The sequence below is a fragment of the Nakamurella leprariae genome (genome assembly GCF_016918035.1).
GTDB classification, from domain to species: domain Bacteria; phylum Actinomycetota; class Actinomycetes; order Mycobacteriales; family Nakamurellaceae; genus Nakamurella; species Nakamurella leprariae.
This window is the reverse complement of sequence record NZ_JAERWK010000023.1, coordinates 1-206,260: the sequence shown is the minus strand read 5'-3', so window position 1 is coordinate 206,260 and position 206,260 is coordinate 1. Positions and strand designations below refer to the sequence as shown.

171 protein-coding genes and 1 pseudogene are annotated in these 206,260 nt (G+C 72.3%); 95 read left to right on the top strand and 77 right to left on the bottom strand.

From position 1 onward, the window contains the following. The first annotated feature begins 257 nt into the window (after positions 1-257). Positions 258-1,475 carry a cobalamin-independent methionine synthase II family protein gene (locus tag JL106_RS17900; RefSeq protein WP_205262124.1) on the top strand — a complete coding sequence of 406 codons (1,218 nt, stop codon included), beginning with the start codon at positions 258-260 and terminating at the stop codon, positions 1,473-1,475. Between the two features lie 62 nt (positions 1,476-1,537). Here the strand turns inward: JL106_RS17900 and JL106_RS17895 are convergent, their stop codons facing one another. The 6 genes from JL106_RS17895 to JL106_RS17870 all read right to left on the bottom strand — a co-directional run bounded on the left by JL106_RS17895 (position 1,538) and on the right by JL106_RS17870 (position 9,127). Beyond that, positions 1,538-2,932: an HNH endonuclease gene (locus JL106_RS17895; protein WP_205262123.1), complete on the bottom strand. Its 1,395-nt coding sequence runs from the start codon at positions 2,930-2,932 to the stop codon at positions 1,538-1,540. Positions 2,933-3,329: 397 nt separating this feature from the next. Next, a complete protein-coding gene (locus JL106_RS17890; protein WP_205262122.1) occupies positions 3,330-4,055 on the bottom strand; it encodes a haloacid dehalogenase type II in 726 nt (241 codons plus the stop codon). A 903-nt stretch (positions 4,056-4,958) separates the two neighbouring features. Beyond that, the gene (locus tag JL106_RS17885) at positions 4,959-6,650 is read right to left on the bottom strand and encodes an ABC-F family ATP-binding cassette domain-containing protein (RefSeq protein ID WP_205262121.1); all 1,692 of its coding nucleotides are present in this window, start codon (positions 6,648-6,650) and stop codon (positions 4,959-4,961) included. A gap of 8 nt (positions 6,651-6,658) precedes the next feature. Next, positions 6,659-7,636: a DUF5926 family protein gene (locus tag JL106_RS17880; RefSeq protein ID WP_205262120.1), complete on the bottom strand. Its 978-nt coding sequence runs from the start codon at positions 7,634-7,636 to the stop codon at positions 6,659-6,661. A gap of 91 nt (positions 7,637-7,727) precedes the next feature. Further along, complete coding sequence (locus JL106_RS17875; RefSeq protein ID WP_205262119.1) at positions 7,728-8,555, bottom strand: DUF4328 domain-containing protein; 828 nt, start codon at positions 8,553-8,555, stop codon at positions 7,728-7,730. A gap of 239 nt (positions 8,556-8,794) precedes the next feature. Then, positions 8,795-9,127, bottom strand: coding sequence for a rhodanese-like domain-containing protein (locus JL106_RS17870; RefSeq protein ID WP_205262118.1), 333 nt, complete (start codon positions 9,125-9,127; stop codon positions 8,795-8,797). 156 nt (positions 9,128-9,283) lie between these two features. Between JL106_RS17870 and JL106_RS17865 the strand changes: the two genes are divergently transcribed. The 21 genes from JL106_RS17865 to JL106_RS17765 all read left to right on the top strand — a co-directional run bounded on the left by JL106_RS17865 (position 9,284) and on the right by JL106_RS17765 (position 36,579). Further along, positions 9,284-10,510: an aminotransferase family protein gene (locus JL106_RS17865; RefSeq protein WP_236007921.1), complete on the top strand. Its 1,227-nt coding sequence runs from the start codon at positions 9,284-9,286 to the stop codon at positions 10,508-10,510. Between the two features lie 132 nt (positions 10,511-10,642). Beyond that, a complete protein-coding gene (locus JL106_RS17860; RefSeq protein WP_205262116.1) occupies positions 10,643-11,686 on the top strand; it encodes a zinc-dependent alcohol dehydrogenase in 1,044 nt (347 codons plus the stop codon). Positions 11,687-11,911: 225 nt separating this feature from the next. Further along, on the top strand, positions 11,912-12,958 hold the full coding sequence (locus tag JL106_RS17855) for a zinc-dependent alcohol dehydrogenase (protein ID WP_205262115.1): 1,047 nt from the start codon (positions 11,912-11,914) through the stop codon (positions 12,956-12,958). 330 nt (positions 12,959-13,288) lie between these two features. Then, on the top strand, positions 13,289-14,551 hold the full coding sequence (locus JL106_RS17850; RefSeq protein WP_205262114.1) for an arginine deiminase: 1,263 nt from the start codon (positions 13,289-13,291) through the stop codon (positions 14,549-14,551). Between the two features lie 655 nt (positions 14,552-15,206). Continuing rightward, positions 15,207-16,241, top strand: a complete 1,035-nt coding sequence (locus JL106_RS17845; RefSeq protein WP_205262113.1) for a GDP-mannose 4,6-dehydratase — start codon at positions 15,207-15,209, stop codon at positions 16,239-16,241. Beyond that, positions 16,238-17,224 carry a GDP-mannose 4,6-dehydratase gene (locus JL106_RS17840; protein WP_205262112.1) on the top strand — a complete coding sequence of 329 codons (987 nt, stop codon included), beginning with the start codon at positions 16,238-16,240 and terminating at the stop codon, positions 17,222-17,224. Before JL106_RS17845 ends, JL106_RS17840 begins: the two co-directional genes overlap by 4 nt. Next, complete coding sequence (locus tag JL106_RS17835; protein ID WP_205262111.1) at positions 17,221-18,300, top strand: sugar transferase; 1,080 nt, start codon at positions 17,221-17,223, stop codon at positions 18,298-18,300. The genes JL106_RS17840 and JL106_RS17835 overlap by 4 nt, the downstream gene beginning before the upstream one ends. A 59-nt stretch (positions 18,301-18,359) precedes the next feature. After that, on the top strand, positions 18,360-19,241 hold the full coding sequence (locus JL106_RS17830; RefSeq protein WP_205262110.1) for a glycosyltransferase family 2 protein: 882 nt from the start codon (positions 18,360-18,362) through the stop codon (positions 19,239-19,241). After that, on the top strand, positions 19,238-20,737 hold the full coding sequence (locus tag JL106_RS17825; RefSeq protein WP_205262109.1) for a GumC family protein: 1,500 nt from the start codon (positions 19,238-19,240) through the stop codon (positions 20,735-20,737). Before JL106_RS17830 ends, JL106_RS17825 begins: the two co-directional genes overlap by 4 nt. Positions 20,738-20,817: 80 nt before the next feature. Further along, positions 20,818-22,266 (top strand): oligosaccharide flippase family protein, encoded by a 1,449-nt coding sequence (locus tag JL106_RS17820; protein WP_205262108.1) that lies wholly within the window; start codon positions 20,818-20,820, stop codon positions 22,264-22,266. After that, on the top strand, positions 22,263-23,357 hold the full coding sequence (locus tag JL106_RS17815; protein WP_205262107.1) for a glycosyltransferase: 1,095 nt from the start codon (positions 22,263-22,265) through the stop codon (positions 23,355-23,357). Before JL106_RS17820 ends, JL106_RS17815 begins: the two co-directional genes overlap by 4 nt. Further along, positions 23,354-27,322: an O-antigen ligase family protein gene (locus JL106_RS17810; RefSeq protein WP_205262106.1), complete on the top strand. Its 3,969-nt coding sequence runs from the start codon at positions 23,354-23,356 to the stop codon at positions 27,320-27,322. The genes JL106_RS17815 and JL106_RS17810 overlap by 4 nt, the downstream gene beginning before the upstream one ends. 5 nt (positions 27,323-27,327) lie before the next feature. Then, entirely contained in the window at positions 27,328-28,377 is a 1,050-nt protein-coding gene (locus JL106_RS17805) for a glycosyltransferase family 2 protein (protein WP_205262105.1), read from the top strand. Continuing rightward, positions 28,358-29,284, top strand: coding sequence for a class I SAM-dependent methyltransferase (locus JL106_RS17800; RefSeq protein WP_205262104.1), 927 nt, complete (start codon positions 28,358-28,360; stop codon positions 29,282-29,284). The genes JL106_RS17805 and JL106_RS17800 overlap by 20 nt, the downstream gene beginning before the upstream one ends. Beyond that, the gene (locus tag JL106_RS17795) at positions 29,281-30,219 is read left to right on the top strand and encodes an SDR family oxidoreductase (protein WP_205262103.1); all 939 of its coding nucleotides are present in this window, start codon (positions 29,281-29,283) and stop codon (positions 30,217-30,219) included. Before JL106_RS17800 ends, JL106_RS17795 begins: the two co-directional genes overlap by 4 nt. A gap of 39 nt (positions 30,220-30,258) precedes the next feature. Beyond that, entirely contained in the window at positions 30,259-31,452 is a 1,194-nt protein-coding gene (locus JL106_RS17790; protein ID WP_205262102.1) for a hypothetical protein, read from the top strand. Beyond that, entirely contained in the window at positions 31,449-32,063 is a 615-nt protein-coding gene (locus JL106_RS17785) for a serine O-acetyltransferase (RefSeq protein ID WP_205262101.1), read from the top strand. The genes JL106_RS17790 and JL106_RS17785 overlap by 4 nt, the downstream gene beginning before the upstream one ends. 5 nt (positions 32,064-32,068) lie before the next feature. Beyond that, complete coding sequence (locus JL106_RS17780; protein WP_205262100.1) at positions 32,069-33,259, top strand: glycosyltransferase family 4 protein; 1,191 nt, start codon at positions 32,069-32,071, stop codon at positions 33,257-33,259. Between the two features lie 2 nt (positions 33,260-33,261). Next, on the top strand, positions 33,262-34,377 hold the full coding sequence (locus tag JL106_RS17775) for a TolB family protein (protein WP_205262099.1): 1,116 nt from the start codon (positions 33,262-33,264) through the stop codon (positions 34,375-34,377). Between the two features lie 320 nt (positions 34,378-34,697). Then, positions 34,698-35,465: a sigma-70 family RNA polymerase sigma factor gene (locus JL106_RS17770; RefSeq protein WP_205262098.1), complete on the top strand. Its 768-nt coding sequence runs from the start codon at positions 34,698-34,700 to the stop codon at positions 35,463-35,465. Positions 35,466-35,682: 217 nt separating this feature from the next. Continuing rightward, the gene (locus JL106_RS17765) at positions 35,683-36,579 is read left to right on the top strand and encodes a hypothetical protein (protein WP_205262097.1); all 897 of its coding nucleotides are present in this window, start codon (positions 35,683-35,685) and stop codon (positions 36,577-36,579) included. Positions 36,580-36,598: 19 nt separating this feature from the next. On the opposite strand, the gene JL106_RS17760 is transcribed toward JL106_RS17765, so the two are convergent. The 3 genes from JL106_RS17760 to JL106_RS17750 all read right to left on the bottom strand — a co-directional run bounded on the left by JL106_RS17760 (position 36,599) and on the right by JL106_RS17750 (position 39,904). Next, the gene (locus JL106_RS17760; protein WP_205262096.1) at positions 36,599-37,708 is read right to left on the bottom strand and encodes a CAP domain-containing protein; all 1,110 of its coding nucleotides are present in this window, start codon (positions 37,706-37,708) and stop codon (positions 36,599-36,601) included. Between the two features lie 412 nt (positions 37,709-38,120). After that, positions 38,121-39,545 (bottom strand): nucleotidyltransferase family protein, encoded by a 1,425-nt coding sequence (locus JL106_RS17755; RefSeq protein ID WP_205262095.1) that lies wholly within the window; start codon positions 39,543-39,545, stop codon positions 38,121-38,123. Then, positions 39,542-39,904 carry a PqqD family protein gene (locus JL106_RS17750; protein ID WP_205262094.1) on the bottom strand — a complete coding sequence of 121 codons (363 nt, stop codon included), beginning with the start codon at positions 39,902-39,904 and terminating at the stop codon, positions 39,542-39,544. The genes JL106_RS17755 and JL106_RS17750 overlap by 4 nt, the downstream gene beginning before the upstream one ends. A 691-nt stretch (positions 39,905-40,595) precedes the next feature. On the opposite strand from JL106_RS17750, the gene JL106_RS17745 reads away from it, so the two are divergent. From JL106_RS17745 to JL106_RS17735, 3 genes are read left to right on the top strand one after another with little or no spacing between them, the layout of a single operon-like run. After that, positions 40,596-41,393 (top strand): SGNH/GDSL hydrolase family protein, encoded by a 798-nt coding sequence (locus JL106_RS17745; RefSeq protein WP_205262093.1) that lies wholly within the window; start codon positions 40,596-40,598, stop codon positions 41,391-41,393. 56 nt (positions 41,394-41,449) lie between these two features. Continuing rightward, the gene (locus tag JL106_RS17740) at positions 41,450-41,848 is read left to right on the top strand and encodes a hypothetical protein (RefSeq protein ID WP_205262092.1); all 399 of its coding nucleotides are present in this window, start codon (positions 41,450-41,452) and stop codon (positions 41,846-41,848) included. Beyond that, on the top strand, positions 41,845-42,081 hold the full coding sequence (locus tag JL106_RS17735) for a hypothetical protein (protein ID WP_205262091.1): 237 nt from the start codon (positions 41,845-41,847) through the stop codon (positions 42,079-42,081). The genes JL106_RS17740 and JL106_RS17735 overlap by 4 nt, the downstream gene beginning before the upstream one ends. 207 nt (positions 42,082-42,288) lie before the next feature. On the opposite strand, the gene JL106_RS17730 is transcribed toward JL106_RS17735, so the two are convergent. From JL106_RS17730 to gmd, 3 genes are all read right to left on the bottom strand, one after another. Then, on the bottom strand, positions 42,289-43,857 hold the full coding sequence (locus tag JL106_RS17730; protein WP_205262090.1) for a sugar transferase: 1,569 nt from the start codon (positions 43,855-43,857) through the stop codon (positions 42,289-42,291). A gap of 37 nt (positions 43,858-43,894) precedes the next feature. Beyond that, positions 43,895-45,397 (bottom strand): glycosyltransferase family 4 protein, encoded by a 1,503-nt coding sequence (locus tag JL106_RS17725; protein WP_205262089.1) that lies wholly within the window; start codon positions 45,395-45,397, stop codon positions 43,895-43,897. Positions 45,398-45,573: 176 nt separating this feature from the next. Next, complete coding sequence (gene gmd / locus JL106_RS17720; protein WP_205262088.1) at positions 45,574-46,599, bottom strand: GDP-mannose 4,6-dehydratase; 1,026 nt, start codon at positions 46,597-46,599, stop codon at positions 45,574-45,576. 102 nt (positions 46,600-46,701) lie between these two features. On the opposite strand from gmd, the gene JL106_RS17715 reads away from it, so the two are divergent. The 6 genes from JL106_RS17715 (at position 46,702) to JL106_RS17690 (ending at position 52,132) form a co-directional block, all read left to right on the top strand. Continuing rightward, positions 46,702-47,679 carry a GDP-L-fucose synthase family protein gene (locus tag JL106_RS17715; protein WP_328842568.1) on the top strand — a complete coding sequence of 326 codons (978 nt, stop codon included), beginning with the start codon at positions 46,702-46,704 and terminating at the stop codon, positions 47,677-47,679. Beyond that, positions 47,676-48,227, top strand: a complete 552-nt coding sequence (locus tag JL106_RS17710; protein WP_205262087.1) for a DapH/DapD/GlmU-related protein — start codon at positions 47,676-47,678, stop codon at positions 48,225-48,227. Before JL106_RS17715 ends, JL106_RS17710 begins: the two co-directional genes overlap by 4 nt. Further along, positions 48,224-49,378 carry a glycosyltransferase gene (locus JL106_RS17705; protein WP_328842567.1) on the top strand — a complete coding sequence of 385 codons (1,155 nt, stop codon included), beginning with the start codon at positions 48,224-48,226 and terminating at the stop codon, positions 49,376-49,378. The genes JL106_RS17710 and JL106_RS17705 overlap by 4 nt, the downstream gene beginning before the upstream one ends. Beyond that, the gene (locus JL106_RS17700) at positions 49,375-50,478 is read left to right on the top strand and encodes a glycosyltransferase (protein WP_205262085.1); all 1,104 of its coding nucleotides are present in this window, start codon (positions 49,375-49,377) and stop codon (positions 50,476-50,478) included. Before JL106_RS17705 ends, JL106_RS17700 begins: the two co-directional genes overlap by 4 nt. Positions 50,479-50,543: 65 nt before the next feature. Then, positions 50,544-51,272 (top strand): hypothetical protein, encoded by a 729-nt coding sequence (locus JL106_RS17695; RefSeq protein WP_205262084.1) that lies wholly within the window; start codon positions 50,544-50,546, stop codon positions 51,270-51,272. Next, positions 51,272-52,132 carry a phosphotransferase gene (locus JL106_RS17690; RefSeq protein ID WP_205262083.1) on the top strand — a complete coding sequence of 287 codons (861 nt, stop codon included), beginning with the start codon at positions 51,272-51,274 and terminating at the stop codon, positions 52,130-52,132. Before JL106_RS17695 ends, JL106_RS17690 begins: the two co-directional genes overlap by 1 nt. Before the next feature lie 48 nt (positions 52,133-52,180). Here the strand turns inward: JL106_RS17690 and JL106_RS17685 are convergent, their stop codons facing one another. From JL106_RS17685 to JL106_RS17665, 5 genes are all read right to left on the bottom strand, one after another. Continuing rightward, on the bottom strand, positions 52,181-53,611 hold the full coding sequence (locus JL106_RS17685) for an O-antigen polymerase (protein WP_205262082.1): 1,431 nt from the start codon (positions 53,609-53,611) through the stop codon (positions 52,181-52,183). After that, positions 53,601-54,737, bottom strand: a complete 1,137-nt coding sequence (locus tag JL106_RS17680) for a polysaccharide pyruvyl transferase family protein (RefSeq protein ID WP_205262081.1) — start codon at positions 54,735-54,737, stop codon at positions 53,601-53,603. Before JL106_RS17680 ends, JL106_RS17685 begins: the two co-directional genes overlap by 11 nt. Positions 54,738-54,740: 3 nt before the next feature. Then, positions 54,741-55,997 carry a lipopolysaccharide biosynthesis protein gene (locus tag JL106_RS17675; protein WP_205262080.1) on the bottom strand — a complete coding sequence of 419 codons (1,257 nt, stop codon included), beginning with the start codon at positions 55,995-55,997 and terminating at the stop codon, positions 54,741-54,743. A gap of 32 nt (positions 55,998-56,029) precedes the next feature. Further along, positions 56,030-57,505, bottom strand: coding sequence for a polysaccharide biosynthesis tyrosine autokinase (locus tag JL106_RS17670; RefSeq protein WP_205262079.1), 1,476 nt, complete (start codon positions 57,503-57,505; stop codon positions 56,030-56,032). Between the two features lie 205 nt (positions 57,506-57,710). Further along, a complete protein-coding gene (locus JL106_RS17665; RefSeq protein WP_205262078.1) occupies positions 57,711-58,604 on the bottom strand; it encodes a hypothetical protein in 894 nt (297 codons plus the stop codon). Between the two features lie 31 nt (positions 58,605-58,635). Here JL106_RS17665 and JL106_RS17660 point away from each other — a divergent pair, with 31 nt between their 5' ends. Further along, entirely contained in the window at positions 58,636-58,950 is a 315-nt protein-coding gene (locus JL106_RS17660) for a hypothetical protein (protein WP_205262077.1), read from the top strand. 8 nt (positions 58,951-58,958) lie between these two features. On the opposite strand, the gene JL106_RS17655 is transcribed toward JL106_RS17660, so the two are convergent. Beyond that, complete coding sequence (locus tag JL106_RS17655; protein ID WP_205262076.1) at positions 58,959-61,043, bottom strand: DUF4012 domain-containing protein; 2,085 nt, start codon at positions 61,041-61,043, stop codon at positions 58,959-58,961. 206 nt (positions 61,044-61,249) lie between these two features. Here JL106_RS17655 and JL106_RS17650 point away from each other — a divergent pair, with 206 nt between their 5' ends. Further along, positions 61,250-61,996: a GAF and ANTAR domain-containing protein gene (locus tag JL106_RS17650; RefSeq protein ID WP_205262075.1), complete on the top strand. Its 747-nt coding sequence runs from the start codon at positions 61,250-61,252 to the stop codon at positions 61,994-61,996. Positions 61,997-62,009: 13 nt separating this feature from the next. Here JL106_RS17650 and JL106_RS22230 read toward each other — a convergent pair whose 3' ends face one another. After that, positions 62,010-63,065 carry a GGDEF domain-containing protein gene (locus JL106_RS22230; protein WP_205262074.1) on the bottom strand — a complete coding sequence of 352 codons (1,056 nt, stop codon included), beginning with the start codon at positions 63,063-63,065 and terminating at the stop codon, positions 62,010-62,012. A 156-nt stretch (positions 63,066-63,221) separates the two neighbouring features. Between JL106_RS22230 and JL106_RS17640 the strand changes: the two genes are divergently transcribed. Beyond that, positions 63,222-64,424, top strand: coding sequence for an NAD(P)/FAD-dependent oxidoreductase (locus JL106_RS17640; RefSeq protein ID WP_205262073.1), 1,203 nt, complete (start codon positions 63,222-63,224; stop codon positions 64,422-64,424). Positions 64,425-64,712: 288 nt separating this feature from the next. Here the strand turns inward: JL106_RS17640 and JL106_RS17635 are convergent, their stop codons facing one another. From JL106_RS17635 to opgC, 3 genes are all read right to left on the bottom strand, one after another. Next, on the bottom strand, positions 64,713-66,077 hold the full coding sequence (locus JL106_RS17635) for a ScyD/ScyE family protein (RefSeq protein ID WP_205262072.1): 1,365 nt from the start codon (positions 66,075-66,077) through the stop codon (positions 64,713-64,715). Positions 66,078-66,342: 265 nt separating this feature from the next. Then, positions 66,343-67,236, bottom strand: coding sequence for an Fpg/Nei family DNA glycosylase (locus tag JL106_RS17630; protein ID WP_205262071.1), 894 nt, complete (start codon positions 67,234-67,236; stop codon positions 66,343-66,345). Between the two features lie 367 nt (positions 67,237-67,603). After that, positions 67,604-68,767: an OpgC domain-containing protein gene (opgC, locus tag JL106_RS17625; protein ID WP_205262070.1), complete on the bottom strand. Its 1,164-nt coding sequence runs from the start codon at positions 68,765-68,767 to the stop codon at positions 67,604-67,606. 323 nt (positions 68,768-69,090) lie between these two features. On the opposite strand from opgC, the pseudogene JL106_RS22615 reads away from it, so the two are divergent. Continuing rightward, positions 69,091-69,321: pseudogene (locus tag JL106_RS22615) on the top strand (ArsR/SmtB family transcription factor); the annotation flags it as partial. Next, the gene (locus JL106_RS17615; RefSeq protein WP_236007908.1) at positions 69,270-69,770 is read left to right on the top strand and encodes a cation diffusion facilitator family transporter; all 501 of its coding nucleotides are present in this window, start codon (positions 69,270-69,272) and stop codon (positions 69,768-69,770) included. The pseudogene JL106_RS22615 and the gene JL106_RS17615, both read left to right, overlap by 52 nt. Before the next feature lie 103 nt (positions 69,771-69,873). Here the strand turns inward: JL106_RS17615 and JL106_RS17610 are convergent, their stop codons facing one another. After that, the gene (locus JL106_RS17610) at positions 69,874-71,205 is read right to left on the bottom strand and encodes an SAM-dependent methyltransferase (RefSeq protein WP_205262067.1); all 1,332 of its coding nucleotides are present in this window, start codon (positions 71,203-71,205) and stop codon (positions 69,874-69,876) included. Between the two features lie 234 nt (positions 71,206-71,439). Further along, the gene (locus JL106_RS17605; RefSeq protein ID WP_205262066.1) at positions 71,440-72,423 is read right to left on the bottom strand and encodes a CPBP family intramembrane glutamic endopeptidase; all 984 of its coding nucleotides are present in this window, start codon (positions 72,421-72,423) and stop codon (positions 71,440-71,442) included. Between the two features lie 814 nt (positions 72,424-73,237). Here JL106_RS17605 and JL106_RS17600 point away from each other — a divergent pair. Next, positions 73,238-74,146 (top strand): hypothetical protein, encoded by a 909-nt coding sequence (locus tag JL106_RS17600; protein ID WP_205262065.1) that lies wholly within the window; start codon positions 73,238-73,240, stop codon positions 74,144-74,146. 160 nt (positions 74,147-74,306) lie between these two features. On the opposite strand, the gene JL106_RS17595 is transcribed toward JL106_RS17600, so the two are convergent. Beyond that, on the bottom strand, positions 74,307-77,564 hold the full coding sequence (locus JL106_RS17595) for a bifunctional metallophosphatase/5'-nucleotidase (protein WP_205262064.1): 3,258 nt from the start codon (positions 77,562-77,564) through the stop codon (positions 74,307-74,309). Positions 77,565-77,857: 293 nt separating this feature from the next. On the opposite strand from JL106_RS17595, the gene JL106_RS17590 reads away from it, so the two are divergent. Continuing rightward, the gene (locus JL106_RS17590; protein WP_205262063.1) at positions 77,858-78,826 is read left to right on the top strand and encodes an aldo/keto reductase; all 969 of its coding nucleotides are present in this window, start codon (positions 77,858-77,860) and stop codon (positions 78,824-78,826) included. Positions 78,827-79,545: 719 nt separating this feature from the next. Here JL106_RS17590 and JL106_RS17585 read toward each other — a convergent pair. Next, positions 79,546-80,490: a proline dehydrogenase family protein gene (locus JL106_RS17585; protein WP_205262062.1), complete on the bottom strand. Its 945-nt coding sequence runs from the start codon at positions 80,488-80,490 to the stop codon at positions 79,546-79,548. Positions 80,491-80,493: 3 nt separating this feature from the next. Beyond that, positions 80,494-82,119: an L-glutamate gamma-semialdehyde dehydrogenase gene (pruA, locus tag JL106_RS17580; protein ID WP_205262061.1), complete on the bottom strand. Its 1,626-nt coding sequence runs from the start codon at positions 82,117-82,119 to the stop codon at positions 80,494-80,496. Between the two features lie 211 nt (positions 82,120-82,330). Here pruA and JL106_RS17575 point away from each other — a divergent pair, with 211 nt between their 5' ends. The 5 genes from JL106_RS17575 (at position 82,331) to JL106_RS17555 (ending at position 85,667) form a co-directional block, all read left to right on the top strand. Next, positions 82,331-82,909, top strand: coding sequence for a DUF6474 family protein (locus JL106_RS17575; protein WP_205262060.1), 579 nt, complete (start codon positions 82,331-82,333; stop codon positions 82,907-82,909). Between the two features lie 71 nt (positions 82,910-82,980). After that, on the top strand, positions 82,981-83,502 hold the full coding sequence (locus JL106_RS17570) for a hypothetical protein (protein WP_205262059.1): 522 nt from the start codon (positions 82,981-82,983) through the stop codon (positions 83,500-83,502). Positions 83,503-83,752: 250 nt separating this feature from the next. Next, complete coding sequence (locus JL106_RS17565) at positions 83,753-84,487, top strand: YcnI family copper-binding membrane protein (RefSeq protein ID WP_205262058.1); 735 nt, start codon at positions 83,753-83,755, stop codon at positions 84,485-84,487. A 14-nt stretch (positions 84,488-84,501) separates the two neighbouring features. After that, positions 84,502-85,206: a copper resistance CopC family protein gene (locus JL106_RS17560; protein ID WP_205262057.1), complete on the top strand. Its 705-nt coding sequence runs from the start codon at positions 84,502-84,504 to the stop codon at positions 85,204-85,206. Between the two features lie 95 nt (positions 85,207-85,301). Further along, entirely contained in the window at positions 85,302-85,667 is a 366-nt protein-coding gene (locus JL106_RS17555; RefSeq protein ID WP_205262056.1) for a hypothetical protein, read from the top strand. Between the two features lie 4 nt (positions 85,668-85,671). Here JL106_RS17555 and JL106_RS17550 read toward each other — a convergent pair whose 3' ends face one another. From JL106_RS17550 to JL106_RS17530, 5 genes are all read right to left on the bottom strand, one after another. Then, positions 85,672-87,117 carry an AI-2E family transporter gene (locus tag JL106_RS17550; RefSeq protein ID WP_205262055.1) on the bottom strand — a complete coding sequence of 482 codons (1,446 nt, stop codon included), beginning with the start codon at positions 87,115-87,117 and terminating at the stop codon, positions 85,672-85,674. 44 nt (positions 87,118-87,161) lie between these two features. Continuing rightward, complete coding sequence (locus JL106_RS17545) at positions 87,162-87,521, bottom strand: GNAT family N-acetyltransferase (protein ID WP_205262054.1); 360 nt, start codon at positions 87,519-87,521, stop codon at positions 87,162-87,164. Positions 87,522-87,725: 204 nt separating this feature from the next. Beyond that, positions 87,726-89,204, bottom strand: coding sequence for a cysteine--tRNA ligase (cysS, locus tag JL106_RS17540; protein WP_205262053.1), 1,479 nt, complete (start codon positions 89,202-89,204; stop codon positions 87,726-87,728). Positions 89,205-89,367: 163 nt separating this feature from the next. Continuing rightward, complete coding sequence (locus tag JL106_RS22225; RefSeq protein ID WP_328842565.1) at positions 89,368-90,927, bottom strand: GGDEF domain-containing protein; 1,560 nt, start codon at positions 90,925-90,927, stop codon at positions 89,368-89,370. 65 nt (positions 90,928-90,992) lie between these two features. Next, the gene (locus JL106_RS17530; protein ID WP_205262052.1) at positions 90,993-92,408 is read right to left on the bottom strand and encodes a GGDEF domain-containing protein; all 1,416 of its coding nucleotides are present in this window, start codon (positions 92,406-92,408) and stop codon (positions 90,993-90,995) included. 415 nt (positions 92,409-92,823) lie between these two features. On the opposite strand from JL106_RS17530, the gene JL106_RS17525 reads away from it, so the two are divergent. The 6 genes from JL106_RS17525 to JL106_RS17500 all read left to right on the top strand — a co-directional run bounded on the left by JL106_RS17525 (position 92,824) and on the right by JL106_RS17500 (position 99,105). Next, positions 92,824-94,551: an FAD-binding dehydrogenase gene (locus JL106_RS17525; protein WP_236007876.1), complete on the top strand. Its 1,728-nt coding sequence runs from the start codon at positions 92,824-92,826 to the stop codon at positions 94,549-94,551. 63 nt (positions 94,552-94,614) lie between these two features. Continuing rightward, positions 94,615-95,412 carry an LLM class F420-dependent oxidoreductase gene (locus JL106_RS17520; protein ID WP_205262051.1) on the top strand — a complete coding sequence of 266 codons (798 nt, stop codon included), beginning with the start codon at positions 94,615-94,617 and terminating at the stop codon, positions 95,410-95,412. A 334-nt stretch (positions 95,413-95,746) separates the two neighbouring features. Continuing rightward, a complete protein-coding gene (locus tag JL106_RS17515; protein ID WP_205262050.1) occupies positions 95,747-96,781 on the top strand; it encodes an alpha/beta fold hydrolase in 1,035 nt (344 codons plus the stop codon). 79 nt (positions 96,782-96,860) lie between these two features. Continuing rightward, positions 96,861-98,201, top strand: a complete 1,341-nt coding sequence (locus JL106_RS17510) for an MATE family efflux transporter (RefSeq protein WP_205262049.1) — start codon at positions 96,861-96,863, stop codon at positions 98,199-98,201. Positions 98,202-98,222: 21 nt separating this feature from the next. Then, on the top strand, positions 98,223-98,531 hold the full coding sequence (locus tag JL106_RS17505; RefSeq protein ID WP_205262048.1) for a hypothetical protein: 309 nt from the start codon (positions 98,223-98,225) through the stop codon (positions 98,529-98,531). A gap of 289 nt (positions 98,532-98,820) precedes the next feature. Next, a complete protein-coding gene (locus JL106_RS17500; protein WP_205262047.1) occupies positions 98,821-99,105 on the top strand; it encodes a DUF1905 domain-containing protein in 285 nt (94 codons plus the stop codon). 217 nt (positions 99,106-99,322) lie between these two features. On the opposite strand, the gene JL106_RS17495 is transcribed toward JL106_RS17500, so the two are convergent. Then, positions 99,323-104,887, bottom strand: coding sequence for an ATP-binding protein (locus JL106_RS17495; protein WP_205262046.1), 5,565 nt, complete (start codon positions 104,885-104,887; stop codon positions 99,323-99,325). A gap of 306 nt (positions 104,888-105,193) precedes the next feature. Here JL106_RS17495 and JL106_RS17490 point away from each other — a divergent pair, with 306 nt between their 5' ends. The 3 genes from JL106_RS17490 (at position 105,194) to JL106_RS17480 (ending at position 106,967) form a co-directional block, all read left to right on the top strand. Next, entirely contained in the window at positions 105,194-105,664 is a 471-nt protein-coding gene (locus tag JL106_RS17490) for a fluoride efflux transporter FluC (RefSeq protein WP_205262045.1), read from the top strand. After that, on the top strand, positions 105,661-106,026 hold the full coding sequence (gene crcB / locus JL106_RS17485; protein ID WP_205262044.1) for a fluoride efflux transporter CrcB: 366 nt from the start codon (positions 105,661-105,663) through the stop codon (positions 106,024-106,026). Before JL106_RS17490 ends, crcB begins: the two co-directional genes overlap by 4 nt. A 146-nt stretch (positions 106,027-106,172) precedes the next feature. Further along, entirely contained in the window at positions 106,173-106,967 is a 795-nt protein-coding gene (locus JL106_RS17480; RefSeq protein WP_205262043.1) for a deoxyribonuclease IV, read from the top strand. On the opposite strand, the gene JL106_RS17475 is transcribed toward JL106_RS17480, so the two are convergent. Next, positions 106,960-107,397 carry a hypothetical protein gene (locus JL106_RS17475; RefSeq protein ID WP_205262042.1) on the bottom strand — a complete coding sequence of 146 codons (438 nt, stop codon included), beginning with the start codon at positions 107,395-107,397 and terminating at the stop codon, positions 106,960-106,962. The two genes, JL106_RS17480 and JL106_RS17475, sit on opposite strands and share 8 nt — an antisense overlap. Before the next feature lie 243 nt (positions 107,398-107,640). On the opposite strand from JL106_RS17475, the gene JL106_RS17470 reads away from it, so the two are divergent. From JL106_RS17470 to JL106_RS21235, 3 genes are all read left to right on the top strand, one after another. Further along, complete coding sequence (locus tag JL106_RS17470) at positions 107,641-108,474, top strand: aldo/keto reductase (protein WP_407940196.1); 834 nt, start codon at positions 107,641-107,643, stop codon at positions 108,472-108,474. A 40-nt stretch (positions 108,475-108,514) separates the two neighbouring features. Next, positions 108,515-109,180 (top strand): SDR family oxidoreductase, encoded by a 666-nt coding sequence (locus tag JL106_RS17465; RefSeq protein ID WP_205262040.1) that lies wholly within the window; start codon positions 108,515-108,517, stop codon positions 109,178-109,180. 88 nt (positions 109,181-109,268) lie between these two features. Next, positions 109,269-109,643, top strand: a complete 375-nt coding sequence (locus JL106_RS21235) for a TfoX/Sxy family protein (RefSeq protein ID WP_205262039.1) — start codon at positions 109,269-109,271, stop codon at positions 109,641-109,643. Positions 109,644-109,655: 12 nt separating this feature from the next. On the opposite strand, the gene JL106_RS17455 is transcribed toward JL106_RS21235, so the two are convergent. Then, positions 109,656-110,564 (bottom strand): EamA family transporter, encoded by a 909-nt coding sequence (locus JL106_RS17455; RefSeq protein WP_205262038.1) that lies wholly within the window; start codon positions 110,562-110,564, stop codon positions 109,656-109,658. 88 nt (positions 110,565-110,652) lie between these two features. On the opposite strand from JL106_RS17455, the gene JL106_RS17450 reads away from it, so the two are divergent. Beyond that, positions 110,653-111,552, top strand: coding sequence for a LysR family transcriptional regulator (locus JL106_RS17450; protein WP_205262037.1), 900 nt, complete (start codon positions 110,653-110,655; stop codon positions 111,550-111,552). A 335-nt stretch (positions 111,553-111,887) separates the two neighbouring features. Here JL106_RS17450 and meaB read toward each other — a convergent pair whose 3' ends face one another. From meaB to JL106_RS17420, 6 genes are all read right to left on the bottom strand, one after another. Beyond that, the gene (meaB, locus tag JL106_RS17445) at positions 111,888-112,889 is read right to left on the bottom strand and encodes a methylmalonyl Co-A mutase-associated GTPase MeaB (protein WP_205262036.1); all 1,002 of its coding nucleotides are present in this window, start codon (positions 112,887-112,889) and stop codon (positions 111,888-111,890) included. 4 nt (positions 112,890-112,893) lie between these two features. Then, positions 112,894-115,077: a methylmalonyl-CoA mutase gene (scpA, locus tag JL106_RS17440; protein WP_205262035.1), complete on the bottom strand. Its 2,184-nt coding sequence runs from the start codon at positions 115,075-115,077 to the stop codon at positions 112,894-112,896. Beyond that, a complete protein-coding gene (locus JL106_RS17435) occupies positions 115,077-116,942 on the bottom strand; it encodes a methylmalonyl-CoA mutase family protein (RefSeq protein ID WP_205262034.1) in 1,866 nt (621 codons plus the stop codon). The genes scpA and JL106_RS17435 overlap by 1 nt, the downstream gene beginning before the upstream one ends. Before the next feature lie 88 nt (positions 116,943-117,030). After that, entirely contained in the window at positions 117,031-118,788 is a 1,758-nt protein-coding gene (locus JL106_RS17430) for an acetyl/propionyl/methylcrotonyl-CoA carboxylase subunit alpha (RefSeq protein ID WP_205262033.1), read from the bottom strand. Positions 118,789-118,866: 78 nt separating this feature from the next. Beyond that, the gene (locus tag JL106_RS17425) at positions 118,867-119,082 is read right to left on the bottom strand and encodes an acyl-CoA carboxylase epsilon subunit (protein ID WP_205262032.1); all 216 of its coding nucleotides are present in this window, start codon (positions 119,080-119,082) and stop codon (positions 118,867-118,869) included. Between the two features lie 56 nt (positions 119,083-119,138). After that, positions 119,139-120,743 carry an acyl-CoA carboxylase subunit beta gene (locus tag JL106_RS17420; protein WP_205262130.1) on the bottom strand — a complete coding sequence of 535 codons (1,605 nt, stop codon included), beginning with the start codon at positions 120,741-120,743 and terminating at the stop codon, positions 119,139-119,141. 177 nt (positions 120,744-120,920) lie between these two features. Here JL106_RS17420 and JL106_RS17415 point away from each other — a divergent pair, with 177 nt between their 5' ends. From JL106_RS17415 to msrA, 3 genes are all read left to right on the top strand, one after another. Further along, positions 120,921-121,634 (top strand): TetR/AcrR family transcriptional regulator, encoded by a 714-nt coding sequence (locus JL106_RS17415; RefSeq protein ID WP_205262031.1) that lies wholly within the window; start codon positions 120,921-120,923, stop codon positions 121,632-121,634. Between the two features lie 72 nt (positions 121,635-121,706). Further along, complete coding sequence (locus JL106_RS17410) at positions 121,707-123,665, top strand: hypothetical protein (protein WP_205262030.1); 1,959 nt, start codon at positions 121,707-121,709, stop codon at positions 123,663-123,665. A gap of 108 nt (positions 123,666-123,773) precedes the next feature. Continuing rightward, the gene (msrA, locus tag JL106_RS17405; protein WP_205262029.1) at positions 123,774-124,289 is read left to right on the top strand and encodes a peptide-methionine (S)-S-oxide reductase MsrA; all 516 of its coding nucleotides are present in this window, start codon (positions 123,774-123,776) and stop codon (positions 124,287-124,289) included. Here the strand turns inward: msrA and JL106_RS17400 are convergent. Together JL106_RS17400 and JL106_RS17395 are read right to left on the bottom strand one after the other, a co-directional pair. Continuing rightward, on the bottom strand, positions 124,223-125,707 hold the full coding sequence (locus JL106_RS17400; RefSeq protein WP_205262028.1) for an HNH endonuclease: 1,485 nt from the start codon (positions 125,705-125,707) through the stop codon (positions 124,223-124,225). The genes msrA and JL106_RS17400 overlap by 67 nt on opposite strands. A gap of 529 nt (positions 125,708-126,236) precedes the next feature. Continuing rightward, on the bottom strand, positions 126,237-126,932 hold the full coding sequence (locus JL106_RS17395; RefSeq protein ID WP_205262027.1) for an SDR family NAD(P)-dependent oxidoreductase: 696 nt from the start codon (positions 126,930-126,932) through the stop codon (positions 126,237-126,239). 103 nt (positions 126,933-127,035) lie between these two features. Here JL106_RS17395 and JL106_RS17390 point away from each other — a divergent pair, with 103 nt between their 5' ends. Next, positions 127,036-127,893, top strand: a complete 858-nt coding sequence (locus JL106_RS17390; RefSeq protein ID WP_205262026.1) for a helix-turn-helix transcriptional regulator — start codon at positions 127,036-127,038, stop codon at positions 127,891-127,893. Positions 127,894-128,023: 130 nt separating this feature from the next. Next, complete coding sequence (helR, locus tag JL106_RS17385) at positions 128,024-130,171, top strand: RNA polymerase recycling motor ATPase HelR (protein WP_205262025.1); 2,148 nt, start codon at positions 128,024-128,026, stop codon at positions 130,169-130,171. Here helR and JL106_RS17380 read toward each other — a convergent pair whose 3' ends face one another. Together JL106_RS17380 and JL106_RS17375 are read right to left on the bottom strand one after the other, a co-directional pair. Continuing rightward, positions 130,172-130,738, bottom strand: coding sequence for a dihydrofolate reductase family protein (locus JL106_RS17380; protein WP_205262024.1), 567 nt, complete (start codon positions 130,736-130,738; stop codon positions 130,172-130,174). 120 nt (positions 130,739-130,858) lie between these two features. After that, complete coding sequence (locus JL106_RS17375) at positions 130,859-131,308, bottom strand: MarR family winged helix-turn-helix transcriptional regulator (RefSeq protein ID WP_205262023.1); 450 nt, start codon at positions 131,306-131,308, stop codon at positions 130,859-130,861. A 140-nt stretch (positions 131,309-131,448) separates the two neighbouring features. Between JL106_RS17375 and JL106_RS17370 the strand changes: the two genes are divergently transcribed. Together JL106_RS17370 and JL106_RS17365 are read left to right on the top strand one after the other, a co-directional pair. Further along, positions 131,449-133,728: an MMPL family transporter gene (locus tag JL106_RS17370; protein ID WP_205262022.1), complete on the top strand. Its 2,280-nt coding sequence runs from the start codon at positions 131,449-131,451 to the stop codon at positions 133,726-133,728. An 84-nt stretch (positions 133,729-133,812) separates the two neighbouring features. After that, a complete protein-coding gene (locus tag JL106_RS17365) occupies positions 133,813-135,843 on the top strand; it encodes an insulinase family protein (RefSeq protein ID WP_205262021.1) in 2,031 nt (676 codons plus the stop codon). Positions 135,844-135,916: 73 nt separating this feature from the next. Here JL106_RS17365 and JL106_RS22220 read toward each other — a convergent pair whose 3' ends face one another. The 3 genes from JL106_RS22220 to JL106_RS21750 form a co-directional block, all read right to left on the bottom strand. Beyond that, positions 135,917-136,933: a zinc-dependent alcohol dehydrogenase family protein gene (locus JL106_RS22220; protein WP_205262020.1), complete on the bottom strand. Its 1,017-nt coding sequence runs from the start codon at positions 136,931-136,933 to the stop codon at positions 135,917-135,919. Between the two features lie 447 nt (positions 136,934-137,380). After that, entirely contained in the window at positions 137,381-138,157 is a 777-nt protein-coding gene (locus JL106_RS17355; protein WP_205262019.1) for an SDR family NAD(P)-dependent oxidoreductase, read from the bottom strand. Continuing rightward, a complete protein-coding gene (locus tag JL106_RS21750) occupies positions 138,154-138,288 on the bottom strand; it encodes a hypothetical protein (RefSeq protein WP_268928269.1) in 135 nt (44 codons plus the stop codon). The genes JL106_RS17355 and JL106_RS21750 overlap by 4 nt, the downstream gene beginning before the upstream one ends. 501 nt (positions 138,289-138,789) lie before the next feature. On the opposite strand from JL106_RS21750, the gene JL106_RS17350 reads away from it, so the two are divergent. After that, a complete protein-coding gene (locus tag JL106_RS17350) occupies positions 138,790-139,386 on the top strand; it encodes a TetR/AcrR family transcriptional regulator (protein WP_205262018.1) in 597 nt (198 codons plus the stop codon). Between the two features lie 87 nt (positions 139,387-139,473). Here the strand turns inward: JL106_RS17350 and JL106_RS17345 are convergent, their stop codons facing one another. The 4 genes from JL106_RS17345 to JL106_RS17330 all read right to left on the bottom strand — a co-directional run bounded on the left by JL106_RS17345 (position 139,474) and on the right by JL106_RS17330 (position 143,678). Continuing rightward, positions 139,474-140,265, bottom strand: a complete 792-nt coding sequence (locus JL106_RS17345) for an SDR family NAD(P)-dependent oxidoreductase (protein ID WP_205262017.1) — start codon at positions 140,263-140,265, stop codon at positions 139,474-139,476. Positions 140,266-140,408: 143 nt separating this feature from the next. Further along, complete coding sequence (locus JL106_RS17340; RefSeq protein ID WP_205262016.1) at positions 140,409-141,713, bottom strand: dihydrolipoamide acetyltransferase family protein; 1,305 nt, start codon at positions 141,711-141,713, stop codon at positions 140,409-140,411. A gap of 1 nt (position 141,714) precedes the next feature. Beyond that, a complete protein-coding gene (locus JL106_RS17335; protein ID WP_205262015.1) occupies positions 141,715-142,710 on the bottom strand; it encodes an alpha-ketoacid dehydrogenase subunit beta in 996 nt (331 codons plus the stop codon). A gap of 11 nt (positions 142,711-142,721) precedes the next feature. Then, positions 142,722-143,678: a thiamine pyrophosphate-dependent dehydrogenase E1 component subunit alpha gene (locus tag JL106_RS17330; RefSeq protein ID WP_205262014.1), complete on the bottom strand. Its 957-nt coding sequence runs from the start codon at positions 143,676-143,678 to the stop codon at positions 142,722-142,724. Positions 143,679-144,250: 572 nt separating this feature from the next. Here JL106_RS17330 and JL106_RS17325 point away from each other — a divergent pair. The 3 genes from JL106_RS17325 to JL106_RS17315 are packed head-to-tail and all read left to right on the top strand — an operon-like array spanning position 144,251 to position 147,816. After that, positions 144,251-145,447 carry an acyl-CoA dehydrogenase family protein gene (locus tag JL106_RS17325; protein WP_205262013.1) on the top strand — a complete coding sequence of 399 codons (1,197 nt, stop codon included), beginning with the start codon at positions 144,251-144,253 and terminating at the stop codon, positions 145,445-145,447. Beyond that, positions 145,444-146,568 carry a phosphotransferase family protein gene (locus tag JL106_RS17320; protein ID WP_205262012.1) on the top strand — a complete coding sequence of 375 codons (1,125 nt, stop codon included), beginning with the start codon at positions 145,444-145,446 and terminating at the stop codon, positions 146,566-146,568. Before JL106_RS17325 ends, JL106_RS17320 begins: the two co-directional genes overlap by 4 nt. A gap of 51 nt (positions 146,569-146,619) precedes the next feature. Then, complete coding sequence (locus tag JL106_RS17315) at positions 146,620-147,816, top strand: thiolase family protein (RefSeq protein WP_205262011.1); 1,197 nt, start codon at positions 146,620-146,622, stop codon at positions 147,814-147,816. Between the two features lie 104 nt (positions 147,817-147,920). Here JL106_RS17315 and JL106_RS17310 read toward each other — a convergent pair whose 3' ends face one another. Both JL106_RS17310 and JL106_RS17305 read right to left on the bottom strand, forming a co-directional pair. After that, on the bottom strand, positions 147,921-148,388 hold the full coding sequence (locus tag JL106_RS17310; protein WP_205262010.1) for a nitroreductase/quinone reductase family protein: 468 nt from the start codon (positions 148,386-148,388) through the stop codon (positions 147,921-147,923). Continuing rightward, positions 148,381-149,172 carry an SDR family oxidoreductase gene (locus tag JL106_RS17305; protein WP_205262009.1) on the bottom strand — a complete coding sequence of 264 codons (792 nt, stop codon included), beginning with the start codon at positions 149,170-149,172 and terminating at the stop codon, positions 148,381-148,383. The genes JL106_RS17310 and JL106_RS17305 overlap by 8 nt, the downstream gene beginning before the upstream one ends. 105 nt (positions 149,173-149,277) lie before the next feature. Here JL106_RS17305 and JL106_RS17300 point away from each other — a divergent pair, with 105 nt between their 5' ends. Further along, complete coding sequence (locus JL106_RS17300; RefSeq protein WP_205262008.1) at positions 149,278-149,916, top strand: TetR/AcrR family transcriptional regulator; 639 nt, start codon at positions 149,278-149,280, stop codon at positions 149,914-149,916. Between the two features lie 372 nt (positions 149,917-150,288). Here JL106_RS17300 and JL106_RS17295 read toward each other — a convergent pair whose 3' ends face one another. After that, a complete protein-coding gene (locus JL106_RS17295; protein ID WP_205262129.1) occupies positions 150,289-152,781 on the bottom strand; it encodes an ATP-dependent DNA ligase in 2,493 nt (830 codons plus the stop codon). A gap of 131 nt (positions 152,782-152,912) precedes the next feature. On the opposite strand from JL106_RS17295, the gene ku reads away from it, so the two are divergent. From ku to JL106_RS17275, 4 genes are all read left to right on the top strand, one after another. After that, on the top strand, positions 152,913-153,911 hold the full coding sequence (gene ku, locus JL106_RS17290) for a non-homologous end joining protein Ku (protein WP_205262007.1): 999 nt from the start codon (positions 152,913-152,915) through the stop codon (positions 153,909-153,911). A gap of 267 nt (positions 153,912-154,178) precedes the next feature. Continuing rightward, entirely contained in the window at positions 154,179-154,976 is a 798-nt protein-coding gene (locus JL106_RS17285) for an SDR family NAD(P)-dependent oxidoreductase (RefSeq protein WP_205262006.1), read from the top strand. Positions 154,977-155,002: 26 nt separating this feature from the next. Next, the gene (locus tag JL106_RS17280) at positions 155,003-156,769 is read left to right on the top strand and encodes a flavin-containing monooxygenase (protein ID WP_205262005.1); all 1,767 of its coding nucleotides are present in this window, start codon (positions 155,003-155,005) and stop codon (positions 156,767-156,769) included. A 232-nt stretch (positions 156,770-157,001) separates the two neighbouring features. After that, the gene (locus JL106_RS17275) at positions 157,002-158,255 is read left to right on the top strand and encodes a cytochrome P450 (RefSeq protein ID WP_205262004.1); all 1,254 of its coding nucleotides are present in this window, start codon (positions 157,002-157,004) and stop codon (positions 158,253-158,255) included. A gap of 20 nt (positions 158,256-158,275) precedes the next feature. Here the strand turns inward: JL106_RS17275 and JL106_RS17270 are convergent, their stop codons facing one another. After that, the gene (locus JL106_RS17270; RefSeq protein WP_205262003.1) at positions 158,276-159,403 is read right to left on the bottom strand and encodes a carboxylate-amine ligase; all 1,128 of its coding nucleotides are present in this window, start codon (positions 159,401-159,403) and stop codon (positions 158,276-158,278) included. Between the two features lie 97 nt (positions 159,404-159,500). Between JL106_RS17270 and JL106_RS17265 the strand changes: the two genes are divergently transcribed. Beyond that, positions 159,501-159,992 carry a MarR family winged helix-turn-helix transcriptional regulator gene (locus JL106_RS17265; RefSeq protein ID WP_205262002.1) on the top strand — a complete coding sequence of 164 codons (492 nt, stop codon included), beginning with the start codon at positions 159,501-159,503 and terminating at the stop codon, positions 159,990-159,992. Further along, positions 159,989-160,255 carry a hypothetical protein gene (locus JL106_RS17260; protein WP_205262001.1) on the top strand — a complete coding sequence of 89 codons (267 nt, stop codon included), beginning with the start codon at positions 159,989-159,991 and terminating at the stop codon, positions 160,253-160,255. Before JL106_RS17265 ends, JL106_RS17260 begins: the two co-directional genes overlap by 4 nt. Here JL106_RS17260 and JL106_RS17255 read toward each other — a convergent pair whose 3' ends face one another. The 7 genes from JL106_RS17255 to JL106_RS17225 form a co-directional block, all read right to left on the bottom strand. Then, the gene (locus JL106_RS17255; protein WP_236007875.1) at positions 160,256-161,251 is read right to left on the bottom strand and encodes a squalene cyclase; all 996 of its coding nucleotides are present in this window, start codon (positions 161,249-161,251) and stop codon (positions 160,256-160,258) included. A 51-nt stretch (positions 161,252-161,302) separates the two neighbouring features. Then, positions 161,303-162,361, bottom strand: a complete 1,059-nt coding sequence (locus tag JL106_RS17250; protein ID WP_205262000.1) for an ABC transporter ATP-binding protein — start codon at positions 162,359-162,361, stop codon at positions 161,303-161,305. Continuing rightward, the gene (locus JL106_RS17245; protein WP_205261999.1) at positions 162,361-163,290 is read right to left on the bottom strand and encodes a carbohydrate ABC transporter permease; all 930 of its coding nucleotides are present in this window, start codon (positions 163,288-163,290) and stop codon (positions 162,361-162,363) included. Before JL106_RS17245 ends, JL106_RS17250 begins: the two co-directional genes overlap by 1 nt. Next, the gene (locus JL106_RS17240) at positions 163,287-164,366 is read right to left on the bottom strand and encodes a carbohydrate ABC transporter permease (protein WP_205261998.1); all 1,080 of its coding nucleotides are present in this window, start codon (positions 164,364-164,366) and stop codon (positions 163,287-163,289) included. The genes JL106_RS17245 and JL106_RS17240 overlap by 4 nt, the downstream gene beginning before the upstream one ends. Positions 164,367-164,453: 87 nt before the next feature. Continuing rightward, a complete protein-coding gene (locus JL106_RS17235; RefSeq protein ID WP_205261997.1) occupies positions 164,454-165,803 on the bottom strand; it encodes an extracellular solute-binding protein in 1,350 nt (449 codons plus the stop codon). A 75-nt stretch (positions 165,804-165,878) separates the two neighbouring features. Beyond that, entirely contained in the window at positions 165,879-166,913 is a 1,035-nt protein-coding gene (locus JL106_RS17230; protein ID WP_205261996.1) for a Gfo/Idh/MocA family protein, read from the bottom strand. A 269-nt stretch (positions 166,914-167,182) separates the two neighbouring features. Further along, positions 167,183-167,968, bottom strand: a complete 786-nt coding sequence (locus tag JL106_RS17225; protein ID WP_205261995.1) for a DeoR/GlpR family DNA-binding transcription regulator — start codon at positions 167,966-167,968, stop codon at positions 167,183-167,185. A 237-nt stretch (positions 167,969-168,205) separates the two neighbouring features. Here JL106_RS17225 and JL106_RS17220 point away from each other — a divergent pair, with 237 nt between their 5' ends. From JL106_RS17220 to JL106_RS17200, 5 genes are all read left to right on the top strand, one after another. After that, on the top strand, positions 168,206-169,096 hold the full coding sequence (locus JL106_RS17220; protein WP_205261994.1) for an SIS domain-containing protein: 891 nt from the start codon (positions 168,206-168,208) through the stop codon (positions 169,094-169,096). 145 nt (positions 169,097-169,241) lie between these two features. Then, complete coding sequence (locus tag JL106_RS17215; RefSeq protein WP_205261993.1) at positions 169,242-170,177, top strand: ROK family protein; 936 nt, start codon at positions 169,242-169,244, stop codon at positions 170,175-170,177. Beyond that, positions 170,174-171,304 (top strand): N-acetylglucosamine-6-phosphate deacetylase, encoded by a 1,131-nt coding sequence (gene nagA, locus JL106_RS17210; RefSeq protein WP_205261992.1) that lies wholly within the window; start codon positions 170,174-170,176, stop codon positions 171,302-171,304. The genes JL106_RS17215 and nagA overlap by 4 nt, the downstream gene beginning before the upstream one ends. Beyond that, a complete protein-coding gene (locus tag JL106_RS17205) occupies positions 171,301-172,254 on the top strand; it encodes a 1-phosphofructokinase family hexose kinase (RefSeq protein ID WP_205261991.1) in 954 nt (317 codons plus the stop codon). The genes nagA and JL106_RS17205 overlap by 4 nt, the downstream gene beginning before the upstream one ends. A gap of 50 nt (positions 172,255-172,304) precedes the next feature. Beyond that, positions 172,305-173,162, top strand: a complete 858-nt coding sequence (locus tag JL106_RS17200; protein ID WP_205261990.1) for a class II fructose-bisphosphate aldolase — start codon at positions 172,305-172,307, stop codon at positions 173,160-173,162. A 75-nt stretch (positions 173,163-173,237) separates the two neighbouring features. Here the strand turns inward: JL106_RS17200 and JL106_RS17195 are convergent, their stop codons facing one another. Then, positions 173,238-174,536, bottom strand: a complete 1,299-nt coding sequence (locus tag JL106_RS17195) for a threonine/serine exporter family protein (protein WP_205261989.1) — start codon at positions 174,534-174,536, stop codon at positions 173,238-173,240. A 105-nt stretch (positions 174,537-174,641) separates the two neighbouring features. Further along, on the bottom strand, positions 174,642-175,289 hold the full coding sequence (locus JL106_RS17190) for a hypothetical protein (protein WP_236007874.1): 648 nt from the start codon (positions 175,287-175,289) through the stop codon (positions 174,642-174,644). Positions 175,290-175,403: 114 nt separating this feature from the next. Between JL106_RS17190 and JL106_RS17185 the strand changes: the two genes are divergently transcribed. The 3 genes from JL106_RS17185 to idi all read left to right on the top strand — a co-directional run bounded on the left by JL106_RS17185 (position 175,404) and on the right by idi (position 177,772). Beyond that, positions 175,404-176,507: a type III polyketide synthase gene (locus JL106_RS17185; protein ID WP_205261988.1), complete on the top strand. Its 1,104-nt coding sequence runs from the start codon at positions 175,404-175,406 to the stop codon at positions 176,505-176,507. Next, positions 176,501-177,085 carry an isoprenylcysteine carboxyl methyltransferase family protein gene (locus tag JL106_RS17180; RefSeq protein WP_236007887.1) on the top strand — a complete coding sequence of 195 codons (585 nt, stop codon included), beginning with the start codon at positions 176,501-176,503 and terminating at the stop codon, positions 177,083-177,085. Before JL106_RS17185 ends, JL106_RS17180 begins: the two co-directional genes overlap by 7 nt. A gap of 75 nt (positions 177,086-177,160) precedes the next feature. Next, complete coding sequence (gene idi, locus JL106_RS17175; RefSeq protein WP_328842561.1) at positions 177,161-177,772, top strand: isopentenyl-diphosphate Delta-isomerase; 612 nt, start codon at positions 177,161-177,163, stop codon at positions 177,770-177,772. Positions 177,773-177,942: 170 nt separating this feature from the next. Here the strand turns inward: idi and JL106_RS17170 are convergent, their stop codons facing one another. Next, complete coding sequence (locus tag JL106_RS17170; protein WP_205261986.1) at positions 177,943-178,473, bottom strand: GNAT family N-acetyltransferase; 531 nt, start codon at positions 178,471-178,473, stop codon at positions 177,943-177,945. Positions 178,474-178,640: 167 nt separating this feature from the next. Here JL106_RS17170 and JL106_RS17165 point away from each other — a divergent pair, with 167 nt between their 5' ends. Next, the gene (locus JL106_RS17165) at positions 178,641-179,291 is read left to right on the top strand and encodes a hypothetical protein (protein WP_205261985.1); all 651 of its coding nucleotides are present in this window, start codon (positions 178,641-178,643) and stop codon (positions 179,289-179,291) included. Positions 179,292-179,307: 16 nt separating this feature from the next. Here JL106_RS17165 and JL106_RS17160 read toward each other — a convergent pair whose 3' ends face one another. After that, the gene (locus tag JL106_RS17160) at positions 179,308-180,939 is read right to left on the bottom strand and encodes an alpha/beta hydrolase (protein ID WP_328842560.1); all 1,632 of its coding nucleotides are present in this window, start codon (positions 180,937-180,939) and stop codon (positions 179,308-179,310) included. 105 nt (positions 180,940-181,044) lie between these two features. Between JL106_RS17160 and JL106_RS17155 the strand changes: the two genes are divergently transcribed. Both JL106_RS17155 and JL106_RS17150 read left to right on the top strand, forming a co-directional pair. Beyond that, the gene (locus JL106_RS17155; RefSeq protein ID WP_205261983.1) at positions 181,045-182,211 is read left to right on the top strand and encodes an MBL fold metallo-hydrolase; all 1,167 of its coding nucleotides are present in this window, start codon (positions 181,045-181,047) and stop codon (positions 182,209-182,211) included. Between the two features lie 109 nt (positions 182,212-182,320). After that, positions 182,321-182,854, top strand: a complete 534-nt coding sequence (locus tag JL106_RS17150) for a dihydrofolate reductase family protein (protein ID WP_205261982.1) — start codon at positions 182,321-182,323, stop codon at positions 182,852-182,854. Between the two features lie 12 nt (positions 182,855-182,866). Here JL106_RS17150 and JL106_RS17145 read toward each other — a convergent pair whose 3' ends face one another. Beyond that, positions 182,867-184,906 carry a M13 family metallopeptidase gene (locus JL106_RS17145; RefSeq protein WP_205261981.1) on the bottom strand — a complete coding sequence of 680 codons (2,040 nt, stop codon included), beginning with the start codon at positions 184,904-184,906 and terminating at the stop codon, positions 182,867-182,869. Between the two features lie 364 nt (positions 184,907-185,270). Between JL106_RS17145 and JL106_RS17140 the strand changes: the two genes are divergently transcribed. From JL106_RS17140 to JL106_RS17130, 3 genes are all read left to right on the top strand, one after another. Next, positions 185,271-187,715 (top strand): HelD family protein, encoded by a 2,445-nt coding sequence (locus JL106_RS17140; RefSeq protein WP_328842559.1) that lies wholly within the window; start codon positions 185,271-185,273, stop codon positions 187,713-187,715. Positions 187,716-187,800: 85 nt separating this feature from the next. Further along, on the top strand, positions 187,801-188,004 hold the full coding sequence (locus JL106_RS17135) for a CopG family transcriptional regulator (RefSeq protein WP_407940195.1): 204 nt from the start codon (positions 187,801-187,803) through the stop codon (positions 188,002-188,004). After that, complete coding sequence (locus JL106_RS17130) at positions 188,001-188,369, top strand: type II toxin-antitoxin system death-on-curing family toxin (RefSeq protein ID WP_205261979.1); 369 nt, start codon at positions 188,001-188,003, stop codon at positions 188,367-188,369. Before JL106_RS17135 ends, JL106_RS17130 begins: the two co-directional genes overlap by 4 nt. A 25-nt stretch (positions 188,370-188,394) precedes the next feature. Here the strand turns inward: JL106_RS17130 and JL106_RS17125 are convergent, their stop codons facing one another. The 5 genes from JL106_RS17125 to JL106_RS17105 all read right to left on the bottom strand — a co-directional run bounded on the left by JL106_RS17125 (position 188,395) and on the right by JL106_RS17105 (position 194,112). Next, positions 188,395-190,119 (bottom strand): CocE/NonD family hydrolase, encoded by a 1,725-nt coding sequence (locus tag JL106_RS17125; protein ID WP_205261978.1) that lies wholly within the window; start codon positions 190,117-190,119, stop codon positions 188,395-188,397. Positions 190,120-190,208: 89 nt separating this feature from the next. Then, positions 190,209-191,264: an FUSC family protein gene (locus JL106_RS17120; protein ID WP_205261977.1), complete on the bottom strand. Its 1,056-nt coding sequence runs from the start codon at positions 191,262-191,264 to the stop codon at positions 190,209-190,211. 61 nt (positions 191,265-191,325) lie between these two features. Then, on the bottom strand, positions 191,326-192,855 hold the full coding sequence (locus JL106_RS17115; protein ID WP_236007881.1) for a flotillin family protein: 1,530 nt from the start codon (positions 192,853-192,855) through the stop codon (positions 191,326-191,328). 111 nt (positions 192,856-192,966) lie between these two features. Further along, the gene (locus tag JL106_RS17110; protein ID WP_205261975.1) at positions 192,967-193,539 is read right to left on the bottom strand and encodes a hypothetical protein; all 573 of its coding nucleotides are present in this window, start codon (positions 193,537-193,539) and stop codon (positions 192,967-192,969) included. Positions 193,540-193,623: 84 nt separating this feature from the next. Continuing rightward, complete coding sequence (locus JL106_RS17105; RefSeq protein ID WP_205261974.1) at positions 193,624-194,112, bottom strand: ATP-binding cassette domain-containing protein; 489 nt, start codon at positions 194,110-194,112, stop codon at positions 193,624-193,626. A gap of 210 nt (positions 194,113-194,322) precedes the next feature. Between JL106_RS17105 and JL106_RS17100 the strand changes: the two genes are divergently transcribed. Beyond that, entirely contained in the window at positions 194,323-194,700 is a 378-nt protein-coding gene (locus JL106_RS17100; protein WP_205261973.1) for a VOC family protein, read from the top strand. 25 nt (positions 194,701-194,725) lie between these two features. Here JL106_RS17100 and JL106_RS17095 read toward each other — a convergent pair whose 3' ends face one another. After that, positions 194,726-195,571: a fumarylacetoacetate hydrolase family protein gene (locus tag JL106_RS17095; protein ID WP_205261972.1), complete on the bottom strand. Its 846-nt coding sequence runs from the start codon at positions 195,569-195,571 to the stop codon at positions 194,726-194,728. Positions 195,572-195,786: 215 nt separating this feature from the next. On the opposite strand from JL106_RS17095, the gene JL106_RS17090 reads away from it, so the two are divergent. From JL106_RS17090 to JL106_RS17070, 5 genes are all read left to right on the top strand, one after another. Continuing rightward, positions 195,787-196,650, top strand: coding sequence for a DMT family protein (locus tag JL106_RS17090; RefSeq protein WP_205261971.1), 864 nt, complete (start codon positions 195,787-195,789; stop codon positions 196,648-196,650). Positions 196,651-196,683: 33 nt separating this feature from the next. Further along, positions 196,684-197,250 (top strand): hypothetical protein, encoded by a 567-nt coding sequence (locus JL106_RS17085; protein WP_205261970.1) that lies wholly within the window; start codon positions 196,684-196,686, stop codon positions 197,248-197,250. Between the two features lie 87 nt (positions 197,251-197,337). Next, on the top strand, positions 197,338-197,841 hold the full coding sequence (locus tag JL106_RS21740) for a DUF421 domain-containing protein (RefSeq protein ID WP_205261969.1): 504 nt from the start codon (positions 197,338-197,340) through the stop codon (positions 197,839-197,841). 40 nt (positions 197,842-197,881) lie between these two features. Beyond that, on the top strand, positions 197,882-198,928 hold the full coding sequence (locus JL106_RS17075) for a glutathione S-transferase family protein (protein WP_205261968.1): 1,047 nt from the start codon (positions 197,882-197,884) through the stop codon (positions 198,926-198,928). Between the two features lie 92 nt (positions 198,929-199,020). After that, complete coding sequence (locus JL106_RS17070) at positions 199,021-199,509, top strand: SRPBCC family protein (protein WP_205261967.1); 489 nt, start codon at positions 199,021-199,023, stop codon at positions 199,507-199,509. 55 nt (positions 199,510-199,564) lie between these two features. Here JL106_RS17070 and aceB read toward each other — a convergent pair whose 3' ends face one another. Then, the gene (gene aceB / locus JL106_RS17065) at positions 199,565-201,322 is read right to left on the bottom strand and encodes a malate synthase A (RefSeq protein ID WP_205261966.1); all 1,758 of its coding nucleotides are present in this window, start codon (positions 201,320-201,322) and stop codon (positions 199,565-199,567) included. 35 nt (positions 201,323-201,357) lie between these two features. After that, positions 201,358-202,674, bottom strand: a complete 1,317-nt coding sequence (gene aceA / locus JL106_RS17060) for an isocitrate lyase (protein WP_205261965.1) — start codon at positions 202,672-202,674, stop codon at positions 201,358-201,360. Positions 202,675-202,815: 141 nt separating this feature from the next. On the opposite strand from aceA, the gene JL106_RS17055 reads away from it, so the two are divergent. Beyond that, positions 202,816-204,327, top strand: a complete 1,512-nt coding sequence (locus JL106_RS17055) for an XRE family transcriptional regulator (RefSeq protein WP_205261964.1) — start codon at positions 202,816-202,818, stop codon at positions 204,325-204,327. A gap of 10 nt (positions 204,328-204,337) precedes the next feature. Here JL106_RS17055 and JL106_RS17050 read toward each other — a convergent pair whose 3' ends face one another. Beyond that, a complete protein-coding gene (locus JL106_RS17050; RefSeq protein ID WP_205261963.1) occupies positions 204,338-206,014 on the bottom strand; it encodes a carboxylesterase/lipase family protein in 1,677 nt (558 codons plus the stop codon). Positions 206,015-206,260: the final 246 nt, after the last annotated feature.

The following is a 206,260-nucleotide window of genomic DNA, read 5'->3' as shown; positions in this document are numbered from 1 at the left end:
CGCCGGGGGGGTCGCGCGGGCTGATCTCGCACGGGCGGCGGCGAACGGGTCGTCGGCGGTCCATCCGGACCGTCGGCGGCCCGTTCGCCGTTCCGGGATGTGTTAGCGTCGCCGGCGCAGCGCGCGAACAGCGAGGCCTCGCGCTCCCGGCCCTCAGCCGGTTGAGCATCCGCCTGCGATGTGACCAGTCCCGTTCCCAGGGCGTCGCGTCGCGCTGGATCGATCGATCCGGGCACGCGGTTCCCGGAGAGGCCAGCATGATCACCAGCTCTGAGCGGTTCCAGACCACCCACGCCGGAAGTCTGCCCCGCACACCCGAACTCATCGCGGCGAATGCGGCCCGCAAGCTGTCCGACGACGGCTTCACCGTGGTGCCAGACCCCGCGTTCGACGCCATGCTGTCCGACGCCGTCACCGATCTGGTGCGCCGCCAGGTCGACGCGGGTATCACGGTCGTCGGCGACGGCGAGTACGGGAAGTCCATGTCCAGCGCGGTCGACTACGGCGCCTGGTGGTCGTACTCGTTCCAGCGCCTCTCGGGGCTCGAACTCGTCGACGACGGCCTGTTCGCGCAGCCGCCGGTGCGGTCGACGCCGGGAAACGTGCAGCTCACCAGCTTCCCGGACCGGCGTGACTGGCAGATCTTCCGCGACGCCTACACCGACCCGGACAGCGGGGTGACGGTGGGCAAGCCGGCGGCGTTCCCGACCTGCACCGGCGAGCTGCGCTACACCGGGCACTCGGCGCTGACCCAGGACATCGCCAACCTGAAGACGGCACTGGCCGAGACCGGTGCTGCCGAGGGCTTCCTCACGTCGTTGTCGCCGGGCAGCTGCTCGCGCATCTCGAACCAGCACTACGCGTCCGAGGAGGAGTTCATCTGGGCCTGCGCCGACGCGATGCGCGAGGAGTATGTCGCCATCATCGAAGCCGGCCTGGTGCTGCAGATCGACGATCCCTCGATCGCCGAGAACTGGGACCAGATCAACCCGGAGCCGTCCGTCGAGGACTACCGGGCGTTCACCCGGATCCGGGTCGAGGCGCTGAACCACGCCCTGCGCGGACTGCCCGAGGACCGCATCCGGTTCCACCTGTGCTGGGGGTCCTGGCACGGTCCGCACACGACCGACGTCGAATTCCGCCACATCGTCGACCTGATGCTCGAGATCAACGCAGGCGCCTACTCGTTCGAGGCGGGCAACGTGCGTCACGAGCACGAGTGGCGGGTCTGGGAGGACGTGCAACTGCCGGACGGCAAGCTCATCCTTCCCGGGGTGGTCAGCCACGCCACCAACGTGGTGGAGCATCCGCAGCTGGTCGCCGACCGCATCCAGCGGTTCGCCTCGCTGGTCGGCCGGGAGCGGGTGATCGCTTCCACCGATTGCGGTCTCGGCGGCCGCATCCACCCGCAGATCGCCTGGGCCAAGCTGCAGACGCTGGCCGCGGGCGCCGCACTGGCGGACGAGCGCCGCTGATCGCGTGACGCCCGGCCTGGGACGCAGGACGCGACCCGGGCCGGGCCCGCTCGTCCGCATCGTCATCGAGCCACCTGCGGTTCTGCGCTCTGATCGGATGCGCTGCCCCACGGTGCTGAGGTGGGCGGCCCTGGTGGGGTGCTGCGGTACTCGTGGCCGGTCGGGGTGGTGACGACGGTAGCTGCCGCGGAACCAGTCGTGTGCCAGCCGTCTTCGTCTTTGGTGAGGTTGCAGCGGGCGCACAATCCTTGGCCGTTGTCGAGCACGGTGGGGCCGTCGGTGGCGTGGGGCTGGATGTGGTCGGCGTGGCGGATGGGGGCGTCGCACCAGGGTGTTCGGCAGGTCTGGTCCCGGGCGATGAGGAACTGTCGGTCCTGGTGACCGAAACGGCGTCTGCGTGGATCAGCGTGGCTCACCTGGCCGATCGGATCGGTGAACAAGCGGCGGACGAACACCCGGCTCGATTCCGGAGCCTCGCGGATCAGGTGCCGGGCCAGGCTGGCCGGGATGGGGCCGTGGCCGACGACGACCGCGGGTTCGGTGTCGCCGTCGAGCAGGGTGCGGTCGGTCATGACCAGGTTGATGGTCAGGTCGACGCCCGCGGGCACGGTGGGCAGCTCGCTCATGTCAGCAGCGTCATCGCTGGCCTCGACCGTGTCGGCGGCGGCGGGGGCGGCGACGGCGGTGACGCGAGCAACCAACTCATCGGCCATGACCTGGCCGCGGCCCCGCTCGTCGCCGGTGGCGAAGATGGTGTCGGCGTGCCGCCGCAGCGCCGCAATCACAGAGACGCCCTGCACGACCGGCAGCAGCGCGGTCAGGTAGGTCATGCAGTCCGGCGCCGGGCGGAGGCTGACCCGCCGGTCATTGGCAGCCTTGGCGTTCCGCGCGACCGCCTGTTTCGGGTCGAGTCGGTAGGCGATCCGCGTCGCCTCGGCGGCCAGCGCCCGGTCGCCCAGCCCGACGTAGGAGTCGGCCAGTTGTTCGTCGGCAGCGCGCTGATCAGCGCGGGACAGGCAGGCGGTCTCCCGAGCCACCAGCGTGGCCTTCCATTCACTGACCTCGCCGCGGCGCAGCGCGGACGCGAGATGGGGCAGTTCGTCGCGCAGGGACAGGGCCAACCCGAGGTGCCGACCGCCCTGGGTGGGTGAGACCCGCCGGGCGAGCGCGACCTGCGCTCCCACCGACCGTCGCACCGACACCCGGCGGCGTGTGGCCGCGTCCCCCGGCTCGCCGGCCGAAGCAGACCGGTCGGAGCCGGTGAGTTGCTGGTCCAGCAGCGCAGTCGTGGCGCGGGCCTGCAGTGACGCGGCCGCGGCCTTGAGCCGCTCGAGACCGCCGATCAGCTCGACCAGGTCGTGCTCATCCAGTCCGTCCGGTCTCGTCACCGCGAGGGCGTCGACCCACGACACGACCGCGGCCGCCAGTGCCGGTTCGGCGATCGTCGTACTGGACATGAGTACGATTCTACCGTGTCGATGACTGATGATCGAGGTGAGCATTGAGCGCGGACGGGTGGCGGATTCCCGTCGCTCCGACGGCCCGCCTCTCAATCACGGCAAACTCGAGGCGCGATCCCGTTCAGCCGCAGCAACTCTCACACTTCAGCCAAGCAGTCTTCGTTCTGTCAACCAACTGCACAGGTGCGCGACTGCCGCCCGGGACCCGCGGAGCGCCAGTCGCCGCAGCCTCCGCCGCGAGACGACGCCATCCGCACCGCCTTCACCGATCAGCACGGAAACACGCCGTTCCACAACGCAGTCGACCGCTCGGCGGAGCCAGCAAACGGGCGAGCACCCCGAAGAGCCGGCGGCCACCGCCCCACGCAGTCGTCCGCCCCACCGACAGAACCCGTCAGCACCCGAGCAGATCGGCGACCTCGGTGATCGACCCGGTGACGAGATCCCAGTCGTCCTCGGCCGTGAGATCGGCCGTCTGCCCGGGCCCGAACTCGAGCGGCCGCGCCACGAACACAGTCCGCAACCCGACCGCCCGCGCCGCCCGCAGGTCCGCGTTGTGCGCCGCGACCATGGCCACCTGGTCAGGCCGCAGGCCCACCGCCTCCACCGAGCGCAGGTACGTCTGCGGCATCGGCTTGTAGTTGTGGGCGATCTCCGCGCCGAGGATGACGTTCCAGGGCAGACCACCGAACCGGGCCAGGGCGAGCATCCCGGCGATGGATCCGTTGGACAGCGGCCCGATCGGGAACCGCCGCTGCAACCGGGTGAGGCCGACGACCGAGTCCGGCCACGGATCCAGCCGTGTCCACGCCCGGTTCAGCTCGGCCAGCTCGTCGCCCGTCACCGCGCCGAAGTCGACACCGTGCCGGGCCAGCACCGTCTCCAGGCTCTCCCGGTTCAACCGCTCGAGCGGGACCCACGGGCGCACCCCGGTGCGGACGGCTTCCATCGAAGGCTGGTACCGCGACCGCCACTCGTCGGCGAACACCAACGGGTCGACCTCGATGCCGTGCCCGGTCAGGAACGGCTCGGCCGCCCGCGCGATGCTGGACCGCCAGTCGACCACCGTGCCGAAGACGTCGAAGGCCAGGAACCGGACCTCGTCGAGGACTGCGCGCATCGAGTTTCCGATCAGTCGGGACGGAACGGCGGACCGCCATGGTCGCATCGCCGACGCGGCCGGATCCCGCCGGGATGGCACCAAGCACCTCTTCGCCGGATTCGATGGTCGGAGCCCGCTCTCGCTCGTACCTCGCTCGACCGACTCCTCCGGATTCGATGGTCGGAGCCCGCTCTCGCTCGTACCTCGCTCGACCGACTCCTCCGGATTCGATGGTCAGAGCCCGCTCTCGCTCGTACCTCGCTCGACCGACTCCTCCGGATTCGGTCGGGACTTCGTCCACGTCCACCTCGGCCTCTCCGGCACGGTCACCTCCGGCCGCGCCGCCCGAGCCGCGCGGAGCGCTGCGCATGCGGTGGGCGGGCCCGGGTCCCGGCGGGGACGGCGGGTGGACCGACCTGAGCGGCGCCACGCCCTGCGAGGTCATCACCGACGACGAGATGCAGCTCATCCTGGCCCGACTGGGCCCGGACCCACGACGCCGGTCGGACCCCGACAAGGCCTGGGAACGGATCACCCGGAGCCGGGTCGCCATCGGCGCGCTGCTCATGGACCAAGCCGTGCTGGCCGGGGTCGGCACGTCTCTCAGGCCGAAGTGCTGTTCCGGCAGTCCATCTCGCCGTTCCGACCGGGCCGGGGCCTCGACCACGACAGCTGGAGGGCGATGTGGGCGGATCTGGTCCGGTTGATGACCGCCGGAGTGCGCGCCGGGCGCATCATCACCACCCGCCCCGAGGACTGCACCCACCCGCGCTTCGCGGTGCCCCGGGAGGACGCGCACTCCGTGTACCGCCGGACCGGACTGCCCTGCCGGCGCTGCTGCACCCCGGTGAGCACCCAGGTCATGGTCGGGCGGAAGCTGTACTCGTGTCCGGTCTGTCAGGCGGGCGTGAACCCAGCGCGTCAGCGCTCGTGCACCCGCCCGGCCTGCACGTCCCAGCGACGGTCAACCCGCACCGTCTCGAGCATGCGGCGGTCGTGGGTGACCAGCAGCAGCGTGCCCGGGTAGTCGTTCAGCGCCTGTTCGAGCTGCTCGATGGCCGGCAGGTCGAGGTGGTTGGTCGGCTCGTCGAGCACCAGCAGGTTCACCCCACGCGCCTGCAGCAGGGCCAGCGCCGCCCGCGTCCGCTCCCCCGGCGACAACGAGGCGTCGTCGCGGCTGACGTGGTCGGCGCCGAGCCCGAACTTGGCCAGCAGCGTGCGGATCTCCTCCGGACGCTGGTCGGGCAGCAAGGTCTCGAACGCACCGAGCAGGGTCGGCCGTCCACCGGTCCGGGCGGCCGTGCCGAGCAGCGCGCGGGCCTGGTCGATCTCGCCGACAGCCACCGACGACCCCCGCGTCACCGACCCGGAGTCCGGCGCCAGCCGGCCGAGCAGGACCGAGAGCAGGGTGGTCTTGCCGCTGCCGTTCGGGCCGGTCACGGCGATCCGGTCGCCCGCGTCGATCTGCAGGTCGACCGGACCCAGGGTGAACTCGCCCCGCCGCAGCACGGCGCCCCGGGCGGCCAGCACCACGCTGCCCGACCGGCCCGCCGCCTTGATCGAGTACTGCAGCGTCCACTCCTTGCGCGGCTCGATCACCTCGGGGAGCCGTTCCAGCATGCGGTCGGTCTGGCTGGCCTTGGCCGCCTGCTTCTCGGTCTGCTCGATGCGGTGGCCCCGGCCGACCTTGTCGTTGTCCTTCCCGCGGCCCTTGGCCCCCTGAGCGGCGGCCCGCATGCCCTTGTCCATCCACGCCCGCTGCGTCCGGGCCCGCTCCTGCAGCTCGGCCTTGCGGTCCGCGTACTCCTCGTACGCCTCCCGGGCGTGCCGACGGGCGACCTCCCGCTCGGACAGGTAGGCCTGGTAGCCGCCGCGGTAGACGGCGATCTGCTGCTGGGCCAGGTCCAGCTCGACCACCACCCGCACGCAGCGGGCCAGGAACTCCCGGTCGTGCGAGACCAGCACCACCGTCGCGCCACTCGCCGAGCGCTCGGCGACGAAGCGCTCCAGCCGGTCCAGACCCTCCAGGTCCAGGTCGTTGGTCGGCTCGTCGAGCAGGAACACCTCGAAGCGGGCCAGCAGCAGCAGGGCGAGCCCGACACGGGCGGCCTGCCCCCCGGACAGCCCGGTCATCAGCAGGTCGCGGGCGCGCCCCCCACCCACCGGCACCAGCCCGACGTCGACCAGCGCGGCATCGATCCGCTCGTCCAGGTCGGCCGCACCCAACGCCAGCCACCGGTCCAGCGCGACCGCGTACCGGTCGTCCGCGCCGTCCACCCCGAGCCCGAGATCGACTGCTGCGTCGTCCATCTCGGCCTGCGCGGCGGTCACCCCGGTGGACCGGGCCAGGAAGGCGGCGACGTCCTCACCGGGTCGCCGTTGCACCTCCTGCGGCAGGTAGCCGATGGTCGCGTCGGCCGGCGCGAGCTCGAGCGTGCCCTCGTCCGGGGCGACGAGGCCGGCCAGCAACCGCAGCAGCGTCGACTTGCCGGCGCCGTTCGCGCCGACCAGGCCGACCACCTCGCCGGGTCCGACGGTGAGGTCCAGGCCGGAGAACACGGTGCGATCGCCGTGCGCGACCCCGACCCCGCGGGCGATGACGGTGGCAGCCACGACGGGCGTCAGCGCAGGGTGAACTGCCGGCCGCGGATGCCGTCGCGGGCGCGCCGCTCGGCGTCGGTCAGCTCCTGACCGGCGGCCACCGAGGCCAGGGCGGCGTCCAGACGCTCGGCGAACGCCGCGGCCGGACCGGCCCACTCGCTGGCGTGCGCCTCGCGGTCAAGGTCCCACACCGGCACCAGGCAGCCGTGGGCGCGGAACGACCCGACGTAGCGGGAGCCCTCGCACAGGCCGAGCTCGTCGGCCGCGGCCAGCCGGGCCAGGCCGGCCATGAGCGCCGACTCGTCCTCCGAGCGCACCCAGCGCAGGTGCGCCTTGTCACCGGCGTCGACCCAGTAGGCGCCGGGCAGATCGGCGACGCGGGCGCTCGGCATGATCGCGGCGTTGGCCCGCTCCAGCGAGACCGCCACCTCCGAACCCGGATCCGGCGTCGAGTCCAGCCACCAGGCGAAGTCGTCCTGCACGGTCACCTGGAGCGGCTCGTCGACGACGAGGTCGCCGAACCGCGGCCCCTCGGTCGCGCGGCCGACGACGGGCAGCATCTTGGACGGGCCGGCGGCCAGCCCCCACTCGATGGCGGCACCGAGATCGCGGGCCAGATCACCGGAGTGGGTCTGCACCTGCAGGCCGATGAACAGCGAGCCGTCCACCCTGGTCAGCGCCGCGGCCGCGCCGGGCAGCACGGTGCCCAGCGTCACCGACGGGACGGACGACTCCCCGCGCAGCGTCAGCGGCGCCGTCGCCGACGGCACGAACTCGCGCAGCGCGATCAGCTCGGTCTCCGCAGCCAACCCCTCGAACGGCCGGGTGACGATCAGGTCGGGCACGTCGCCGGACCCGTGGCACGCCTTGTACCGGCGGCCCGATCCGCACGGGCACGGGCGGCGCGGGTTGTCGACCGAAGCGGAGGCCGCGGTGCTGGCGGCATTGGCGGCGGCTGCATCAGCGCCGGCGGACCGGCGGGCACTCTTCTTGGACACGCGACCACGGTAAACGAGTCGGGGCACGGTTCCGGACGTCGGAGCGTCGTCGCCGCCCAGCCCGACCACGCGCCGGACGAGCGACGCGGCGTCAGCCCCGGGTCGGCGCGGGCGGGACCACCACCCACCCCGCGTACGGAGGCCGCCGGGGTCGGACCAGCCGGGCCAACCGGACCGCCAGCGCGGCGGTGAGCCCGGCGACCACGGCCGCGGTCACGTCGACCGCGATGTGCAGCTCCACCGAGTCGGCGGCGGCCTGCGCCGATCCGCCCAGACCGCGGAGTACCGCAGCGGCCCACAGCACGCCGTTCAGCACCCAGGCCACCCACCAGGCCGCGACGAGCCGGCTGACCCGCGGCCGCCCACCGGCGGTGAGCAGCACGTCGGGCCCGGTTCCGGTCTCGGCGTCGGCGTACGGGTGCCGGCGGTGCACCGTCCCGGCCACCATCGACTCGGTCTCGGCCAGCACCTGACCGGCGCCGACCAGGTTCCATCCGGGGAGCAGCAGGCGCAGCAGCACGGCGCGGCGCGAGTGCGGTGCACCACGGCGGAGCACGGCCGCCGCACCGGCGTGCAGCCGGACGACGGCCGGGACTCCGGTGAGCACCGTCAGCACCGCGGCGAGCAGCACCCCGACGGACGTGCCGACCACAGCCGCGTCACTGAACCGGACGACCGATGCGTCCAACACCTCGGTGCGCCCGCGCAGCAGCAGCACGAACCGCTGGATCTCGGCTGCCGCAGCCAGCAACGCGAACACGGCGGTCAGACCGCCCAGCCACACCACGGTGCGCAGCGGCCGGACGGTGGCGTCCAGCTCGGCCGACGCGTCCCGCCGCGCGGGCGGCTCGACCGGCACCCAGGCGATGGGCCGGTACCCCCAGCGCGGCCGGTCCGGCCCGTAGGACGGCGGTCCCATGTACGGACGACGCGGCGAAGACGGCGCACGGGGCCGCAACGGGGCCGGGCGGTCGGCGGGCGGGTGCGCCACCCAGGTCACTCCGGTCAGCGGGGCACTGCACCGTACGCACCACGAGCCACCGACCTGCATCCAGCCGCAGGCCGGACAGCGACCGGTCGGCGGGGAGCCCGGCCACGGCTGCATCCCGGGCCGGGCGGCAGTGCCGTTCCCGGACCCGGTGCCAAGGCCCGGGGTGCTCAGATGATCTCCGGGACGTTCGAGTGATCGGCCTCCAGCGGCCGGCCGGCCGCCACCCAGACACCCATGCCGCCGGCGACGTTCACGGCGTCCCAGCCCTGCTGGTTGAGGTACGCGGTGACCCGCGCGGATCGTCCGCCCGATCGGCAGACCACGTAGATCGGGTCGCCCTCGGGCACCTCGTCGAGCCGGTCGGCCAGCTCGGACATCGGGATGTGCGTCGCCCCGGGCGCGTGGCCGGCCTGCCACTCATCGGGTTCGCGCACGTCCAACAGCGTCGCGTCCTGCGGCACCTCGGTGACCGCCACCTCTGGGATCTGTGGAGAGTTCACCCGGCCATCGTCCCACCTGCCCGCCGGGGCCGGCCCGACCACCGCAGGTCGTGCGCCGGGGAGCGCGCTGGGTACGGTGCGGCAGGCACCCGGACCGGACAGCGGGCTGCCATCCGATCCTCCAGGAGGTTCCGCGTGGGTGCGTTGTGGCACGGCATGGCCAACATGTCCGCCGTCGAGGCGAACGGTGAGTTCGTCCTCACCCGCGGCCAGGGCGCCACGGTGTGGGACGCCCAGGGGCGCGAGTACGTGGACGCCACCGCCGGACTGTGGTTCGCCACCGTCGGGCACGGCCGTACCGAGATCGGTGACGCGGTCGCCGCGCAACTCAGCCGGATCGCGCACTACTCCAACTTCGGCGACCACGCGGTCGACACCGCCGTGGCGCTGGCCGAACGGCTGGCGGCGATCGCCCCGGTCCCGAACAGCAAGATCTTCTTCACCTCGGGCGGCTCGGACTCCATCGACTCGGCGGCCAAGCTGGCCCGCCGGTACTGGCACGAACTGGGCCGGCCGGACAAGACGCTGATCGTGGGGCGGGAGCGGGCGTACCACGGCATGCACGTGGGTGGCACCGCCCTGTCCGGCATCCCCGGCAACTTCGAGGGTTACGGCACCCTCATGCAGGACGCCCGCACCATCGCGTGGGACTCCGGCAAGGCCCTGCTCGAGCTCATCGAGACCGAGGGGGCAGAGCGCATCGCGGCGTTCTTCTGCGAGCCGATCATCGGCGCCGGCGGCATCCACCTCCCCCCGGACGGGTACCTGGACGAGGTTCGCCGGATCTGTCGCGAGCACGACATCCTGTTCGTGGTCGACGAAGTCATCACCGGGTTCGGCCGGATCGGCAGCGACACGGGGCAGGGGCACTGGTTCGCCTCGTCCCGGTTCGACCTCGATCCGGACATGATGACCACGGCCAAGGGCCTGACGTCCGGGTACGTGCCGATGGGTGCGCTGTTCGTCGCGCCGCGGGTGGCCGAGCCGTTCTTCGCGCCGGGCGGCAGCACGTGGTGGCGGCACGGCTTCACCTACGCGGGGCACGCCGGCGCAGCAGCCGCGGCGATGGCGACGCTGGACATCGTGGAGCGCGAGGACCTGCTGTCCGCGGCCACCGCGCTGCAGGACGAGCTGCACCGGCGCATCGCCCCGCTGGCCGAGCTGGACCGGGTGGTCGAGGTGCGCAGCGGCCTGGGCGCGCTGGCCGCGATCCAGCTGGAGGACGTCCCGACCGCGCTGGCCATGGCCGGGACGCTGCGCGGCCACGGGGTGGCCACCCGCGCGGTGGGCGCCGGCGGCATCCAGGTCTCGCCGCCCCTGGTCATCACGGCGGACGAGCTGGACCGGCTGGAGGAGGGTCTCCGCGCGGCGCTCACCGCCTGAGCGGGACCCCGCTCTTGCCGCGGACGGCACCGTCCGACAGCATGAGCACCGTCCCGACCGGCTGGTCGGGAAGCCCGAGCGGTCGTCACCGATGACGGCGGGGCCGGGCCGGCTGCAGAGGAATCAGCAAACATGCGTCTGGCGACTTGGGAAGCCATCGAGACGGTCAAGCTCAACGACGTGCCGGAGCCCCAGCCGGGCCCGAAGGACGTGGTGATCGACGTCGGCGCCTGCGGCATCTGCGGGTCGGACGTGCACGCCTACGTCGAGGGCGCCTGGATCGCCCCCGGCGTGCCGCTGGGTCACGAGTTCGCCGGCACCGTCTCCTGGGTCGGCGAGGAGGTCGCGGGCCTCAAGGTGGGCGATCGGGTGGCAGCCAACCCGGCGGTGCCGTGCGGCACGTGCGCGCGGTGTCAGGACGGCCGGTTCAACCTGTGCAACAACATGTCTGGCTCCGGTGGCGGCTTCGCCGACAAGGTCCTGTACAAGGACGGGACCGTCGGTCAGCAGCTGTTCATCATGCCGGACAACGTGAGCTTCGAGGAGGCGGCGTTCCTGGAGCCGCTGTCGGTCGCGGCCCGCGCGGTCGACCACGCCGAGATCAAGCTCGACGAGCCCGTCCTCGTCTTCGGTCTGGGCTCCATCGGCGCCTGCGTGCTGCAGGTGCTGCTGGCCAAGGGGGCCAAGGACATCATCGTGGTCGACACCTCCGAGGCCCGTCGCGAGGCGGCGCGCAAGGCCGGCGCCCATGAGGTGCTCGACCCGATCGCGACCGACGTCGTCGCCCACCTGCTCGAGACCCGCGGCACCACCACCTCGCCGTACCAGCAGTCGGGGGCCATCGGCTCGATCATCGACTCCTCCGGCGCCGTCCAGGTGCTGCCCGGCGCGCTGACCCTGCTGCGCGCCGCGGGCGTGCTGTCGCTGGTCGGCCTGGCGTCCAAGGACGCCAGCATCAACATCAACGACATCGTGCAGAAGGAGATCCGGGTCCAGGGCAGCTTCGCCTACACCCCGGCCGACTGTGCCTACGCGGCCGACCTGATCGCGACCAAGACGGTCGACCTCACGCCGCTGGTGTCGCACAAGTTCAACCTCGACGACATCAGCGAGGCGTTCGAGACGCAGCGGCAGACCGCCACCTCCATCAAGGTCATGGTCTCCCCCAGCTTCTGAAGTGGTGCGCTGCTGAGCGCGACTCACGGACTCGAGCCCGGCCGGCGGATTCCTCACCGGCCGGGCTCGGCTCGTTCCGCGCCGAGTCGCACCGGATCGGCTTGGGCGCTTGCCGGTCGTGGCGCGGTCGGCCAGCATGGGTCGCGCCTCGACCCGACCGTCGGGAAGCCCGAGCAGCCGTCACCGACGACGGGGGGCCGGGCCGGCTGCGAAGGAATCTGCGACATGCGCCTGGCGACCTGGGAAGCCATCGAGATGGTCAAGCTCAACGACCTGCCGGAGTTCGACCCGGGTCCCAAGGACGTGATCATCGACGTCGGCGCCTGCGGGATCTGCGGGTCCGACGTGCACGCCTACGTCGAGGGCGCCTGGACCGCCCCGGGCAAGCCGCTGGGTCACGAGTTCGCCGGCACGGTGAGCTGGGTCGGCGCGGAGGTGGCCGGGCTGAGCGTGGGCGACCGGATCGCCGTCAACCCGGCGGTGCCGTGCGGTCAGTGCGCGCGGTGCCAGGACGGGCGGTTCAACCTGTGCAACAACCGGCAGGGCGGCGGCAGCGGCGGCTTCGCCGACCGGGTTCTGTTCACGAACGGCACCGTCGGGCGGCAGCTGTTCGTGATGCCGGACGACGTGAGCTTCGAGGAGGCGGCGTTCCTGGAGCCGCTGTCGGTCGCGGCCCGCGCGGTCGACCACGCCGAGATCAAGCTCGACGAGCCCGTCCTCGTCTTCGGCCTCGGTTCCATCGGCGCGTGCGTGCTGCAGGTGCTGCTGGCCCAGGGGGCCAAGGACATCATCGTGGTCGACACCTCCGAGGCCCGTCGCGAGGCGGCGCGCAAGGCCGGCGCGCACGAGGTACTGGATCCGATCGCCACCGATGTGGTCGCGCACCTGCTGGAGACCCGCGGCACGACGACGTCCCCGTACCAGGAGTCGGGGGCCATCGGCTCGATCATCGACTCCTCCGGCGCCGTCCAGGTGCTGCCCGGCGCGCTGACCCTGCTGCGCGCGGCCGGCACCCTGTCGCTGGTCGGCCTGGCCTCGCGCGATGCGGCGATCAACATCAACGACATCGTGCAGAAGGAGATCCGGGTCCAGGGCAGCTTCGCCTACACCCCGGCCGACTGTGCCTACGCGGCCGACCTGATCGCGACCAAGAAGGTCGACCTCACGCCGCTGGTCTCCCACACCTTCAACCTCGACGACATCACCGAGGCGTTCGAGACGCAGCGGCAGACCGCCACCTCGATCAAGGTGATGGTCTCCCCCACCGCCTGATCGTCCCCCGTTCGCTCCCAGCACGGACCCGGACCCGGTCGGCGGGTGGGCCGCCGGCCGGGCTGGCTGGTGTCCGCGTGTCGGCCATGGCAATTCGGCCGCGGCGGTCATGACTGCGGCGATTGGCTGCGCCGCGGACCGACATCCGCGCCCCGGATCCGCGGTGTCATGTGACAGGACATCGCTGATTGACGGCGCAGCTGCGCATTTCGGGCGCGGATCGGGCTCGTCACGTCGCGGCACGGCACCGCGCCCGGAAATCAGCGCCTCGCCAATACACTCCGTGATCAAGCCTCGGCCGAGCGTCGTCGGCGGGCGGGAGGAGTGCCAGTGATTGCACCCGCAGCACGGCCGTCGGCCTCGTACGGCGTGCACTCCGAGGTCGGCCGGCTGCGCAAGGTGCTGGTCTGCGCGCCGGGGCTGGCCCACCGCCGGCTCACCCCGACCAACGCCGCCGTGCTGCTCTTCGACGACGTGATGTGGGTGGAGACGGCGCAGCGCGACCACGCCGACTTCGTCGCCCAGCTCACCGCCCGCGGGGTCGAGGTGGTCGAGCTGCACGCGCTGCTGGCCGAGACGGTGGCCGACACCACCGCCCGGGATTGGCTGCTCGACCGGAAGATCACGCCGAACGAGGTCGGGCTCGGCCTGATGGACGGCACCCGCACCTACCTGGAATCACTGCCGCCACACCGGCTGGCCGAGTACCTCATCGGCGGCCTGGCCGCGTACGACCTGCCCGACGAACTGCGCGGCCCGGCCAGCGGTCTGGTGCCGGAGTCGACCGGTCCGTGGGAGTTCCTGCTGCCGCCGCTGCCGAACACGCTCTACACCCGGGACACCACCTGCTGGCTCTACGGCGGGCTGACCCTGAACCCGCTCTCATGGCCGGCCCGGGTGCACGAGACACTGCTCATGCAGGCCATCTACCGGTTCCACCCGGACTACGTCGGCTCGACCGTGTGGTGGGGGGACGCCGAGCGGGACTGGGGCCAGGCCACCATCGAGGGCGGCGACGTCATGCCGGTCGGCAACGGCGTGGTGCTGATGGGGATGAGCGAGCGCACCTCCCGACAGGCGATCACCCAGGTGGCCCTGACACTGTTCCAGGCCGGCGCCGCGCAGCAGGTGATCGTGGCCGGCATGCCGAAGCTGCGGGCGGCCATGCACCTGGACACCGTCTTCACCTTCGCCGACCGTGACGTGGTGACGCTGTACCCGCGGATCATGGACGGCGTCCACACCTTCACCCTGCTCCCGGCCGATCACGCCGTCGGCTTCGACGTGGTCGACGAGGGCGAGGGGCGGTTCGTCGAGGTGGTGGCCCGGTCCCTCGGTCTGGCGGAGATCCGCACCCTGGAGACCGGCGGTGACATCTACGCGTCCGAGCGTCAGCAGTGGGACAGCGGCAACAACGCGGTCGCGGTGGAGCCGGGCGTGGTCTTCACCTACGACCGGAACACCACCACCAACGCCCTGCTGCGGGCAGCGGGGGTGGAGGTCATCGAGATCGTCGGGGCGGAACTCGGCCGGGGCCGGGGTGGCGGGCACTGCATGACCTGCCCGATCGTCCGGGATCCCGTCGACCTCTGACCCGTCCCGGACCTGTCCCTCCGACGGAACTTCATGGCAGGCGAAGCACCCTGCGGCGCCAGCCAATTGGCGAAGATCAGCCGTCCCAAACAGTGACGCCGCACATTGCTGAAGCACTCGAAGCGGACAGACGGCGCGCGATTCACCTCCGCCGTTACCCAACTGTAACCCAGTCACAGCGAGGTCACTGGCACACTTCACCGCACTGACGCGAACGGGTGGTGTTCCCGGATTCCGGGTGACGCAGTATCACCGAGAGCGTCCGAACATCTGCACTGACATCCCCTTCCGGCTCCGACCGTCACAGTTGTTCCACCGATCGCACACCTCTGATCACCGGTCGTAGCCAACCTCTCGGTGGTCGCGTGGAACCGCCTGCGCCGGCCGCCGCCCTGCCCCATGTCCAGGTCCCGCCGGCCCAGGAGTCGCCCACCCAGACCGTCCTGTGCACAACCGTTCTCGTCGACGACCAGCCCGGCGGAACGCGGCTCGACCGTGCCTCCGGGGCCGCCCGGAGATGCTGGCGATGAGTCGCGCCCATCGGACGCGTCGCCGTCGTGTCGATGACGCACGTCCGGGCCGGTCCGCCCTCCCGCGGCGATGACGCACGCCCCTTTCCACCACACCTTCGCCCAGTACAGGAACGGACGGGTCGATGCCGCGCGCACTCATCACCGGAATCACCGGTCAGGACGGCCGATACCTGGCCGAATTCCTGCTGTCCCAGGACTACGAGGTGTTCGGACTGGTCCGCGGGCAGCACAATCCGAAACGGGCCGTACTCGAACAGGAACTTCCCGACGTGCAGTTGCTGACCGGGGACCTGGCCGATCTCTCGAGCCTCATCACCGCGCTGCACACCGCCCTGCCGCACGAGGTCTACAACCTGGGCGCCATCTCCTACGTCGCCTATTCCTTCGTCAATGCCCGGCACACCAGCGAGATCACCGGCCTCGGCGTGCTGAACGTACTGGAGGCGATCCGGCTGGCCGCAGGCCCCGGACGACCGGAGATCCGGTTCTACCAGGCGTCCTCGTCCGAGATGTTCGGCAAGGCGCAGTGCGTCCCGCAGGACGAGCGCACCCCGTTCTGGCCGCGGTCGCCGTACGGCGTGGCCAAGGCCTACGGGCACCACCTGACCGTCAACTACCGCGAGGCGTACGGCCTGCATGCCAGTTCGGGGATCCTGTTCAACCACGAGTCACCCCGGCGCGGCCACGAGTTCGTCACCCGCAAGATCACCGCCGCGGTCGCCCGGATCGCCCTCGGCCTGCAGGACACCCTCACGCTGGGCAACCTGGACGCGCGCCGCGACTGGGGGTACGCCGGCGACTACGTCGAGGCGATGTGGCTCATGCTGCAGGCCGAGGAACCGGACGACTACGTGATCGCCACCGGCGAGACACACAGCGTGCGTGAGTTCCTCGACGCCGCCTTCGCCCGGATCGGCGTGACCGACTGGTCGCCACGGGTGCGCACCGACCCCGCGCTGCTCCGCCCGGCCGAGGTCGACCTGCTCATCGGGGACGCGAGCCGCGCCCATGAACGCCTCGGCTGGTACCCGCGGGTCGGGTTCACCGAGCTGGTCGAGCGGATGGTCGACGCCGACCTGGCGCTGGCCACCGTGGAGGCCGACCGGCTGGCCACCCCGGCCGGCACCCCGGCGCGCCCGGTGGGAGCGGCCCGATGACCGTCGCGCTCGTCACCGGGGTCGCCGGTCAGGACGGCGGGTACCTGGCCCAGCAGTTGCTGGCCGCCGGCACCGAGGTGCACGGTCTGGTGCACCGTCCGCTCGAGGCGCTGCTGCCCACCCGTCCGTGGCTGGCCGAGATCACCTGCCACCGTGGCGACGTCACCGACACCGAGGGCACCGCCGCGCTCATCCGCGAGCTGCGGCCGGACCGGATCTTCAACCTGGCCGGCGACTCGTCCGTGGGCCGGTCGTGGCGCACCCCGGAGCGCACCGGAGCGGTGTGCGGGGTGGCTGTGCCGGCCATGCTGGCCGCCGCCGGCGAGCTGGCCGACCGGGGGCGCGACGTCCGGTTCGTGCAGGCGAGCAGCGCGGAGATCTTCGGCAACCCGGCGCAGCCGCGGCAGGACGAGCGCACCCCGATCCAGCCGATCAACCCGTACGGCGCGGCCAAGGCCTACGCCCACGTGATGTGCCGCATCTACCGCGACCGCGGCCTGCACGTCAGCTCGATGGTGCTGTATCCGCACGAGTCACCGCGCCGCTCACCGGCGTTCGTGAGCCGGACCATCACCGCCGGCGTGGTGGACATCGTCCGGGGCCGCCGCGACCACCTCGAGCTGGGCAACGTGTCGGCCCGACGGGACTGGGGCTGGGCGCCGGAGGTGGTGCAGGCCATGATCCGGGCGGCCGAGCAACCGGTGGGCGACGACTACGTGATCGCCACCGGGGTGGCCCACTCGGTCGAGGAGTTCGTGGCTCGCGCCTTCGCCGAGGTCGGCATCGCCGACTGGCGGCCGCTGGTGCGCACCGATCCCGCGCGGCTCCGACCGCGCGACGCGGCCGAGCTGTGCGGGGACGCCGGTCGGGCCCGATTGTTGCTCGCCTGGCACCCCACCGTCGGCTTCGACGAGCTGGTCAGGCGGCTGGTCGACGCGGCCCTGCACGCGAGCACCCAGGCGCCGCTGGCGGTGCTGACGTGACCACCACCCCGACAGCGCCCGGGACCGGTCGCCCACCGGCCTGGCTGCGCGGCTACCACGGCGTCATCGAGCCGAGCGTGCTGGCCCAGTGGCAGGTCTCGCCGCGGGACCTGGCGTTGTCCCGCCGCTCGGCCGGCACCCAGCGGCTGGCCGGGCTGACCGAACTGCCCAGCGGCACCGTCCGCTCGACCCCCAGCACCCGGACCGGCGCGCACCACGTGGGCCGCAACGGCGAGCCCGCACCGGAGCCCACCGTTCCGGCGGAGCCCACCACCCCGCCGGAGCCCGACCCGGTGCCGCTGGACCCCGCCGCGGCAGCCGTGGTGCCGCCGACCGTCCCGGCGCCGGTCGCCGGGACGGCGCTCGCGGCCGCCCAGTGGGACCCGGCGCAGGAGACGCTGCCCGAGTTCCTGGACCGGCGACTGGCCGAGGCGCCGTACCTGTACCTGCCGAACCGCAGTCGCGGGTACGCGGTGACCAAACGGCTCATCGACCTGGTCGGGGCGACCGTGCTGCTGATCGTGAGCGCCCCGGTCATCCTGGCGCTGGTCGTGCTGATCCGGCTGGACTCGCCCGGCCCGGCCGTGTTCCGCCAGCAGCGGGTCACCCGCGGCGGCCGGGTGTTCACGTTCTACAAGTTCCGCACCATGTGGACGGACGCGCGCGAGCGCTTCCCGGAGCTGTACGACTACTCGCGGCCCACCGGCGGGTTCGACGGCCAGTACTACAAGCTCGCCGACGACCCACGGAACACGAGAGTCGGCCGCTGGCTGCGCCGCACCACCCTGGACGAGCTGCCCAACCTGATCAACGTGCTCACCGGCGATCTCAGCCTGATCGGGCCGCGGCCCGAACTGCCGGACCTGGTGCCGCACTACCGCCCGGAGGAGCTGGCCTGCTTCTTCACCAAGGCGGGCCTGACCGGGCTGGCCCAGGTGGCCGGTCGCAGCCTGCTCACCGTGCGGGAGCGGCTGACCCTGGACCTGCGGTACGTGGCCAACCAGTCGCTGCTGCTGGATCTGCGGATCCTGTGGCGGACCGGGCTGGTCGTGGTGCTCGGCCGAGGGGCGTTCTGATGGCCGCCGCGCCGCAGACGGCGGAAGCGCCCTCCGTACAGCGTGTCCCGTCGCTCGACGTGATCATCGTCGCCTACCACAGCCGGGACCTGGTGCTGCGCTGCCTGGACGCACTGGCCGCCGACCTGACCGCCGAGCGGGTGCACGTCACGGTGCTGGACAACAGCCGGGACACCCTGCTGTTGCACCGGCTGGGCGACCGGGCCGGCGTCACCGGCATCGACATGGGTGGCAACACCGGCTTCGCCCGGGCCTGCAACCGGGGCATCGCGCTGGGCGCCGCCCCGGCCGTGCTGCTGCTCAACCCGGACACCGTCGTCGCCGAGGATGCGATCGACACGCTGCTGCGGTTCCTGGCCGACCACCCGGACGCGGGCGTCGTCGCCCCGGCCCTGCGCAACCCGGACGGCAGCGACCAGCGCACCGCCCGCCGGTTCCCCACCGCCGCGGCCGCCGTGTTCGGTCGCCGGTCGGTGCTGACCCGGCTGTGGCCGGGTAACCGCTGGTCCGGGCGGTACCTGCTGACCGACCAGGTCGACCGGTCCCGGCCGTTCCGGGCCGACTGGGTGTCCGGGGCGGCGATGCTGGTGCCGCGGGCGGTGATCGATCGGGTCGGTGGGCTGGACGAGGGCTACTTCCTGTTCTGGGAGGACGCCGACTGGTGCCGACGGATCCGGTCCGCCGGACTCGACGTGTGGGTCGTCCCGGACGCTGTCGTGACCCACGACGAGGGCGGTACCCGCAACCACGGCTGGTCCACCACCGCCCTGCGGTCGTTCCACCGCGGCGCCTACCGGTACTGGCGGCTGCACGCCGCCCCGCAGTGGTGGAACCCGCTGCGCTGGGCCGCCGCCGCCGCGCTCACCGCCCGTGCCGCGGTGCTCATCGCCGAGTCGTCCCTGCGCGACCGATCCCTCATCCGTCGGACAGGAGCATCATGACCGTCTCCGCGTGGCTGCGCCGGTACTGGCGGATCCCCCTCATCGCGCTGCTCGGGGCGGTGCTGGCCTTCGCCGGCTCGTTCCTGGTCTCGCCGACCTACGAGTCCAGCACCCGGGTGCTGATCCGGGCCAAGGACACCAGCTTCCTGACCACCTCGGGCCAGGACCTGTCGTCGGGCACCATCGTGGCCGACGGCAGCCTGTCCAAGTCGCTGGCCGAGACGTACGCGGCCATGGCCACCAGCCGCACCACGGCCGAGGCGGTCGTCGACCGGCTCGCCCTGGACGCCCCGCGGGCCCAGGACGACGGCATCATCGCCTCGGCCCGGCGCGGGCTGTCCTGGCTGTACCGCTGCACCAAGGCGTTCGTCACTTCGGGGTTCTGCGCCGAGATCGACACGCGCACCGCGGCCATCAGCGGCGTGCAGGAGGGCGTCACCGCCGGGCAACTCGGCCCGAACACCGGACAGGGCGCCGGACAACCGGTCTCGTACGTGCTGGAGATCGGCGCCACCGGCGAGACGGCCGAGCAGGCCCGGGCGGTGACCGACGCGGTGGCCGACGAGCTGGTCGCGGCCGGCGAACGGCGGTTCACCGAGGACATTCAGCGGTACGAGGCCGATCTCGCCGCCCAGGTGGCCGCGGCCGAGCAGGACGTCGCGGCCCGCACTCAGGCCGTCACCGACTTCAAGAACACCAACGGGCTGTCCACCGCCGAAGAGCAGCAGGTGCTGGCCGCCACCTCCTACGACACCCTGCAGAACAACCTGCTCGACGCCCAGGCGCAGCTGGCCGACCTGCAGGCCCAGCTGGCCTCCACCGAGGCGTCCCTGGCCGACACCCCGCAGCTGCTCAGCAACAACCAGCGCATCCAGACCGGGCGCTCGGACACCACGGTGGAGAGCGACGCGACCAACCCGGTGTGGACGGCGCTGGCCACCCAGCGCGACCAGGTGCGGGCGCAGCTGAACGGGGTGCAGGCCCGGATCGCACAGCTGCAGTCGCAGCTGGCCGCGGCCAGCCCGACCGCGCTGAACACCGCGCAGGGTCGATTGGTGGTACTGCAGCAGGATCTCGACCTGGCCCGCAGCAACCAGGCCGACCTGACCGGGCGGTTGCAGCAGGCCCGCAGCACGGCCGTCACCGGTGGTGGCGAGTTGACCCGGATCGACACCGCCGCCCTGCCGGCATATCCGGCCGCACCCAAGCGCTACATGTACCTGCTGCTCGGGCTGGTCTTCGGCGGTCTGGCCGGCGCGGCCCTGACCTGGTGGGCACGCCGACGGCACACCGGCCCGGCGGGAGTCGAGCAGAACCCGGCGCCGAGCACCGAGCCGCCGGGCGGCGGCCACGCGGCGCCGGCCGGGACGCCGGACGAGACGCCCGCACCGGTGCCCGGCCCCCGTCCGGACCTCGAACCGGTGGCTCCGGCGCGGACCCCGGAACCGGTCGGCGTTCTCGGGCCGCCGCCCGGCCGCAACGGGGCGGCGCACTGATGCACCCCTCCCCTCCTCCCGCGCACCCGCCGGGCGCGGCGGCACCCCCGTCCGAGCCGCCCGGACCGCCCGGAGCGGTGATGCCGGACGGCGCGACCGCCGGTCCGGAACCGGCCACCGGGGTCGGCCGGGGCGTGATGGTCAGCACCGGCACCCAGATCGTGGCCAAGGTGTTGCATCTCGGACTGAACCTGGTCACCACGGTCGCGCTGGTCCGCGCCCTGGGCCCGGACGCGTACGGCTCGTACGTGCTGGTGCTGACCCTGACGCTGCTGGCCGGGTTGGTGGCCGACTTCGGGCTGACCCAGCTGGTGATCCGCGAGGTGGCCCGGGAGCCGCAGCGCGAGGGTGAGCTGGTCGGCACGATGCTGGCCGTGCGCGGGGCACTGGCGGTGGTGGCGGTGCTGCTGCCGCAGCTGGTGCTGTGGGGGCTCGGCGAGCCGGCCGTCGTACACCTGGCCGCCCTGGTGTCGGCGCTGGTGTTCTTCGGTGACGCGCTGCTGTCGGTGGCGCTGGTGGCGTTCCACGTCCGGGTCGAGCAGCAGTACGAGGCGCTGGTCCGGGTGGTGATGGAGGCCGTCGAGACCGCGGTGGTGCTGGTGCTGCTGGCCGCCGGGGCGCCGCTGCCGGGGCTGTTCGCCGCGCCGGTGGCCGGGATCGTGGCCGGCGCGGCGGTCGCGTTGCCGCTGGCCCGGCGCCGCTACCGGGTGCGGCTGCAGGTGCGGCGGGACCTGGTGCGGCGGCTGCTCATCGAGGCGCTGCCCATCGGTCCGGCACTGCTCATCGGGGTGCTGTCGCTGAAGCTGGACACGGTCGTGCTGTCGACGATGCGGCCGGACTCCGACGTGGGCCGGTACGGGGCCGCGCACCGCCCGGTCGAATACCTGCTGCTGGCCAGCGCGGTGTTCATCGGGGTGCTGTTCCCACTGGTCTCCCGGGCCTGGGCCGGGCAGGACGCTGTCGCGCTGCGAGCCTGGTACCGCCGCGGCACCGAGGCACTGGTGGCCGTGTTCGTGCTGGTACCGCTGGCGCTGCTGGCCGCGGCCGGCCCGATGCTGCAGACCGTGTTCGGCCCGGCGTTCACCCCGGCCGCGCCCACCATGACCGTGCTGGGGATCGCGCTGGTCCTCATGGTGGTCAACGCATGGCAGTCGCTGGTGCTGCTGGCCGGCGGGTTCCAGCGGATCACCCTGCGCTACAACGCGATCGCCTTGGTGCTGACCATCGTCAGCTGCGTCGCGCTGGTCGCGGGCGTCGGGATGATCGGCGCCGCGCTGGCCGCGCTCATCACCGCGGTGTACGTGCTGACCGCGTCCACCCTGGCCATCCGCCGGCACATGGCGCTGACCCTCGATGCCCGCCGGCTGGCCGGGGTCGCCCTGGCCGCGGCGGTCGGCGGCCTGGCCCTGCTGGTCGCGCGGCTGCTGCACCTGCCCTGGCCGGTCGTGGTGCTCGCCGCCGTCGTCGGCCACCTGGCCGCCCTGGTCGCCACCCGGTGGCACCGAGCCTTCCGAGAGGTGTTGACGTGAACGAGCCATCGACCGCGACCGGGTCGGCGCTGCCGAAGGTGTCGGTCATCATCCCGACGTACAACCGGTGCGAGGTCGGCCGGGTGACGCTCATGCACCTGCTGGCCCAGGACTACCCGGACGACCGACTGGAGATCCTGGTCGCGGACAATTCGGCCGACGGCACCCCGGCCATGGTCCGGGAGCTGGCCGCCGACTCGGCCGTTCGCATCCGGCTGTTGTTCGGCGACGAGCGGCTGCCCGCGGTGAAGCGGAACGACGCACTGCGGGCCGCGACCGGTGACCTGGCGCTGTTCATGAACGACGACGTCTGGGTCGGCCCGGACTTCGTCCGCCGGCACGTCGAGGCCCACGCCCGGCACGACGGACCGGTCGCGGTGATCGGCCGGGTCGAGCAGTCCACGCTCATGCCGGACGACCCGTTCATCAACTGGTACCGGCCGTTCGCCTACGACGAGATCGCCGACCGCGCCGGGCAGGCCGTGTCCTACCGCTACCACTGGTCGATGAACCTGAGCCTGCCGCGGCGGACGATGCTGGATCGCAACCTGGTCTTCCACCAGGACTGGGCCCACATCGGCCACGAGGACGTGGAACTCGGCTACCGCTGGACCAGGGCGGGCTACCCGGTGGTGTACGAACCGGCCGCGTTCGGGCAGCACTTCCACCCGCACGGGTTGGCCAGCGCCTGCCGGCTGCAGGAGTCGATCGGCCGGGGCCTGCGCGACCTCGAGGTGCTCATCCCGGAGCCCGACCTGCTGGAGCGGTACGGCGTGCTGAGCCGCACCGCGTCGCGGCGCGGCCGGATCCGGATGACCGTCCGCAACGCGATGTTCAACCGGGTCACCGTGCCGCCCCTGCGGTGGGCGCTGCGGGACGGGTCCGCGCTGGCCGACACCCGGTTCGCCCGCTGGGCGTTCTGGAAGATCATGCTGCACTCCACCGAGCGCGGGTACCGGTCGGAGCCGCGCCGCTCCCCCTCCCCCACCATGACCCGACCCGCGCCGATCCCGACCGCTGACCCGGCGGCCGCGGTGGTCGGTCATGTCTCCGCCGATCCGACGAGACCGTGGGCGGGAGAACCGGTGTGAACGTCCTCCGACGCGCCGGGAGCACGGTGCTGGTGCTGCTGGCGGTGGTGCTGGCGGCTGCGGCCCTGGCCCCGCTCGGCCCCACCGTGCTCGCGGTGCTCGGTGCCGCCCTGGTGGCGGTCGTGGTGCTGTGGGCGTGCCGCCGGGACCTGGCGCCGGTGGGGGTGGTGCTGCGGTCCCGGCAGGTGTGGCCGCTGCTGAGCCGGACCGTCCGGGGCAGCTCCGCCAGTGAGGTGGTCACCTTCCTGACCGTCGCGTCACTGGCCGTGCTGCTGCACAAGTCGCTCACCGCCCAGGACCTGGAGCACTCGGGCGGCGCGATCTCGGTCTACGTCACCACGTTCGACCTGCTGGTGCTGGTGCTGTACGGGCTGTGGATCGCCGAGGGCACGCTGCTGACCGACCTGCGCGCGGCGTTCCGGCGCCGACGGATCCTGTGGATGCCACCGCTGGCCGCGGCGCTGCTGCTGCCCAGCCTGCTGATCACCCCGACGCTGCTGCTGGGCGCCGCCGAACTGGCCCGCTGCGGGTTCATGGCGCTGCTGTTCTGGTACCTGGCCGTCCGGGTGCGCACCCGCCGGCACGTGGTCGCGGTGCTGGCCGGGCTGGGCGTCTTCGTGCTCGTGGAGCTCGTGGTGGTGGTGCTGCAGGCGACCACCGGCGGGGTGCTGGGTCTGTCGTTCCTGGGCATCCCCACCGAGCTCGGCGAGCGCACCACCGACACCTCGTCACTGGGACGACCGTTCGGCACGGTGACCCACCCGGTGTTCATGGGCTGCTCGCTCGGCATCATCGCGCTGCTCGGGCTGGCCCTGGCCGTGGAGCTGCGCCGCGGGCTGCCCCGCCTGCTGGCCACCGGACTGACCGCCGCGGCGCTGCTGCCGCTGGTCATCGCGCAGACCCGGGCCGCGCTGGTGGCGTTCGCGGTCGTCGCGGTCGGCGTCGTCGGGCTCGGCCTGGCCCGCGGGCGGATCCCGTGGCGGGCCGTGGGTTGGGGGCTGGCCGCCGCGGCAGTGCTGGCCGTGGCGTTCCTGCCGCAGCTGACCGACCTGGTGCAGGCCAACTTCGGGACGGGGCACTACCAGGAGGAGCTCGACTCGCGTGGACAGCTCAACGACATCGCCTGGACCATGTTCGACGACCACTGGGGCATCGGCGTCGGGCTGAACGCGTTCGAGACGGTGCTGCCGCGGTACGAGCCGTTCCCGGTGATCTTCTTCGGCAACCCGGTGCACAACCTGTACCTGATGTACCTGTCCGAGGCCGGCGTGCTCGGCCTGGCCTCGGTCGTCGTGGTGGGCGCCTCACTGGTCACGGTCGCGGTGCGGCTGGCCCGCCGCACCACCGACCGACTGCTCGCGGCGGTCGGCATCGGGGCAGCCGGCGTGGTGCTCTTCGTGGGCATCGAGGAGCTGCTCGGCTTCTCGATGCGGCAGGACATCCCGTTGGCCCTGTTCTGGGTGGTGGCCGGGCTGCTGGTGGCGTGCTCGGAGATCGCCGTCTCCGCCCCGGTGCCGCCCGTCCCGTCGCCGACGCCGCCGCGGCGCCCCCGACCGCCGGCGCCACTGCCGCCGCGCTGGCCGCGGCGGGCGCCGGCCCCGTCCGACCCGGAGCTGGTCGACGAGCTGCTGACCGGCCGGACCCCACTGACGCACCGGGTGCCCCGTCGCCGCCGGCTGCGGCCGGTCGTGCTGGTGCCGGCGGTGGTTGCGGCGGTGGTCGCCGGGGTGGCGCTGAGCCCGGTGGGGCCGGCGACCGCCCAGCCCGGGGCGGACCCGACCACCACCAGCCCGGCGCCGGGCACCAGCACTGTCCCGACAGTGGCGACGACACCGACAGCAGCGACCACCCCGACGGCGGCCACGCCGCCGACCACGCCCCCGACCCCGCTCCCGACCACGTCCTCCGTCCCGCCCGCCGGGGTCACGCCGGCGCCGGCCGTCGCGGTCGATCCGTCCACCCGCCTGGTGTTCTCGGCCGTCGAGCGGGCCACCGGGGTGCAGGGCATCTTCGTGGCCGGCACCGACGGCACCGGCATCCGCCGGATCACCCCGGCGGACGGGCGGTTCTACAACTGGCCACGGTTCGTGTACGGCGGCAACAAGATCGTGTTCACCGTCCGGTCCGGGCGGGTCGGCTCGCCGGAGACCATCGCGCTGATGGACCCGGACGGCACCGATGTGCGGCCGATCCGCACCCTGGGCTACCAGATCGCCCACCCGGACGTCGATCCCACCGGTTCGTTCCTGATCTACACGGCGCAGGCGCCGTGGTTCCCGGTGGTCGCGGTGTTCCGGATGGATCTGCGCACCCTCGAGAGCACCAATCTGACCGCGGTCACCGTGCCGGTGGGCGGGTTCGACTCGGACCCGACGCTGGCCGCCGACGGCCGGACGCTGGTGCTGGCCGACTCCACCGGGGACCGCACCGGGATCAGCCGGCTCGGCGTCGACGGGAACGACCGGGCCCGCGTCACCGACCATCCGTTCTTCGACACCGATCCGGACATCACCACCGACGGCACCCTGGTGGTGGCCGCCTCCTACCGCGGGGAGGGCCGCCCCAGTGACACGGACGAACTGTCGCTGCTCGGCGTGCGGTCGGCGGACTGGTCGCTGATCACCCAGGCCACCGCCGGCGGGCCGGAGCGGGTGCTCACCGACGGCGCGCAGTGCACCACCCGGCTGCCCACCGAGCGGTGCACGGTCACCGAGATGTCCGCGTTCGCACCGAAATTCAGCCCGGACGACCGGTGGGTCGGGTTCGTCGGCGCGCTGGACATCTTCACCACCTGCATCTGCGTGATCGATCTGACCGGCGGGCAGGGGACGCCGCTGCTGGCGTCGACCGACCTGGCCATCGACTGGTTCGACTGGACGACCACACCGGGCCCGGCCCCGGGCACCGCCGGCCCCGGCGCCATCGGGTCGGCGGCGTCCGACTCGCGGCTGCTGCTGGTCGCGTCGGCGCCCGGGGGCCGAACCCAGCTGCTGTCCGCGTCGACCGACCTCACCGACCGCGAGATCCTGCCGCTGCCGGACGGTGTCGCACCGATCGACGCGCGCTGGGCACCGGACCGGCGGACGGTGGCGTTCACCGCGCTGGCTCCGGTGCCGGACACCCCGGCCGCGCCGCACCCGGCCCCGGCGCCCGGCACCGCCCGCCGCGAGCACGTGACCCTGGACGTGCTGCGACCGCTGTCGCTGGCCCTGCAGACCGACGCGGCCACCGAGGTGACAGACGCGGGCCTGCCCCAGGTGTTCCTGCGGGCCGCCGACGGCTCGGTCCGTCAGCTCACCGACCCGTGGCTGGAGGACGCGCAGGACGGGGTGGCCGCCGGCGACCCGCGCAGCAACGCCGCGCCGGCGTTCTCCCCGGACGGGCGCTTCCTGACCGTCACCAACACCTCCCCGGCCACCGGTGAGTCGTTCCTGCTGCGGCTCGATCTGCAGCGCCTCGACCAGCCCGGCTCGGTGGTCAACCTGACCAACGGCACCGCCGGGGCGCTGCCCGTCCGCGACGCCGACCCGGCCGTCTCTCCCGATGGCGGCACCGTGGCGTTCACCTGGGCCGACGGCGACGACCGCGGCCTGTTCCGGATGGACGCCACCACCGGCGCCGCCGTCCAGCCGCTCGACGACGGCGGGTCCGGCTCGGCCAGCACCGGCCCGGCCTGGCTGCCGGACGGATCCGCGGTGGTGAGCGTGGCCGATGTCGCGGCCGGCGCCCAGCTGGTGCTGACCGGCCCGGCCGGGACCCGACCGGTCACCGCTGGAGTCGACGAGCCGGTGGCCCGGCCGGTGGTCGACCCCGGTGGCGGCCGGGTGGCCTGGCTGCAACCCGGGATCGCCGGGTTCACGGTCTGGATCACCGACCTGCCCGGCGCCGGACCGGACGACCGCCCGGCCCCCCGCCTGCTGCAACCCGACCCCGGCACCACCGTGCACTCCCTGGACTGGAGGTGATCCCCGTGACGGACCTGATCACGCGCCCGAGCCCCACCGCGGTGGCCGAGCAGGTGTCCCCGCGACGCCGGCTGACCACCGTGATCGTCACGTGGAACACCGTCGGGCTGCTCGACGACTGCCTGGCCAGCGTCGTCGCCGCCACCCCGGCCGACACCGACAACGAGATCATCGTGGTGGACAACGCCTCCGGCGACGGATCGGCCGAGCACCTGCGCCGCGCCTGGCCGGACGTCACCGTGCTGGAGAACGCGGAGAACGTCGGCTTCTGCCGGGCCAACAACCAGGCGATCGCCCTGGCCGAGGCGCCCGAGCTGCTGCTCATCAACACCGACGCCCGGCTGGCGCCCGACGGCATCGTCGCGATGCGCGCCCATCTGGATCGGGACCCGCTCGCCGCGGTGGTCGGCCCGCGGCTGGTGTACGCGGACGGGTCGTGGCAACGCTGGACCGCGGGCCAGGACGTCACGCTGCGGACGCTGGCCTGCTACCTGCTCGGCCTGGACCGGCTGGGCCGGATCGGCGGCGACCCGAGCCGGCACCGCACGGCCGGCATCTACCTGGGCATCGACACCCCCGAGCCGTTCCGGCCCGGCTGGGTGTCCAGCGCGGTGATGATGGTGCGACGCGTCGCACTCGACCAGGTCGGCGCCTTCGACGACGACATCTTCGTCTACATGGACGATGTCGACCTGTGCCAACGAGTCACCGCGGCCGGTTGGCACGTCTGGTACGCGGCCGACACCACCGCGGTGCACTTCATGGGCTCGTCCAGCCGACAGGTCACCGGCCGGGCGTCACCGGAGGCGCTGCGCGCCCTGAACCGCTGGTACGCCCGCCGGGCCGGTGCAACGGCCGGACTCGCGCTGCGCGTGATGGAAGTCGTCGGCTTCGGCGGCCGCGCCGCCGTGCACACCGTCCGGGCCGCCGTGGCCCGGGCCCGTCCCGACCCCGATCGACCTGATCGGGCCGCCGCCCTGCGGACCCGAGCCGCCGACCATGCCCGTCTCCTCCGACTCGCCCTGGAGCCCATCCGTGTCGACCGATCTCGCTGACCCCGCCACCGGGGCACCACCACCCGACCACCACACAGCCGACCACCACGCCCACGCGCATCATCAGCACGGGCCTGCGCTGACCCTGGCCGACCGGCACGCCCACGAGGCCGAGACCTACGACGCCATGGCCGCCGGCCTGCTCGCGGACTGGTCGGACGAGGCGTACCGGATCGACCCGGCCGTCATCCCGTTCGCCAACCGGGAGCACGTGGACTACCTGACCGCGGCGATCGACGAGATCCGGCCGCTGGCCGGGAAGCGGATCCTCGAGGTCGGCGCCGGCTCCGGGTCGCTGGCGGTGTGGCTGGCCCTGCAGGGCGCCGAGGTGGTCGGCATCGACGTCTCCGGCGGCATCCTGGAGGTGGCGCGTCGCCGCGCCGAGGTCTCCGGGGTGGCCGACCGGGTCACCTTCGTGCACAGCCCGATCGAGTCGTTCGACCCGGCCGCGGCCGGGCTGGCGATCGAGCAGTTCGACGCGATCATCGGCAACAACGTCGTGCACCACTTCGACCGCGACCTGGCCATGGCCGCGCTGGGGCGGATGCTGGCGCCCGGCGCGGTGGCGGTGTTCTGCGAACCGGTGCTGTTCGTCCCGGACTGGCTGCGCCGCCTGCGCAATTCGGCGCCGGTCACCCGTCGGTTCCCACCGCACACCCACTCCCCCGACGAACGGTCGCTGGACAAGGGCGATCTCGCTCTCATGCAGCGCTGGTTCCGGCTCGTGCAGTGGCGCCCGTTCCAACTGCTCAGCCGTCTGCAGAACTTCACCGAACTGTCCGATCCTGTCTGGCACCGGCTCGAGTCCATCGACCGGTGGGTGCTGCGCACCGTCCCGTCCACCCGCAACGTCTGCCGAATGGTCGTGGTGACCCTCGGCCTGCCCCGAGAGGTCCCGACCCGATGAAGATCCTGGCCACCGGAGCCGCCGGCATGCTCGGCAGCTCGCTCATCCCCACCCTCGTCCGCGCCGGCCATGAGGTCGTCGCCACCGACATCGATCTCACCGAGCCGCGGCCCTGGGGGTCGACCGGCCCGGTGATCGACCACCTGGACGTGCGGGACCGGACCGCGGTGAACGACGCCATCCGCGCGGTGGCGCCGGAGATGGTGCTCCACCTGGCCGCCGAGACCTCGCTGGAACTGTCCGACGCGGACCCGGACCACGCGTACCTGACCAACACCATCGCCACCAAGTACGTCGCGCTGGCCGCCCGCCGGGCCGGCGTGCCCCTCACCTACATCAGCACCGCGGGCGTCTTCGACGGGACCAAGGCGGCCGCCTACACCGAGTTCGACAAGCCCAACCCGGTGAACCTGTACGGGGCCAGCAAGTACGAGGGTGAGCTGCTGGTCAGCGAACTCGTCGAGGAGCACTACATCATCCGGGCCGGCTGGATGGTCGGCGGCGGCCCCGGCAAGGATCACAAGTTCGTCTCCCGGATCATGGACCAGCTGGCCGCCGGGGCGGACACCATCCACGCGGTCACCGACAAGTTCGGCACCCCCACCTACGCGCCCGACTTCGCCCGCTGCTTCCTGCAGCTCATCGACTCCGGAGTGTGGGGTCTGTACCACATGGCCTGCGGCGGTGAGGGTTCCCGCTACGACGTGGCCGAGCACCTGCTGCGGGTGCTGGGCCGGGACGACGTCACCCTGGTCGGCGTCGACTCCGAGTTCTTCGCCGAGGAGTTCTCCTCGGTACGGCCCCGTTCGGAGATCATGCGCAACCTGGTGCTCGACCTGCAGGGCATGAACGTCATGCGGGACTGGCCGACCGCGCTGGCCGAGTACCTGCAGACCCAGTACGCCGACCTGTGCTCGGCCGAGCGCGTCGCCTGAACCCCATCTCCCCGACCACAGACCTGCCTGGAGATCCCCATGACCATCACCTCGACCGCCGCCACCTCCCGTCCCACGCCCGGATCCGTGACCGGCGCGACGGTCCCCGTCCCCACCACCGGCCCCGCGTCCGAGACCGACCAGCGCTCGGTGTGCGTGGTCATCCCGATGCCGAACGACCCGCCGTGGGAGCTGTTCGACGAGGTGCCGGCACACATCCCGATCATCGTCAGCGACGACAGCAACGGGCAGCTGGCCCCGCCGCCGCGCGAGAACGTCTGGTACTTCGACAGTGCCGCGCAGCAGGCGTACACCGGTGAGCACTTCGCGGCCATGCCGCACCGGAGCGCGGCCAGCCGGAACGTCGGGCACTACATCGCCTACCGCGAGGGGTTCGACGTCATCGTGGCCCTGGACTACGACTGCGGCACCCGCCCGGGCTGGCTGGCCGAGCACCTGCGGGCGCTCGGCACCGCGACCGGGGCGCCGGCCCTGCAGCCCGGTCTGGAGCGCGGCTGGGTCAACTCGATCGACCAGGTGTTCGGTGGGCTGCCGGCCGACGGCCCGAACGCCGGGCAGGGCGCCGGGTCGCCCGTCTACGCCCGCGGCTACCCGTACGAGCTGCGCACCCCGGAGCTGAGCCGGACGACGGCGACCACCGTCAGCGGCGAGGTCAAGCTGAACATGGGCGTCTGGGACGGGATCCTGGACCTCAACGGCATCGACAAGCTCTTCGGCGGTGAGCCCGGGGATCCCGGCCTGGCCGCCGGGCCGAACCAGGTGGCACTGGGCAACCTGCCGTTGTGCGGGATGAACACCGCGTTCGCGGCGGAGCTGACCCCGGCGTACTTCTTCCTGCCCGACGTGTGGGTGGACGGCTGGCAGCTGTCCCGGCACGACGACATCTGGGGCGGCTACATCGTCAAGCGGCTGATGGACCTGCGCGGCGACCTGCTCAGCTTCGGCGGGCCGGTGGTGCAGCACACCAAGCAGACCCGGCTGGAGCGGGTGGTGGTGCTGGAGCAGTGGATGCACCTGATGTCGATGCCGTTCTACGACCTGGTCGAGGAGGCGCTCACCGACGTCGAGTCCGGCGAGTACCTCGACATGTACGCCGCGTTCGTCGACGGGTACCACCGGGCGCTGTCGCGGAGCACCCAGCCCGCGCACTACCGCGCGGTGTTCGCCGAGCTGGGCGACTGGATGGCCCGCTGGTCGCGGGCGTTCCGATGAGCACCGGTCCGGCGCCCGTCGGTCTGCGCGCGGCACTGGCCGTGGACCTGCGGGAGTTCGCCAAGGTCAAGGCGTCCGGCGCCGATCCGGGGCGGCTCGGCCTCGGGCAGCGGATCGACGTGCTGATGATGCCGGGGTTCTGGGCGGTGGCGTTGTGGCGGCTGGGCACGGCGTGCCGGGCCCGGGGGCTGCGGCCGGTGTCCCGGCTCTGCTACGTCGCGACCATGCTGCTGTTCGGCGCCGACCTGCCGGCCGGGGCCCGGGTCGGCCCGGGCATGGTGATGCCGCACCCGGTGGGCGTGACGATCGCCAGCGACGTGGTGTTCGGCGCCCGCTGCCGGGTCATGGGCGGCGTGCGGATCGGCGGCAGCGGCAACCCGGCCCGGCCGGGGCACCCCGTGCTCGGCGACGATGTGTGGTTGATGGACGGCAGCAAGGTGTTCGGGCCGGTGACCATCGGCGACCGCACGGTGGTGGGCAGCGGCGCGTTGGTGGCCCGGGACGTCGAGGCGGACATGTTCGTGATGGGGCCGCGGAGTTCGACCGACGTCCGGCCGCTGGCCGAGGTGGGCCTGGCCGACCACGGCGGCGCCCTGCGCGTGGCCGGGTAGCGGCGATGTTCGTCGCGATCGACGCCACCTCGATCGGCTCCGGACTGGGCGGGGACGAGACGCTGATGCTCGGGCTGCTCCGCGGGCTGGTCGCCACCCTGCGCGGGGGGACGGATCCGGCCGGTGCCGCGCCACACCGGCTGGTGCTGCTGGCCGATCGGGACGCGACCCTGCCGATCGAGGTGACCGAGCACCCCACGGTCCGAGTGGACCGGTGCCGGCGGCGACCCGGGCCGGTGCACTTCACGGTGACCTCGCCGAGCTGGCTGGCCCGGGTGACCCGGCGGTCCGGCCGGCCGGACGTGGTGCTGAGCGTGACCCACGCCCCGGTCCGGTCGCCGGCCCCGGTCGCACTGGTGGTCACCGACCTGTCGTTCGTGCGGGTGCCGGCGGCGTACCCGTGGCTGACCCGGCTGCGGTTGCAGGCGATGGTGCGCCGGCAGGCGCCGCGGGCCGCCCAGGTGGTGACGATCAGCGAGTTCTGCCGCCGCGACATCCTCGACGAGTACGGCCTGGCGCAGGACCGGGTGTCGGTGGTGCCACTGGTGGTGGACGAGCCGGTGGACGGACCGTCCGGGTCGGACGCGGCCCGGGCCGAGCTGGCCGCGCACGGGGTGTCCGGCCGGTTCCTGCTGTACCTGGGCAATCTGCACCCGCGCAAGAACGTGGCCCGGGCGCTGCGGGCGTTCCTCACCGTGGCCGAACAGCCCGGGATGGACGATGTGGCTTTCGTGGTGGCCGGCGGCCGGTGGTTCGCCGGCAGCGAGGAGCAGGCCGTCGCGACGGCCGCACCGGACGGACGGATCGCCATGCTGGGTCGCGTGAGCACCGCACAGCGTGAGGTGCTGCTGCGCGATGCGGCGGCGCTGGTCTACCCGTCCACCTTCGAGGGGTTCGGGCTGCCGCCGCTGGAGGCGATGACCCGCGGCACGGTCGTCGTCGCGGCCGACGCCACCGCCGTCCCCGAGGTGTGTGGGGACGCCGCGCTGCTCGTCGATCCGCTGGACGAGACGGCGATCGGCCGGGCGATGGTCCGGGCCGTCACCGACGAACCGCTGCGGGCCGAGCTGGTGGACCGGGGCCGGCAGCGGGCCGCGATGTTCACCGTGGAACGCACCGGCACGGCGGCCTGGGTCGCACTGCACGCCGCGGCCGCCCGATCCGGCGCCCCGGCTGCCGAACCGTTGGCGCGCTGACGGTGTCCCCGCCCCCGCCACCCGGACCGCCGGTCCCGCCGGGCTTCCCGGTCCCGACCGGCGCCGGCTCCGGACCGCAGCGGCGGCGGCGTCCGTGGCGCTGGTGGCTGGCCGGGGCGGTGACCGCGGTGGTGCTGATCGGGGCGGTGTTCCTGGCGCTGGTGCGAGTGTCCGACCAGCCGGCGTCCCCGCCGTCGGGCTGGGTGCCACCGTCCGTGCTGCCCACGTCCTCGGTGATCCAGCCGGAACCGGGCGACCGGATCGCATTCACCTCCGACCGCACCGGCAACTACGAGATCTTCACCATGCCGGCGGCCGGCGGCCCGGCCCGGCAGATGACCAGGGACCCGCAGTACGACTCGTGGTGGCCACGGCTCGCCCCGAACCGGCGCACGATCATGTTCCTGCGGTCGCCGGCCGGCACGCTCGACCGGGACGCCACCAAGGTCAGCCTGTGGGTGATGGGCGTGGACGGGTCCGGGCCCACCCAGCTGCGGCCGCCGGGCACGGACGGGTGGACCGTGCAGGGGCATCCCGAGTTCTCCCCGGACGGCCGGTCGGTGGTGATGTTCGGCGGCAGCCGGATCAACCCGCAGATCTGGGTGACCGACGCGCTGGGCCGGTCCCCGAAGAAGGTCACCGACCGGCCCGGGGTGAACCTGGACCCGGTGTTCGCCCCGGACGGGAAGACCATCACCTTCGTCGGCTGCCCGCGGGCGATCTGCCACGAGGCCGACTACGAGCTGTACCGGATCCCGGTCGGCGGCGGGACGGCGCAGCGTCTCACCACCAACACGATCCGGGACCAGGATCCGTACTACTCCCCCGACGGCACGCGGCTGGCCTGGCTGGCGCAGATCGAGACCGACGGTGGCGTAGCCGATCTCGGCGTGTGGGACATCATGGTCGGCGGGCCGGACGGGCAGGGCGCACGCCGGCTGATCGGCGACGACGGGGTGACCAGCCGGCCGCAGTGGTCGGCGGACGGCCGGACGATCTTCACGCACCGGATCCCGCCGGGCGGCGACGCGTTCCAGCTGTGGAAGGTGCGGCCGGACGGCTCCGGCCTGGCCGAGCTCACCGACGGGCCGGGCAGCAACGAGTACCCGGGGACCTGACCGTTCGACGTCGGGCGAGTCGGATCCGCGGCCAGCCGCACGATCATTCCCCGTCGAGCCAGAAGGACCTTGATCGGAAACTCCAAGATCGTTTCATTCATCGGGCGGATCCGTGGTGCTGTTCGCCTGACGTCGAGCCATTTCCCCTGACCCGCCTCGGTGAATCGTCCCCGAAGCGTGAAGATCGGTTTCGTACGCATCATCCCGACGCGAGGCCGAAAATTGGCATCATCACGTTCAGTGGTCCACGGAACACTGATAGTCATAGCCGTGCCATAGTGAGACATGACGATGGACGGCCAGTGCTTCCAGCTCGACTGATGGCCGACGAGCAGGACGCTTCAGCGGGAAATGGGGGAAGTGACCGAGATCTGGGTGTTTCGCCGGTCGGATCGTGGGAATCACAAGCTGGTCTCTGGCTCACCGAGGTCGCCGCGGGTGATCGTCAGGCATTCCGGGCCCTTTTCCTGATCTTGGAATTGCCGGTTCGACGGGCGGCCTTCCGGGTGGTCCGCGACTCAGGTCTGGCCGAGGAGATCAGTCAGGAGGTGTTCCTCCACGTGTGGCGAGAGGCCGGCCAGTTCGACTGCGCACGTGGCTCCGCCATCGGCTGGATCATGATGATCACCCATCATCGGGCCGTCGATCGCGTCCGAGGCCTCGTCTCGTCCCGCCGACGGGATGCGGTCGCGGAGTCGGCGCACCAAGATCGCGATCACGACCAGGTCGTCGAGGACGTGTTGACCCGCGCCGACCGTCGGCTGGTCCGCGCGAGCATGGAGACCCTCACGCCGCTGCAACGACAGTGCATCGAACTCGTCTACTTCAGCGGCCTGACCAACCACCAAGTCAGTCGGCTCCTCGCGGTCCCCCTCGGCACGGTCAAGACGCGCCTGCGCGACGGACTGGGTCGACTCCGCGTGACGTTGGGTGCAGCGACCACCACCGGGACCCGACCCCGAACCACGACGCCCGACGGGCACCGTCTCGTCGCCCCACCTGTGTCGTCGCCGCCCGGCCCGCCCCGGGCAGTCGCCGATCACCACGAGGGGAGAGGCGTCACCGAGCACCACCTGGGACTGTCCTGATCTCGTGCCGGACCACGGGTCCGGCACGTGGTGTGGGAGTCCCGACCGAGCCACACCTGCGCAGTCCTGATCAGTTCGGTCCGGACAGCACCGAGTATCCGGGGACCTGACCGGGTGGTCCCCGGCACCGACACGGGGTCACCCCCGGCGCGCCCTGGCGACACAGGCCGGCCCGTCCGATACTGGCGCGATCATCGACCGTCCCGTCGGAGTGCTCATGGACCGTTCCACCGGCCGCAGGTCCCGCCGCCGGATCCGCCGACCCGCGCTCGGGGCGGTGGCCGCCGTCGTCGTGGGCGTGACCGCCGCGTGCGGGGTCACCACGCCGCCGATGGTGGCGCCACCGCGCCCGCCGGGCGAGGTGGCGGCCGAGGCCTGGGACACCGCGCTGGCGGCAACGACCACGCCTCCGCTGCTGATCACCGAGCCGCTGTCGGTGCTGGACGGCGGTGGTTGGACCGACGCCGAGTCCAAGGACGCCTGGGTCCACGGGCGGTTGGTCGTCGAGGACCCGGCCGGCACCGGCACCCCGGCACCCCAGACGATCGCCCTGGGCGGCACCACCCGGACCGTCGGCGTGCTGTCCCCGGACGCCACCGCGGCGTCCGTACGACGCGGAGACCGGTGCGCCGCGGACTGCCGGGAGCTGGTGCTGACCGATCCGGCGCTGGTGACCATGCGCATCACGACGATCCTCGGGCCGACGGACGTCCCGGCCTGGCAGTTCGTCGCGCAGGGCACGCCCGATCTGGTCCGCCTGGTCGCCATCGACCCAGCCGAGTACCTCACCGTCCCCGACGTGACGGGTCTGCCCAGCCTCTGGACGGCGGAAGTCCTGGCGGGCGGCACGGTGCGGGTCAGCTTCCCCGGTGAGACACCGCCCTCGGGTCACGGATGCGGCAGCGACGACACCGCCAGCGCGGCCGAGACCGAGCACGTCGTCGTGGTGGACGTCATCGAGCACGCCGATCTGAGCTGGTCGGGCGCTGGCTGCGCCGGCCCCGGGGTCACCCGCACCGTGGACCTGCCGCTCGATCGGCCGCTCGGTGACCGGGTGCTCGTCGCCGCGGAGGACGGCGCCGTCATCGGCATCGACCGCCGCGCCGACCACTGAGCGCCGGGCGCGACGACGATCAGGCGGGCAGGGTGCGGCAGCCGAGCAGGGTGTTGGCGCCGCCGTCGAGCCCGACCGCCGTGGCGCAGACCTGCAACTCCCCGCCGACCGCCGGGCGCGGGACGGTCACGGTGAAGCCGTGCCGGCCACTCGCGCTGATGCCGTACCAGGCGGCGACGTCACCGCGCCAGGTGCGGGCGACGAACCGTCCGGTGGTGAACGTGGTCCCGTCCGCCGTGGTCACGGTGAACTCGACCTGGGTGGGTCGCTCGAAGTCGTCGGGATCCATGGTCCAGCCCTGGAACCGGAGCCGGTCGCCGTCGCCGGAGCGCAGCACCGCGTCGAGCGCGCCGACCGGCTCGCGGTCCGGGACGGGCAGCAGCACGTCCCGGACGGGCGCATCGGCGTCGACGCCGTCGGTGAACACCATGGTGTTGAAGTCGCTGCCGGCCCGCCCGGGTCCACTGGCCATGCCGATGAAGCGGTACTCCGGGCGCAGGATGTTCTCCCGGTGCGACGGTGAGTCCATGTAGCTGGCGAACAGCATCTCGGGCGTGCCGGTACCGGTGGTCCACTGGCCGACGTTCTCGCCCCAGGCGGAGCCGGACCCGGCCCCGAACTGGGGCAGCCAGACGGGGACGTCCGGGTTGTGCTCCAGTCGATCGTCGGTGCCGCCGGAAGCCAGCACGGTCGTCCAGGTGAGCGCGAGCCGGGTGAGGCCCTCGGCCTCGACGAGCGGGGTCAGACCGGCCTCGAGCCTGGCCCGGTTGACCAGCAGGATCATCTCCTGGTCGAACCAGGTCAGTTGGGGCACCAGCGGTGTCCCGGGCATGGGCGCAGTGGCGGCGGAGCGCACCGCGGCCGGTGCGGTCGGTGCGGTGGATCCGGAGGCACCCGTGCCGACGAGGGCGGGCCGGACGACCGGTGCGGTCGGTGCGGTGCTGGTCGACACGTGGCCCAATGACTCGAGGGCGGCGCCGGGCTCGGCCGCGACCGCGGCGGGGGCCAGACCGACGACCGCGGCCAAGACCGCGGCCAGGATCGCGGACGGCACGGCGACGGCCCGCAGCCCGGGCGACCGGCGACGGGTCTGCTGGTGACGACGGTGCACAGCACGGTCCTGCGTCAAGGCTGTCTCCGTCTCCCCAGGACGACCGGGACGAGGTCGGCGGCGTCATCGGCGCCGAACGGTCCCCTCCAGGGTGCCCGGCGGTCGTCGGTTCGGGGAGGACGATTCGGACGGATCACCCGAACCGGGCCGGTTCCCACCGGTCCGGTGCCCGCGGGGCCGACCCGGGGTCACCGTGCTCCGAGACGGTGGGCAGCTCCGCCCCCGATCGGCCGCCACGGACTGCCCGTGACATGGCGGTCCGTGGCGATGACCCGCACGGCCGTCGGGCCTCACTCAGCCAGCTCTCGGCCCCCGCCACACGCTCTCGATCTGCACGAGCAGTGGGGTTGACGCCGATCCACGGCAGCGTCAGATCCTCGATCCGTTCATCCGGTTCGGGTTCCGGCCCGGAGACTGATCGGAGGGACGCTCAGCGTTGCCCCGCGGGCAACGCGCCCGGCGCCGGCGACCGCAGCAGCTCGCGGAACCCGGCCTGGGGGGCGGTGTCTCCTTCGAGCCAGGCGTGCGCGTGCACCGCCCCCACCGGGTCGCCGTCGGCGGCGGCGCAGCCGGGCGTGCGGTCCGGACCCGGGTCGGTGACCGCGACGACGAGCTCCCGGGGACGGCCACCGTCGGCGTCGAACCGCTGGAGCACCAGCGACCGCTCCAGGCAGGTGGCGCGCTGCTCGTCCAGCGTGGCCACCACGGCCGAGCGATCGGCCGCCCGGACCTGCGGCGGCGCCGGCAGTTCCACGTCGGTGACGCCCGCGGTGGTGAGCTGGCGGCGCGCGGAGAGCAGCGCGGCGACGGCCCAGCCGGCAGCGGCCGGACGCGGCCCCGCACCCCGCCGTTCGCCGGCGTTCCGGACGCCACGGATCATGGCGCGGGCGGCGGCGGGCAACGACGGACCGGGCCGGGTGGCCGGTGTGGCCGCGATGCGGGGGGCGGCCGATGGGGTGCGCAGGGTATCGAGCCCGGCCCGGAACGCCTCCTGGGCCCGGCAGGTACGGGCCAGATCGGCAGCGCGCAGCCAGGTGTCGGGTCCGAATGTCTGCACGGCCTGGGCCAGGTCCTGCCGGCCGGAGCGCGGCGCGGTCGGACCCCGGCCGGCGGCCAGGGCGACGAGCAGGGCGATGCCGCGGGCCGACGGCGCGGGCGCCTCGGCGCCGGCGAACACCAGCATGGCCCGCTCCTCCCACAGCTCCCGGAAGAGTCCGGCCGGGCGGTCGACCCCGGCAGGAAGGGAGTGCAGCCGCACGGTGATGGCGCCGGAGCCGGGCGAGCGCCAGCGGTGGCAGCCGGTGGGGCCGGTGGGGCCGGTGAGGTCCAGTCCCTCCGGCCGGTAGCCGTGGTCGCGCAACGCATCGGTGGCGGCCGGGACGGCGGCGGGATGCACGAGCAGGTCGACGGCGGCGTAGCCGCGGGTCCGCCCGACCGGGTGGTGGATCTGCCGGGCGATGACCGGGCCGCCGATGAGCAGTGCGGCCACGCCGGCGTCGCTGAGCAGCGCGGCGGTACCGGCGGCCAGTGCGTCGACCACCAGGTGGCGGGCCGCCACCGTGGGCGTGGGAGCGGGTGCCGTGGGCGTGGCGGCCGGCCCGGGACGGTCGGCGCGGCCGATCCACGGGTCGGTGGTCCGGAACAGGTCGGCGGCGCCGTGGTCGCTCGCGTCGTCGGTCACCGCGGCCAGCAGCGGCGAGTCCCCGGCGCGCACCGCGGTGCGGCGACGGCCGGCGAGCGGAGCGGCGGGCAGGGCGTCCGGCGAGAGACCGGGCGGGGTCGGGACCAGGGACAGGTGCGCGCGACGCAGCGGCGCCGCCGGCGCGGTGGTGCCGAGGCCGGTGGGGTCGGTCATCGCCCGGATCCCAGCCGGGAGCCGAGCCGGGTGATGCCGGTGCGGAGCGCGAAGGCCGGGTGCGGCTGGTCGGGCGCCTGGTCGAGCAGCCCGGAGGTGCGCAGTTCGGCCAGGAAGGCGACGACGTCGGCGTCGGCCCGGCACCGGTCGATGCGGTGGTCGGACACCTCGAGCAGCGCGTCGACCAGGGCGGTGTGGGTGGCGCCGTCGGCGAGCAGCGACCACAGCCGGGTGCCCGTGCGGTTGAGGCCGTAGTAGGCGGAGGCGGCGAGATCGAGCAGGACGGTGCTCTCGCCGATGGTGCGCCAGGCGACGACGGTGGACGAGACGTGCAGCACCGGCTCCAGGACGGCGGTCATGCCGGCGTCCCGATGGATCGATTCGCTCGGTCGGCTCGGTCGGCACGAGGGCGGCCGGCGGACGACTCGGCGCCGCGGGCAGGCCCGAGCGAGCCCAGCCGGCGCAGCTGCGGCGGCTCGTAGTCCTGGACCGGCGGCCGTGACGAGGATGTGGTGGGCCAGGAGCGCTCAGCGGTCATGGCGGCACTCCGATGCGAGCCGCTGGACGGCTCGGCAGCGCCACGGCAGCGCGATGTGCCGGGCGGCCCGGCTCCGGCAGGACGGCGATGCGCCGACCACGCAGGGCGTCCAGCGCCCTGGTACCCCCCGTCGTTGCAACACGGCAGTTCCTCTCTCGTGCACCCGCTCTCTGCACCGCATCCCGCGCGACCCCCCGGTCACGCGGCCTGCGATTGAGTGCTCGGAGACGGTACCCATCCACGATCACGCTCAGTAAGTACCCGGAAGACTCGCAGTCAATCCCCGCACGGGGGCGAGTCGTGGCCGTGGGTCACCGTTCCCGCTCGGTTGCACCCCCGCCGGGTGATCGTGGAGCGCATGAGAGTCGCGGTGTCGACGGGCCGAAGGTCACGGAGCGCGCCGACGGAGCACGGGGGGCGTGCACTCCGTCCGTGGGTACGGCGCCGACGTCATCCCGACGCGCAGCGCAAGATCACCGACAGCACACCGTTGTTGATCAATGCTGGGGCCTGTGAGGTCTGGAGACAGCCGGGACAGGCGGCGCAGCGCCGTCGGGTACGCGGCGTTGGCGGCACTGACCGTCGGGACGATCGTCGCCTCGGTCGTCGTGCTCACCCGCCCGACCGCGGTGCCGAACGTCGACGAGTTGAACGCAGCGGCGGCATCCCGGATCGCGGCGGCGCAGTCGTCGTCGTCACCGGCGACCACGGTCGCACCGCTGATCGGATCGTCCAGCGCGTCTTCGACGCCGGCTCGACCGGAGATGCAGCGGGTCGTGTTCATCGGTGACGGCTACACGGCCGCCCCGGATTCGTGGGCCGCGCTCGTGGCGGCGTCCGAGGGCTGGACGCCGACGGTGCTGGCCGCCGCCCGGGCCGGCTACAGCAACGCCCCCGCCGGGACGCCGGCGTACGCGGGGCAAGCAGCCGGCATCCCCGACGGCACCGACATCGTGATGGTGGCCGGCGGCGGCAACGACCTGAGCATCTTCGTTCGCGATCCGGCGACGTTCCAGGCCGACGTTGCCGCCACCCTCAGCGAGATCGGGCGCCGGGCACCGGACGCCACGGTGATCGTGGTGAATCCGTGGTGGGACGACGACCCCGTCCCGCAGACGTTCGTCGCGCTGTCGGACACGGTCCGCGCCGCGGCCGTCGCCGCCGGCGCCACCTACCTGGACACCGGGCAGCCACTGGTCGGTCGGTCGGATCTCGTCGACGCGGACAGCATCCGTCCCAACGAGCAGGGTCAGGCAGCGCTGGCCGCTGCCGTTCATCTGGCGATCGAGTCCGTGGGGGCTCCGCTCTGACCTCGAGCAGATCGGAACCACCGGCAACTCACGACTCATCGTTCACAGTCCGGACGATGAGGTTCCGTCCACGCCCCGTTCAGGGGAAGCAGGGCGGCTACGGCGCGTCGATGATCCTTGCTGCCGCAACGATCGTGGTGTGTGCGGTGGTGGTGGGCCCAGACCGACCGCCGTGCCGGACGTCGAAGAGCTCGCCGACCATTCCGACCGAGACCCAGCCCCTGCCGGCGGTCTTCATCGGCGATGCCTCCACGGCAGGTCCAAGCCCGTGGGTGCAGCAGGTGGCCGCGGCCAAGGGACGGGCGCCGGAGACCCTGGGGGCGGGCGACGTCGGCTGCACCAACGCGGCGGACGGCAACCTGCCGTTCTTCGAGGACGATCCCGCGCGGTTCCGGGCCGAGTCGAGGCCACCCTCGACATCATCACCAGCTCGGCATCCGGCGCGTTCGTCGTGATCATCAATCCGTGGTGGGACGACCACGAACTGCCGGCGGACTTCGCGGCCATGACGGACATCATCCGAAGCGCCGCCGCGGCCGCGAACATCGCGCTCCTGGACACCGAGGAGCCGCTGTCCCGGCGGACCGAGCTGATCAGTGGTGACGGTGCCGTGGCCGATGAGGCCGGGCATCGGGTGCTCGCCGACGCGGTGATCGCGGCGATGGACTCGGTCCTGGCCACGAGCTGACGGAACGTCGCCGCCGGACTCCGTGACGTGGCCGGTGACCCAGACACGCCGTCTGTCGGAACGGGACTCGCAGACACCGCCCACAGCGGGGCGCCATCGGGGAACGAATTGCGTGCGGCAGCAACCGCCGCTGCTGACACCTCACTTCGGCCGAGCCGGCCGGGTGGGAGACCCACCGTGCCCGTACCGAACGCGACGACCGGAGGCTCAGTACGCTCCCTGCTTGGCCAGCACCGTCTTGACGGTCTTCGCGATGATCGTCAGATCCGATGCCACCGACCAGTTCTCGACGTAGTAGAAGTCGAGTCGGATTCGCTCCTCGGCGCTCACGTCCGAGCGACCGGACACCTGCCACAGCCCGGTGATACCCGGCTTGACCAGCATCCTCCGCTCCAGGAAGTTACCGACTTCGGCGCCCTCGCCCGGAACCAGTGGTCGCGGCCCGACGATGCTCATCTGCAGGCTCAGCACGTTGAACAGCTGTGGCAGTTCGTCGATGCTGGTCTTGCGGATGAACCGGCCGATCTTGGTGATGCGGGCATCGTCAGCTGACTTGTAGAACACGGCTCCCGACTGGCCGGCCGCCTGTTTGGCTTGGCTGACCGCCTTGTCGGCACCGACTCGCATGGATCGGAACTTCCACACTCTGAACGTCTGACCGCCTCGGCCGACCCGCTCCTGGCGGAAGAACACCGGCCCTCGATCGGTGATCTTGATGGCCGCAGCCACGGCGAGGAACACCGGTGAGAGGGCCGTCACTCCGATGACAGCGATGACCAGGTCGAGCACCGTCTTGGCGACCAGCTTCGGCCCCTTGAACGTCGGCTCCTCGACGACGAGCAGCGGCAGCCCTGCCACCGGCTTGACGTGGATCCGTGGACCGGCGACATCGGTGAGGGACGGCGCGAGGCACAGGCGGATGCCGGTACCTTCCAGCCGCCACCCCAGCTGACGGACGTGCTCGGGCGTGAATCTGGTCGACGACGACACCGCGACCGTGTTGGCCGCCGAACGGTCGATGGCGCCCGTGAAGTCGGTGAAGCCCCCGAGCACGGGAAACTCGCTGTGCTCGGTGTAGGCAGCGACTTGGTCGTCCGGGACGCAGAGACCCACCACCCGGTACCCCGACGCGCTCTGCTGGCGCAGGCGCCGGGCCAGCGCGCTGGCCGACCGGCCGTCCCCGATGATCAGCACTGAGTTCATGTAACCGCCGACCTTGCGGTGCTCACGAAGCAGTTGCCGCCACACCCAGCGCCCGGCCATCACTCCGGACAGGCCGAGCGGCAGCGCCAGGGCCAGGTATCCGCGGGCCACGTCGAACTGGAGCAGATAGCAGACGATGGCCACGAACCCGAACAAGTACAGCGAGGCACTGATGACCCGCTTGTACTCGGAGGGGCCCTCGCCGACCACCTTGTGGTCCCACGCTCCCCAGATGGCCAACGCGATCAACCAGGTGGCGGTCAACAGGATGGTGAGCGCCCAGTAGCTGATGGCGACATCACCGGGCTTGGCGACCGTCACATCCCACAGATCGTCGAACCGCAACGACTGACTCAGCAACATCATCGCCGCGATGATCACCGCGTCGGTCATGAACAGGTTGCGGACGTAGCGGCGCATCCATCGGCGGACGTGCACCGGGCGGATCGGTTCACTGGTGGACGGCTCCGTCGGTGCCGTCCCCATGTCGCGCCGCTCCAGCTGCACCGGGAGCACCGGTGGGACACCGGACACGGTCTTGACCGCTTGCAGTCGATCTTCGACTGAACTCATCGCCAACTCCTCGACGCACGTGGATCCGACACCCGAGTCACCCGGCCTCGGAACGCAGTGCCGGAGAGTCGTCCACCTCGCTGGAGCTCGCGCGTGACCTGGAGCCGGCCAGCGCGGTCCCGGCGAACCGCCGGTACCGGTCCTCGGCGGCCTCGCGGCCGTAGAGGGTGGTGTAGACCCGCCGCGACGCCGACGCCAGCTCGTGTCGGCGGACCTCGTCGTGCTGCAAGTGCTCGGCTGCGTCCAGCAGCGCCTGCGGATCCCCCCCTGCGACGACCTCACCCAGCCGTTGCTCGGCCAAGAACGCCGCAGTGATGCTGACCGAGTCGGTCGCGGCGAGCACGGGGCGGCCGGCTGCTGTGTAGGAGGTCAACTTGCTCGGCAGCGACATGGTGATTGCTGAAGGCAACTCGTTGAGCAGCAACACATCTGCAGCTGCAAGTGCGTAGGGATAGTCTGCGTCGGACAGCGGCGGGACGAACTGCGCGTTCGCCACTCCGGCGGCACGTTGCCCCAGCACTTGGCGCTGATTGCCGTCACCGACGAACACGAACTGGACCGTACTGGCGCGCTGCTCGGCCAGGCGTGCGGCGTCGACCACTGTCTCGAGACCCTGCTTGGAACCCATGTTGCCGGTGTGCACCACCAGGAACGCGTCCGGGTCCCAGCCGAGGCGGGCCCGCGCTTCGGACACGCTCGCACGGACCGGCGTGATGTGGGCGAAATTGGTGGTGAGATCGACCTTGTCGACCGGGACGCCGCCCTGCTCGAGAACCCGCCGGAACTCCTCGTTGATCACGCCGATCCGGGCGCAACGTCGGTACAGCGAGTACTCCCCCGCCCGGATCACCGCGCCCAGCCGGCCCCCCACCGTGCCGGTCTGCGTCGCGGCGTTCGCAGTCAGATCCTGGATGATCGCCGCCACGGGAACCCGCCGACGGTACGCCGCGAGCGGCGCAGCGAGTGCACCCAGCACCGGCACCGAGGCGATCACCAGATCCGGTCGCTCACCGCGCAGCACCTGCAGCGCCCGGCGGAAGAAGCTGGCCTCCATCCGTGCCCGGTCCTTCATGCTCGACTGCGGGGGCACCCAGTGCCGGCACCGCGTCACCTGCACCGAGCCGTCCCACTCCTGCCAGAAATCACCGTTCGCGTACCGAGGATCGTCGACCCGCCACTGCGGATAGTGCGGCAGTCCCGTCACGACGTGGACATGCGCTCCCCCGTCGGCCAGCGCGCGGGCGAGCGCAGTGACGTAGGGGGCGCTGCCGGTCGGCTCGGGCGCGTAATTGATGCCCACGACGGTGATCCGGGCACCGCTCAAGTCCACTGCGTCCATACTTCCCCCGTCCGGGCGACCGCTCAGTGTGTTCTGGCGGCCCCGCGAGTCATTGCTGGCCTGGCGCCTCGACACGACATCGGATCGAATGTTCCGGTCTCGGTGACGCCTGCGTGGGAAGTGCTCTCCGGACCCGATGGCCGATGCTACGGGAAGCGGCTGGCCTCCGGGAACGGCTGTCACACACCCGGACTCGGACATGACGACCGATGGTGATCGAGATCGGCCGCAAGCAGCCACCATCGGGTGACCGGCGCCGTCGATCGGTGTTCTTGTGTCGCAACCAGTGATCTCTCGTCGGCAGCCACGAGCCGCAACGACGGTGTCCCGGTGTTGATGTCGTTGAAGATCACCCACTCGTTACCAAGTGGCCCACGTCAGCGCTGGGGAACCGCGTGCTGCGCGACCATCTCGGCCTCGGTCATGATGCGGGCGAGCTCGGGCGGCAGGACCTGAGCCTCCCAGCCGAGTTCACGCTTGGCCTTCGACGCGTCGCCGATGAGGGAGTCGACCTCGGACGGGCGTAGGTAGCGCTCGTCGAATCGCACGTGGTCCTGCCAGTCGAGATTGACGGTCCGGAAGCAGAACTCCAGGAAGTCGCGCACGGTGTAAGCGGTCCCGGTCGCCAGCACGTAGTCCTGCGGGACCTCGGCCTGCAGCATGCGCCACATGCCCTCGACGTACTCCTTGGCGTAGCCCCAGTCGCGGACCGCGTCGAGGTTGCCCATGTACAGGTACTGCTGCTTGCCACTGGCGACCGCCGCGGCACCCATGGCGATCTTGCGCGTCACGAAGGTCTCGCCGCGCCGGGGCGACTCGTGGTTGAACAGGATGCCGTTCACCGCGAACAGGTCGTACGCCTCCCGGTAGTTCCGGGTGATCCAGTACGAATAGACCTTGGCGGCGCCGTAGGGCGAGCGCGGCCAGAACGGCGTCTCCTCGTCCTGCGGCGGCGGGGTCGCGCCGAACATCTCGGAGCTGCTGGCCTGGTAGAAGCGGGCCGGCACACCGGTGGCCCGGATGGCCTCGAGCAGTCGCGTGGTGCCCATGCCGGTGGTCAGACCGGTGAACTCGGGTTCGTCGAAGGACACCCGCACGTGCGACTGGGCGGCGAGGTTGTAGACCTCGGTCGGGTTGATCTTCTCCAGCAGGGTGACCAGCCGGGAGCCGTCGGTCAGGTCGGCGTGGTGCAGGAAGAGCCGGGCGCTGGGGTCGTGTGGGTCCTGGTACAGGTGATCGATGCGGGAGGTGTTGAACGTCGATGACCGGCGCATGAAGCCGTGGACGACATAGCCCTTCTCCAGCAGGAGTTCGGCCAGGTAGGAGCCGTCCTGCCCGGTGATGCCGGTGATCAAGGCAACCTTGCGCTGGCTGGTTCCAGGGGACTCGGCGGTCGCGGTCACAGGAAGCTCACTTCTCTCGGTGTAACTGTATGGCTACGCTCTGCTCGCAATTCTCCACGCGGAGCGTTTCGTCCCCGTCAGCTCTTCTCCTGAGGCGGTCACGTGCCCGAACACCGGGTGGGATCCCCCATCCATCAGCTCGACCGGGAGGCCCCGGTCTACATCGCCGGCCACCGCGGCCTGGTCGGCTCCGCACTGTGGCGGCACCTCGAGGCGAACGGCTTCACCAACCTGGTGGGGTGGTCGTCGTCCGAGCTGGATCTGCGAGACAGGGCCGCCGTGCACGAACGAGTCCGCGCGCTCCGCCCGGCCGTGGTGATCGACGCAGCAGCCCGGGTCGGCGGCATCCTGGCCAACCACACGTACCCGGCCGAGTTCCTGTCCGAGAACCTGCAGATCCAGGTGAACCTGATGGACGCCGCGGTGGCCGCTGAGGTACCGCGCTTGCTGTTCCTCGGGTCCAGCTGCATCTATCCCAAGTTCGCCGAGCAGCCCATCCGCGAGGACTCGCTGCTGACCGGCGCACTGGAGCCGACCAACGACGCGTACGCGATCGCCAAGATCGCCGGGATCATGCAGGTGCAGGCCATCCGCCGGCAGTACGGCCTGCCGTACATCTCCGCGATGCCGACCAACTTGTACGGGCCGGGCGACAACTTCCACCCGAGGAACAGCCACGTGTTGCCGGCGCTGATCCGACGCTTCCACGAAGCCAAGGAGTCGGGCGCGGCGTCAGTCACCTGCTGGGGCACGGGCACCCCGAAGCGGGAGTTCCTGCACGTCGACGACCTGGCCGCCGCCTGCCTGCATCTGCTCGAGCACTACGACGACCCGCAGACCATCAACATCGGCACCGGGGTGGATCAGACGATCGCCGAGATCGCCGAGATGACCGCGGCGGCCGTCGACTACCAGGGCGACATCGAATGGGACACCAGCAAGCCGGACGGCACGCCGCGCAAGCTGCTCGATGTCTCCCGGATCAAGGCCACCGGGTGGAAACCGCAGATCGACCTGCAGACCGGACTGAGCGACACCTACCGGTGGTTCCTGCAGCACGCCAGCGAGGTGCGCGGATGACGGCCGCCCCTGCACACCCCGCTCCGGCGCCCGCGCGCCGACGCCTGGCCGGCTTCACCGGAGCTGGGTACGACAAGGGTCGCAACACGCTGTGGCAGGCGGCCTGGTTCGCCACCTCGAACCTGGTGGCCATGAAGTGGTGGTGCCCGAGCCCGGTCCGCATCGCGATCCTGCGAGCGTTCGGCGCCGACATCGGTACCGGCGTCCTCATGCGGCACCGCGTCCGCGTGCACTGGCCCTGGAAGCTGACCATCGGCAACGACTGCTGGATCGGCGAAGGAGCGTGGATCCTCAACCTCGAACCGGTCACCATCGGCAACGACGTCTGCATCTCGCAGGAAGCCCTGCTGTGCACCGGCTCTCATGACCGTCGCTCCGAGACGTTCGAGTTCGACAATGGGCCGATCGTCATCGAGGACGGCGCGTGGGTGGCGGCCCGGTCCATCGTGCTGCGCGGAGTCACGCTTGGCAGCGGATCAGTGGTCGGAGCGGCCGCAACGGTCGGTCACAGCGTCGCGGCCGGACACGTCGCCGCGAGTCAGCGATGAGAGTCGTCCACGTCGTTCATTCGGTCGACTCGATGAACTCCTACGGAGGACCTCTCACCGTGGCGGCCGGCCATGTCAACGGGCTCCGCCGCGCAGACGTCCCAGCCTTCCTGATCGCCGGTTCCCGCGGCTACCATCCCTCGGACGTCCAAGGTGCTCCCGTGCTCACGTTCGCCATTCGGCGCCTGGTCCCAGCTCTTGGTTTCGCCGGCTGGTCTGCGCCGTCGTCGATCTCCTGGTTGATTCGACACCGCGCACGAATCGACCTCCTGCACATCCACATGAGTCGAGACCTCATCACCCTTCCGATCGCCTTGGCCGCCTCCCGGCTCGGCATTCCTTACGTCGTCCAGACCCACGGCATGGTCGACCCGCCCAAGAACCGGCTCGGCGCCGTGCTGGACAGCCTGGCGACGCGTCGGGCGTTGCGCGGCGCGGCCGCGGTCTTCGCGCTGACGGCGCTCGAGCAGCGGCACCTCCAAGAGGTCGTCCCCGGTCTGAAGAGCCAGCGCTTGATGAACGGGTTGGCACTGCCGCCCGAAACTGACGGGGTCGATCGACGCGACGGTCGGGAGCCGACCGTGCTGTTCGCCTCGCGACTGCATTCGCGGAAGCGACCGAGCGCCTTCATCCGCGCCGCCGCGCAGCTCCGCGCGGACGGTGTCCGGGCACGCTTCCGTCTCGTCGGACCGGATGAGGGACAAGGCGACAACGTCCGCGAGCTCCTGAGCGAGTTGCACGATCCGGCGGTCGAATGGGTCGGGCCGATGGCTCACGCATCGCTGCAGGCGGAGCTTGCGCGGGCGTCGGTCTTCGTGCTGCCCTCGATCGACGAGCCGTATCCGATGGCCGTGCTGGAGTCCATGGCGCACGGCACGCCCGTCATCGTCACCGAGTCCTGCGGGCTCGCCGATCTCATCAGACAGACGAACAGCGGATTGGTCGTGGATCACAGCACCGCTGGCCTGGCCGACGCCATTGACACCATCGTCACCGACCTGAGCTTGGCCACGACGATGGGCGAGAACGCTCGACGGGCTGTCCGAGAGCAGGCTTCGATCGATGCGGTGGTCGATCAGTTGCTCGACCACTACCGAGCCAGCCTTTCCACGGGGACACGCACGGCACCGGCGCCAGAGTCGACCCGATGACCAACCTGCTGATCGTGCAACCACGACTGACGACTTACCGTCTGCCCTTCTTCGAGGGCCTCATCGCTGAGTTGGCCAAGGACGACATCGCCTGCCGGGTGGCGTCGCCACCCGCCGGCGGAGTGGCCGCCGCCCGCGGTGACAGCGATCACAATCCGCCCTGGCACACGTTCACCCAGGGTGGCACTCTGCGGATCCGCGGTCGCACGATCTCCTACCTGGGCAGCGGACCAGCCCAGCGCAGCGCTGACGCCGTGATCGTCGCCATGCTCGGATCGTCGTACGACACCTACCGCGCGATCCTGACCGGCAAGTTCCGCGGTATCCCGGTCGGACTGTGGGGTCACATCAAGTCGTACACCTCGGAGTCCCATCCACTCGATGCCCTCGTCGAGCGATGGCAGCTCATGAATGCGTCGCGGGTCTTTGCCTACACTCCAGGCGGTGCTGCCGAGGCGATCCGGTTGGGCGTCAGGCCCCACGCAGTCACCACGGTGATGAACTCGGTGGACACGGCCACCTTGTGCACTGCGGCCAGTGCCGTGGACCCGGCGGTCGTCGACGCCTTCGTCGAGCGGCACAGCCTGGACCGCTGTCGTACGGCTGCGTACTTCGGGGGGCTCGATCAAGCCAAGCGCATCGATTTCCTCGCGGAGTCACTGGCGGAGCTGGCGCAGCTCGACCCACGGTTCAAGCTGATCGTGGGCGGCCGCGGAGCCTCCATCGAATTGCTCCGACCTGCCATCGACCGAGGTCAGGTCATCCACATGGGATATGTGGGTTCCAGCGAGAAGGCTCTGGTCAGCAAGGTGGCCAGCACGCTCGCGATGCCCGGACGGATCGGGCTGATCGCGGTCGAGGCCCTCGCCCTGGGGCTTCCCGTCATCACGACCAAGTGGAAGTACCACTCGGCCGAGATCGAGTACTTGCAAGAAGGTGTGTCGATGTTCAGCAGTGATGACGACCCCCGGAGCTACGCCCACAAGCTCCTGGCCAGCACCGAACGATTCGCCGAACGGCCCGCACCAGCCCGGGCTCATCCGACGATGGACCAGATGATTGGCAACTTCGCCGCCGGCGTCCGGGCGATGCTGGTATGAGGCCGTCGACGGACCGTCTCCGGCACCGGAGATCAGAAGGACCGCAAGATCTGCGCACGAACGTCGTGGTGCTGTTGACGGCAGCGGTGCAGCCGAACTCTGGCGTGTCGGTGGCACTGAGTGACGCGGAGGCACGGCGCACGCAGTACTTGGATTCCTTCCGGTTCTGGGGTGAGTTCGCTCAGCGGACCGGCGCCCGGATCGTGGTCACGGAGTCCTCGGGGACGCCTCCGGACTGCTTCCTCGAGGCATTCAGTGAATCCGGTTGCAACGAGATCACCTGGATCGACGTCACTCCGACAGAGACGGCACTGATGCGCGGAAAAGGCGCGATCGAGGCTGAGATGATCGATCGAACGGTAGGACTCCTGACCGACGACACGACGGCCATGTACAAGATCACCGGCCGTCTGACCATCGCCAATGCCGATCGCGTGATCACCGAACTCCCCGAGCGGACGGTCGTGGCGCGCGGTCTGCTCGATCGGTCACGCTTCGACATGCGGGTCGTCGGAGCCTCCCGAGCGATCTGGGCGCGCGACCTGTCAGGAATGTGTGACGAGGTGGACGAGGCGCGCGGAACGGATCTGGGCAACGTCCTGGCCGCGCGGCTCATGCATGCCAGCGCGGTCCGCCAGGTCCGAGTCAACCGCTTCGCCGAGCGTCCCCGATTGAGGGGGGTCTCCGGCACGCGAGGCGAGGACTACGGCCGCCCGACCCGACGCATCGCGGAACTGCTGATGGAACCGATCGACCGGGCGGCCTTCAGCTTGGCTGCGCGGAAGTCGGTCTGATGAGTCCGCCATCGACCTCCCGACCACTGGTCACCCTCCGCTCGGTCCCGCTCACCCCCGGGCGCCTGGAACTGGCGGCCTCCGGTTCCGGTGCCATCGCGACGTGGTTGTACCGGCCGTCCAAGTTGCGCGGCCAGGTCGCCTTGGCCATCTCGACGGCCCTGCGCCTTCGAGGCAAACGGGCGAGTGGCTTCCCGTTCGAACTTGACGAGGTCATCGCCGCGCTCGGGGTGCGCCCACGGGGGTGCGCGGTGATGCGCTCCCCCGACCGCCAGCAATGGGTCATCGCGATCGACACGGACGACACGCAGGGCGTCATCGCCAAGATCGGCATGCAGGACCAGCGTGCCCGGATCCGCGAGGAGTACCGAACGCTGCGCCGACTCGCGGATCACTCCGGGCTGTTCTCAGTACCGATCGTCAACAGACTCAGTGAAGGACGGACGTGGTCGGCGTTCGACATGGAGCGCGTCGCAGATGTCCATGGTTCCGTGCATTTCGACCTGGACGAGGCACTGGCGGTGTCCGTTGAGCTGGCGCGAGTCGACGACAGCGGAATCACCCACGGTGACTTGGCTCCCTGGAACCTGTTGCACGGCGAACGCACCTGGCTCATCGACTGGGAGCGGGCCCGGGCCTTGCAGCCCGGTCTCGACTTGGCTCACTACGTCCTGGCCTCGGCGGACATCGGCGGCATGCTCAGCAGTCAGGATGCCCGGGACCACCTCCGTTTCAGCTCGCCGTTGGTTCGCGAGTACTGCAGGCGAACGGGATTCGCCCTGCCTCTGGTGGCCACCAATCTCCGAGAAATGCTCACGTACTTCGACTCTCGGGCGGGCGATCAGTTCTCGGACAGGTGACATCCGGAGCAGGATCAGCCAGCCGTTCCGTCATCGTGCAACGAGCGGTCAGCGACGCGGCACGGAGGAACGTCCGCGCCAAGATCGGCGGTGCGCTACCGGCAGCGGTCCTGCCCTGCCTGGCCGGGCCTGTCTGACCCACCAGTCAACGGCCAGTGCGGCAACCGCGACCTGGAGCGCGATGCTGACCTGGGCTGGAAAATTGCCGCGTGCCGCGACCGGTGCGACCGCCGCGACCACCACCAGCGCTACCAACCTGCTCCCAGATGCCCTCTCGTAGCGACTCGTCCAGCGTTGGCTCCACGATCCGAGCAGGTAGCTCGCCACCACGACGCCGACAAGTCCGAAATCGAAGAAGAGCGTCCCGAAGACGCTCGGAACCGGGCAGATGCCTTCCTGACATGTTCCACCGAACAGCCCCGTCAGCAAGGTGTTGCTCCACGAGCGAGGGGGCCCGAACGCCGCAGGCATGGGGGCGATCAGCAGGTCACCGAAGGTCCCACGTCCCAAGCCCCATGGGACGCTGGTCGAGCCAATCTGCGGACCGGCATAGGCTATGTACGAGTACATCTCGGTGTCGTACGAGACGAAGAACTTCTCGATGCTTCCCCAGATCCCCTCGGATCCGACCCGGTCGGAGAACGCGGAGGTGAAGCCGGCATCGTCGGTCCTGGAACCGGCGCTCCGAATGAACGGAATCACCGTCAGCGAGAAGAAGACGACAGCGCTGGTTCCGATCAAGCTCAACGAGACCTTGCGCGACCATCGCCGGGTGCTCGCGCCGATGAGCCCCGCGATGATCGAGGGGATCAGGAAGCGCCGATTCCCCAGTGCCAGTGGCGGAACGACCGCCAGACCGACCACCAGCCAGTAGCAGAGCCGCTGAGACCTGCTCAGCGCCCGAACCCGCTCGAGTGTCACTCGTTGCACCGCGGCAACGACCGCCGCGACGACGGGCAGGGCCGGGACCAAGGCTGGAACCCCGACGAGGAACTGGGAGTTCGCCGCCGATCGACCGGCGAACAGTTGGCCCAGGATCGCGGTGCCTCCGCCCATGTACAGGGTGATCGCAAGCCATGCCCCCAGGATGGCGATGGCCGCGACCAGCCCCCGTCTGAACCGGAGAGCAAGGATCGTCGGATCGGGCGCCGGAGCCAACTCCACCTCAGTCGGGAACTGTCGACGGCCCCGGGAGGTTGTCACCGTCGCCACCCAGTGGCCACCTACCAGCGCTGTGATGCCGGCCAACCCGACCAATGACGCCAGCGGCGTCCCTTGCGACACATCGGCGCCGTAGAACCAGATCGCACCATCGGCGGCCATGAAGAGCGGCCGGATCCCGAAGATCGAGATCAGAAGGATCAACGACGTCGAGAACGGCGCGAGCAGATCCCCCGTCCGCCCGCGGGTTGCCACGACCAGTCCGACGAGGCCGATCGTCAGCGAGGCACAGGCGAGCCAGACCGACTCAACCGGCATGACCGGTCCGATTCGCGGTGATCGGCGGGCCTGGTCGATCCGATCCGTCGCCCGGAGTTCCGTCGACGTGTTCCAAGGCCGCGACCGCCGCCCGGCGACCTCGTTGCAGGAGCTCGTCCGCCACCACCAACCGGGCCGCCTGGACGTCCCTGAGCGAAGACAACGGCGACCAGTCGTCACGCAGGTCGCCGTCGATCAACCGTCGGAGCGGTATCGGATCCATGAACCAGGACAACGTCCGGTCGATCTTCCCGCCCGGCCGCTGCTCGGCGTTGACGACCAGCGCGCCGGCCATTCCGCCGAACACACAGGCGTGCAATCGATCACTGACGACCAGGGCGGACGATCGGTAGGTGCTGAGGACCCTGTCGAGTTGGTCGCCGGTGGAACGCCCGCACCAGCCGACGTGTTCGATTCCGAGCGCATCGGCGAGCGCCTGATGACCTGCCTCGTCGCGTCGGACCTGCGTGACGATCACAGGCTCCAGGCCCTGCTTGCGGCTTCGCTGCATCAGGTGTCGAAGGTTGCTCAGGGGTACTGCCCGGGGGTCGCGGAGCGAGATCGCGACGTACCGATCGCTCTCGTTCCGAGAGTCCAAGCCCAACGCACGTGTCATGTCGAGCGCCACGTCCGGCACCAGGTGGGCACGGACACCGATCAACTGGCAGCTGACGGGGTCGCGTACACCGTAGAACTCAGCTCGTCCGGCCGTTCGGCGATGCAGCTGAACCGCAAGCGCGTTGCGTCCGCTCAGGGCGCCACCGATCCCGACGACCGAACCCCGTCGGCTGCGGGTGACCGCGGCCAACATCCAGGCCCGAGCCGCAGCGCCGACAGCGCCGCGCGACCCGGCCGCCGACCTGGGGCCCGGCGCGAAGACAAGTCCGGCCTCCCCCTGCCGCAAGGAGGCACCCCAGCTCGCGATGTACTCCCGGTCACTGCGATGGACGATCGCATCCGGTGCCGGCCGACCGACGGCGGCATCGAGGTAGTCGTCCGCCATTCCTGTTGCGAGCACGTGGATCTTGTGGCGCCCTGAAGCGTTGATCCACGCCAGCGCGACGGCCCGGATCACGACATCGCCCAGGTTCTCCTGTTGTGCGACCGCACTGTAGAAGATGTCCACCAGTCAGAGCTCCTCGATCATGTGCGCGGGCGCCCGGCATCCGGAGCGGGCGAGGGCGATTCCCAGGAGAACTGCTTGGAGCGCGAATGACGCGGCCAGAGCGATCGCTGCGCCCACGGCACCGCTGGAGATCGACCCGATGGCGACTCCGGCCAGGCACAGTGCAGTACTGATCACCGACACCATTGCGACGAACTGCTTGCGGCCGAGACCTTGGAGCGCGCCGCCGAGATTCGATGCGAGCCCTGCGAGCACCAGTGAGATGACCACGATCTGGAACGGCAGCACCGCGTCGCGGTACCCCTCTCCGAGGAGCAGCGGCACGGCCACCGGCGCCAGTGCTGCGAGCGCACCGTAGATGAGGGCCATCATGCCCACGACCACTCCGACGGTCTTCATGACCGGACGGAGCCCGGCCCCCTCGGCCTGGCCGCGTGCTACCGCGGGGACCAGCACCGTGGCCAGAGACGTCGGGACGATGCGCAATGGCCCAGTCACTCGAGCCGCCGCCGCGTAGTAGGCCGTCTGGCTTGACCCGGCGATCGTACCGACGATCAAGGTGTCGAGATTGCGCAACTGCGTACCGACCGAATTGACCCAGTAGGCGAACGACTGGCCCACGATGGTACGGAACGGAGTTCGGGTGTCGGCGACGAGGCGGTGACGGACCCAGCGGTGGACTGCCACGTTGATGGCGAGCGACACGACCGCATATCCGGCAGAAAATGCGAGAAGAGGCGGAACACCAGGAAGCACGAGCAGAATGAAGGACGCACATGAGAGCACCCGGCGCGCGACGCCGACCGTCGCGTTCACCTGCGCGTCCCCGTCGGCGAGCGCGACTCCCAACCACGTGTCTGTGTTGCGATCCGCAGCGGCCCAGACCGCGAGCGGCAACACCGACCAGAACGTCGAGTCGATCATCGCACCCACCACGATCACGAGTGCGACCAAGGCGCACAACGCCAGCGCAGTACGGCTGTTGATGCGCAGGGCCGAAGTCACGGTGGGATCATTCCGATCGGCTGCGCGCTGACGAAGCACGAACGTCGGGATGCCCAGGTCGGTGGCGACCTGCAGCACGATGATCAGTCCGAACATCACGCTGGCGACACCGAAATCGTCCGGGCCGGCCCAGCGGGCGAGGAGGGCGAGACTCAGCGCCTGAATGACCGCCCCGACGATGCGACCGGAGGCGACCAGACCGAACTGCCTGGTCAGTCGACTCCGCGGTTTCGGCGGTGAGCGGTGTGTCACCACAGTTCGGGCAGGGGAGCGAGCATTGACACAGATCACTTCCCGCTGCGAACGGCGACCTGGCTGGTGGCCACCTCGGACTCCCCGCCGTCTGGACGGTGCTTGCCGCTCGACACCTCTCCGCCGGCATCGCCCGCTGAGTGCGACGAGGTGTTCTCGTGTGGCTGGTACGACCCGTAGCCGTAGTACGAGTACGAATCCGCGCCGGAGATCGGGACCCGGTTGAGGATTGTGCCGAGCACCCGTGCGTCGACGGCCCGCAGTGATTCGGCCGAAGTGTGCAACTGTTGGCGAGTCGTCCGGCCGTGTCGGACGACAACGACGGCACCGTCGACCTTGGTGGAGAGCACGGCGGCGTCCGTGACCGGCAGCAGCGGCGCGGTGTCGATGACGACCATCGAGAACGTCTTGTCGATCTCGTCGAGCAATTTGCTCATCGCACTGCTGGCCAACAGCTCCGACGGATTCGGCGGGATGGACCCACACGGGAGCACGGTCAGTCCGCCGCGGCCCCACGGCTGCAGGACGTCGTCCAGCTCAGCGCGATTCGCCAGGACATCGGACAGTCCGACTGCGCTCTCCAGACCAAGGTACGTGGCCACCCGGGGGCGGCGGAGATCGGCTTCGATGAGCAGAGTCCGTTCCCCCGACTCCGCGAAGGCGACCGCAAGATTGACCGCAGTGCTGGACTTGCCCTCCTCGGCGACCGAGGAGGTCAGCAGCACCCGTCGGATCGGACGATCGACGTCGACGAAGGCCAAGTTGGTGCGCAGCTGTCGGTAGGCCTCAGCGCGTATGGATCGCGAATGCGTGTCGACGATGAGCGGCGATTCGCCGGCCTCGGCGTCGAAGGGAATGACCGCGAGCACACCGGAACCCGTCGCGTCCTCGACATCTTCGGGCGTGCGCACCGATGTGTCGGTCATCTCCCGCAGGCCAGCGAGCGCGGTGCCGACGATCAAACCGATCAGGGTCGCCAAGCCGATGTTCAACACCGCGTCGGGGCTCACCGGACTCGCCTCTAGGCGCGCGGCGGAGGTCACCTCGAGGCTGACGCCCGGATCGGTTGCCCCCGGAGCGGTCTCGATCTGCGACACCAGGTCGACCATCTGGACCGAAGCCGACTCAGCGATCTCGAGTGACCGCTCCGGGTCGGTGTCGGTGACGGTCAGGTTCAGTAGCACGGTGTTGAGATCACCGCGGGCGGTGATCCGGCTCGAGATCTGATCGGCGCTCAGGTCGATCTGCGTGTCGTCTGCGATCATCTGACCGAGACGTCCGCTCTTGGCGAGCTGCGCGTAGGAGTTGACCCGCTTCTGCGCGAACTGATCGCCCTGGTACGCGCCGCCCAACTGGTCGGTGGGCGTCCGGACGAAGAACGTGACCGAGCTTGCGTACTGCGGCGTGGTTGCGACGGTGATGATCGTCCCGACTCCCGCACCGACCACGGTGCAGATGAGCACGACCCACCAGTACTTCCGAAGACCGCGAACCCAGGTCCGATAGTTCATTGCCGTCCTTCGCTCTGCCGCCACTGCCTCGTCCTCAGCGCTCGGGTCGCACCCGGTCCTGGAACGATCCCCAGGATCTTCCCAACCGCCGGTTATGGTCCGCGTGAGAACCGGGCGTCCGCGGCAAGCCCGACAGCACGCTGCTCCCGAGACGCGACAACGCCCGGACCCAAACGGGTCCGGGCGTTGTCAGGATCAGACAGCGTCAGCTGGAGACGTGCGTCCCCCGCCGACGGATCGCACCCCGGGTGCCGAAGAACAGCAGACCCAGGCCGGCGACCAGCGCGGTGCCGCCGATGGCCAGCGGAGCCGCGACGCTGGCGCCGGTGTTGGCCAGGCCCGAGCTGCTGGCGTAGGTGCCGGAGGCACCCTTGACGTAGGCCGCGGTGGTGGTGCTGGAGACCTCGGTCCAGGTCTCGTCCTCGACGTAGACCGTCTTGGAGCCCCAAGAGCCGGACTTGTCGCCCGTCACCTTCACCACGGTCTTGCCGGTGTGCTTCGGCGTGACGGTGAAGTTCACCACGCCGCCGTTGTCGGCAGCCACCGCGTAGGTCTCGACATCGCCGTTCACGTAGACCACGGTCACGGTGATCGGCTCGTTGGCGATGAAGCCGTCGCCCATGATCAGGGTGCCGTTGTTGATGATCACGGTGCCGTTGTTGGTCCCGATGACCACACCCACGTTGCCGTCACCGTCACCGTCACCGTCGCCCGGACCGGCGACGTCGTCGCCGACCGGAACCGACACCGACACCGACCGGCCGCTGGTCAGACCGGTGAAGGTGACCGTGTAGGTGCCTTCGGCCAGCGGCGTGAAGGAGATGGCCACCGAGCCGTCGGCCCCCGCGACCGCCGTACCGGTGATGGTCTCCATCTTCAGCGGGAACGCCTGACCGGCGCCACCACCGATCGACGGGCCCTCGATGGTGTAGGCGACCTCTTCGCCCGGGATGAAGGAGTTCGCCGGCACGGCCACGACGGCCGTCTCGCCGACGCCACCGGCGGACACGACCGGCTCGGCGCCGGGCGCCGGTGCCGGATAGTCATCGGTCGGCGCAGCGGTCGCGACGCCGGAGATCGCGACGAACGCGATCGGCATCGCAAGCAGAGGTGTAACGAGTTTGCGCAGCATGTGGTTTTCCGCCCCCATCGACGTGCTGTTCCCTGCGGGCAATCCGCCTGCCCCCCAGAGCTTCCGACGAAGGGAGCATATGTGGGTCTCGCCCGATGTGAAGTTGATGTTGGATGAGCAGATGCTGCTTGCTGCCACGGAAATCGACTCGAAGGTTTTGTTGTCATCCTTTCGAGAGCTGCTGGACTCGCCGCTGGCGCTACGCACCGTGACGATGCGCGACCGAACACCGGCTTCACATCCCCGACAGGTCAATCTGTGCTGTCGGTCACAGATCGTTCCCGACCCGGAACGCTGCGTGACAGACGTGTGAATGCAGGCTCACGCAGCGTCCGGGAGGCGACAGGTGCGATACGTGTCGATGGACGTCGAGGTGGTGTGGACGCCCGGCGTCAACACCAGGTCCGGCGTCACGTCGCTCGCCGTTCCGGCGCCCTCGACCGGCCCGAGCACCGTGAACTGCACCGTGGTCGACTCCCCCGGCGCCAGCTGCACCGTGGTCCAGGCAGCCTCGCGCGACTGGTCCTGCGAGCGCGTGAAGGTCGCGATGCCGTCGTCCTTGAGCACCCGCACCACGCCGCCACCCACCGGCGCGAAGGCGGTCACGTTGGTCTGCAGCACGTACGCCGTGCCCGCCTTCTGCAGACCCAGTACGTACTCGGGCAGGCCCGACGACGGCGCGTCGTACCGCAAGGTCACGTCGACCAGCAGTTCCCGCCGACCGTCGTCGGCGCACTTGCCCTCGGTGACGGCCACGTCCTGGTGCAGGTAGTAGCCGAGCTTGGCCCCGGTGCCGTCGTTCAGGAACACCCCGATGGTCGGCTGCTCGACGTCGGTGGACAGCGCCCCGGCCAGCATGGTGGCGCCGATGTCGGCCTGTTCGGTCGTGTCCGCGCTCCACAGCATCACCCGGCGCTCCCGGACGCCCTGAGCCAGGCCGTCCACCATTGCGGAGGCGTTCGCTGCGCCCGAGGCCACCCGGTTGAAGGCCAGCGCCGTGGCGGCGGCCAGGTAATCGTCGCGGTCGTTCTGCTGGCGCAGGTCCGGGAACTTCGCATAGACGTCCGACATCAGCACCTGGGCCACGTTGTCCGCGGTGAGCGTGACCCCGCCTCCCACGTCGATCGGCTCACTGCCCTTCATCAGGTACGAGAGCACCACCGGATCCACCGCCAGCACCCCGTCGATCGCCGTGCCCTTGCGCGCCGTGTACATCTGCGCGAACAGCGAGGCTGCGGTCGGGAAGTCGGGGGTGAAGTTGACGTCCTGCGGATAGATCGTCATCAGGTTCGAGTACAGCGCCCGCTGCTCCGGGCTGATGGTGGCGATCGGCGGGTCGAACGTGCCCAGCGTCCGGCTGGCCGCACCTTGGTCGAGGATCCTCACCCGACCCTGGTCGGCCTGCACCAACGCGTACGAGCCGAAGATGCCGCCGGTGGCCCGCGGCTCGGCCAGGTTCTGGAAGGCCACCAGGTACGTGCGTGGCCCGTCCGCGCCGAGCATCGGCGGCAGCAGCCGGGCGGCCCGCGCCCCCGTGCCGGTGATGCCGGCCGCCTGGTCGAGCTTGCCCCACAGCTCCAGGACCGCCTCGTTCACCGGCCCGACCAGGTCCGACCGGTCGATGGCGGCCATCCGCTGCCGCGAGTCGTTCACCACCTCGTCGGCCCGCTGGAGCAGCGGCGCCGCTGCCTGGATCGGGGCCAGGTCGATGGTGCTGTCCTCGGGTGCCAGCACCGACGGGTCGAGGGTGTCGGTGATCTGCACCATCGAGGGCATCACCTCGGTGGACAGCGCGTCGACCACCAGACCGACCTCGCGCACCGCGTCCAGCTGGTCGCCCACCCACGGCACCACGGTGGCCGCCCGGTACAGCGGATCGTCCACCGCGCTGCGCGCCGCCGACGCCTCCTCCCGCAGAGCGGCCACCGTCCGCGCCGTCGCATCCCGATCGATCGCGGCCAGGTCGTCCAGCTCGCCCTGCAGGTCGCTGACGTGCTCGGCCGCCGCGGTCAGGTGGGTGTAGGCCTGGTACGTCCGCCAGCCCACCCACGCGATCGAGCCGATGATCAGCACGCCCAGCCCGATCATCGACCAGGACAGGATCCGCTGCCGACGGGTGCGCTTGCGGCGCCGCTCCCGGCGCTCGGCCCGCTCCTGCGGGGTCAGCTTCCGCCGCTCGGCGAACTGCACCCCGCCGGTCGGCGGCTGGTACGTCCGGATGGCGAACCGGTCGGCGGTCTCGGAGTCCTCTGGGCTCGCCGGGCTCTCCGGGCTCTCGGCGCTCCCGCTGGGACCCGACCCGGGAACCCGGTCCGACCCGGCCGTCGTCGGCTCCGCCGCGTCACCGGCAGACTCCGCCGGATGATCTTCCGGGGTCGGATCCCCACTGCTGTGCTGCTTCACCATCGAACGCCACCCCGCATCGTCACGTCCGGTGACGGTATGGAGCACCCTGTAAAAGGGGCGAGAACTCAGCGTGGCGGATCCTTGGGGCGCCGCGAAGGACTTTGGCCCGCCGGCGATCGGTTCAGTAACCTGTGCCGTTGGATGCGATCACGGCGGCCGATCCACAACCCTGCGGTCCCGGGCCCGTGACATCGCCAGGAGCTGTCATGACCGACGACCGGGCCGGCGACGTCCGCGGCCACACCAGCAGTGGCGCGTCCGCGGACGCCGGACTCGCCCAGCGCCTCAGCGACCTGGCCCGGTCGCTGGAGGCCGAACCCGACCTCGACGAGACGTTGCAGCGCATCGTGCGCGCCGCCGTGGACAACATCCCGGGCGCGGCGCACGCCGGCGTCATGCTCATCGAGAAGCGCACGATCACGACGCCCGCCGGCTCCAGCGACCTGGTCGAGCGGGTCGACCAGGCGCAGTACGACACCGACCAGGGCCCGTGCCTGGACGCCATCAGGGACGACGCCACCGTCCGCGTCGAGGACATGTCCGCCGAGCAGCGCTGGCCGCAGTTCGCGCAGCGCGCCGCCGAGCTGGGCGTGCGCTCGATGCTGTCGTTCCAGCTGTTCGTCCGGGACCGCGACCTGGGCGCGCTGAATCTGTACGCCGAGGAGCCGCACGCCTTCGACAACGAGGCCGAGCAGGTCGGTCTCCTGCTGGCCAGCCACGCGGCGATCGCCATGATGGGCGCCCAGCAGCAACACCACATGCGTTCGGCGCTGGCCAACCGGGACCTCATCGGTCAGGCCAAGGGCGTCCTGATGGAGCGCTACAAGATCACCGCCGATCGGGCGTTCGCCCTGCTGGTCCGGGCCTCGCAGGAGAGCAACGCCAAGCTGCACGACGTGGCGCGGCAGGTCACCGAGACCGGACAGGACCCGGTGCGCCCCGCCCGGGTCTGAACGCCGAACTCGCTCAGGGCTGCTCGGTCGCGGCCAGCGACGACCGTTGCCCCAGCTGGTTGCGGCCGGCCCGCTTCGCGGCGTAGAGCACGGTGTCGGCCGCCGCGTACAGCGACCGCAGGTCGTGCGCATCGGTCGGAGCGTGGGCCACGCCCACGCTCAGCGTGACGGTCATTTCCAGCCCGTCGGAGCTGACGAACGGCGCCGTCCGCACGTCCTCGATGATCTGCTCGGCCCGCAGCAGACCGGCGGCCAGCGGTGCACCGGGCAGCAGCACGGCGATCTCGTCGCCGCCGATCCGGCACACGATGTCGTCCGGTCGCGAACGGGCCGTCAGCATCGTGGCCACCCAGCGCAGCACCTCGTCGCCGCACGGATGCCCGTACCGGTCGTTGATCTGCTTGAAGTGGTCGATGTCGATCAGGATCAGCACCGTGCCGTGATGGCTCTGCGCCCCGGTCAGCGCCGAGCGCGCCGCCTCGTCCAGCACCCGACGGGTGACCAGCCCGGTGAGCGGGTCGATCGCCGCCTGCCGGCGCAACTGGGCGACCAGCGCACACCGGGCGGCCTCGGACTTGGCGATGACCCAACCGCAGACGCCCAGGGCCACCGCCACGAACAGCAGGTTCAACACGGCCGGGCGACCGCCCGAGCTGCTGAACGCCACGATCCCGGCCCCGAGGATCGACAGTGCGGTGATGGCGCGCCCACCTGGCGGTGGCAACTGCGCCGCGGCGTACAGCACCGGACAGAAGAAGAACAGCAGGGATGCCGGCTGGTTCGGCAGCACGACGAGGTCGACCGCCACCAGCGCTGCCACCCCGAACACCGGGACGATCGCCCAGACCGCCGGGCGGGCCCGCGGCAGCAGCCGGGTCACCGGGACGACGAGCGCGGCTCCGACGGCGAACGCCGCGATGGTGAGGACGAGATGGGTGATCGAGGTCGACGGTGGGACCAACAGCAGCCCGATCACAGCTGCGGCCGAGGCCACCTGGTACACCACCCGGATGTCCCGCGCCGCGGCATCCGGCTCCCGTGGCTGCAGCCAGCGCACCGCTGTTCCCACGGCATCCCCCGATGTCGTCCGCTGCCGGCGGCCACCCGGCCGCCGACCGAACCCTCGACGCTACCGACGCCGCAGTGGCCGCGCAGTCGCCCGCAGTGGTCAAGTGCGGCGTACGGTCCGTGAGCGGCACACGACCGAACGGGGAACGAGACCGGCATGGCATCGACAACGGCGTACGACCACGTGCACCTCCTGGTCATCGGCGGCGGCCCCGCCGGCCACTCCGCCGTGGCCGGGTACCGCGACGACGACGGCCCCGGCCGGGTGCTGCTGGTCAGCGACGACCAGGCGCAGCCGTACAACCGGCCGCCGCTGTCCAAGGACTACCTGCGCGGCGAGACCGATGAGGCCGAGTTGTGGCTGGACGGGCGCGGTTACTACGAGGAACACGACATCGAGCTGTGGCTGGACGATCCGGTCGTCTCGCTGGACGCGGGCGCCCGGGTGGCCCGCACCGCCTCCGGCCGTTCCGTCGCGTACGAGCAGTGCGTGCTGGCCACCGGCTGCCGGCCCGCGGTGCTGCCGATCCCCGGCGGCGGCCACCCGGACGTGCTGCAGCTGCGGTTCCTGGACCAGGCCCAGGAGCTCCGCGGCCGGGCCGAGCGCGCGGCCAGTGCGGTGGTGGTCGGGTCCGGGTTCATCGGCTGCGAGGCCGCCATGTCACTGGCCCTGCGCGGCCTCGCGGTCACCATGGTCTCGTCCGAACCGCTGCCGCAGCGACACCGGCTCGGCCAGGCCGCCGCCGAGCGCATCGCCACCTGGCTCGCCGACGCCGGCGTGCACCTCATCGGCGACGCGCACGTCGCCGCCATCGAGGACGGCCGCGCGGTGCACCTCGAGGACGGCCGGTCCGTGACCGCCGACCTGGTGCTCACCGCCGTCGGCGTCGACCCGCAGACCCAACTGGCCGCCGACGCCGGCTGCACGCTGGACGGCGACCGGGTGGTGGTCGACGAGCACCTGGCCACCGGCATCCCCGGCCTGTTCGCCGCGGGCGACATCGCCTTCGCCCGGAACGCCACCGCCGGACGGCATCTGGCGGTCGAACACTGGGGCGAGGCGACCATCATGGGCGAGATCGCCGGCGAGAACGCGGCCGGCGCCACCGAGGCATGGGGCGACGTGCCCGGCTTCTGGTCCGAGATCGGCCCGCACACGCTCAAGTACGGCGCCTGGGGCGACGGCTGGGATCGGGACGTCCTCGTCGAGCACCCCGACGGCGGGTGGACCGTCTGGTACACCCGCGACCAGGACGGCCAGCAGGTGACGGTCGGCGTGCTGACCTCCGAGGCCGACGCCGACTACGACCACGGCTGCGAGCTGGTCGCGGCCGGGGCGCCGCTGCCGGCGTTGGGCTGAGCACCCGGTGGGCCGCCGGCCGAGACGGTGAAGATCTGCCTGGCATCCGCCGGTGCCTCCGCGTGGTGCCGCCGGAATTTCCCGAGCATGACCGGGCTGTCGGCGACCGACCTGCAGGACATGCCGGCTCCGCCGCCGTCTGGCCCGACGCGGGAACTGCCACCGCGAGCATCGACAGACCCGGCACGGCCACCGACACCTCTCCGCGTTCATCGGCGGACCGAGACGCCCGGACCGCCCGCCGCGCCGAGATGCTCGGCGGAACGGACGGTCCGGATGTGTGTCGCGTCAGCTCGTCGGCAGCGGGGCCACCACCGGCAGCGGCTGACTGTCACCGCGCCTGGGGAACCCGATCCTCCACACCGCACCGGGCGGGGTGGCCGGGGCGACCTCGGAGGCCGACGACCCATCCTCGTCGGAGAGACTCCACGCCGAGACGAACACATTGCCCCGCCGATCGACGACCAGGCCGGCCGGGAAGGGCACGTCCTGCGAGACGTAGGTGTCGTCGCGGGTGTCGACCCGGACCACCGTCCCGGGCGGACCGGCCGGCGGCTCCTCCGGCGCGGCGACCGGGGGCTCCCCTCCGGGAGGACCACCGGGGCCCTCCGGCCCGAACAGCTGCGAGACGTACAGGTACTTGCCGTCCACGGCGATGCCGGTCACGGCGGTGAAGCCGTCCCACCGGTCCAGCTCAGTGCCGTCCTGGTCGTACTTGACCACCGCGCCGTACCCGGGTGCCAGCGCACCCAGCCCGCCGACGTAGATGTTGCCCCACTTGTCCTGGGCCAACGAGGTCGGCACGAACTCCGGCACGCCCTCCTCCGGCGGGTACACCGACCACACCTCGAACGTCGGCGTCGGCAGGCCCCGGTCGTCCAGGTGGCCGAAGTCCGCGGTGACCAGCCAGACGGCGTTCGCGCCCGCGTCCGCGACCAGAGCCTTGGCGATGTCACCCTCGCGACCCAGGTACAGCACGCCGTACGGGTTCGAGTCGATGGCGCCGCCGTCGGGGTTCAGCGCCTGCTCCGCCGCGGCGATGCTCACGTACGGGATCAGCGAGTTGCTGTCCGGAATGCCGACGACCAGGTTGCCCAGCTGCTCGATGCCGGGGACCGTCAGGTCGGGCGGGATGGGCCCGTAGGTGATCGGGACCAGGACCTCACCGGTCTCGGTCCAGGCGGCCGCGTCCGACCCGGTCGCCCCGGACCCGTCCGGCGCGGCGGCCGACAGGAACCCGGTCAGCACCCGGTTCGGCGCCGAACCCTCGACCCGGCTGGGCCGGTCGACGGTGGACACCGAGCCGGTGAGCCCCAGGCAGACCTCGCCCTCCGGCCCGGTCAGGCACGGACCGTCGCCGCCCCGGCCGGCCTCGGCGATGACCAGGGTGCCGCCGGCCCGTCCCTGCCAGGACAGCCCACGCGGGTTGTTCAGGCCGTTGACCACGACCACCGGATCGGGGGTCTCCCCGTTGCCGTGGTCGCCACCGTGCCAGTCACCGTGCCAGCCACCGTGCCAGCGCCACGGGTCGTCGTCACTCCACCTGCCGTGGTCGCCCCACCCGTCCCCGCCGGCCGCGGCCGGTGGCGCGAACGCCACCACTGCAGCGAGACCGATCGCGGTGGTGGCGGCCAGGCTGATTGTTCGCCGCATCGTCGAACCCCCTCGACACCGGCCCCAGCGATCCCAGACCCGGTGTCCCCACTCCGCTGTGAGGACGGGCGCGCACCGGTGCCCGCCCAGACTAGGAAGGTCACGCCCCGGTGGAGATCGACTTCGGGGCAAGCACCCGAGCGCCGCAGAGGTGCGTTCGTTCGGAGCAGTCTGTGAAGATCCTTTGACGTTCCGGGGCGCTGCCGGTGTCCGCCGGCGGTGCATCACCGGCCGTCGGGCTGCTCACGACGTGTCGGTGCGTCGGTTACTTGACCAGGCGCGAACGTCGCCGATCGGCCAGCAACCGGCCGCCGGTCTGGCAGGTCGGGCAGTACTGGAACGAGCGGTCGGTGAACGACACCTCGGCCACCGTGTCCCCACACACCGGGCAGGGCAGGCCGGTCCGCGCGTGCACCCGCAGTCCGGTGCGCTTCTCCCCCTTCAGCCGCGCCGCCTGCATCCCCTCGGTGCGCGACACCGCGTCGGTCAGCACGTCGTGCACCGCGTCGGCCAGCCGGTCCAGCTCCTCGCCGGTCAGCTTCGACGCCGTCGCGAACGGCGACAGCTTGGCCACGTGCAGGATCTCGTCGGAGTAGGCGTTGCCGATGCCGGCCAGCACGGCCTGGTCGGTGATCACCGTCTTGATCCGCCCGCTCTGCCCGGCGAACCGCTCCTTGAACCCGGCCGCGTCGAGCGTCAACGCGTCCGGACCGAGCCGGGCGATGCCCGGGACCTGCTGCGGATCCCGGCCGATCGCCACGTTCACCGACTTGCGGGTACCGGCCTCGGTGAGGTCGAAGCCGCCCGTGGGGAACCGCATCCGCAGCGCCACCGGCCCGCCCATCTTCGGCGGCGTCGCGCTCGGGTTGTCCGACCAGCGCAGCCAGCCGGCCCGGGCCAGGTGGATGACGACGTGCAGCTCCGGATCATCGGTGGCGCCTGGACTGCTGTCGCTGGTCGGGCCGGGCACCGTGACGATGTCCAGGAACTTGCCGTGCCGGGTCGCGTGGCTGACCGTGCGCCCGACCAGCGCCGTCGGCGGCGGCTCGTACGTGGTCAGCACGTTCATCGCGGCGACGTTGACGGCCAGCACCGGCTGACCGCCGGCATGCTCGGTCACGAACGACGCCAGCGCCGTCACCTCGGGCAGTTCGGGCATGCCCGACAGTGTGCCCTCAGCGTGATCGGGTCGGGAAGGACGGTCGGTGGTGATCCATACAGTGATCGCACCTCACTCCGAGGGGCGCTGCCGGAAGGTCCGGTCGGAAGCGCGCCCAGGAGGGAGGTGGTGCGGGTGGATGAACACGATCCGCCGCGACAGCCGAAAGCCCCGATCGACTGGGCCAAGTGGTTGACAGCCGTTGGCTCAGTCGTCGGGGCGATCGTTGCTGTGGTCCGGTCCCTGACAGGGGGCTGAGCCCGTACCAGGGGAGTCGTCGGCGGCCACCGGCGGCTCCCCGCCCACGATAGTCGTCGGCGCGGACCGCGTCGATGGTCGCCGCAGGTCGGTGGGCATCGTTCGCGCGTCAGGGCACCGGGGCGGGTGGCCGGGCGCGACGGCGGTCGCGGACCAGACACCACACCCAGCACAGCACCAGCACGTCGAACGCGTACAGCGTGGCCAGCAACGAGGCGCCCTCGAGGCGGAAGACGCTCGGCGTCAGCAGCACGACGGTCGACAGGATCAGGTAGCAGTCCAGGGCGTGCCGGCCGAGCCGGGCGAACGGCGAGGCCACCATCGGCACCGTGTCGAGCAGCCAGGCCGCCGCCGGCCGCAGCACCAGGAAGGCCAGCAGGGCCATGACGATCGTGCCCAGCCCGAGTCGTCCCTCCAGGAAGAGCGACTGCACCGACGTGCGCCAGATCGCCGTCGGCCCCTCGGTGACCGCGTAGCCCAGCACGACGAACAGCGCCAGCGCGACGGCCGCGGCGGCGATCACCCGCACGTTGCCGACCAGGGACTGCACCCGTTCGCTGCGCCAGTGCCAGCCGATGGTCAGCCCGACCAGGAACAGCAGCTGCCAGCAGGCCCAGTTCACCGCGCCCGGTACACCGGGGAACTGCGGGAAGGTGAAGGTCGAGCGGGGCAGGGCGGTGGAGCCCTCGCCGACGACGTAGCCGACGGCGTACAGCACCAGCGATCCGCCGACGACCAGCGGCCACCAGCCCCGGCGCAGGGCCAGCACCGCGGGCACGGCCAGCAGCAGGCACACCACGTACAGCGACAGGATGGACACCAGCGGCGGCGAGATCCGCAGGGTCAGCGCGGCCCAGATGGTCGGGCCGAGGCCGCCGACCCCGTCGACCGAGGCCAGCGGTCGCGGTGCCAGCGTGCTGGTCCTTTCCGGGTCCACCGCGGCGATCACCAGCGCGAGCACCACCAGGAACAGGTGGGCCAGGTAGATCAGCCCCGCCCGCCGCAGCAGCGTCCTCGTCACCACGCCGGTGGGCCGGTCGGCCCGGGATCGCTGCACCACGCCCAGCACCAGGCCGGAGAGGAAGACGAACCCGACCGCGCCGTCGATCCACACCGCCGCGTGCAACACCTCGTACGGCAGGCTGCCGGCGGCCAGGTGCGCCGTCGTCATGCTGACGATGCACAGCCCCCGCAGCACGTCGAACGCGGCGATGCGTCGCGGCGCCACCGGGGGGGCGTCCGCCGGCTCGGTCACCTCTGTGCGCTCGGACATCGGCCTCCCCCGCGGCGTCCGGTCCACCCGGGTCGGGCGTCTCGCAGGACCCAGCATAGGAACGCGGTGTCAGCTCGGCGTTGCTCGATCAGCGGGTCGGCGCCGGGGTGCCGCCGCTCAGCTGGAGCGGACGGGCAACGCCCTCGGCGGCATCGACCGTTCGACCGGTCAGGTCGTCGATCAGCGCATCTGCTGGCGCGGCATCCACCGTCGCGGCTCCACCGCGGCAGCCCGTCACGCCTTCCAGCGCTCGAGGCCCGGATGTCCACCGATCGCCGCACCCCCGTGACCGCACCCCGGCTCGGATCATTTGATATCTGCGCATGGATGCAGACAAGCAGGCATGCCGGCGCGTGCTCGCCGCCGACCAGGTCGCTCTGGCCGTCGAGGTGTTCCGCATGCTGGCCGACCCGACGCGGGTCCAGCTGCTGTGGTCCCTCATCGACCGCGAGCTGCCGGTCAACGAGCTCGCCGCCCAGCTCAACCGCCTCGGCCCGGCGGTCTGGCAGCACCTGGCGAAACTGCGCATGGCGCGGCTGGTCTCGACCCGGCGCTCGGTTCCGCTGCCCTGGTCGCCGACGGTCTGCACGCCCGCACCGACGGCCTCACCTCGCTGGCCGTCGTGCTCGGCGCGCTCGGCGTGTGGGTCGGCTGGCCCGCCGCCGACCCGGTCTCCGGCATCGTCATCGCCGTGGCCATCCTGCTGGTGCTGAGCACCGCCGGGCGCGAGGTGTTCCGGCGGCTGCTCGACGGCGTGGAGCCGCAGCTCGTCGAGACGGTCGCGGATGCCCTGCGCACCACGCCGGGCGTCCGCGGCGTCCGGCGCGTGCGCATGCGTTGGTCGGGCCACCAGCTCCGCGGCGAGGCCGACATCGAGGTGGACCCGGCCCTGACCGCGCTGCAGGCCCAGGGCGTCGCCCATGCCGCCGAACAGCACGCCGTCAGCCACACCCGACGGCTGACCGAGCTGACCGTGCACACCAGTCCGGCAGGGGGGCCCTGAGCGGTCGGCTCGGGGAAGACCCGCACAACGACTCGCGCGGGAGCGCGGGTCTTCACCAAGAAGAGGTCCGGGCGACACGGGGTACGCGCCAACCCGGTGAGGATCAGGCCCGGCCGATGCCCAGCTGCCAGTCGTCCAGGTAGTCCGCGGCGAAGCCGGCCTGCGAGTAGGTCAGGTAGAAGTTCCACATCCGGATGAACGTCTCGTCGAAGCCGAGCTCGCGGATCCGGGGCAGCTGCTCGTTGAAGCGGTGCCGCCACAGCTCGAGGGTGATCGCGTACGAACGGCCCAGCCGGCGGCTCTCCAGGATGCGCCGGTCGGTGTGCTCGACCAGGGTGCCTTCGATGGCCCGCAGTGACGGCAGCGCGCCGCCCGGGAACACGTACTTGTGCACCCAGGTGTAGCTGTTGCGCGTCTCGATCATCCGGTCGTGCCCGATGGTGATGGCCTGCAGACCGAAGCGACCGGACTCGGTGAGCACCCGCGCGACCGCGCGGAAGTAGTCGGGCCAGTACCGCTCGCCGACCGCCTCGATCATCTCGACGCTCACCACGGCGTCGTACCCGCCGGGGTTGGCCGCAGCGTGCGTGCGGTAGTCCTCGAGCCGGACCTCGATCCGGTCGGCCAGCCCGGCCGCGGCGATCCGCTCCCGGGCGAGCGCCTGCTGCTCCTCCGACAACGTCAGCGTGGTCACCGTGACGTCGCGCTCGGCCACCGCGCGCAGGGCCAGTGCTCCCCAGCCCGAGCCGATCTCCAGCACCCTCATCCCGGGGGCCACCCGAGCCAGGTCGAGCACGCCGTCGATCTTCCGCAGCTGCGCGGTCTGCAGGTCGTCACCCGGTTCGAACCAGGCCGCCGAGTACGTCAGCGTCGGGTCCAGGAACGTCTCGAACAGATCGTTGGACAGGTCGTAGTGCCGGTGGATGTTCTCCCGGGCGTTGGTCGGGGTGTTGTCCTCCGACGCCGGCGGCCGGTGCTGCCAGTACTTGCGCAGCTTCTGCAGCGGCGCCGGCACCAGCATGGTGAGCCGGCTGGCCAGCACGGTGAGCACCTCGGCCAGTTCGTCGGTGGCCTCGTTGATCTGCCCCGCGCTCGCGGTCATCGTCCCGGCCGGCTGGTCGGCGAGCGGCGCGGCCCACCCGCCGGTGGTGATGTCCCCGGTCATCCACGCCTCGCCCAGGCCGATCAGCCCGTCCCGGCCGAGCCGGGCGAAGAACGCCTCGGGCCGGACGACCTGCAGCCGCGGACCGCCGGTCCCCCAGCTGCTGCCGTCCGGGAAGGCGACGGTCAGCGGCAGGTTGCGGGCGGCACCCTGCAGCACACGGCGCGCGACGGCGGCGTGCAGTCCCGAGCTGGGCACGTCGAACAGTCCGGGCCAGACGCCACGGGCGGGTTGCGGCATCGCGCCGCCACGAGCAGGACTCAGCAGAGCCATGACCAGATCCGTTCCTGTCACCGAGGTGGAACCCACACGGCCAGGGCGGAGCGACGGTGCGCCGACCCTGGCGAATGCCGATACAGGATGCATCCGCCCCCACGACACGTGGTCGCGGGGGCGCGCGACCTCGTGATCGCGATCATCCGGCGACGGTTGTACCGCGCCGACCAGGTGATCTCAATCGCGCCGTCCCGATCAGCCGCAGGTGATCAGCCGTGATCAGGATGGCGTTCAGGCGAAGGCGAGCGGCAGCAGCGCGGTGGCGTTGAACACGACGTGGCCGACGATGGCCGGGCCGATCCGCCGGTAGTGCATCGACACCAGCCCGAACGCGACGCCGCCCAGCAGCAGGGTCGGAGCCAGGGTGACGAGCGAGACCACGTCGGTGACCTCTGGGAAGTGCAGGAACGCGAACAGCGACGAGGTGATCCACACGGCCGCCATGCGCCGGTCCCGCGGCCGGCGGCCGCGGCGGGCGTCGGCCCGTTGCAGGGTGGCCAGCGCCGACCGCAACCCGAGTCCGCGGAAGAAGACCTCCTCGATGAGCGGGCCCAGCAGCCCGACGAACAGCACCAGCAGCGCGATGAGCATCGGGTTGCCGCCCGCCTGCCCGGAGAACGGCACGTTCCCACTCGGTCGGCTGGCGGTGACGCCCTGGACGAGCAGCGTGATCACGACCGCCGCCACCCGCAGCCCCACCCCGAGCCCCAGTCCGACGGCCAGGTCGATCCACCGGAACCGCAGCCCGAGATCCCGGGCGAAGCTGCCGGTGCCGTGCGCCCGGACCGCCCACCAGCAGGTGCCGACCAGCCCGATCCAGATGGGCAGCACCCCGAACACCAGGGTGACGCTGACCGACGAGACGGACCGGACGTCGCTGAGCTGCAGCACCGTCTGCACGCCGGTGGTGACCAGCAGGATGACGCCGAACGCGGCCAGCACGTCCCGCAACGACCAGCCGGTGCGCTGCGGTGCGGACGGCGGTAGGGACTGGGGCGCCGGGTCGGACCCGGGCCGCTGCCGGTCGGCCGGTCGGTCCCCGGCGGCGGGCACTGGGCTCGGCTGCGGGATCGACAGTGGGATCGACAGTTGGATCGACAGCGGGATCGGCAGGTGGATCGGCTCGGTGATCGGCGGGGCGGTCGGCTGGTCGGCTCCGGCCGGCGGCTGACCCGGTCCGCCGGGTGGCTGACCGGCGCGGGCGGGCGGGGGCATCCAGGGGTCCGGCCGCGGTGGGTCACCGAGTCCGGCGGTGGATGCTGCGGCCGCGCGGGGCTGGTCGATCGGGCCGGACTCCGACATGGGCACGTCCTTCTTGCACATCCGCCGCACGTCCGCCGTCGGTCGGTGGACCTGGCGACCATGGTCGCAGGGCTTCGGCTCGGGCGAAGCACCGTGCCGACCCAGGCACCTGATGATCACCGACCGTGCCGGGTGGTCGGCCGTCGTCGCTGTTCAGCGGCGACGGCACCGCCCGGTGCGGCGACCCGACCGAGATCCGGTGGTACACCACACGATCAACGATGCCCCTACGCCATGAAGTTGCCATATCGAAGCTCGACACGACGTCCGATCAGGTGAAAGGCTGGGGCCGAGTGGGGTTGCCGCGCGTCGGGGGGTGCGAAGTGATCGCCGGCCGCACGTGACGGCCGGACCAACAACCCCATCCAGCACGAGGGGGTCAGCAGTGGTCACGCGAGAGTCGCGGTCGGTCGGTCTGCACGCTGCGCCGGACGACGGGAGCGGAAGCACAGCAGCCGATCACGGTGAGTCGGGCGGACGGCACGCCGCCGGCACGCCCGGGCCCGACGTCCGGGCCGAGGCAGCCACCTCGGTCCCACCCTCCGGGTTCAGCCGGTCCGCGGCCCTGACCGCGTTGCTCGAGGAGTACCGCACCGCCGACGCGGCGCAGGGCGTCACGATGCGTTCGACGCTCCCACACCCCCGGTCTGCCCCGATCCGAACCGGCGGTGCGGCACCGGGTCCGGCTGCGGTCAGGCGGCCGGTCGCGAACCCCTCGGTCGTGCCCGTGGCGCCCATCTCCGCGGCCGAGACCCAATGGCCCGACCTGACCACCGAACTGCTCGGGCCGGCCGAGGAGGAACCACCCGTCGACCCGTCCGCCGAGCTGCCGTCCATGCCCACCAGCCCGCCGCCCGCGTCGTCCGGACGCCCGCCCGGCCGTCGTCGCACGCTCGCCGCGGTGGTGGGCGCCGCGGCCGTGGTCGTGACCGGCGTGGTCATCACCTTCGAGGTGACCGGTGGCGCCGTGGATCCGGCGGGTGTGGATGTCCCGTCGTCGACCACGGCACCGCCGACCTCGGCCACCGCGGTGCGCTCGGTGCAGGTGGTGGCACCCACCACCGAGCAGGTGGCCGCCGCGACCACGGCGGTGCCGTCGGCGGTGTCATCCGAGGTGACGTCCGCGGATCCGGCTCAGGCCCCGGTGGCGTCCGCGGCCGTCCCGGTCACGGACGCCGCCGCTGTCCCGCCAGCGGCTCCCGCTCCGGCGCCGCCGTCCGCCGCACCCGCCCGCCCCGCCGAGGCTGCTCCGTCGCCGCGGTCGCGCACTCCGCGGACCGAGGCCCCGGTCGCACCGGAGCCGGCGCCGAATGCGGCACCGCCCGAGCTGACCGAGGGCCGGAACGTCGAGCGACGTCCGACCGCCTCCTCTGCTCAGCCGCCCGCCGCTCCGCCTCCGGCGGCACCCGCAGCCCCGGCCGCTCCGGCCGTGCCCGCGGCCCCAGCGGCACCGCCGGCCGAGAGCCCTCGGCAGGGTGGCACCGTCGTGATCGTGCCGGCCGTGCCGGACCCGGAGACCCGGACCGTGCCGTCGGTGCCGTCGATGCCGTCGATGCCGTCGATCGAGGTGTCACTGCCCGGCTACGGCGGCGCCCCACCGGCCGACGACCCCCGCGGCACCGACCGGCGCCGCTGAGCGCCGGCACGTCCGACCCCTGAGCGACGAGGTCCGACCCTCGACCGACGGGTCCGCCCGGTCACCAGCGCCCGACGCGTCCAGGCCGCGGAGGCGCCCGGACAACGAGAGATCCCCCGGTCGACCGAGTCGACCGGGGGATCCCCGACTGCTCAGCGGATCACGCCGGCGCCGTGGTGCTCGCCGTCGTCGTGCTGGTCGTGCTGGACGACGGGATGGCGCTGGTCGTCGTGGTGCCGGAGGTCGAGGTCCCCGGGGTGGTGGTCTCGGTGGTCTCCGGCGCCGTCGAGGTCGTGCTCGTGGTGGTGCCCGGCTCGGCCGGCGTCGTGCTGACGTCGGTCGGATCGGCCGGCGTGGTGCTCGGCGTCGTCGGGACGGTGGTCTCCGAGCCGGCCGTGACCGTCAGCGGGATGGTGACCACGGTCTGGGACGGCGCGGCGGTCAGCACGATGCTGGTCGCCCCGCTCAGCTCGGCCGGCACGTCGATCTCGACGGTGGCCTGGCCGTCGGCCACGGTCACCGGCGCCAGCTCGACATCACCGATCCGGACGGCCAGCTCGATGTTCTCCGGCGCGCCCAGGCTGGTCAGGTCCAACCCCGACACCTGGAACTCGATCGTCTCGCCGGCCGCGACCTCGGCGGGAACACCCGCGACCTCCACGGCCTGACGGGCGAAGTCCGGGGTCAGGCCGGGGTTCGCCTCCAGGTACTCGATCCACGCGTCCCGGTCGACCAGCCCGGAGTCGCGCGCGTCCGTGCCACCGGTGAAGGCGCGGAAGTTGTCGCCCCCGGTGATCAGGAACGAGAACGTGCCGACGCGGTACTCCCGCGCCGGGTCCAGCGGCGCCCCGTCGATGGTGACCGAGGTGATCCGCTGCCCCGCCGGCAGGCTGTCGTCGAACGTGTAGGTGACGTTGCCGGACAGTCCCAGCTGCAGGTACGGCCGCGACGGCACGTTGCCGTTGGCGTCCGTCTGCCACTGCTGGTTGAGCAGCTCGATCAGCTGCGTGCCGGTCAGCGTGGTCGTCCACAGGTTGTTCACGAACGGCAGCACCGCGTTGGCCTCGGCGTAGGTGATCACGCCGTCCTCGCCGTACAGCAGCTCGGCCCGCAGCCCGCCGGGGTTGACCACGGCCAGCTCGGCGCCGCCGCGGTCCTCCGAGCCCAGGCTGTCGCGCAGGGCGTCGGCGACCAGGTCGCCCAGGGCCGACTCGCTGGCCCGGTCGTCCCGGCCCGGCGTCGGGTTGTCCGGCGTGGCCGGCTGACCGACGTAGACGCCACCCGACCAGCTGCCCCCGCTGAAGGCGGTGGTGATGTCGGCGGTGACGCTGCCGACCTGGGTGTCGCCGACCTCGGCCGCCTCGGCCAGCGCAGCGTCCACGATGCCGCTGACCGCGGCGACCCGCGGATAGGCTTCGATCAGCTGGGCGTCGTTGCTGGTGGTGCGGACCACGTTCGCGGCCACGGATGCCTCGACGTCACCGGTCGCCTCGTCGACGACCAGGGAGACCGTGCCGATGTTGGCCCCGTAGGAACCGGTCTGGACCACCGGGCGGGTGCCGTCGCTGCCCGGCACCGGCGCCTGCCACGCGTACTCCTTGTGGGTGTGACCGGTGAAGATCACGTCCACCGCGGGCGAGGTCCCGGTGACGATCTCGGCGAAGGCACCGCCGCCGGCGATCTCCTCCTCCAGCGTCGCACCGTCCGGTGTCCCGGCCCCGGCACCCTCGTGGTACTCGGCGATGAGCACGTCGGCCTCGCCGTTGTCCTCGTCACCGTCGGTCAGCTGGGCCGCGACCCGGTTCACCGCCGCCACCGGGTCACCGAAGGTGATCTCGGTGATGCCGCCGGGCGAGACCAGCGACGGGGTCTCCAGGGTCACCGCGCCGATGACGCCGACCCGCAGGCCGTCGACCTCGAACACCGCGTACTCCTGCAGCGCCGGCTCCTCGTCGGTGCCGGCCAGGTAGACGTTGGCGCCCAGGTACGGGAAGTGGACCGGCTCGTTGCCGTCCTCGCCGCCGATGACGCGGCCGACCAGATCCTGGTAGCCCTGGTCGAACTCGTGGTTGCCGACGGCCGAGGCCGAGACCTCCATCGCGTTCAGCATGTCGATGGTCGGCTGGTCCTGCTGGACCGACGAGGCGAACAGCGAGGCACCGATGTTGTCACCCGCGGACAGCAGCAGGGTGGTGTCCGCGTCGCCGGCCTCGCGGAGCTGCTCCACGGTTCCGGCCACCGCCACGGCGTTGTCGTCGATGCGACCGTGGAAGTCGTTGATGTTCAGCAGGTTCAGCGTGGTCAGGCCGGTGTCCTCGCCGACCGCCGTCCCGCAGTCCAGCAGCGAGTTGTCGTTGCCGGTGGCCGACACGGCGAACACGCACACGGTGTGCTCGCCCTCGGGCAGCGGCACGGTCACGGCGAAGCCGTGATCACCGGAGGTGCCGAGCGCGGCGTTGACGTCCGGGCGGGGCAGCACCGACTGGCGCGCGTACCCGACGCCGTCCACGTAGACGTGCACCTCGCTGGCGGCGTTCGGGGCGTTCGGGTCCAGGGTCCACCCGGTCAGTGCGATCTGGTCACCGGTGACGGTGACCACGGCAGCGTCGAGCGAACCGAACGCCGCCGTCGAACCCGGGATCGTCCGGCAGCCCAGCAGGGTGTTGCCGGACGGTGCGATGGCGAACGCGCAGACGTCGTTCACGCCCTCCTGCAGCGGGACCTCGACGCTGAAGCCGTGGTCGCCGGAGACGCCCAGGACCGCGTTGACGTCGGCTCGGGCTCCGTCCGCCGGGAAGGCGAAGCCAGCACCGTCGACGTAGACGTGGACCTCGGTGGGCTCAGCCGCGTCGTTCGGATCGAGCGCCCAGCCGGTGAGCTGCGCCGTGCCGGGCGCAGCCACGAACGCCGCGTCCAGGGAGCCCTGGGCCGGGCCCGGGCCCTGCGCCGTGGCGCAGCCCATCAGCACACTGGCCGCCGCGTCCGACGGGACGATCCAGGCGCAGACCTCGTTGCTGCCCGGCTGCAGGGCCACCTCGGCCGAGAAGCCGTGCCCGCCGGTGAGGTCGAAGGCGGCGTTCACGTCGGGACGGGCCAGGTCGGCCTGCAGGTTGGCCTGGCCCACGCCGTTGACGTAGATGTGCACCTCGGCCGTGCCGTTGACGTCGGCCGGGTCGAGCGCCCAGCCGGAGACGGTGCTGACCACGCCGTTGGTGGCCTGGTCGAGCGATCCGAACCAGCCCGGGACGGGTGCCGCGGCCGCGGCGGCGGGCAGGGCCACCGTGGTGGCGCCGACCAACGCGACGGTCGCGGCGGCGAACCACCGGCCCCGGCGGCGGGGTACTGCGGCGGACGCGTCGCGCCCCGGACTGCTGCTGCGCCGATGGTCGGATGCCGCGTTCGCTCGTCCCTCGCTCACGCGACTCCTCCTGATGGTTCGGACCGCTCTGCGCTGCCGGACACCCGGCCTCCTTCTCGTGGTCGTCGACGTGCCCGATGGCGGGCGGTGACCACCGGTCACGGCCCGCTCGTTCGAGCGGCGCTCGGATCATGCCTGCGGGATCCGACAGTCCACGAGACCGGGGCGTGACGAACTGGTGAACACCGAGATGTCGCACCCGGAACCATCACTCACGGTCAGCACCCGAGCGGGGCAGCCCGCGGAGGAAGCCACGGAGCGTGAGCGTCGGACGTCGCCTCTACGCTGCGCCCATGACCACCGGCAGACGACAACTCGGGCGCTCCGGCCTCACCGTGTCGACCACGGGCCTGGGATGCAACAACTTCGGCCGACCCGGCACGGCCACCGAGGATCTGGCCGGCACTCGGGCGGTGGTGCACGCCGCGATCGACGCCGGCATCACCCTGTTCGACACCGCCGACCGGTACGGGCAGCCGGCCGGGCGCAGCGAGGCATTGCTCGGCGAGGCGCTCGGCAGCCGCCGGGACGAGATCGTGCTGGCCACCAAGTTCGGGCTGGACGTCGACGGCGCGAACGGCCCGGTGGACGGCGCCCGCGGCTCCCGTCGCTACATCCGGGCCGCCGTGCACGCCTCACTGCGGCGGCTGCGCACCGACTGGATCGACCTGTACCAGCTGCACGAGCCCGACCCGGTCACGCCGATCGACGAGACGTTGGCCGCTCTGGACGAGTTGGTCCAGGCCGGCACCGTGCGCTACGTCGGGTCGTCGAACCTGGCCGGGTGGCAGGTGACGGACGCGGCCTGGACCGCCCGCACCGAACGCCGGGCACCCTTCGTCTCAGCCCAGAACGAGTACTCGCTGCTGCGGCGCGAACTGGAACGGGAGCTGCTGCCGGCCGCCCGCGCCGCCGGCGTCGGGGTGCTGCCGTTCTTCCCGCTGGCCAACGGCCTGCTGTCGGGCAAGTACACCCGCAGCCACGCCCCGGCCGACAGTCGGCTGGCCCGGATCAAACCGGAGCTGCTGGAGTCCGCGCCCTGGGAGGCGCTGGACCGGCTGCAGATGTTCGCCGAGGCCCGCGGGCTCACCATGCTGCACGTGGCGTTCGGCTGGCTGCTCGCCCAGGACCCGGTGGCCTCGGTGATCGCCGGCGCGACCCGGCCCGAGCAGGTGGTGGCCAACGCCGAGGCGGGATCGGCCTGGACGCCGACCCCGACCGACCTGGCCGAGATCGACACCATCTTCCCGCCGCCGGCCTGACCGGCGAGCTGGCCGCCCAGGTCCTCGGGGACGGGCCATCAGCCGACCCTGGTCCCCCAGCATGCCGTCTGCTGCAGTCGAGAACACCTGCGGCTGCGATCGTCGAGCATCGTTGCTCTCCCGTCTGTCGAGCAGGACCGATCCGGGCGGGTCGCCCGATCATCAACGGACCGGCTGCCGCCAGGGCCGTTCCCGTGTTGTCCACGGCGACACCGTGACGACGGTGTGCACGGGCCATTCCCGGCGGCTCGCACACACGAGCCCGGCGGCACAGGCGACACCGGAGGGGTCACCCCGGCGATCACCTTCACGTGGAGCGAGGACCGCACGTCTGTCGACGGACACGGTCGGCCGAGGAATCGACTGACGACGATCGGGATCATGGTCGCGTCCCCAGTTCGAGTCATGGCCTCTCTGCACAGTACGAGGGCTTCTGGATCGTCGATTCACGCCGATGGCGGGCAATTCATCGGAATGGGTGACGACCAGCCGGGAAGCAGGCACGGCAACGTGCCGACGGACACCCAGGGGAACCACAGAGGGATCGCCGGGAGGACGACACGACCGATCGTGCCCTCAGTTTCACCCGATCGCCCCGCGCAGTGACCGCTGTGCTCATCGCCTCCGCCAGGTGCTCGCGCGCGACAGGAGTGACAGCCGACCTCGTCGAGATCCGAGGATGATGGTCGGGGATGGTGATCAGGAATGCATCGGCCGTCTCAGGAATGCGTCACCAATGACCGCAGGAAGAACTGCAGATTGGCCGGGCGTTCGGCCAGCCGCCGGGTGAAGTAGCCGTACCACTCGGTCCCCCACGGCACGTAGACCCGCACCCGCCGGCCGGCGTCGACCAGCCGCTGCTGCTCCTGCGGTCGGATGCCGTACAGCAGTTGGTGTTCCCAGTCCTGCGCACTCCGCCCGGTGCGGCCGGCCAACTCCCCGGCCAGGACGATGCACCGCGGATCGTGGGTCGCCACCATCGGGTGGGCGGGGCCGGCCATCAGCACCGCCAGGCACCGCGCGTAGGCCCGGTCCACCGCGGCGCGGTCCTGGTGGGCGACCTCGGGCGGTTCCGCGTAGGCCCCCTTGACCAACCGGATCCGCGCTCCCGACGCCGCCAGCCCGGGCAGCTCCGACTCCGTGCGGCGGAGCATCGCCTGCTGCACCACCCCGACATCCGGGTGGTGCCGCCGCAGTTCGGCGTGCACCTGCAGCAGGTCGTCGATCGTGCCGGCGTCCTCCGCGTCCAGCGTGACCAGCGCGCCCACCGCCGCGGCTGCGTCAGCGATGCGCCGGGCGTTGCGCGTGGCCAGGGCGACGGCCTCGGAGCCACTTCCGGCCACGGCCTGTCCGATGGCCGACAGCTTCACCGACACCTCGCTGCCCGCGGAGAGTCCCGCCGCCGCGAGCGCGTCCAGGGAGCCCAGCGTGGCCTCGACGGCGGCCGTGGCCGACTCCGCGTCCGTATGCTGCTCGCCCAGGTGGTCCAGGCTGACCGGCAGGCCACGGTCCCGGAGCCGGGCCACCACCCGGACGGCGTCGGCCACGGTGTCCCCGGCCACGAACCGCTGCACCACCCGGCGGGTGACCGGGACGCGCAGCAGGGCGGTCCGCACCTCCGGGCGCGCGGACGCGGCGAGCAGCAGATTTCCCAGCGGATCCATCGGTCAGCCCTGATGCGGGTAGGTCACGCCGGGGGCGGGCAGGAACGTCTCCTTGATCGTGCGGGGCGACGTCCAGCGGGCGAGATTGCCGACGCTTCCGGCCTTGTCGTTGGTCCCGGACGCGCGGGAACCACCGAACGGCTGCTGGCCGACGACCGCCCCGGTGGGCTTGTCGTTGAGGTAGAAGTTGCCGGCGGTGAACCGGAGCGCGTGCTGCGCGGTGTGCAGCGCGGCCCGGTCCCGGGCGAACACGGCCCCGGTCAACCCGTACGGCGAGGCGGTGTCGACCTCGCGCAGCACCTGCTCGAAACGGTCGTCCGGGTACACCGCCACCGACAGGATGGGCCCGAAGTACTCGGTGGAGAACATCTCGTCCCGCGGGTCGGTCCCGTGCAGCACGGTGGGCCGGACGAACCAGCCGACCTCGTCATCCGCGGTGCCGCCGGCCAGCACGCTGATCGAGTCCGTCGCGTGCGCCCGCCGCAGCGCGGCCGAGCACCGGTCGAAGGCGGGACGGTCGATCACCGCCGAGGTGAACGCGCTCAGGTCGGTGACGGCCCCGACCGACAGCGCTTCGGTGCGCTCCGCCAGCTCGTCGCGGACCCGGCGCCACAGCGACTCGGGCAGGTAGGCGCGCGACGCCGCCGAGCACTTCTGCCCGGAGTACTCGAACGCCCCGCGCAGCAGCGCGGGGACCAGGGCCTGCGGGTCGGCCGACGGGTGGGCGATCACGAAGTCCTTGCCGCCGGTCTCGCCGACCAGCCGCGGATAGGTGCGGTACCCGGCGATCCGCTCCCCCACCGTGCGCCACAACTGCTGGAAGGTTTCGGTGGACCCGGTGAAGTGGATGCCGGCCAGCTCCGGCTCGGCCAGCAGCACCTCGGCGATCTCCGGGCCGCGGCCGGGCAGCAGGTTGATCACCCCGGGCGGCAGTCCCGCCTCGAACAGCAGGTCCAGGGTGAGCGAGGCGGCCAGCTGCTGGGTCGGCGAGGGCTTCCAGATCACCACGTTGCCCATCAGGGCCGGCGCGGTCGGCAGATTCCCGGCGATGGAGGTGAAGTTGAACGGGGTGATGGCCCAGACGAATCCCTCGAGCGGGCGGTGATCGGTGCGGTTCCACACCCCGGGCGCCTGGGCCGGTGGCTGCTCGGCCAGCAGCTGCCGGGCGAAGGTGACGTTGAACCGCCAGAAGTCGATGAGCTCGCAGGCGGCGTCGATCTCGGCCTGCTGGATCGTCTTGCCCTGCCCGAGCATGGTCGCCGCGTTCATCCGGGCCCGCCAGGGACCGGCCAGCAGCTCGGCTGCGCGCAGCAGCACGGCGGCCCGCTCGTCGAACGGCGTCTCCCGCCACGGCACGGCCGCGGCCAGCGCGGCCTGGACGGCGAGCCGGGCGTCATCTGCGTCGGCGGCCGCACTGACCGCCAGCACCCGCCGGTGGTCGTGCGGCGCCCGCACGTCGAACTGCGGTCCGGAACCCGGACGGCGCCGGTCGCCGATGACCGCGGGGAGCTCGCGGGGTTCGGCGAACTCGTCCAGCGCGGCGAGCAGGTCGGCCCGCTCGGCGCTGCCCGGGGCGTGGTCGCAGACCGGTTCGTTGCGCGGTGGCGGCGGTGCGGTGATCGCATCCATCCCCTGACCTCCGGCTCAGCTGCGACGGGCGGCCGTCCCACTGTGACACGGCGCCCGCGGGCTGACACGGCAGGTGCGGGCGCTCGGTCTGTGTGCCCCGGCCGCATCCGGGCAACTAGGCTGATGAACCGGCTGGTCCGACTGGTCCGACTGGTCCGACCTGCCGGCCCGGGTGCCCGCCCGGGCCGGGACGGTCGTCGAGAGGAGCGACGTGGCACTGCGCAGGAAATCTCGAGCCCGGTCGACGACCGGTGACACCTCGCGCTCGACCGACACCGCGTCCGGCAGCCGCACGGTGACCAAGAAGGCCCGCAAGCAGGTCACGGTGCCCGGCACCAAGCCGGCCAACCTGGTGCAGACGCTGACCGACCCCAAGGTCGCGCGGCGCGGCCTGACCATCGTCAAGCTGGTCGGGCCCACCGTCACGCCGATCGCCATCCAGGCCTCCGTGGGCATCCGCAAGCTGGTCGACCAGCAGCGGGCGCAGCGGCTCGGGGTGGACCCGGACCGCATCGGCGCCTACCGCGGACCCACCGGCCCGACCGCCGCCCGGATCGACGGACTCACCGGGTCGATCGAGGACCTGATGCGTCGCCGCGGCTCGGAACCGCCGGTCGTCCGGTTCGTGGACGCCGCCCGGCGTCGGCTGGCCGACCTGTCGAACGCGGTGGAGACGGCGGCGTCCATGCCGTCCGGCCGCCGCCGCGCCACGCTGCGCGCGATCCACCGGGACCTGAACCAGATCGAGGCGGACCTGCTGACCTTCCTGGTCCGCGCCGACGCCCCCTGAGCCGACCCGCGACCGGCCGGGTGCGGTCCCGGACGGTCCTGGCGGTCGGCCCGCGCCGATACCCTGACCGGGTGTTCGACCCGACGAGTGTGCACTGGCGGCTGGCCCGCACCGGCGCCCTCGTCGTCCCCGCCACCCTGCTGGCCGGCCTCGGTCACCAGCTCGGCGGCGGCGGCCTCCCGCACGTCGGGGCCGCGGCCGCCCCGGCGGTGGTGCTCGGCCTCGCCTGGTACCCGGCCACCCGGCGCGCGACGCGCTGGCCGGAGCTGCTGGGCACCCTGCTCGCGGCTCAAGTGCTGTTCCACCTCATGTTCTCGCTGGCCGACCACGCACCCGCGACCGTCGACCTGTGGGCGATGGCCGGCTTCCACCTGGTCGCTGCGGCCGCGACCGCTGTGGTGCTGGCCGTCGCGGAACGGGCCGCGTTCCGGCTGGCCGCCGCCTGGCGCCGCACCGTCGCCCGCGCGCTGGCCGTCCCGGCCGTGCTGGCACCGCCGTCCTGGGTGGCGCAGCTGCCGTGGTCGACGCCCCAGCCCGTCGCGGTGGCCGGCGGCGGTCCGCTCGCCGCCCGGCGGGGGCCGCCGGTCGGCTGACCGGACCATGCCCCCGGACCGCAGTCGCCCCGGCGACCGGTCCGGCCCCGGCACCTCCGGTCACCCCCGACCGCTCCCGGTGACGCCCCCGTCGACCGGCGTCGCCGCGCGACCCGATGCCCGGGCTGCGCGGCGCTCCGACCGCGGGCGTCACCCCCTGCCTCGAGAACGGCGAACCCTGATGCATCCGACCCTCGACCACCCCGCTCCCGCCCGAACCGGCCGACGCGCCGTTCGCTGGGCGGCCCTGGTGCCCGCCACCGCCGCGGCCATGCTGCTCGGCAGTGGTCTGGCCGCCGCCCACGTGACCGTCAACCCGTCGTCGGCGACCGCCGGCAGTTACAGCACCCTGACCTTCCGGGTGCCCAACGAGTCGGCCACCGCGGCCACCACCGCGCTGACCGTGGAGTTCCCCACCGACACCCCGTTCGCGTCGGTGCGGTACCAGCCGGTGCCCGGCTGGACCGCCGAGGTCGTCCGTGAGCCGCTGCCCGCCCCGGTCACCCAGGGCACGGTCACGATCGACGAGGCCGTCACCTCGATCACCTGGACCGCCGATGCCGGCACCTCGATCGGCCAGGACCAGTTCGGCCAGTTCACCGTGTCCGTCGGCCCGGTGCCGGACGTCGAGTCGATCAGCTTCCCGGCCAGTCAGGTCTACGACGACGGTTCGGTCGTGGACTGGGACGAGGTGGCCGCCGCGGATGCCGAGGAGCCGGAGCACCCGGCCCCGACGCTCACCGTCCAGCCCGCCGCCGCCGACACCGACGGCGCTCACGTCCACGGTGCGACGGCCGGCGGCACCTCGAGCAGCTCGACGGCGCCGCCCACCTCGGCGGCGAACGACCTGACCGTCACGGCCGCCCAGACCCCGGCGTCCGACGACGGCACCGCCCGCACCCTGGGCGCCATCGGCATCGCTCTGGCCGCGGTCGCCGTGCTGCTGGCCGCGGTCGGCGTCCGCACCGCCCGGGCGCGTCGGTGATGCGCGTGCCGACCATGACCGAGTCGGGTGTCCGGCGGGCTGACCAGCCCGCCGGGCCCCGGCCCGGGGGACGCGGCGGGGCCGGTGCCCCGGTCCGACGGCTGCTCGCGGCCGTCGCCGTGCTGGTGGCGGCGCTGGCCGCGCCGCTGGCCACCGCGCTGCCGGCCGCCGCGCACAACGTGCTCGTCTCCAGCGATCCGGCCGACGGCAGCCAACTGGACGCTCCGCCCACCTCGGTGACGCTGACCTTCGACCAGCCCGTGCAGAACTTCGAGCCGGTCGTGGTGGTCACCGGGCCGGACGGCCAGTCGGTCGACGTCGGCACCCCCGAGGTGGCCAGCACCTCGGTCACCGCCACCGTGGGGGCGCTGCCGGCGGCCGGCGCCTACACCGTCGCCTACCGGATCGTGTCCGCGGACGGGCACCCGGTGCAGGGGCAGATCGGCTTCCAGCTGGTCCAGACGACCGCGCCGACCACTGACTCGGTGACCACCACGGCCCCGACCAGCTCGGCCCCGACCAGCTCGAGCGTCAGCAGCCCGAGCGCGACCGATCCGTCGACCACTCCCTCGACGACGGCCGCGGTGACCCCGGCCGCGCAGGACTCGTCCGGTGGCCTGGCCGGCTGGATCTGGGTGGTCCTCGCCGTCGCTGCCGTGGTGGTCGTCGTCGCGGTGGTGCTGATCCTGCGGCGACCGAGCGGTCCGCCCCGGTCCTGACGCCCGCCGGCTCCGGCCCGGGGCGGGGCGGCACCGATCGCGCCGTCCCGAGCCGGGCGCTGGACGGCGCGGTCGGGCCGGGGCAGGCTGATCTGGTGAGCAACACGCGTGGGGAGGGGCCGGCCCAGGATCCGGGCCAGGCCGCGGCCGAGCGCGCCGCCGAGCTGCGGCTGCGGCGGGACCGGTTGCAGCGCGGCATCGGGTTGACCGAGGACGACGTCTCGGCCCAGCGGGCCGCGCTGGCGCGGGCCCGGGAACGGGACCGGGCGGCGCACCGGCGGGCGGCCACCGCGCACACCCAGGCGGCCGACCGCCACCTGGCCGCGGCCGGCGTCCACGCCCGGTCGGCCGAACAGGAGATCGGCGACGTCGCCCACCACCGAGAGATGGAGCAGTACCACCGGGCTGCAGCCGAAGCCGACCGACAGGCCGCCCAGGACGAACTCGACGCCCTGACCTGAGCCGCTAGGACCGTTCCTGGATCGGCATGACCACCTCGCGCACGATCAGGCTGATGGCCGCGGCCACCGGGACGGCCAGGATCGCACCGGTGACGCCGAGCAGCGCACCGCCGATGACGATGGCCACCACCACCGCCCCGGTCGAGATGTCGACCGTCCGTCGCATCACCCGGGGATACAGCCAGTACGCCTCGAACAGGTGCTGGCACAGGTAGAACAGTCCGGCCACGATGCCCAGGGTCAACGACTGGGTGAAGCCCAGCAGCGTCATGCCGATGCCGATCAGGATCGGTCCCACCACCGGCACGAAGTCGAGCACCCCGGCGGCCAGCGCGATCGCCCACGGGTACGGCAGCCCGATGATGGCGGCGAACACCCCCGCGACGAGGCCGGCCTGGATGGCGATGAGCGTCGCCCCCGACAGGTACCCGCCCATCTGCTTGAGCACCTTGTCGGCCAGCAGGCTGATGCGGCGGCGCCGGGACGCCGGCGCCAGCCGGTACGCGGTCCGCTTGATCTGCGGGAAGCCGGCCAGGAAGTAGAGCGTCAGCACCAGCACGATGAGCAGGTCGACAATGATCCCGGCCACCGTGACCCCGGCCGAGACGATGCCGCCGGAGGCTCCGGACACCATGTTCTGGATGAAGTTCGAGTCCTGCAGCTGCTGCAACAGGTTGAACCGCTGGTCCAGGTCCTGGATCCACTGCTGGCGTTGCAGCCCGGCGATGAGCGAGGGCACGGACGTGACGAACGTCCCGACCTCGTTCACGATCGGCGGGATGATCGCGTAGATGGCCGCGGCGATGAGCAGGAGCAACGCCAGGAACACCACCGTGACGGCCAGGCTGCGGCGCAACCCATGGCGGATCAACCAGCCGACCGGCGGATCCAGGCCGATGGCCAGCAGCGCCGCGATGGCGATGAGGATGAGCGTGCTGCGGATGGAGTCCAGCGACTCGTAGGTGACGTAGGCCAGCAGCAACCCGAGCCCGGCGAAGAACCCGATCCGGAACGCGGCCAGCGGACCGGTCCGCCCGCCGAGGCGCGCGAGCCGGCCGTCCTTGACCTCCTCGGCCGGCTCGACGCCGATCTCCTCGGCCGCGATCCGGGCGGCCTCGACCGCCTCGGCCGCCGACCGGGCCACCTCGGCCGCCCGCAGGGTGCGTTCGGCCATCAGCCGGGTGGTGACCGACGACAGCGTGCTGCGCAGATCGCGACGGGCCTTGCGGGCGGCCGGCCGCCCCTCGCCGGACGCCTCGTGCCGGTCGAGTTCGGTGATCGCGTCCCGCAACGCCGCGGTCAGCTCCCCGGACGGATCCGGGTCGTGGGCGCTCGCAGCGGGGCCCGGGTCGGGCGGTGGTGACCCGGGTGGCGGACCGTCCGGCGGCACGGCCTGACCCGGCCCGACCCGGGCGTCGTCGCCCGGACCGTCTGCTGTCGGCGTGGTCACCGTGCCGCCCGCGTCCTGGAGCCTGGTCCGCTGTCGGTCTGCGGTCAGTCGGCGATCAGGTCGCGGTACTCGGGGTGTCGGTCCGTGACCCACCACGACACGTACGGGCAGGTCGGCACGATGTGCACGCCCTGCTCCCGCGCGGCATCCAGTGTGTACTGGACCAGGTCTGAGGCGACCCCGAAGCCGCGGACGGCCGGATCGGTGAACGTGTGCACGATGTTCCAGCGGTCGGGCAGGCGCCGATAATCGAGCACCGCGACCTCTCGACCGTCGACCAGCATACGGAACCGGCCGTGCTCGGCCAGGTGCTCGAACTCCCGGGTCCGCGTCGGGCCCTGCCCGAGCGGTTCGCCGGACGTGATGTCGCTGGAGACGCCGGTGTCGGCGGGGCTCTCGGTCATGGGTGCTTCCTCCGGGGCGGAACGACTGGACACGGCTGGGCAGGGCGACGACGAGCCGGCCGCGTCAGCGGGCTCGGACGGGCGGTCGGGCGACACCGGTCGACCGCGACAGGTTCACCGGACGGGCGAGATGTCCGGGACGGGGGCGGACACCGCCCGTCGCCGACGATCGTGGCACATCGACCGACCGGGGCCTGCAGGTGTTCACCCGGAGGTGTCTCCGGTCACGAACCGCCACGTCGGGCCCCCTGGCGTGTCGGTCACCTCGACGCCCAGCTCGCGCAGCCGGTCCCGCAGTCGGTCGGCCCGGGCGAAATCGCGGTCGGCCCGGGCCCGCTGCCGGTCGGCCAGCGCCTGCTCCACCTCGGGCAGCCGGGGGTTATCCGGGGACGACACGGCACCGCCCGTATCCGGCTCCGCCGGTTCGGCGCCGACCCCCAGTCCCAGCACCGAGTCCACGGCCAGCACCACCCGGCGCTGCTCGTCGAACGGCAGGTCGCTGCGCATCATGGCGCGGATCTCGGCCAGCGCGCGGGGGGTGTTCAGGTCGTCGGCCACCGCGGCGTCGATGCGGGCCAGCCAGTCCCGGGCCGCCGCACCCAGCTGGGCGACCGACGCGTCGTAGGTCGTCGGCGCCGTGTCGGCGCCGCCCGGCCCCCAGTGCGCGATGAACCGGGCGTACCCGGCTGCCTGGCCGATCAGGTTCTGCTCGGTGAAGTCCAGCTGCCGGCGGTAGTGCGCCATCAGGACCAGGTAGCGGTAGGCCAGCGCCGGCCGCCCGCCGGCCACGATGTCCCGCAGCAACGGCATCCGGCCGGCCGACTTGGAGATCTTCCGGCCACCGGCGACCAGGAACTCGTTGTGCAACCAGGTCCGCACCCACCGGGTGTCCGGCTCGTCCAGGAAGGCGCCGCTCTGCGCCATCTCGTTGACGTGGTGGATCTCCCGGTGGTCGACCCCACCGGTGTGGATGTCGAAGTGCCGGCCCAGCAGTTCCAGGCTCATCACCGAGCACTCCAGGTGCCAGCCCGGGACTCCCGGTCCCCACGGCGAGTCCCAGCGCATCACCCGGCGCTCGGTGGCGGTGTCGGCCCGCCACACCGCGAAGTCCGCGGGATGCCGTTTGCCCTCGGCGCTCAGCTCGCGCTGCTCGAGCAGCCCCGCCTTGGCCTTGGCCAGGACCCCGTACTCGGGGTCCTTGGACGTGTCGAAGTACAGGCCGTCGGCCAGCTGGTAGGTGACACCGCGCTGCTCGAGCACCTTGGCGAACTCGATCATCTGCGGGACGTACTCGGACGCCCGCGGCTGGTGCGTCGGCGGCTTGATCCGCAGCGCTGCCAGATCGGCCTGGAACGCCTCGGTGTAGTGACCGGTCAGCTCCTGCACACTCTTGAGCTCGCGGCGGGCGGCCGCCTCGACCTTGTCCTCGCCGAGGTCCGACTCACCCACCGTGTGGCCGACGTCGGTGATGTTCACGACCTGGTCGACCTGGTAGCCGCGCCACTCCAGCGTGCGGCGCAGCACGTCGCTGAAGACGTAGGCCCGCAGGTTGCCCAGGTGTGCGTACGAGTAAACCGTCGGACCGCAGGAGTAGATGCCGACCCGTCCGGGGGTCATCGGGACGAAGTCCTCGACCTGAGCGGTGAGCGAATTGTGGAGGCGCAGCGGGGCGGGCGGGGCCATGTCGGGTTCCTGCGGTTCCTTCCTGGCTCGGGCCGGAACTCTCCGTGCCGACCCGGTCGCTGCAGCGGTCGGCCGGTCCGACCGGCTCGGCGGGTCAGCCTACCGGCGCACCGGCGCGCACCGTGCGACACGGCGACCGAGCCGGTCGACGGGGCCGATCCGATCAGTCCCGGCTGCCGGGCTGCGGCGGCAGGATCGGACCGCCGGCGGTGACGCCGTCGAGCGCGCCGCCGCCCGGGGAGCCGGCCGCGGGGTCAGGGCGCCGGGCCGGCGACGGCCGGTCGGCCGGCGGCGCGTCCGCACCGGCCGGCAGCACGACGCGCGGGCCCACCGCGTCCTCCGCCCGATGCGCTCGCCGACGCCGGTCCGGGCCGGCGACCGACACCGAGCCGGGCGTCATGGTCCACGTGGGGCCGGCCGGGAACGGGCCGACCGGACCACGCCGGCCGGGCGGACGCCCGCCGACGGGCTGGGGTCCGGCCGTCCGCGCCCGCGCACCGGCCGGGCGGCCCCGGCTGTCCTTGATCCGGTACAGCTCGGCGTCCGCCATCTGGAACAGCTCGATCGCCGTGGTGGTCGGGGTGGCGGTGTCCGCCCAGCCCACCGATGCCCCCACCGTGAGCAGCTCGGTGCCGATGGTGACCGGCAGCGCGACGCGCATCCGGATGCGCTCGGCGATCCGGTTGACGTCGTTGATCGAGACGTCCCCGCCGAGCAGCACGGCGAACTCGTCACCGCCGAACCGGGCGACCAGGTCCTCGTCGGACCGGGTGACCGTGGCCAGCCGCCGGGCCACCTGGGTGAGCACCTTGTCCCCGGCGACGTGGCCGTACCGGTCGTTGATGGCCTTGAAGTCGTCGAGGTCGACGAGCAGCACGGCGATGCGGCCGCCGCCTCGGTCCGTGCCCAGCACCTCGAGCTGCCGTTGCAACCTGGCCATCAACGCGGCCCGGTTGGCCACCCCGGTGAGCGGGTCCTTGGCCGCCAGCACCGTACCGACGTACATGGCCCGGATGCCCTCGAACGAGCCGACGGTGACGACCAGCAGCAGCGGCGCCATGGCTGGGCCGGTCACGGCGGTGACCGCGCCGATGGGGGCGGCCAGGCCGATGAGCGCCGACAGCCGCCCGCGCCACCAGGAGCGGCGGTAGTCGTCCCAGGACTCCACCCGCAAGGTCAGCTGGCGCAGGCCGATGAGCACGATGTTCAGGGCCTCGATCACCACGACCATGGCCACGGTGACCAGCACCATCAGGTCAGCGCCGGCCGGCTCCCAGGAACCGGCCGGGTCCGCATGTTCGGCAACGGCGCCGCTGATGCGATCCGGTCCGCCCAGAGCGACCACGGTGGCGGCCGCCGCACCCTGCAGGCCCCAGAGCACGGTCACCTGCGCGGTGCGCCACCAGCGCCCCCCGAAGCCGACCAGCACCCCGCTGAGCAGGAACAACACCACCGCCGCCGGCCCGTAGGCGAGCAGCGCGGCGATGGTCAGAGGCGTGGAGAAGATCAGCTGCTCCGGGAACCCGTGCACCGCCCGCATCCGCGGCAGCCGCGGGTAGACGTCGGCCACCACCATGAGCAGCGCGAGGGTGATGAAGCCCGGCTCGACCGCGATGTCGGCCAGCGACGGGCCCGGTGCCCCGGCCAGCAGCACCAGCGCGATCGCCAGCACCAGCACCGACCCGGCCAGGAACCACCGGAACGCAGCCGGTGTCCGGCCCAACGGGCCCCCGTAGGCCTCGACGGACAGAGTCGACCACGATTCCGCCGGCGTGAACAGCCGGTGCCTCACCGCAGACCGCCGCCGCGCCGGACGCCATCGCGCGTCACATCCACGGCGTCCACGCCTCCGGCCGGGGCGACGGCCGGCGGTCGGAGCGCCGACCAGATCAGCGAGCCGGCCGACGCGCCACCCTGCGGGCTGACCGACCACATCGGCCGACCCCAGCCGTCGGGCAGGGCGGCCGATCCGGTGACGGCCCCGGACACCACCCGGCCGTCCACGTCGTACCGGTGCACCGGCCCGACCGACACCGGCAGCCGCCGGTGCTCCCGCTTGTTGCGGTACATCGCCTGGTCCGCGCCGTGCAGCAGATCGGCGGGGTCGGCGGCCGGGTCGTCGGTGATGCTCCAGCCCACCGAGCCACCGAGCTCCAGCCTGACCTCGGTCAGCTGCAGCGGGCGTTCGATCGCCGCGCCCAGCTGATCAGCCAGGGTCCGCACCCCGCGGCTGACGGTGCCCGGCGCGGCCAGCACCGCGAACTCGTCGCCGCCGATCCGGGCGACCAGGTCGCGCGGGCCGGCCGCCTCGGCCAGCCGACGTCCCACCGCGGCCAGCACCTCGTCGCCGACCAGGTGGCCGAAGGTGTCGTTGACCGCCTTGAAGCCGTCGAGGTCGACGACGATCACCCCGACCGGGCGGCCCTTGCGGGCCAGCTGGGCGATCCGGCGGCGCAGTTCGCGGTGGAACGACTGCCGGTTGGGCAGGCCGGTGAGGGGGTCGGTGCCGGCCTGGACAGCGGTGCGCACGACCGACGCGGAGACCTCGTGCACGGCCACCACGGCCACCGCGACCAGCGGCAGTGTCATCGGGTTCCACAGCGCCATCGCGGCGAGGAGGGGGCTGACCAGCAGGCTGATCCCCCACACCCGTGCGGTGCGGGGGGCCGCGGCGAGTTCGGTGCGCCACTCGACCGGATCGGCCGCCCAGGCCAGCACCCCGCGCAGCACCACGTACCCGGCCATGACGGTCACGGCGAGCAGGACGCCGGCCAGCACCATGCCGCCGACCTGGCCGCTCTCGCGGGGCAGCGGAGTGCCCAGGATCAGCAGGATCAGCTCGTTGACGCCGGCCACGCCCAGGGCGAGCCAGCCGAACTTGATCAGGTTGACCCAGGCCCGGCGCCGGTTCCGGCGCTGCCCGATGAGCGCGTCGACCACCCCACTGAGCGCGAGCAGGACGACCGCCGCGGGTCCGAACGCGATCACCGCCGCCAGGGAGAGCACCACCGACCAGGGGTAACCGGGGCGGAACCGGACGTCCCGCAGCCACGGCACCAGCCGGTAACAGTCCGTGAACGCCACCAGAGCGGCCAGGAGGACGAATCCGGGAGTCCGGAGCAGGTCCGGCAGCGACGGCTCCGGACGAGACAGGAAGAGCAGGGTGAAGCCGACGACCACGCCGAGCACGCCCACCAAGATCACAGATCGGTATCGTGTTGGTGTCCTGATCAACGGGTCGGCCGCGGGTTGCGCAACGACCTCCACGACGCCTCCCCTCATCATGCAATCGTAGTCGTACAGCCCGTGACCGACACACAACTCGGAGCCACGATCCCCGGATCGGTGGACGTCACGCCACCGCACGTGACTGCGCGTCGTCGTTCTCACCCGACCCAGCGGTCGGAGTCCGTCCACGTTCGACGGACACCGAGTCGGAGCGAAGTCCGGGCCCGGGCCCTCACCCGGTGGTCACCCAGCTTCGTTCCGGGCGAACGGACACCGCGCCGGACGATCCCGGGCCGCCGGGCGGGCGATGTGTCACGATCGCGCCGTCGGCCGCTCCGGTTCCCGTCCGGCCCGGACGAGACGGCGGCGTCCGGGACCGAGTGGAGCGGACATGACATCGGAACAGGCCGAGCGAACGTCGTCACAGTCGGTGAGCGGCGCGGATGTCGTGGTGATCGGTGCGGGCCTCGCCGGCCTGGTCGCTGCGACCGAGGCCGCGGCGGCCGGCCGCACCGTCGTGGTGGTCGACCAGGAGCCCGGCGCATCGCTCGGCGGTCAGGCCTACTGGTCGCTCGGCGGCCTGTTCCTCGTCGACAGTCCGGAACAGCGTCGGGTCGGCATCACCGACAGTCTCGACCTGGCCCGGCAGGACTGGGCTGCGACCGCGGCGTTCGACCGGGTCGAGGACCACTGGCCCCGGCGCTGGTCCGAGGCGTTCCTGGACTTCGCCGCCGGCGACCTGCGGGCCTGGCTGCGCCAGGCGGGCATCGCCCTCTTCCCGCTGCCGATGTGGGCCGAACGCGGTGGCCTGGCCGGGGGCCCGGGCAACTCGGTGCCCCGGTTCCACGTGGTCTGGGGCAGCGGTCCTGGCGTCGTCACCCCGTTCGTCCGCACGGTCACCGCGCACGCCCGGGCCGGACGGATCCGGGTGCTGTTCCGGCACCGGGTCACCGGCCTGACCGGCGCCGGCGGCGCGGTCACCGGCGTCAGCGGCGAGGTGCTCGCGCCGGACGATGCGGTGCGGGGCGCGCCGTCGTCCCGCCGGGTGGTCGGCGACTTCCGCATCGACGCCGATGCCGTGGTCATCGCGTCCGGCGGCATCGGTGCCAACCACGACCTGGTCCGGCAGTTCTGGCCCGGAGGCCCGGCCGCGGCGCCGGCCCGGATGCTGTCCGGGGTCCCGGACTCCACCGACGGGCTGATGCTCGGCGTCGCCGCCTCCTCCGGCGCCAGCCTGATCAACCGCGACCGCATGTGGCACTACCCCGAGGGCATCACCAACCACAGCCCGGTGTGGTCCCACCACGGCATCCGGATCCTGTCCGGGCCGTCCCCGCTGTGGCTGGACTCCGCGGGTCGGCGGCTGCCCCCGCCGCTGTGGCCCGGCTTCGACACCGGCGGTTCGCTGCGGCACCTGACCGACGGGGCCGCCGCGGACCGGGCCACCGACCCGGCCACCGACCGTGCCGCCGATCACTCCTGGTTCGTCACCGACCTGGCCACCATCACCAAGGAGTTCGGGCTGTCCGGGTCGGAGCAGAACCCGGACTTCACCGGCCGCTCGGTCCGCGCGCTGCTGCGCCGGGTCGTCGGCTCCGGGCCGGCGCGGCCCGTGCAGGCGTTCCTGGACGACGGCTCGGACTTCGTCACGGCGGACGGCCCGGACGCGCTGGTGGCCCGGATGAACGAGCTGACCGGCGCCGACCTGCTGGACGCCGCGGTGGTCGGCGATCACCTGCGGCAGCACGACGCACAGGTGCGCTCGGGCCTGGGCAAGGACGGTCAGCTGGCCGCCGTCCTGGCCGCCCGCCGGTACGTCGGGGACCGGCGGATGCGCACCGCCGACCCGCACGAGCTGCTCTCCGGAGCCGGCGGCCCGCTGGTCGGCGTGCGGCTGCACGTGCTGACCCGCAAGACGCTGGGCGGGCTGGAGACCGACCTCGACGGCCGGGTGCTGCGTCCGGGCGGTGCAGTGCTGCCCGGTCTGTACGCGGCCGGCGAGGCCACCGGCTTCGGCGGCGGCGGCATGCACGGGTGGAAGGCGCTGGAGGGCACCTTCCTGGCCGGGTGCCTGTTCTCCGGCCGCGTCGCCGGCCGCTCGGCCGCGGCGCTGATCTGAGGGCCGACCCGGCCCGACCGGGGTGATCGCAGCGGTGATCACGGCACGGCGCACACTGCCGGGATGACTTCCGACAGCGCGGTCACCCGTCCCGACTTCCCGGTCCGCATCTCCATCCAGCTGCACCCGCAGCACGCCGACTACCGGCAGATCCGTGATGCGGTGCTCCGAGCCGAGGATCTGGGCGTCGACGCGGTGTTCAACTGGGACCACTTCTTCCCGCTGACCGGGGAACCGGACGGCAAGCACTTCGAGTGCTGGACCATGCTGGGTGCCTGGGCCGAGCAGACCGAGCGGGTGCAGATCGGCGCGCTGGTCACCGGCGTGGGGTACCGCAATCCCGACCTGCTGGCCGACATGGCCCGCACCGTCGACCACATCAGCGGGGGCCGGCTGATCCTCGGGCTGGGCGCCGGCTGGTTCGAGCGGGACTACGACGAGTACGGCTACGAGTTCGGCACGGCCGGGTCCCGGCTGCGGTACCTGGGCGAGTCGCTGCCGCGGATCAAGTCCCGGCTGCAGGCGCTGAACCCGACGCCTGCCGGACCGCTGCCCTGGCTGATCGGCGGGGGCGGGGAGCGCAAGACCCTGCGCCTGGTCGCCGAGCACGCCGACATCTGGCACGCCTACGGCGACGCCGAGACCCTGGCCCACAAGTCGCGGGTGCTGGCCGAGCACTGCGCCGCGGCCGGACGCGACCCGCGGGCCATCGAACGGTCGACCGGGGCCGCCTCACCCCAGCAGGCGGACGAACTGGCCGATCTCGGCTTCTCGCTCTTCACCCTGCGGTTCGACGGGCCCGAGTACGACCTGTCGTCACTGCCGGCGTGGCTGCGCTGGCGGGACGCCCGGAACGGGTGAACTCGCGGTCGGAATGTTGACGACCGTTCGCCGGTCGGGTGGTGTGATGCCAGTTGGACCACGGAGGGTCACACTTCTGTGACGGAAACTTGACATCACGAGTTGGTATCAAGGGTCCGCATGGTCGACTCCGTTGCCCTATGACTAGCACTGGGCGCGGATCGGTCGTCGGCACACGCGGCGGACGACCGGAGATCGCGCCCACCACAGCACTGATCACCGCACCAGGCAGGACCCGGGGGAAGCACGTCCGTCCGGACGTGGCGCCCTGTCTGGCGACCCACCACCACGCCGGCAGCGCCGCTGTCGGTCGCACGTGAGCGAAGGACGCGTCATGAGCCGTCGGTTGGCGTCGGGGGGACCTGCAGCACCTGAGTTCGACCTTCACGGGCCGGACGTGCAGGACGCGCACACGGTCCGCTCCGACGAGGACCTGCTGGACAGCGAACTGCTGGCCATGCAGCGCAGCGACAACACCGCCGATCACCGGGACGGCGCGCTGCGCCTGCCGGACGGCCGGGCCCTGGCCTGGGCCGAGTTCGGCAACTCCCGGGGCCTGCCCACCGTCTTCCTGCCGGACGTCCCGTCGACCCGGTTGGCGCCGTCGTGGCTGATCACCGACGCGACCGGGGAGACGGCGCTGCCGCACAGCCTGCGGATCCTGGCCGTCGACCGCCCGGGCGTCGGCCGGTCCGACGCGCTGGCGCCGGAGGCGACGCCGCAGCCCGCGGAGGACCTGCGCCGCATGGTGGAGACGCTCGCCGTCGGCCGGGTCGCCGTTGTCGGCATCGGCTCCGGCGCGGTCGACGCCCTGGCCTTCGCCGCCCGGTACCCCGCGCTGGCGGTCTCGGTGACCGCGGTGTCGCCCCGGCTGCCCGGCGCCGACCGGTCACCGCGCCGGCTGCGCACGCTGGGTCGCCGGGCCCGTCCCGTCGCCGGACCGCTGGCCGCCTGGCTGGCCGCCGGGACCCGCGACACCGATCTCACCAGCCCGGACGCCTGGGAACGGCTCCTGCGTCGGCTGGATCCGAGCCACCGGGCGGCGCTCGCCGCCCGGTGGCGACACCCCCACTTCCGGGCCGCCGTGGCCGCGGACCTCGCCGAGCACGGCATGGCCCGCGTCGCTCTGCGGGCCGTCCCCGCCGGTGACGCCGCGGCGGTCGGACCGGACCCGCGCACGGTGCGGGTGCCGGTGCAGCTGTGGCACGGCGCGCAGGAGTCCGGCGCGATGCTGGCCGAGCTGCGCTCGCTGCTGGAGACCCGCCCGCACTGGCAGCTGAACGTGGTGCCCGGAGGCTGCGCCTCGCTCGGCGACTGGTCGCCGGTGCTGGCCGGGGTGGCCCGGTCGTTCCGCGCCGCCGCCGCCTGAGCGCGCGAGCCCGCCTGACCGCAGCTGAACGCACTTCGATCGGCCCCGGGCGGTCCCGACCGGGTGGCACAGTGACGCGGTGCCGTCACCCGCTGCCCCGTCGACCAACCGTCAGGTCGTCGCGCTGGCCGTGCCCACCCTCGGCGCGCTGTTGGCCGAACCGGTGTTCCTGCTGGTCGACGCGGCGGTGGTGGGCCATCTCGGGACGGCGCAGCTGGCCGGCGTCGGCATCGCCTCGGTCCTGTTGAGCACCGCGGTCGGGCTGGCCGTGTTCCTGGCCTACGGCACGACGGCGCAGGTGGCCCGCTCGCTGGGCGCCGGTCGCGAGCGGGACGCGCTGCAGTTCGGCGTGGCCGGCATGTGGCTGGCCGCGCTGGTCGGCGCCGGACTGCTGCTGGTCGGCTGGCCGCTGGCCCCGCTCCTGGTCGACGCGCTCGGCGGCCGAGCGGCTGAAGCCGGCGCCGCGGGCTTCGGGGTCACCTACCTGCGCTGGTCGTTGCTGGGCCTGCCAGGGATGTTGCTGGTGCTCGCCGGGACCGGCGTGCTCCGCGGCTTCCAGGACGCCCGCACCCCGCTGGTCGTGGCGGTGACCGGTGCCGTGGTGAACACCGGGCTGAACCTGGTGCTCGTCCTGGTCGTCGGGTGGGGCGTGGCCGGAGCGGCGATCGGCACCGCGGTCACCCAGACGGGCATGGCCGTGGCGTTCGTGCTGGTGGTGCACCGGTCCGCCCGCCGTTCCGGCGGATCGCTGCGGTTCCACCCGGGGCACGTCCGCGGCGCCGGACGGGCCGGCGTGCCCCTGCTGCTGCGCACCGCGGCGCTGCGGGGCGCCGTGCTGCTGACCACCCTGGTCGCGGCCCGGCAGGGCGTGGTCGCGCTGGCCGCCCATCAGGTGCTGACCGCCATCTGGAACTTCCTGGCCCTGGGCCTGGACGCCCTGGCCATCGCCGCGCAGGCGCTGACCGGGCGGGCGCTGGGCGCCGGTGACGCGGCCGAGGTGCGCCGGCTGACCCGGTTGCTGCTGCGCTGGGGTCTGGCCGCGGGCGCGGTGCTGACCGTGGTGCTGCTGGTGCTGCACACCCTGATCGGTCCGTTGTTCTCCCCCGACCCGGCGGTGCGGTCGGCGATCGCCGCCGGTCTGGTCGTGCTGGCGGTGACGCAGCCGCTGGCCGGCTGGGTGTTCGTACTGGACGGGGTGCTCATCGGCGCCGGTGACGGGGTGTACCTGGCCTGGGCCCAGCTGATGACCCTGGCCGCGTACGTCCCGGCCGTGGTCGCGTTGATCCTCTGGCCGCCGGGTGGCACCGCCGGGCTGGTCTGGTTGTGGATCGCGTTCGCCGGTTGGTTCATGCTGGCCCGGGCGATCACGCTGGGCCTGCGGTACCGGAGCGACCGGTGGCTGGTCACCGGCGCGGGCTGAGCGGTCTGGGACCCTGCGGTCGTGTTCGCGTCCATCGAGATCGCCGCCCTGGTGCTGGGCGCGCTGCTCATCCTGGCCGCCGGCCTGCTGCTGGGCCGGGCCAACCGCGGGCGGCGGTTGCGGTGGTGGTGGTCGGCCGACGCCTCCGGGGTGGTCCGGCCGTGGGCCTTCCTGCCGGTGCAACTGGTTGGCATCGTGCTGTTCGTCTTCGGCGCGTCCGGGCTGCAGGACCGCCTGGGCTGGTGGTCCTACCCGGTCGCGCTCGCCGGCATCCTCGTGTGCTCGACCGGGCCGGTGCTGGTGCACAACGCGCGATTGCACGAGGCCTGACGAGTGAGCCAGCCATCAGAGCAGACGCTGATCAGCCAGACGCCGGACGGGCCGCCCCGGCGGACGGCGACCCGTTCGGTGCCGGGCTGCCCGTCCCGGACCATCGGCGTCGGCGGTTCGAACCGGTGGTCGGAAGTCGTGCAGCGTGCCGAACACCGACCCGGTCAGCCACTCCTCGATCTCGGCCAGCGGCCGCTCGGTCCGCCACGCCATCCTGACCGTGGTGGCCATCGCGCCTTCCCGCCCCGCCCGCCGATGAGATCGACTCCGGTCCGGAGTCGGAGTCATCATGACGACAGACCACCCCGACCACCCCGAGCTCGCCTTCACCGCCCCGCTGGAGAAGGACGGCGCGTTCGACACCTTCCTCACCGTGCCCAGATCGGTGCAGCACCTGGGCACCGGAAAGGCGGTGAAGGTCGAAGGAACGCTCGACGGCACGGCGTTCGAGGCGACGCTGATGCCGTCCGGTCAGCGCGGGCACTGGCTCCCGCTGCGCAAGGCGCTCCGTCAGCAGATCGGCAAGGACGCCGCCGGCGACACCGTGCACGTCCGGTTGCGGCGGCGAGGCTGAACGCCGGGGAATGAACCGACCGGCCATCCGGTTGGAACCGGTGGCCGGCCCTGGATGCGAAGGTGGCGACACCGGCAGACGGCGCGCGAGCGCGGCAGTCGAGCATGGGCGATGCGGAGGGTTCGATTCCCTCCGACGGCACTCCTGTTGCCCGTTCCGGCCCGTCGGTCCTCGACCGACGGGCCGGAGCCGTCCCACCCCCTGACACGGCGGGCTCTCACCCCTCGAGCGTGCGGGCCATCCCCCGCTCCACGGCGTCGATCAGCTCGGGCCTCAGCCGGGCCGCCGCGATGATCGAATGCACGGAGCCGACCCGGCGGGCGCGTTCCATGTCGTGGATGGCCTCGAACTCGGCGGCCACTTCACCCATCTTCTCGTTGCGGACCTGGGCCCGGAGCTCGGTGAGCTTGACCCGCAGCCCGGCCCTGTCCGGCGGGGCGGCGGCGGCCACCGCGGTCTCCAGCTCGGCGATGCGCGGGTCGGCCGCGGTCCGGGTGTTCACGTCCCGGGTGAAGACCACCGCGGCTGCCGGCGCCCCGCCGATGACCGACGCGTAGGAGCCCTCGACCGCGAGCACCTCCATGTTGTCGTTGAGCGCTCCGGAGAAGACCACGAACGCGCCGCCGTGGTAGCGGGAGATCAGGCAGAACACGATCGGGCCGTCGAAGTTCACGACGGCCCGGCCGATCTCGGCGCCGTACTCCAGCTGCAGGTTCCGCAGCGACTCCGGGGACCCGTCGAAGCCGGACAGGTTGGCCAGCACCACCACCGGTCGGTTGCCGCTGGCCGCGTTGATGGCCCGGGCCACCTTCTTGGACGAGCGCGGGAACAACGTGCCGGAGGTGAACTGGTCCGGGCCGTCGGCCGGCAGCGCGCCGCGCCGGACCACCGGCCGGGACTCGATGCCGACGACCGTCACCGGGTGTCCGCCCAGGTGCGCGTCGACCACGACACCGGTGTCGGCCTCAGCCATCCCGGCCCACCGCTCCAGCGTGGCGTGATCGGCGTCGACGACCGCGGCGATGACCGTGCGGATGTCGAACGGCTTCTTGCGGTCCTTGTTCTTCTCCGCCGAGAAGATCTCGCCGACGGTGGTGAACTCGCTGTCCGGATGGGTGTGCGGGAACTCGCGCACGTCCCGGTCCCGGGCGTCGGTGGTCGGCGCCGGGCGCGGGAACCGCTCCCCCGGCGTGACGTAGGCGTGGTCGTAGTGGGCGAACAGGATGTCGATGGCGCCACCCATGGTCGGCGCCCAGTACTGCGCCTGGCCGTTCGGGCCCATGATCCGGTCGTACCCGCCGATGCCGAAGTTGTCCTCGGCGGACACCCCGCCCGAGTAGTCGAGCGAGTGCTTGCCGGTCAGCACCATGGCGCTGTCCGGGGTCATCACCAGGATGCCCTTGGTGTGCTGCAGCATCGTGGCCTCGGCGTTCCAGTACGGCTGGGCGCCGACGTTGATCCCGGCCACCAGCACGTTGATCTCGCCACCGGCCTGGGTGAAGGTGATGATCCGGCGCAGGGCCCGGGCCACCCCGTCCATGTTCTCGGTGCCGCTGTCCATCGCGATGGTCGCCCCGGAGGACAGCGCGAACCACTCCACCGGGATCCCGCGCTGCTCGGCGAGATCGATGGCGGCGACGACCACCTCGCACTCGGCCACGGCCACGGTGCCAAGCGCTCTGGTCGGGTCGCCCATCAGCACCACCCGCTCCATGCCCTCGGGGTACCGGGCGGTGGGCGTGCGGACCAGACCGGCGATGACGCCGGTGCGGTTGCGACCGTAGGGGCGCTCGACGGGACCGAAGGCGCCGTCGGTGATGTCGTACTCGGTGAAGCTGCCCTCGTCCTTGGTGAGCAACGGGATCAGCTCGTACGGGTAGACGGTGCCGCGCGCGGCGGACCGCTGCACCTTCTGCGTGTAGTCGTCGCGCGGCTGGATCGGCTCGGTCGGCGGCTCGGTGACGGTGACCTTGAGCCCCTGCCCCGCAGCGTTGGTGAACCGCAGGGCCACTGCGCGTTCCGCCTGCTCGGGGCGCTCGCGCAGCCGGGCCAGCACGGTGATCTCCTCGAGCCCGGCGCCGACGGACAGCGGCACGCTGCCGCGGGCGAACCCGACCAGCTCCCGCAGCGGCAGCTCCAGGGTGGGCCACAGGTGCAGGAACACCCGGTTGGCGTCGTACCGGGCCCGGCCGCCGCGCGCCGCCTGGGCGCGGCGGATCCCGTCCAGGCAGGCGGCCAGCACCCGCTCGGCGGCCGGGAACGCGATGACGGCGCCGGACGCGTCCCGCAGCGGGGTCACGTCGCGGACCGCGGCCAGCGCGACGAGCCGTTCGTCGGAAGGGTTGTCGGGGGCCACACAGCGGATCAGGTGCACGTCGTCGGGCGCCGGGAGCCGGGTGCCGACGAAGTTCTTGAGCCGCCACAGGTCCAGCCGCTGCGCGATGAGCGGGTGCAGCCCGCGGATCACCGTCTCCTCGCTGAGCGCGACCGAGCCGCCGGTGCGGACCGCCGGGCCTGCGGCGTGCGTGGCCGACCAACTGCTCTCGTCCGGCACCGGCCGGAAGGTGAACTGCTCCACCGGCTCGTCGACCGCCTGCACCACGGTGACGGTCACCCGTCGGCCGCCGGCCAGGCCGGGCACCGCCTCCAGCGCCTCCCGCAGTCGCGCGGAGACCTCGTCGGAGTCGGCCGGGCGGTCGGGCCAGCCCAGGTAGAGGTCGGTGATCAGGCTCCCGTCGGACGCCAGGTCCGACGCCCGCCGCTGCACCAGCAGCAGGTCCTCGGGCAGCCGCTCGGCCCGCACGACGGCCGACAGCACGGTCAGGTCGGCGTCCTGCTGGGTGACGGTCGCGCGGACCAGCGGGATCCCGTCCAGCTGCTCGGGCACCACGTCCCGCACCCGCAGGATCTTGTAGTACCGCCGCGTCATCCCGGCCAGCATCGGCGCCAGCTCCGGCCCGCCGGTGAGCACCTGCTCGCCGAGCAGGCCGACCAGCGGTTCCGGGCTGTCCTCGAAGACCCGCATCCGCTCGGCGGCGTCCCCGGCGTCGGGCCGGTCGGCCAGGTAGGCCAGCTGTTCGCGCACCGTGCGGTAGACGCGCCGCCGGGCCTGCTCGATGAGCGGCTGGTCGAACACCCGGAACCGGACGTTGCGGGCCAGGTCCCCGATGACCGGGAAGCGCAGCTGGGTCGCCACGATGAGCCGCTCGAGCACGTCGCCGACCCGTTCGCGCGCCTCGCCCTGGGGCTGTTGGTCGGTGATCCACCGTTCCAGCAGCCCGGAGACGATCGGCACCTGGTCGGCTGCCCGGCCCAGGGCCAGGAAGACGCGGTAGACGGCGGACTCCAGGCCCGGGCCGGGATCCAGCGAGGTCACCCCGTAGTGGGCCAGGACGCGCAGCAGCTTGGCCCGGAACGAGGCCGGCAGTCCCTCGCGGTCGGCATCCAGCGACCGCAGGTACGAGTGAAAGAACTCGCGCGGGCTGTGCACCTGCTCGGCCAGGTCCTCGGAGCGGGCCGGACGGTTGCGGGAGAGCTCGCACAGGTCGGCGAAGGTGGTGAGCAGGTCGAGCTCGGCCGCCCGGAGGGCCGGGTCACCGACGCCGAGGGTGCCGCGGTGCTGCTCGTACTGGCGCAGCAGCGCCCGGGCTTCGTCCCCGGGCACGTCGTAGCCCAGGATCAGCGACCGCAGCGTGCCCAGCTGGTCGCGGGCCGGGTCGTGGTCGTCGGCGATCGGCGCGGCGGCCGGGGCCAGCACCACCCGCGGCCGGGCCGGGGCGCTGCCCGCCTCCTCGGCGCGGTCCAGCCGCAGCAGCGGGGCGCCCGCATCGACCTGCGCGTTCACCGTGGCGACGACCTCGCGGACGCGACCCGCATACGGCGCGCGGACCGCGGTCTCCATCTTCATCGACTCGAGGACGGCGACGGTGTCGCCCGCGTCCACCTCGTCACCGACCTTGACCGGCACGGCGACCACGACAGCCGGGGCGGAGGACCGGACGATGCCGCCCTCGTCCCGGGTCACCCGGTGGGTGATGCCGTCCACCTCGACCAGCTCGGCGCCCTCCGCCGGCGACGTGGTCACCGCGTGCCGCCGGCCGTCGACGGTGAGCCGGCTCTGGAACGCCGACAGCGGTTCCACGGTCACGTCCAGCGTGGCGGTCTCCCCGGCGACCCGGACCCGGTAGCGGTCCGGGCTGACCTGCAGCACCAGCAGTGAGTAGGCGTTGCCCTGGTAGCCGAGCTCCACCGTGCGGCCCGGCGCCGGCGTGGCCCGGGGCCGGCCGCCGTGGGCGGACCGCAGGAACGACTCCCGGGCCAGTTCGTCCTGGTCGCGGTAGGCGGCGACGGCGACCGACAGCAGCGCGACGTCCGCGCCGGGGGCGGCGTGCGCGGCGTCGCGCAACCCGCCGATGCGGTCCAGCCAGCCGGTGTCGGCGGTGCCGTCGATGACCTCGGGCCGATCGAGGAGTTCGAGCAGGAACGACTTGGTGGTGGTGCCACCGCGCAGCACCACCGTGGTGTCGCGCAGCGCGACGCGCAGCCGGGCCAGCGCCTCGGGCCGGTCGCGACCCCAGGCGATGATCTTGGCGACCATCGAGTCGTAGTCCGGCGGGATGACGTCGCCGGCGGCGATGCCGGTGTCGACGCGCACCCCCGGGCCGGTCGGCACGGACAGCACCTCGACCGTGCCCGGGGCCGGGGCGAAGCCCTCGTCCGCGTCCTCGGCGTTGAGCCGCGCCTCGATCGCGTGCCCGTTGACCGGCGGCGGCTCCCCCTCCAGCCGGTGTCCCTGGGCCACCAGCAGCTGCAGTTTGACCAGGTCCAGGCCGGTGGTCGCCTCGGTCACCGGGTGCTCGACCTGCAGCCGGGTGTTCACCTCCAGGAACGCGAAGCTGCGTTCCTGCGGCTGGTACAGGAACTCCACGGTGCCGGCGCCCTCGTACCCGGCCGCGGCGACCAGCGCCGCGGCCCGCCGGGCCAGATCGGCGGCCTGCGCCGGTTCCAGAGCCGGCGAGGCCGACTCCTCGATGATCTTCTGGTTGCGCCGCTGCACGGAGCAGTCCCGCACCCCCGGCGTCCACACCGTGCCGTGCTGATCGGCGATGACCTGCACCTCGATGTGCCGGCCGCCGCGGACCAGCCGCTCGAAGAACACCACCGGGTCACCGAAGGTGGCCTTGGCTTCGATCTGCACGCGCTCCAGGGCCGGCAGCAGTTCGTCCGGGGTGAGCACGATCCGGATGCCGCGCCCCCCACCGCCGCTGCGGGCCTTGATGATGAGCGGGTACCCGATCCGCTCGGCGTGTTCGACGGCCGCCTCGGACGAGGTGACCGGCCCGTTGCTCCACGCCGCCACCGGCACGCCGGAGGCCTCGGCCAGCAGCTTGGCCTCGATCTTGTCGCCGAGGCGGCGCATGGCCTCCGGGGACGGACCGACGAAGGTGATGCCCATCCGGGCGCAGAGTTCGGCGAAGGCCGGGTCCTCCGCCACGAAGCCCCAGCCGACCCAGACGGCGTCGGCCCGGGCCAGCCGCAGCGCGCGCTCCAGCTCGCCGTGGTGCAGGTACGGGCTGGCGCCGAGGACGGCGCGGTCGCGCAACAGCACGGCCTCGTCGGCCAGCCGGACGAACAACGCCGACTTCTCGGCCGCGGTGTGCAGCGCGATGACGGTGATCCGGGACCCGCGTTCAGCGTTGAGCTCGCGCACCGCGCGGATCAGCCGGACCGCCGGCTCCCCCCGGTTGACGACCACCAGCCGGCTGATCTTCGGGCTGTTCATCGCGCTCCCACGTCCGTCCGTCCGCGCCCCGGGGCCCGGGGCTGGTTCCATCGGGCCGAGGTGCGCGGCACGTACCCGCGAGCTGTCCGGCCGGTGATGGCGATCGCTGCGGTGTCCGCGGCCGCGGCCGGTCGACACCGCGGGCGATCCTTCCACCGGGCTCCGGGGCGATCCAGCCGACGCCCCGGGCGGCGAGGACCGGTCCCACCGCCGACCGGCAGCAGGCGTCGCGCAAGACTGACGAGGGCGGACACCGCCACCGAGCGGAGCGCCTCGGTCACGATCGGTCGCGGGGCGGAGGGTGGCATGGTGTCCGATCCGCATCCCGAACTCCCGGACCAGCCGGACGCATCCCGTCGACCGGTGTGGCGCCGGCCGGGCCTGCTGGTGCTGGTGCTGCTCGGCGGCGCGGCCGGGACCGCGGTCCGGATCGGCGCCGGCGAGCTGTGGCCGCACGGCGCGGGGCAGTGGCCGACGGGCACCTTCGTGGTCAACCTGGCCGGCGCCCTCGCGCTCGGGATGCTCCTCGAGGCGCTGGCGCGGCGCGGGGCAGACCTGGGGGCGCGACTGCGGATCCGGCTGGCGCTGGGGACCGGCTTCTGCGGCGGCCTGACCACCTTCTCCACCCTGGCCGTCGAGATCGACACCCTGCTCCGCGACGGCGCTCCGGCCGTGGCGGCGGCATATGCGCTGGTCAGCGTGGCCATCGGCGTGCTGCTGGCCGGCGCCGGCGTGTGGCTGGGCACCCGGCTGCGCGGCGGGCGGGTGGACCGGTGACGGCCCTGGCCATCGTGGCCGGCGGCGTCGGCGCGGTGCTGCGGTTCGTGGTGGACGGGCTGCTGCGGGCCCGCTGGCCGGGGCGGCTGCCGTGGCCGACCGCGGTGATCAACGTGTCCGGCTCGCTGGTGCTGGGCCTGCTCACCGGCCTGGTCGCCGCGGGCGTCCCGGGCTCGTGGGCGCTGGTGCTGGGCACCGGGCTGTGCGGCGGGTGGACGACGTTCAGTACGGCGTCGTTCGAGACGGTGCGCCTGCTGCAGCAACGCCGCTGGGGTGCGGGAGCCGGGTACCTGCTGGGTTCGCTGATCCTGAGCATCGCGGCGGCCGCCATCGGGTTCGCGGTGGGCCGGGGGCTCGGCTGAGCCCGGCCGGCTCGGCGTGACGCCGTGCCGGCCCGGGTCGCTCGACTTGGTCGAGACACCCGCATCGACTCGCTGCGTGACGGCATGTTGCGCGCAGTTGATTCCGGCGGGGCGGGCCGTCGGCGGGTCCCGCTACCCTCTGCGCCGTGACGGTCCCAGTGCTCGGAGTCCACGTCGGTGCCCGCGAGAACGACGCCGATCCGGTCGCGGAGGCCCAGGCCGCGGGCGCGAACGCGGTGCAGGTGTTCCTGGCCGATCCGCAGGGTTGGAAGACGCCGAAGCCGCACCCGATGGCCGCCGAACTGGCCGCGGCCGATCTCGACGTGTACGTGCACGCCCCGTACATCGTGAACGTGGCCAGCACCAACAACCGGATCCGCATCCCCAGCCGCAAGTTGCTGCAGGCACACGCCAAGGCGGCCGCGGCGATGGGCGCCAAGGGCCTGATCGTGCACGGCGGGCGCGTGACGGCGGACGACGATCCGGCCGTCGGGGTGGACAACTGGCGCAAGACGTTCGAGCGGCAGGCGGCCGAGGGTGGCTTCGGGCTCCCGGTGCTCATCGAGAACACCGCCGGCGGCGACCGCGCGATGGCCCGCACGCTGGACGCCTGGGCCCGGCTGTGGGACGCCGTCGGTGAGTTCGGCGCCGGCGTCACCCTGGACACCTGTCACGCCTGGGCCGGGGGGCTGGACCTGACCACCGTGGTCGACGACCTGCGCGGCATCACCGGGCGCATCGACCTGGTGCACTGCAACAACTCCCGTGACGAGGCCGACTCCGCCCGCGACCGGCACGGCCCCCTGGTCGACGGCCAGATCCCGACCGAGCTGCTCGTCGAGGTGGTCCGCGCCGCCGGCACGGCGGTCGTGCTGGAGACGCCGAGCGGGCCGGACGGGCGCGCGGCGGAGATCGCGCTGCTGCGCGACGCGCTCAGCTGACGCGCCGGCGGGGACCGCGACGCAGCTCGAGCACGGCCGGGACGGCGACGGCGGCGACCCCCAGACCGATCGCCGCGGCCAGGACGACCCGCCAGGCGCTCTGCTGCGCGAACGCAAGGCTCAGCCACCACCCGCCGAGCCCGAGTCCGACCAGAACGATGCCCACCAGTCCGATGCGGTCGCGGTCCGGAGCCGGGTACCGAGCCGGCACGCCCAGTCGGGCAGCGCTGCGGCGGTCGCGCCGGACGTCGTGGAACGTCATCCACGGCTGGAGCACAGCGAGGAACGAGAACGCCATCGGACTGCCGTCACTCATCCCGATCAGCAGATCGAGCGAGACGGCGCAGGCCGCCACCAGCACCGACACCACGACGGCGAAGCCGTACGGGTACCGCAACGCCGGCCCCCAGCCGCGTCGTCGATCAGCCACCCGGCCACGCTTGCAGCCCCGAGTTGATCAAGCCAGCCCCCGTCCCGGTCATGCCCCGCGTCCACGACCACGGTCCGACAACTCCGGCGCCGCTCGTGGGCAATTCCACGTTTCACCGGATCGGGAAGCTCCGCGGGACCGGCCGGGTTGCACGGCTCGGTGAACGCGTCCGCCGATGGGTACCGCCATCGGACAGACCACGGCCGGACGCAGCCAGGCGCGAGAGAAGGAGTCGACATGGCCTTGAACATCCCCGACGTGACCCTGAACAACGGCGTGACCATCCCGCAGCTCGGGTTCGGCGTCTTCCAGATCAAGCCCGAGGACACCGCCGCGGCCGTGAAGGCGGCCCTCGAGGTCGGCTACCGGCACATCGACACCGCCGAGATGTACGGCAACGAGGCGGGGGTGGCCCAGGGCATCGAGGACGCGGGCGTCGACCCGGCCGAGGTGTTCGTCACCAGCAAGATCAACAACAACGCGCACGGCTACGACAAGGCCATGGCCGCGTTCGAGCAGACGCTCAAGGAGCTGCGGACCGACGCGGTCGACCTGATGCTCATCCACTGGCCGCTGCCGACCGTGGGCGACTTCGTCGGCACCTGGAAGGCGCTGGAGCAGGTGTACTCCGAGGGCCGCGCCCGGTCGATCGGGGTGTCCAACTTCCAGCCCGTCCACCTGCAGCGGCTGACCGACGAGACCAGCGTGGTGCCGGCGGTGAACCAGATCGAGGTGCACCCGTACTTCACGCAGGACGCGCTGCTCGCCGAGAACGCCCGACGCGGGATCGCCACCGAGGCGTGGTCGCCGATCGCCCAGGGCGACGTGCTGGACGACGCGACGATCGTCGAGATCGCGCAGGCCGTCGGCAAGTCCCCGGCCCAGGTGGTGCTGCGCTGGCACCTGCAGCGCGGGTCCATCGTGTTCCCCAAGTCGAGCACCCCGTCCCGCATGCGGGAGAACGCGGGCCTGTTCGACTTCGAGCTCACCGACGAGCAGGTCCGGCGGATCTCGGGCCTCGACCGGAACGGGCGGCGCGGTCCGGACCCGGACACGTTCGACCGCATCCCCGACTGATCCGGGCCGCGCGACCTCACCGACCGGAAGGAGCCGAACCATGCGCGTCGTCATCGCCGGAGGGCACGGCAAGATCGGCCTGCGGCTGGCCCGCCTGCTCGCCGAACGGGAGGACCACGCGGTGAGCCTGGTCCGCAAGCCCGAGCACGACGCCGACGTCATCGCCGTCGGCGCCCACCCGCAGCGCTTCGACCTGGAGTCCGGCACGGCCGACGAGCTGGCCGGGATCGTCCGCGGTGCCGATGCCGTGGTGTTCGCGGCCGGCGCCGGACCGAACAGCGGCGCCGCCCGCAAGGACACCGTCGATCGGGCGGCGGCGGCGCTGCTGGCTGACGCGGCCGAACAGGCCGGCGTGCGGCGGTACCTGATGGTCTCGGCCATCGGCGTCGACCGCACCGAACTGCCGACCGGGCAGGGCGAAGTGTGGGACGCCTACGTCAGCGCCAAGCAGCGCGCGGACGAGGATCTGCGCGGGCGCGACCTGGACTGGACGATCGTCCGGCCGGGTGGCCTGACCGACACCTCAGGCACCGGCCGGGTCACGCTGGCCGCCCAGACCGAGATGGGCCCGGTCCCGCGCGAGGACGTCGCCGCGGTGCTGGTCGCGCTGCTGGACGAGCCGGGCACGGCGCACCTGTCGCTGGACCTGGTCGGCGGGGACCTGCCGATCGTGCAGGCGGTGCAGGAGGTCCAGTCCGCCCGCTGACCCACGGCCGAGCACGATCCCGGAGGCCCGACGCGCCCGGGCGTGTCGGGCCTCCGGCGTGTCCGGCCGGGGCCGCCACACTGCTGGCGTGCCCACCGACACCGACCCGACCCGGGTCGCCGCCCTCGCCCTGTTCGACGAACTCGGGGAGCCCTTCGAAGGTCCGGACACCTCGCGTGGCCGGATGTTCGGTGCTCATGGACTCCGCATCAACGACAAGTTCTTCGCCATGATCGACTCGCACGGCCGACTCATGGTGAAGCTGCCGCACGAACGCATCGACGACCTGGTCCGCGAAGGTCACGCGCAGCGCCTGGTCATGAACGGCCGGTCGATGCGGGAGTGGGCAGTGCTGCCGTACGCCGATGACGAGATCTGCCGGGAACGCTGGTCGAGTGCCATGTCCCGGGCGCACGACTTCCTGCTCACGCTGACCAGTCGGCCGCGCAAGCCGGTCCGTTGAGCGCGACCGTCGTCAGGCTGGGACGACGACCCGCTCCCGCGTCCGCCGGCGCTTCGGGACGCTGCCGGCCAGGGTGATCCCGGCGCTGGCCAGCACCACGCACCCGATCGCGATGAGCTGCAGCGGCCCGACGTGCTGGTCCAGCAGCAGCAGACCGGCCAGCGCGGCCACCGCCGGCTCCAGGCTGAGCAGCACCCCGAAGACGTGCTTCGGGATACGCCGCAGCGCGGCCAGTTCCAGCGAGTACGGGATCACCGAGGCCAGCAGCGCGGTGGCCAGCGCGACGACCAGCAGGGACGGGTCGGCGAGGGCGAACGCCGCTCCGGACGCACCGAACGGCAGCACCAGCACGGTGGCCACGGCCACGGCCACGGCCAGGCCCCCGGTCCCGCTGGTCCGGCCGGCGGCCCGGGCGCTGGCCAGGATGTATCCGGCCCAGAACGCCGCAGCGACCAGTGCCCACAGCACACCGACCGGGTCGAGCGAGGCGTCACGGCGGATGCTGTCCAGGCCGAGCAGCAGGATCCCGACGAGCGCCAAGCCCACCCAGGCCAGGTCGCGGCCGCGACGGGACAGGACGGCGGCCAGCACCAGCGGCCCGAGGAACTCGATGGCCACGGCGGTGCCCAGCGGAATCCGGTCGATCGCCGCGTAGAACGCCCCGTTCATCCCGGCCAGGGCCACGCCGAAGAGCAGCACGGTGCGCCAGGTCGACGCGGGCCAGCGGCGCACCCGGGGCCGGGCCAGCACCAGCAGCACGACAGCGGCGAACCCGAGCCGCAGCGTGGTGACGCCCCAGGCGCCCAGGTGGGGGAAGAGCGTGGTGGCCAGCGCGGCACCGAACTGCAGCGAGATGCACGAGCCGAGGACGAGCGCCGTCGCTCCGGGATGATGACGGGACTGCGACGGAGCCGAACTCATGGGAACAGTCTGAGTTGCCCCTTCGAGAAGGTCCAGTGAAGGATCGTGCACTGAACTCATCAGCTGTACTCACCGATCGGGGACGCCGGTGCTCAACCTGCCGAGACTGCGGATGCTGCGTGAACTGCACCGCCGCGGATCGCTGGCCCAGGTGGCGCGGGCGCTCAACTACACGCCCTCGGCGGTCTCGCAGCAGCTCACCCTGCTGGAGCGCGAGGTCGGCGTGCCGTTGCTGCAGCGGGTGGGCCGTGGGGTGGTGCTGACCCACGAGGCGGTGGCCCTGGCCGCGCACGCGGACGCGGTGATCGCCCGGCTGGAGCTGGCCGAGTCGGAACTGGCCCAGTCCCGGACCCGGGTGGGCGGGGTGCTGCGGGTCGCCTCGTTCCAGACCGTGCTGCTGGCCATCGCCCCGACCGCGCTCACCCAGCTGGCCGAGGAGCACCCGGACCTGCAGGTGGAGATCGCCCACCAGGAGGTGGACGAGGCCTACAGCGGCCTGCTCGCGCACGACTTCGACGTCATCCTCGGCGAGGAGTACCCGGGCCGGACGGCCGGCGTGCGGCCCGGAACGCACCAGGAGACGTTGCACCGGGACCCGATGCTGCTGGCCACGCCGAGGGCGGGGGCGCTGGCCGACCTGCCCACCCGGTTGCCCGACCTGGCCGAGGCGCCGTGGGCCCTGGAACCGCTGGACTCCCTCACCGGGGTGTGGCAGCGGGACGTGATCACCGCGGCCGGGCTCGAGCCGCGGATCCGGTTCGAGACACCGGACCCGCTGCTGCAGGCCCACCTGGTCAGCTCAGGCCACGCGGTGGCGCTGCTGCCCGGGCTGATCCCGCCCGCCTACACCGAGGCGGTACGGCTGACCGAGCTGCCCGGCCGGCCGCACCGCACGCTGCACACGGCGGTGCGGGAGGGCCGGGCCGGGCACCCGGCCATCGTGGCGTTCCGGCGAGCCCTGGCCGCGGCGGCGGCGCAGGCGGCCTGACCCGGCCGGTCCCGCCCGATCAGCGGCGCCCCGGCGGAACCCTCGATGCGTTCCACGAACTCGTCGCTGGTCTCGTCCTCGATGACCAGACAGGTGCTGTACGACTGCGCCGGCTCGGAGCCGTCCATCCGGAGACAGGCAGGTTGATGTCGTCGCGTCGCAGCGCGACGTGCGGGTTCGGCCGCAGCTGCCGGTCGCTGATCTCGAAACCGAGCATCTCGGAGATGGACGCGATCTCGTCGATGGACGGGCAGGGCAGCAGCGGGATCGTGAGTTCGTCCGCCACGGCCCGAACCGGGGCCCGACCCGACCGGAACGACACCGCACAGTTCGGGTCAGACCGTCGGCGCCGGCTGCGTTCGCTCCTCAGTGGCGTGCACCGCGGCCAGGATCTGCTCGACCGCCGCCTCGGCGGTCAGCTCGCCGGCCAGCACCGCGGCCTCGGCGTCCTTGACCGCCGGCCGCACCGACGGCAGCGCCAGCCGGGCCAGCAGCCGGTCCCGGACCAGCGCACGGGACCAGTCCACCTGCTGCGACCGGCGTTTCGGCTCCAGCTCACCGCGGCGGGCCAGCCCGTCGCGGTGCCGCAGCAGCGCCGCCCACACCTCGTCGATGTTGCCGTCGTGCAACGCGCTGCAGGTGAGCACCTTGGTGTGCGCGCCGGGGCCGCGCAGCAGCCGGATGGCCCCGGCCAGCTCGCGGGCGGCGAGCTTGGCGTCCTGGACGTGCGGGCCGTCGGCCTTGTTCACCGCGATGACATCGGCCAGCTCGAGGATGCCGCGCTTGATGCCCTGCAACTGGTCGCCGGTGCGGGCCAGGGTCAGGAACAGGAACGAGTCGACCATCGACGCGACGGCGTACTCGGACTGCCCGACGCCGACCGTCTCGACCAGCACCACGTCGAACCCGGCCGCCTCCATGACGAGCATCGCCTCGCGGGTGGCCCGGGCCACGCCACCGAGGGTGCCGGAGGTCGGCGACGGGCGGACGAACGCCTCGTCCGCCGCGGCCAGCCGGGACATCCGGGTCTTGTCACCGAGCACCGACCCGCCGGTCCGGGCGGAGGACGGGTCGATGGCCAGCACGGCCACCTTGTGCCCGGCGCCGATCAGGTGCATGCCCAGGGCGTCGATGAACGTCGACTTGCCCACGCCGGGCACACCGCTGATGCCGACCCGCACGGCCTGGCCGGTCCGGGGCCGGACCCGGCCGAGCAGGTCGGCGGCCAGCTGCTGGTGGTCCGGCCGGCTGGATTCGACCAGGGTGAGCGCACGGCCGATGGCTGCACGCCGGCCGCCGAGCAGGCCTTCGTCCAGCTCGTCGAGATCGATGCGCATCCGCTCAGCCGGTGCTGGCCAGCTGCTGGCGCAGCGTCTGCAGCAGTTCGGCGGCCGCCTTCGAGATGACCGTGCCGGGTGGGAAGATCGCCGCCGCCCCGGCTTCCCGCAACGCGGGGAAGTCCTGCGCCGGGATCACCCCGCCGACCACGATCAGGATGTCCGGACGTCCGGCATCGGCCAGCGCCTCCCGCAGCTCGGGCACGAGCGTGAGGTGACCGGCGGCCAGTGAGCTGACGCCGACGACGTGCACGTCGGCCTCCACCGCCTGCCGGGCCACCTCCGCGGGAGTCCGGAACAGCGGGCCGATGTCCACGTCGAAGCCGAGGTCGGCGAACGCGGTGGCGATCACCTTCTGGCCGCGGTCGTGCCCGTCCTGACCCATCTTGGCGACCAGGATGCGCGGGCGACGACCCTGCTCGGCCTCGAACTCCTCGGTGAGCTGCCGCACCTCCTCGATACCGCTGTCCACCCCGGCCTCCTGCCGGTAGACCCCGCTGATCGTGCGGATCTGCGCGGCGTGCCGGTCGAACACCCGCTCCATGGCGTTGGAGATCTCACCGACCGTGGCCTTGGCCCGGGCCGCGTCGATGGCCAGCGCCATCAGGTTCTGCGACCCGTCGGTAGGACGGGTGCCCTCCATGGCTGCCCCGGCGGCCCGGGTCAGCGCGGCGAGCGCCGCCTCGACCGCCTCGGTGTCGCGCTCCTCCCGGAGCCGCTGCAGCTTGGCGGTCTGCTCCGCGCGGACCGCACTGTTGTCGATCTGCAGGACGTCGAGGTCGTCCTCGTCGTCCAGCCGGTACTTGTTCACGCCGATCACCGGCTGCCGGCCCGAGTCGATCCGGGCCTGGGTGCGGGCCGCGGCCTCCTCGATGCGCAGCTTGGGCAGGCCCGCGTCGATCGCCTGGGCCATGCCACCGGCCGCCTCGACCTCCTGGATGTGACCCCAGGCGCGGCGCGCGATGTCGTAGGTCAGCTTCTCCACGTAGTTGCTGCCGCCCCACGGGTCGATGACCCGGGTGGTGCCGGACTCCTGCTGCAGCAGCAGCTGGGTGTTCCGGGCGATGCGGGCCGAGAAGTCGGTCGGCAGCGCGATCGCCTCGTCGAGGGCGTTGGTGTGCAACGACTGGGTGTGGCCCTGGGTGGCGGCCATCGCCTCGATGCAGGTGCGGACCACGTTGTTGAACGGGTCCTGCGCGGTGAGCGACCAGCCCGAGGTCTGGCTGTGCGTGCGCAGCGAGAGCGACTTGTCGCTCTTGGGATCGAACTGCTTGACCAGCTTCGACCACAGCAGCCGGGCCGCGCGCATCTTGGCGACCTCCATGAAGAAGTTCATCCCGATCGCCCAGAAGAACGACAGTCGCGGCGCGAACGCGTCGATGTCCAGGCCGGCCTCGAGCCCGGCGCGGATGTACTCCACGCCGTCGGCCAGGGTGTAGGCCAACTCGAGATCGTTGGTGGCTCCGGCCTCCTGGATGTGGTACCCGGAGATGGAGATCGAGTTGAACTTCGGCATCCGCCGTGAGGTGAAGTCGAAGATGTCGCTGATCACCCGCATCGACGGCTTCGGCGGGTAGATGTAGGTGTTGCGGACCATGAACTCCTTGAGGATGTCGTTCTGGATGGTTCCGGCCAGCTGCTCCGGGCTCACCCCCTGCTCCTCGGCGGCCACGACGTACAGGGCCAGCACCGGCAGGACGGCACCGTTCATGGTCATCGACACGCTCATCCGGTCCAACGGGATCCCGTCGAACAGCTGCCGCATGTCGTAGATCGAGTCGATGGCGACGCCGGCCATGCCGACATCGCCGGACACGCGGGGATTGTCGCTGTCGTACCCGCGGTGGGTGGGCAGGTCGAAGGCGACCGACAGGCCCTTCTGGCCGGCGGCCAGGTTGCGGCGGTAGAACGCGTTCGATGCGGCCGCGGTGGAGAAGCCGGCGTACTGCCGGATGGTCCATGGCTGGTTCACGTACATGGTCGGGTACGGACCGCGCAGGAACGGCTTGATGCCCGGGTAGGTCTGCAGGAAGTCGACATCGTCCAGGTCGCTGGGCGAGTACAGCCCGGACACCGGGATGCCCTCCGGCGTCTCCCACATCGCGCCGGAGAACGTCGGCAGCTCGGCCGAGGCGTCGGCCGCATCCGCCGCCCAGCCGGCGGAGGAGAAATCAGGGATCTGCACCATCACCGCACCCCGCTTCCCGCCGTGCGGTGCGCATCCAGCACCGACGACAGCACCTCGAGCACATCACAACCGAGGAAGACGAACCCGTCGAGCCCGAGGCCCCGCAGCTCGTCGGTGGCCTTGCCGGCCAGCCAGAGCTGCCCCGTGCCCGCCGCCCGCAGCCGGGTCACCGCGTCCGCGGCCTGCTCGGCGTAGACCGCGTCGGACGAGCACAGGCAGACGACGGGAGCGGCAGCGGCAGCCTCGACGTCGGAGACCACGGCGACCTCGAAGGTGCCGGCCCGGAACAGGTCGGTGGCGAACCCGACCCGCGCGGCGGCGGTGCGGGCGTCCCCCAGGGCCAGCAGCATCACGGCGGGGCGGGCGTCGTCGGCGGCGAGCGCCTCGACCTGATCCTGCAGCTCCTCGAACGGCGCGGCGAAGCGCAGGTTCGGCAGCAGCCCCCCGGCCATCGGCGCCGGGGCCTCGGGCCGTTCCGGCAGCGTCTCGGTCACCGGCGGGAAGGCGCTCACCCCGGTGATCGGGGCCTTGCGGCGGGCGATGTCCTTCGCCCGAGCGACGCGGGCGGTGGCCAGCAGCGCTTCCAGCGCACCCGACTCCAGCGCGGCCGACGCCCCGCCGGCCTGCTCGAGGCGGGTGAACTTCTCCCACGCCACCTCGGCCATCCGATCGGTCAGCGACTCGACGTACCAGGAGCCACCGGCCGGATCGAGCACCCGGCCCAGGCTGGACTCGTCGTGCAGGATCGCCTGGGTGTTGCGGGCGATCCGCCGGGCGAACTCGTCGGACACCCCGAGCGCCGTGTCGAACGGGGTCACGGTGATCGCGCGGGCACCGCCGACGGCGGCCGCGAAGGTGGCCACGGTCGTGCGCATCATGTTGACCCACGGATCTCGCCGGGTCAGCGCGGTGGACGCGGTGACCGCGTGCTGCCGCTGGGCGGCCGGGGCGACGCCGGACAGCTCCGCCACCCTGGCCCAGACCCGGCGTGCCGCACGAAGTTTGGCGATGGACGCGAACTGGTCGACGTTCACGGTGAACCGGAAGTCGACCAGCTCGAACGGATCCTCGGCGCCGGCATCGGCCAGGGCGCGCAGGGCGTGCACCCCGGCCGCGGTGGCGGCGGCGATCTCGTCGGCGTCGCTGCCACCGGCCTCGGCGTACACGGTGCCGTCCACGGTGACCGGGATCAGCCCGGTGCCCTGGCTGAGCGCGAACGCCTGGGCGATCAGGTCGGCGGGGACGTCGGCACCGGTGCGGGCCCGGGTGGCGACCGGGTCGGCACCCAGGCTGCCGCGCAGTTCGGCCGGGGCGACCTGACGGCGCTCGGCGAGTTCCAGCAGCGCCCGGCCGGCGGCCGCGGTGTCGGCACCGGCGTCGAGCACGATCGCGATCAGGTCGAGGTAGACGCCCTGCAGGGCACGGTCGAAGCCGCCCAGGTCGGTCCCGCCAGCGCCGACGGTGAGCCACACGGAGCCGGCCCCGCCGGCCAGGTCGGAGAGCATCCGCTCGTTGACCCGGACCGCGTCGGGATCGGCGTAGTGGGTGCGGATGTCCCAGCCGGCCGCGTCCACACCGTCGTTCCCGGGGGCGGTGATGTCGTCCTCACCGCCGGCCTCGACGACCTCCTCGGTGGCCACCCGGAGCCGGGCGGCCACGGCCGGATCGATCGGCGACATCGTCGGGGCGTCGTCGGCGGTGTAGAGCGGCTTGATGCTGATGTCGTCGTAGGTGCGGCTGGACAGGTACTCCTCGGGGTCCTTGTCCTCGGGCACACCGGACTTGCGCAGCACGGCCGCGACCGCCGTGCGCCACTGCTCGCGGGTGGCCGGCGGGAACTCGCCCGCCAGCTCCAGGTGCTCCACCGCTGTCCGTCCTCCCGTTTCCCGGCCGGGTCCTGCGACCCGGAAGCCCACCTGTTCCCCGCCCGCACGCTACCGGGCGGGGGTCAACTCACTCGCTGCCGTCGAGGATCTCGCACACCGTCGATCCGGAGGTGACGGCGTCTCCGGGAGCCAGACTCAATCCCTTCACCGTGCCCGCGCGGTGCGCGGTCAGCGGCTGCTCCATCTTCATCGCCTCGACCATGACGATCAGGTCACCGGCCTCGACGGTGTCCCCGTCGGACACCGCGACCTTGACCACGGTGCCCTGCATCGGCGCGACCAGCGATGCGCCCGACGCGGCCACCACGCCGCTGCGCCCACCGGCACGTCGGGGCTTGGCCTTGGCCCGGCCGCCGGCGCCGCCGAGGGCGAGACCGCCCGGGATGCTGACCTCGAGCCGCTTGCCGCCGACCTCGACGACAACGGTCCGGCGCTCCTGCTCCTCGGACTCCGGCGTACCGGTCGGGGTGAACGCCGGGATGGTGTTGTCGAACTCGCTCTCGATCCACCGGGTGAACACCGTGAACGGCTCGCTGGTGAACGCGGGGTCGCGGACCACGGCGCGGTGGAACGGGATGGTGGTGGCCAGCCCGTCGACGACCAGCTCGTCCAGCGCCCGTCGGGACCGGGCCAGCGCCTCCTCGCGGGTCTCGCCCCACACGATCAGCTTGGCCAGCAGCGAGTCGAAGTTGCCGCCGATGACGTCGCCGGCCTCGACGCCGGAGTCCATCCGGACGCCCGGACCGGCCGGCTCGCGGTACGCGATCACCGCGCCCGGGGCCGGCAGGAAGTTGCGGCCCGGGTCCTCGCCGTTGATGCGGAACTCGATGGCGTGGCCGCGTGGGGTCGGATCCTCGGTGAAGCGCAGCACCTCGCCCTCGGCGATGCGGAACTGCTCGCGCACCAGGTCGATCCCCGCGGTCTCCTCGGAGACCGGGTGCTCGACCTGCAGCCGGGTGTTCACCTCGAGGAAGGAGATGACGCCGTCCGCGCCGACCAGGTACTCGACGGTGCCCGCGCCGGAGTACTTGGCCTCACGGCAGATGGCCTTGGCGCTGGAGTGGATGGTGGCCCGCTGCTCGTCGGTCAGGAACGGCGCGGGGGCCTCCTCGACCAGCTTCTGGTTGCGGCGCTGCAGCGAGCAGTCGCGGGTGCCGACCACGACGACGTTGCCGTGCAGGTCGGCCAGCACCTGGGCCTCGACGTGCCGGGAGCGGTCCAGGTACCGCTCGACGAAGCACTCGCCGCGGCCGAACGCCGAGATCGCCTCGCGGACGGCGCTGGCGTACAGCTCTGGGATCTCCTCGATGGTGCGGGCGATCTTCAATCCACGGCCGCCACCACCGAAGGCAGCCTTGATGGCCACCGGCACCCCGTGCTCTCGGGCGAAGGCGACCACCTCGTCGGCACCGGACACCGGGTCCTTGGTACCGGGGACCAGCGGGGCACCGGCGCGCAGGGCGATGTGCCGGGCGGTGACCTTGTCGCCGAGATCGCTGATGGCCTGCGGGGACGGCCCGATCCAGGTCAGCCCGGCGTCCAGCACGGCCTGGGCGAACTCGGCGTTCTCGGACAGGAAGCCGTAGCCGGGGTGCACGCCGTCGGCGCCGGACTGCTGGGCGACCTCGATGACCTTGTCGATGCGCAGGTACGACTCGCCGGGGGTGGTACCGCCGAGCGCGTAGGCCTCGTCGGCCATCTTCACGTGCGGCATGTCGCGGTCCGGCTCGGCGTAGACGGCGACCGAGGTGTAGCCGGCGTCCTTGCACGCGCGGATCACCCGGACCGCGATCTCACCGCGGTTGGCGATCAGGACCTTCTGCATGGTTGTCCTCTCCGAGGCCCGATGACGACTGGGCGGCTGGTGCGGGTCGATCAAGCGTCAGCGCTGGTGCTGGCGGACTCAACGGCCTTCGAAGGCGGCCCGTGGGTCGGACCAGCCGGGGACGGTCGGGCGACCGGGCCGGGCCGAGGCGGCCCACCGGTCTGCGCGCGGGGTGCGCGGTTCGGCCTCCCCGCCGCCGAGCTGCAGCAGCACCGCGACCACCGCGGCGACCTCCTCGGCGGTCGCGGACGACGAGATGCGCAGGGCGGGAACCTCTGCGTGCGAGCCGCTCACAGCACCCGATGTCGCGTGCGAGCCGCTCACAGCACCCGATGTCGCGTGCGAGCCGCTCACAGCGGGATGTTCCCGTGCTTGCGCGGCGGGGCCGACTGCCGTTTGTTGCGCAGCACCCGCAGCGAGCGGATGACGTAGGCCCGGGTCCTGGACGGCTCGATCACCGAGTCGATGTAGCCGCGCTCGGCCGCGATGTACGGGTTCACCAGGGTGTCCTCGTACTCGGCGATCACCTGGGCGCGCAGTGTCTCCGGGTCGTCGGCGGCGGCCAGCGCGCGCCGGTGCAGGATGTTGGCCGCGCCCTGGGCCCCCATGACGGCGATCTGCGCGGTCGGCCACGCCAGGTTCACGTCGGCCCCGAGATGCTTGGAACCCATGACGTCGTAGGCGCCGCCGAACGACTTGCGCGTCACGATGGTGATCTTCGGGACGGTGGCCTCGGCGTAGGCGTAGATCAGCTTGGCACCGCGGCGGATGATGCCGGCGTGTTCCTGGCCGACGCCGGGCAGGAACCCGGGCACGTCGACCAGAGTGAGCACCGGGATGTTGAAGGCATCGCAGGTGCGGACGAAGCGGGCCGCCTTCTCGGAGGCGTCGATGTCCAGGCAGCCGGCCAGGTGCAGCGGCTGGTTGGCCACGATGCCGACCGGACGGCCCTCGATGCGGCCGAAGCCGATGACGATGTTCTGCGCGAAGAGCTCCTGGACCTCGACGAAGTCGCCGTCGTCCACGAGGTGCTCGACGATGAGCCGGATGTCGTACGGCTGGTTGGCCGAGTCGGGGATGAAGGTGTCGAGTTCGAGGTCCTCGGCGGTGATCTCGAGGTCAGCCTCGGCGTCGGCGTCGACCGGCGGCTCGTCCAGGTTGTTGCTGGGCAGGAACGACAGCAGCGCCTTGACGTAGTCCAGCGCGTCGTCCTCGTCGGCGGCCAGGTAGTGCGCGGTGCCGCTGGTGGCGCTGTGCACCTGGGCGCCGCCCAGCTCGTCGAGGGTGACGTTCTCGCCGGTGACGCTGCGGACCACGTCCGGGCCGGTGATGAACATCTGCGAGGTCTTGTCGACCATGACGATGAAGTCGGTGAGCGCCGGGGAGTAGACGTGCCCGCCGGCTGCGGCTCCCATGACCAGGGAGATCTGCGGGATGACCCCGGAGGCCTGGACGTTGCGGTAGAAGATGTCGCCGTACAGGCCGAGCGAGACGACGCCCTCCTGGATGCGCGCGCCGCCGCCCTCGTTGATGCCGATGACCGGACAGCCGTTCTTCAGCGCGAAGTCGAGGACCTTGACGATCTTCTCGCCGTAGACCTCGCCGAGGCTCCCGCCGAAGACGGTGACGTCCTGGCTGAACACACACACCGGCCGACCGTCCACGGTGCCGTGGCCGGTGACGACACCGTCACCGAACGGCCGTTGCGCGTCCATGCCGAAGTTCGTGGAGCGGTGCCGGGCGAACTCGTCGAACTCGATGAAGCTGCCCTCGTCGAGCAGCTGCTCGATGCGCTCCCGGGCCGTCTTCTTGCCCTTGGCGTGCTGCCGCTCCACGGCGCGCGCCGACCCCGCGTGCACCGCATCGTCGTAGCGACGCCGCAGGTCCGCGATCTTGCCGGCTGTGGTGTGGATGTCGGGCCCTGTCTCGGCGGACGAGCTCACCGGATCCACCATTGCGCCGTCGACACTCACACCGATCTCCGTCCGGGTCGACCCTGGAACTTCCGCAGCACATGGCACCGGGCCGGCGGAGGCTGGACCACGACGGTCGCCGTGCCGCACAATGTCGGTACCTAGTGCCGGATGGACGGTACTCGGTACCACCTGGTGGTGCAACCGGAGGTGAGACCCATGACCGGGACGAGTCCGTTGCCGTCCACCCGGCCGGCCCCGACGGCCCGCCCGGCAGCCGAGCGACTGATGGACGCCGCGTTCGAGTTGTTCGACGAGCGTGGGTACGAGCAGACCACCGTCGAGGAGATCGCCGAGCGGGCGCAGGTCAGCCGCACCACGTTCTTCCGGCACTACCGATCGAAGGAGGAGGTCATCTTCCCGCGGCACGAGGTGCTGCTGGAGTCGATCCGGCAGCGGCTGGCCACCTCCACCGAACGGACCGCGTTGATCGCGGTGTCCGATGCGGTCCGGCTGGTCCTGCTGAGCTACCTGGAGGAGGGCGACCGGGCGCGCAACCGGTACGCGCTGACCAGCCGGGTCGGCGCGCTGCGGGACCGGGAGATCGCCTCGGGGGCGCGGTACCAACGGTTGTTCCGGGAGTTCATCAGCAGCTGGGTCGGGCCGGCGTCGCTCACGGCCCTGCAGGCTGAGTTGATGGCGGCGGCCGTGGTCGCCGCGCACAACCACGTGCTGCGCCGGTGGCTGCGCGGCGAGTCGGACGATCCGGTGACGGAAGTGGACGACGCCCTGGCCGATGTGGTGCGGCTGTTCACCGCGCCCGAGGAGCGGGTGGGTGAGCCGGGCCAGGGCACCACCGTGGTGGTGCTGCAGTCGGACCGGCCGTTGGACGAGGTGCTGCCGGCGCTGCGGCGGGCGGTCGCCGGCGAGTGAACCCGACCGGCCGGTGGAGCCCGGTCTCCTAGAGTGGGAGCCCAGATTCGACCGACCGGAAGAGGGGGCCCGGTGGCCGACACGCCCGCGCCGCACGACCCGCAGTCGTCCGCTCCCGACGGGCGGTTCGACGAACTCCTGGCCGCAGCCGGCTCCTACCTGGGCAGCGCGACCCGGATCATCCGCGGTGACCTGCGGATGATCGCGGGCCTGCTGCAGCCCGGGGAGCGGGTGCTGGCCCTGGCCATGGGCCAACTGGAGGGGCGGGCCCGGATGGTGCCGCAGCTGGTCACCGCGACCGACCGCCGCATCCTGCTCACCCAGCGCCGGGTCACCCCGATCGGCCGGGATTGGGTGCAGGAGGTGGCGTGGGACGACGTGCGGTCGGCGTCGGTGCAGGGCGACGTCGGGTTCCTGAGCACCACGGCCGCGACCTGGCGGCTGACCAAGGCGATGCCGTTGCACGCGTTCGAGGTCATCGACCGGTTCCGCGGCGACAGCCGCGGCGCGCCTGCTCCGACCGCGCCGCCGCCGCTCGCGCCCCGGTCCGAGCGGCTGGCCGACGCCGGGGACGACGTGCACCTGGACGGCGTGGCCCGGCGGGACGTCGACGGAGTGCCGGTGTTCTGGCCCGAGCGGCGGTCCGGAATTCCGGGGGTGCTCCGGGCGCGGCTGGTGTTCGGGGTCGGGATCCGCGACGAGGCGTTCCCGAGGACCGGGATCACCCGGCTGGTGGCCCGGTTGATCGAGCAGACCGCGGTGCGCACCGGTGTCGCGCTGCCGATCGCGATGTCGGTGGACGCGCATCTGACCACCCTGGAGGTCGCGGGGGCCGATGTGGCGGTGGCCGACGCGATCGAGCGGCTGTCCCGCGCGGTGGCGGTGCTCGACGTCAGCGGGCTGGGCCAGGAGTGGCGTGAGCTGACCACCAGCCCGGTGCCCCGTCCCGACCTGGGCACGGCCGAATGGCTGCCCGCGTTCAGCCGGTTCGGCAACCGCGGCGTGGGGCTGCTGGCCGCGGCCGAGCTGGCCCCGCACACCTCCACCGTCGACGACGTGATCACCTGGGCGCGGCGGTGGTTCCACCGGGACAACGCCGCACTGGTGCTCGACGATGCGCCGCCGGCCGGGCTGCGGCTGCCGGTCCCGGCACCGCGGGGACGCTGGTGGCCGGGCGTGCACGACGCCGCCGACCTGCTCGATCCGGTGGCCGGACCGGTCCCGGGGTGGACGCCGGCCGAGGACGCCGTGCTGCTCAGCGTGTTCGACGCCTGGACGCCGGAGCTGGCCGTGGGCTGGGCGGTGCTGGAGCAGCGGCTGCGAGCACGAGTTCCGGACGTCGCCATGGCGGTGACGGTGCTGCCGGTCTCCGGTGACCGCGTCGTCGCCTCCCTCGGTGCATCGGTGGACACGGGCAGCGCCGGGACCGTGGCGGCCGCCGTGCAGCAGGCGATCGCCAACCTGCCCAGCCGCCCGGTGACCAGCGCTGAGGTGGGGGCGGTCGCGGACCGTTCGCCCGACAGCGTCGACGCCGCTCTGGCCCAGGCCGCCGCCCATCTGATGGACCTGACCGTGCCCGTCGCTCATCCCGACGTCTCGGTCGAGCCCTGGGCAGTCGACGAGGCACTGCAGACCGCACTGGACACGGCCGTCCTGGCGGTCCCGCCGGCGGCCGCACCGACCGATCTCCCGGCCCTGGACAGCTCCGGCGGTCCGGTGGTGACGGGTGTGCCGTTCCAGCGGGCACTGCTCGGCTCGGCGGTCCCCCGTGGTTCCGAGATGGTCGCCGGCGAGGAGGGCCTGTCGGTGCGGTCGGGCGACAGCCAGACGTGGACGACGGTGCGGTACCGCGACGTCGTCGGGCTGCGCATCGAGCAGATCGGTCCGGGCGACGAGGTGCTCATGCTGGTCGTCGGCAGCGGGCCGTCGCTCATCTGGCGGGCCAAGGACTGGCGCAAGGGCGCGCTGGCCGTGGCCGAGGCGATCCGGAAGGCCGTGCCGGTGGACCGGCACTACCGACTGCCCAGCTGACAGCCGGACCGGGATGACCGGTGGGATGACCACGAACCTGGCCGTGGTTGTACTGGATACGCTCGGACAGCCGAGCGCTGTGCGCTTCCCTGCGATCGAGGAGACCTGATGACGACAGCACGTGCAGTTCTGGCCGGTGGCTGCTTCTGGGGCATGCAGGACCTCATCCGCAAGCAGCCCGGCGTGGTCAGCACCCGGGTCGGCTACACCGGGGGGCAGAACGACCACCCGACGTACACGAATCACCCGGGCCACGCCGAGGCCATCGAGATCATCTACGACCCGGCCGTGACGTCCTACCGGGATCTGCTGGAGTTCTTCTTCCAGATCCACGACCCGTCGACGAAGAACCGTCAGGGCAACGACATCGGCACCAGCTACCGCTCGGCCATCTTCTACGCCGACGATGAGCAGCAGCAGGTCGCCGAGGACACCATCGCCGACGTGGACGCCTCCGGCCTGTGGCCCGGCAAGGTCGTCACCGAGGTCGTCCCGGAGGTCGCCTTCTGGGAGGCCGAGCCGGAGCACCAGGACTACCTGGAGCGGATCCCGTGGGGCTACACCTGCCATTTCCCGCGTCCCAACTGGCGACTGCCGCGCCGGGCCGCGAGCACCAGCGCCTGATCGGCTTGCGGGACGGGGCGGCCGGCGTCGGCCGCCCCCGCTGAGCCTGCTTCGAGTGAGTCGGTCCCGTCCCACTCCGCCGAGCGCGGTGGTGTGGGCGGGACACTGCGGTACTCATGGCCCGTCGGCGTGATGATGACCGCCGCCGCGCCGGTGCCGTCGGTGTGCCAGCCGTCGTGGTCCTTGGTGAGGTTGCAGCGCGCGCAGAGGCCTTGGCCGTTGTCGAGCAGGGTGGGGCCTTGGTCGGTGTGGGGCTGGATGTGGTCGGCGTGGCGGATGGGGGCGTCGCACCAGGGTGTTCGGCAGGTCTGGTCGCGGGCGATGAGGAACTGTCGGTCCAAGAACGCGAACCGACGGCGTCTGGGGTCGGCGTGGGTGAGCTGGCCGGTCGGGTCCTGGAACAGCCGCCGGACAAAGACGCGCGATGATTCGGGGGCTTGGCGGATGAGGTGCCGGGCGAGGCTGGCGGGGATGGGGCCGTGGCCGACGATGACGGCGGGTTCGGTGTCGCCGTCGAGCAGGGTGCGGTCGGTCATGACCAGGTTGATGGTCAGGTCGACGCCCGCGGGCACGGTGGGCAGGTCGCTCATGTCAGCGGCGTCATCGCTGGCCTCGACCGTGTCGGCGGCGGGGGCGGCGACGGCGGTGACGCGAGCAACCAACTCATCGGCCATGACCTGGCCCCGGCCACGCTCGTCGCCGGCGGCGAACACGGTGTCAGCGTGCCGCTGCAGGGCCGCGATCACGGCGACGCCCTGCACGACGGGCAGCAGCGCGGTCAGGTACGTCATGCAGTCCGGCGCCGGGCGGAGGCTGACCCGCCGGTCGTGGTGGGCTTTGGCGTTCCGCGCGACCGCCTGTTTCGGGTCGAGTCGGTAGGCGATCCGGGTCGCTTCGGCGGCCAATGCCCGGTCGCCGAGCCCGGCGTACGAGCCGGCCAGTTCGTGGTCGGCGGCGCGGCGGAGGTCGGGGTTGAGGTAGGCGGTCTCCCGGGCGACCAGGGTGGCCCTCCATTCGCTGACCGCACCGCGGCGCAGGGCGGCGCCCAGCTTCGGCAGCTCGTCGCGCAGGGCGACGGCCAGGCCCAGGTGGCGGCCGCCCTGGTGCGGTGAGACCCGACGGGCGAGGGCGACCTGCGCGCCGACGGATCGGCGGACCGCGAGCCGCCGCCGCTTGGCCGCATCACCCGACTCATTCGGCGAGGCCGCACTGTCGGAGGCGGTGAGTTGACTGTCCAACAGCGCAGTCGTGGACCGGGCCTGCACCGCGGCCGCGGCGGCTTTGAGCCGCTCGAGACCGGTGATCAGTTCGACCAGGTCGTGCTCGCCGAGCCCGTGCGGCCCGGTGGTGGCGAATTGGTCGACCCACGCGGTGACCACGGCCGGGGTCACCGGTTGCTGGGTCAGCGTGTTCGACATGTGTTCGATCATACGGCGTTGATCAGCATGTTTCGAGGTTATCCACATGATCGAACGGGTGGCGTTCCGGTCGTCGCACTGTCGAGTAGCCCGATCACCGGCGAACGGACGATGTGCGACGACGCATCTGCCACAGCGCTTCTCGCGGAGCGACGGCGACCCGCACGACAGACACCGATCGCGCCCGTCGCTGACCGCCCGACACCGAAGTCACCCACTGTCCGGCGCCTGACGTCCGATCGCGAGACGTGCTGCTTCATCAGGGCTTTCGGTCCTGCTCGGAACCACACTCGCGATCCAGGCTGCCCACGGACGCATCGCTCTGGTGCAGCCGTCCATCGCGCACCCGGTCATCCTTGGTGGTTCGACTGCTCGGCGATCTGGACGTCCTGCCCGGACGACCGTTCGCGATCATCGCCCTCGGTGTCGCCGGCGCTCATCGTCGCCGCCGTGGCCGTCCTGGTGTCCCGATCGAACGACCGACGGCGCCCCGACCCGCCGTCGTCGTCGCCATGACCGCGAACGAGCCTCACCAGGCGACCACCCCCGCCCGGTCCCGGAACACCCCCGTCGGCCCGTCGACGCCGATGGTGGCCAGCTCGACGATCGCGTCGGTGCCCTCGGTCACGGTCTGGTGTCCGGTGTGATGGTTGAAGTCGGTGGCCGTGTAGCCGGGATCGGCCGCGTTGACCTTGATGTCCGGCAGACCCTTGGCGTACTGCGTCGTCAGCATGGTCACGGCTGCCTTCGACGCGGTGTAGAACGGTCCGACGATCGTCGATTCGATCCGGTCGGGATCGTGGGTGGCCGCGAACGAGCCCATCCCGCTGGACACGTTGACGATCACCGGGTTCGCCGACCGGCGCAGCAATGGCAGGAACGCACGCGTCACCCGCACGATGCCGACGACGTTCGTGTCGAGCACCGCGGTGAAGTCGGCCGGCGCGAGCGCATCGATGGGGGCGAGCGGGCCGGACACCCCGGCGTTGTTCACCAGCACGTCGACGGTCCCCTCGTGCGCCTCGACGTCGGCTGCGGCCGCCGCCACGGACTGCTCGTCGGTCACGTCGATCTGCACGAACCGGCCGCCCAGGGCGTCCGCGGCGGCCCGACCCCGGTCCGCGTCCCGCGCACCGATGATGACCGTGTGGCCCAGATCAATGAGCCGTCGGGCGGTCTCGTAGCCGAGGGATTTGTTGGCACCGGTGATGAAGGTCGTGGTCATGCCGCCACTCTGCGGTCGCACGACGGCACCGCGGAAGGCACGGTCCGACCGTGGGACGGGCAGTACCAGTCTCCGCCCGCCCGACGGCGCCAAGATGGAGGCCATGGACGGCGAGACCCTGGGCACGGCGCTGCGCCGATGGCGGGACCGGTTGTCCCCGCGCGACGTCGGCCTGCCGGACCGGCCCGGACGCCGGGCGGCCGGGCTGCGCCGCGAGGAGCTCGCCGATCTGGCCGGCCTGTCCGTCGACTACGTCATCCGCCTCGAGCAGGGCCGCGCCACCCATCCGTCCGCCCAGGTCGTCGCGTCGCTGGCCCGGGCGCTGCAACTGCAGCCCACCGAACGGGACCACGCCCACCGACTGGCCGGGCTGCTGCCGCCCGCCGCCGGCACTGTCTCCCGACACGTCCCGCCCGGTGTCCAGCGGATGCTGTCCCGCCTCGGCGACTTCCCGGTCGGGGTGTTCAGCGCCGACTGGACCCTGTTGATGTGGACGCCGGCATGGGCGGTGCTCATCGGTGATCCGACCGACCGCAGCGATGCCGACCGGAACCTCATCCGCGCGGTGTTCGCCGGCCGGACCGGTGGCCTGTCCGGCTGGCCGGTGCGGCAGCACGACGACGTCGGCCTGCCCAGCGCGCTCGTCGCCGACCTGCGGACCGCGCTGGTCGATCATCCGGACGACCCGGACCTGCCGGCCCTCATCGCCGAGATGCGAGCCACCAGCGCAGACTTCGCGCAGCTGTGGGACCAGGGTGCCGTGGGCCGACACGTCTCGTCACGCAAGACCATCGAGCATCCCGACGTCGGGGACATCACCTGCGACTGCGACGTCCTCACGGTGCCCGGATCGGACGTCCGACTGGTGGTCTACACCGTCGCCGACGGGTCTACCGACGCCGAGAGACTCGAGTTCATCCGGGTGACGGCCGGGCAGCGGGCGACGTCGGCGAAGTACTGACCGCTACTCCCACTTCAACGTACAGCCGACACGGGGTCTTGCCACAAGACCCCGGTCCTGGCGCACCCTGGCTCCTTGCACCGCCCGAAGCGACCGCGGCGCGTCCTGCAGCGAAACGGAGCCCATCACGGTGAAGCCGTTGTCCATCAGCATCTTCCACCTCCCCGAGGACCGTGCGGCCAAGGCCGACCCGGCGCTCATCGGCACCGACGAGCAGCACCTGACCGAGATCGCGGCCTGCCTGGAGCAGTCGATCGCCGAGCTGACCGACCGGCTCGCCGAGACCCGCCGCGCCCCCGGTGGCGGCTACCAGCGGGCGCTGGAACGAGACCAGGAGGTGCACCGGCTCACCGCCCGGCTGCGCACCCTGCGCCGCTTCGGGCTCGACCTGGTCCTCGGCCGCATCGTTCCTGCGGACGCCGACGGACCCACCTACGTCGGCCGCATCGGGCTGTCCGACGCCACCGGCCGGCACCTGGTCGTGGACTGGCGCTCCCCCGTCGCCGAGCCGTTCTTCGGCGCCACCCACGCCGACCCCATGGGCCTGACCAGCCGGCGCCGCTACCGCTGGACCCGGGGCCGGATCACCGACTACTGGGACGAGGTGTTCGCCTGGGACGACTCGATCCGGCGGGAGACGTTGGACGACCAGTCCAGATTCATCGCCAGTCTCGGCGCCACCCGGACCGACCGGATGCGCGATGTCCTCGGCACCATCCAGGCCGACCAGGACGCGATCATCCGGGCCGACTCGCGTGGCGCGCTGGTCGTGGACGGCGGGCCGGGCACCGGCAAGACGGTGGTGGCCCTGCACCGCACCGCCTACCTGCTGTACTCCGACCCACGGCTGGGCCACCACCGCGGCGGCGTGCTGTTCATCGGCCCGTCCGAGCCGTACCTGAGCTACGTGGCCGACGTGCTGCCCAGCCTCGGCGAGGAGGGCGTCCGGACCTGCACCCTGCGGGACCTGGTGGCCGAGGGTGCGGCGGCCGTCCCGGAGTCCGATCCGCAGGTCGCCGCACTGAAGGCGCAGACCCGCATGGTCGACGCGATCGACCGCGCCGTCCGGTTCTCCGAGGAGCCGCCGGACGCCTCGACGACGATCGAGACCGACTGGGGCGACGTCACCGTGGGACCGGACGAGTGGGCGGAGGCGTTCGAGGCTCCGGAGGCAGGCACCCCGCACAACGAGGCCCGCGAGGTGATCGCCGCGGAGTTGGTCGAGATCATCCTGCGCACCACCGATCTCGACGCTCCCGAGGACCAGGTGCGGCCGGCCCTGCTGCGCAGCCGCGAGCTGCGCAACACCCTGCATCGCGCCTGGCCGATGCTGGACGCGGCGGAGGTGGTCGGCGACCTGTGGACCGTGCCGACCTACCTGCGCTGGTGCGCACCCTGGCTCAGCGCTGACGACATCGCCCGGCTGCACCGAGCCGACGGGAAGCGCTGGACCGTGTCCGACCTGCCACTGCTGGACGCGGCGCGGCACCAGGTGGGCGACGCTCGGGCGGCGGACCGCGACCGTCGTCGCAGCGCCACTCTGGCCGCCCGCCGGGGCGAGATGAACGAGGTGGTCGAGGCGCTCATCGAGTCGGACGACTCGGAGATGGCCGTGATGAGCATGCTGCGCGGCGCCGACCTGCGCAACGCCCTGGACGACGAGAGCGACACGCTCACGGCCGATCCCGACGTGCTGGTCGGGGCGTTCGCCCACGTGGTGGTGGACGAGGCGCAGGAGCTGACCGACGCGCAGTGGCGGATGGTGCTGCGCCGCTGTCCGTCCCGCAGCGTCACGGTGGTCGGCGACCGCGGCCAGGCCCGGCACGGCTTCACCGAGTCCTGGACCAACCGGCTCCGCCGGGTCGGGTTCGACCAGGTCCGGCAGGCGTCGCTGCGGATCAACTACCGGACCCCGGTGGAGATCATGGAGGCAGCCGGACCGGTGATCCGGGCGGTGCTGCCAGACGTCACCGTGCCGACGTCCGTGCGCAGCACCGGTCGGCCCGTGCGTCGCGGCACGGTGGCCGAGCTGGACGCCGTGCTGGACGCCTGGACCGCGGCGGACCCGGACGGCATCGGCTGCGTCATCGGCGACCCGACGTTCCCCGGCCGCCCCCGGATCCGTTCGCTGTCCCCGGAGACGGCCAAGGGCCTGGAGTTCGACCTGGTCGTCCTGGTCGACACCGGGCGTCCCGCCGCGACGATCGAGCAGGCGGTGGACCGGTACGTGGCCATGACCCGGGCCACCCAGGAGCTGGTCGTGCTGATCGACCGGTGATCAGCGCTCCGGCACGTCCGGCCGGTACCGCAGCTGCACCACGCCCGAGCTGAACGTCGTCGCCGCGATCAGCTGCAGACGGACGTCGGCGATGCCGTCCCAGACCCGCGGCCCGGTGCCCCACAGGTACGGGCTCAGCGAGAACCGGACCTCGTCGACGAGACCGGCCGCCAGCAGGCTCCGGGCCAGCTCACCGGTCCCGGTGACGACCAGGTCGCCGGGCGTGCGGGCCTTGAGCGCGCTGACGCTCGCGGTGACGTCGCCCTCCAGCAGGGTGGCGTTCCAGGTGAGCGGGCCGGTCAGGGTCCGGGAGGCGACGAACTTGGGCATGGAGTTCATCCGGTGGGCGAAGGCCTCGTAGCCCGGCAGGTCGGCCATCCGCGGCCACACCGCGGCCAGGCCCTCGTAGGTCCGACGGCCGACCAGCATCGCGTCGGCCGCCTGCCACAGGTCCAGGGCCGCCTGCTGACTGTCCGGGTCGAGGACCAGCCAGCCGTCCGGTTCGGGGACCGGCGCCTCGAACGCGCCGTTGACGGTGATGGAGCTGGTGATGACGAGTCGTCCCACTGAGCCTCCTGGCGGCCGCCGCCGCGGCTCGATCGACACAGCGGATCCGACACGACCGACTGCCGGGCGCCGCGCAACTCATCGCACGATCTGCTCATCCCACGTCGGCGCATCGCACCGTCAGTCCTGGGCGTCGCTCCCCGGACCGGCCAGCGCACTGATCAACGCGATCAGCCCGGCACGCAGGGCGGCACTGTCCTGACCGGCCGTCCGCAGGATGTCGTCGGTGAGCCGCTCTCCGCGATCGGACAACGAGGCCACCAGCCCGCGGCCGCGGTCGGTGAGCTGCGCGACCCGGCGGCGACGGTCGGCCGGGTCGGCGTCCCGGGTGATGTGGCCGGTCTGCTCGAGGTGCGCCAGGGTGCGTCCCATGGTCTGTTCGGTGACGTGCTGGGCCCGGGCCAGGACGCGCTGGTCGGCCGGACCGGCCATCAGGGTGGCCAGCACGACGACCCCCGCGTGGGTCACCCCGTCGTCACGCAGCCGGGCGTTCCAGGTGTTCTCCACCAGGCGGGCCGCGGTCGACAGCAACCGGCCGGTCGCCCAAGCTTCGTGCTGCTCCCAGCTCATCCGGCGGTCCCTCCCTGTCCCTGTCCGAGTCCCTGTCCACGACCGGTCCTCATCGTGCCCCGATCAATCCGCACCGTGTGGCAGCATGACCGGAACACTCAGCATGCTGAGTATTGCCCGGCCGCTCCGGAAGGACCCCGATGACGACCGAGACCCCACCCGCCCCCGGCCGGCACGGGGCCCGCCGCGGCCGCGGCGTGCTGCGCGGCGCCGCCCTGCTGGCGGTGGTGGTGGCCTGGCTGGCCATCGCCGGCCTGGGTGGCCCGGCCATCGGGGCGCTGTCGTCGGTGCAGTCCAACGACCAGGAGTCGTTCCTGCCGGCCAACGCCGAGTCGGTGGAGGCGGCCGAGGCGGCGCGCGCGTTCTCCGACCGACCGTCGCTGCCCGCGTTCGTGGTGTTCAGCGTGGGAGGCACGGCGGACACCGACGGCCTGCCGGCCTCGCCGGAGCAGCTGACGTCGTGGAACGCCTTCGCCGGGTCGGTCGCCGCGATCGAGGTCGAGGGGGTCGGCACGGTCGGCCAGTTCCTGGTCGGGGGGGCCGCCGCGCCGCTCGTCCCGTCCGAGGACGGCCAGGCCGCCCTCCTGGTGCTGCCGTTGGACTCCGACCTGGTCAGCACCGCGGACGCCTCCGGGGAGCCGCCCCTGGACCGGATCGTCGATGAGGTGCGAGCGGCGGCCGTCGCCGCTGCGGCCGGGGCGAGCGCCCACGTGGCCGGCCCGGCCGGCCTGGTCTCCGACCTGGGCGCGGCATTCGCCGGCATCGACGGCGTGCTGCTGCTGGTCGCTCTCAGCGCGGTGCTGGTCATTCTGATCCTGATCTACCGGGCCATCGCGCTGCCGCTGGTGGTGCTGTTCACCTCGGTGAGCGGGCTGGCACTGGCCGGTGGTGTGGTCTACCTGCTCGCCCGCGAGGACGTGCTCGTCCTGAACGGTCAGAGCCAGGGGATCCTGTTCATCCTCACCGTCGGCGCCGCGACGGACTACGGCCTGCTGCTCGTGTCCCGGTACCGCGAGGAACTCACCCGGGTCACGTCCACCGCCACCGCCATGCGCCGGGCCTGGCGCTCCTGCCTGGAACCGGTGGCCGCCTCGGCCGGAACGGTGATCATCGGCCTGCTCTGCCTGCTGCTGTCCGACCTCAACTCGAACCGCTCGCTGGGGCCGGTCGGGGCCATCGGCATCGTCGCGGCGTTCCTGGCCGCGCTCACCCTGCTGCCGGCGCTGCTGCTGGCCGGACGGTGGCTGTTCTGGCCGCGGATCCCGCACCCGCCGGCCACTGCACGATCGGCCGAGGGTCGCCACGCCACCGACGCAGCCCGGCCGCACACCGCACAGCACGAGCGGCCCGCCCGGCGGGGCATCTGGGTGGTCATCGCGGACGTGGTCGGCCGGCATCCGCGGCGCACCTGGCTGATCACCGCCGGCGCGTTGGCCGTCGCGTGCCTGGCCGTGCCGACGTTCAAGGCGTCCGGCACCCCGCAGACCGACGTGTTCCTCACCGACGTCGACTCGATCGACGGCCAAGAGGCCCTGGTCGACCACTTCCCGGGTGGGTCCGGCGATCCGGTCGTGGTCATCGCCCCGGAGGCGGCGGGCGACGCCGTCGTGGAGACGCTGTCGAGCACACCCGGGGTGACCGCCGCGGGGCTGGTCGGCGAGGGCGGCCGGCCGGGTGGCCCACCGCTGGTGGTCGACGGACGGGTGCAGGTGCAGGCCACGCTGACCGACGCGGCCGACTCGCAGGCCGCCGAGGACACCATCCGCGCGGCCCGGGCCGCGCTGCATGCGTTGTCCGACGGCGAGCAGATCCTGGTCGGCGGGACCACCGCCACCCAGTACGACACCGTCACCACCGCCGAGCACGACCTGCGGCTGATCATCCCGGTCATCCTGGTCGCGGTGCTGCTGGTGCTCATCGTGCTGCTGCGGTCGCTGGTCGCGCCGCTCATCCTGATCGTGGCGACGGTGTTGTCGTTCGGCGCCGCGATGGGCGTCGGCGCGCTGGTCTTCAACCACTGGTGGGACTTCCCGGGCGCCGATCCGGCCGTGCCGCTGTTCGCGTTCGTGTTCCTGGTCGCGCTCGGGGTCGACTACTCGATCTTCCTGATGACGCGGGTGCGCGAGGAGGTCGCCGTGCACGGCCCGAACGAGGGTGTGCTGCGCGGCCTGCGGGTCACCGGCGGCGTCATCACCAGCGCCGGCGTGGTGCTGGCCGCCACCTTCGCCGCGCTGTTCGTCATCCCGATCCTGTTCCTGGCCCAGATCGCCTTCCTGGTCACCTTCGGCGTGCTGCTCGACACCCTGGTCGTCCGGACGCTGCTGGTGCCGGCGCTGGCGTCCGACCTGGGCCGGCGGACGTGGTGGCCGGTGACGCCGAAGCCGACCCGCCACCAGCGGGAGGTCGCCCGGATGCAGTGATACTCGTCACGTTCCACACCTACTCACAACGGTTCCTTCCCTACCGTGAGGGATTGAATCGCTGACGGTGGGGAAGGACGCACGGTGGCCGACGCCGACCAGCGCGACCTGCAGGACCCGTCCGACGCCGCACGCCGCTTCTCCGAGCTGCGGGACCGCGCGACGTCGACGTTCGGCGACGTCGCGCGACTGATGCGCGGCGACCTCAAGCTCATCGCCCGGCTGCTCGACTCGCAGGAACGGGTGCTCGCGCTGGCCTACGGCCGGCTGCAGGGTCGGGGCCGGATGGCCGGTCAGCTGCTGACGGCGACGGACCGCCGGGTGCTGCTGACCCAGCGCCGCACGCCGCTGGGCCGCGACTGGGTCACCGAGATCGGCTGGGACGCCATCCGTTCGGCGAGCGTGCACGGACCGGCCGGCGTGCTCACCACCGTCGACGACACCTGGGTGATGGACAAGGCGATGCCGCTGTCCGCCTTCACCACCATCGAGCGGGTCCGCGGGGACGGCAGTACGGGGGCCGGCGCGGGTCTGGTGGTCACCGCGGCCACCCCGCACGGCCCCGCGGCGACGCCCCTCGACGACGGACCTCTCGCCCGGTCCCCGATCACCGACCGCACCGTCGAGGACGGACCGGACGACGAGGTGGTGCACCGGACGGTCATCGACGGCGTCCCGGTGCACTGGTGCGAACGGCCCGGGCGACTGGAGGCCGACCTGCTGTTCGGCGTCGGCATGCGGGACGAGCCCTTCGTCCGCACCGGCATCACGCACCTGGTCGAGCACCTGGCCATGCAGCCGTTCACCCGGGTGCCGTACGCCTGCAACGCCTCGGTCCACCCCAGGCTCACGTCGTTCGAGGTGGCCAGCAGCCCTGACGTCGTGGTCCGCCACCTCGAGCAGGTGTGCCGGTCGCTGGCCGCCCTGGACCTGGGGGTACTGGAGCGCGAGCGGGCGGTGCTGCTGGCCGAGGAGTCCGGGTCGAACATCGGTGTGTTCGGCTGGTTGCCGCCGACCATCCGGTTCGGCAGCCAGGGACTCGGCCTGCTCGGCAACGTCCAGATCGCACCGCACCTCGCGACGGCCGAGGACGTCGAGGCCTGGGGCCGCCGCTGGTTCCACCGGGGCAACGCGGTGCTCGTGCTCAGTGGCCCGCCACCGGCCGGGTTGCGGCTGCCGCTGCCCGACGCGCCGGGGGACTGGGTTCCGGACGCCCACGCCACCGTCGAGAACCTGCCGGTGGTGGCGACGCCCACGCCGAGCGTCACCGAGGGTCCGCCGGACTCGATCCTGCTCACCGTCGCGGCCGGGTGGACCCCGGCGTTCGCGGCCGGATGGTCGGTGCTGGTGGATCGGTTGCTGCGGCGGCTGCGTCACGACCTCGGCCTGATCTACGAACTCGTGTCGTCGATCGAGCCGGTGGCCGGGGAGCGGGTACTGGCCACGGTCGCCGCCGAGGGGCCCGAGGCGCAGGCGCAACGGCTGGCCGACGAAGCCTGGCGGGTCGTCACCGAGCTGCGCGACCACGGCGTGACGGACGCCGAACTGGACCACCAGCGGGCCATCCTGCGGGAGGAACGCCACCACCCCGAGGTGCTGGCCGCCGGGGCCACCGACCAGGCGATCCGCGAGCTGGTGGGCAGCGCGCTCAGCCTGGGCCGCGACCCGTCCGCCACCGACCGTCTGCACCGGGACGACGTGTCCGCCGCGCTCCGCGCCGCCCTGCCGACCCTGGTCGTCGCGGTGCCCTCGGGCGTGGCGGTCCCCGACCTGCCCCGACTCGACCAGTCGGGTGGGGCGCTGGTGGACGGCACGACGTACGACCGGGCCCGCCTCGGCTCGGCCATGCCGCGCGGCTCACGCCTCATCGCGGGTCCGGACGGTCTGTCGGTCCGGACAGGCCACGACGACGACACGTGGGCGACCGTGCGGTACCCCGGCGTCGTCGGGCTCAAGCTCGAGCAGGTCGGCCCGGGCGACGAGATGCTGCTGCTGATGGCCGGTTCCGGGGTCTCGGTGGTGTTCCGGGCCAAGGACTGGCGGGGTGCCGCCGAGGTGGAGGCGGCGATCCGCCGTGCCGTCCCGGCGCACCTGCACTACCGGCTGCCGGGCTGACGGCGGGTCAGCGACGACTCGACCCCGGCCGCCGGACCTGCATCGGGCGACCGGGGTCGAGAGGACGTGTGTCTCAGCGGGTCAGGACGATCTTGCCGCCACGGCCGCCGCGCTCGGCGTGCTCGAGGGCGGCCCCCACGTCGGACAGCGAGTAGGTCTGCTCGACGGGGATGTCGAACTTGCCCGAGATGACCAGGTCGAACGCCTCGGTGAAGACCGCCCCGATCTGCTCCGAGGTCAGTGTGCGCATCGACCGCGGCGTCCAGTACCCCTCGAGCCGGATGTCGTTGAACACCACCAGCTCCGAGTCGATCTGGCACGGCTCACCGGACATCAGGCCGTAGTTCGACACGACCGCGCCGGCCTTCAGGCAGTGGGCCAGGCGGTTGGTGGCCGCACCCCCGACCGCGTCGACCCCGAGCACCGCCAGCTCGCCACCGGTGATCGCCTCGACCTGCTGCTGCAGATCGGGGCCGTCGATGACCACCGGACCGGTGAGCCGGCCGGCCACGCTGTCGGCCGCCTGCTGCGACCGGACCACGTTGACGACCTTGTGCCCACGCTCGTGGGCCACCGTGTCCAGGATCCGTCCGAACGCCGAGTTGCCGGCGTTCTGCACGATCCAGTCGCCGGGCTGCAGCTTCACGTGCTCCTCGAGCAGCAGGATCACCGCCTGCGGGTTCACCATGCCCAGGGCCAGCTGCACCTTGTCGGTGTCCGGCGGCAGCCGGATCGCGGTGGCGGCCGGGATGACCATGTAGTCCGACCACAGTCCGTCGACGCCGAGCAGGGCCACGGTCGTGCCCTCGGGCACGACGTCGGTGGCGCCGCCGACCACGGTGCCGACCCCCTCGATGCCCGCCTTGCGCGGCAGTGCCGGCTTGGACGGGCCGTACCCGTACCGGCCCTCGAACATCAGGATCTCGGCCGGGTTGATCGGCGCGGCCTCGAGGCGCACGAGCAGCTGCCCGTCCCGCGGCACCGGCACCGGCACGGTGTCGATCTCGGCGACCTCGGCCGGGCGGCCGTAGCGGCGCTGCACGACCTGGCGCATGGTGTCCGGGACGGTGTCGGGGACGGCTGCACTCACGAGGTCACTCCTGGTTGGCTGGGCGGGCGGGGAACTGCGCGTGATCCTGCCGGATCAGGCCGGGAACCAGCACCGGCCCCCGGTCCGTCAACGCTGACGGTCCGGGAGCCGGAGTCGGAGTGCGCCCGCGTCAGCGCAGGTCGCGCTCGGTGTCGGCGTCGGGGCTGACGCCGGCCGGCTCGGTCAGCTGAGCCGGGAATCCGGGGATGCCCTGAGCTGGCCGAGACACTGCCGATCTGGGCGGTGTCGAGGCCGAGATCGGCCGACCAGAACGGGTTCAGCAGGTTGAACTTCGCGGTGCGCACGAGGTGGGCGAGCCGGCCCGATGCTCACGCTCGCCCGACCGGAGGGCCGGCCACCGTCATCGGCGGCCGGTCGCGGTCACACGTGGTGGCGCCCCCCGAGAGGAAGCGCCCCGCGTCTGTGAGAGGTCGGTGACGGGATCGCTCAGATGGCGGTCGCGCCACCGTCGACGGGGATGATGACCCCGTTGACGTACGACGCCGCGTCCGAGGCGAGGAAGACTGCCACAGAGGCGATCTCGCTCGGCTGCGCGATGCGGCGCAGGGGGTTGCCGGCCCCGGCGGCGGCGCGCGCGGCGTCGTCCACCAGAGCCTGGTTGATCATCGGGGTGTCGACCCCGCCCGGGCAGATGCAGTTGACCCGGATGCCCTTGGGGCCCCAGTCGGCGGCCATGACGCGGGTCAAGGCGACCACCCCGCCCTTGGACGCGGTGTAGGCGTCTGCACCGGACAGCGCGACCAGGCCGTTGATCGAGGCATTGTTGATGATGACGCCGGCGCCCTGCTCGGCCATGACCGGCAGGGCGAACTTGCACCCCAGGGCTGGGCCCTTGAGGTTGATGGCGATGATGGCGTCCCAGTCGGCGACCGGGGTCTCCACCACGTTGGCCATCTTGAACCGGTTGGTCGAGCTGAAGCCGACGCCGGCGTTGTTGAAGAGCACGTCGAGCCGACCGAAGCGGGAGACGGCGGCGTCGATCATGCCCTTGACGGCACTCTCGTCGGCCACGTCCACGCCGACGGCGATCGCGTCGGCGCCCTTGTCCTGGAGTGCCTTGGCCTGCGCCTGGGCGCCGGCCTCGTTCCAGTCGGCGACGATGACCTTGGCCCCCTCGGCCGCGAACAGTTCGGTCGCGGCCAGGCCCTGCCCGCTGGCTCCGCCGGTGATGACGACGACCTTGGCGTCGAGTCCGGTGTTCATGGGGCTTCCTCCATCGTGACGACCACCGTCATGACATCGTCGGCGGCCAGTTGGGTTTCGAACGCCTCCTGGACAGAGGCCAGTTCGGAAGTCTCGGTGACCAGCGGCGCGGTGTCGACCGCTGCGCGCATGGTGTCCGCCCTGGACGAGAACCTCCGTTGGTTCGGAACCGGGATCCGACCGTCGGGTCGGTTGGGCGAAGTGAACTCCCGTTCCACGGTCACTGTCAAGGCCGAGGGCGTGTCGACCGACGTTCATCGGCCGACGAATTCCGGATCAGCGAGAGCAGCCAACTCGGTATGCCGTAAAGGGTTTCGCATCGAGGGTGCTGAGCCGTGCGAAGGACTCCAGGAGCCCCCGCGGTAGCCGCGCCCGTCCGCCCGGCCCGTCGCATCGCGGTCGCTGCAGCCCCGTCTGGGCCGCCCGCTCAGCGACCGTCCCGACCAGCGCAGACACATGCTGGTGTCGGCGGGTCACAGATGAGAACATGCACGGACGCGACGAGGCGGGTCCGGGGAACCACCCCCGAGGGCCGTCCGCCCCGGCACCGGAGCCGGTCGCGGGACGAGACCAGGGAAGGGGGAGACGTCATGCCGACTCGTGCACCGTCCACCCGATCGGCGCGACGACGGATGAGTCTCGACGACCGTCGCGCCGAGATCATCACGTCCGCTGCCGAGCTGTTCGACCGCATGGGGTACTCCAACACCACCATGGACGACATCGGCCGCACCGTCGGCATCGCGAAACCGACGCTCTACCATTATTTCTCAGGCAAAGACCAGATCCTGGCGTCCATCCACGAGGAGTTCATCGACCTGCTGCTGGAGAAGAACGAGCGCCGCCAGCAGGCCGGGCTGGCCCCCGAGCAGCGCCTGCTCGAGGTGATGGTCGACATCATGGAGCTGATGGAGACGCACCGGGGCCATGTCCGGGTCTTCTTCGAGCACCACCGCGAGTTGCCGGAGGCCGACCAACCGGCCATGCGGGACAAACGGGACCGGTACGAGGCGGCCGTCGCGCACGCCATCAAGCAGGGCACCGCGGACGGCACCTTCCGGGACACCGACCCCCGCCTGGCCGCACTGGCCCTGTTCGGCATGTGCAACTGGGCCTACCAGTGGTACCAGGCCAGCGGTCCCCTACGACCTCGCGAGATCGCCTATCAGTTCTGGGACATCTTCGTCCGGGGCATCGCGGCCCACCCGCGGGGCCAGACGGCCGGCTGAGCCCGGTCACCGACCGAGCCGACGACGGCCCGGGAACCGCCAGGTTCCCGGGCCGCCTGCCGCTGCCGATCGTGTTGCGGTCCGGTGTCAGTGGACCTCGATGCCGCCGTCGACGTTCAGCGCCTGACCGGTCACCAGGTTGGCGTCCGGCGACAGCAGGAAGCGCACCATCGCCGCGATGTCCTCCACCTTGGTCGGCCGCTGCAGCGGCGTCTGCGCCTTGACCGACGCCATGAACGCGTCGTGGTTGGACAGGCCGGCGTCCTTCATGGCCGGCACGTTCTCGGCCAGCCAGGCCCCGGTGACCTCCCACATGGGGGTCCAGACCAGCCCCGGGCAGATCGCGTTGACCGTGACGCCGTGCGGGCCGTAGACGCTGGCCATCGACTGGGTCAGCGAGATGACCGCCGCCTTCGAGGCGCAGTAGTCGGCCAGGGCCGCGCTGCCGCGCTTGCCGGCGATGCTGGCCATGTTCACGATCCGCCCGGACCCGCGCGGCGCCATCCGCTCGCCGACCGCGCGACCGAGCAGGAACGTCGCGGTCACGTTGATGTCGAAGGTGCGCTGCCACTGGGCCAGATCGAGCTCGGCGAAGACGGACATCAGACCGACGCCGGCCACGTTGATCAGCCCGTCGATCGGCGCCTCGTCGTCGATCTCGTCAGCCAGGGCCGGCAGCTTGTCCAGCTCCAGCAGATCGGCCACTCGGGTGGCCACGGTGCCCCGGCTCAGGGCGTCCAGCTCGGCGGCGGTGGCCTGCAGCTCGGCCTCCTTGCGATCCACCAGGACGAGGTTCTCGCCGTCCTCGGCGAGACGGGTGGCCACCGCCTTGCCGATGCCCTGGGCTGCTCCGGTGACCACGATTCGACGACCGCTCATCGGTGTTGGTGCTCGCATTCTTCTCGGTGGTGCATGGTGGCGGCTCCGCGGTCGCGGACCGCACGGTGTGGGCGCCGGCTCGTCGGGCCGGCGCGCCGCGACGCCCGAGCCGCGGTGCAGGACGGGCGTCGCGGACCGGTCGGTCAGCCGGGGACCGACGCCGCCTCGAGCTGCTCGGGATGGTCGAGCAGCTCCTTGAGAGCGGCGCAGAACCGGCCACCGGTGGCCCCGTCGACGATGCGGTGGTCGTAGCCCACAGCCACGCCCAGCAGCGGACGGACGACCACCTCACCGCCGGCGACGACCGGGGTGTCGACCGTCGCCCCGACGAAGACGATGGCCGACTGCGGGGCGGTGACCAACGGCATGCCGGTCTCCACCGCGCCCTGGCCCAGATTGGACAGGGTGATGGTCCCGGGCACCGCGTCCAGCGGCCCCCGGCCCGCCTGAGCGGCCGACACCGTCGCGGTGACCGCGGCGTTGATCTCGTCCAGGCCCAGGGTCTGCGTGCGGGGCACCACCGGGACCAGCAGGCCACGGTCGGTGTTGACCGCCAGCGAGACGTTGACGTCGTCGTAGACCGTGATCCCGCCGGACGTCCAGCTGGCGTTGACCTCGGGCACCGTGCCGGCCGCGCGGGCGATCGCGGCGACCAGGATGTCGGTGACGCCCACCGCCTGCCCCGCCGCCTTGCGCTGGGCGCGGAAGGTGAGCACCGCGGTGAGGTCGACCCGGAACTGCTGGACGAACTGCGGGATCTCCGACCAGCTGCGGGACAGGTTGTCCGCCATGGCCTTGCGCGCACCGGTGACCGGACGCTGTTCGCGCACGGCCACCCCGGGGAGGGCCGTCGCCGGACCGGACCCGGCCGCGGCGGACGAGCCGACGGCCCCCGACGAGGACAGGAAGGCGTCGATGTCCTCGACGGTGACCGCGCCGCGGGCCCCGGTGCCGGTCACCAGCGCCAGGTCGACGCCCCGCTCGGCCGCATAGGTCCGGACCTTGGGCAGCGCCCGGACCCGGCCTCCGGCCGGGGCCCCGGTCGTCGCGGCGGGAGCCGCGGGCAGCGGTGACCCCGACGGCTCCCGTCCGGCCAGCGCGGCCGGGCCCTCGGCCCCGCCGGGTGCGAACTCGGGCGGCTCGGTCGGCCCGGCCTCACCCGAGGACTCCTCGGCGATCGCGGCGTCGATCTGCTCGGCCGTCAACGTCTCCCCGGGATCGGCGACCACCGCGAGCAGGGCGCCGACGGGCAGGTCCTCCCCCGTCGGCGCGACGATCCGCGCCATGGTGCCGGGTACCCGGGCCTCGACCTCGACGGTGTTCTTCTGAGTCTCCACCTCGTACAACGGGTCGCCGGCGGTGAACGCGTCGCCCTCCTGCTGCATCCAGGACACGATGATCCCGGACTCCATGGTGTAGCCCTGCTGGGACAGATGGATCAGGTGCATGTCAGCCCACGAGCTCCTTGACGGCCAGATGGATGTCGGCCGGCGTGGGCATGACCAGCGCCTCGAGGGCCGGGTTCTGCGGGATCGGCACGTCCATCGCCCCGATCCGCTTGATCGGTCCCTCGAGCAGGTCGATGACGTTCTCGGCGATCACGGCCGAGATCTCCGAGGCCCCACCGCCGGTCCGCGGCGCCTCCTGGGCGATGACCACGCGGCCGGTCTTCTCGATCGAGGCGAAGATCGCGTCGGTGTCCAGCGGGCGCAGGCCCCGGGTGTCCAGCACCTCGACGCTGGTGCCGTCGGTGGCGGCGAGATCGGCGGCGGCCAGCGCCCAGTGCACCGCCCGGCCCCACGCGATCACCGTGACATCGGTGCCCTCACGCTTGATGTCGGCCTTGCCGATCGGCACCACGAAGTCCGGGTCGTCCGGCACGGCGCCGCGGGTCGCGTAGAGCGCCTTGTGCTCGAAGAATCCGACCGGGTTGTCGTCCCGGATGGCCGCCTTGAGCAGGCCCTTGGCGTCGGCCGGGGTGGACGGCACCACGATGTGGGCGCCGGGGTAGCTCAGCATCAGGGCCTCCGGGCACAACGAGTGTTCGGCCCCGCCGCCGCCGGTCGCGCCCTCGGGCATGCGCAGCACCATCGGCACGCGGAACTGGCCGCCGTGCATGTAGCGCCACTTGCTCATCTTGGACAACGTCTCGTCGGCGGCGTTGACGATGAAGTCGGCGAACTGCAGCTCGGCCACCGGTCGCAGGCCGGTGATGGCCAGGCCGACAGCGCCGCCCACGATGAACATCTCGGAGATCGGGGTGTCGATGACCCGGTCGGCGCCGTACTTCTCGTAGAGGCCGGGAGTGGCGCCGAAGATGCCGCCCATCCGGCCGACGTCCTCGCCGAGGACGACGACCCGCTCGTCCCGGGCCATCTCCTCGTCGAGGGCCTCGGTGATCGCGCGGCTGTAGGTGATCGTGCGAGCACCTGACGATGCAGTCATGTGGAGGCTCCTCAGACGTAGAGGTACTCGGTCAGGACATCGGCGGTCGGCTTGGCTCCGGCGAGCGCCTGCTCCCGGGCCGCCTCGACCTGCTCGATGGCCTCGGCCTCGATGGCGGACAACTGCTCCTCGGTGGCCTCGCCGCTCTCCTTGAGCGCGGCGCGGGCCCAGACGATCGGGTCGCGGGTGGCGCTGGTCGACCGCTCGGCCGCCTCCCGGTACGCCTGCGGGTCGCCCAGGTAGTGACCGAGCAGGCGCACCGTCTTGACCTCGATGAGGGTCGGACCGCCTCCGTTCCGGGCGCGTTCCACCGCCTCGACCGCGACATCGTGGACCTCGAAAGGGTTCTGGCCGTCGACGGCCACCCCGGGGAAGCCGTAGCCGTTGGCCCGGTCGACGAAGGCACCGCCGGTGGAGTACTCGGTGGGGACGGACACGGCCCACCCGTTGTTCTGCACCACGAACACCAACGGCAGCTTCCAGGCACCGGCGGCGTTGGCCGCCTCGTGGAAGGTGCCGCGGTTGGCGGCGCCGTCCCCGAAGAAGCACATGGTGACCTGGTCGGTCTTGCGGATCTTGGCCGACAGGGCGGCACCGGCGGCGATCAGCTGGCTGCCGCCCAGGGTCCCGGACTGACCGAGCACTCCGCGGTCGGGGTCGGCGACGTGCACGATGCCGGCGCCGTAGCCGCGGGTGGTGCCGAGCTCGTTGCCCAGGAAGTCGCCGAACAGACCGACCAGGGGCACGCCCTTGGCGATGATGTGCGCCATGCCGCGATGGTCGTAGAGCAGGTAGTCGCTCTCCCGCAGCGCCATGGTGCAGGCCACCTCGGAGCCCTCCGAACCGCGGCCGGGGTGGTAGCTGGCCGGGGCGAGGTTCTCGTCGATCAGTCGCATGAGCGCCTGTTCCCAGCTCTGGGCCAGGACCATGGTCCGGTAGATGTCGAGTTTGGTCTTCGGATCGGTCATGTCATCTCTCCGTGCGGACGTCGCCGTCGAGTCGGGTGGAGTTGACCGGCGCGCACCGCCGTTGGAGCGCGCGTCGGAGCCGTGATCTCCCTACTCTGCCGCCTGATCACCGTGGCCGCTCACCGGGCCCCGTCGGACCCGACTCCGTGCCCGACGCATCGACCGACCAGTCGGTAACTCGCAGCCTGTGACGACCGCCACGTCCAGGCGGCGCCAGTCATCGGTTTCAGCCACAGAACTTGGAGGGACGTGCGCTCGTGCAAGCCGGTGTTCGACCCGCGGCCTCGGTTCTTGCCTGCACCAGCGCACCGGCGTCCGCAGGACAGAGCCTCAGCCGACCAGTCGGTCGGTGAACGTCTCCTCCACGTGATGACCTGGTCTCGACGCACGGTCATCCGCCATGCTGGGCCTGGCAGCGACGCCAGGCGGGGATGTACGGCACCCGGCCGAGGATGCAGACAGGAGCACAACACCGTGGTTGACCGTCGTGACGGAGGCTCGGGGCTGTCCCGGGCCGTGCCGACCCCGACTTCCGGCGGTCTGTCCGCCGTCCGCGTGGCCGGTGATCGGCGATGAGCGTGGACCTCACCCTCGACCCGCGCATCGAAGACCTCAAGCAGCGCACCCGGTCCTTCATCGACGAGCACGTCATCCCGGCCGAGTCGGAGATCGACGCCCACGGCGCCGGCCTGGCCGACGACCGGCTCGCGGCCCTGCGCACGGTGGCCCGTCGGGCCGGGATCTTCGCGCCGACCGCTCCGGAGGAGTTCGGCGGTCTGGCCCTCGACCACCGCGACCAGTCGGTGGTGCTGGAGGAGTCCGGCCGCAGCGTGCTCGGTCCGGCCGTGCTGAACTGCGCCGCCCCGGACGAGGGCAACATCCTGCTGCTGGACAAGAAGACCACCCCCCAGCAGCGGGAGCAGTACCTCGCCCCGCTGGCCCGCGGTGAGGTCCGGTCGGCGTTCTCGATGACCGAACCGTCCCCGGGCGCCGGGGCCGACCCGGAGATGCTGGCCACCACCGCGACCAAGGTGGACGGAGGCTGGCGGATCGACGGCCGCAAGTGGCTGATCACCGGGGCCGACGGCGCCGCGTTCTTCATCACCATGGCCCGGACGTCCGAGCGGGCGGCCACCATGTTCCTGGTCGACGCAGGCCACCCTGGGATGACGATCTCGCGCCACGTCACCACCCTGGACAGCGGATTCGCCGGCGGCCACGGCGAGCTGATCTACGACCACTGCGTCGTCCCGGACTCCGCGGTGCTGGGCCGGGTCGACGAGGGGTTCGCCGACGCCCAGGTGCGCCTCGGGCCGGCCCGGCTCACCCATTGCATGCGCTGGTTGGGTGCCGCCCGGCGGGCGCACGAGGTGGCCGTCGCCTACGCCACCGCCCGCCCGATGTTCGGCGGGCGGCTGGCCGACCAGGGCATGGCCCAGGAGAAGATCGCGGACAACGAGATCGACATCCAGGCCAGCCGGCTGATGATCTGGAACGCCGCCGCGGTGCTCGACCGGCACGAGCCGGCCCGGCAGGAGACCTCGACGGCCAAGGTGTTCGTGGCCGAGGCCGTCAACCGGATCGTCGACCGCAGCGTGCAGCTCTGCGGCGGCTACGGCGTCTCGTACGACTCGCCGCTGCCGCACATCCTGCGCGAGGTCCGACCGTTCCGGATCTACGACGGTCCCAGCGAGGTGCACCGCCGCGCAATCTCGCGTCGCGCGGTCCGTCGTTCGGAGAGCGGCTCGCTGCCGGGCGACTACTCATGAGCGCCGAGACCAGCGCCGAGACGGAGTCCGACCGGACCACCGAAGGGCCGACCGCCTCGGCGTCCGACCTCGATGTCGCCGCCCTGACCCGGTACCTCGACGGCAGGCTGCCAGGCTTCGACGCAGCCGAGCCACTGCAGGTCGACCTGCTGGCGGGGGGCCGGTCCAACCTGACCTTCCGCATCCGCCAGTCCGGCGGCGACTGGGCGCTGCGCCGCCCGCCGCTCGGGCACGTGATGGCGTCGGCGCACGACATGGGCCGGGAGTACCGGGTGCAGTCCGGGCTCAACATGGTCGACTTCCCGGCGCCGACCATGCGACTGCTGTGCACCGACCACGAGGTGCTCGGCGCCGACTTCTACGTCATGGACTTCGTCACCGGCCGGGTGCTGTCCACCGCCGAGGACACCGCGGCGCTCACGCCGGAGCAGCGTCGGACGCTGAGCGCCCACCACCTGGACACCCTGACCCAGCTGCACGGGTTGGATCTGACGGCGGCCGGGCTGGACCAGCTGGGCAAGCCGACCGGGTACGTCCGGCGGCAGATCCGCCGCTGGACCGGGCAGTGGGAGACCACCAAGACCCGTGAACTGCCCGCGCTGGGCGAGTTGGCCGGTTGGCTGACCGACCGGGGCCCGAAGGTGCCGGATCTGGGCGCGACGCTGGTGCACGGCGACTTCCGGATGGACAACATGGTGGTGGATCCCGCGACCTACCGGCCGATCGCGGTGCTCGACTGGGAGATGTCCACGCTGGGTGACCCCATCGCCGACCTGGCCGTGGTCCTCGTCTACTGGACCGAGCCCGGGGACAGGCTGCGCCGGGATCTGCCGGTCAGCCCGGACGTCACCACGGCGCCCGGCTTCTTCACCCGTGACGAGGTGGCCGAGTACTACGCGAGGGTCACCGGTCGTGACCTGTCGCAGCTGGACTTCCACGTGGCGCTGGCCTGCTTCAAGCTGGCCGTCATCATGGAGTCGATCCGGTACCGGATCCTGGCGGGGATGCAGCGTGGCATCTCCGCGTCGGACGCCGACGAGATGGGACGGGCGACCGAGGCGTTGATCGAGATCGGGCTGCGGGCCACCCGCATCGGCGGTGTCGCGGCACTGGGTTCCTGAGCTGGGGGGTCCGCACCTCCGGTCGAGATCGTCAGTCAGAGAGGGAACATCGTGGTTGCTGCACCGAACACCGATCCGATCGTGCTGGTCGACGGCGCGCGGACGCCGGTCGGCTCGTACGGCGGGGCGTTCAAGGACGTCGACGCCCACCAGCTGGGCGCGCTCGCGGTGAAGGGCGCCCTGGAGCGCTCCGGGGTCTCTCCCGAGCAGGTCCAGGAAGTCGTCATGGGCTGCATCGGCCAGGTCGGCAAGGACGGGTACAACGCCCGCCGCGTCGCCATCGCCGCCGGCCTGCCCACCCGCACCCCGGCGTTCAACGTCAACCGGCTCTGCGGCTCCGGCCTGCAGGCCATCTGGTCCGCCGCCCAGGAACTGCGCTGGGGCACCATCGACCTCGCCGTCGCCGGCGGCAACGAGAACATGTCCCGGATGCCGTTCCTGGACTTCGCCGCCCGCAGCGGCAACCGACTCGGCGACCGGGTGCTGGTCGACGGCACCGTGGCCATGCTGACCGACCCGTTCCACGACATGCACATGGGTCGCACCGCCGAGGCCGTCGCCCGCAAGTACGAGGTGTCGCGGGTCGAGCAGGACGAGTTCGCGCTGCAGAGTCAGCAGCGGGCCGCGTCGGCGAAGGCCAAGGCCGCCTTCGCGGAGGAGATCGTCCCGGTGGAGACCGGCGGTCGGAAGAGCCGCACCGTCACCGAGGACGAACACCCCCGCCCGGACACCACCCTGGAGATCCTGGGCAAGCTCCGACCGGTGTTCGAGGCCGACGGCACCGTCACCGCCGGCAATGCCTCCGGGATCAACGACGGCGGGGCGGCCATGGTCGTCACCCGCGAGTCGGTGGCCAAGGACCTCGGCCTGGCTCCGCTCGCGGTGTTGGAGGCGGTCACCACCGCGGCCATGGAACCCGAGCTCATGGGGTACGCCCCGGTGCTGGCGCTCGATGCGCTGGCCGAGCGCACCGGGCTGGCCATGCACGACGTCGACACCATCGAGCTCAACGAAGCGTTCGCCTCCCAGGCCGTCGCGGTCATCCGGGACGCCAAGCTCGACCCGGAGAAGACCAACCCCTACGGCGGCGCCATCGCCCTGGGACACCCGGTCGGCGCCACCGCCGCCATCCTGACCCTGCGCGCCGCCAAGGACCTGGCCCGCCGGGATCTGGAGACCGCCGTGGTCACCATGTGCATCGGCGGCGGCCAGGCCCTGGCCGCCCTGCTGCGCCGCTACCAGGGCTGACCGTCCACCTGCTCGACGCGCGCTGACATCGACACCGGACGGCCGGTCCCGGACACGCGGGACCGGCCGTCCGGCGTTCCCGGTGCGGCACGGCGGCCGGTCGATCACCGTCCGGGCAGCAGCGACGGGTCGTCCAGGTCGATCCGGACCAGCGGACTGCCGGCGATCCAGTCGTCCGCGTCGCCGACGATGTTCTGCACTCCTCCACGATCGGCCGGATGCCGGAGCCCGTCGACGATCTCCCGCAGCACTCGCGCTCGTTCGCCCGGCTCGGTGATGGGCACGCCGCTGGCGGTCAGATCCGCGCTCACACCGTGCTTCAGGTGGATGACGATCCGCGGATGCGCCAGCACGTTGGCGTACCAGTCGCGCCGGGCGGGAGCCGTGGACAGGTAGAGCTCGTCTCCCGCTCGGTAGAACCAGATCTCGATCCGGTGGGCCCGCCCGGATCGGGCCCCGGTCGTCGTGAGGTCGATCGTCCGGGCCTGCGCGCTGGAGGACCGGTCGATGGCCAGGGCCGCCCGGATGGCCGAGAGGTCGGCCCGGGCAGCAGACGCCTGGCCCTCACGCATCGATCGACTCCGATGCCGGCAACGCCGGCCCCAGCAGCAGGCCGCCGTCGACCACGAACTCCGAGCCCGTCACGAAGCTCGCCTCCCGAGAGGTCAGCCACAACAGCATGGCGGTGACCTCGCGGGGCTCGGCCACGCGCGGCACGGCGAAGGCGTCGGGCGAGTAGGCCTCGGCGATCGTGACGTCGGACCCCGGGACCGGGTCGTTGATGAACGGGGTCGAGACGACGCCCGGGTGCACCGAGTTGACCCGGATCCCGTCGCGTCCGAGTTCCAGTGCGGCGGTCCGGGTCAGGCCGCGGACCGCCCACTTGGAGGCGGTGTACGGCGCGAAGCAGGCGGTGCCGACATTGGCCATGGTGGAGACCACATTGACGATCGACCCGCCGCCGGCCCGCCGCAACGACGGGCTGACGGCCCGGATGCCCAGGAACGGGCCGGTGGTGTTGACGGCCAGGGCGGACGACCAGGCCGCGAGGTCGGTGTGCTCGATGGGCGCCGGTGGCGTCTGTACCCCGGCGTTGTTGATCAGGACGGTCACCGGGCCGAAGGTGGTCTCGGCGACCTCGACGGCGCGACGCCACTGCTCGGCGTCGGTCACGTCGAGGTACACGAACTGCGCCCTCGCGCCGAGCTCAGCGGCCAGGGCCCGTCCAGGACCGTCGCGCCGGCCGGCGATCACCACGCGGGCGCCCTCGGCGTGGTAGCCGCGGACGTGGGACGCACCCATGCCGCCGGTGGCGCCGGTGATCAGGACGACATCCTGCGCGTGTCGCTCGTGCATGCGGATCCTCTCGCCGATGGTGAGTCGGTCGACTCACCTCACCGGTCGAGCATGGCGGCCCACGTGTGGTGAGTCAAGTGTCTCACCATTGGGTACCCTCGACGGATGCCCGGCGCCTCCTCGTTCCACCAGCAGGTCGCTGCCGACAAGCGCGCGGCGATCCTGACCGCCGCCACGGCGCTCTTCGGCGAGCAGGGGTACGGCCGCACGTCGCTGGCCCAGATCGCCACGGCCGCCCAGGTCTCCAAGGCGACGCTGTTCAAGCAGTTCCCCACCAAGAGCCACGTCTTCGATGCGATCGTCGACGAGGTGTGGGGCCGGTCGACTGAGCCCACCGCACCGACCGACCCCGCGGACCCACGGACCGGCCTGCGCGCGCTCGGCACCGAGTACGCGGAACTGCTGAGCCGGCCGGGCATGGCCGGCCTGTTCCGCCTGGTCATCGCGGAGGCACCGTCGTTCCCCGAGCTGGGGCGTCGACAGTTCGACCTCGGCAAGCTGCCGTTCTTCGACGAGGTGTGCCGCTACTTCCAGGCTGCGGCCGCGGCCGGATCGCTGCACGTGCAGGACCCGACGATGGCGACCACCCAGATGCTCGGCATGATCTCCAACTTCGTGCTCTGGCCCCGGATGTTCCTGATCGACTGGGCTCCGGACGGCGAGTCCGTCGCCGGCGCGGTCGAGGAGGCGGTGCTCACCGTCCTCGCCCGCTACGGGGTGCCTGACCGTCCGGCGTCCGACTGAGCGGCCGTCCGGCGGTCCTGGTTCAGTCGCCGGGCACCTCGAACGGTGCCGGCTCGTGGTCGTGCACGATCAGCCACCGACTCGTCCGTGTTCATGAGTGCGCCGGCAGACCAACGTGGCCCGTACCCACACGTCGACCTCGCCGCCGCCGTGGTGTCGTCACTCATCTCGTCTCCCTGGTGTCGTCGTGCATCCCAGGTCCGACCGGAACGATCCGTCGCCTCATCGGTGATGACCGCAAGTCCGCGGCGTCGCCACCACCTCGGACGCTCCGTCGGAGCGGGTCGCCAGCGCCGTGGTCACCGGCAACACCTCGGTGCGGACACGCGACCAAGGCCTGCAGGACCCGTCCGATCCGCAGGACTGAGCGGCTCACTCCAGCCGGACGTCCTGGGGCCGTTTGTCCGGCCGCAGCCCGCGCCAACTCGCGGCCCGGACGTGGTCGTCGTGCGTCCACTCGGTGAAGACGATCTCGCCGACCAGCTCCGGCTCGACCCACACCGCACCCCGGGCCTCGGCCCGCGGCACCGTCCCGACCACCGCGCTGGTCGGGGTGCGCAGCTCGTCCAGCCGCCGGAACAGGTCGTCCAGGATGGCGTCGGTGAAGCCGGTGCCGACCTTGCCGGCGTACCGCAGCCTGCCGTCGTCGGCCGGTACGGCCAGCAGCAGCGAGCCGATGGTGCCGGCGCGGCGGCCGTTCCCGGGCTTCCAGCCGACCAGCACCACCTCCTGGGTGCGCTGGTGCTTGAGCTTGATCCAGCTACCCGAGCGCTTGCCAGGCTGGTAGACCGACGTGGCCCGCTTGGCCACCACGCCCTCCCAGCCCAGTTCGTCGGTGGCGTCCAGCGCCTCCTGGACCGTCCCGGTCAGCGCCTCCGGCACCCGCACCCGATCGCCGTGCAGCGGTAGCGCCTGCAGCAGCTGGCGTCTCGTGTCGTAGCCGCGATGGAGCAGCGAGATCCCGTCCACGTAGAGCACATCGAAGGCCAAGTACGTCACCGGGACGGCGTCCACCATCGTGCGCACCTCGGCCGGGCGGACCAGGTTCATCCGCTGCTGCAGCAGCCCGAAGTCGGTGCGGCCGGCCCCGTCCCCCGACGGTCCTGCAGCGGTGGCGTAGGCGACGATCTCGCCGTCCAGCACGACGCTGTGCCCGTCGAGCAGCTCGGCCAGCTCGGCGAGTTCCGGGTAGCCGGCGGTGATGTCCCGGCCGGTGCGGCTGCGCAGCTCGAACACGTCCGGGCCGACCCGGGCGATCGCCCGGATGCCGTCCCACTTGCCCTCGAACCGCCAGTCCGCGTCCTTCGCCAGCGCGGCGACCGACCCGGCACTGGCGGCCATGGGCTCGATGCCGGTCGGGGGCGGTTCGAGTGCGGCGGCGTCGGGCTCCGTCCTCGCCCTGCGGGTGGCGCGGCGAGCGGGCTCCGGTGACGACGCCGCCGGGGAGGCGCCGGTCTTGGGCGGGGTCTGATCGGCCATCAGGTGGGCCAACCAGTTGTCGCCTCCGGTGCGGATGAACGCGTACCGGCCCTTGGTGCGCGCGCCGTCGAACCAGACGATCACCTCGTCGTCGCGCCACTTGTCGGTGACGTAGTGGCCGCTGTCCCAGATGCTCATCCGGCCGCCGCCGTACTCGCCCTTCGGGATGGTCCCGGAGAAGGTGGCGTACTCCAGCGGGTGGTCCTCGGTGTGCACGGCCAGCCGGTTCTGCCCTTGGTCGGTGGGCAGGTTCTTGGGCACCGCCCAGCTGACCAGCACCCCGCCCCGCTCCAGCCGCACGTCGTAGTGCAGCCGGGTGGCGTGGTGCTCCTGGATGACGAAGGTGTCGTTGCCACCCACCGGCAGGGCAGCCGCCGCCGGCACCGGTTCCGGGGTGCGGTCGGCCGACCGCTTGGCCCGGTAGGCGGCCAGCTTGTCCTGCTCCGCGGTCGCGGCCGCTGCCGCCGCGGCTGACACCCGCGTCCGCGAGCCGCTGCTCGACCGGCGGGCAGGGGCCTGCTCGGCGGACAGCTGGGCCATCGGGTCGGCGCCACCGGACTCGCGCAGCCGGGCCAGCACCTCATGCATGTCCAGGTGCCGCAACTCCGGGTCGTCCAGCTCGTCCCAGTCCCGCGGTGCGGCGGCGGTCGGCGTCTCCCGACCGCGCAACGAGTACGGCGCGATCGTCGTCTTGTTGCCGTTGTTCTGCGACCAGTCGATGAAGACCTTGCCGGTGCGCAGCGCCTTGGTCATCCGCGACACCACCAGGTCGGGCAGGTCGCCCTCCACCGCCTCGGCCATGGCCCTGGCCCACTCCGACGCCTGCTGCGAGGTCAGCGTGCCGTCCAGGGCCAGGTACAGGTGCAACCCCTTCGAGCCGCTGGTGACCGGCACGACCGGCAAGCGGACCCCACTGGACCACAACCGGTCCCGCACCCGCCGGGCCACCTCGGCGCACTCGGCCAGGCCCACCCCGGGTCCCGGATCGAGGTCGAAGACCAGCCGGTCCGGATGCCGCGGCGTCCCGGCATCGTCGAACCGCCACTGCGGGACGTGCAGCTCCAGCGCCGCGTTCTGCGCCAACCAGGCCAGCGTCGAGGCGTGGTCCACCACCGGGTAGTGGTTGGTGCCGGACGTGTGTTCGATGGACTCCTGCCGCACCCACGTCGGCGTCGAGGCGTCGGTGTTCTTCTGGAAGAACGGCTGCGAGCGGACCCCGTCCGGCCAGCGCTTGCGGGTGCACGGTCGGCCGGCCAACAACGGCACCATGACCGGCGCCACCTCGGCGAAGTAGCCGATCACCTCGGCCTTGGTCGTGCCCGTGTCCGGGTACAGCACCTTGCCCAGGTTGGTCAGCTTGAAGCGGTGGCCGTCCAGCTCGACCATGCCGCCGTCGGTCTCCGACGTGCGTGCGGAACGTGCCGGCACCCGTCCTCCCCTCCCCGTCCCTCGCCCGGTGGCCACCGGATCGGGTACGGCCCCTCGCCATCGCCCCCCTGGCCAGCGATGATGGTTCCATGCGATCCATCTGGAAGGGTTCCCTGGCGTTCGGGCTGGTCAACGTCCCGATCAAGGTGTACTCCGCGACCGAGGAACGCGACATCCGCTTCCACCAGGTGCACGCGGCCGACGGCGGCCGGATCCGCTACCAGCGGGTGTGCGAGGTGTGCGGGGAGAAGGTCGAGTACAGCCAGATCAACAAGGCGTACGAGTCCCCCGACGGCCGGGTGGTGGTGCTGACCGACGAGGACTTCGCCGAGATGCCGGCGAACAACGACCACGAGATCGAGGTCTCCAGCTTCGTCCCGTCCGAGCAGATCGACCCGGTGCTCTACGACAAGAGCTACTACCTGGAGCCGGCGTCGAAGTCGACCAAGGCGTACGTGCTGCTGCAGCAGACGCTGCAGAGCACCGACCGGGTGGCCATCGTGCACTTCGCGCTCCGGCAGAAGACACGGCTGGCCGCGCTGCGGGTACGGGACGACGTGCTGGTCGTGCAGACGCTGCTGTGGCCGGACGAGGTGCGTGAGGCCCACTTCAGATCGCTGGACGAGCCGGTGGAGATCAAGCCGGCCGAGTTGAAGATGGCCGCCGCGTTGGTCGACAGCTTCGCCGACGACTTCCACCCGGAGCAGTACACCGACACCTACCGCGAGGAGCTCGAGCAGCTCATCGAGGCCCGGTTGGCCGGCGCCGAGGCGTTCCCCGAGGCCGAGGCGGCCGACACCGGCGAGGACGCCGAGGTGGTCGACCTGCTGGCGGCGCTGCAACGCAGCGTCGAGCGCAGCAAGCGCGGGGCCGCCGCCGCCGAGACCGCCGGCGACGAGCCCGCCGATACGACCCCGAAGAAGGCGACCCGTTCCCGGGTGGCGTCCCGGGCCGGCGAGCCGGCCGCGAAGCGGAGCACCGGCACCCGGTCCCGCAAGACCGGTACCGACGACGCCTCGGCCGACGGTGATGCCGGCGAGGTGACCGAGACCAAGGCCCCGGCCCGGCGGCGTCGCACCGCGTCCTGAGCCGCCCGCGCAGGATCCGACCCGCCGTCCGAGCCGCCGCCAGACCCGTTCCCGCCGCATCCGGACGCGACGGCTTGCCTGTCCCCGGCCGCCGCGCCACGCCACGACTTGCCGACACGAACGACCGGTCGTTAGCCTGGATGACAGCCACACCGGCAGCTGGCGACATCGTCGCGCCGCCGGCTGCGTGTGTCGTCGACGACTCCCCCGGGCGCCCTCGACGGGCGCAGGCGCTCGCACCACCTTTCACCGACGAGAGGAATCAGCATGGGGCAGCTCGACGGCAAGATCGTCGTCATCACCGGATCCGGGCGGGGCCAGGGCCTGGCCGCCGCCAAGATCTTCGCCCGCGAGGGCGCCCGGATCGTGATCAACGACCTCGACTCCGAGTCGGTCGAGAAGGCCGTCGCCGACGTGCGCGAACTCGGCGGCGAGGCCAACGGCTACGCCGGCGACATCTCCGACCCGGACGACGTGCAGGCACTGCTCGCCGTGGCCCAGGGCATGGGCGGCCTGGACGTCCTCTACAACAACGCCGGCATCGGCAACTCGGCCACCAAGCGGTTCGGCATCGGGATGGACGACCTGGTCAACTGCACGCTCGAGGACTGGAACCGGATCATTGCGATCAACCTCACCGGTTCCTTCCTGACCTGCAAGTACGGCATTCCGATGATCATCGAGCGGGGCGGCGGCTCGATCATCAACACCTCGTCCATCCACGGCATCGTCGGGATGACCAGCGCGCACGCCTACTCGGCGACCAAGGGCGCGCTCTGCGCGATCACCCGGGCCATCGCCATCACCTACGGACCGCAGGGCGTCCGCTGCAACGCGATCCTGCCCGGCGTGGTGCAGACCGACATGATCGGCGACGCCCTGGCGATCGCCGAGGTCCGCGAGCACATGGTGAACGCCGCGCCGCTGCGCAAGGCCGGCACCGCCGAGGACATGGCCAACGCCGCGCTCTGGCTGGCCAGCGACAACGCCAAGTTCGTCACCGGTCAGGACATCGTCGTCGACGGCGGCGCCTCGATGTACACCGCGCTCATCGCCAGCCGCTGACCGCACTGCTCAGGAAGCGAGACACCATGCAGGACACCGCGGAGCTGACGCCGGAACAGGCGCGCGAGAAGTACCGCGAAGAGCGGGCGAAGCGGATCCGGGCCGACGGCCTGGACCAGTACCTCCACCTCGAGGGCGACCTGGCGAAGTTCGGCCAGGACCCCTGGGCCGAGGGCGACGGCGCCCGCGACCCCATGCAGACCACCGTGGACGCCGTCATCATCGGTGCCGGCATCGGTGCGCTGCAGATGGCCGTGAACATGCGCCGGGTCGGCCTCGACCGGGTCATGATGATCGACAAGGCCAGCGACGTCGGGGGAACCTGGTACTGGAACCGGTATCCCGGAGCCCAGTGCGACACCGAGTCCTACGTCTACCTGCCGTTCCTGGAGGAGACCGGGTACGTCCCGACCGAGAAGTACGCGCACCAGCCGGAGATCTACGAGCACTGCCGGCGGGTCGCCCGGCACTTCGACCTGTACCGCGATGCGGTGTTCCAGACCCAGGTCGAGGAGGCGCACTGGGACGACGCCTCCGGCCGCTGGACCATCAGCACCGACCGCGGCGACACCATCCAGGCCCGCTACCTGGTCATCTGCCCGGGCCGGCTGCAGTCACCGAAACTGCCCGGCATCAAGGGCATCGATCGGTTCCAGGGTCGCGCCTGGCACACCAGCCGGTGGGCTCCCGAGTTCGCCGGCGAGGACCTGGCCAAGCTGGCCGGCAAGCGGGTGGGCATCATCGGCACCGGCGCCACCGGCCTGCAGGCCGTCCCCAAGCTGGCCGAGGTGGCCGACCAGCTGTACGTCTTCCAGCGGACGCCTTCGGCGGTGTGGGAGCGCAACAACCGCCCCACCGAGGACGGCTGGAACACCGATACCGAGCCGGGCTGGCAGAAGCGTCGGATGTGGAACTTCACCGCCGCCGCCGCCGGCTTCCCGGTCCCCGAGGAGCAGGGCGACCTGGTCGACGACGGCTGGACCGAGATCGCCGGCTGGTTCGCGAAGTCCCAGAAGGATCCCGAGGTCACCGATCTCGAGATCATGGGCCGCATGCGCACCCGGGTCGAGGAGATCGTCAAAGACCCGAAGGCGGCCGAGGCGCTCAAGCCGTACTACCGATACGGCTGCAAGCGGCCCACCTTCCACGACGGGTTCCTGCCCGCGTTCAACCGGCCGAACGTCGAGCTGGTCGACACCGACGGCCGCGGCCCGGACGAGATCACCGAGAACGCCGTGGTCGTTGACGGCCAGGCCTACGAGATCGACTGCCTGGTCTTCGCCACCGGGTTCGACCTCGGCATGGGCTTCCTGTACGGCACCGGGCTGAAGATCCACGGCCGTGACGGGCAGCTGCTGACTGACAAGTGGGCCAACGGCCTGCGGACGCTGCACGGCATGTACGCCAACAACTTCCCGAACTGCTTCTACCTCGGCTTCACCCAGACCGCGTTCTCGGTCAGCTACACGCACATGGCGCTGGAGCAGACCGAGCACGCCGCCCACGTGATCGCCGAGGCAGAGCGACGGGGCGCCTTCCTCGAGCCCACCGCGGAGGCCGAGCAGGCCTACGTCGACACGGTCCGGAACGCCAAGACGCCGGCGATGCGTCAGGCCCAGTGGGAGTGCACCCCGAGCTCGGGCAACAACGAAGGCAACCCGGACGACCCGAACACCCTGTTCGCGGGCGCGTACCTGCCGGGCGGCAACACGTTCTTCCAGGTCCTCGCGGACTGGCGGGCGGCCGGCACCTTCGAGGGCGTGACGTTCACCCCGGTGGCGTCCCGCAGCTGACCAGCGCAGCACCCACCGCTGCAGCCCCATCGCAGCACCGAGGCCCGGACCTCCTCCCCATCGGAGGTCCGGGCCTCGCCCGTTCCCGGGTACCGCGCCATCGACCATCGGGCCGGCTCCAGTCGCCCAGGAACTGAATGGCGACGAGGACCGTCCATCTGGTGGAGACCGGCTGCTCGACCGCGGGCCGGCTCCTCCAGGTCCGCCCCAGCTCGTCAGGAGACGCCTCACCATGACCGATCTTGCGTTCGTGCCGTTGCAACGGGAGGCGTTCGACCCGGTGGCCGAACTCGGCCGGATGCGGGCCGAGCAGCCGGTGACGAAGCTGGAGTTCCCGTTCGGCATCAGCGCCTGGCTGGTCACCCGGTACGACGACGTGCGGACCGTGCTGATGAACGCCACCGACTTCAGCAACGACTTCGCCAACCTGACCAAGGCCACCGGCGGGTTGGCCGACGAGGACAAGGATCCGGGCGGGCTGGGGTTCGCCGACCCGCCCAAGCACACCCGGCTGCGCCGGCTGCTCACCCCGGAGTTCACCGTCCGCCGGCTGCAGCGGCTGATCCCGCGGATCGAGGCGGTCATCGACGAGCAGCTGGACGCGATGGAGCAGGCCCGTGCCGCCGCCCCGGACGCACCGGTCGACCTGGTCGGTCAGTTCGCCGTGGCGGTGCCGTCCCTGGTCATCAGCGAGCTGCTGGACGTGCCGGTGGCCGACCGGGAGGCGTTCACCCGGCTCTCGGCCGGCCGGTTCGACCTGTTCGGCGGCATGTTCGACAGCCTGGACGCGATGAGCGAGTCGCTGGTGTTCATGTCCGAGCTGGTCAGTCAGCAGCGGGCCCACCCGGGCGACGGGCTGCTCGGCGCCATCATCCGTGAGCACGGTGACGCCATCACCGACCGCGAACTGGCCGGACTGGCCGACGGCGTCCTGGTCGGCGGGCACGAGACCACGGCCAGCATGCTGGCCATGGGCGCGGTGCTGCTGCTGCAGTCCCCCGAAGCGGCCGCCGTGATGCGCTCGGGCGACGCGGATGCCGTGCAGCAGCTGGTCGAGGAGCTGCTGCGCTACCTGACCGTGGTGCAGGTGGCGTTCCCCCGCTTCGCCCGCACCGACGTGCAGGTCGGCGGAGTCACGATCCCGGCCGGATCGATGGTGCTGTGCTCCCTCTCGGGGGCCGACCGGGACCCGGCGCTCCCCGCCGCGGGCCGCCCCACCGAGGCGGCTGCGTCGGGATGCCCCGCGCACCGGGGCCGATCGCTCGAGGAGTTCAACCCGCACCGGGCGGCGACCGCCCACCTGGCCTTCGGCCACGGCATCCACCGCTGCGTCGGCGCCGAGCTGGCCCGCATCGAACTGCGCATCGCCTACCCGAGGCTGCTGCGCCGCTTCCCCGAACTCCGGCTGGCCGTGCCCCCGCGGGACCTGACCTTCCGCGAGCTGTCCATCGTGCACGGACTGGACCGGGTGCCCGTGACCTGGTGATCGGCCGGTGCCCGGCCGGGTCAGGCGACCGGGTCGGGCACCACCGTGCGCCGCACCACGTCGTCGACCACGCCGATCAGCGACTCCCGCACCGACCCGTCGACCGCGGCGGCGGCCGCCCGCTGCCGGTCGGCGCCGGTGCCGACCGCGGCCCACCGCTGCAGGGATGCGTCGACGAGAGCACGGTCGCCGGTGGCGGACAGCGCCGGCCCGACCCGATCGACCAGGGCGCCGACCGCGTCCAGCGCGGGCAGCAACCGGCCCGCCCGCACGTCGAACAGCTCACCGGCCAGGCCGGACCGGGCCGCCCGCCAGGCGGCGCCGCGCAGCACCTCGACCCGGACGTCGGGCGCCGGGACACCGGAACGCCAGTCCCGCACCGCGGTCTCGACCAGCGCCCGGATCAGCACGGCCACGGCGACCGCGTCATCGACGTCGGTGCAGACGTCGGCCACCCGCACCTCCACGGTCGGATAGCTGGCCGACAGGCGGGCGTCGAAGTAGATCATCCCGGTGTCCAGCGCGGCGCCCGAGGCGATGAGGGTGTCGACCACCTGCCGGTACCGGGCCGGATCGCCGAACCGTTCGGTCGGGCCGGCCGTGGGCCACCGGCCCCACAGCATGGTGCGGTAGCTGGCGTAGCCGGTGTCCTGCCCCTGGAAGAACGGCGAATTGGCCGACAGCGCCAGGATCGTGGCCAGGTCGGTGCGGATCCGGTCCAGCACCGCCACGCCCTCCTCCGGCGAGTCGACCGAGACGTGCACGTGCTGGCCACAGGTCAGTTGCTCGCGGGCGATCACCGCGAACTCGGCGGTCATCCGGTGGTACCGCTCGTCATCCGTGGCGGACGGCCGGGTGGGCAGCGGACTGGTGGCCAGTGCGGCGATCCGGACGCCGGTGGCCGCGGCTCCGGTGGCCATGGCCCGGCGCAACCGGATCAGGTCGGCCCGCAACGGCTCGGCCTCCAGCGCAGGGACCGAACCCAACTCGGCCTGCTGTTCCTTGAACTCGTGGTCGACCCGGTCCGCGTCCACACCGGTCCGGCGGACGGTGGCCGTCACCACGTCGTCCCCGGCCGCCACGGGGGCCGCGGCCACCGGGTCGACCAGCAACAGTTCCTCTTCGACCCCGAAACTCCGCGCGTTCACCGCCCCAGTCTGCGGCACCGGCGACGGGCGACGATCACCACCCGACGGGACGCAACAGCGCAATGCGGAGTGCCCTCATCATTGCTACCCTCATCACATGGACGCCGGACCGGACATCCCGCCAGGGCAGGACCCACTCGCGCTGGAGTCCCAGTTGTGCTTCGCCATGGTGGTGGCCGCCCGCACCGTGGTCGCCGCCTACCGACCGGTGCTGGAGCCGCTCGGCCTGACCCACCCGCAGTACCTGGTCATGTTGGCGCTCTGGCAGCACGCGCCGCTGTCGGTCAAACGGCTGGCCGAACTGCTGAAACTGGAGCCGCCGACGTTGTCGCCGCTGGTCAAGCGGTTGGAGGCGGCCGGCCTGGTCACCCGGCAGCGCGACCCGGATGACGAGCGGGTGCTGCAGGTCCGGCTCACGGAGGCCGGTGTGGCGCTCCGCCGGCAGGCCGAGCAGGTGCCGCCGACCATCGCCGCGCGATTCGGCATGGACGACGCCGACCTGGTCCGGCTGCGCGACGAGCTGACCGCCGTCATCACCGCGTCCGAACGCGCACTCGAGCTCACCGCAGTCGGAAGGACCTCACCATGACCATCCTGGGCCCGGCGCTCGCCGCAGCCACCCACCTGCTCATCGCCGCGCCCGCCGACGACGGCTCGTTCAGCGTCGGCGCCCTGCTGCTCTGGGTGCTCGGCTTCCTGTCGCTCGGGGTCGTCTCGTCGCTCGGCATCATGGCCCGCATGCGGGACCGGCGGGCCGAGCGCATCCGCGACCAGCACGCCATCGAGGAGCACCGCCGCGATCGGCGAGCGGCGGCGGAGCGGACCGACCCCGGCGAGATCACCGCCACCTGATCAGCGCTCGTCCCACCACTGCAGCACCCGCACGGCCAGGAACGTCACCCACTTCGACGGCTCGCGCGTCGGCGCGTCCACCTCGAACCAGACCCGGCCCGGATCGCGGCCGGCCTGCAGCCAGGTGCCGTCGGGCTGCCGGGCGGCCCGGATCATCTCGATGGCGGTGGCCATCCGTGGGTCCGGCGGCCCGCCGTCGGCCAGGCGCGCCGCGCGCAGGTGATCGGCGGCGTTCAGCACGTCGTACTTGGCCCGGATCGGGTAGGCGAAGTGGTCGACCCACGGTCCGACCCGCTCACCCGTGGTCAACCGGCGGAACAGGTCTCGCTCCAGCAGGTACTCCTCGCCGGCGCGGCGGGCGGCCCGGGTGGCGTCGTTGCCGCCGGTCGCCTCGTCGAAGGCCAGCAGCCCCTTGAGGCTGTTCAGCGTGGAGTGGAACGAGGAGCGGGTCGAGCCCTCGACCCATTCGCAGTTCCAGCCACCGTCCGGGAGCTGGTGCTGCACGAACCAGTCGGCGATCCCGGCCACGTCAGGCCGGATGTCCGGGGCGGTGAGCCACACGCCGTTGGCCAACGTCCAGGCGTTGATGCAGCAGTCGACCTCGCCGCCCCAGTAGGGCAGGTCGTCGTACTCCCAGCGGCAGTGCTCGTCCAGCAGCTCCACGGTGTGCCGCTGCTGCAGCACCTCGGCCGGGACGCCCCACTCCCGCAACGAGTTCAGCGTCCAGGTGGTCGCCGTCCACGGCTGCCCGGGCTCGCCGGCCCCCTCGGTCTCCCAGGCCAGCCCGTTCGGGAAGAAGGCGCCGTGCGCCCACTGCCCGTCCGGCTCCTGCAGCGCCAGCAACCGCGCCCCGAACCCCTCGCTGACCACCCGGGCCCGGGTCGCCCGCCAGACCTCGGGCGGCTCACCGGCCAGGTCGCGCTGCACCTGCCAGCGGAGCGCGGGATCGGAGTCCAGCAGCCAGTCCAGCACCGAGTCGGTCACCTCTGACGACATGCCCGGACGATAGCCGCCCCGCCGGGATCCGGCGGGGCGGCCGTCGACGGCTCAGACCGGCAGCCGCAGCCCGGTGGCGGTGTCGAACAGGTGCAGTCGCGCCGCGCTGACGTCGATCGACACCGGCTGACCGACGGTGAAGTGACCGAACCCGGTGAGACGGGCGGTGAGTCGCTCCGGGCCGAGGTCGAGGATCACGTCGGTGGCGTTGCCGATGGGCTCGACCAGCCGGACCCGGGCGATGCCGGCGTCGTCCGGCGCGATGCCGATCTCGTCCGGCCGCAGGCCCAGCCGAACCGTCTGCGGCAGCTCGGCCCCGCGGGGCACCGGCACGACCAGCTCGGTGCCCGGCACCTGGTAGCCGTCGGCCACCCGGGTGGCCGTCCACAGGTTCATCCGCGGCTTGCCCACGAAGGACGCCACGAACTCGGTGGCCGGGTGGTGGTAGATCTCCTCCGGCGAGCCGTACTGCTCCAGGTGCCCCTTGCTCATCACCGCGATCCGGTCGGAGAGGGTGAGCGCCTCCTCCTGGTCGTGCGTGACGTAGACGCTGGTGGCGCCCAGGTCCCGGTGCAGCTGCTTGAGCTCGGTCCGGGTCTGGTCGCGCAGCAGCGCGTCCAGGTTGGACAGCGGCTCGTCGAACAGGAACACGCTCGGGCGGCGGGCGATGGCCCGGCCCAGCGCGACGCGCTGCCGCTGACCGCCGGAGAGCTCCTTGGGCTTGCGGTCCAGGAACGGCTCGATGGACAGCCGCCGCGCGGCGTCCCGCACCCGCGCTTCGATCTGGTCCTTGGGCGTCTTGCGCATCTTCAGCCCGAACGCCATGTTGTTGTAGACCGTCATGTGCGGGTACAGCGCGTAGTCCTGGAAGACGAACGCGAGATCGCGCTTGTCGGGCGGCAACTCGTCGACCCGCCGGCCGTCGATGGTGATGCTGCCGCCGGAGATGTCCTCCAGCCCGGCGATCATGTTCAGGGTCGTCGACTTGCCGCAGCCCGACGGGCCGAGCAGGGTCACGAACTGGCCCTCGCCCACCGTGTAGGTGAGGTCCTCCACGGCCAGCGTCTTGCCGTACGTCTTGCGGACGGCGTCCAGGACGATCTCGCCCATCAGCCCTTCACTGCTCCTTCGGTCAGGCCCCGCACGATCCACTTCTGGGCGGCCAGGGTGAGCACCAGCACGGGCAGCGAGGTGATCACGCCGGCGGTGGCGGCGGCGGTGTAGTCCATGGCGAACAGTCCCTGGAACGAGGCGGTCCGCACGGGCAGGGTGGTCGACCCGCTGGCGGTGAGGATCTTGGCCAGGAAGAAGTCGCTCCACGCGGTGATGAACGCGAAGATGCCCGTCGCGGCCAGGCCCGTGGCGGCCAGCGGGAACGCGATGCGCAGCAACATCTGCCAGCGGTTGCAGCCGTCGATCCGGGCAGCCTTCTCCAGGCTGGCCGGGATGGCTTCGAAGAAGCCGACCATCATCCAGATCACCAGCGGCAGGATCGTCGCGGTGTAGACGATGACCAGCGCCCACGGGGTGTCGAACAGGCCCATGCCGCGGATGATGATGAACAGCGGCACGGCCAGCACGATCACCGGGATGGCCTGGGTGGCCATCATGGCCAGCAGCAGCGGCTGCCGCCCGCGGAAGCGGAACCGGGCGATGCCGTACGCCGCGAACGAGCCCAGCGCCAGGCAGATCAGCGTGGTCAGCAGGGCGACCAGCGCCGAGGTGCCCATCGGCTTGAGGAACGAGCTGTCGGTGAGCAGGTCGCCGTACTCGCTGAAGGTGATCCGGGTCAGGTCCAGATCGGGGTCGCGGCGCTGCAGCAGCTCGGCCGGCAGCAGGCTGTACAGCAACATCCACAGGAACGGCGCGACGAAGAAGATCATCGCGACGACCAGCAGGAACCGGTGCAGCACGGTGAACCCGCGACGTCGCGCCTTCCAACTCAGCCCGCGGGGCGCCCGCGTCGTGCTCGGCGTCGCACCGGTGGGCCGGGGCAGGGTCTTCGGCTCGGTCTGTGGTTCGGTCTGTGGTTCGGTCACTGGCTCTCTCCTGCCACCCCGGCCGGCTGCGCGAGCTCGTCGCGTCCCGGCTCCTTCAGCGAAGGGGTGACATCGGCGGTGGCGCCGGGCTTCCGACGCCACCTGCTGGGACCGCCGGCCGGGCGGCCCAGCAGCAGGATCCAGAACAACGTGGTCAGGATGACCAGCACCATGATGACCACCGCGATGGCCGCGCCGTACCCGCGGTCCAGGTTGCTGAAGGTGGTCAGGTAGCCCAGGAAGTTGATCGTGGTGGTGCCACCGGCCGGCCCACCGGAACCACCGGTGAGCACGTAGATGGTGTCGAAGACCTTGATGGACCACATGCTCTGGACGATCAGCGCGAACATCAACGCGCCCTTCACGCCCGGCAGCGTGATGTGCAGGAACCGCTTCCACGCGTTGGCGCCGTCGACACCGGCCGCGCGGTACAGGTTGCGCGGGATGTTCTGCAACGACGCCATCAGCAGCAGCGTCAGGAACGGCAGCAGTTTCCACATCTCGGCGAAGATGAGCACGTTCATCGCGGTGTCGGGATCGGCCAGCCACTGCACGTTCTCGTCGATGATGCCGAGGTTCCGCAGGATGGTGTTGGCGATCCCGTTGTCGCCGTCGAAGATGAGCCGCCACATGATGCCGTTCACCACCGGCGGTACCGCCCACGGCACCAGCAGCAGCACCCGGGCCAGGGTCCGGCCCTTGAAGTCCTGGTTCAGCAGGATGGCCAGGCCGAGGGCCAGCGCGACACCGCCGATCACGGTGATGACCGAGAAGAAGGCGGTGCGCCCCATGGCGTCCCAGAACTCGCCACTCTCGAAGAGCGTCGTGTAGTTCCGGACCCCGATGTACGGGTGGCGAGGGCTGATCTTGTCGTTCCACTGGTGGGTGGACAGCCACACCGCATACCCGATCGGGTACGCGAAGAGTGCGGCCACGACCAGGACGGCCGGGGCGACCAGTGCCAGGGTGAAGCGCCGGTCACCCCGCGTCCGCGAGTCGGTGCCCCGGCGGCGCCGGTCGGCCCGGGACTCCCGGGATCCTTCCGGCGCCGTCGGTGCGGTGGTGGGAATGCTCATCCGGTCCTGCTCTCCCCTTCCAGGGCGGGCGGCCCGACCGGTCCGGCCGGGCTGCGGGCGTCAGGCGGTCCCCCGCTCGCGGCTCGATCAGCCGGTGTAGCGCTCGACGATGTCGGTGGCGCGGGCCGCGGCCTCGTCCAGGGCCTCCTGCGGCGTGGCCTGCTCCAGCATGGCCCGGGAGATGTTGGTGGACAGCACCTGCGTGACGTCGCTGTACCAGGGCGAGCCGTAACGACGGATCTCGAAGTCGCTCTGCTCCTTGTAGGTGGACACCACCGGCAGTGTCTCGGTGATGGCGGCGTCGTCGAGCAGCGTGGTGGTCACCGGGAACCAGCCCTCCTCCTCGACGATCCGGGTCTGCACCGGCCGCTGGGTGACGTACTGCAGCCAGGCCAGGGCGGCCGGCTTGTTCTGCGAGAACTGATTGATGGCGAAGCCCTCGGAGCCGTCGATGGAGGCGGTGGTCACCGAGATGCCCGGGATGATCGCGTTGCCGGTGTTCTCCCGGCCGACCACGGCACCCTCCTTGGTCGCCGCGGCCCACTGCGACGGCCAGTTGAACACGATGCCGGTCTGGCCGGCGCCGAACAGGGTGCCCAGGTCGGAGGCGTTGGTGATCTGCAGGCTGGACGGGTTCATGACCTTGTCGACGGTCAACAGGTCGCGCAGCTTGGTCAGCGCCTCGACGCCGCGCTCGTCGTTGAAGGTGACGGTGTTGTCGTCCCCGTACATCTGGCCACCGTTGAGCAGCAGGGTGCGGACGAAGTTCTGGTACGCGCCGTCGGTGTTGCCCATGTCGCAGGTGAAGCCGTAGCGGTCACCGGTGGTCAGCGCCTTGGCCGCGGCCACGAACTCGTCCCAGGTGGCCGGAGGCGCCTCAGGATCGAGCCCGGCCTGCCGGAACAGCTCCTTGTTGTAGAACATCGTCTGCGCGCTGGCGAACTTGGGCAGGCCGTAGACGGTCCCGTTCCAGGAGACCGCGTCGAGGGCGGCCGGCAGCAGGTCGGTCGGGACGGCGTCGGAGCCCAGCGCCTGCAGCCAGCCGGCCTGGCCGAACTCGGCCGACCACGCGGCCCAGGTCATCACCACGTCGTAGCTGGAGTCCTGTGCGGAGAACAGCGTCGCCAGCCGGTCGTGCAGGTCGTTAAAGTTGGCCTGCTCGTACTCGACGGTGATGCCGGTGTCGTTCTGGAACGCCTCGACCACCCCGTTGAGGAACACCGGGTTGGTGTTGTCGTCCAGGATCCGGATGGAGCCACTGGCCCCGCTGGTGGTGCCCAGCGTGCTGGCCGGCGCGGCGTCGCCACCACCGCCGGTCACCGGCTCCTCACCACCGCAGGCGGCCAGCAGGCCGCCTGCGGCCAGAGCACCGCCGATGCCGATGAAGCGCCGCCGCGAGACGGCCGAGCTGGTCGGGAATGAGTGGGGACGGGACACGGAGAGCTCCTCGGGGACGGGACGGACGGCACGTCGGCGGGTCGTACAGGTCGGGGTCGAGCGGAGTGGTGCGGGTCAGGCGGGGTCGGCGACTGGTTCGGGCTGGCCGGAGGCCAGGCTGCGGTCGATCGCCGAGATCACCCGGGTGACCACGAGACCATCGGCCAGACCCGGGATGTCGGTGATCCGGCCGAGCAGGTGGTCGATGAACGAGACGGCCATCTCGACCGGGAAGCCCTGCAGTCGGCCATCCTTGACGAAGGTGCCCCACTGGGCCCAGCGCAGCTGGTCGGAGAACAGGTGCACGCCCTGGTCGGCGCCCTGGATCCGCAGCGCCGACTCGGTGCCGACCAGCTCGACCCGCAGGTCGTAGACGGCGGGGTGCGACACCGGCAGCACCCAGGCCGAGTGCAGCGTGGCCGTGGTGCCGTCGGTGAAGGTCAGGCTGGCGTCGACCGAGTCCCAGGTGTCGACCCCGCGACCGACCAGGTGCTGCTTGACGCCGGTGGCGTACACCGAGACGACCTGCTTGCCGGTCAACCAGAGCAGCAGGTCCAGGGTGTGCGGCATCAGGAACCAGGCCGGTGAGCTGCGACCGGCCCAGGACAGCATCTCGGTGGGCACGAAGACGGTGTCGTGCAGGTGCGCGACCTGGGTGAGGACGGTGCCCAGCGAGCCGGCGTCGATCAGCTCCTTGGCCGCGACGAAGCGTGGGTTCCAACGGTTCTCGAAACCGACGACACACTTCACCCCGGCCCGCTCGACCGCGTCGGTGATGGCCCGGGCGTCGTCGGTGGTGGTGGCCAGCGGCTTCTCGATGAGCAGGTGCAGGCCGGCCTGGGCCGCATCCACCGCGACGTCCCGGTGGGCGAAGTCGGGAGTGGCCACGACCAGCGCGTCCAGCTCCAACCCGGCGGCCAGCAGTTCCCGGTGGTCGGTGAAGGACCGGGCATCGTGCTCGACGGCCAGCGCCCTGGCGAGCGCCTCGGCGCGATCGCAGATCGCCACCACGGTCGCGTCGGGGTGCTGGGAGATCGAGCGGGCGAACAGCGAGCCGCGGATGCCGGCACCGACGATGCCGATCCGCACGGGCCGCGATGGCTGGGACATGGGTGGAGGCCTCTCCGACGAGGTACGCGAGTAGGTCTGACTGAAGATGCTCAAAGCAAGCCCGACTCGTTCAAGTTCGCTCATGATTGTTCCACGGCCATCCGATGTCAACGCCCGATCCACGTTACGTTCGTGTGACGACCGCGGGCCACCGCCGACCTTGGGACGCCTCCTGGCAGCCGCGGACACGCATCGAGCAGGAACGAGCACTCAAGGGTCGTCCGCAGGACCGGGAGGGACGCGGCGACCGTGTCCCTCCCGGTCCCGCGTCAGACCTGGATGACCCGGATCCCGGCCGTGGTCAGCGCCGCCACCTGGGCCGGATCGGCACCGGTGTCGGTGACCAGGGTGTTGATGGTCGACGCCGGACAGACCTGGGCGAACGCCCGTCGCCCGATCTTGGTCGAGTCGGCCACCACGATGACCGCGTCGGCCCGCTGGGCCAGCAGCCGGTTGATGCTGGCCTCCTCCTCGTTCTCGGTGGAGGCGCCGCGGTCGGCGGAGACGGCGTTCACGCCGATGACAGCCAGGTCCAGGGACAGCTCGCGCAGGGCGGGCTCGGCCAGCGAACCGACCAGCTCGTAGGACTGCGGACGGGCGACGCCGCCGGTCAGGACCACTTTGACGGCCGGCCGCAGGATCATCTCGGACGCGATGTTCATCGCGTTGGTGACCACCGTGATCCACGGCGCGGTGCGGTCGGTGGGGCGGTCCGGGCGGGCAGCCAGCGCCCGGGCCACCTCGGTGGTGGTGGTGCCACCGGTGAACCCGACGATGCTGCGGTCCGGGATGAGCTCGGCCGCCGCCGCGCCGATGCGGCGCTTCTCCTCGGCGTTCCGGCCGGACTTGTACCGCAGCGGCAGGTCGTAGGCCATGCCGTTGGCCTTGGCGCCACCGCGTGTGCGGACCAGCATCTGCCGGTCGGCCAGCTCCTCGAAGTCACGGCGGATGGTGGCCGGGGAGACCTCCAGGGCCGCGGCCGCCGCTTCGACGGTGAGCAGTTCCGAGGCAGCCAACAGCTCCAGGACCTTCGACCAGCGCTCCTGTCGATCCACTTCGCGCTCCCGTGCGTGTCCTGGCCGTGACCGCCGGCCGTTCGTAGTTGTTCACAGTGTTGCAGTTCCGAGCAGTATCGGGCACGATTCGGATCGTCCCGCTCGACGACCCTCTCGCGGGCGACCGACCGAGCCCCATCTGCGCCCCATCGGTGCACCGCCGTGCCACTGGCCCGCCCAGTGCTGCCGCCGTCGGGCCGATGAGCGATCTTCCCCGACCAGCAGGAGGACCCCATCATGACCACCCCGCACACCGGCGCCGAGATCGCTCGCCAGCCGGAGAGCTGGCGACGGGCCGGCGACCTGGTGGGCACTGCCGCGGTCGCCGACCTGCTCCCCCGCGCCGACGAGCGCGTCGCGGTGATCGGCTGCGGCACGTCGTGGTTCGTGGCCCAGGCCTACGCAGCGAAGCGGGAGGCCCACACCGGCGCGCACACCGACGCCTTCGCCGCCTCCGAGATGCCGACGCGCCGGTACGACCGGCTCATCGCCATCAGCCGCTCCGGGACCACCACCGAGGTGCTGCAGCTGCTCGAGCGGGTCCGCGGCACGATGCCGACCACCGCCATCACCTGCGACACCACCACCCCGATCGTCGACCTGGCCGACGGGGTCATCGACCTGTCGTTCGCCGACGAGCAGTCGGTGGTGCAGACGGTGTCGGCCACCACGGCGCTCACCGTGCTGCGCACCTCGCTGGGAGAGGACCTGAGTACGGCCGCCGACCAGGCCGAGCAGGTCATCGCCGAGACCGTGCCCGCCGAGCTGGTCACCGCCGAGCAGTTCAGCTTCCTGGGCCGCGGCTGGACCGTCGGGCTGGCGCACGAGGCCGGCCTGAAGATGCGGGAAGCCGCGCTGGCCTGGACCGAGACCTACCCGGCCATGGAGTACCGGCACGGCCCGATCAGCATCGCCGAGACCGGCCGGGTGACCTGGAGCTTCGGTCCCGCCCCGGAGGGGCTGGCCGACCAGGTCGCCGCGACCGGAGCGCTGTGGGTCGAGCACACCGATGTCGATCCGATGGTCGACCTGATCCGGGTGCACAAGCTGGCGGTGGCCATCGCCGAGCACCGCGGGATGAACCCCGACGAGCCGCGCAACCTGACTCGCTCCATCGTGTTGCAGTAGCAACTGCAGGAGTTCCAGCACCACCGCACACGTCCGGCGGACCGGGTGAGTCGCCCTCGCCCGGTCCGCCGGAGTCCGAGGACGGCGGCCGCGACCGGTCGCAGGAGGCGAGGTCCAGCCCGTGGCGAGCGGACAATCGGCCGTCGTGCCGTCAGCTGGTGCCGTCGTCGCGATCGACATCGGCGGCACCACGATCAAGGGTGCGGTGGTCGACGCCGACGGACGCTGGCAGCACCGCGACCGCCGGCCGACCCGCCGCCAGGCCGGGCCCGAGCAGGTGCTCACCGACGTGCTCGTCTTCGCCGACGAGCTGATCGGCCGGGCCACCGCCCTCGGCGTCCCGGCCATCGGCATCGGTGTCGCCTCGCTCGGGCTGGTCGACCCCACCGCCGGTCGGCTGATCTGGTCGGCCACCGTCGGCTGGCGCGACGTCCCCTTGGTCGAGATCCTCCGCACCCGCACCGGCCTACCGGTGATGCTGTTCCACGACATCGCGGCCGGCGCTCTGGCCGAAGCCGAGGACGGCGCCGCGCAGGGGGTCCCGGACTTCCTGTTCACTGCGATCGGCACCGGGATCGGCGGCACCGTCGTCGTCGACGGGCAACCGCGGGGCGGGGCGCACCACCGAGCCGGCGAGCTCGGGCACCTGGTCGTCCGCCCCGGCGGCGCCCCGTGCGGGTGCGGGGCCCGGGGCTGTCTGGAGACCCTGGCCTCCGGTCGCGCGCTCACCGAGCGGTACACCGCGGCGCTCGGCCGACCCGCGACCGCCGCCGAACTCCTCGCCGACGTCGCGGCCGGATCACCGCTCGCGCAACCGATCTGGGACGATGCCGTCGCCGCCCTGGCCGACGCCCTGGTCGCCCACAGCGTCCTGGTCGATCCCGAGCTGATCGTCATCGGCGGCGGGGTGGCCGGCGCCGGTCCGTTGCTGTTCGAGCCGCTGCGCGCCGCGGTGGACGGACGGCTCATGCTGCCGGGCGCCCCCCGGCTGCTGCCCGCACACTTCGGGGACGACGCGGCGCTGGTCGGCGCTGCGGCCGCCACCCGGCGGACCGTGACCGCGATCGAGGCACCCGCATGAGCGCTCCCACCACGCTGACCGGCTCGGTCGTCGGCCCGGACGCGATCACGCCGGCCACCGTGACGGTCTCGGACGGCCGGATCGCCACGGTCACGCCGCTGCCGGCCGGCACCCCGGCCCCGGACCACTACGTGCTGCCCGGTTTCGTCGACCTGCACGTGCACGGCGGGGACGGCGCCGCGTTCGACGACGGCGCCGAGGCCGCCCGGCGGGTCATCGACCGGCACCGCCGACACGGCACCACCACCATGCTGGCCAGCCTGGTCACCGCAGCCCCGGCCGCGCTGACCGAACGGATCCGCGCGCTGGGCGAACTCGTGGATGCCGGCGAACTGGCGGGGCTGCACCTGGAAGGCCCCTTCCTGGCCGAGTCCCGGTGCGGTGCGCACGATCCGGGGCAGCTGCAGGCACCCACCGCCGCCGCCGTCGAGGCACTGCTGGCGGCCGGAGCAGGCCGCGTCCGGATGATCACCCTCGCGCCCGAGCTGCCCGGCGGACTGGCCGCGGTCGAGCGCATCGTCGCGGCGGGCGTGGTGGCCGCTGTCGGCCACACCGACGCCACCGTGGCCCAGACCCGGGCCGCGTTCGACGCCGGCGCCCGGGTGGCCACCCATCTGGCCAACGGCATGCGACCGCTGCACCACCGCGACGGCGGCCCGGTGGCCGCGGCCCTGCTGGACGACCGGGTGGCGGCGGAGATCATCGCCGACGGCGAGCATGTCGCGCCCGAGATGATCGCGGTGTTCGCGCGGCTGCTGGGCCCCGACCGGTTGGTGCTGGTCACCGACGCCATGGCCGCGGCCGGCGCCCCGGACGGGCGGTACTCGCTGGGTGGGCTCCAGGTCGAGGTCGCCGACCGGCAGGCCAGGGTCATCGGACCGGACGGATCGTCCGGGTCACTGGCCGGCAGCACGCTGACCATGGACGCCGCGGTGCGAGGGGCGGTCGCCGCGGGCGTGTCGCTGGTCGACGCGGTGCGGGCGGCCACCCTGACTCCGGCCACCGTGCTCGGCCTCGGGGACAGTCACGGCGCTGTCCTGCCCGGCCGGGTCGCCGACCTGGTCGTCACCGACCGAGACCTGCGACCGACCGCGGTGCTGCGGCACGGCATCTGGAGCGAGCGATGACGCCGACGCCGGCCGGCCGCAGGCCCCGGATCCTCACCGTGACGCTGAACGCCGCCCTGGACGTCACCTACGACGTCGACGCGATGACCCACGGGGCCAGCCACCGGGTCCGGGCGGTGCGCAGCCGGGCCGGCGGCAAGGGCGTGAACGTCGCGCGGGTCGCCGCCCTGCTCGGCGCCCGGGTGACCGCGTCCGGGCTGGCCGGCGGTCCGTCCGGGGCCGAGATCGTCGCCGAGCTGGACGCCGTGCCCGGGGTGCGCCCGGCCTTCGTCCCGGTCGCCGGGGCGTCCCGTCGCACGGTCACGGTCGTCGACGACGCGGGCACCGCGACCGCCTTCAACGAGGCGGGTCCGCTGGTCGACGAGGCCGAGTGGGCCTGCTTCCGCGACCGGTTCCCCGATCTGGTCGCCGACGCCGACGTGATCGTGCTGTCCGGCTCGCTGCCGCCCGGGGTACCCGGGGACGCGTACGCGGCGCTGGTGGCCAACGCCCGGGTGGCCGGCGTGCCGGTGATCCTGGATGCCGACGGGCCGCCGCTGCTGGCCGGCCTCCCCGCCGGGCCGGACGTGGTGAAGCCCAACGAGCCGGAACTGCGTGCGGCGACCGGCACCGCCGACCCGGTGCCAGGCGCCCAGGCGCTGCGCCGGGCGGGGGCCGTCACGGTGGTCGCCTCGCTGGGACCGGCCGGACTGCTCGCCGTCACCGACGCCGGGGCCTGGCAGGCCCGACCGCCGGTCATGACGGTGGCCAACGCCACCGGTGCCGGCGACGCCGCGGTCGCCGCCATCGCCGTCGGGCTGGCCCGCGGCGACGACTGGCCGGCGATCCTGCGCCGGGCGGCGGCCGTCTCGGCCGCGTCCGTCACCGAGCCGTTGGGCGGCGCGGTCGATGTCGCGCTGGCCGAGCGGATCGCGGCCGGGATCGACCCGGTCGCCGTGCGGCCGACCTGACCCGGTGCCGCTCGATCCCCCATCCCCATCCACCTGACCTGAGGACATCCATGCCGCTCGTGCCCACCGCCGACCTCGTCGCCGACGCCGCCGCCGCCCGTCGGGCCGTCCCGGCGTTCAACGTCATCACCCTCGAGCACGCCGAGGCGATCGCCGACGGCGTGGCCGACTGGGCCGCCGGCACGGGCGGCACCGGCGCGGCGATCCTGCAGGTCAGCCAGAACGCGGTGGCCTACCACCGCGGGCAGGTGGCGCCGATCGTCGCCGCCTGCCGGCTCATCGCCGAGGCGTCCGACGCCCGGCTCTCGGTGCACCTGGACCACGCCACCGAGCGGGACCTGCTGGCCGCCGCGGCCGCCGCCGGGGTCAGCTCCGTCATGTTCGACGCCTCGACGCTGCCGCACGCCGAGAACGTGGCCGCGACCCGGGAGGCCACGGCCTGGGCGCAGGCCCGCGGCCTGTACGTCGAGGCCGAACTGGGCGAGGTCGGCGGCAAGGACGGCGCCCACGCCCCCGGCGTCCGCACCGACCCCGACGAGGCCCACCAGTTCGTCGCCGACACCGGCGTCGACGCGCTGGCCGTGGCGGTCGGCAGCTCGCACGCGATGACCGAGCGGACTGCCGCGCTGGACCACCCGCTGATCGAACGGCTGGCCGCCGCCGTCGACGTCCCACTGGTGCTGCACGGTTCCTCCGGGGTGCCGTGGACCGAGCTGCGCGCCGCGGCCCGCTCCGGCATCACCAAGATCAACATCGGCACCCTGCTGAACGTCTCGTTCACCGCCGCCGTCCGCACCGCCCTGGCCGACGAACGGCTGGTCGACCCGCGCAAGTACCTGACGCCCGCCCGCACCGCCACCGCCACGGTGATCAGTGAGGCCATGGCGGAGCTCAACGCCGCCGGCTGAGCCGCTCCCGGCTGGTGCCGAATTGCTCGACTTGGTGACGACACGCGCCTGCGATCGGACACGCCAGGCCCGGCATCAGCGTCCGCGGCCCCAGCTCCGGCGCACGGCCAGCAGGTCCCGGGTCAGCGAGGTGCCGACCAGCACGCCCAGCGCGATGGCGAACAGCGAGATGGCCGCGGTCACCAGCTCCTGGGCGCCGACCCCGCCGACGAGCTGGGACACCCCGCGGAAGCCCAGCGCGCCCGGAACGAGCAGCCAGAACGCCGGCAGTTGCAGCACTGCCGTCGGCGGGCTCCAGCGCAGCCGGGACAGCAGCAGGGTCAGCGGCACCATGACGAGCCCGCCCAGGAAGCCGGACAGGTTCGGGGTGAGGACGAACGCCCCCACGGTCTGGGCGGCGTACGCGGCGAGCAGGGTGATCCACAGGAACGGCAGGGAACCCGGCGGCGCCGAGGAGAACACCCGGTAGCCGACGCCGACCAGCAGGACCCCCACCCACGGCGCCCAGGCACCCAGCTGGCGCGCCGAGTCCAGCTCGGGCGCACTGACCAGGGTGAACGCCATGAGCACGCCGAACACCAGCAGCAGCAACTGCGAGATGCCCCAGATCAGCCGGCTGGCCCCGGAGACGATCTGGTCGCGGGCCAGTTCCATGGTGGCCAGGGTCAGGGTGGCGCCGGGCAGGAAGCTGACCAACGGTGGGGTGAGCAGCCGCAGCGGGTCGTCCCCCACCCACGGTGCGAGCACGCCGATGGACAACAGGCTGACCAGGAACGCGGCCACCACCGGCAGCGCCGTGGACAGGGTCGGCCAGCGCAGGGCCAGCAGCCGCAGCGCCCCGACGAACGCACCCAGCACCAGGTAGGCCGGCAGCGCCGCGACGTCCGGGTTCAGTACCAGCCCGAACCCCAGGCACAGCACGGTGTGGCCGAGCACGGTGGACAGCACGCCGAACCGGGGCGGCGACCGCAGGATCGCCTGCAGCCGCTCCAGCCCGTCGCGGGCCGGGATCGAGGCGGTGCGCAGCTGGGTCAGGAGCTCCTCGACGGCGGCGATCTGGTCCAGCCGCAGGGTGCGCGCCGGTGCGGACACCAGATCGAGTTCCTGCCGGCCCAGCCGGAACAGGATGCCGGTGGGCAGCACCAGCACCTGCAGGTCGACGTCGTACGCGGCCGCGACCGACTCGAGGGTGCCGGCGATGTCCTGCACCGACTCGGAGCTGTTCAACAGGGCCAGCCCCAGCGCACGCAGCAACGCGACGAGTTCCGGGGACGGCTCCGTCCGGTGCAACTCCAGGCGCGGCAGCGGCTGGGTGTCCTCCGGGCCGAGGGCGCGCAGCGTCTTGCGGACCTGCCGGGACACCCGGGCCCGCATCGGCTGCCGATCCCCGGGCGCTCTCCCGTCCCGCCCGTCCTGCTGCCCCGGCTGCTCGTCCGACGGTTCCCCCGACCGCTCTCCCGACATGGCCGCGGACCGGTCCTACAGGGCGACCGTCGTCAGCACCCGGGTCAGCCCGGGTTCGGCCGGGGTGGATCCGAACCCGAACCGGACGGCCGGCTCGACCGGCCGCAGCTCACCCAGGTCCTGGCCGTCGAACTCGGCGGTGAGGTCGGTGATGCGGTGCAGGTCCAGCGCCGAGTACCACTCGCGCCGTCCCCCGGAGGTCTCGCCGCGGGTGCGCACCCCGTGCATGGTCAGCCGGGCGACCGGGTCGATCACCGTGGTCCAGGCCCGGGTCCGGGCCACCGAGCGCGGCACCGCACTGAGCAACCAGCCCAACCCCGGACGGCCCTGGACGCGGAAGGTCACGGCCAGGTCCGGCGCGACGACGCCCCACCGGTCACCTTCCAGGCCGCGACGCACCGGCGTCACCCGGACCTCGTCGAACGCGTAGGTGGCGGCGATGAAGTCGGCCAGCTCCTGCGTCGGGGCCAGCAGGATGCGGTGCCCGTCGGCCCGCTCGACCATGACGTCGGTGACCGGCCCGAACGGCGAGCGCGGCCACATCCCGATCACCAGCCGAGTGCCCGAGGCGGTGCCGATGCCGGCGATCGCGCCGTCGAACCGGACCAGCCGACGCCGTCCCGGCCGGCCGGTGGGCTCGGCAGGAGGCTGCGGATCCGGCATGGCCAGCACGGTAGGCCCTGCTGGCGACCACGGGCCAGCCGGGTCGCCCGGGGACCCACCGGAGGGGGCGGCAGCACCCGGACCGGGCACCGGCCCGGCCGTAGGGTGGCCGACATGACCACCCTCGCCGCGGTGCACGCGGTGGTGCCGGAGCACCGCTATCCGCAGGACGAGATCACCCGGGCGTTCGCCGAGGTCGTGCTGGGTCCCAGCGGCGCGAGCAGCCCCGACGGCGACGGCGGCACCGCACCCGTCACCCTGGCCGCGCTGCAGCGGCTGCACGCCAACACCCGGGTCGAGCACCGTCATCTGGCGTTCCCGCTGTCGCGGTACCGCGAGCTCACCGACTTCACCGACGCCAACGGCCTGTTCCTGCAGGCCGCACCGGAGCTGGCCACTGCGGCGGTGACCAAGGCGCTGGCCCAGGCCGGCGTCCCGGCCGAGCACGTCGACCTCGTCCTGTCGACCACCACCACCGGGCTGGCCGTCCCGTCGCTGGACGCCCTCATCGCCGGCCGGGTCGGCTTCCGGCCCGACCTCAAGCGGATGCCGCTGTTCGGGCTCGGCTGCGTGGCCGGCGCCGCCGGCGTGGCCCGGATGCACGACTACCTCCTCGGCCATCCCGACCAGGTCGCGGTCCTCGTCGCGGTGGAGCTGTGCTCGCTGACCCTGCAGCGGGACGACCGGTCGATGGCGAATCTCGTCGCCAGCGGGCTGTTCGGGGACGGCGCCGCCGCGGTCGTCGCGGTGGGCGCCGAGTACGCCCACCGGCACGGCATCGCCGGCCCGACGGTGGTGGACACCCGGAGCCACCTCTACCCGGACACCCAGCACGTGATGGGCTGGGACCTGGGCACGCACGGCCTGCGGGTGGTGCTGGACGCCGGCGTCCCGGCGCTGACCCGGCAGTACCTCGGCCCGGACATCCGCGGGCTGCTGGACGAGCACGACCTGACCGTCGACGAGGTCACCGGCTGGGTCAGCCATCCGGGTGGGCCCAAGGTGATCGAGGCCATCCAGGACGTGCTGGCGTTGCCGCCGGCAGCGTTGGAGCCGACCTGGCGATCGCTGGCCGACGTCGGCAACCTGTCCTCGGTGTCGGTGCTGCACGTGCTGGAGGACACGCTGACCCGGCGACGTCCCCGCGCCGGCACGCCCGGCGTGATGATGGCCCTCGGGCCAGGGTTCGGCGCCGAGGTGGTGCTGCTGTGCTGGTGAGCCAGACCGGCTGGGCCGCACCGTTGATCGACACGCACGCGCGGTACGTCCCGTACATCCTGCTGCTGGTCGCGGTGGCCGGTGAACGCGTCGTCGAACTCGTGGTGGCCCGGCGCAACTCGGCCTGGGCGGCCCGGCGCGGCGGGGTGGAGACCGGCCAGGGCCACTATCCGTTCATGGTGGTGCTGCACACCGGTCTGCTGCTGGGCGCGCTGCTCGAGGTGACGATCCTGCACCGGCCGTTCCTGCCGTGGCTCGGATGGCCGATGCTGGCGTTGGTCGTGGCCGCCCAGGCGTTGCGCTGGTGGTGCATCCTCACGCTCGGCCCGCGCTGGAACACCAGGATCGTGGTGGTGCCCGGGCTGCCACCCATCACCCGCGGCCCGTACCGCTGGCTCCGGCACCCGAACTACGTGGCCGTGGTGGTCGAGGGGATCGCGCTGCCCCTGGTGCACACCGCGTGGTGGACGGCCGTGGTGTTCACCGTGCTGAACGCCGGGCTGCTGACGGTGCGGATCCGGCAGGAGGAGGCCGCGATGGCCCGGGCCGCCGGACTGCCCGGCCTCCGCGCCCCGTGACCGCCCGATGAGCCACCGCCACCCAGCGCCGACGGCATGCCAGCAACGACCACGAGGAACAGGAGCGTCCCAACGGTGAGTGGTGTCGAACAGGTCGTGCTGCTGGACGAGGACGGCGCGGCCGTCGGGACGGCCGACAAGTCCGGGGTGCACGGCCCGGACACCCCGCTGCACCTGGCCTTCTCCTGCTACCTGTTCGACGCCGACGGCCGGCTGCTGGTGACCCGGCGGGCGTTCGGCAAGACGACCTGGCCGGGGGTGCGCACCAACACCTGCTGCGGGCACCCCGGTCCGGGCGAGCCGATCGATGCGGCCGTGCACCGGCGGCTCGCCTCCGAACTCGGCGTCCACGGGGTCACGCTCGAGCTGGTGCTCCCCCGGTTCCGGTACCGCGCGGTGATGGCCGACGGCACCGTCGAGCACGAGCTGTGCCCGGTGTTCCGCGGCGTGCTGACCGGGCCGGTCGCGGTCCCGGAGCCCGATCCGACCGAGGTGGCCGAGTGCTGGTGGCAGCCGTGGGCCGAGTTCGTGGCCGCCGCCGACCCGCGCGGCGACGGGGCGGCCGACCCGTTGTCCCCGTGGGGTCAGGTGCAGGTGGCCGAGCTGACCGCGCTGGGTCCGGACCCGCTGCACTGGCCGGTGGGCGACGCGGCGGCGCTGCCGCCGGCGGCCCGGCTGGCGGTCTGAGACGGCTCGTCGCCGTCGCAACCTGCAGGTCTGTCCAACGGCGTCCGGGAGCTGTCGCTCGTCCGCCGATGAACTGCGCGCTGCCCGATGCGGCGAACGCCCACTGGCAGCTCGAGGCACGCAGGACCACCGGGAGTTGCGGCGGCACCCGTGATCTCGGACCGAGACGATCACTCCAGGCCGTCGAAGGCCGGCGCGTACCGGAACGGCCCGGCCAGCGCGTCGGTCCAGGCACTGAGCGTCCGCACCTGGAAGTGGTCGCCCCAGGCCGGGTCCGGCGACACCACCCCGACGGCGGACGCCGGCCGGAATCCGAACCGGGCGTACCAGCGCTGGTCGCCGAGCAGCACCACCGCGGGTTCGCCGAGCGCGTCGGCGGCGCCCAGCACCGCGTGCAGGAGCGCGGACCCGACGCCGCCGTGCTGCCGGTCGGGTCGCACCGCGACCGGTCCCAGACCCACCGCCGGGCGGCCGGCGATCGTCCCCCGGGACGCGGTGACCTGGCCGATGACCTGCGCACCGGCGTCGGAAGGATCCACCGCGACCAGCGTCATCGCCGCCAGCAGCGAGCCCTCGGCTCGCAGCGCGCCGATCAGCGCGACCTCGACCGGAGGGCCGGATCCCGCCGGCAGCGCGAACGCCGCACCGGTCACGGCGGCGACCTCGTCGTGGTCGTCGGGGCGTTCACGGCGGATGAGCACACCGGGCAGCCTGCCGGGTCGATGCGCTCGCGGCCAACCTGTTTCCGGGGATGGCCCGGGAACTCCGCCGTTCCGTCCGGCCGTTGCCCGGTGGATGCTGGCCGCACCCCGTCCCCGACGGCAGGTGGGCGTCGGCCGAGTCCCCACAACGCTCCGGGAGCTGACCCATGACCGGTCCTGACGCCCCGGCGGCATCCCAACCTCGGCGCCGCGGGTCCGCATTCGCCCGGCTGGTCTCCCTGCCGGGTGCCCTGGTCTCCGGGACGCTGTCGACGGTGGCCAGCGTCCCAGCCGCCGTCGGGTCCGCGGCCGAGGCGACAGCCGAGGGCGTGACCAAGGTCGCCGGCGCCGTGCTGGCCGTCCCGCGGGAGGTGCTCGATCTGGTGCCGCGCGTGCTGGAGATCCTGGAGCGGATCGAGGCGTTGCTGCGGCACGTCGACGACCAGGTGGCGTCGGTCCGGACGGTGGTGATCGAGGCCGGCGACGCGGTGCGGGCGGCCACGGTCGCCGTCGACCGGACCGCCGTCCTGGTGCAGACGCTCGATCCGCACCTGCGCGCGATGACCCCGGTCGTGCAGCAGCTGGCCGGCTCGCTGACCCCGGCGCACGTCGTGGCCATCGCCCGGGCCCTCGACGTGTTGCCGGAGCTGACCGAGCTGTCCGTGCCGGCCGTCCGCAACCTGGTGGAACTGATCCCCGAGCTGGACGAGCTCATCGAGCACCTCGACGCCGTGGGCACCATCGTGCAGGGTCTGCCCGGCGCGCAGCTGCTGCTGCGCCGCGGCGCCAGCGCCCGCGCGGAGGCCGCCGACGACTGATCCTCCATGGCGCCGGTCAGTCGCTGAGCAGCTTCCGCAGCTGCTCGGCCCGCGCAGCGGTCCACCCGGGTGGCTGCAGCACCTGTGCCCAGCCGTCGACGTACTCCCGGGTGAACGTGTGGCCGTGGCCGTCCGGTGTCTCGACGAACTCGGCCAGGTCCAGGGTGACCTGCCAGAAGGTGACGAGCGGGATCCAGACCATGGCGTCCGAGACGTCCCGCCCGCGCGGCTCGGCCAGCCAGTCCGGACGTCGCCACAGCAGCTCCGGACTCCACCAGGTGATCGGGTCGGACGGGTGCAGCAGGTACAGCACGCGGCTGTCCGGCCAGGGGCGGTCAGCCGGCGCGGCCGGGGCCGAGGGGAGGTCGGAGAACCGCACGGTCCGGCCGTCCCGGAACACCGGGCTGATCTCGGGGCTGCCCGCGTCACGGTGATCGGTGAACTCGCGGTACAGGACGTTGAAGTTCGGTGGGCCGGCGAAGAGGCCGCCGGCGGTCCGGTTGTGCAGGTCGCGCTCACCACTGAAGGCGGCCTCCAGGGAGAACGAGCCCAGGCTCTCCCCGAAGACGAACAGCCGGGGACGGTCGTCCGCCGGGCGGGCCAGCCAGCGTTCGGAGACGGCGTCGAACAGCGCCCGGCCCGCGATCCGGGCCCGGTCCTGGTCGGCCATCAGCGACAGCGCGGACGGCAGGTGCGAGTACTGGATGGCCACCGCCGCCGAATCGCCGCCCGTCTCGTACTCGAAGGCGGTCAGCGCCCCCGGGTCCACCCATCCCGTTCCGGTGGTCCCGGCGACCAGCAGGTACCCGCGGTCGAAGCCACCGGCCCGCTCCAGGTCCTCGACGGCCAGCCGGGCGCGGTCCTCGACGTCCGCGGCCGAGTCGACGCCGGCGTAGGCCCGCACCGGGGTCGGCGCGCTCGCGCCGGTGAACGCGGCGATCTCGTCGGCCGTCGGGCCCCGGCCGACGAAGTTGCGGCCCTGCATGCCCAGCGAGTCCCACGGCACCCGGGAGCCGGGCCCACCCGAGCGTTCCGGCGTGGTCGGCCGACTGGCGGTCGCCCCGGTGGTCGCGTCCAGCGCGGCGAAGCTCCGATCGGCCAGGCGCAGCATGCCGTTCCACAGCACACCGCTGAGCAGCAGGACGGTCATCGCGGCGGCGACGAGCGCGCCGACGGCGCGGGCGGCCGTCCCGCCGATCCGTCCGGTCAGCGCCCGGGCCAGCCGACGGAAGACCCACCGCACACCGCGGGCGGCCGCCAGCAGCCCGACGAACACCAGCACCGCCCCGACCGGGAACAGCAGGTGACCGAGCACGGCCTCGCCGGGCAGCCCGAACAGGCCGCGCACGGTGGACTGCCACCACAGCCCCAGCCCGTACGACACGACCAGCAGCAGCCCACCGCCGATGACGAGGCGCCGCCACGACCGGGGCGTGGGCCGCCGCGCAGGCCGCTCGGCCAGCGCCCGCCACACCCAGGCGCCGGTGACCCCCAGCGCGTACCCGAGGGCGGCGGTCAGACCGAAGGCCACGCCCTGGAACAGGGCCGGTCGGGGCAGCAGGGACGGGGTGAACGACAGACACCCGATCACCAGCGCCGTCCAGGCACCGGGCAGCGTGCACGGCCGCCATCCCCAGGACGTCGTCACCGGCGGACCATATCCACTCCACCGGGCGGCCCGCCGGTCCGTGCCGCGCTCCGCCCTCCGTGAACGGCGCACGGCCGGACCGATCACCGCTGGCATCATCGACCGATGGCTCGCATCTCCATCGGGCGTGGTCGCGCTCGCCGGTCCCTGCCCGTCCGCCCCACCACGGTGATCGGCACCGCCGCCGGTGCGGTGGGCGCCACGGTCGGCGCGGTGTGGCTGCGCCAGGCCCTGCGGGGGCTGCCGCTGGCCATGGGCGCGTCCTCCCGGCGCATCGCCCGGGCCGCGGCCGACGCCCCGCAGTTCGCCGACGGCCAGTTCCGGAACACCATCCCGACCAGGACCCTCGAGCCGGGCACCGTGCTGGACATGAGCCGGGCCATGGCCGAGCGCGGGGACCGCGGCAAGCCGGCTCGCTCCATCCCGGTGGCCACGCCCGAGATACCGGCTCAGGCCGGTGATCTCGCGGCGACCTGGTTCGGGCACGCCAGCGTGCTGCTGGAGCTGGACGGCGCGCGACTGCTGCTCGATCCGGTGTGGGGCGAGCGGGTGTCGCCCTCACCGCTGGTCGGTCCGGCCCGGATGCACCCGGTCCCCATGCCGCTGGCCGACCTGCCGCCGGTCGACGCGATCGTCATCTCGCACGACCACTACGACCACCTGGACCTGCCGACGGTCCGCACGCTGCTGCGCACCCAGCGCGCGCCGTTCCTGGTGCCGCGCGGCGTCGGCGAGCACCTGCGTCGCTGGCGGGTACCGGAGGACCGGATCGTCGAGCTGGACTGGGACGGGACGGTCGAGGTCGCCGGCATCACCGCGACGTGCACCGAGTCACGCCACTTCTCGGGACGCGGCTTCAAGCGGAACACCAGCCTGTGGAGCTCGTGGACGTTCACCGGCCCGCGGCACCGGGTGTTCTTCGGTGGCGACACCGGGTACACCCCGGCGTTCGCCGAGGTCGGGCAGCGCCTCGGCCCGTTCGACCTGACCATCCTGCCCATCGGTGCGTACGGCCCGTCCTGGCCGCACATCCACCTCGATCCGGAGGAGGCGGTCAAGGTCCATCTGGATCTGGGCGGGGACGCCGTCATGCTGCCCATCCACTGGGCCACCTTCGACCTGGCCCTGCACGCCTGGGGCGAGCCGATCGAGCGGCTGCTGGCCGCGGCCGGCGCCGGGATCACCGTGGTGACGCCGCGGCCGGGTGCCCGGGTCGATCTCAGTGAGGGTGCGCCGTCGCCGGACCCGTGGTGGGTGCCGGTCGCCGGCTGACCTGCGGCTCGCCCGACGGTGGCGGCGATGCATTCTGTCCAGTGGCAGCGTCTGCCCCGGGAACGCCCGGGTCGCGGGCCTCACCGGGCACGGGGAAGGACCACCGATCATGCTGTTCTCCTCGGCGACCATGTCGCTGGACGGCTACATCGCCGGCGTCGGCGGCGACATGTCCTGGCTCAGCCGCTTCGTCACCGGTGCGCCCGACCCGGTCGCGGACGCGTTGATGGCCCGCAGCGGCAGCCTGCTCATCGGCAACCGGACCTTCGGCGGCGACGACCCCAACGCCGGCACCGACGCCGAGGGAGCGTTCGGTGGGCAGTGGTCGGGGGTCAGCGTGGTGCTGACCCATCACCCGAAGACCGACACCCCGGACGTCCGCTACGTCGGCGACCTGACCACCGCGGTCGAGACCGCCCGCACCGCCGCCGGCGACCGGGACGTCAACATCCTGGGCGCCGACGTCGCCCGGCAGTGCCTGCAGGCCGGGCTGCTCGAGGAGATCTGGGTGTCCGTGGCGCCGATCCTGCTGGGCGACGGGGTGCCGTTGTTCCGCCTGGCCGGCGGCACCCGGGTCGACCTGCAGCCGATCGCCGTGACGACCGAGCCGATGCCCTGGTTCGGCTACCGCGTGGTCCGCTGACCGTCGACCGGCTCACCAGATCCGAACGCGCTCCTGCGGATCCAGCCACATCCCGTCACCCGGCTGCACCTCGAACGCCCGGTGGAACTCGTCGAGGTTGCGCACCACCTGGTTGCAACGGAACTCAGCCGGCGAGTGCGGGTCGATGGCCAGGTACTGCTGCAGCTGCTCGTCGCGGATCTTGGACTGCCACACCCGCGCCCAGGCGGCGAAGAAGGCCTGCACACCCTTCGCCGGATCACCCCCGGCGGTTCCGGCCAGCGTCAGTGCCTGCAACGCGATGCCGAGACCGCCCAGGTCGCCGATGTTCTCGCCGACGGTGAGGGCGCCGTTGAGGTGCTGACCGGGGAGCTGCGCCGGTTCCAGGGCCGAGTACTGCTCGATCAGCCGGGCGGTCAGCGCCTGGAACGCCTCCTTGTCGGCGGCGGTCCACCAGTCGTGCAGCGCGCCGCGGCCGTCGTACTTGGCTCCCTGGTCGTCGAAGCCGTGGCCGATCTCGTGCCCGATCACCGCGCCGATGGCGCCGTAGTTGGCCGCGTCCGACCCGTCGACGTCGAAGAACGGCGGCCGCAGGATCGCGGCCGGGAACACGATCTCGTTCATGCCCGGGTTGTAGTAGGCGTTCACGGTCTGCGGGGTCATGAACCACTCGTCGCGGTCGACCGGGGCGCCGATCTTGGCCAGGTCCCGATCCCACTCGAAGGCCGCCGCGCGGGCGGCGTTGCCCAGCAGGTCGTCCGGGTCGAAGACCAGGCCGGTGTAGTCCCGCCAACGGACCGGGTACCCGACCTTCGGGGTGAAGGCGCCCAACTTGTCCAGCGCCCGGACCTTGGTCTCCTCGCTCATCCACGGCAGCGCGGTGATCGACCGGCGGTAGGCCTGCAGCAGGTGGCCGACCAGGACGTCCATCCGCTCCTTGGCGGTGGGCGGGAAGTGCTCGGCCACGTAGAGCTCGCCGAGCGCCTCGCCCACCGACTGCTCGACCAGGCCGACACCGCGCTTCCAGCGCTCCCGCAGCTGCGGGGTGCCGGACAGGATGCGGCCGTAGAAGTCGAAGTTGGCCTGCACCAGCTCGTCCGGGCCGAGCGGGGCCATCGCGTGCACGGCCTTCCAGGTCAACCAGTCCCGCCACTGCTCGAGGCGGTCCTCGGTGAGCATGCGGCCCAGTTGCTCGAAGTAGCTGACCTGCCGGACGACGACCTCGTCGAGGACCCGCTGCGAGACACCGGCGCCGATCGCCCAGGCCGTGAGCAGCTCGCGCGACAGCAGTGCGTCGACGTCCTCGCGGTCCCGGCGGTTGTAGGTCTGGTCCTGGTCCCGGGAGCGCACCCGGTCCCAGTGCGCGGCAGCGATCTCCGTCTCCAGGTCGAACACCCGCCCCGCCGCGGCCGCCGGGTCGGGCAGCCCGGCCAGGCCCAGCATCCGCTCCACGTGCTCCCGGTAGGACCCGCGCACCGAGGCGTACCGCTCCTCGCGGTAGTACGACTCGTCCGGCAGACCCAGACCGCCCTGCCAGAAGTTGGTGATGTAGCCCTGCGGGCGGGCGGGGTCGGTGTCGACCTCCAGCCAGAATGCGCCGGGCACGCCCCGCCGGCGCAGCGCGCCCATCTCGGTGACCAGGGACGGGATGTCGTCGATGGCCCCGATGACCTCCGCCTGCTCACGCAGCGGGCGCAGGCCGAGCTCCTCCAACCGCTCGGTGTCCATGAACGAGCGGTACAGCTGCCCGATCAGCTGCGTCGGCGGCAGCGCGGTCGCCGGGCTGCCGATCCCGGACTCCGGCACCGGCACCGCGGCGCACTCCTGGGCAGCCCGCTCGACGATGACCCGGCAGGCCGCCTCGGACTCGTCCCGCAGCCGGTAGAACGCCCCGTCGACGGGGCGGTCCGCGGGGATCTCCGCCTCGCGCAGCCAGGTGCCGTTCACCGCGCGGAACAGGTCGTCCTGGGGCCGGACCGACGAGTCGGCGGCCGGTCCGTGCAGCAGATCACCGGCCGGGTCGGACTGATCGGTCCCGGTGACCGGAACGGCGGACCTGGGCAGGACGGACATGGACACTCCCTCATCGACGAGCGGTCCGGGCGGACGCGGACCAGGCGGACCAGGCGGCCGAACAGGTGGCAGACCCGTCCCGGACCAGTTGGCGGACCAGTTGGCGGACCAGTTGGCGGACCAGTTGGCACGGTACCCAGTCCCCCGTCCGGAGCTGGGAGGGCCGTAGTCCGCGTCACCTGACCGGGCCGGCGGGGGCCCGGCGCGGGTAGAGTGGATCGCTTGCTCCGACCGGTGCGGTCGAGGCCCGGTCCGCCCGTCGGCCCGGTGCTCGACGACGGACCGGTCGGCACCGGCGGCGCCGTTCGCGGCGCCCGCTCTCATCGCAGAACCCGGCGCAACCCGCGCCGCCTCTGGGGGAATCGTGACCGACTTGGCAGCCAGCTCGCCCGGTCCGGCGGCGTCGCGTCCGGCCGAATCCACCGAGCTGTCCCGTAGGGACGCACCCGCCGACCGCAACGGCCATGCCGTCCCGACCGACCTGGCGACCGAACAGCGGTACGTCGCCCGGCTGTACGAGCGTCTGGACACGCTCCGCGTCGAGACCGTGGCATTGCGCGACCGGTACATCCGGGACAGCGACAACACCCCGGGCGGGCGAGTGGAGCGTGACATCGCCTACGCGCGCCACGCGGCATCGCTGGTCGCGCTCACCGCGGCCGAGGACCGGCTCTGCTTCGGCCGGCTCGACTTCACCGACGGGGACCGGGCCTACATCGGCCGGATGGGCATCTTCGACGACCGCGGCGACCACCAGCAGCTGCTGATGGACTGGCGTGCCCCGTCGGCCCGGCCGTTCTACGTGGCCACCGCGGCCGCGCCGCTGGGCGTGCAGCGTCGTCGGCACCTGCGTACCCGCCGGCGGGTCGTCGAGTCCCTGGCCGACGAGTACCTGGACGTCTCCGATCTCGACCAGGCCGACCTGGCCCGGGTGACCGCGGCCGACCCGACGTCCGACGGCCCGCTGCTGGCCGCGTTGAACGCGCCCCGCACCGGACGGATGGGCGACATCGTCGAGACCATCCAGGCGGAGCAGGACCGCATCATCCGGGCCGACCACCGCGGCGTCATGGTGGTGCAGGGTGGGCCGGGCACCGGCAAGACGGTGGTCGCGCTGCACCGGGCGGCCTACCTGCTCTACACCCACCGCGAACAGCTCATGCACCGCGGCGTGCTGGTGGTCGGACCGAACGAGACGTTCCTGCGCTACATCTCGCAGGTGCTGCCGTCGCTCGGCGAGAACGCGGTGGTGCTGACCACGCCGGGGGAGCTGTTCCCCGGAGTCCGGGCGACCGCCCTGGACGACCCGGCCGTGGCCGCGATCAAAGGCCGGACGTCGATGGCGGCCGTGCTGGCCAACGCCGTCCTGGACCGGCAGCGGATGCCCAGGGAGCCGATCACCGTGCCGTTCGGCGGCGCACCCGGTGGCGCGCTGACCGCCGACCGCGCGCTGCTGGAGCGGGCCCAGCAGCGGGCCTGGCACTCCCGGTTGCCGCACAACCAGGCCAGACGGCTGTTCCTGCGCTCCGTGCTGGATCAGTTGCTGCGGCAACTGGTGGAACGGCTGGAGCAGGGCCGGGTCCGGGCCGGCGGTGAGTCCGGTGACCGGCTGGTGTTCACCCAGGACGACCGCGACTCGCTGCGCCGCGAGCTGGCCACCGACCCCGCGGTGGCGGCCGCGTTGTCCCGGGTGTGGCCGGCGCTGTCCCCGCAGCAGGTGCTCAGCGAGCTGTACGCCTCGCCGCGCCGGCTCCGGTTCGCGGCCCCCGACTTCACCGACCGCCAGCGGGCCCTGCTGGAGCGGCCGGTCGCCGAGCACCTGTCGGACACCGTGTGGACGGTGTCCGACGTGCCGTTGCTGGACGAGGCGGCCGAACTGCTCGGCGACGTCCCGGACGCGGCGCGTGGCCAGCAGGACCGCGAGCGGGCCGAGCGCACCGCGTACGCACAGGAGGTGCTCGACCTCATGGACACCTCACCCGACGGCGAGGGCGAGGGGCTGGCCGGGATGCTCGGCATCGTCTCGGCGGCCGACCTGGCCGAGCGACAGGAGGAGCTGGTGTCGCTGACCTCGACCGCCGAGCGCGCCGGCAGCGATCGGGAGTGGACCTTCGGGCACGTCATCGTGGACGAGGCGCAGGAGCTGTCGTCCATGGCCTGGCGGGTGCTGATGCGGCGCAACCCGTTGCGGTCGATGACGCTGGTCGGCGACCTGGCCCAGACCAGCGACCCGGCCGGCGCTGCATCCTGGCAGAAGGTGCTGCGTCCGTACGTGCGGGACCGCTGGCACCTGGAGCCGCTGACGGTGAACTACCGGACGCCCGAGGAGATCATGGCCGTCGCGGCGCGGGTACTGAGCCGGATCGACCCGCGGCTGCAGGCGCCGACCTCGGTCCGCGCCACCGGGGTCCGGCCGTGGCGCCGGGCCGTCACGGACCCGGCCGGGCTGGTGCCGGCCGTGGTGCGAGCGGTCACGGACGAGGCCGAGCAGCTCGGCGAACGGCAATTGGCCGTGCTCGTCCCGGACGACCTGGTGGGTCCGGTACGCCGGGCGCTGGCGACCGCGCTGCCCGCGGCGACCACCGCGCCCGGCACCGATCTGCCGCCGCAGGTGTCGGTGCTGAGCGTGCGGCAGGCCAAGGGCCTGGAGTTCGACGTGGTCGTGGTGGTCGAGCCGGGCCGGATGGTGCAGGCGTCGCAGCGGGGCTGGAACGACCTGTACGTCGCGGTGACCCGGGCCACCCAGCAGCTGGGTGTGGTGCACACCGGGCGGGTGCTGGCCGAGTTGGCGGAGCTGGAGCCGCGCTGACCTCGACGGTCCTGGGCCGCAGTCACTGGTTCCTCGGAGCCGACCAGCCGGACCGAGGGTGGTATCACAGTGATACCGTTGTTGAGTGGCGATGACGTTGCGTCTCACCGACGAACAGGAACGGGCACTCGCACTGCTGGCTGAGGTCGACCAGGTCAGCAAGCAGGAGGCCACCGTGCGAGCGATCATGGAGACCGCAGCCCGCCGTGTGCACAGCGCGCGAGTCCGCGAGCTGTCCGCCGGCGCCCGGGCCCGGTACGCAGATCTGCTGGACCGGCTCGGTCAGTGACCGAGTTCCTCACCACCGAGGACCTGCTCGTCCTGATCGCGGACCTCGGCGTGGGGCCGGTCCGCGATCACGGCCTGCTCGACTCGGCGGCGCACCGCCCGACCACCGTGGTCTTCGGGCAGGACGCGTACCCGTCCATCGACGAGAAGGCCGCCGCCCTGCTCGAATCGATCGTGCGGAACCACGCGCTCGTGGACGGCAACAAGCGCCTCGGCTGGCTCGCTGTGGTGGTCTTCCTCGGCCTGAACGGCATCAGCCTGGACGCGCCGGACGACCCCGCGTACGACCTGGTCATCGCGGTCACCATCGGCGCGAGCACCGTTCCCGAGACCGCAGCCCGGCTGCGTTCCTGGCGCGCGCCCTGATCCCCTGCCACCGACCGGACGGCGGCTACGACGAGCGCGGGATGACCGGCACGAGCAGCTGGGACGGGTGCTCCGGTCCCCAGTGCAGCGTCACGGCCACCCGCGGACCGGTCTCGTAGTTGGCCGGCAGCCCACCGGTGAGCGGGTTCCGCGGCGACAGCCAGCGACCGGCGACGACCAGCCGCAGCTGGTCCCCGGCCCGGAACAGCGTCGCGGACGGCCCGAGCGCCACGTCCACCGGGACGATCTGTCCGGCGCGGACGGGTTCCGGCCGGTCGAACGTCGGCATCGGCTCGAACGGCCGGGACGCAGCCTCGTCCAGCCTCCGCAGCGACACGCGCTGCCAGCCGGTGGTGACCCGGTCGTGCCCGAAGCCGTACGAGCCCTCGTAGCCGACGAACCTGCCGCGGCGCCACTGCTCCACCCCGACGAACAGCCGGGCGTCCAGCGACCCGACGCCCGGTGCACCCGCCGGGTCCTGCAGCGAGACGAACAGCCGGGCCGCCATCGGCCCGGTCAGCTCGGTGTCCTGCGGGACCGTCCAGCCCACCCCGAACCCACCGGTGCGGCTGTCGAAGTCGACGGCGCCGGACTGCGCGGCGGGGGTGCTGGTCAGCCCGGTCGTCGTCACGTGCAGCGGCGTCCAGGCCGTGCGGGCCAGCGGCCACTCCTGCTCGTCCCGGATCTCGACCACCCGGTTGCCCCGGTCGCGGATCTCCAGCCGGACCGGCGGCAACGGTGCGCCCGACTGGTCCTTGAGGTGCCGGTCCAGGAAGCGCAGCTGCGCGGCCTGGGCCTCGGACGAGTAGAACGCCGACCACTTGCCGGTGCGGTGCGTCCACAGGTGCCGCTCGGTCGAGCTGATCTGCTCGAACGCCCGGATGGAGCCGCGGCTGTGCAGGTTGTTGTCCGAGAAGCTGCCGCAGATCAGCGCCGGTACCTCGATCGCGGCCAGGTCGGGCACCTTCGACCGCCAGTACTCGTCCAGGAGCGGCCGCCGCTTGGTCTCCTCGTCGAGGCGGTCGGCCAGCCGGACCCGGCGCAGCACCCGGCCCCACAGCACGATGAACCCGCGTTCGCGGACGCCGCCCGGGTGCCCGAGGTCACGGTAGGCGTCGGTCAGGCCCTCCCACGGCACGATGGCCCTCAGGTGCTCGGGGTGCAGACCGGCGGCCTTCCACTGCGAGATGGCCAGGTAGGAGACGCCCAGCATGCCGACCGACCCGGTGCTCCAGTCCCGGGTCCCGGCCCAGTCGATCAGGTCGGCCACGTCGCGGGCCTCCAGGTCGGACAGCAGCGAGCCGGTGCCCTCGGAGGTGCCCGCCCCGCGCAGGTCGGCGTTCACCAGTGCGTACCCGCGGGCGGTCCAGCGGGCCGGATCGGGTGACTCCCAGGTGGTCAGGGCGGAGAAGGCGACCGGGCCGGCCTGACGCAGGATCCGGTACTGGAAGTCGACCTTCATCCGGCCCCGGCGGGTCCGGGTCGGCCACGTGTCCTTGCCGTACGGGTGCGCGCAGAGGATGACCGGGAACGGCCCCGGACCAGCGGGCAGGAAGACGTTCGCCCGCAGCACCGTGCCGTCCCGGGTGGGGACGGGGACGTCCCGGTGCACGACGAGGCTGCCGGGATCGGGTTCGGTGACGGTCACCGGCGGGCGCAGTGCACCGCGGATCCGGGTGAGCGCGTACCCGAACCGGCCCGGGCGACGCCACGGCCGGTCGGGATGCGGGGCGTCGGCGACTACCGGCATGGGAGCTCCTCGCGGGTCCGGCGGATCGAGCGGCCCCATGATCGACCCGGGCGGGCCGACCGTCCAGCCGGGAGTGCCCCCGTACCCGCTCACGGCTGCGCCGTGCGCTCCCGGAACCACCGCGCCGGCACGATGCCCAGCACCAGCACGGCGATGAGCGCACCCCAACCGGTGTCGACCAGTCGCTCGACCGCGATGCGGCCGGCGCTGCCCGGGTGGGCGGCGGACAGCAGCAGCAGGACCAGCGGGGTGATGAACGTCAGCGCCAGCGCGGAGTGCCGGATGACGACCAGTTCGATGACGAACTGCAGGACGCCGAACAGCAACGCCAGCCAGATGCCCTGCGGGTGCAGCAGCGCCAGCAGCGCGAAGACGCCCACCCCGACGACCGTGCCGGTGATGCGGTGGACCGCCCGGACCACGGTGACGCGGTGCCGGTGCCCGATACTCAGGATGGCCACCGACGCCCCGACCACCCAGTAGCCGCGTGGCTCGCCGATGACCGTCACCAGCCCGACCCCGAGCAGCGACGCCATCACCTGACGGGCGACGCTGAGCCGGTCGGTCGCGTCGATCGGGTCCCGTCGTCTCGGAGTGGCGAACGCGGCGGCCGCAGCGGGCCAACGCACCGCGGGGATCGACATGACCAGGGCGCTGATCAGGTACGCAGCGACGCATCCCGCGGCCAGCAGCCCGAGCAGCGGACCGGGGGCGACGCCGGCGCCACCGGAAGAGATGGGCCCGGTCAGTTGTGCCGAGATGCCGAACACCAGGATGAACATGATCGCGCCGGGCGGTCCGAGCCGGGTGGCCACGGTCCCCACCGCGGACGCCACGGCGACCGCGGCCAAGCCGACCAGGGTGGCCGGGTGGGACGGCGCGACCAGCGCTCCCAGCGCCGCGACGGCGACCAGCGCCAGCGCGACCACCGGCAGCAACCGCAGTCGTCGGCGCCGCGGCTCGGCCCCGAAGTACAGCGAGGTGAAGGCGCCCAGGCTGGCCAGCAGGCCGAGATCGGTGCGACCGGCCAGCGCCCCGACCGCCACCGGCACGGCCATCGACAGACCGGCCGCGACGGCGATGGGCCATCGCCGGGGCGACGGGTTGAAGGCGATCAGACTGCGAGCGAAGCCGGTGGTGCTCATCGCCCGACATTGTCGTCCCGCCGCCCGGGGCGCTCTGCACCTCGGGCGGCGGTCGATCCGATCAGCTGGAGCGCGGTACCACCGTGGTCTTCGCGTCCCCGTCCACCGCCGCCTTGGCCATGAGGTCGGCTCCGGCCAGCCGGCTCAGCAGCCCGGCCAGGTCGACGCCGGTGAGGTCCTTGGACAGTTGCAGCCCCTGGGCCACGTTGGCGGCGACGGTCTTGCCGAGGCCGACGCCGGCGGCGCCGTCCGAGGAGATGACGGTCATCTTGTCCACCGCGGCCAGCGGGGCCGACGCGGCCTCCACCACCTGGGGCAGCACCGTGACCAGCATCTCCAGCACCGCGGCCTGGCCGTACGTGGCGAACGCCTTGGACCGCAGGTCCATCGCCTCGGCCTCGGCCTGACCGCGGGCCAGGATGGCGCTGGCCTCGGCCGAGCCCTCCCGCTCGACCGCCTCGGCGACCGCCTGCCGGCGCATCCGCTCCGCCTCACCCTTCTTGGCGCCCTCGATGGCCTCGGCCTCGGCCAGCGCGGACCGGCGGGACCGCTCGCCCTCGCCGACCAGCCGGGCCTGCTCGGCGCCGGCCTGGGCCGCGGCGATGGTGGACTGCCGCTCGGCCTCGGCCCGGGCGATGGCCGCGTTCTTGTTGGCCTGGGCCTGCGTCTCGATGCGGTACCGGTCGGCGTCGGCCGGCCGCCGCACCTCGGTGTCCAACTGCCGCTCCTTGAGCAGGGCCGTGCGCTCGGCCACCTTCTCCTGCTCGGTGAGCACCCGCTGGTCCTGCGCCGCCTTGGCCAGCGGACCGGCGGCGGCCGCCTCGGCCTTGGCCGCGTCGATCTGCGCGTCGATCTCGGCCTGCTTGAGCGACAACTGCCGGTTGGACACCGCGATGGCCTCCCGGGCCAGCAGCGATTCCTGCTCGGCGACCTGCTGCGCCCGGGCCTCGGCGATGGCCGCCTCCTTGAGCACCCGCGCGGCCTCTGGTCGTCCGAGGTCGGCCAGATAGCTGCCCTCAGCCTGGATGTCCTGCAACTGGAAGGTGTCCAGGATCAGACCCTGCCCGGTGAGCGAGGTCTCGGCCTCCTCGGCCACGGCGGAGGCGAACGCGGCGCGGTCTCGGATGATCTCCTCGATGGTGAGGCGGCCGACGATGGAGCGCAGCGCGCCGGCCAGCACCTCGGAGGTGAACACGTCGATGCCGGACTGCTGGTTCAGGAAGCGTTGCGCAGCAGCACGGATCGACGCCTCGGAGCCACCGACCTTGACGATGGCCACCCCCTCGAGGTCGGTCTTGATGCCCTGCTTGGACACCGCACCGCGGATGCCGACCGGGATGCGCCGGCTGGACAGGTCGATGGAGTGCAGCTTCTGCACCACCGGGAGCACGAACACGCTCGCCCCCATCACGACCTTCTGGCCGGACAGGTCGGTGGAGGTCACGCCGGAGGACGAGGTCGACGTCCGGCCGCGGCGGCCGGTGACCAGGAACGCCTGGTTGGGCCCGGCGACCTTGATCCGGGACAGGATCAGCAGCACGAGCAGGATGATGAGCACGGCGACGCCGCCCAGGGCGATCAGGACCGGCAAGGACACGGAACTCTCCTTCGAGGACGACGGACCGCCGGGTCCGCCGGGCTTCGGGCAGGGTCTGCAGGTCTCGCGCGGGGACGCCGGGACGGGTCCCTCGGCGCGAGAAGATCAGTCAGTGCGGTGGTTCGGCGGCGGATCGACGGGACGGTCGGGCGGCTCGAAGGCCGTTGAGACGACCTCGACGAGCGTCGGCGACACCACCCCGGCGACCATGATCGGCGTCCCGACCGGCAGCGCCAGGTCGCTGCGGGCGGCCAGTTTGACCCGGGTGCCGTGCAGCGAGACGTGGATCTCGCCGATGCCACCGGCGGGGATCCTGGTGATCACCGCACCCAGCCGACCCTCGAGATCGTGCTCGGTGGGCGTCGGGTCGGTGGCCATGACCATCAGACCGCGGGTCAGCCGGATGGCGCCGTACGACAAGGGCACCGCCCCCACCACACCGGCGCCCAACGCCACGGCGAGCCGACCACCGGTCGGCCAGCCCGTGGGCACCAGCGCGGCGACCGCCGCCCCGATGAAGCCGATCCCGCCGATGAGCGCGGCCAGGGCGGGGAGCGAGAAGACCCCGAGCCCGTCGACGTCGGCATCGAAGTGCAGGTCCCCGATCACCATGGCCACCACGAGCACCAGCAGACCGATCCCGCCCACCACCAGCAGGGTGAGGACGAGGGGATCCATCGGCACTCCTCCGGGGTGTCGGGAACAGAATGTTACCCCGGCTCAGCACCATCCGTCCAGGTGATGGTGATCTTCGGATCGACATCAGGCTGTCACGAATGGGTCTCGCTCGGCGGTCGCCGACAGGCTCCACCGCGGGCGGGCCGGACCACCCCGTTGTCGAACGCGAAGACGACCGCAGCGGCGCGGCCTCGAAGCCCGGGCTCGCGTCTCGTGGGTGACCAGCAGCACCGCGGTGCCGGTGCGGCGCAGCTCGGCGATCGCGGCCCACACGTCCCGCCGTGCGGCGAGATCCAGTCCTCGGGTCAGTTCATCCAGCACCACCAGGTGCGGCGCGTTCAGCAGCCCGGTGACCAACGACAGCCGGTGTCGTCCACCGCCACTCATCGAGCCCACGAAGGAGCGGCGTCGGTCGGCGAGGTCGAACGCCACGAGCAGCTCGTCACCGTCACGGGCCGCACCGTCCCGCTCGGGCCGGCGCTGTCCCTGCAGGCACTCCACCGTCGTCGTCGTGCCGGCGCCGTTCGCGCCGATCAGGCCGACCAGCTCGCCCGGACGGACGTCGAGGTCCACGCCGTCGACCACGGTGCGGTCGCCGTCCGCTTGACCAGCGCCCGGACGGTGACCACGGCTTTCGTCGTGTCGATCCATGCGATCGTCCGAGGCCGGGACCGCCCGCCGCATCGGCCACCGGGGACGAGATCGACCTCTGCCTGCAGGGAGAGGTGGTCCCGGGGTCCAGACTGAACGGACCCGGCGACACCACGACCTGCAGGAGTGTCGATGAGCCCGAGCTTCCGCCTGTCCGCCACGGTGCTCGACACCCCGGACGTGGCCACGCTGACCGACTTCTACCGCCGCCTGCTGGGCTGGGAGACGATCGAGGAGGCGCCGGAGTGGGCGCGGTTGCGCAGCCCGGACGGCGGTGCCGGCCTGTCGTTCCAGCTGGAGCCGGCCTACCGGCCGCCGACCTGGCCGGCCGGGACCGGCGAGCTCCCGATGATGGCCCACCTGGACATCGAGGTGGACGACCTGGACGCGGCCGGTGACCGGGCCGCCGAACTCGGTGCGACCCTGGCCGGGTTCCAGCCGCAGCAGCACGTCCGGGTCTGGCTGGATCCGGCCGGGCACCCGTTCTGCCTGTTCCTGCCGGGCGCCTGAATCCGGCGCCCGGCAGCAGGGCGATTCAGCGCTCGGCGCGGATCTGGTTGCGCAGCACGCCGAGCCCGTCGATGGAGATCTCGACGACCTCGCCGTCGACCAGCCAGCGCGGGGGCGTCCGGGCGTACCCGACCCCACCGGGGGTCCCGGTCAGCACCACGTCGCCCGGCTGCAGCGTGATCATGGTGGAGATGTAGGCGACGAGCGCGGCGGGTGAGAAGACCAGGTCGTCGGTGGACGCCTCCTGCATCAGCTCCCCGGCGACGGTGGCGCGGATGGTCGGTCCCGGCGCCCACTCGTCCGGCGTGACCAGCGCCGGACCGAGCGGCGTGCTGCGCTCCCAGCCCTTGCCGGCCAGCCACTGGGCGGTGCGGAACTGCCAGCCGCGCATCGAGACGTCGTTCGACACGGTCCATCCCGCGATGGCCGCGGCCGCCGTCTGCTCGGTGGCGCGGCGGACCGGCGTGCCGATGACGACGGCCAGCTCGGCCTCCCAGTCGAGGTGCGGATCCTCCGGCGGCAACAGGACGTCGTCCGTCGCACCGACCAGGGACTCGGCGAACTTGGGGAACAGGGTCGGGAAGGCGGGCAGCTCCATCCCCATCTCCAGGATGTGCGACCGGTAGTTCAGCCCGGCGCAGATGACCTTGCCCGGGTGCGGCACGACGGGGGCGAGATCGGCTCCGGCGTACGGGATCTGCTCGCCGACGGCCGCGGCGGCGACCTCCCGCCAGTCCGGCCGGGCCAGCAGGGAACCCACGTCGGCCACGCCGTCCAGCACCGTCAGGGTGCCGGAGTCCGGGTCCCCGGTGTTCCCGTCCAGCCGGGCCGCCCGGGTGCCCGCCGCCGTTCGCAGCGTGACCAGTCGCATCGTCGCTCTCCCTCGCCACCGGCCCGCCGGCTCGTCCACCGGGCCCCGCACCGCCGGGCCGCCCGCTGGATCGGGCCGCACCCACGCCGGCGCGGGACGAGTATCGCGGGCGGTCGGCCACCGGGGCCCACCACCCCCGCCTGACGACCCGCCGACCTGACGAGCCGCCGAGCCGACGCACGCCCGTCCCACGCGCCGCCTGGGAGACTGCCGCCATGGTGATCGGGATCCTGCTGGTGGTGCTGGCGGCGGTGGCCAGTGGCGCGGGCTCGGTCCTCGAGTCACAGGGCGCCAAGGCAGCCGCCCGCGGTGGCCCCAGTCATGCCGTGCCGTTCAGCCAACTGCTCCGGCGACCGCGGTACGTGGTCGGCCTGGTCGTCGACCTGACCGGGTTCATCGCGGCGGCGGCGGCCATGCAGTACCTGCCGTTGTTCATGGTGCAGGCCGGGGTGGCCAGCAGCGTCGGCGTCACCGCGGTGCTGGCGGCGGTGCTCGGCGCCCGGCTGCCGCGGCAGTCGGTCATCGCGCTGGTCGGCATGCTGGCCGGACTGGTGCTGCTGGCCATCTCGGCCCGGGACGAACCGCCGATCGAGCTGGCCGAGATCTGGCGCTGGACGCTGGTCGTCGCGGTCATCCCCACCGCCGGCATCGCGGCGCTGGCCAAGCGACTGCCGGCCGGGCGTCCCCGCGCCATCACGTTGTCCCTGGCCGCCGGCCTGGGCTTCACCTGGGTGGCCGTCGCGGCCCGGACGCTGGACGCGCCGCACGCCTGGTGGCTGTACCTGATCGACCCGACCTTCCTGGCCATCGCCCTGAACGGGGTCCTGGCCACCACCGCGTTCGGCGCCGCGTTGGAACACGGCTCGGTGACGCTGGTCTCGGCGGTGAACTACGCGACCGAGACCGTGCTGCCGTCGGCCATCGGCCTGTCGTTCCTGGGCGACCGGGTGCGCGAGGGGTTCGGCGGGATCGCCACCGTGGGCTTCGTGCTGGCCGTGGCCGGCGCGTTGAGCCTGGCCGGGTTGAGCGCCCGGATCGCCGTGCCGACCCGAGCGGTGACCGCGGCGCCATCGGTGTGAATCCGACCCGCTGTCCGGTGGTAGGAACGAGCGATGCCGGACGCCGCGAAACGGTTCCACCCGCGCCATGCGCTCACGGACGACGACGATTCGACCCTGTCGACGGTCCGCCGACAGCGCAAGCCCGCGTACGCCCGCTGGTTGCGCCGGTTCGGCGCCGTGGCGCTGCTCGCGATCGTCGTGGCGGGCGCGACGGGATGGCTGGGAGTGCGGGCCGGGACCGTGCGGGCCACCGCCGACGGCTGGACGCTCGAGCTGACGTACCCACGGGTGGCCCGCGCCGGACTGGACGTCCCGGTGTCCATCCGGGTCACCGCGCCGGAGCCGCTCGCCGAGCGTCCACTCACGCTCACCGTCGACCGCGCCTTCCTCGACCTGTTCGAGACCCAGGGCTGGAACCCGGAACCCTCGGCGACCACCGGGGACGGTGACCGGGTGGCGCTCGAGTTCGACACGGCCCCCGAAGGCGACGTGTTCCGGGCGGACTACGACGCCTACATCCAGCCGAGCAGTCAGATCGGCATCGACGCCCGCGTCGGGCTCGAGGTGGACGACGAGGAGATCGTCTCCGTCGGGTTCACCACCACGCTGCTGCCCTGATGTCGCTGCCCTGATGTCGCCGCCCTGATGTCGCCGCCCTGATGTCGCCGCCTGCCCCGATGCTGCCTGCCCCGAGGAGCCGTTGCCGTGGAGATCGTCTACCGCGCCGCCGTCATGTTCCTGTTCCTGTGGCTGGTCACCAGGATCGTCGGCCGCTCGACCCTGGGTGAGTTGAGCAGCTTCCAGCTCATCCTGTTCATCGTGATGGGCGACATGGTCCAGCAGGCCGTGACCCAGCAGGACTCGTCGCTCACCGGTGGCCTGCTCGCCGTCTCGGTGTTCGCGGTGCTGACGCTGGCCCTGTCCTGGGCCGACTCGCGCTGGCCGCGCGCTCGGGCGGTGACCACCGGGGTCGCCGTCGTCGTGGTGGAACGGGGCGAACCGCAGATGGATGTGCTGCGCGCCGAACGCATGTCGATCGACGACCTGATGGCCGCCGCCCGCCAGCAGGGTTTCGAACGGTTCAGCGACATCCGGTTGGCCGTGCTGGAGGCCAACGGCGAACTGTCGTTCTTCAAGCGGCAGGAGTCCGGCGACGGCACGCCGGTGACCGGGTCCGACGGCTCCCCCAACCAGCCCTCGGTCGGATGAGGCGGGGCAGCACGGCGGTGTGCGATGGCAGGCTGGAGCCATGACGGACACCGGGACCGATGCCAAGCAGGGTTCGTACGTCACCGCCGGGAGCGAGTTCACCCGCGACACCGACTACATCACCACCCGGATCACCGCGACCGGGGCCGGCCAGGACGAGTACCCGGTGGAGGCCGACCGGTACCGGCTGGTGGTGGCCCGGGCCTGCCCGTGGGCCAACCGCGCGGTGATCGTGCGCCGGCTGCTCGGCCTGGAGTCGGTGATCTCGATGGGCATGTGCGGGCCGACCCACGACGAGCGCAGTTGGACCTTCGACCTGGATCCCGACGGGGTCGACCCGGTGCTCGGCATCCCGCGGCTGCAGGACGCGTACTTCGCCCGGTTCCCCGACTACCCGCGCGGCATCACCGTGCCCGCCATGGTGGACGTGCCGACCGGGGCGGTCGTGACCAACGACTACCGGCAGATGACGCTCGACTTCTCCACCGAGTGGACGGCGCACCACCGCGACGGCGCGCCGGACCTGTACCCGGAGGCCCTGCGCGAGGAGATCGACGAGGTGGCGCGCCGCAACTACACCGAGGTCAACAACGGCGTCTACCGGTGTGGGTTCGCCGGCTCGCAGGAGTCGTACGACGCCGCGTACGACCGGCTGTTCACCCGGCTCGACTGGCTCTCCGACCGGCTGCGTGACCGCCGGTACCTGGTCGGCGACACCATCACCCAGGCCGACGTCTTCCTGTTCACCACGCTGGCCCGGTTCGACGCCGTCTACCACGGGCACTTCAAGTGCAACCGCAGCAAGCTGTCGGAGATGCCGGTGCTGTGGGCGTACGCGCGAGACCTGTTCCAGACGCCCGGGTTCGGCGACACCACCGACTTCGTGCAGATCAGGCAGCACTACTACATCGTCCACTCGGACATCAACCCGACGCAGATCGTGCCCAAGGGTCCGGACCTGGCCAACTGGTGGACGGCCCACCACCGCGAGCAGCTGGGGGGCCGGCCGTTCGGCGACGGCACCCCGCCCCCGCCGCCGGTGCAGGCCGAGCGGGTGCCGGCCGACCACGCCGCGCCGCAAGGGTGATCGCGGCCAGCTGCTCGAGGCCGGGTGATCGGCGGGGGTGATCGGCGGGGGCCGATCGTTCACCGGCCGGCGACGTCGGTCACACTGCACCCATGACCGAGACGACAGGGTTGTCCTTCTCCGATTCGATCCTCATCGACGCCTCTCCGGAGGCCGTCTACGAGCTGGTCAGCGACGTGACGCGGACCGGCGAGTGGAGCCCCAAGTGCAAGGCCGCGTGGTGGGACGAGGGCGCCGGCCCGCGCGTGGGCGACTGGTTCAACGGCCGCAACGAGGCCAACGGCAACACCTGGGAGACCCGGTCGCTGGTCGTCGCGGCCGAGCCGGGCCGGGAATTCACCTGGCAGGTCGGCGGTGAGCTCGTCCGTTGGGGCTACACGCTCGCCCCCGAGGGCGAGGGCACTCGGCTCACCGAATCCTGGGAGCTGCTGCCGGGCGGCAAGGACTTCTTCCTCAACCAGTTCGGCGAGGAGACGGGGCAGGCGCTCATCGACGAGCGCCAGGGTTGGGCGCAGACCGGCATCCCGGAGACGCTGGCCGCGATCAAGGCGATCGCGGAGCGGGACCTGGTCGGCGCCTGAGACGTCGTTCGTTCCCGGGGCCGGACCGAGCTGCTCGGTCCGGCCCCGGGGTGTGTCAGGGCTCCGACCGGACCTCGTGGCCGCGGACGACCTCGGACCGGCGCAGGTCTTCGGCGGTCGGCCGCTGCGCCGGCTGCAGCGGCCGGTCGACCAGGTAGCGGACGTAGGCGTACGGGGTGAAGAACGCGGGCAGCTCCTCGCCGAGCGCGGTCTCGACGAAGACGTCGCGGGCCTCGTCGACGTGCCGGTGGTCACGGTCGTCGGTGGCCTGGGCGTGCAGCAGCTCGACCTCGTGGTCCATCAGCTCGGTGACCAGGTCCCGGGTGACGACCAGCCCCTCGGCCAGCCTGACCCGATGATGCAGCCACTGCCACACCTGGGCTCGGGAGATCTCGACGGTGGCGGCGTCCTCCATGAGCGAGTCGATGGCCACCGCGCCCTGCCCGCTGACCCACGCGGTCAGGTAGCGCAGCGACACCGAGACGTTGGTGCGCAGGCCGGTGAGGGTGATCCACGGCGGCGTGGTCGTCGGCGTCCCGATGAGATCCGTGGCCGTGACGGCGACGCCGTCGCCCTGCCGGTCGCGTTGCCGGTCGCGCTGGTCGGGGCGACCCTGCAGCACCGCCTCGAAGGCGTCGCGGCAGGTCGGCACCAGGGCCGGGTGGGCGGCCCAGGAGCCGTCGAAGCCGTCGGCGGCCTCCCGGTCCTTGTCCGCGCGCATCTTGGTCAGCGCCCGCTCGGCTGCCTGCGGGTCGGCCTTGCTCGGCACGAACGCGGCCATGCCGCCGATGGCGTGCGCGCCGCGGCGATGGCAGGTGGCCACCAGCAGGTCGGTGTAGGCGCGCATGGTCGGGATGGTCATGGTCAGCTCAGCCCGCTCCGGCAGCACGAACTCCGGCCCGCGCTGGGCGAAGGTCTTGATCCGGCTGAACAGGTAGTCCCACCGGCCCGCGTTCAGCCCAGCGCTGTGATCCCGCAGCTCGTACAGGATCTCGTCCATCTCGAACGCCGCCGGCAGCGTCTCGATGAGGACGGTGGCCCGGATGGTGCCCTGCGGGATGCCGAGCAGCGCCTGGGCCTGCACGAACACGTCGTTCCACAGCCGGGCCTCGAGGTGCGACTCGAGCTTGGGCAGGTAGCAGTACGGTCCCGCCCCGCGGGCGATCAGCTCGCGGGCGTTGTGGAAGAAGAACAGGCCGAAGTCGACCAGCGACGCCGACATCGGCCGTCCGTCGATGGTCAGGTGCTTCTCGCACAGCCTCCACCCGCGGGGCCGGACCACGATCGTCGGCCGCTGAGACGCCTCGACGACGCGGTACTCGCGACCGCTGTCGTCGGTGAACTCGATCCGGTCGCGGATCGCGTCCAGCAGGTTGAGCTGTCCATCGATGACGGTCTGCCAGGCCGGGGCGGTGGCGTCCTCGAAGTCGGCCATCCACACGTCCGCGCCCGAGTTCAGCGCATTGATGGTCATCCGGCGGGTCACCGGGCCGGTCATCTCCACCCGCCGCCGGGTCAGGCCGGGCGCCGGCGGCGCCACCTGCCAGGACGGGTCGCGGCGGATCGACCCGGTGCCGGGCAGGAAGTCCAGATCCTCGCCGTGCCGGATCCGGTGGGCACGGGCCCGCCGAGCGGCGAGCAGATCGGCGCGGCGGCCGGCCGCGGCATTGTCCAGCCGGGCCAGGAAGTCCAGCGCCTCCGGGGTCAGGATCTCCTCGAACCGGTCGTGCCAGGCGCCGACCACAGTCGGGCGGGTGATCGGGCGGGTGCTGCTGGGAGTGGGCGGGTCAGTGGAAGAGACGGTCTGCGTCATGACTGGGTCCTCAGCTCGGGTCGGTCGACCGGCGATCAGTGGAACTGCTCTTCCTCGGTGGAGCCGGACAGGGCCGTGGTCGCGCTGTCGGGGTTCAGGGCGGTGGCCACGGCGTCGAAGTAGCCGGTCCCGACCTCGGCCTGGTGCTTGACCGCGGTGTAACCGGCCGCCTCGTCGGCGAACTCGGCCTCCTGCAACTGGACGTAGGCGCTCATCCCGGTCCGCGAGTAGCCCTGGGCCAGGTGGAACATCGAGTGGTTCAGCGCGTGGAACCCGGCCAGGGTGATGAACTGGAACCGGTAGCCCAGCTCCCCGAGTTCCTCCTGGAACGCGGCGATCTCGCGGTCCGAGAGTGCGGCCTTCCAGTTGAACGACGGCGAGCAGTTGTAGGCCAGCATCTGGTCGGGGAACTCGCGATGCAGCTCGGTGGCGAACTCCCGGGCCAGCCCCAGATCGGGCGTGCCGGTCTCCACCCAGATCAGGTCCGAGTACGGCGCGTACGCCTTGGCCCGGGCCAGCACCGGCTCGATGCCGTTGCGCACCCGGTAGAACCCCTCGCTGGTCCGTTCCCCGGTGGTGAACGGCCGGTCGGTCTCATCGACGTCGCTGGTCAGCAGGTCCGCGGCCAGCGCGTCGGTGCGGGCGATCACGATGCTCGGCACCCCGGCGACGTCCGCCGCCAGCCGGGCCGCATTCAAGGTGCGCACGTGCTGCGCGGTCGGGATCAGGACCTTGCCGCCCAAGTGGCCGCACTTCTTCTCCGACGCCAGTTGGTCCTCCCAGTGCACCCCGGCCGCGCCGGAGGCGATCATCGACTTCATCAACTCGAACGCGTTCAGCGCCCCACCGAACCCGGCCTCGGCGTCGGCCACGATCGGCACCAGCCACTGGCGGTCGGGACGACCGGCGGCGTGGTCGATCTCGTCCGCCCGCAGCAGCGCGTTGTTGATCCGGCGGACCACCGCCGGCACCGAGTTCGCCGGGTACAGGCTCTGATCCGGGTACGTCTGCCCGGCCAGGTTCGCATCCGCCGCCACCTGCCACCCGGACAGGTAGATCGCCTCCAACCCACCCCGGACCATCTGCACAGCCTGATTCCCGGTCAACGCCCCCAGCGCCCGGGTGAACGTCTTCGTCTGCAGCGCCGACCACAGCCGCTCCGCACCCAGACGCGCCAGGGTGTGCTCCTCCTGCACCGTGCCGCGCAACCGCACCACGTCCTGCGCCGAGTACGTCCGCGAGACGCCCACCCACCGCGGGTCGGAGTCCCACGAGTGCTGCAGTGCCGCAGCGGCATCCGCGGCAGGGGCGTCGGCGGCCGGTGCGGCCTTCGGGGACAGGGTGGCGGTCATGGTGATCCTCTCGGCGGCACCGATCCAGGGTTTCGGTCGGTGATGGGCGGTCCGGGAACGCACCCACCGTCCCGTGCAGGATCAAGATCCTCAATGCATCGAGCAGTTCAAGAACTGCAGTTCTTGCGCTACCGTGCAACAATGCCGCAGCCGTCGTCCGGTGTGAAGAGTCGCCGTCCGCCCGCTTCCGCACCGTCGGGCACCGTGCCCACCCCCGCCGGAGCCCCCGACCCGCTCACCGTCGGCCGCCGGCTGCGCCACTTGCGTCGGCAGCAGCAGCGCACGCTCGACGACCTGGCCGGCGCCGTGGGCATGTCCGCGTCCGCGCTGTCGTTGCTGGAGAACGGCAAGCGCGAGGCGAAGTTGTCCACCCTGACCGCGCTGGCCGCGGCGCTCGGCACCGGGCTGGGTGAGCTGCTCGCCGTGGAGCCGCCCAGCCGGCGGGCCGCGCTGGAGATCGAGCTCGAGAAGGCGCAGCGTGCACCGGCTTTCGAGGCACTGGGGGTGCCCGCGGTGCGGCCCGGGCCGCGACTGCCCACCGATGCGCTCGAGGCACTGGTCGGCCTGCACCGGGAACTGGCCCGCGAGCAGGCCGCCCGGGTGGCCACCCCGGAGGCGGCCCGGCGGGCCAACGCCGAGCTTCGGCTGGAGATGCGCCGACGGGACAACTACTACGGCGAGATCGAACAACTCGCGGCCGGCCTGCTCACCGCGTCCCGGTACGAGGGCGGCCCGATCACCCGAGCCGTCGTCGACCGGCTGGCCGGACACCTCGGCTTCCGGCTGCAGCACGCCGTCGACCTGCCCGAGTCGACGCGCACCGTCAGCGATCTCGCCAACCGCATCATCTACCTACCCCGCCCTGAGGTCGGACAGCACGGCTCCCGCTCGCTGGCCCTGCAGGCGCTCGGCCACTTCGTCCTGGGCCACCAGGTGCCACAGGACTACTCGGAGTTCCTCCGGCAGCGCGTTGAGATCAACTACTTCGCCGCCGCGGTGCTGTTGCCCGAACAGGGCACGCTGACCATGCTCGAGCGCGCCCGGGCCGAACGCGACATCGCCATCGAGGACCTGCGCGACGCCTACGCTGTCTCCTACGAGACCGCCGCCCACCGCTTCACCAACCTGGCCACCCGGCACCTCGGGATGCCGGTGCACTTCATGCGGATCTCCTCGGCCGGCATCATCCACAAGGCCTACGAGAACGACGGTGTCCACTTCTCCAGCGACCTCACCGGCGCCATCGAGGGCCAGCGGGTGTGCCGGGCGTGGACCGCCCGCGCGGTGTTCGACCAGCCGGACACCTCGCGGGCGTACCAGCAGTACACCGACACCAGCTCGGGCACCTACTGGTGCACCGCTCTGGTCGACCCCAACCCCGCCGGTCTGTTCTCGGTCAGCGTCGGCATGCCCTATCGCGTCGCCCAGTGGATGCGCGGCCGGGACACCCAGTCCCGCGCCCGGTCCCGCTGCCCCGACCCGAGCTGCTGCAGCGAACCGCCGGCCGAGCTCGCCGGACGCTGGGACGGCCTCGCCTGGCCCAGCGCCCGGGCCCACTCACACCTGCTGGCCGCCATGCCGCCCGGCGTGTTCCCCGGAGTCGACCAGCGGGAGGTGCTGCAGTTCCTCGACCGTCACGCCGCCGGCCGGTGACGGGCGCCGGTCACGCCGCCGGGGTGATGCCGGCCCAGAAGTCACAGCGGTGCTCGGCCGCTGCGTCGACCATCGACGATCCGCCCTGCACCAACCGCATCACGTGGGTGGACGACGCCGTCATCGCCGGCCAGTCCGGCAGACCGTCCGCGACTGGCACACCGATCCGGGCGAACGCCGACCAGGCGTCGATCATCGCGTCCGAGAGCTGCTGCTGCTCGGGCGTCCTCAGTGCACTGGTGCCACCCAGGTCGAACAGGAACGGCAGCTCGGTGGCGTGCGTGGCCCCCAGCGGCACCGACGGTACGTCGAGCCCGTTGACGTTCGGCGCCTGGGGGTCGGCGAACTCGAACCCGTACACGGTGGTGGCGCCGGCCAGCTGCTGATCGGCGTGCAGGGTCGGGCAGGCCCAAGCACTGTCGCTGATCACCGCCGCCCAGGCCAGCCCGGGTGAGTCGAAGGCCGACAGCGGGTACTGCTCCTGTACCGTCGCGGCCGACTCACCGAACGCTGCCCGCAACAGGCTCGGATAGGTCTGCTCGGTCACCGACGCCGGGTCGGCCGTCAGCGCCGCGGCCACGAACGAGCGGGCCTCGTCCTGGGTGCCTCCGGACAGCACCGGCACCTCGGCCACCTCCCCCTGCGCCACCGCGACGGCCGGGTCGAGCGGCAGCAGGTCGGTGCCGAAGGCGACGCTGTTGGACAACTGATCGGTCGAGGCGGCCAGCGTCTCGGCGGGCAGCGCCCGCAGGCAGGCGATCGGATCCGGGTCGGCGCACCCCAGCGTCGCGGCCGCGCCCGTGCCCAGGGCCTGCGACGTGGACAGGTCGACGTACGGGCGGGACGCGGGCAGGCCCGGGTACAGGGTGCCCGCCGGCCAGGACAGCGCGCACGACCCGGACGAGACGGCCACCTTGGCGACGAGTCCGGTCGCGGCGGGTGAGGTCAGGAACGCGCAGGCCGACATGCCGCCGGCCGACTCACCGAACACGGTCAGGTCGTCCGGGTCGCCGCCGAACGCAGCCGCGTTGTCCTTGACCCACCGCGTCGCGGCGATCTGGTCGGCGAGCCCGAAGTTCCCCGATCCGGGAAGGCCGGGCAGCCCCAGGTAGCCGAAGATGCCCAACCGGTAGTTGACCGTGACGACGATGACGTCGCCACGGGACGCCAGGCGTTGCGCGTCGTACTCGGCGCCGGATCCGTCGGTGAAGCCGCCGCCGTGCCACCACACCATCACCGGCACCGGTGTGGCCGGATCGGCGCTCAAGGGCGTGGTCACGTTCAGGAACAGGCAGTCCTCGACCGTGCTGCCCGGTGGTAGGCCGGTCGGCGCGTCCGGCGCGCAGGCGGCGCCGGACGCGGTGGCGTCGACCGGCTCGGAGGTGGGCGGCAGCACTTCGGGCAGCGTCCAGCGCCGCTCCCCCACCGGCGGCTGCGCGTAGCGGACGCCGAGGAACTGCCGGGTCAACGGAGTGGTCGTCCCGGTCAACGTCCCCGAGCTGGTCACCGCGGTGGGCGGACCGTCCGGCGCCGCGACCGTCGACGAGGTGACCGGCGAGAATGACGGGCTGGTCGGTGCGCTCGTCGGTCCCGGCTCCGAGCCGCCTGTGCAGCCGGCGAGCACCAGCAGGGTGAGAGCGAGCAGGGTGAGCAGCGGCGCCGTGCGGCGAGCGGGCGAGATCCGCACGGTCCCAGTACAGCACGGGCCGTCGAACAGGCGATGACCACCCGATCTCGGCCGCACCTCAGATGTCGGCCTGGCCCGTCGTCGCACCGGGCCGACCGCGACGAGCAGGACCCTGGGACGGGATCTCGGTCGGCGGGGGTTCAGCTCAGGTCTGGGTAGAGCGGGTGTCGGGTGGCGAGGGTGGCCACGCGGGTGCGGAGTGTGTGGGCGAGGTCGGTGGGCAGGTCGCCGACGGGGGCGGTGAGG

What these genes read in the sequence shown, in the direction of transcription:
- JL106_RS17900 (WP_205262124.1), top strand. Translation starts at nt 258, where the DNA reads ATGATCACCAGCTCTGAGCGGTTCCAGACCACCCACGCCGGAAGTCTG.
- JL106_RS17895 (WP_205262123.1), bottom strand. Translation starts at nt 2,932, where the DNA reads ATGTCCAGTACGACGATCGCCGAACCGGCACTGGCGGCCGCGGTCGTG.
- JL106_RS17890 (WP_205262122.1), bottom strand. Translation starts at nt 4,055, where the DNA reads ATGCGCGCAGTCCTCGACGAGGTCCGGTTCCTGGCCTTCGACGTCTTC.
- JL106_RS17875 (WP_205262119.1), bottom strand. Translation starts at nt 8,555, where the DNA reads ATGGGACCGCCGTCCTACGGGCCGGACCGGCCGCGCTGGGGGTACCGG.
- JL106_RS17865 (WP_236007921.1), top strand. Translation starts at nt 9,284, where the DNA reads ATGGCCAACATGTCCGCCGTCGAGGCGAACGGTGAGTTCGTCCTCACC.
- JL106_RS17860 (WP_205262116.1), top strand. Translation starts at nt 10,643, where the DNA reads ATGCGTCTGGCGACTTGGGAAGCCATCGAGACGGTCAAGCTCAACGAC.
- JL106_RS17855 (WP_205262115.1), top strand. Translation starts at nt 11,912, where the DNA reads ATGCGCCTGGCGACCTGGGAAGCCATCGAGATGGTCAAGCTCAACGAC.
- JL106_RS17845 (WP_205262113.1), top strand. Translation starts at nt 15,207, where the DNA reads ATGCCGCGCGCACTCATCACCGGAATCACCGGTCAGGACGGCCGATAC.
- JL106_RS17840 (WP_205262112.1), top strand. Translation starts at nt 16,238, where the DNA reads ATGACCGTCGCGCTCGTCACCGGGGTCGCCGGTCAGGACGGCGGGTAC.
- JL106_RS17825 (WP_205262109.1), top strand. Translation starts at nt 19,238, where the DNA reads ATGACCGTCTCCGCGTGGCTGCGCCGGTACTGGCGGATCCCCCTCATC.
- JL106_RS17820 (WP_205262108.1), top strand. Translation starts at nt 20,818, where the DNA reads ATGCCGGACGGCGCGACCGCCGGTCCGGAACCGGCCACCGGGGTCGGC.
- JL106_RS17795 (WP_205262103.1), top strand. Translation starts at nt 29,281, where the DNA reads ATGAAGATCCTGGCCACCGGAGCCGCCGGCATGCTCGGCAGCTCGCTC.
- JL106_RS17790 (WP_205262102.1), top strand. Translation starts at nt 30,259, where the DNA reads ATGACCATCACCTCGACCGCCGCCACCTCCCGTCCCACGCCCGGATCC.
- JL106_RS17785 (WP_205262101.1), top strand. Translation starts at nt 31,449, where the DNA reads ATGAGCACCGGTCCGGCGCCCGTCGGTCTGCGCGCGGCACTGGCCGTG.
- JL106_RS17780 (WP_205262100.1), top strand. Translation starts at nt 32,069, where the DNA reads ATGTTCGTCGCGATCGACGCCACCTCGATCGGCTCCGGACTGGGCGGG.
- JL106_RS17770 (WP_205262098.1), top strand. Translation starts at nt 34,698, where the DNA reads ATGGCCGACGAGCAGGACGCTTCAGCGGGAAATGGGGGAAGTGACCGA.
- JL106_RS17765 (WP_205262097.1), top strand. Translation starts at nt 35,683, where the DNA reads ATGGACCGTTCCACCGGCCGCAGGTCCCGCCGCCGGATCCGCCGACCC.
- JL106_RS17755 (WP_205262095.1), bottom strand. Translation starts at nt 39,545, where the DNA reads ATGACCGACCCCACCGGCCTCGGCACCACCGCGCCGGCGGCGCCGCTG.
- JL106_RS17750 (WP_205262094.1), bottom strand. Translation starts at nt 39,904, where the DNA reads ATGACCGCCGTCCTGGAGCCGGTGCTGCACGTCTCGTCCACCGTCGTC.
- JL106_RS17740 (WP_205262092.1), top strand. Translation starts at nt 41,450, where the DNA reads ATGAGGTTCCGTCCACGCCCCGTTCAGGGGAAGCAGGGCGGCTACGGC.
- JL106_RS17730 (WP_205262090.1), bottom strand. Translation starts at nt 43,857, where the DNA reads ATGAGTTCAGTCGAAGATCGACTGCAAGCGGTCAAGACCGTGTCCGGT.
- JL106_RS17725 (WP_205262089.1), bottom strand. Translation starts at nt 45,397, where the DNA reads ATGTCCGAGTCCGGGTGTGTGACAGCCGTTCCCGGAGGCCAGCCGCTT.
- JL106_RS17710 (WP_205262087.1), top strand. Translation starts at nt 47,676, where the DNA reads ATGACGGCCGCCCCTGCACACCCCGCTCCGGCGCCCGCGCGCCGACGC.
- JL106_RS17705 (WP_328842567.1), top strand. Translation starts at nt 48,224, where the DNA reads ATGAGAGTCGTCCACGTCGTTCATTCGGTCGACTCGATGAACTCCTAC.
- JL106_RS17700 (WP_205262085.1), top strand. Translation starts at nt 49,375, where the DNA reads ATGACCAACCTGCTGATCGTGCAACCACGACTGACGACTTACCGTCTG.
- JL106_RS17690 (WP_205262083.1), top strand. Translation starts at nt 51,272, where the DNA reads ATGAGTCCGCCATCGACCTCCCGACCACTGGTCACCCTCCGCTCGGTC.
- JL106_RS17685 (WP_205262082.1), bottom strand. Translation starts at nt 53,611, where the DNA reads ATGCCGGTTGAGTCGGTCTGGCTCGCCTGTGCCTCGCTGACGATCGGC.
- JL106_RS17670 (WP_205262079.1), bottom strand. Translation starts at nt 57,505, where the DNA reads ATGAACTATCGGACCTGGGTTCGCGGTCTTCGGAAGTACTGGTGGGTC.
- JL106_RS17665 (WP_205262078.1), bottom strand. Translation starts at nt 58,604, where the DNA reads ATGCCGATCGCGTTCGTCGCGATCTCCGGCGTCGCGACCGCTGCGCCG.
- JL106_RS17660 (WP_205262077.1), top strand. Translation starts at nt 58,636, where the DNA reads ATGTGGTTTTCCGCCCCCATCGACGTGCTGTTCCCTGCGGGCAATCCG.
- JL106_RS17655 (WP_205262076.1), bottom strand. Translation starts at nt 61,043, where the DNA reads ATGGTGAAGCAGCACAGCAGTGGGGATCCGACCCCGGAAGATCATCCG.
- JL106_RS17650 (WP_205262075.1), top strand. Translation starts at nt 61,250, where the DNA reads ATGACCGACGACCGGGCCGGCGACGTCCGCGGCCACACCAGCAGTGGC.
- JL106_RS17640 (WP_205262073.1), top strand. Translation starts at nt 63,222, where the DNA reads ATGGCATCGACAACGGCGTACGACCACGTGCACCTCCTGGTCATCGGC.
- JL106_RS17635 (WP_205262072.1), bottom strand. Translation starts at nt 66,077, where the DNA reads ATGCGGCGAACAATCAGCCTGGCCGCCACCACCGCGATCGGTCTCGCT.
- JL106_RS17630 (WP_205262071.1), bottom strand. Translation starts at nt 67,236, where the DNA reads ATGCCCGAACTGCCCGAGGTGACGGCGCTGGCGTCGTTCGTGACCGAG.
- opgC (WP_205262070.1), bottom strand. Translation starts at nt 68,767, where the DNA reads ATGTCCGAGCGCACAGAGGTGACCGAGCCGGCGGACGCCCCCCCGGTG.
- JL106_RS17610 (WP_205262067.1), bottom strand. Translation starts at nt 71,205, where the DNA reads ATGGCTCTGCTGAGTCCTGCTCGTGGCGGCGCGATGCCGCAACCCGCC.
- JL106_RS17605 (WP_205262066.1), bottom strand. Translation starts at nt 72,423, where the DNA reads ATGCCCCCGCCCGCCCGCGCCGGTCAGCCACCCGGCGGACCGGGTCAG.
- JL106_RS17590 (WP_205262063.1), top strand. Translation starts at nt 77,858, where the DNA reads ATGACCACCGGCAGACGACAACTCGGGCGCTCCGGCCTCACCGTGTCG.
- JL106_RS17585 (WP_205262062.1), bottom strand. Translation starts at nt 80,490, where the DNA reads ATGGATCCGCTGGGAAATCTGCTGCTCGCCGCGTCCGCGCGCCCGGAG.
- pruA (WP_205262061.1), bottom strand. Translation starts at nt 82,119, where the DNA reads ATGGATGCGATCACCGCACCGCCGCCACCGCGCAACGAACCGGTCTGC.
- JL106_RS17560 (WP_205262057.1), top strand. Translation starts at nt 84,502, where the DNA reads ATGACCGAGTCGGGTGTCCGGCGGGCTGACCAGCCCGCCGGGCCCCGG.
- JL106_RS17545 (WP_205262054.1), bottom strand. Translation starts at nt 87,521, where the DNA reads ATGACCGAGAGCCCCGCCGACACCGGCGTCTCCAGCGACATCACGTCC.
- cysS (WP_205262053.1), bottom strand. Translation starts at nt 89,204, where the DNA reads ATGGCCCCGCCCGCCCCGCTGCGCCTCCACAATTCGCTCACCGCTCAG.
- JL106_RS17525 (WP_236007876.1), top strand. Translation starts at nt 92,824, where the DNA reads ATGACATCGGAACAGGCCGAGCGAACGTCGTCACAGTCGGTGAGCGGC.
- JL106_RS17520 (WP_205262051.1), top strand. Translation starts at nt 94,615, where the DNA reads ATGACTTCCGACAGCGCGGTCACCCGTCCCGACTTCCCGGTCCGCATC.
- JL106_RS17515 (WP_205262050.1), top strand. Translation starts at nt 95,747, where the DNA reads ATGAGCCGTCGGTTGGCGTCGGGGGGACCTGCAGCACCTGAGTTCGAC.
- JL106_RS17500 (WP_205262047.1), top strand. Translation starts at nt 98,821, where the DNA reads ATGACGACAGACCACCCCGACCACCCCGAGCTCGCCTTCACCGCCCCG.
- JL106_RS17495 (WP_205262046.1), bottom strand. Translation starts at nt 104,887, where the DNA reads ATGAACAGCCCGAAGATCAGCCGGCTGGTGGTCGTCAACCGGGGGGAG.
- JL106_RS17490 (WP_205262045.1), top strand. Translation starts at nt 105,194, where the DNA reads ATGGTGTCCGATCCGCATCCCGAACTCCCGGACCAGCCGGACGCATCC.
- JL106_RS17465 (WP_205262040.1), top strand. Translation starts at nt 108,515, where the DNA reads ATGCGCGTCGTCATCGCCGGAGGGCACGGCAAGATCGGCCTGCGGCTG.
- JL106_RS17455 (WP_205262038.1), bottom strand. Translation starts at nt 110,564, where the DNA reads ATGAGTTCGGCTCCGTCGCAGTCCCGTCATCATCCCGGAGCGACGGCG.
- meaB (WP_205262036.1), bottom strand. Translation starts at nt 112,889, where the DNA reads ATGCGCATCGATCTCGACGAGCTGGACGAAGGCCTGCTCGGCGGCCGG.
- scpA (WP_205262035.1), bottom strand. Translation starts at nt 115,077, where the DNA reads ATGGTGCAGATCCCTGATTTCTCCTCCGCCGGCTGGGCGGCGGATGCG.
- JL106_RS17430 (WP_205262033.1), bottom strand. Translation starts at nt 118,788, where the DNA reads ATGCAGAAGGTCCTGATCGCCAACCGCGGTGAGATCGCGGTCCGGGTG.
- JL106_RS17420 (WP_205262130.1), bottom strand. Translation starts at nt 120,743, where the DNA reads ATGGTGGATCCGGTGAGCTCGTCCGCCGAGACAGGGCCCGACATCCAC.
- JL106_RS17415 (WP_205262031.1), top strand. Translation starts at nt 120,921, where the DNA reads ATGACCGGGACGAGTCCGTTGCCGTCCACCCGGCCGGCCCCGACGGCC.
- msrA (WP_205262029.1), top strand. Translation starts at nt 123,774, where the DNA reads ATGACGACAGCACGTGCAGTTCTGGCCGGTGGCTGCTTCTGGGGCATG.
- JL106_RS17400 (WP_205262028.1), bottom strand. Translation starts at nt 125,707, where the DNA reads ATGTCGAACACGCTGACCCAGCAACCGGTGACCCCGGCCGTGGTCACC.
- JL106_RS17395 (WP_205262027.1), bottom strand. Translation starts at nt 126,932, where the DNA reads ATGACCACGACCTTCATCACCGGTGCCAACAAATCCCTCGGCTACGAG.
- JL106_RS17390 (WP_205262026.1), top strand. Translation starts at nt 127,036, where the DNA reads ATGGACGGCGAGACCCTGGGCACGGCGCTGCGCCGATGGCGGGACCGG.
- JL106_RS17375 (WP_205262023.1), bottom strand. Translation starts at nt 131,308, where the DNA reads ATGAGCTGGGAGCAGCACGAAGCTTGGGCGACCGGCCGGTTGCTGTCG.
- JL106_RS17370 (WP_205262022.1), top strand. Translation starts at nt 131,449, where the DNA reads ATGACGACCGAGACCCCACCCGCCCCCGGCCGGCACGGGGCCCGCCGC.
- JL106_RS17355 (WP_205262019.1), bottom strand. Translation starts at nt 138,157, where the DNA reads ATGAACACCGGACTCGACGCCAAGGTCGTCGTCATCACCGGCGGAGCC.
- JL106_RS21750 (WP_268928269.1), bottom strand. Translation starts at nt 138,288, where the DNA reads ATGCGCGCAGCGGTCGACACCGCGCCGCTGGTCACCGAGACTTCCGAA.
- JL106_RS17350 (WP_205262018.1), top strand. Translation starts at nt 138,790, where the DNA reads ATGAGTCTCGACGACCGTCGCGCCGAGATCATCACGTCCGCTGCCGAG.
- JL106_RS17345 (WP_205262017.1), bottom strand. Translation starts at nt 140,265, where the DNA reads ATGAGCGGTCGTCGAATCGTGGTCACCGGAGCAGCCCAGGGCATCGGC.
- JL106_RS17340 (WP_205262016.1), bottom strand. Translation starts at nt 141,713, where the DNA reads ATGCACCTGATCCATCTGTCCCAGCAGGGCTACACCATGGAGTCCGGG.
- JL106_RS17335 (WP_205262015.1), bottom strand. Translation starts at nt 142,710, where the DNA reads ATGACTGCATCGTCAGGTGCTCGCACGATCACCTACAGCCGCGCGATC.
- JL106_RS17330 (WP_205262014.1), bottom strand. Translation starts at nt 143,678, where the DNA reads ATGACCGATCCGAAGACCAAACTCGACATCTACCGGACCATGGTCCTG.
- JL106_RS17325 (WP_205262013.1), top strand. Translation starts at nt 144,251, where the DNA reads ATGAGCGTGGACCTCACCCTCGACCCGCGCATCGAAGACCTCAAGCAG.
- JL106_RS17320 (WP_205262012.1), top strand. Translation starts at nt 145,444, where the DNA reads ATGAGCGCCGAGACCAGCGCCGAGACGGAGTCCGACCGGACCACCGAA.
- JL106_RS17310 (WP_205262010.1), bottom strand. Translation starts at nt 148,388, where the DNA reads ATGCGTGAGGGCCAGGCGTCTGCTGCCCGGGCCGACCTCTCGGCCATC.
- JL106_RS17305 (WP_205262009.1), bottom strand. Translation starts at nt 149,172, where the DNA reads ATGCACGAGCGACACGCGCAGGATGTCGTCCTGATCACCGGCGCCACC.
- JL106_RS17300 (WP_205262008.1), top strand. Translation starts at nt 149,278, where the DNA reads ATGCCCGGCGCCTCCTCGTTCCACCAGCAGGTCGCTGCCGACAAGCGC.
- JL106_RS17295 (WP_205262129.1), bottom strand. Translation starts at nt 152,781, where the DNA reads ATGGTCGAGCTGGACGGCCACCGCTTCAAGCTGACCAACCTGGGCAAG.
- ku (WP_205262007.1), top strand. Translation starts at nt 152,913, where the DNA reads ATGCGATCCATCTGGAAGGGTTCCCTGGCGTTCGGGCTGGTCAACGTC.
- JL106_RS17285 (WP_205262006.1), top strand. Translation starts at nt 154,179, where the DNA reads ATGGGGCAGCTCGACGGCAAGATCGTCGTCATCACCGGATCCGGGCGG.
- JL106_RS17280 (WP_205262005.1), top strand. Translation starts at nt 155,003, where the DNA reads ATGCAGGACACCGCGGAGCTGACGCCGGAACAGGCGCGCGAGAAGTAC.
- JL106_RS17275 (WP_205262004.1), top strand. Translation starts at nt 157,002, where the DNA reads ATGACCGATCTTGCGTTCGTGCCGTTGCAACGGGAGGCGTTCGACCCG.
- JL106_RS17265 (WP_205262002.1), top strand. Translation starts at nt 159,501, where the DNA reads ATGGACGCCGGACCGGACATCCCGCCAGGGCAGGACCCACTCGCGCTG.
- JL106_RS17260 (WP_205262001.1), top strand. Translation starts at nt 159,989, where the DNA reads ATGACCATCCTGGGCCCGGCGCTCGCCGCAGCCACCCACCTGCTCATC.
- JL106_RS17255 (WP_236007875.1), bottom strand. Translation starts at nt 161,251, where the DNA reads ATGTCGTCAGAGGTGACCGACTCGGTGCTGGACTGGCTGCTGGACTCC.
- JL106_RS17250 (WP_205262000.1), bottom strand. Translation starts at nt 162,361, where the DNA reads ATGGGCGAGATCGTCCTGGACGCCGTCCGCAAGACGTACGGCAAGACG.
- JL106_RS17240 (WP_205261998.1), bottom strand. Translation starts at nt 164,366, where the DNA reads ATGAGCATTCCCACCACCGCACCGACGGCGCCGGAAGGATCCCGGGAG.
- JL106_RS17230 (WP_205261996.1), bottom strand. Translation starts at nt 166,913, where the DNA reads ATGTCCCAGCCATCGCGGCCCGTGCGGATCGGCATCGTCGGTGCCGGC.
- JL106_RS17220 (WP_205261994.1), top strand. Translation starts at nt 168,206, where the DNA reads ATGACCACCCCGCACACCGGCGCCGAGATCGCTCGCCAGCCGGAGAGC.
- nagA (WP_205261992.1), top strand. Translation starts at nt 170,174, where the DNA reads ATGAGCGCTCCCACCACGCTGACCGGCTCGGTCGTCGGCCCGGACGCG.
- JL106_RS17205 (WP_205261991.1), top strand. Translation starts at nt 171,301, where the DNA reads ATGACGCCGACGCCGGCCGGCCGCAGGCCCCGGATCCTCACCGTGACG.
- JL106_RS17200 (WP_205261990.1), top strand. Translation starts at nt 172,305, where the DNA reads ATGCCGCTCGTGCCCACCGCCGACCTCGTCGCCGACGCCGCCGCCGCC.
- JL106_RS17195 (WP_205261989.1), bottom strand. Translation starts at nt 174,536, where the DNA reads ATGCGGGCCCGGGTGTCCCGGCAGGTCCGCAAGACGCTGCGCGCCCTC.
- JL106_RS17190 (WP_236007874.1), bottom strand. Translation starts at nt 175,289, where the DNA reads ATGCCGGATCCGCAGCCTCCTGCCGAGCCCACCGGCCGGCCGGGACGG.
- JL106_RS17185 (WP_205261988.1), top strand. Translation starts at nt 175,404, where the DNA reads ATGACCACCCTCGCCGCGGTGCACGCGGTGGTGCCGGAGCACCGCTAT.
- JL106_RS17165 (WP_205261985.1), top strand. Translation starts at nt 178,641, where the DNA reads ATGACCGGTCCTGACGCCCCGGCGGCATCCCAACCTCGGCGCCGCGGG.
- JL106_RS17155 (WP_205261983.1), top strand. Translation starts at nt 181,045, where the DNA reads ATGGCTCGCATCTCCATCGGGCGTGGTCGCGCTCGCCGGTCCCTGCCC.
- JL106_RS17150 (WP_205261982.1), top strand. Translation starts at nt 182,321, where the DNA reads ATGCTGTTCTCCTCGGCGACCATGTCGCTGGACGGCTACATCGCCGGC.
- JL106_RS17145 (WP_205261981.1), bottom strand. Translation starts at nt 184,906, where the DNA reads ATGTCCGTCCTGCCCAGGTCCGCCGTTCCGGTCACCGGGACCGATCAG.
- JL106_RS17125 (WP_205261978.1), bottom strand. Translation starts at nt 190,119, where the DNA reads ATGCCGGTAGTCGCCGACGCCCCGCATCCCGACCGGCCGTGGCGTCGC.
- JL106_RS17120 (WP_205261977.1), bottom strand. Translation starts at nt 191,264, where the DNA reads ATGAGCACCACCGGCTTCGCTCGCAGTCTGATCGCCTTCAACCCGTCG.
- JL106_RS17110 (WP_205261975.1), bottom strand. Translation starts at nt 193,539, where the DNA reads ATGGATCCCCTCGTCCTCACCCTGCTGGTGGTGGGCGGGATCGGTCTG.
- JL106_RS17100 (WP_205261973.1), top strand. Translation starts at nt 194,323, where the DNA reads ATGAGCCCGAGCTTCCGCCTGTCCGCCACGGTGCTCGACACCCCGGAC.
- JL106_RS17095 (WP_205261972.1), bottom strand. Translation starts at nt 195,571, where the DNA reads ATGCGACTGGTCACGCTGCGAACGGCGGCGGGCACCCGGGCGGCCCGG.
- JL106_RS17090 (WP_205261971.1), top strand. Translation starts at nt 195,787, where the DNA reads ATGGTGATCGGGATCCTGCTGGTGGTGCTGGCGGCGGTGGCCAGTGGC.
- JL106_RS17085 (WP_205261970.1), top strand. Translation starts at nt 196,684, where the DNA reads ATGCCGGACGCCGCGAAACGGTTCCACCCGCGCCATGCGCTCACGGAC.
- JL106_RS17075 (WP_205261968.1), top strand. Translation starts at nt 197,882, where the DNA reads ATGACGGACACCGGGACCGATGCCAAGCAGGGTTCGTACGTCACCGCC.
- JL106_RS17070 (WP_205261967.1), top strand. Translation starts at nt 199,021, where the DNA reads ATGACCGAGACGACAGGGTTGTCCTTCTCCGATTCGATCCTCATCGAC.
- aceB (WP_205261966.1), bottom strand. Translation starts at nt 201,322, where the DNA reads ATGACGCAGACCGTCTCTTCCACTGACCCGCCCACTCCCAGCAGCACC.
- aceA (WP_205261965.1), bottom strand. Translation starts at nt 202,674, where the DNA reads ATGACCGCCACCCTGTCCCCGAAGGCCGCACCGGCCGCCGACGCCCCT.
- JL106_RS17055 (WP_205261964.1), top strand. Translation starts at nt 202,816, where the DNA reads ATGCCGCAGCCGTCGTCCGGTGTGAAGAGTCGCCGTCCGCCCGCTTCC.